At 65.2% G+C, this 230686-nt stretch carries 195 protein-coding genes, 28 pseudogenes and 2 riboswitches (2 of these 225 cut by a window edge); of the genes and pseudogenes, 117 read left to right on the forward strand and 106 right to left on the reverse strand.

The window, feature by feature from the left end:
• The 4 genes and pseudogenes from ACQCSX_RS01490 to ACQCSX_RS01505 form a co-directional block, all read right to left on the reverse strand.
• On the reverse strand, positions 1-4 hold the 5' portion of the coding sequence (locus ACQCSX_RS01490; RefSeq protein WP_427017352.1) for a hypothetical protein. The gene continues 473 nt to the left of window position 1, outside the view; 4 of the gene's 477 nt are visible here — the first part of the coding sequence; the start codon lies at positions 2-4; its stop codon lies beyond the left edge, outside the window.
• Between the two features lie 74 nt (positions 5-78).
• A pseudogene (locus tag ACQCSX_RS01495) lies at positions 79-975 on the reverse strand (HAD-IC family P-type ATPase); the annotation flags it as partial.
• A 902-nt stretch (positions 976-1877) separates the two neighbouring features.
• Positions 1878-2462 carry an FAD-dependent oxidoreductase gene (locus tag ACQCSX_RS01500; protein ID WP_427017353.1) on the reverse strand — a complete coding sequence of 195 codons (585 nt, stop codon included), beginning with the start codon at positions 2460-2462 and terminating at the stop codon, positions 1878-1880.
• A gap of 109 nt (positions 2463-2571) precedes the next feature.
• Complete coding sequence (locus ACQCSX_RS01505; protein ID WP_427017354.1) at positions 2572-3906, reverse strand: APC family permease; 1335 nt, start codon at positions 3904-3906, stop codon at positions 2572-2574.
• A 126-nt stretch (positions 3907-4032) separates the two neighbouring features.
• On the opposite strand from ACQCSX_RS01505, the gene ACQCSX_RS01510 reads away from it, so the two are divergent.
• Positions 4033-4554, forward strand: a complete 522-nt coding sequence (locus tag ACQCSX_RS01510; protein WP_427017355.1) for a universal stress protein — start codon at positions 4033-4035, stop codon at positions 4552-4554.
• Entirely contained in the window at positions 4538-4753 is a 216-nt protein-coding gene (locus tag ACQCSX_RS01515; protein WP_427017356.1) for a hypothetical protein, read from the forward strand. The genes ACQCSX_RS01510 and ACQCSX_RS01515 overlap by 17 nt, the downstream gene beginning before the upstream one ends.
• 212 nt (positions 4754-4965) lie before the next feature.
• Here ACQCSX_RS01515 and ACQCSX_RS01520 read toward each other — a convergent pair whose 3' ends face one another.
• The 7 genes from ACQCSX_RS01520 to ACQCSX_RS01550 all read right to left on the reverse strand — a co-directional run bounded on the left by ACQCSX_RS01520 (position 4966) and on the right by ACQCSX_RS01550 (position 16565).
• Positions 4966-7380, reverse strand: coding sequence for a glycoside hydrolase family 65 protein (locus ACQCSX_RS01520; RefSeq protein ID WP_427017357.1), 2415 nt, complete (start codon positions 7378-7380; stop codon positions 4966-4968).
• Positions 7377-8099, reverse strand: coding sequence for an HAD family hydrolase (locus ACQCSX_RS01525; protein ID WP_427017358.1), 723 nt, complete (start codon positions 8097-8099; stop codon positions 7377-7379). Before ACQCSX_RS01525 ends, ACQCSX_RS01520 begins: the two co-directional genes overlap by 4 nt.
• A 259-nt stretch (positions 8100-8358) precedes the next feature.
• Entirely contained in the window at positions 8359-9240 is an 882-nt protein-coding gene (locus ACQCSX_RS01530; RefSeq protein WP_427017359.1) for a histidine phosphatase family protein, read from the reverse strand.
• Positions 9191-12001, reverse strand: a complete 2811-nt coding sequence (locus ACQCSX_RS01535; RefSeq protein WP_427017360.1) for a plasma-membrane proton-efflux P-type ATPase — start codon at positions 11999-12001, stop codon at positions 9191-9193. The genes ACQCSX_RS01530 and ACQCSX_RS01535 overlap by 50 nt, the downstream gene beginning before the upstream one ends.
• A complete protein-coding gene (locus ACQCSX_RS01540; protein WP_427017361.1) occupies positions 11991-13139 on the reverse strand; it encodes a class I fructose-bisphosphate aldolase in 1149 nt (382 codons plus the stop codon). The genes ACQCSX_RS01535 and ACQCSX_RS01540 overlap by 11 nt, the downstream gene beginning before the upstream one ends.
• Positions 13130-15523: a phosphoketolase family protein gene (locus tag ACQCSX_RS01545; protein WP_427018942.1), complete on the reverse strand. Its 2394-nt coding sequence runs from the start codon at positions 15521-15523 to the stop codon at positions 13130-13132. Before ACQCSX_RS01545 ends, ACQCSX_RS01540 begins: the two co-directional genes overlap by 10 nt.
• A gap of 40 nt (positions 15524-15563) precedes the next feature.
• The gene (locus tag ACQCSX_RS01550; RefSeq protein ID WP_427017362.1) at positions 15564-16565 is read right to left on the reverse strand and encodes a carbamate kinase; all 1002 of its coding nucleotides are present in this window, start codon (positions 16563-16565) and stop codon (positions 15564-15566) included.
• Between the two features lie 1255 nt (positions 16566-17820).
• On the opposite strand from ACQCSX_RS01550, the gene ACQCSX_RS01555 reads away from it, so the two are divergent.
• The 9 genes and pseudogenes from ACQCSX_RS01555 (at position 17821) to ACQCSX_RS01595 (ending at position 25313) form a co-directional block, all read left to right on the forward strand.
• Positions 17821-18714, forward strand: coding sequence for a class II glutamine amidotransferase (locus ACQCSX_RS01555; protein ID WP_427017363.1), 894 nt, complete (start codon positions 17821-17823; stop codon positions 18712-18714).
• A 274-nt stretch (positions 18715-18988) separates the two neighbouring features.
• Entirely contained in the window at positions 18989-19336 is a 348-nt protein-coding gene (locus ACQCSX_RS01560; protein WP_427017364.1) for a recombinase family protein, read from the forward strand.
• Positions 19337-19476: 140 nt separating this feature from the next.
• Positions 19477-19553: riboswitch (Fluoride riboswitch) on the forward strand.
• Positions 19554-19827: 274 nt separating this feature from the next.
• Positions 19828-20454 carry a hypothetical protein gene (locus tag ACQCSX_RS01565; RefSeq protein ID WP_427017365.1) on the forward strand — a complete coding sequence of 209 codons (627 nt, stop codon included), beginning with the start codon at positions 19828-19830 and terminating at the stop codon, positions 20452-20454.
• Between the two features lie 86 nt (positions 20455-20540).
• Positions 20541-21743, forward strand: a pseudogene (locus ACQCSX_RS01570) (ISAzo13 family transposase); the annotation flags it as partial.
• An 87-nt stretch (positions 21744-21830) separates the two neighbouring features.
• Positions 21831-21907: riboswitch (Fluoride riboswitch) on the forward strand.
• Positions 21908-21927: 20 nt separating this feature from the next.
• Positions 21928-22680, forward strand: a complete 753-nt coding sequence (locus ACQCSX_RS01575) for a 2,3-bisphosphoglycerate-dependent phosphoglycerate mutase (RefSeq protein ID WP_427017366.1) — start codon at positions 21928-21930, stop codon at positions 22678-22680.
• 19 nt (positions 22681-22699) lie between these two features.
• Positions 22700-23995 carry a phosphopyruvate hydratase gene (gene eno, locus ACQCSX_RS01580; RefSeq protein WP_427017367.1) on the forward strand — a complete coding sequence of 432 codons (1296 nt, stop codon included), beginning with the start codon at positions 22700-22702 and terminating at the stop codon, positions 23993-23995.
• Positions 23988-24533, forward strand: a complete 546-nt coding sequence (locus ACQCSX_RS01585) for a universal stress protein (RefSeq protein WP_427017368.1) — start codon at positions 23988-23990, stop codon at positions 24531-24533. Before eno ends, ACQCSX_RS01585 begins: the two co-directional genes overlap by 8 nt.
• A gap of 234 nt (positions 24534-24767) precedes the next feature.
• The gene (locus ACQCSX_RS01590) at positions 24768-25019 is read left to right on the forward strand and encodes a CrcB family protein (protein ID WP_427018943.1); all 252 of its coding nucleotides are present in this window, start codon (positions 24768-24770) and stop codon (positions 25017-25019) included.
• Between the two features lie 33 nt (positions 25020-25052).
• Positions 25053-25313 carry a fluoride efflux transporter FluC gene (locus ACQCSX_RS01595; protein WP_427017369.1) on the forward strand — a complete coding sequence of 87 codons (261 nt, stop codon included), beginning with the start codon at positions 25053-25055 and terminating at the stop codon, positions 25311-25313.
• An 18-nt stretch (positions 25314-25331) separates the two neighbouring features.
• On the opposite strand, the pseudogene ACQCSX_RS01600 reads toward ACQCSX_RS01595, so the two are convergent.
• Positions 25332-26254 (reverse strand): annotated as a pseudogene (locus ACQCSX_RS01600) (IS982 family transposase).
• Positions 26255-26389: 135 nt separating this feature from the next.
• On the opposite strand from ACQCSX_RS01600, the pseudogene ACQCSX_RS01605 reads away from it, so the two are divergent.
• The 8 genes and pseudogenes from ACQCSX_RS01605 to ACQCSX_RS01640 all read left to right on the forward strand — a co-directional run.
• Positions 26390-26725 (forward strand): annotated as a pseudogene (locus ACQCSX_RS01605) (transposase); the annotation flags it as partial.
• Between the two features lie 171 nt (positions 26726-26896).
• A complete protein-coding gene (locus ACQCSX_RS01610) occupies positions 26897-27238 on the forward strand; it encodes a hypothetical protein (protein WP_427017370.1) in 342 nt (113 codons plus the stop codon).
• A 291-nt stretch (positions 27239-27529) separates the two neighbouring features.
• Entirely contained in the window at positions 27530-28855 is a 1326-nt protein-coding gene (locus tag ACQCSX_RS01615) for an ABC transporter substrate-binding protein (protein ID WP_427017371.1), read from the forward strand.
• Positions 28856-28953: 98 nt separating this feature from the next.
• Positions 28954-29841, forward strand: coding sequence for a carbohydrate ABC transporter permease (locus ACQCSX_RS01620; protein ID WP_427017372.1), 888 nt, complete (start codon positions 28954-28956; stop codon positions 29839-29841).
• A complete protein-coding gene (locus tag ACQCSX_RS01625) occupies positions 29838-30731 on the forward strand; it encodes a carbohydrate ABC transporter permease (protein WP_427017373.1) in 894 nt (297 codons plus the stop codon). Before ACQCSX_RS01620 ends, ACQCSX_RS01625 begins: the two co-directional genes overlap by 4 nt.
• Positions 30728-31465 (forward strand): GntR family transcriptional regulator, encoded by a 738-nt coding sequence (locus ACQCSX_RS01630; protein WP_427017374.1) that lies wholly within the window; start codon positions 30728-30730, stop codon positions 31463-31465. The genes ACQCSX_RS01625 and ACQCSX_RS01630 overlap by 4 nt, the downstream gene beginning before the upstream one ends.
• Positions 31466-31632: 167 nt before the next feature.
• A complete protein-coding gene (locus tag ACQCSX_RS01635; protein WP_427017375.1) occupies positions 31633-32397 on the forward strand; it encodes an ROK family protein in 765 nt (254 codons plus the stop codon).
• 53 nt (positions 32398-32450) lie between these two features.
• Positions 32451-33130 (forward strand): annotated as a pseudogene (locus ACQCSX_RS01640) (N-acetylmannosamine-6-phosphate 2-epimerase).
• Here ACQCSX_RS01640 and ACQCSX_RS01645 read toward each other — a convergent pair.
• Positions 33127-33970 (reverse strand): IS5 family transposase gene (locus ACQCSX_RS01645; RefSeq protein ID WP_427018933.1). Its coding sequence is split into 2 segments (ribosomal slippage): positions 33127-33663 and positions 33665-33970, totalling 843 coding nucleotides; the frame shifts between segments, so codons are not numbered across the junction. The pseudogene ACQCSX_RS01640 and the gene ACQCSX_RS01645 sit on opposite strands and share 4 nt — an antisense overlap.
• Before the next feature lie 316 nt (positions 33971-34286).
• A complete protein-coding gene (locus ACQCSX_RS01650) occupies positions 34287-34991 on the reverse strand; it encodes an IS4 family transposase (protein ID WP_427017376.1) in 705 nt (234 codons plus the stop codon).
• A gap of 159 nt (positions 34992-35150) precedes the next feature.
• Here ACQCSX_RS01650 and ACQCSX_RS01655 point away from each other — a divergent pair, with 159 nt between their 5' ends.
• The gene (locus ACQCSX_RS01655; protein ID WP_427017377.1) at positions 35151-35828 is read left to right on the forward strand and encodes a tyrosine-type recombinase/integrase; all 678 of its coding nucleotides are present in this window, start codon (positions 35151-35153) and stop codon (positions 35826-35828) included.
• A 130-nt stretch (positions 35829-35958) separates the two neighbouring features.
• Positions 35959-36201: pseudogene (locus tag ACQCSX_RS01660) on the forward strand (ATP-binding protein); the annotation flags it as partial.
• A gap of 130 nt (positions 36202-36331) precedes the next feature.
• On the opposite strand, the gene ACQCSX_RS01665 reads toward ACQCSX_RS01660, so the two are convergent.
• Both ACQCSX_RS01665 and ACQCSX_RS01670 read right to left on the reverse strand, forming a co-directional pair.
• Positions 36332-36829 (reverse strand): DNA-3-methyladenine glycosylase, encoded by a 498-nt coding sequence (locus ACQCSX_RS01665; protein WP_427018944.1) that lies wholly within the window; start codon positions 36827-36829, stop codon positions 36332-36334.
• Entirely contained in the window at positions 36741-37010 is a 270-nt protein-coding gene (locus tag ACQCSX_RS01670; protein ID WP_427017378.1) for a DNA-3-methyladenine glycosylase, read from the reverse strand. Before ACQCSX_RS01670 ends, ACQCSX_RS01665 begins: the two co-directional genes overlap by 89 nt.
• A gap of 159 nt (positions 37011-37169) precedes the next feature.
• On the opposite strand from ACQCSX_RS01670, the pseudogene ACQCSX_RS01675 reads away from it, so the two are divergent.
• A pseudogene (locus tag ACQCSX_RS01675) lies at positions 37170-38011 on the forward strand (IS5 family transposase).
• A gap of 209 nt (positions 38012-38220) precedes the next feature.
• On the forward strand, positions 38221-38583 hold the full coding sequence (locus tag ACQCSX_RS01680) for a DUF488 domain-containing protein (RefSeq protein WP_427017379.1): 363 nt from the start codon (positions 38221-38223) through the stop codon (positions 38581-38583).
• A 294-nt stretch (positions 38584-38877) separates the two neighbouring features.
• On the opposite strand, the pseudogene ACQCSX_RS01685 reads toward ACQCSX_RS01680, so the two are convergent.
• The 3 genes and pseudogenes from ACQCSX_RS01685 to ACQCSX_RS01695 all read right to left on the reverse strand — a co-directional run bounded on the left by ACQCSX_RS01685 (position 38878) and on the right by ACQCSX_RS01695 (position 42236).
• Positions 38878-39777: pseudogene (locus tag ACQCSX_RS01685) on the reverse strand (IS5 family transposase).
• 267 nt (positions 39778-40044) lie between these two features.
• Positions 40045-41613 carry a sulfatase family protein gene (locus tag ACQCSX_RS01690; RefSeq protein WP_427017380.1) on the reverse strand — a complete coding sequence of 523 codons (1569 nt, stop codon included), beginning with the start codon at positions 41611-41613 and terminating at the stop codon, positions 40045-40047.
• Complete coding sequence (locus ACQCSX_RS01695; RefSeq protein WP_427017381.1) at positions 41613-42236, reverse strand: PadR family transcriptional regulator; 624 nt, start codon at positions 42234-42236, stop codon at positions 41613-41615. Before ACQCSX_RS01695 ends, ACQCSX_RS01690 begins: the two co-directional genes overlap by 1 nt.
• Before the next feature lie 166 nt (positions 42237-42402).
• Here ACQCSX_RS01695 and ACQCSX_RS01700 point away from each other — a divergent pair, with 166 nt between their 5' ends.
• The 10 genes from ACQCSX_RS01700 (at position 42403) to ACQCSX_RS01745 (ending at position 57586) form a co-directional block, all read left to right on the forward strand.
• Positions 42403-43947, forward strand: a complete 1545-nt coding sequence (locus ACQCSX_RS01700) for an ABC transporter substrate-binding protein (protein WP_427017382.1) — start codon at positions 42403-42405, stop codon at positions 43945-43947.
• A gap of 49 nt (positions 43948-43996) precedes the next feature.
• On the forward strand, positions 43997-44938 hold the full coding sequence (locus tag ACQCSX_RS01705) for an ABC transporter permease (RefSeq protein ID WP_427017383.1): 942 nt from the start codon (positions 43997-43999) through the stop codon (positions 44936-44938).
• A 23-nt stretch (positions 44939-44961) separates the two neighbouring features.
• Positions 44962-46815 (forward strand): dipeptide/oligopeptide/nickel ABC transporter permease/ATP-binding protein, encoded by a 1854-nt coding sequence (locus tag ACQCSX_RS01710; RefSeq protein WP_427017384.1) that lies wholly within the window; start codon positions 44962-44964, stop codon positions 46813-46815.
• On the forward strand, positions 46812-47633 hold the full coding sequence (locus tag ACQCSX_RS01715) for an ATP-binding cassette domain-containing protein (RefSeq protein ID WP_427017385.1): 822 nt from the start codon (positions 46812-46814) through the stop codon (positions 47631-47633). The genes ACQCSX_RS01710 and ACQCSX_RS01715 overlap by 4 nt, the downstream gene beginning before the upstream one ends.
• Positions 47634-47689: 56 nt before the next feature.
• Positions 47690-49201 (forward strand): beta-N-acetylhexosaminidase, encoded by a 1512-nt coding sequence (locus ACQCSX_RS01720; RefSeq protein ID WP_427017386.1) that lies wholly within the window; start codon positions 47690-47692, stop codon positions 49199-49201.
• Between the two features lie 8 nt (positions 49202-49209).
• Positions 49210-49950: a copper homeostasis protein CutC gene (locus ACQCSX_RS01725; RefSeq protein WP_427017387.1), complete on the forward strand. Its 741-nt coding sequence runs from the start codon at positions 49210-49212 to the stop codon at positions 49948-49950.
• Between the two features lie 112 nt (positions 49951-50062).
• Positions 50063-51601 (forward strand): hypothetical protein, encoded by a 1539-nt coding sequence (locus tag ACQCSX_RS01730; protein WP_427017388.1) that lies wholly within the window; start codon positions 50063-50065, stop codon positions 51599-51601.
• A 155-nt stretch (positions 51602-51756) separates the two neighbouring features.
• On the forward strand, positions 51757-54696 hold the full coding sequence (locus tag ACQCSX_RS01735; protein WP_427017389.1) for a glycoside hydrolase family 2 TIM barrel-domain containing protein: 2940 nt from the start codon (positions 51757-51759) through the stop codon (positions 54694-54696).
• 234 nt (positions 54697-54930) lie between these two features.
• On the forward strand, positions 54931-56367 hold the full coding sequence (gene tnpC / locus ACQCSX_RS01740; protein ID WP_427017390.1) for an IS66 family transposase: 1437 nt from the start codon (positions 54931-54933) through the stop codon (positions 56365-56367).
• Positions 56368-57403: 1036 nt separating this feature from the next.
• Complete coding sequence (locus ACQCSX_RS01745) at positions 57404-57586, forward strand: universal stress protein (RefSeq protein ID WP_427018945.1); 183 nt, start codon at positions 57404-57406, stop codon at positions 57584-57586.
• A gap of 89 nt (positions 57587-57675) precedes the next feature.
• Here the strand turns inward: ACQCSX_RS01745 and ACQCSX_RS01750 are convergent, their stop codons facing one another.
• Positions 57676-57960 (reverse strand): LapA family protein, encoded by a 285-nt coding sequence (locus tag ACQCSX_RS01750; protein WP_427017391.1) that lies wholly within the window; start codon positions 57958-57960, stop codon positions 57676-57678.
• 256 nt (positions 57961-58216) lie between these two features.
• Positions 58217-59060, reverse strand: a protein-coding gene (locus ACQCSX_RS01755) for an IS5 family transposase (protein WP_427018933.1) whose coding sequence is annotated in 2 segments (ribosomal slippage) — positions 58217-58753 and positions 58755-59060 — 843 coding nt in all. Because the reading frame shifts where the segments join, the coding sequence is not laid out codon by codon here.
• Between the two features lie 155 nt (positions 59061-59215).
• Here ACQCSX_RS01755 and ACQCSX_RS01760 point away from each other — a divergent pair.
• Positions 59216-60481, forward strand: a complete 1266-nt coding sequence (locus ACQCSX_RS01760; protein ID WP_427017392.1) for a cation:proton antiporter — start codon at positions 59216-59218, stop codon at positions 60479-60481.
• Positions 60482-60985: 504 nt separating this feature from the next.
• Positions 60986-62299 carry a DUF2254 domain-containing protein gene (locus ACQCSX_RS01765; RefSeq protein ID WP_427017393.1) on the forward strand — a complete coding sequence of 438 codons (1314 nt, stop codon included), beginning with the start codon at positions 60986-60988 and terminating at the stop codon, positions 62297-62299.
• A gap of 685 nt (positions 62300-62984) precedes the next feature.
• Here the strand turns inward: ACQCSX_RS01765 and ACQCSX_RS01770 are convergent.
• From ACQCSX_RS01770 to ACQCSX_RS01805, 8 genes and pseudogenes are all read right to left on the reverse strand, one after another.
• Positions 62985-63128: a hypothetical protein gene (locus tag ACQCSX_RS01770; protein WP_427017394.1), complete on the reverse strand. Its 144-nt coding sequence runs from the start codon at positions 63126-63128 to the stop codon at positions 62985-62987.
• 917 nt (positions 63129-64045) lie between these two features.
• A pseudogene (locus ACQCSX_RS01775) lies at positions 64046-64528 on the reverse strand (MFS transporter); the annotation flags it as partial.
• A gap of 104 nt (positions 64529-64632) precedes the next feature.
• A complete protein-coding gene (locus ACQCSX_RS01780) occupies positions 64633-66045 on the reverse strand; it encodes an MBL fold metallo-hydrolase (protein ID WP_427017395.1) in 1413 nt (470 codons plus the stop codon).
• 109 nt (positions 66046-66154) lie between these two features.
• Positions 66155-66518 (reverse strand): annotated as a pseudogene (locus ACQCSX_RS01785) (thioredoxin family protein).
• Between the two features lie 57 nt (positions 66519-66575).
• Positions 66576-66872 (reverse strand): rhodanese-like domain-containing protein, encoded by a 297-nt coding sequence (locus ACQCSX_RS01790; protein WP_427017396.1) that lies wholly within the window; start codon positions 66870-66872, stop codon positions 66576-66578.
• A 59-nt stretch (positions 66873-66931) separates the two neighbouring features.
• Positions 66932-67246: pseudogene (locus ACQCSX_RS01795) on the reverse strand (rhodanese-like domain-containing protein).
• Between the two features lie 22 nt (positions 67247-67268).
• Positions 67269-68027: a sulfite exporter TauE/SafE family protein gene (locus ACQCSX_RS01800; protein WP_427017397.1), complete on the reverse strand. Its 759-nt coding sequence runs from the start codon at positions 68025-68027 to the stop codon at positions 67269-67271.
• Positions 68024-68641: a rhodanese-like domain-containing protein gene (locus ACQCSX_RS01805; protein WP_427017398.1), complete on the reverse strand. Its 618-nt coding sequence runs from the start codon at positions 68639-68641 to the stop codon at positions 68024-68026. The genes ACQCSX_RS01800 and ACQCSX_RS01805 overlap by 4 nt, the downstream gene beginning before the upstream one ends.
• Positions 68642-68765: 124 nt before the next feature.
• On the opposite strand from ACQCSX_RS01805, the gene ACQCSX_RS01810 reads away from it, so the two are divergent.
• The 3 genes and pseudogenes from ACQCSX_RS01810 (at position 68766) to ACQCSX_RS01820 (ending at position 69859) form a co-directional block, all read left to right on the forward strand.
• Entirely contained in the window at positions 68766-69023 is a 258-nt protein-coding gene (locus ACQCSX_RS01810) for a metal-sensitive transcriptional regulator (protein ID WP_056348507.1), read from the forward strand.
• A 33-nt stretch (positions 69024-69056) separates the two neighbouring features.
• A pseudogene (locus ACQCSX_RS01815) lies at positions 69057-69464 on the forward strand (DUF302 domain-containing protein).
• A gap of 11 nt (positions 69465-69475) precedes the next feature.
• The gene (locus ACQCSX_RS01820; RefSeq protein WP_427017399.1) at positions 69476-69859 is read left to right on the forward strand and encodes a DsrE family protein; all 384 of its coding nucleotides are present in this window, start codon (positions 69476-69478) and stop codon (positions 69857-69859) included.
• A gap of 332 nt (positions 69860-70191) precedes the next feature.
• Here the strand turns inward: ACQCSX_RS01820 and ACQCSX_RS01825 are convergent, their stop codons facing one another.
• Positions 70192-71418: an IS110 family transposase gene (locus ACQCSX_RS01825; protein ID WP_427017400.1), complete on the reverse strand. Its 1227-nt coding sequence runs from the start codon at positions 71416-71418 to the stop codon at positions 70192-70194.
• A gap of 687 nt (positions 71419-72105) precedes the next feature.
• Here ACQCSX_RS01825 and ACQCSX_RS01830 point away from each other — a divergent pair.
• Entirely contained in the window at positions 72106-72552 is a 447-nt protein-coding gene (locus tag ACQCSX_RS01830; protein WP_427017401.1) for a recombinase family protein, read from the forward strand.
• 80 nt (positions 72553-72632) lie between these two features.
• Here the strand turns inward: ACQCSX_RS01830 and ACQCSX_RS01835 are convergent, their stop codons facing one another.
• Positions 72633-73775, reverse strand: coding sequence for an FAD-dependent oxidoreductase (locus tag ACQCSX_RS01835; protein ID WP_427017402.1), 1143 nt, complete (start codon positions 73773-73775; stop codon positions 72633-72635).
• Between the two features lie 471 nt (positions 73776-74246).
• Between ACQCSX_RS01835 and ACQCSX_RS01840 the strand changes: the two genes are divergently transcribed.
• The 5 genes from ACQCSX_RS01840 (at position 74247) to ACQCSX_RS01860 (ending at position 76882) form a co-directional block, all read left to right on the forward strand.
• A complete protein-coding gene (locus ACQCSX_RS01840) occupies positions 74247-74567 on the forward strand; it encodes an ArsR/SmtB family transcription factor (protein WP_427017403.1) in 321 nt (106 codons plus the stop codon).
• A complete protein-coding gene (locus tag ACQCSX_RS01845; protein ID WP_427017404.1) occupies positions 74567-75541 on the forward strand; it encodes a TIGR03086 family metal-binding protein in 975 nt (324 codons plus the stop codon). Before ACQCSX_RS01840 ends, ACQCSX_RS01845 begins: the two co-directional genes overlap by 1 nt.
• A 23-nt stretch (positions 75542-75564) precedes the next feature.
• A complete protein-coding gene (locus ACQCSX_RS01850; protein ID WP_427017405.1) occupies positions 75565-75999 on the forward strand; it encodes an SRPBCC family protein in 435 nt (144 codons plus the stop codon).
• Between the two features lie 154 nt (positions 76000-76153).
• Entirely contained in the window at positions 76154-76483 is a 330-nt protein-coding gene (locus ACQCSX_RS01855) for a YciI family protein (protein ID WP_427017406.1), read from the forward strand.
• 153 nt (positions 76484-76636) lie between these two features.
• A complete protein-coding gene (locus ACQCSX_RS01860; RefSeq protein ID WP_427017407.1) occupies positions 76637-76882 on the forward strand; it encodes a hypothetical protein in 246 nt (81 codons plus the stop codon).
• A 605-nt stretch (positions 76883-77487) separates the two neighbouring features.
• Here the strand turns inward: ACQCSX_RS01860 and ACQCSX_RS01865 are convergent.
• From ACQCSX_RS01865 to ACQCSX_RS01875, 3 genes are read right to left on the reverse strand one after another with little or no spacing between them, the layout of a single operon-like run.
• Positions 77488-77640 carry a hypothetical protein gene (locus tag ACQCSX_RS01865; protein ID WP_427017408.1) on the reverse strand — a complete coding sequence of 51 codons (153 nt, stop codon included), beginning with the start codon at positions 77638-77640 and terminating at the stop codon, positions 77488-77490.
• A complete protein-coding gene (locus ACQCSX_RS01870) occupies positions 77627-77848 on the reverse strand; it encodes a hypothetical protein (RefSeq protein WP_427017409.1) in 222 nt (73 codons plus the stop codon). Before ACQCSX_RS01870 ends, ACQCSX_RS01865 begins: the two co-directional genes overlap by 14 nt.
• Positions 77849-77859: 11 nt before the next feature.
• A complete protein-coding gene (locus tag ACQCSX_RS01875) occupies positions 77860-78090 on the reverse strand; it encodes a hypothetical protein (RefSeq protein ID WP_427017410.1) in 231 nt (76 codons plus the stop codon).
• A 290-nt stretch (positions 78091-78380) separates the two neighbouring features.
• On the opposite strand from ACQCSX_RS01875, the gene ACQCSX_RS01880 reads away from it, so the two are divergent.
• On the forward strand, positions 78381-79631 hold the full coding sequence (locus ACQCSX_RS01880; protein ID WP_427017411.1) for a glycosyltransferase: 1251 nt from the start codon (positions 78381-78383) through the stop codon (positions 79629-79631).
• 99 nt (positions 79632-79730) lie between these two features.
• Positions 79731-80189, forward strand: a complete 459-nt coding sequence (locus tag ACQCSX_RS01885) for a DUF998 domain-containing protein (protein WP_427017412.1) — start codon at positions 79731-79733, stop codon at positions 80187-80189.
• 358 nt (positions 80190-80547) lie between these two features.
• On the opposite strand, the gene ACQCSX_RS01890 is transcribed toward ACQCSX_RS01885, so the two are convergent.
• From ACQCSX_RS01890 to ACQCSX_RS01905, 4 genes are all read right to left on the reverse strand, one after another.
• Positions 80548-81834 carry an ArsB/NhaD family transporter gene (locus tag ACQCSX_RS01890; protein WP_427017413.1) on the reverse strand — a complete coding sequence of 429 codons (1287 nt, stop codon included), beginning with the start codon at positions 81832-81834 and terminating at the stop codon, positions 80548-80550.
• Positions 81831-82319, reverse strand: coding sequence for a hypothetical protein (locus ACQCSX_RS01895; RefSeq protein WP_427017414.1), 489 nt, complete (start codon positions 82317-82319; stop codon positions 81831-81833). Before ACQCSX_RS01895 ends, ACQCSX_RS01890 begins: the two co-directional genes overlap by 4 nt.
• Positions 82320-82694: 375 nt before the next feature.
• The gene (locus ACQCSX_RS01900; RefSeq protein ID WP_427018946.1) at positions 82695-84059 is read right to left on the reverse strand and encodes a TrkH family potassium uptake protein; all 1365 of its coding nucleotides are present in this window, start codon (positions 84057-84059) and stop codon (positions 82695-82697) included.
• A 68-nt stretch (positions 84060-84127) separates the two neighbouring features.
• On the reverse strand, positions 84128-85525 hold the full coding sequence (locus ACQCSX_RS01905; protein WP_427017415.1) for an APC family permease: 1398 nt from the start codon (positions 85523-85525) through the stop codon (positions 84128-84130).
• Positions 85526-85880: 355 nt separating this feature from the next.
• On the opposite strand from ACQCSX_RS01905, the gene ACQCSX_RS01910 reads away from it, so the two are divergent.
• A complete protein-coding gene (locus tag ACQCSX_RS01910; RefSeq protein WP_427017416.1) occupies positions 85881-86792 on the forward strand; it encodes an ABC transporter ATP-binding protein in 912 nt (303 codons plus the stop codon).
• Complete coding sequence (locus ACQCSX_RS01915; protein WP_427017417.1) at positions 86792-88411, forward strand: ABC transporter permease; 1620 nt, start codon at positions 86792-86794, stop codon at positions 88409-88411. The genes ACQCSX_RS01910 and ACQCSX_RS01915 overlap by 1 nt, the downstream gene beginning before the upstream one ends.
• Here ACQCSX_RS01915 and ACQCSX_RS01920 read toward each other — a convergent pair.
• From ACQCSX_RS01920 to ACQCSX_RS01935, 4 genes and pseudogenes are all read right to left on the reverse strand, one after another.
• A complete protein-coding gene (locus tag ACQCSX_RS01920) occupies positions 88378-88635 on the reverse strand; it encodes a hypothetical protein (protein ID WP_427017418.1) in 258 nt (85 codons plus the stop codon). The two genes, ACQCSX_RS01915 and ACQCSX_RS01920, sit on opposite strands and share 34 nt — an antisense overlap.
• The gene (locus ACQCSX_RS01925) at positions 88632-89240 is read right to left on the reverse strand and encodes a helix-turn-helix domain-containing protein (protein WP_427017419.1); all 609 of its coding nucleotides are present in this window, start codon (positions 89238-89240) and stop codon (positions 88632-88634) included. Before ACQCSX_RS01925 ends, ACQCSX_RS01920 begins: the two co-directional genes overlap by 4 nt.
• A 135-nt stretch (positions 89241-89375) precedes the next feature.
• Entirely contained in the window at positions 89376-91109 is a 1734-nt protein-coding gene (locus tag ACQCSX_RS01930; protein ID WP_427017420.1) for a thiamine pyrophosphate-dependent enzyme, read from the reverse strand.
• Positions 91110-91292: 183 nt separating this feature from the next.
• Positions 91293-91922 (reverse strand): annotated as a pseudogene (locus ACQCSX_RS01935) (amino acid permease); the annotation flags it as partial.
• A gap of 52 nt (positions 91923-91974) precedes the next feature.
• Here ACQCSX_RS01935 and ACQCSX_RS01940 point away from each other — a divergent pair.
• A pseudogene (locus tag ACQCSX_RS01940) lies at positions 91975-93245 on the forward strand (IS3 family transposase).
• Between the two features lie 31 nt (positions 93246-93276).
• Here ACQCSX_RS01940 and ACQCSX_RS01945 read toward each other — a convergent pair.
• From ACQCSX_RS01945 to ACQCSX_RS01975, 7 genes and pseudogenes are all read right to left on the reverse strand, one after another.
• Positions 93277-94164 (reverse strand): annotated as a pseudogene (locus ACQCSX_RS01945) (amino acid permease); the annotation flags it as partial.
• Positions 94165-94238: 74 nt separating this feature from the next.
• On the reverse strand, positions 94239-95183 hold the full coding sequence (locus ACQCSX_RS01950) for a glutaminase (RefSeq protein WP_427017421.1): 945 nt from the start codon (positions 95181-95183) through the stop codon (positions 94239-94241).
• Positions 95180-96778: a PucR family transcriptional regulator gene (locus ACQCSX_RS01955; protein WP_427017422.1), complete on the reverse strand. Its 1599-nt coding sequence runs from the start codon at positions 96776-96778 to the stop codon at positions 95180-95182. Before ACQCSX_RS01955 ends, ACQCSX_RS01950 begins: the two co-directional genes overlap by 4 nt.
• 651 nt (positions 96779-97429) lie before the next feature.
• Positions 97430-97954, reverse strand: a complete 525-nt coding sequence (locus ACQCSX_RS01960) for a hypothetical protein (RefSeq protein WP_427017423.1) — start codon at positions 97952-97954, stop codon at positions 97430-97432.
• A gap of 444 nt (positions 97955-98398) precedes the next feature.
• Positions 98399-98878: an alpha/beta hydrolase family protein gene (locus tag ACQCSX_RS01965; protein ID WP_427017424.1), complete on the reverse strand. Its 480-nt coding sequence runs from the start codon at positions 98876-98878 to the stop codon at positions 98399-98401.
• Positions 98879-99001: 123 nt separating this feature from the next.
• Positions 99002-100186: an FAD-dependent monooxygenase gene (locus ACQCSX_RS01970; protein ID WP_427017425.1), complete on the reverse strand. Its 1185-nt coding sequence runs from the start codon at positions 100184-100186 to the stop codon at positions 99002-99004.
• A gap of 109 nt (positions 100187-100295) precedes the next feature.
• A complete protein-coding gene (locus ACQCSX_RS01975) occupies positions 100296-101630 on the reverse strand; it encodes an APC family permease (RefSeq protein WP_427017354.1) in 1335 nt (444 codons plus the stop codon).
• A gap of 126 nt (positions 101631-101756) precedes the next feature.
• Between ACQCSX_RS01975 and ACQCSX_RS01980 the strand changes: the two genes are divergently transcribed.
• Positions 101757-102233: a universal stress protein gene (locus ACQCSX_RS01980; protein WP_427017426.1), complete on the forward strand. Its 477-nt coding sequence runs from the start codon at positions 101757-101759 to the stop codon at positions 102231-102233.
• Between the two features lie 300 nt (positions 102234-102533).
• Here the strand turns inward: ACQCSX_RS01980 and ACQCSX_RS01985 are convergent, their stop codons facing one another.
• The 4 genes from ACQCSX_RS01985 to ACQCSX_RS02000 all read right to left on the reverse strand — a co-directional run bounded on the left by ACQCSX_RS01985 (position 102534) and on the right by ACQCSX_RS02000 (position 105769).
• Entirely contained in the window at positions 102534-103487 is a 954-nt protein-coding gene (locus ACQCSX_RS01985; protein WP_427017427.1) for a hypothetical protein, read from the reverse strand.
• A complete protein-coding gene (locus ACQCSX_RS01990; RefSeq protein ID WP_427017428.1) occupies positions 103480-104190 on the reverse strand; it encodes a cytochrome b N-terminal domain-containing protein in 711 nt (236 codons plus the stop codon). The genes ACQCSX_RS01985 and ACQCSX_RS01990 overlap by 8 nt, the downstream gene beginning before the upstream one ends.
• A complete protein-coding gene (locus ACQCSX_RS01995) occupies positions 104187-104366 on the reverse strand; it encodes a hypothetical protein (RefSeq protein WP_427017429.1) in 180 nt (59 codons plus the stop codon). Before ACQCSX_RS01995 ends, ACQCSX_RS01990 begins: the two co-directional genes overlap by 4 nt.
• Before the next feature lie 155 nt (positions 104367-104521).
• Positions 104522-105769, reverse strand: coding sequence for an IS256 family transposase (locus ACQCSX_RS02000; protein ID WP_427017430.1), 1248 nt, complete (start codon positions 105767-105769; stop codon positions 104522-104524).
• 263 nt (positions 105770-106032) lie between these two features.
• Here ACQCSX_RS02000 and ACQCSX_RS02005 point away from each other — a divergent pair, with 263 nt between their 5' ends.
• From ACQCSX_RS02005 to ACQCSX_RS02015, 3 genes are all read left to right on the forward strand, one after another.
• Positions 106033-106668, forward strand: a complete 636-nt coding sequence (locus ACQCSX_RS02005; RefSeq protein WP_427017431.1) for a V-type ATP synthase subunit D — start codon at positions 106033-106035, stop codon at positions 106666-106668.
• Positions 106668-107108, forward strand: coding sequence for a universal stress protein (locus tag ACQCSX_RS02010; RefSeq protein WP_427017432.1), 441 nt, complete (start codon positions 106668-106670; stop codon positions 107106-107108). The genes ACQCSX_RS02005 and ACQCSX_RS02010 overlap by 1 nt, the downstream gene beginning before the upstream one ends.
• 1438 nt (positions 107109-108546) lie before the next feature.
• Positions 108547-108987 (forward strand): IS5 family transposase, encoded by a 441-nt coding sequence (locus ACQCSX_RS02015; RefSeq protein WP_427017433.1) that lies wholly within the window; start codon positions 108547-108549, stop codon positions 108985-108987.
• Between the two features lie 135 nt (positions 108988-109122).
• On the opposite strand, the gene ACQCSX_RS02020 is transcribed toward ACQCSX_RS02015, so the two are convergent.
• The 12 genes and pseudogenes from ACQCSX_RS02020 to ACQCSX_RS02075 all read right to left on the reverse strand — a co-directional run bounded on the left by ACQCSX_RS02020 (position 109123) and on the right by ACQCSX_RS02075 (position 124087).
• On the reverse strand, positions 109123-110064 hold the full coding sequence (locus ACQCSX_RS02020) for a carbohydrate kinase family protein (RefSeq protein WP_427017434.1): 942 nt from the start codon (positions 110062-110064) through the stop codon (positions 109123-109125).
• 26 nt (positions 110065-110090) lie between these two features.
• On the reverse strand, positions 110091-111599 hold the full coding sequence (locus ACQCSX_RS02025; protein ID WP_427017435.1) for a glycoside hydrolase family 32 protein: 1509 nt from the start codon (positions 111597-111599) through the stop codon (positions 110091-110093).
• Positions 111600-111707: 108 nt separating this feature from the next.
• A complete protein-coding gene (locus ACQCSX_RS02030; protein ID WP_427017436.1) occupies positions 111708-113318 on the reverse strand; it encodes an ABC transporter substrate-binding protein in 1611 nt (536 codons plus the stop codon).
• Between the two features lie 87 nt (positions 113319-113405).
• The gene (locus ACQCSX_RS02035; protein WP_427017437.1) at positions 113406-114365 is read right to left on the reverse strand and encodes a carbohydrate ABC transporter permease; all 960 of its coding nucleotides are present in this window, start codon (positions 114363-114365) and stop codon (positions 113406-113408) included.
• A 7-nt stretch (positions 114366-114372) separates the two neighbouring features.
• Entirely contained in the window at positions 114373-115347 is a 975-nt protein-coding gene (locus ACQCSX_RS02040) for an ABC transporter permease (protein ID WP_427017438.1), read from the reverse strand.
• The gene (locus tag ACQCSX_RS02045; protein ID WP_427017439.1) at positions 115344-116387 is read right to left on the reverse strand and encodes a LacI family DNA-binding transcriptional regulator; all 1044 of its coding nucleotides are present in this window, start codon (positions 116385-116387) and stop codon (positions 115344-115346) included. The genes ACQCSX_RS02040 and ACQCSX_RS02045 overlap by 4 nt, the downstream gene beginning before the upstream one ends.
• Positions 116388-117701: 1314 nt before the next feature.
• A complete protein-coding gene (locus tag ACQCSX_RS02050) occupies positions 117702-119972 on the reverse strand; it encodes a 2OG-Fe(II) oxygenase (RefSeq protein WP_427017440.1) in 2271 nt (756 codons plus the stop codon).
• Between the two features lie 192 nt (positions 119973-120164).
• Positions 120165-120422, reverse strand: a pseudogene (locus tag ACQCSX_RS02055) (ISAzo13-like element transposase-related protein); the annotation flags it as partial.
• A gap of 324 nt (positions 120423-120746) precedes the next feature.
• Complete coding sequence (locus tag ACQCSX_RS02060; protein WP_427018947.1) at positions 120747-121337, reverse strand: Fic/DOC family protein; 591 nt, start codon at positions 121335-121337, stop codon at positions 120747-120749.
• Positions 121324-121497, reverse strand: coding sequence for an antitoxin VbhA family protein (locus ACQCSX_RS02065; RefSeq protein WP_427017441.1), 174 nt, complete (start codon positions 121495-121497; stop codon positions 121324-121326). Before ACQCSX_RS02065 ends, ACQCSX_RS02060 begins: the two co-directional genes overlap by 14 nt.
• 614 nt (positions 121498-122111) lie before the next feature.
• The gene (gene idi / locus ACQCSX_RS02070; protein ID WP_427017442.1) at positions 122112-122540 is read right to left on the reverse strand and encodes an isopentenyl-diphosphate Delta-isomerase; all 429 of its coding nucleotides are present in this window, start codon (positions 122538-122540) and stop codon (positions 122112-122114) included.
• A gap of 59 nt (positions 122541-122599) precedes the next feature.
• Positions 122600-124087 (reverse strand): SDR family oxidoreductase, encoded by a 1488-nt coding sequence (locus tag ACQCSX_RS02075; protein ID WP_427017443.1) that lies wholly within the window; start codon positions 124085-124087, stop codon positions 122600-122602.
• A 109-nt stretch (positions 124088-124196) separates the two neighbouring features.
• Here ACQCSX_RS02075 and ACQCSX_RS02080 point away from each other — a divergent pair, with 109 nt between their 5' ends.
• The 3 genes from ACQCSX_RS02080 (at position 124197) to ACQCSX_RS02090 (ending at position 125673) form a co-directional block, all read left to right on the forward strand.
• On the forward strand, positions 124197-124712 hold the full coding sequence (locus ACQCSX_RS02080) for a MarR family winged helix-turn-helix transcriptional regulator (RefSeq protein ID WP_427017444.1): 516 nt from the start codon (positions 124197-124199) through the stop codon (positions 124710-124712).
• Between the two features lie 238 nt (positions 124713-124950).
• On the forward strand, positions 124951-125271 hold the full coding sequence (locus ACQCSX_RS02085) for a YciI family protein (RefSeq protein ID WP_427017445.1): 321 nt from the start codon (positions 124951-124953) through the stop codon (positions 125269-125271).
• Positions 125272-125304: 33 nt separating this feature from the next.
• Entirely contained in the window at positions 125305-125673 is a 369-nt protein-coding gene (locus ACQCSX_RS02090) for a VOC family protein (protein ID WP_427017446.1), read from the forward strand.
• Positions 125674-126058: 385 nt separating this feature from the next.
• Here the strand turns inward: ACQCSX_RS02090 and ACQCSX_RS02095 are convergent, their stop codons facing one another.
• Together ACQCSX_RS02095 and ACQCSX_RS02100 are read right to left on the reverse strand one after the other, a co-directional pair.
• A complete protein-coding gene (locus tag ACQCSX_RS02095; protein ID WP_427017447.1) occupies positions 126059-126319 on the reverse strand; it encodes a MerR family transcriptional regulator in 261 nt (86 codons plus the stop codon).
• A 57-nt stretch (positions 126320-126376) separates the two neighbouring features.
• Positions 126377-126664 carry a YegP family protein gene (locus ACQCSX_RS02100; RefSeq protein WP_427017448.1) on the reverse strand — a complete coding sequence of 96 codons (288 nt, stop codon included), beginning with the start codon at positions 126662-126664 and terminating at the stop codon, positions 126377-126379.
• Positions 126665-127573: 909 nt separating this feature from the next.
• Between ACQCSX_RS02100 and ACQCSX_RS02105 the strand changes: the two genes are divergently transcribed.
• Positions 127574-127738, forward strand: a complete 165-nt coding sequence (locus tag ACQCSX_RS02105) for a hypothetical protein (protein ID WP_427017449.1) — start codon at positions 127574-127576, stop codon at positions 127736-127738.
• Between the two features lie 504 nt (positions 127739-128242).
• Positions 128243-129430: pseudogene (locus ACQCSX_RS02110) on the forward strand (IS3 family transposase).
• Between the two features lie 208 nt (positions 129431-129638).
• Here the strand turns inward: ACQCSX_RS02110 and ACQCSX_RS02115 are convergent.
• From ACQCSX_RS02115 to ACQCSX_RS02130, 4 genes and pseudogenes are all read right to left on the reverse strand, one after another.
• A pseudogene (locus ACQCSX_RS02115) lies at positions 129639-130996 on the reverse strand (IS1380 family transposase).
• Positions 130997-131029: 33 nt separating this feature from the next.
• Positions 131030-131959, reverse strand: coding sequence for an IS630 family transposase (locus ACQCSX_RS02120; protein WP_427017450.1), 930 nt, complete (start codon positions 131957-131959; stop codon positions 131030-131032).
• Positions 131960-132244: 285 nt separating this feature from the next.
• Positions 132245-133972 carry a thiamine pyrophosphate-dependent enzyme gene (locus ACQCSX_RS02125; RefSeq protein ID WP_427017451.1) on the reverse strand — a complete coding sequence of 576 codons (1728 nt, stop codon included), beginning with the start codon at positions 133970-133972 and terminating at the stop codon, positions 132245-132247.
• Positions 133969-135582 carry an FMN-binding glutamate synthase family protein gene (locus ACQCSX_RS02130; protein ID WP_427017452.1) on the reverse strand — a complete coding sequence of 538 codons (1614 nt, stop codon included), beginning with the start codon at positions 135580-135582 and terminating at the stop codon, positions 133969-133971. The genes ACQCSX_RS02125 and ACQCSX_RS02130 overlap by 4 nt, the downstream gene beginning before the upstream one ends.
• 666 nt (positions 135583-136248) lie before the next feature.
• On the opposite strand from ACQCSX_RS02130, the gene ACQCSX_RS02135 reads away from it, so the two are divergent.
• Positions 136249-136434 carry a hypothetical protein gene (locus ACQCSX_RS02135; RefSeq protein ID WP_427017453.1) on the forward strand — a complete coding sequence of 62 codons (186 nt, stop codon included), beginning with the start codon at positions 136249-136251 and terminating at the stop codon, positions 136432-136434.
• A 161-nt stretch (positions 136435-136595) separates the two neighbouring features.
• On the opposite strand, the gene ACQCSX_RS02140 is transcribed toward ACQCSX_RS02135, so the two are convergent.
• Both ACQCSX_RS02140 and ACQCSX_RS02145 read right to left on the reverse strand, forming a co-directional pair.
• Positions 136596-137261, reverse strand: a complete 666-nt coding sequence (locus ACQCSX_RS02140; protein WP_427017454.1) for a DUF1345 domain-containing protein — start codon at positions 137259-137261, stop codon at positions 136596-136598.
• A 521-nt stretch (positions 137262-137782) separates the two neighbouring features.
• Complete coding sequence (locus ACQCSX_RS02145) at positions 137783-139282, reverse strand: glycoside hydrolase family 1 protein (RefSeq protein ID WP_427017455.1); 1500 nt, start codon at positions 139280-139282, stop codon at positions 137783-137785.
• Positions 139283-140692: 1410 nt separating this feature from the next.
• Between ACQCSX_RS02145 and ACQCSX_RS02150 the strand changes: the two genes are divergently transcribed.
• Positions 140693-141709: a diacylglycerol/lipid kinase family protein gene (locus ACQCSX_RS02150; protein WP_427017456.1), complete on the forward strand. Its 1017-nt coding sequence runs from the start codon at positions 140693-140695 to the stop codon at positions 141707-141709.
• Positions 141710-141737: 28 nt separating this feature from the next.
• Here the strand turns inward: ACQCSX_RS02150 and ACQCSX_RS02155 are convergent, their stop codons facing one another.
• Positions 141738-142826, reverse strand: coding sequence for an IS630 family transposase (locus ACQCSX_RS02155; protein WP_427015746.1), 1089 nt, complete (start codon positions 142824-142826; stop codon positions 141738-141740).
• Positions 142827-142886: 60 nt separating this feature from the next.
• Between ACQCSX_RS02155 and ACQCSX_RS02160 the strand changes: the two genes are divergently transcribed.
• Positions 142887-143573 carry a phosphatase PAP2 family protein gene (locus ACQCSX_RS02160; RefSeq protein ID WP_427017457.1) on the forward strand — a complete coding sequence of 229 codons (687 nt, stop codon included), beginning with the start codon at positions 142887-142889 and terminating at the stop codon, positions 143571-143573.
• A 70-nt stretch (positions 143574-143643) separates the two neighbouring features.
• Here ACQCSX_RS02160 and ACQCSX_RS02165 read toward each other — a convergent pair whose 3' ends face one another.
• Entirely contained in the window at positions 143644-144498 is an 855-nt protein-coding gene (locus ACQCSX_RS02165; RefSeq protein WP_427017458.1) for a DUF1206 domain-containing protein, read from the reverse strand.
• A gap of 195 nt (positions 144499-144693) precedes the next feature.
• Here ACQCSX_RS02165 and ACQCSX_RS02170 point away from each other — a divergent pair, with 195 nt between their 5' ends.
• Positions 144694-145446 (forward strand): phosphatase PAP2 family protein, encoded by a 753-nt coding sequence (locus ACQCSX_RS02170; RefSeq protein ID WP_427017459.1) that lies wholly within the window; start codon positions 144694-144696, stop codon positions 145444-145446.
• 661 nt (positions 145447-146107) lie between these two features.
• Here the strand turns inward: ACQCSX_RS02170 and ACQCSX_RS02175 are convergent.
• Positions 146108-147457: a DDE-type integrase/transposase/recombinase gene (locus tag ACQCSX_RS02175; RefSeq protein WP_427016402.1), complete on the reverse strand. Its 1350-nt coding sequence runs from the start codon at positions 147455-147457 to the stop codon at positions 146108-146110.
• A gap of 250 nt (positions 147458-147707) precedes the next feature.
• Positions 147708-149056: pseudogene (locus ACQCSX_RS02180) on the reverse strand (DDE-type integrase/transposase/recombinase).
• Between the two features lie 193 nt (positions 149057-149249).
• Between ACQCSX_RS02180 and ACQCSX_RS02185 the strand changes: the two are divergent.
• Positions 149250-150130 (forward strand): annotated as a pseudogene (locus ACQCSX_RS02185) (IS982 family transposase).
• Between the two features lie 149 nt (positions 150131-150279).
• Here the strand turns inward: ACQCSX_RS02185 and ACQCSX_RS02190 are convergent.
• The gene (locus ACQCSX_RS02190; RefSeq protein ID WP_427017460.1) at positions 150280-150627 is read right to left on the reverse strand and encodes a hypothetical protein; all 348 of its coding nucleotides are present in this window, start codon (positions 150625-150627) and stop codon (positions 150280-150282) included.
• A 662-nt stretch (positions 150628-151289) separates the two neighbouring features.
• Between ACQCSX_RS02190 and ACQCSX_RS02195 the strand changes: the two genes are divergently transcribed.
• Positions 151290-151715 (forward strand): hypothetical protein, encoded by a 426-nt coding sequence (locus ACQCSX_RS02195; protein ID WP_427017461.1) that lies wholly within the window; start codon positions 151290-151292, stop codon positions 151713-151715.
• Positions 151716-151867: 152 nt separating this feature from the next.
• Here the strand turns inward: ACQCSX_RS02195 and ACQCSX_RS02200 are convergent, their stop codons facing one another.
• Positions 151868-152761 carry an undecaprenyl-diphosphate phosphatase gene (locus ACQCSX_RS02200; protein ID WP_427017462.1) on the reverse strand — a complete coding sequence of 298 codons (894 nt, stop codon included), beginning with the start codon at positions 152759-152761 and terminating at the stop codon, positions 151868-151870.
• A gap of 188 nt (positions 152762-152949) precedes the next feature.
• Between ACQCSX_RS02200 and ACQCSX_RS02205 the strand changes: the two genes are divergently transcribed.
• The 8 genes from ACQCSX_RS02205 to ACQCSX_RS02240 all read left to right on the forward strand — a co-directional run bounded on the left by ACQCSX_RS02205 (position 152950) and on the right by ACQCSX_RS02240 (position 159544).
• Entirely contained in the window at positions 152950-153189 is a 240-nt protein-coding gene (locus ACQCSX_RS02205) for a DUF2188 domain-containing protein (RefSeq protein WP_427017463.1), read from the forward strand.
• 160 nt (positions 153190-153349) lie between these two features.
• A complete protein-coding gene (locus ACQCSX_RS02210; protein ID WP_427017464.1) occupies positions 153350-153685 on the forward strand; it encodes a VOC family protein in 336 nt (111 codons plus the stop codon).
• An 854-nt stretch (positions 153686-154539) separates the two neighbouring features.
• Complete coding sequence (locus tag ACQCSX_RS02215) at positions 154540-155031, forward strand: hypothetical protein (RefSeq protein ID WP_427017465.1); 492 nt, start codon at positions 154540-154542, stop codon at positions 155029-155031.
• A gap of 608 nt (positions 155032-155639) precedes the next feature.
• Positions 155640-156272, forward strand: coding sequence for a DedA family protein (locus tag ACQCSX_RS02220; protein WP_427017466.1), 633 nt, complete (start codon positions 155640-155642; stop codon positions 156270-156272).
• 308 nt (positions 156273-156580) lie between these two features.
• Entirely contained in the window at positions 156581-157198 is a 618-nt protein-coding gene (locus ACQCSX_RS02225; protein ID WP_427017467.1) for a phosphatase PAP2 family protein, read from the forward strand.
• A 10-nt stretch (positions 157199-157208) separates the two neighbouring features.
• Positions 157209-157910: a DedA family protein gene (locus tag ACQCSX_RS02230; RefSeq protein WP_427017468.1), complete on the forward strand. Its 702-nt coding sequence runs from the start codon at positions 157209-157211 to the stop codon at positions 157908-157910.
• A complete protein-coding gene (locus ACQCSX_RS02235) occupies positions 157900-158574 on the forward strand; it encodes a response regulator transcription factor (RefSeq protein WP_427017469.1) in 675 nt (224 codons plus the stop codon). The genes ACQCSX_RS02230 and ACQCSX_RS02235 overlap by 11 nt, the downstream gene beginning before the upstream one ends.
• Entirely contained in the window at positions 158567-159544 is a 978-nt protein-coding gene (locus tag ACQCSX_RS02240) for a sensor histidine kinase (RefSeq protein ID WP_427017470.1), read from the forward strand. Before ACQCSX_RS02235 ends, ACQCSX_RS02240 begins: the two co-directional genes overlap by 8 nt.
• A gap of 164 nt (positions 159545-159708) precedes the next feature.
• Here ACQCSX_RS02240 and ACQCSX_RS02245 read toward each other — a convergent pair whose 3' ends face one another.
• Both ACQCSX_RS02245 and ACQCSX_RS02250 read right to left on the reverse strand, forming a co-directional pair.
• A complete protein-coding gene (locus tag ACQCSX_RS02245) occupies positions 159709-161646 on the reverse strand; it encodes a putative transposase (RefSeq protein WP_427017471.1) in 1938 nt (645 codons plus the stop codon).
• Between the two features lie 3 nt (positions 161647-161649).
• A complete protein-coding gene (locus ACQCSX_RS02250; protein WP_427017472.1) occupies positions 161650-161850 on the reverse strand; it encodes a helix-turn-helix domain-containing protein in 201 nt (66 codons plus the stop codon).
• A 266-nt stretch (positions 161851-162116) separates the two neighbouring features.
• Here ACQCSX_RS02250 and ACQCSX_RS02255 point away from each other — a divergent pair, with 266 nt between their 5' ends.
• The gene (locus tag ACQCSX_RS02255; RefSeq protein ID WP_427018948.1) at positions 162117-162866 is read left to right on the forward strand and encodes an ISAs1 family transposase; all 750 of its coding nucleotides are present in this window, start codon (positions 162117-162119) and stop codon (positions 162864-162866) included.
• A gap of 326 nt (positions 162867-163192) precedes the next feature.
• Positions 163193-163657, forward strand: a complete 465-nt coding sequence (locus ACQCSX_RS02260) for a GatB/YqeY domain-containing protein (protein ID WP_427017473.1) — start codon at positions 163193-163195, stop codon at positions 163655-163657.
• Between the two features lie 162 nt (positions 163658-163819).
• Here the strand turns inward: ACQCSX_RS02260 and ACQCSX_RS02265 are convergent, their stop codons facing one another.
• Positions 163820-164554, reverse strand: a complete 735-nt coding sequence (locus tag ACQCSX_RS02265) for a transposase domain-containing protein (protein WP_427017474.1) — start codon at positions 164552-164554, stop codon at positions 163820-163822.
• A gap of 448 nt (positions 164555-165002) precedes the next feature.
• On the opposite strand from ACQCSX_RS02265, the gene ACQCSX_RS02270 reads away from it, so the two are divergent.
• Both ACQCSX_RS02270 and ACQCSX_RS02275 read left to right on the forward strand, forming a co-directional pair.
• A complete protein-coding gene (locus tag ACQCSX_RS02270) occupies positions 165003-165188 on the forward strand; it encodes a CsbD family protein (protein ID WP_427017475.1) in 186 nt (61 codons plus the stop codon).
• 472 nt (positions 165189-165660) lie between these two features.
• A complete protein-coding gene (locus ACQCSX_RS02275) occupies positions 165661-165801 on the forward strand; it encodes a hypothetical protein (protein WP_427017476.1) in 141 nt (46 codons plus the stop codon).
• Here the strand turns inward: ACQCSX_RS02275 and ACQCSX_RS02280 are convergent.
• Positions 165798-166641 (reverse strand): IS5 family transposase gene (locus ACQCSX_RS02280; protein ID WP_427018933.1). Its coding sequence is split into 2 segments (ribosomal slippage): positions 165798-166334 and positions 166336-166641, totalling 843 coding nucleotides; the frame shifts between segments, so codons are not numbered across the junction. The genes ACQCSX_RS02275 and ACQCSX_RS02280 overlap by 4 nt on opposite strands.
• Positions 166642-166845: 204 nt before the next feature.
• Here ACQCSX_RS02280 and ACQCSX_RS02285 point away from each other — a divergent pair.
• Positions 166846-167596 (forward strand): annotated as a pseudogene (locus ACQCSX_RS02285) (PLP-dependent transferase).
• Between the two features lie 31 nt (positions 167597-167627).
• Here the strand turns inward: ACQCSX_RS02285 and ACQCSX_RS02290 are convergent.
• Both ACQCSX_RS02290 and ACQCSX_RS02295 read right to left on the reverse strand, forming a co-directional pair.
• Positions 167628-168845: an IS110 family transposase gene (locus ACQCSX_RS02290; protein WP_427017056.1), complete on the reverse strand. Its 1218-nt coding sequence runs from the start codon at positions 168843-168845 to the stop codon at positions 167628-167630.
• Positions 168846-169363: 518 nt separating this feature from the next.
• Positions 169364-170458, reverse strand: coding sequence for an IS110 family transposase (locus tag ACQCSX_RS02295; RefSeq protein ID WP_427017477.1), 1095 nt, complete (start codon positions 170456-170458; stop codon positions 169364-169366).
• Between the two features lie 78 nt (positions 170459-170536).
• Between ACQCSX_RS02295 and ACQCSX_RS02300 the strand changes: the two genes are divergently transcribed.
• Positions 170537-170950 carry a CoA-binding protein gene (locus tag ACQCSX_RS02300; RefSeq protein ID WP_427018949.1) on the forward strand — a complete coding sequence of 138 codons (414 nt, stop codon included), beginning with the start codon at positions 170537-170539 and terminating at the stop codon, positions 170948-170950.
• Between the two features lie 169 nt (positions 170951-171119).
• Here the strand turns inward: ACQCSX_RS02300 and ACQCSX_RS02305 are convergent, their stop codons facing one another.
• Positions 171120-172160: an NAD(P)-dependent alcohol dehydrogenase gene (locus tag ACQCSX_RS02305; protein WP_427017478.1), complete on the reverse strand. Its 1041-nt coding sequence runs from the start codon at positions 172158-172160 to the stop codon at positions 171120-171122.
• A 36-nt stretch (positions 172161-172196) separates the two neighbouring features.
• Positions 172197-173318 (reverse strand): MFS transporter, encoded by a 1122-nt coding sequence (locus ACQCSX_RS02310; RefSeq protein ID WP_427017479.1) that lies wholly within the window; start codon positions 173316-173318, stop codon positions 172197-172199.
• A gap of 310 nt (positions 173319-173628) precedes the next feature.
• Between ACQCSX_RS02310 and ACQCSX_RS02315 the strand changes: the two genes are divergently transcribed.
• Both ACQCSX_RS02315 and ACQCSX_RS02320 read left to right on the forward strand, forming a co-directional pair.
• Positions 173629-174537: a helix-turn-helix transcriptional regulator gene (locus ACQCSX_RS02315; protein WP_427017480.1), complete on the forward strand. Its 909-nt coding sequence runs from the start codon at positions 173629-173631 to the stop codon at positions 174535-174537.
• A 237-nt stretch (positions 174538-174774) separates the two neighbouring features.
• The gene (locus ACQCSX_RS02320) at positions 174775-175134 is read left to right on the forward strand and encodes a VOC family protein (protein WP_427017481.1); all 360 of its coding nucleotides are present in this window, start codon (positions 174775-174777) and stop codon (positions 175132-175134) included.
• 275 nt (positions 175135-175409) lie between these two features.
• Here the strand turns inward: ACQCSX_RS02320 and ACQCSX_RS02325 are convergent, their stop codons facing one another.
• Positions 175410-176435, reverse strand: coding sequence for an NADPH:quinone reductase (locus tag ACQCSX_RS02325; RefSeq protein WP_427017482.1), 1026 nt, complete (start codon positions 176433-176435; stop codon positions 175410-175412).
• A 674-nt stretch (positions 176436-177109) separates the two neighbouring features.
• On the opposite strand from ACQCSX_RS02325, the gene ACQCSX_RS02330 reads away from it, so the two are divergent.
• The 12 genes and pseudogenes from ACQCSX_RS02330 (at position 177110) to treZ (ending at position 189362) form a co-directional block, all read left to right on the forward strand.
• Positions 177110-177652: an alpha/beta hydrolase gene (locus ACQCSX_RS02330; RefSeq protein ID WP_427017483.1), complete on the forward strand. Its 543-nt coding sequence runs from the start codon at positions 177110-177112 to the stop codon at positions 177650-177652.
• 106 nt (positions 177653-177758) lie between these two features.
• Complete coding sequence (locus ACQCSX_RS02335) at positions 177759-178433, forward strand: LLM class flavin-dependent oxidoreductase (protein WP_427017484.1); 675 nt, start codon at positions 177759-177761, stop codon at positions 178431-178433.
• Between the two features lie 27 nt (positions 178434-178460).
• Entirely contained in the window at positions 178461-178793 is a 333-nt protein-coding gene (locus tag ACQCSX_RS02340; protein ID WP_427017485.1) for a hypothetical protein, read from the forward strand.
• A 221-nt stretch (positions 178794-179014) separates the two neighbouring features.
• On the forward strand, positions 179015-179770 hold the full coding sequence (locus tag ACQCSX_RS02345; RefSeq protein ID WP_427017486.1) for an amidohydrolase: 756 nt from the start codon (positions 179015-179017) through the stop codon (positions 179768-179770).
• 16 nt (positions 179771-179786) lie between these two features.
• Positions 179787-180248, forward strand: coding sequence for a hypothetical protein (locus ACQCSX_RS02350; RefSeq protein ID WP_427017487.1), 462 nt, complete (start codon positions 179787-179789; stop codon positions 180246-180248).
• Between the two features lie 76 nt (positions 180249-180324).
• Positions 180325-180662: pseudogene (locus ACQCSX_RS02355) on the forward strand (PLP-dependent transferase); the annotation flags it as partial.
• Between the two features lie 23 nt (positions 180663-180685).
• Positions 180686-181186 (forward strand): annotated as a pseudogene (locus tag ACQCSX_RS02360) (CoA-binding protein); the annotation flags it as partial.
• 276 nt (positions 181187-181462) lie between these two features.
• On the forward strand, positions 181463-182194 hold the full coding sequence (locus tag ACQCSX_RS02365; protein WP_427017488.1) for a DUF6444 domain-containing protein: 732 nt from the start codon (positions 181463-181465) through the stop codon (positions 182192-182194).
• Complete coding sequence (locus tag ACQCSX_RS02370) at positions 182167-182862, forward strand: IS66 family transposase (protein ID WP_427017489.1); 696 nt, start codon at positions 182167-182169, stop codon at positions 182860-182862. Before ACQCSX_RS02365 ends, ACQCSX_RS02370 begins: the two co-directional genes overlap by 28 nt.
• A gap of 87 nt (positions 182863-182949) precedes the next feature.
• The gene (glgX, locus tag ACQCSX_RS02375) at positions 182950-185181 is read left to right on the forward strand and encodes a glycogen debranching protein GlgX (RefSeq protein WP_427017490.1); all 2232 of its coding nucleotides are present in this window, start codon (positions 182950-182952) and stop codon (positions 185179-185181) included.
• On the forward strand, positions 185178-187511 hold the full coding sequence (treY, locus tag ACQCSX_RS02380) for a malto-oligosyltrehalose synthase (RefSeq protein ID WP_427017491.1): 2334 nt from the start codon (positions 185178-185180) through the stop codon (positions 187509-187511). Before glgX ends, treY begins: the two co-directional genes overlap by 4 nt.
• A 67-nt stretch (positions 187512-187578) precedes the next feature.
• Positions 187579-189362: pseudogene (treZ, locus tag ACQCSX_RS02385) on the forward strand (malto-oligosyltrehalose trehalohydrolase).
• A gap of 114 nt (positions 189363-189476) precedes the next feature.
• Here the strand turns inward: treZ and ACQCSX_RS02390 are convergent.
• The 5 genes from ACQCSX_RS02390 to ACQCSX_RS02410 all read right to left on the reverse strand — a co-directional run bounded on the left by ACQCSX_RS02390 (position 189477) and on the right by ACQCSX_RS02410 (position 193750).
• Positions 189477-189887: a CocE/NonD family hydrolase C-terminal non-catalytic domain-containing protein gene (locus tag ACQCSX_RS02390; RefSeq protein WP_427017492.1), complete on the reverse strand. Its 411-nt coding sequence runs from the start codon at positions 189885-189887 to the stop codon at positions 189477-189479.
• Positions 189888-190078: 191 nt separating this feature from the next.
• Positions 190079-190849, reverse strand: a complete 771-nt coding sequence (locus ACQCSX_RS02395; protein ID WP_427017493.1) for a maleylpyruvate isomerase family mycothiol-dependent enzyme — start codon at positions 190847-190849, stop codon at positions 190079-190081.
• Positions 190849-191670, reverse strand: coding sequence for a fumarylacetoacetate hydrolase family protein (locus ACQCSX_RS02400; RefSeq protein WP_427017494.1), 822 nt, complete (start codon positions 191668-191670; stop codon positions 190849-190851). The genes ACQCSX_RS02395 and ACQCSX_RS02400 overlap by 1 nt, the downstream gene beginning before the upstream one ends.
• Positions 191667-192800 carry a cupin domain-containing protein gene (locus ACQCSX_RS02405; RefSeq protein ID WP_427017495.1) on the reverse strand — a complete coding sequence of 378 codons (1134 nt, stop codon included), beginning with the start codon at positions 192798-192800 and terminating at the stop codon, positions 191667-191669. The genes ACQCSX_RS02400 and ACQCSX_RS02405 overlap by 4 nt, the downstream gene beginning before the upstream one ends.
• A gap of 128 nt (positions 192801-192928) precedes the next feature.
• Positions 192929-193750, reverse strand: a complete 822-nt coding sequence (locus ACQCSX_RS02410; protein ID WP_427017496.1) for an IclR family transcriptional regulator — start codon at positions 193748-193750, stop codon at positions 192929-192931.
• A gap of 48 nt (positions 193751-193798) precedes the next feature.
• Between ACQCSX_RS02410 and ACQCSX_RS02415 the strand changes: the two genes are divergently transcribed.
• From ACQCSX_RS02415 to ACQCSX_RS02425, 3 genes and pseudogenes are all read left to right on the forward strand, one after another.
• Positions 193799-195127: an MFS transporter gene (locus ACQCSX_RS02415; protein WP_427017497.1), complete on the forward strand. Its 1329-nt coding sequence runs from the start codon at positions 193799-193801 to the stop codon at positions 195125-195127.
• Positions 195120-196376, forward strand: coding sequence for an FAD-dependent oxidoreductase (locus tag ACQCSX_RS02420; RefSeq protein WP_427017498.1), 1257 nt, complete (start codon positions 195120-195122; stop codon positions 196374-196376). Before ACQCSX_RS02415 ends, ACQCSX_RS02420 begins: the two co-directional genes overlap by 8 nt.
• A 163-nt stretch (positions 196377-196539) precedes the next feature.
• A pseudogene (locus ACQCSX_RS02425) lies at positions 196540-196992 on the forward strand (CoA-transferase).
• A gap of 138 nt (positions 196993-197130) precedes the next feature.
• Here the strand turns inward: ACQCSX_RS02425 and ACQCSX_RS02430 are convergent.
• Positions 197131-197802 carry a DNA alkylation repair protein gene (locus tag ACQCSX_RS02430; RefSeq protein ID WP_427017499.1) on the reverse strand — a complete coding sequence of 224 codons (672 nt, stop codon included), beginning with the start codon at positions 197800-197802 and terminating at the stop codon, positions 197131-197133.
• Positions 197803-198112: 310 nt separating this feature from the next.
• On the opposite strand from ACQCSX_RS02430, the gene ACQCSX_RS02435 reads away from it, so the two are divergent.
• The gene (locus tag ACQCSX_RS02435) at positions 198113-198298 is read left to right on the forward strand and encodes a hypothetical protein (protein WP_427017500.1); all 186 of its coding nucleotides are present in this window, start codon (positions 198113-198115) and stop codon (positions 198296-198298) included.
• A 367-nt stretch (positions 198299-198665) separates the two neighbouring features.
• Here ACQCSX_RS02435 and ACQCSX_RS02440 read toward each other — a convergent pair whose 3' ends face one another.
• Complete coding sequence (locus ACQCSX_RS02440; protein WP_427017501.1) at positions 198666-199103, reverse strand: hypothetical protein; 438 nt, start codon at positions 199101-199103, stop codon at positions 198666-198668.
• A 507-nt stretch (positions 199104-199610) separates the two neighbouring features.
• Positions 199611-199748, reverse strand: a pseudogene (locus tag ACQCSX_RS02445) (aminoacyl-tRNA hydrolase); the annotation flags it as partial.
• Positions 199749-199867: 119 nt separating this feature from the next.
• Between ACQCSX_RS02445 and ACQCSX_RS02450 the strand changes: the two are divergent.
• Positions 199868-200086 carry a hypothetical protein gene (locus ACQCSX_RS02450; protein WP_427017502.1) on the forward strand — a complete coding sequence of 73 codons (219 nt, stop codon included), beginning with the start codon at positions 199868-199870 and terminating at the stop codon, positions 200084-200086.
• Here the strand turns inward: ACQCSX_RS02450 and ACQCSX_RS02455 are convergent.
• Both ACQCSX_RS02455 and arfB read right to left on the reverse strand, forming a co-directional pair.
• On the reverse strand, positions 200083-201180 hold the full coding sequence (locus ACQCSX_RS02455; protein WP_427017503.1) for a pyridoxal-phosphate-dependent aminotransferase family protein: 1098 nt from the start codon (positions 201178-201180) through the stop codon (positions 200083-200085). The genes ACQCSX_RS02450 and ACQCSX_RS02455 overlap by 4 nt on opposite strands.
• A 317-nt stretch (positions 201181-201497) precedes the next feature.
• Positions 201498-201920, reverse strand: a complete 423-nt coding sequence (gene arfB, locus ACQCSX_RS02460; RefSeq protein ID WP_427017504.1) for an alternative ribosome rescue aminoacyl-tRNA hydrolase ArfB — start codon at positions 201918-201920, stop codon at positions 201498-201500.
• Between the two features lie 353 nt (positions 201921-202273).
• Between arfB and ACQCSX_RS02465 the strand changes: the two are divergent.
• Together ACQCSX_RS02465 and ACQCSX_RS02470 are read left to right on the forward strand one after the other, a co-directional pair.
• Positions 202274-203301, forward strand: a pseudogene (locus tag ACQCSX_RS02465) (alcohol dehydrogenase catalytic domain-containing protein); the annotation flags it as partial.
• Positions 203302-203323: 22 nt separating this feature from the next.
• Positions 203324-203769, forward strand: a pseudogene (locus ACQCSX_RS02470) (aldo/keto reductase); the annotation flags it as partial.
• A gap of 207 nt (positions 203770-203976) precedes the next feature.
• Here the strand turns inward: ACQCSX_RS02470 and ACQCSX_RS02475 are convergent.
• Positions 203977-205551: an IS1182 family transposase gene (locus ACQCSX_RS02475; RefSeq protein ID WP_427015623.1), complete on the reverse strand. Its 1575-nt coding sequence runs from the start codon at positions 205549-205551 to the stop codon at positions 203977-203979.
• A 74-nt stretch (positions 205552-205625) separates the two neighbouring features.
• A protein-coding gene (locus tag ACQCSX_RS02480) for an IS5 family transposase (protein ID WP_427018933.1) occupies positions 205626-206469 on the reverse strand; the annotation gives its coding sequence in 2 pieces (ribosomal slippage) (positions 205626-206162 and positions 206164-206469; 843 coding nt in all).
• A gap of 107 nt (positions 206470-206576) precedes the next feature.
• On the opposite strand from ACQCSX_RS02480, the gene ACQCSX_RS02485 reads away from it, so the two are divergent.
• Positions 206577-206996, forward strand: coding sequence for an aldo/keto reductase (locus ACQCSX_RS02485; RefSeq protein WP_427018950.1), 420 nt, complete (start codon positions 206577-206579; stop codon positions 206994-206996).
• Positions 206997-207262: 266 nt separating this feature from the next.
• On the forward strand, positions 207263-207643 hold the full coding sequence (locus tag ACQCSX_RS02490; protein ID WP_427017505.1) for a hypothetical protein: 381 nt from the start codon (positions 207263-207265) through the stop codon (positions 207641-207643).
• A gap of 107 nt (positions 207644-207750) precedes the next feature.
• Here the strand turns inward: ACQCSX_RS02490 and ACQCSX_RS02495 are convergent, their stop codons facing one another.
• Positions 207751-207948 carry a hypothetical protein gene (locus tag ACQCSX_RS02495; RefSeq protein ID WP_427017506.1) on the reverse strand — a complete coding sequence of 66 codons (198 nt, stop codon included), beginning with the start codon at positions 207946-207948 and terminating at the stop codon, positions 207751-207753.
• 106 nt (positions 207949-208054) lie between these two features.
• On the opposite strand from ACQCSX_RS02495, the gene ACQCSX_RS02500 reads away from it, so the two are divergent.
• Complete coding sequence (locus tag ACQCSX_RS02500) at positions 208055-208678, forward strand: PQQ-binding-like beta-propeller repeat protein (protein WP_427017507.1); 624 nt, start codon at positions 208055-208057, stop codon at positions 208676-208678.
• A gap of 86 nt (positions 208679-208764) precedes the next feature.
• On the opposite strand, the gene ACQCSX_RS02505 is transcribed toward ACQCSX_RS02500, so the two are convergent.
• Positions 208765-209136 carry a VOC family protein gene (locus tag ACQCSX_RS02505; RefSeq protein ID WP_427017508.1) on the reverse strand — a complete coding sequence of 124 codons (372 nt, stop codon included), beginning with the start codon at positions 209134-209136 and terminating at the stop codon, positions 208765-208767.
• Between the two features lie 173 nt (positions 209137-209309).
• Between ACQCSX_RS02505 and ACQCSX_RS02510 the strand changes: the two genes are divergently transcribed.
• Entirely contained in the window at positions 209310-211730 is a 2421-nt protein-coding gene (locus ACQCSX_RS02510) for a TOTE conflict system archaeo-eukaryotic primase domain-containing protein (RefSeq protein ID WP_427017509.1), read from the forward strand.
• Between the two features lie 91 nt (positions 211731-211821).
• Here the strand turns inward: ACQCSX_RS02510 and ACQCSX_RS02515 are convergent, their stop codons facing one another.
• Positions 211822-212070 carry a hypothetical protein gene (locus ACQCSX_RS02515; protein ID WP_427017510.1) on the reverse strand — a complete coding sequence of 83 codons (249 nt, stop codon included), beginning with the start codon at positions 212068-212070 and terminating at the stop codon, positions 211822-211824.
• Positions 212071-212334: 264 nt separating this feature from the next.
• Here ACQCSX_RS02515 and ACQCSX_RS02520 point away from each other — a divergent pair, with 264 nt between their 5' ends.
• The 3 genes from ACQCSX_RS02520 (at position 212335) to ACQCSX_RS02530 (ending at position 215007) form a co-directional block, all read left to right on the forward strand.
• Entirely contained in the window at positions 212335-213330 is a 996-nt protein-coding gene (locus ACQCSX_RS02520) for an alpha/beta hydrolase (RefSeq protein WP_427017511.1), read from the forward strand.
• Positions 213331-213831: 501 nt separating this feature from the next.
• Positions 213832-214323 carry a hypothetical protein gene (locus ACQCSX_RS02525; RefSeq protein WP_427017512.1) on the forward strand — a complete coding sequence of 164 codons (492 nt, stop codon included), beginning with the start codon at positions 213832-213834 and terminating at the stop codon, positions 214321-214323.
• An 84-nt stretch (positions 214324-214407) separates the two neighbouring features.
• Complete coding sequence (locus ACQCSX_RS02530) at positions 214408-215007, forward strand: helix-turn-helix domain-containing protein (RefSeq protein ID WP_427017513.1); 600 nt, start codon at positions 214408-214410, stop codon at positions 215005-215007.
• Positions 215008-215049: 42 nt separating this feature from the next.
• Here ACQCSX_RS02530 and ACQCSX_RS02535 read toward each other — a convergent pair whose 3' ends face one another.
• From ACQCSX_RS02535 to ACQCSX_RS02545, 3 genes are all read right to left on the reverse strand, one after another.
• Positions 215050-215652 (reverse strand): TetR/AcrR family transcriptional regulator, encoded by a 603-nt coding sequence (locus ACQCSX_RS02535; protein ID WP_427017514.1) that lies wholly within the window; start codon positions 215650-215652, stop codon positions 215050-215052.
• Positions 215649-216698: a saccharopine dehydrogenase family protein gene (locus tag ACQCSX_RS02540; RefSeq protein ID WP_427017515.1), complete on the reverse strand. Its 1050-nt coding sequence runs from the start codon at positions 216696-216698 to the stop codon at positions 215649-215651. The genes ACQCSX_RS02535 and ACQCSX_RS02540 overlap by 4 nt, the downstream gene beginning before the upstream one ends.
• Positions 216699-217127: 429 nt before the next feature.
• Positions 217128-218174 (reverse strand): acetylxylan esterase, encoded by a 1047-nt coding sequence (locus ACQCSX_RS02545; RefSeq protein WP_427017516.1) that lies wholly within the window; start codon positions 218172-218174, stop codon positions 217128-217130.
• Positions 218175-218687: 513 nt separating this feature from the next.
• Here ACQCSX_RS02545 and ACQCSX_RS02550 point away from each other — a divergent pair.
• The 11 genes from ACQCSX_RS02550 to ACQCSX_RS02600 all read left to right on the forward strand — a co-directional run.
• Positions 218688-219566: an ABC transporter permease gene (locus tag ACQCSX_RS02550; RefSeq protein WP_427018951.1), complete on the forward strand. Its 879-nt coding sequence runs from the start codon at positions 218688-218690 to the stop codon at positions 219564-219566.
• Between the two features lie 37 nt (positions 219567-219603).
• A complete protein-coding gene (locus ACQCSX_RS02555) occupies positions 219604-220542 on the forward strand; it encodes a carbohydrate ABC transporter permease (RefSeq protein WP_427017517.1) in 939 nt (312 codons plus the stop codon).
• Positions 220543-220567: 25 nt separating this feature from the next.
• Positions 220568-222238, forward strand: a complete 1671-nt coding sequence (locus ACQCSX_RS02560; protein ID WP_427017518.1) for a sugar ABC transporter substrate-binding protein — start codon at positions 220568-220570, stop codon at positions 222236-222238.
• 96 nt (positions 222239-222334) lie between these two features.
• A complete protein-coding gene (locus ACQCSX_RS02565) occupies positions 222335-223345 on the forward strand; it encodes a LacI family DNA-binding transcriptional regulator (RefSeq protein ID WP_427017519.1) in 1011 nt (336 codons plus the stop codon).
• A 23-nt stretch (positions 223346-223368) separates the two neighbouring features.
• A complete protein-coding gene (locus ACQCSX_RS02570; RefSeq protein WP_427018952.1) occupies positions 223369-224646 on the forward strand; it encodes a Gfo/Idh/MocA family protein in 1278 nt (425 codons plus the stop codon).
• 893 nt (positions 224647-225539) lie between these two features.
• Entirely contained in the window at positions 225540-226862 is a 1323-nt protein-coding gene (locus ACQCSX_RS02575; RefSeq protein WP_427017520.1) for a glycosyl hydrolase family 95 catalytic domain-containing protein, read from the forward strand.
• 282 nt (positions 226863-227144) lie between these two features.
• Complete coding sequence (locus ACQCSX_RS02580) at positions 227145-227741, forward strand: TetR/AcrR family transcriptional regulator (protein WP_427017521.1); 597 nt, start codon at positions 227145-227147, stop codon at positions 227739-227741.
• 332 nt (positions 227742-228073) lie between these two features.
• Complete coding sequence (locus tag ACQCSX_RS02585; protein ID WP_427017522.1) at positions 228074-228802, forward strand: MFS transporter; 729 nt, start codon at positions 228074-228076, stop codon at positions 228800-228802.
• A gap of 79 nt (positions 228803-228881) precedes the next feature.
• Positions 228882-229610, forward strand: a complete 729-nt coding sequence (locus ACQCSX_RS02590) for an amidohydrolase family protein (protein ID WP_427017523.1) — start codon at positions 228882-228884, stop codon at positions 229608-229610.
• Entirely contained in the window at positions 229610-230095 is a 486-nt protein-coding gene (locus ACQCSX_RS02595; RefSeq protein ID WP_427017524.1) for an amidohydrolase family protein, read from the forward strand. The genes ACQCSX_RS02590 and ACQCSX_RS02595 overlap by 1 nt, the downstream gene beginning before the upstream one ends.
• A gap of 23 nt (positions 230096-230118) precedes the next feature.
• Positions 230119-230686, forward strand: the 5' portion of a protein-coding gene (locus tag ACQCSX_RS02600; RefSeq protein WP_427017525.1) for a M20 metallopeptidase family protein. Its footprint extends 626 nt past the window's final position; the window shows 568 of its 1194 coding nt (coding positions 1-568); its start codon is at positions 230119-230121; the stop codon falls past the right edge of the window.

Genomic DNA, 230686 nt, shown 5'->3' on the forward strand with positions numbered 1-230686 from the left:
GCATCGACGGGTCCTTTCCGTGGGTGGGGTTGGTGTGCATTCTACCGGTGCATGCTCCGGGCACGCACAGGGCCGGTGTCAGTGCACGTCGGCCGGGTTGAGTGTGAGGCGCCGCAGGAGCTGGGCGTTCAGGGCCACCACGATGGTGGAGGCGGACATGAGGACGGCCCCGGCCGCGGGGGAGAGCACGACGCCGGCGAAGGCCAGCACGCCGGCGGCCAGCGGGACGGAAATGATGTTGTAGCCGGTGGCCCACACCAGGTTCTGCCACATCTTGCGGTAGCTGGCCCGGGACAGGTCCACCGTCGACAGGACGGCCCGGGGGTCGTTGCCGGCCAGCACCACCCCCGCCGATTCCATCGCCACGTCCGTTCCTGCCCCAATCGCAATGCCGACCTCGGCCCGGGCCAGGGCGGGTGCGTCGTTGACGCCGTCGCCGACCATGGCGACCTTCAGGCCGCGGGCCTGCAGCTCGGCGACCTTCTGGTCCTTGTCCTGGGGCAGGACCTCGGCGAAGACCTCATCGATGTGCAGTTCGGCGGCCACGGCGGCGGCGACCTGGCGGGCGTCGCCGGTGATCATCGCCACCGCGATGCCCCGGCGCTGGAGTGCCTGGACGGCCTGCCTGGATTCGTCGCGGACCTCGTCCTCCAGCGCAACGGCGCCGATCACGGCCCCATCCCGGATCACGTGCAGCACGGCCGCGCCCCGGTCCATCCACGCCGTCGTCGACGCGCTGATGGGCTCCGGCTCGGCCAGCTGGAGCTCAGTGAGCAGGGCCGGCCCGCCCACGGCGACGTTGGATCCGCCGACGGTGGCCCGGACGCCGCGGCCGGTCAGTGACCGGAAGTCCGTGGCTTCCAAGGCCGGGCTGCCGGTGTGGCGGGCGGCGGCCAGGATGGCGCGGGCCACGGGGTGTTCGCTGTCGGACTCGACGGCGCCGGCCAGGGCCAGCAGCTCATCGGTTGTCACGCCCTCGACGGCCACCACCCTATAGGTCGGGGGCCGCGGCGGGCGGGGCTTGGCCTGTTTGAGCACCAGGGTCTGCCGCCGCGCATGGTCGCGGTGCCACTGCATTTGGGCGCACAGCTCGTCCAGGATGGTCTTCTTTGGCGGCCCGGTCCGGCCGGGCATAGCGGAGGGAGGTGGTCTTCGTGACGGCTCTGCGTTCGCGTTTCGATTGCTCCATGGCTCACAGTGCCGGGCCAGCGGTTACCACCCCAGCAGACGTGCCGCTGTGCGGGCATTCTCAAATGATTCCTCGATAGCAGCTATGCGGGCATCTTTGATATCAACGCGGGCCGTAGACAGTGCCCGCCCACAGAGGTAATTTGACTGAATGCATAGCAATAGTGGTTCATCCTGGCGCCGCATCGTCGACTTGGTGGCTGTGGCGATGATCGGTGACGGGGCATTGGCACTGCTGGTCCCGACCGAACACTTGAAGACGTGGATCTACGGGCCACAGCCGTGGCGCGACCTTGTCAATTTTTTCGCTGATCGGCCTAGGCTGACGCGCTTGGTCGGGGCCGTTGAGATTTGTGCCGCGTGCTGGTGGGTGCGCCGATCCTTGAGCGGGAACTCAAACGATCGCAACCGTATAACGGGGCCAACTGCGGATCAGGCACAATGATTCCATTGAGAACGCTCTCCCGGAACCTATGAGGGTCGCGTTGGCGCCTTCAGACCGGTTGTGCTGTTACTCCGTGTCTGCTCCGCTCTTATGTCCGCTCACTTGTTGGGGGCCAACGGTTCCGTCCGGCCAGTAGCCTCCTTCGGCGTATTGACCGATTTCCGTCTCTGCAGTTCAGCCTTGAACCGTTCCGGCGGTGCCGTTGCCGGCCTCCACGAAATGTCCGGCTTGTTCGGTGTCTTGGTCAGTTGGAGCGTGCAGTGCTCCCTCGCTCCCGGCCGTACCATAATCGCCTTCGGTGTATTGGCCCTCGCCGCCGCCAGCGCGGCGGCCGGCCCCAGTGCCGGCCTCGCCGTAATTGCCTTCGACATAACGGCCTCGGACCTCTGCCCCCTCTGCAATTTCCCGGCCACGTGGCTTGCCCGTCCGCCCAGGCCCTGCGCACCCGTGCACCATACCGGACCCGCACCCGGCCCGCGGGTACGTCCTCGAGCGCTTCCAGCGCTGCAAGTTCCAGGTCCGGGCGCATGAGGCTGAGCACCTTTCCGCCTGCAATCCGGGCGAACCGTTCGTAGTCCAGGCGCGAGGTCACCCGTCCGCCCGTGTCGACGTACTCGGCCGCGTCCACCCGGTAGGCTACGGCGGCCAGGGGCGGGTACAGGCCGATCCGCTCCGACGCTTCGACGCCGGGGCCAAAGAAATCCATCATGTAGCCCGCCGCGCGCAGGCCAGGCGACCCCTCCACCAAGACCACATCCCACCCGGCGAGCCCGAGCTGTCGGGCCGTGACCAGACCCGCGATACCCGCCCCAACAACGATGGCCCTCATGAGCGTGCCCGGCTTCCTACCTAGTGGTGCACCCAGTATCCAACAGCCCCCTCGGCTGCGGAAGCCCGGCCGGTGCGCGGCCAGGGCCGGGCCGTAGGGTGGGTGGATGCTACGCCCTCTGCCGCCCGCGGTGCTGGTGCCAGATAAAGGCGAGCCGCAGGGCTGAGACGGACGCCAGCGACACTCCGATGAGCAGCAGCGTGGCCTGGTCGTGGAGGATGAGCTGGGCCACCAGCACGGCCAGTGCGCCCAGACAGGCCAGGAACCCGGCACTGCTGACCAGCCGGGGCCAGAACCCGGCCAGGACCCGGGCGGCGAGCAGGTTCGTGGCTCCGAAAACGGCCAGGAAGACCGCCGATCCGAACGTCAGCAGGGCAGTGATGTCCGGCAGCATGGCGAACGCGGCACCGAACACGGCCAAGAATACCAGCGCGGTGACGGGCAGGCCGGCCCGGGTGGTGGCGAACACGGCCGGCAGCTCGTGCGCCAGCGCGATCTCGTGCATCTGGCGCGCCGTGGAGAACAAGGTGGCGTTGATCGCCGAGCTCGCTGCCAGCAGTGCCCCCAGACTCGCGATCCAGTACCCTGCGGTCCCCAGCGCCGCCTGGCCGGCCGCAGCGAAGGCCACTTCCTTCTGCGCGACGATCACGCCGTCGCTGACCAGCATTTGGGAGCCGATCGTGACGGTGACGTAGACCAGCGTAACGATCGCGACCGAGAGGTAGAGTGCCCGCGGCAGCGTCCAGGCCGGCCGCACGAGGTCATCGTAGTCGTAGGAAAGCAGCTCGAACCCCTCGTAGGCGACGAAGATCGATGCCGATGCGACGATGACGCTGCCCAGACCCTTGTCAGCCAACGGGGCAAGCCGCTCCGGGGAGAAATGCACCAAGCCGATGGCCGCGATCAGGGCCAGCACCGCGACCTTGATCAGGACGACCAGGTCTTCCGAGAGCGCCGATGCGCCCACCCCGCGCAGGTTGATGCCCAGAAACGCCAGCAGGATCAGGATCGCGAATCCGTTCGCGAATGCTCCCGGTAGACCGAACACGTGTGCTGCGTAGTGGCCGAAAGTGAAACCATAGACCGCCAACGCGATCAGATAGCCGAACATGAGCAGCCAGGCGATGTAGGAGCCGGTGCGCGGGTACCCGGCATTGTGCAGGTAGACGAAGAGGCCGCCGGAGCGTCCGGCGCGGGCGGAGAGGGCTGCGAAGGAATGTGCGGTCACCATGGCGATGGCCCCACCGATGATGAAGCTTCCCACGGCGGCGTGTCCGGCCAGTGCGACGGTCACGCCCAGGACGCTGAAGATGCCGCCGCCGATCATGCCTCCGACCGCCATCGCCACCGCATCGCGCAGGCGCAGCTTTCCCAGTCCCTTGTCCCGGTGCGCGGCCGTCCTGGGATGGAAGGGCGCCTTCGGTGTGGGAGGTCCGCTGGTCATCTCGTGCACCCATTTCTCTGCCAGCGATGGCAGGTTTTCGTGCCTGCGCCGACCCTAGCACCACCGCTGAACCGTTAAGGCCGGTGGGTCTAGGATGCCTATAGACGCCGTTGAAAGGGAAGACTAATGACCGGTAGCAGCCCATTGGTGATTGTGGTTGGTTTTGATGGATCCGAGCATTCCCAGACGGCACTGAGCTGGGCGGTGGAGGAGGCCCGCCAGCGCAACGGGCAGCTCCGCCTGATCACGGCCTGGAGCAGCCATCCGATGTCGTGGTATCCGGCCGTGCTGGAAACGGCGGCCGGTGAGATCGCGGCCGAAGATTCCCCTCGACGCATCGCGGAAACTGTCCAGGCCGGGGCATTGGAGAGTGCAGCCGCCGGGGGAGTGGTTGCCACCGGGCACGTCGTTCATGATCATTCCCCGGCATCGGCGATACTTGCTGCCGCCCAGGACGCGGATCTCATCGTCGTTGGTTCCCGGGGGCATGGCGGATTCCCCGGTCTGCACCTGGGCTCGGTCACGAGCCAGGTCATCCACCATGCACCGTGTGCTGTCCTGGTTGCCCGGCCCAAGACCAACGGAGGCGTGAAGCCAGGGGCCGGGAAGCCGTTGCCTGACCCTTGGGTACTTGCCCTTGGAAAGTGACGCGCCCGTGACCGCCGACGGTCCGCTGTCCGAGACCGGCGATCTCGTGGCGGGCTGGTACACGATCGAAGTCGAATCGCATGAGTGCGCCGTCGAGCTCGCGGTCTACGTTTCCTCCGAGCCCGGTACTGGCGGGCAGCCGCTGTACAAGTGGATCGAGGTCCGGGAGGTCATGTCCGAGGCGCCCTCGGGCGACTGACCCGGGGGGGGATTGACGCGCCGACGACTGTTGGACGAAGTGAAGGTCGTCATCCGTGGTTGGCCTGTCGACGTGCGCTGTCTGGTTTCCGGGCCGGATGGATGGCTGTTGTGGTTGGTTGGGGGTGACCCGTCGGCCTCGTGGACAGGGCAGCCCGTCCGGGGCGGTGGACGGGTCAAGGCCGTGGCCGCCGCTGCCGGTGGTCGCGGCCATTATAGGTCGGGTCGCCGGCGTGCCGGAGCCCGGCCGCGTGGCTGGGTCGGGGCTCCGCGGGTCGGTTCGTGGTGGTCCGGCGTCGCAGGGGTGGGCCGGGTGACCGGGGTCGCGCAGGTCACGGTGAGTGGGGTGCCGTCGTGCAGGAGCCGCAGCGGGTCGCCGTCGTGCAGACGGTAGGTCGTGGTGTGCGGGGTGATCTCCACGCTCAGTCGCCGGTCGCGCACGCAAAGGGCGACAGTCAAACGTGTAATGCCGGCGGGGAGGTGGGGGGTGAAGGCGAGGGTGCCATCGCGTTCACGCAGCCCGGCCAGCCCGGGGACGAGCGCGATCCAGGTCCCGGCGAGCGACGCTGCGTGCAGGCCGTCGCGGGTGTTGTACTCGAGGTCGTGCAGGTCCATCAGGGCGGCCTCGGTCAGGTAGTCGTAGGCCAGTTCCAGATGGCCGGTCTCGGCGGCCAGCACCGCCTGGGTGCAGGCCGATAGGGAGGAGTCACGCACTGTGATGGCTTCGTAGTAGGCGAAGTTGCGGGCCTTTTGCGCGGGGGTGAATGCCTCACCGCGCAGGTGCATCGCCAGCACCAGGTCGGCCTGTTTGACGACCTGTTTGCGGTAGAGGTCGAAGTAGGGCACGTGCAGCAGCAGCGGGTACTGCTCGTCGGTCGTGGCAGCGAAGTCCCAGCTAGCGTGGCTGGTGAATCCCTCGGCCTGGGGATGCACGCCAAGGTCGTGGTCGTAGCAGATGACCATGGAGCGCGCCGCGGCACGCCACGCAGTGACCTCCCCGGCGTCGATGCCAAGGAGACGCGCCCGGTCGGGGTGTCGCTTGGCGGCGTCGGCCGCGCAGACAAGATTGTGCCGTGCCATGAGGTTGGTGTAGACGTTGTTATCGGCCACAGCCGAATACTCGTCGGGGCCGGTCACCCCGTCGATACGAAACCCGCCCCGTGCGTCATAGTGCCCCAGAGAGCACCACAACCGCGCCGTCTGGGCCAGCAGCTCCAGCCCAATATCACGCTCGAAGGCCACATCGCCGGTGGCGTGAAGGTAGCGCACCACCGCGTCGGCGATGTCGGCGCCCAGGTGGAAGGCCGCCGTCCCGGCCGGCCAGTAGCCGGAACATTCATGTCCGGCAATCGTGCGCCACGGAAACACCGCCCCGGCCAGACCGAGCTGGGCCGCCCGCTCGCGCGCCTGGGGCAGGATCGAGTGCCGCCACGCCAGCGCGTCGCGCGCGGCCTGCGGCGCGGTGTAGGTGAGCACTTGCAGCACGTAGGTCTCCGTGTCCCAGAACGCGTGCCCGTCATAGCCGGGGCCGGTCAAGCCCTTGGCCGGGATCGCCCGCCCCTCGGCCCGCGCGCCGGCTTGCAGCAGGTGAAACAGCGCAAACCGCACCGCCTGCTGCACCTCGGCATCACCGTCGAGTGCAACGTCGGCACGGGACCAGAACTCATCCAGATAGGCGCGCTGCTCGGCCACCAACCCGTCCCACCCGCTCTGCCCCGCGGCAGTGAGGGCGGCGGCGACCTGATCGGCGACCGCCGGTTGTGAACGAACCGACGACCAGCCGTAGGCGACGAACTTGACCAGCCGCAGCCGCTGCCCTGGCTGCAGGGTCGCAGTGAGTGTCACCCGCGCCAGATCCGGCGTGCTCTCCGCGACAATCCGCACCGAAGCCGGACCCCCCGAGACCGGATTCATCGGGTCCAGGCCCACCGGGGCTGGGGCGTGGATGTCGTGTGTCATTCCCGCTCCCACCCGGAGTCCGCTGACGGCGGTGTGGTGCAGCAGCAGTCCGTTCGTGCCCGCGCAGGCGTGCTGCTCGGACACCAGCGGCGCCCACAACCAGGCTGCCTCCCGCGGGTCGCTGCCGCTGGGAGGCAACGCCTCGTTGGCGACCAGCTCGGACTGCAGAACGACCCGCACCTGGTGGTCGAGGGCTTCGACTTCGTAGCAAATCGCGGCCACCGCCCGCTGCACCAGCGACACCAGCCGCCGTGAATGCACCCGCACCGCCCGCCCTCCTGGAGACACCCACCGCACCTCACGAGTGAGCAGTCCGGTCCGGAAGTCCAGTACCCGTTCGTGGGAGAGCAGTTGCCCGTAACGGATGTCGAAGGGATGATCATCGACCAGCAGCCGGATCAGCTTGCCGTTGGTGACGTCGATGACAGTCTGCCCCGCTTCGGGGTAGCCGTATCCGGCCTCGGCGTAGGGCATCGGCCGCGACTCGTACACACCGTTCAGGTACGAACCGGGCAGCCCGTGCGGCTCCCCTTCGTCCAGGTTTCCGCGCCAACCGAGATGCCCGTTGGACAACGCAAACAGCGACTCGCTCTGCGCCAACACATCGAGGTCAAGACCGGTCTCGCGCAGCGACCACGGCTCGACCGCGTAAGCCGGGTGGCTGATCACGTCCGGTCCAGCAGCTCGGCCAGGTCGGCCACGACGATGTCGGCGCCCGCGGCGCGCAGCGCGCGGGACTGCCCGACCCGGTCCACGCCCACCACGAACCCGAACCCGCCTGCTCGCCCTGCCTGCACACCGGAGAGGGCATCCTCAAACACCGCCGCCCGCCCGGGCGCCACGCCCAGCGCCCGGGCCGCCGCCAGGTAGCTGTCCGGCGCGGGTTTACCCGCCAGCCCCTCGGCCTGCAGGCTGAGACCGTCGATGCGGGCCTCGAACAACTCAGTTATACCGGCGGCTCGGAGCACCTGGTCGCAGTTGGCGCTGGAAGAAACCACCGCGGTACGCAGCCCAGCGGTACGAGCCGCCCGCACGTAGCGTACCGACCCTGCGTAAGCCTGCACACCGTCGTGGCGGATCCGACGGACCAAAATGTCATTCTTAATCCTGCCCAGCGCAGTGACCGTCTCCGCTCCGGCCTGATCGTCCGGGCCGCCTGCCGACAGCTCGATGCCGCGGGAGGCCAGAAACGAGGCCGTGCCATCAGCCCGGGACTTGCCGTCAACGTAAGTGTCATAGTCCGCGGCCGGGTCGAACGGAACGAACGGTGTCCCGAGCTGCCGCGCCCGCGATTCCAGGTAGGCGTCGAACATCTCCTGCCACGCTGCCGCGTGAACTGTCGCTGTGGCGGTCAGCACACCATCCAGATCGAACAGGCATGCAAGCATCGTCGTCGGCAACCCCACTGAAACCGCGGCCACCGGTGTCTCCGGGGCGGGTGTCATGCTGGCCCCGCGTCAGACAAACACGTCGTCGCGCTGGCCTCCATGGCCGCGCCGGCGAGTAGAAGGCACTGCCGCTGGCTCATCTGGCCTTTGCGCATCGCGAACAACGTATGTCGTGTCGTCATGAGAGTCCTTCCGTCTGGGGTGACGCTGCGTTTACGGCGATAACCGCCCCGGGTGTTGACCGGCTGCACTGCCGGCGTCACCCGCGACGGGGCGGCGCAGCCGCGGTCGGGGATGGCCTCCGGGACGGCGGAAAGTCCGTCCTCGCCATCGGAACGTGTCGCAGCCGGTACCGGGAGCCTGGCCGTGCCGTAGGGGGCGAGCAGGGCCTGATCCAGATTCCACTGTGCGATGCACCGTTCATCGTGGTGATCATCGACCACCGGAACCGACACCGAGGCAGGGGGGCGCCGAACAGTCGGCCCTGCTCGGCTGCCAGTCCCAGGGCCCGGGCGGCGAGGATACGGGCGAAGTGCCCGTGGGTGACGTGGACGACCGGCCGGGGGCAGTTCTTGCCGTGCGCGTGCAGAACAGCGTCGGCCCGGTTGCCGATGTCGGCGGTGGACTTCCCATGCCGGGAGCTAACGTGCCAGATGATCCACCCGGGTGCGGGCAGACGGATCTGCTCGATGGCCAGGCCTTCGTAGCCGCCGAAGTCGTATTCGGGCGCCAAGGTGTCGATCATGGCAGGTCGCTCGGGCAGAGCCAGTGCAGCGGTCTCGATCGCGCGGCGACGGGGGGCCACCACCGCGGGGCTTCGGCCGTGCAGCACGCGTTCCAGAAGGGACCCTAACTCGGCAGCTTGGCGGGGCCCGTTCACTATCAAGCCCACGTCAGTGGTGTGGGTGTAGCGGCCGGGCAGCGTCCAGTCGCTCTCACCATACCCGATGACGATCAGCCTCATTGGTGCTCGGCTCGGCGCGTGAAACGGTGATCGCTGCCGCCGGCTCCACGCGCCAGCGGACGGACATGACAGTGCGCGTGGCATGCTGAATCTGCCCAATCGGTGCACGGAGCGGTGTGGGTGATTATCATGGTGAGTCTGAGTCTGAGTCTTTCCGTGAGACGGGCGCCTGGACATCGTCAGCTGGCAAGGGGGTTTGGTTAGTGGACGCTGGCTGGGCGGATCCGTCGTGTTCGGCACACCAGGTGCAGCGGCGGCGATCGTCGGTGCCGGGGTGGTCGTGGTGATGGTTCTTGATCTGCTGCCCGTAGGGGCAGTCGTCGTTGTCGTGGTAGGCGGGGTCGCCCGGGTCCGTGTCGGTGTAAAAGGCAGATGTCGGGGTCGGGCCGTGGGTGGGGTCGTTTTCGGGTGATGGCGCGCCCTCGATCAGACCCCTGTCGTCCGGGCTCGTGGTCGTCGTCGCGGGGTCAAGGATGCGGTAGGCAAGTATTTTGATGCGGTCACTCGCCAGGGCCCAGATGATGGCGTAGCCCCAGACGAAGCCGGCCCAGCCCCAGCCCAGCGGGGTCATGAACAGCCCGTAGACGGCGATCAGGGTCGCGATGATCTGGGTGCCGAGGACGGCGATCCACAGGATGCGGGCGGGTCGGATGGACCAGAACGGGCCGCGGGTGCGGGTGAGGAAGATCGTGAGATGCCCGGCGACGGAGAGCATCAGATACATCATGGTCTGCAGCTTGGGCTGGCCGAGGTCGAAGACCCGATTACCGAGGTAGAACAGGCCGAACGCGGCGATCGGGCCGACGACGCCCAAGACCGTGGCGATGCCAAGGACGAGGCGCATGTTCCAGGCCTCGGGCTGGTTCTTGTAGTGGACGTTGTCGTAGGCGATGGACAGGATCGCCCCGTCGTTGAGCAGTGCCAGCATTACGATCATGATCGCGGTGACGGGGAAGAAGTTGAAGACGAGGATTGACCCGGTCACGAACAGCAGCACCCGCAGGGTTTCGGCGATGCGGTACATGGCGTAGGAGTTCATCCGCTGGAAGATCTTGCGGCTTTCCTTGATGGCGTCGATGATCACCGCCAGCCCGGGGGTGAGCAGGACGATGTCGGCGGCGGCGCGGGCGGCGTCGGTGGCACCGGAGACGGCGATGCCGCAGTCGGCTTTCTTCAGGGCGGGGGCGTCGTTGACGCCGTCGCCGGTCATGCCGACGATGTGGCCGCGCTGCTGGAGGACGTCGATGATGTGGTACTTGTGCTCGGGGAAGACCTGGGCGAACCCGTCGGCGGTCTCGATGGACCGCACTCTCACCGGGGTTTCCTGCTTCTTCACGTCACCGAGGCCGGCGGCGTCGAGGATGTTGGTGCCGAGCCCGACTTTGGCCGCGGTCTCTTTGGCGATCGCGATCGCGTCCCCGGTGACCATTTTCACGCTCACGCCCATCGTCCGGGCAGTGGCGATGGTGGTCTTTGCGTCTTGGCGGGGCGGGTCGAACAGTGGAAGCACGCCCAGGAACTTCCAATCGTCCTGGCCGTCGGCGCGGGCCACCCCCAGCGACCGGTAGCCGCGTGCGGCGAAGTCGTTGACGGCAGCCTCGACGGCCGGTGTGTTCTTGGCGCTGTCACCTGCGAGAGCGAGGATGACCTGCGGGGCGCCCTTGCTGACCTTGAACGTCGTCCCGTCAGCGCCGGTGACGGTGGCCTCGGTGCGTTTGTCGACCGGGTTGAACGGCTCGAAGTGGGTGATCGTGTAGGGCTCCAACGCGCCCTTGTCGGGGAGGCCACCGAGCACGGCGAGGTCGATGGGGTCATCGTTATCGGCGCGCGAGGCCAGCGCACCCGCCAGGACGACCTCGGCGGCCGTGACGGTGTCGATGCTGAACGGATCGCCCAGGGTAAGCGAGTTCTGGGTCAGGGTGCCGGTTTTGTCCGCGCACAGCACGTCCACCCCGGCCAGTTCCTCGATCGCGACCAGCCGGCTCACGACGGCCTTCTTCTTGGCCAGCAGCCGGGCACCGACCGCCATGGTCACCGACAGCACCGTGGGCATCGCGACCGGGATCGCCGCGACGGTCAGCACGAGAGCGAACTGCAGGGTGGTCAGGACCGCGTCGCCGCGCAACAGGGAGACGAGCACGATCACCGCGACGAAGACTGCCGCGAGGACGATGAGGTAGTTGCCGATCTTCAGGACGGCTTTTTGGAAGTGGCTGACGGTGTGGGCGTCGGCGACCAGTTCGGCGGTCTTTCCGAAATAGGTGCGGGTGCCGGTGGCGTAGACCAGCGCGCCGATCTCGCCGCGTCGGATGATCGAGCCCGAATACACCGGATCGCCGGGCGTGCAGGTCGCGGGCAGGGACTCTCCGGTGAGGGCGGATTGGTCGACCTCGATCTCGTCGCCGTCCAGCAGACGGGCGTCGGCGGGGACGATGTCGCCGAGCCGGAGACGGATCACGTCCCCGGGCACCAGTTCTCGTGCTGCCGGGGTCACCCATTCGCCGTCACGTCGCACCCGGGCGGTGATGGCGAGTTTGGCTTTCAGCGCGTCGATGGCGTTGCCGGCTTGGCGCTCCTCGGTGTAACCGACCACGGCGTTGGCCAGCAGCAGCACGAGGATGATGAAGAAGTCCGGCCAGTGCCCGACCGCGCCGGAGAGGATCACCGCGGCCTCGATCATCCACGGGATCGGCCCCCAGAAGTAGGACAGGAACTTCAGCAGCGGGTTGGTCTTGTGCTCGGCGATCTCGTTGGGCCCGTACTGGATCAGCCGTTTCGCCGCTTCGGCCTGGCTCAACCCGTCAGGGGAGGTGCCGAGCTGCTTCTGGACCTCCGCCATAGGCAGCGACTTCAAGTCGTGCTTCGGGTCAGGTTGAGACGTCGCCGAGCCACCCGCCGTGGAATCGGCCGGCGGGGACTTGGTGCCGTCAGTGCTCATGGCGGACATCCGTCTGGTCAAAATGGGTGTCGGTACCGCGGCGGGCATCCCGATTGGATGTCACACGTCGTTGGAGGGCCTGCTGGGCGGTGGCCGCATTCGCGTCGTTGCCGTCCCAGATCGTCAAGGCGGGCTGCTGGATCGCGCGGCCGAAGGAGAACGCCACAGGCCACGGCAGGGGTGGGCCGTTACGGCTGTTGATGGCGGCAAGCCGGGCCGTGGCAAGGTCTCCGGTCTGGCCGCCGGAGAGGAACGCGATCCCGGCGACCGCGGCCGGAACAGCCCGCCTCAGGCACGCCCGGGTTGCCTCGGCGACGGACTGCACCGGGTCCTGGATAGGACAATCAAGGCCGGGAAGGATCATGTTGGGTTTCAGGAGCATGCCCTCCAACACGATTCCCTGTTCTGTGAGTTGATTGAACACGACACGAAGCACGTCTTCGGTGACCTGACCGCACCGCGCCAGAGTGTGCTCACCGGTCATCAGCACTTCCGGTTCGACGACCGGCACCAGGCCGGCTTCCTGACACAGCGCAGCGTAGCGTGCCAGCGCGTGCGCGTTGGCACGTGTGCAGGCCCGGCTGGGGGTGGCAGCACCGATGGTGAACACGGCCCGCCATTTCGCGAAGCCGGCGCCCATCTGGCGGTACTCGGCCAGACGGGCGCGCAAGCCATCCAGGCCTTCAGTAACCTTTTCCCCCGGATGACCGGCCATCGGTGTCGTACCGAGGTCAACCTTGATGCCCGTGGCGATCCCGGCTTCGCGCAGTACGCCCAGGAACGGCACGCCATCGGCGGTATGTTGCCGGATTGTCTCGTCACAGACGATGACACCGCTGATGCTGTCCCCAAGCCCCGGGGTGGTGATGATCAGTTCCCGGTAAGCGCGGCGGGCCTGGACGGTCTGGGGTATCCCGAACCGGGCGAAGCGCCGGTTGCAGGTGGGGATCGATTCGTCGATCGCCAGCAGGCCCTTGTCGTCGGCCACCAACGCCCGCGCGGTGTCCAGCAAGGCGGTATTGATCAGGGGGCCATCGATTGCCCCGGTGCCAGCCGGTGGGGAAGGGGTCCCCGGCGTGAGCGTTGTCAGGCCGGGGACCGGAGAGGGGATGGCCGGTGGTGTGTCGGTCATTGCCATGGGGTCCATACCCAGTCGCGGATCTCGGGCAGGTCCTGGCCGTGTTGGTTGATGTAGAGGTTGTGTTCGATGAGTTTGTCCGCCATGGTCTGTTTCAGGTAGTCCCCGGTGGCGCCGAGTTGGGGGATCCGGTCGATGACGTCCTGGACGAGGTGGAAGCGGTCGAGCCGGTTTTGCACGCGCATGTCGAAGGCTGTGGTGATGGTGCCTTCTTCGATGTAGCCGCGCACGTGCAGGTTGTGGTTGGTCCGCCGGTAGGTCAGGCGGTGGATCAGGGTCGGGTAGCCGTGGAAGGCGAACACGATGTGCTTGTCCTTGGTGAACAACGAGTCGTAGTCCTGGTCGGAGAGGCCGTGCGGGTGCTCGCTCGCGGATTGCAGCTTCATCAGGTCCACGACGTTAACCACCCGGACCTTCAGCTCGGGCAGATTTTCCCGCAGTATCGAGACCGCGGCCAGCACCTCCAGGGCGGGAGTGTCCCCGCAGCAGGCCAGGACGACGTCCGGTTCGGCGCCGCGGTCATTGCCGGCCCACTCCCAGATCCCGATTCCCTTGGTGCAGTGGACCTCCGCCTCGGCCATCGAAAGCCATTGCGGCATGGCGTGCTTGCCGGCGACGATGACGTTGACGTAGTGACGGCTTCGCAGGCAGTGGTCGGCGACGGTGAGCAGGCAGTTGGCGTCCGGCGGGAGGTAGACCCGGACGATGTCGGCCTTCTTATTCACCACATGGTCAAGGAAGCCTGGATCCTGGTGGGTGAAACCGTTGTGGTCCTGCTGCCACACGTGGGAGGCCAGCAGATAGTTCAGCGAGGAGATGTCACGTCGCCACGGCAGGGCCTTGGTGATCTTGAGCCATTTGGCATGCTGGTTGAACATCGAGTCCACGATATGGATGAACGCCTCGTAGCAGTTGAACAGGCCATGCCGGCCGGTGAGCAGGTACCCTTCAAACCATCCCTGGCACTGGTGCTCGGAGAGCATCGAGTCCAGCACTAGCCCTGCCGGCGCCAGCGACTCGTCACCTTGGACAGTGTGGGCGTCCCATTGGCGGTCGGTGACCTCGAAGACAGCTCCAAGCATGTTCGACAGCGTTTCGTCAGGGCCGAAAATCCGGAACGTGCGTCGTTCCTCGTTCAGCTGGACGACATCGCGCAGGAACTCCCCAAGGACGCGCGTGTCCTGCGCTTCCGCGGCGCCGGGGGCTGTCACGGCGACCGCGTGGGTCCGGAAGTCGGGCATCTGCAGGTCCCGTAGCAGCAGTCCGCCGTTGGTGTGGGGATTAGAGCCCATCCGCCGTTGCCCGGTCGGGGCCAGTGCCGCCAGCTCGGGCAGCAGCCGCCCGTCCTGGTCGAACAGCTCCTCGGGTTTGTAGGAGCGCATCCAGGTATCCAGCTGCTCGACGTGCCCGGGATGGTCCTCGTCGATCAGCAACGGCACCTGGTGGGACCGGAAGGTGCCCTCGATGGCCAGCCCGTCGACTACTTTTGGCCCGGTCCAACCCTTGGGTGAGCGCAGTACGATCATCGGCCAACGCGGCCGCGTGCCATCCTTGCCGCTGCGCGCATCAGCTTGAATGCGGCGGATCGTTTCGACTGCATGGTCGAGGGTGGCGGCCATGCGTTGGTGCATCGCCTCGGGCTCGTTACCTTCGACGAAGTGCGGGTCCCAGCCGCAGCCGCGCAGGAACGCTTCCAGCTCGTCGTGTTCGATGCGGGCCAGCACGGTCGGGTTGCTGATCTTGTAGCCGTTCAGGTGCAGGATCGGCAGCACTGCGCCGTCCTCGATCGGGTTCAGGAATTTTGTGGAGTGCCAGGCTGTGGCCAGCGGCCCGGTCTCGGCTTCCCCGTCGCCGATGACGCAGGCGACGACCAGCCCGGGGTTGTCGAAGACGGCCCCAAAAGCGTGGCTCAAGGAATAGCCCAGCTCCCCGCCCTCATGGATCGAGCCCGGCGTGGTAGGAGCCACATGGCTGGAAATGCCACCCGGGAAGGAGAACTGCATGAACAACTTCTTCATACCCGCCTCGTCCTGGCTAACGTCCGGATAGATCTCCGAATAGCTGCCCTCAAGATAGGTGTTCGCGACCAATGCCGGTCCGCCATGCCCAGGCCCGGCAACATAGAACATGTCCAGCCCGTACTTCACGATCACCCTGTTCAGATGCACGTAAATGAAATTCTGGCCCGGAGTCGTCCCCCAATGCCCCACCACCAACGGCTTCACGTCCCCGAACTCCAGCGGACGCCTGAGCAACGGGTTGTCGTAGAGATAGATTTGTCCCACCGACAGATAGTTCGCCGCACGCCAGTAGGCATCCATCCGGGACAGCAGTTCAGGACCCAAGACTGAGCCCGGCGCTGTACCCTCCGCATCTCCTGGCATGCCAGGTGCCGGACTCTCTGTGTTGACGGACTTGCTCGGCTCAGTCATGCTGTTGCTCCCTTGACATGGGTGACCCGGGTGGGGCCTTGGCCGTCGACGCACCAGGCGTGCTGTCGGGCGCTTCCGGCGGCGAGTTGCGGCCGGTGATCGTGGTACCTGCGCTTCCGTCCAGGACGTCGGCTGCCTCAGTGAGGGCGCCGATCGCGGACGGAAGGCCGGTTGCGGCGGTGAACCACGCACCCGCGGCAACCTTCGGACCCATCGAGCCGGCCGGAAGCTGCAGTTCGGCCAATTCGTCAACGCTGATGCGATCAATGGGACGCGCGTGCGGGGTGCCGAAGTCGTGCATGACTGCTGCGACGTCGGTGAGTAGGAGCAGCCTGTCCGCACCGACATCAAGGGCGATGCGGGTGGAGGTATAGTCCTTGTCGACCACAGCCTCGACGCCGTGCAGCTGACCCGACAGATCCCGGATGACGGGCGATCCGCCGCCGCCGCCGCAGACCACCAGCGCGCCGATGTGAAGCAGGTGCTGGATGCAGTCCAGTTCGACGATTCCCAGCGGCTGAGGGGAGGCCACGACCCGCCGCCAGGCCGGGCCGTCGGCGCGGACCTGCCAGCCATGTTGCGCAGCCAGGGACTCGGCCTCACTGCGGGGGTAGGTCCGTCCGATGAATTTCGAGGGCGAAGCGAACCCCGGGTCTGCTGCATCGACGACGGTCTGCGTGATCACCGCGACGACCGGACGCAAGACGCCGGCGTTGCGCAACTCTTGGGTGAGCCAGTACCCGATCATCCCCTGGGTCTGGGCTCCGAGAGCATCCAACGGGTAAGCCGCGGTCAGTGACGGATCCGCGTCGCTCTCCATGGCCAACAGCCCGATCTGGGGGCCGTTGCCGTGGCACACGATCAGTTGGTGTTCTTTAGCGAGAGGTGCCAGGGCTGCTGCGGCCTCGCGGATATGGCGCCGTTCAACATCGGCGTCGGGCCGGTCCGTGCGTTCAAGCAGGGCGTTACCGCCGAGCGCGACCACGATGCGCATATCAGCTACCCCAAGCGGCGACAAAGACGGGCAGTTGGTCCAGCCGCAACCGTTCCCATGGCACCGGCGGCGCCGTGGGCACTCGCTCGTTGACTGGATCAAGCACGATCATGATTGCGGCGACAGACATGATTCACACCAATCCGCACCCCAGCGAACAGCCGGTACCTGATCGCCAGTGGCGAGGCCGACGCGGAAGCCGGCGTCCGACATGCCCGAGATGTAGCTCACACTATACTCCCAAGCCGAAGTCCCGCTATTGCGAGCACGCCCCCACGGCCACGCCGTAAGGGACCGTGATTGCGCAGAACCCGCCCGCCGCCATCGAACCTTCTCCCTTTCGATGGTCACGACGTATCACACGCGGATCGCTATCCGGTGAGGAACCGGCTCCTCCCGACTTCCGCCGTCGACAGGTGCCCCTCGCCGCAGGCCGTTCCCACACGGCGATGCAAGGCATAGACCTAAATCCGCCTGCGATAACGATCTGGCGCCGCCGACAATGCTCCGTCAATGTGACGAGATGCGTCGTCCTCCGCGCGCACGGCGACCCTTCCGAAGGGACCTCGTCGTGGGTTAACTCGTCCACGTCATAGGGTTGCTACTTGACTTGGCAGGTTTCGCGCTTGCGCAGCTCGGAGTGCTGGCTCAGAAGTCATTTAGCTATCTGATGCTGAATCCCATCGGTTCAGCCGCGCGGGCCGCCGAAGCGGTCTTGGAGCAGCAATGGGGTTTTCTGCCGCTTCAGAGAGGCCAAAACCCTGCCGGCGTAGAGGGAATCGTGGCGACTATCCTGCGGAATCCTTGCCCGTTGTGACCCAACGGGGCAGACTCACGCATGAAGGCGGATTCATCCGTGTTTGACGTCAGCTGGGCAAAATAGGGAGGGCGCGATGGCAGGATTGATTGCGGTTTCAGTTGATGAGGTGCGCCCCATATCGGTTCCGGATGCCTGCCCCTACGGCACTGGCGCTCCAAGCGGATGTGGAGAGGATGTTCCGCCCCAGCCGCTGGCGATTGACCTAGGGGAGGTTGACCGTGCCGCGGAATGTCGTGCGTAGAGGTTTCAGCCGGGACCTCGTGGGAAGCTTCAACAAAGTCCTCCAGAGCGCGGGCGCCTACCTGGACGTAGCAATCGACCCACAGCTTGGCGAGGGCTGCTCTGTCGCCTTCCACCACCAGAGGCAGGGATCGCGGTGTGGCGGAGATGCCTCCACGGACCCCGGGAACTCTTATGCAATGACAGGAAGTGTTTATGTGTCGACTCTTTGGCCTGCATGCTGGAACGGATCCGGTCAGGGCAACGTTTTGGCTGCTCAAGGCCCCGGACAGCCTATCCGAGCAAAGCCGGCGTGAACCGGATGGCGCAGGCATAGGGGTGTTCGGCGACAGCGGGGTCCCGGTAGTCACCAAACAGGCCCTCGCGGCGTTTGAAGACCCGGAATTCGCGACCGCCGCCCGCGAACTGAAAAGCACGACCTTTGTCGCCCACGTCCGGTATGCCACCACCGGCGCCCATACGGCAGTGAATACGCACCCCTTTGAACAGGACGGCCGGCTCTTCGCCCACAACGGCGCCTTCGGGGAACTGGACAAGCTCGATGCCCGGCTGGCCGAACTCCACGGCACGGATCTGGTCCTGGGGCAGACGGACAGCGAACGGATGTTCGCCCTGATCACTGTGGAAACCAGACGCCACGTGGGAGATTTGCAGACCGGCTTGTCCGCCGCCCTGACCTGGATTGCCGCAAACCTGCCCGTCTATAGTCTCAATTTGGTCATCACGACGGCGACCGGGCTGTGGGCCTTGCGATACCCGGACACGCACGAACTCTACGTCCTTGAACGGGCCCCGGGAGGACACCGCCGCAACGACCCCTTGGATGTCGATAGCCGCCGGATTCATGGACACAGCCGTGCCCTGGCCAGTAGACGCTCGGTCATCATCGCCAGCGAACCCATGGACCCTGATCCCGGATGGCGGCTTTTGGAACCCGGTGAACTGCTCCACGTCGATGGCAGCCTCGACCCCCACATCAGCTGGCCGCTGCCCCGAAATCCTGCCCGTTCCCTGCCCCCGCCAATGCCGGGGCCTCCCGCCCCCACTTCGAAACCAGATGCGGCCCACACTCATTCCGCTGACGGGTAGTGACCGGCCCGGCGGCGAGGCGGCCCCCGGCAAAGACATAGACCCGCAGAAATCGGCTTGCGCCGGGGAGGTCCCACAGGGGCGGAATGGTGAGCCTTCCCCACTGACAGCATGCCGAAGCGCTCGGCGCCAACGGCAACGCCTGACGGGTGCCAATAGCCAGCATGCCGTGGCCTTTCCCGCTCTGATGATTCCACCATCCCCGGACATGCCCAGAGGATGATCACGGCCCGGACTGGTACGTACAGGGACAGCAGCCTCAAAGGTGCCCCCGATGTATCGGGAAACGATGAAGGACACGGGGGAGGCCCTGACCGGGACCTACCATCCGACCGGGGAAGGGAAATTCTTCTTCACCATGATGGCCGCGTTCGCCGAACTCGAGCGCGACGTGATCCAGGAACGAACCGTGGCCGGCCTCGCAGCCGCCCGGGCACAAGGCCGCACCGGCGGCGGCCCAACAGTCATGGATACCGATACCCTCGCTGCCGCTAGGGCCAGACACGCCAACGGGGAAAGTCCCACCCAGATTGCCAAAGCAATCGGTGTATCCCGGGCATCCATCTACCGCCACCTGCCAATCAGCAACCCCCGGACCGTGCCACCGGAACAGAATCCTTAGCGCCAACCACTGTTCCCCTGCAGGTCAGACCCCAAGACGTGCTTGCAAGAGAGAGCTCCCAGCCCGAGAGCACAACGGACCGGAATCTATCCCGGTGGTGGAGGGGGGTGCCCTTTCCGGGCCGGTGGGAGCGTCGTATAGTCGGAAGTGGCGATGGATCTCGCCGGGACGTGTTCGACGTCCGAAGTGCCGGCCGGCTGATGGTTCCTACGGTTGAAGGTAGGTCTTTCATGGCCATTCGAGACAACTCCGCCCGGCACCCAGCCGCGGAAATCCATCCAAGCCACCAGGTTTCATCGCGGACGTGGCGACATGGCTGAGGTGCGGACAGGTGCTGCCGACCACCCCGCCGAAACAAATCCCGTGTCCGGGCTGCTGCCCGCCGGGCCCTTGGTCCTGTCGGTGGAAGAGGTGCGCCAGCTGTGGTCCTTCGTCCACGGGGACATAATGGACGGTGCGATGCGCCGGACCCTGCGCGCCTCGCTGGGCCTGTGCCCGCGCCATTCCTGGGGCACGCCGTCGTGGAGATCGAGCTGTGGCAAGCCGGAGCCGGGCGGCGGGCCGGGCACCAGCCCTTCGACGTCGCCATCTTGCACGAGGACCTGCTGGAGTACGCGGCGGGGGAGCTGAGGCGGCCGCAGTCCGTCTTCCACAGGGACCGTGCACGCCAACCAACACCGACACGGTCCTGCCGGATTTGCGACGAAATGGCCGGCCGCCTCCCCGAGGGACTGCGGATGGGGTACGCCAATTCGAACTCCGAAGCCCTGACCATCGAGACAAACAGGCTGGCGTTCACCACGCCCTGGTGCCGGGAAACCAGCGCGGCCTGGCTGCCCCGGGCCTGTCCGCCGTGCCTCGGCCAGGCACCGGCGGCCCCGGCCCTGTTGTGCCGGCGACATCTGGCGGCCCAGGGGGAACTCTCCCGGGACACCGGGGCCGCCGTTGCCCACCGCCTGCTGGAGATCCGCGCCCGTTTGCTGGGGTTGATTGAGTCGATGACCGATCATGGTGAACCGGCGACCGCCGAGGATGATGCGTCATGGATCGAGGCGGTGGGGTGGTTTGCTGGCTGGGGCGTGCCCTTCTGTCTGTCCCGCCCCGGGAAAGGGCCGTAGCGGGGACGCCGACAGGCACATGGTGGCGGTTAGGGCTCGTAAGTAAATAACCGAGTGTGTCGCGTGTGGGGTCTTATCGTTGTGTTATGGCTATTGATCCTGAGGTGGAGACGGTGTTGCGGGCGAAGTTCGATTCGCTGTTGCCGCATTTGGATGAGCGTCAGCGCCGCCTAGCCTTGGCTGCGGAGGCGCGGTCGTTGGGTCATGGTGGGATTAAGCTGGTGGCCCGGGCGGCGGGGGCGAGCCCGGCGACGGCGTCCAGGGGTGTGGCCGAGTTGGAGGCCGGCAATGTTCCGTTGCAGCGGGTCCGCCAGCCGGGGGGAGGGCGTAAAGCCCAAACGGTCACCGATCCCGGGCTGGTCGATGCACTGCTGGCCCTGGTGGAGCCCGAGGAGCGGGGTGACCCGATGTCGGCGTTGCGGTGGACGACGAAATCCCTCCGCGCCCTGGCCGCGGAGCTCAGCGGCTCCGGCCCCCCGGTGTCGGCATGGACGGTGGCGAACCTGCTCCACGAGCAGGGCTTCTCGCTGCAGGGCAACGCGAAACAGGTCGAGGGTGCCGCCCATCAGGACCGTGATGCCCAGTTCACCTATCTCAACGATCAAAGCGCTGCCCACATGGCTGCCGGCGAGCCGGTGATCAGCGTGGAGACCAAGAAAAAGGAACTTGTCGGCCTCTACAAGAACGCAGGGCAGCAGTGGCGGCCCGCCGGGGACCCGGTACGGGTAAACGTGCACGATTTCCCCGACCCGGACCTGGGCAAGGCCAATCCGTACGGGGTGTATGACATCGCCGCCGATGACGGCTGGGTGTCGGTCGGCACGGACCATGACACGGCAGCGTTCGCGGTCGAGACGATCCGCCGCTGGATCCACCAAGTCGGCACGGACGCGTACCCCGGTGCGAAGAAACTGCTGATCTGCGCGGACGGTGGCGGGTCCAACGGTTACCGGCTCCGCGCGTGGAAAACCGAACTCGCCGCCCTGGCCGCCGAAACCGGTCTGGACATCACCGTCTGCCACCTCCCACCGGGCACCAGCAAGTGGAACAAAATCGAGCACCGGCTCTTCAGTCACATCTCGATGAACTGGCGCGGGCGGCCCCTGACCAGCCACCAGGTCATCATCGATCTCATCGGTGCAACCACCACGAAAACCGGCCTGAACGTCCACGCTGAACTCGACGACAACACTTACCCGACCGGGATCAGGATCAGCGACACCGAGATGGCGGCACTGCCCATCACCCGCCACAAATTCCACGGCGACTGGAACTACACCCTCAACCCCGCCAAACATCAATAATGGCGTGTTATTTACTGGCAGACCCTAAAGCCGGGGTCACAGGCTGGCACCCAGATACATGAACCCTGTAGTGTCGGCCTCGGTGATGGATCCCGCCGGGACTGGCCTCCAGTCCGAACTGCCGAATGGCTAATGGTTCCTACCTTTGAGTGATAAAGGTAGGTTCAGCATGCCCGGTTCCGGAACACTCGTCCTCCTGCGGCACGGCGAAAGCGCCCTGAACGCCGAGGGCCGTTTCACCGGGCTCCTGGACCCGCCCCTGACCTGCCGGGGACGCGATGATGCCGACGGCGCGGCCGCCCTGATCGCCGAAGCCGGCCTGGCACCCACCCGCATTTTCACCTCCACCCTCCGGCGCGCCATCGACACGGCCGACATCGCCGCCCGCATCCTCGGGATCACCCGGGCGCCGGCCCGGGCATGGCAGCTCAACGAGCGCAACTACGGGTCCCTGACCGGCCGGTGCAAGGCCGAGCTCTTGAGCGAATTCGGGCCCGAGGTGATGCATTTTTGGCGCCGCACCCTCTATGGGACGCCCCCACCCATGGACTGGGAGGCGTTGGGGCGGCTGCGCCGGAGCCCGGCCCTGGCCGCGGTGCCGGCCGGGACCGTCCAAGCCACCGAGTCCCTGTGCCGGGTGGCCGGGCGGGTCAGGGACTTCTGGCACGAGTCCCTGCGCCCGCTGCTGCTGCAGGGGCACACCGTGTTGTGCGTGGGCCACGGCAACTCGCTTCGCGCCCTCTGCCTGCTGTTGGACGGCCTCGGCGAGGCGGAGCTGGAAGGTCTGAACATTCCGACAGGGCAGCCTCTGGTGTACCGGACCGACGGCAACGCCCGGCCCCTGATCCGGGGTGGCCGCTATCTGGATCCGCAGGCTGCGCGGAGAGCAGCCGAGAAGGTCGCCGCCGCCGGCGGCACCTAAGAGAAGAACGGAGCACACCATGACCGACCTGCACATCACCGCCGTCAGGGCCCTGCAGATCCTGGACTCCCGCGGCTATCCGACGCTGGCCGTCCAGCTCGAAAACGAGGCCGGGGCGGTGTTTGAGGCCTCCGCCCCTTCCGGGGCCTCAACCGGTGCCCATGAGGCCGTGGAACTGCGCGACGGCGGCACCGCCTGGTCCGGGCGCGGGGTCACCGGCGCCATCGCCGCCGCCACCGGTGAGATCGGCACGCTGCTGCGTTCCCGGCCCTGGGAGACGCAGCGGGCCTTGGATGAGGCGCTGTGTGCCCTGGACGGGACGAAGAACAAGTCCCGCCTCGGCGCCAACGCCCTGGTGGCGGTGTCCATGGCCGCGGCCCGGGGATTTGCCGCCGGTGGAGGGCACTCCCTGCACACGTGGATCTCCCACACGATGGGCCGCGCCGAACGGCTTCCGGTCCCGCATTTCAACGTCCTCAACGGCGGCCAGCACGCCGCCAACGCCCTGGCCTTCCAGGAATTCATGATCGCCCCGGTCGGGGCGGCCACCTACCCGCAGGCCCTGGAATGGGGGGCGGGCATCTACCACGCCCTGGCCGGGATCCTGCGCCGGAAGGGCCTGGCCACCGGGCTCGGGGACGAGGGTGGCTACGCCCCGGAGATCTCCTCGCCCGAGGAGGCCCTGGACCTGATCATGGCCGCCATCGAGGCCGCCGGGTACCGGGCCGGCACCGGGGAGGTGGCCATCGCCCTGGACCCGGCCGCCAACTCCTTCTACAGCGAGGGCGGCTACCACTTCAACGGCCGCACCTACACGCCGGACCACATGGTCGACTACTACGGGACACTCCTGGACGACTACCCGATCCGCAGTCTGGAGGACCCGCTGGCCGAAGACGACGCCGCGTCCTGGCCCCACCTGGTCTCCGTCCTGGGCCGACGGACGCAAATCGTTGGCGATGACCTGTTCGTCACCCAGTCCGCACGGGTTGCAGAGGGGATCCGGTCCGGGTCCGCGACCGCGGTGCTGATCAAGCCCAACCAGGTCGGCACCGTCACCGAAACCCTGGACACCCTCACCACCGCGGCGAAGGGCGGGTTCACCGCCATGGTCTCGCACCGGTCCGGGGAAACCACGGACAGTTTCGTCGCCGATCTGACGGTCGGCTCCGGCTGCGGCCAGCTCAAGTCCGGCGCCCCCGCCCGTGGGGAGCGGGTGGCCAAGTACAACCGGCTGCTGGAGATCGCCGATGCCAACCCCACCCTGCCCTACGGGCTCGAACCCACCCTCGGCCAAGGAACCACCCATGCCTGACCACCACAGGATCATCCAGACACAACCGGCCCCGCAGCCCCGCCAGCGGATGGCCGGCCCCGTCGTCGCCGGCGTCGTGCCGGGCCAGCCGGCCATCGTGATCCGCCAGGCAGCGGCCCTGGCCTACAACCTCGGCGTGGGTCTGGTCCTCGCCTATGTCGACGTCACCCGGTATCTGGTCGAGGACCACGATGGCGGGGACGACACCTCGGCGCCCATCGACCCGGACGGGGTTGATGAGAGGGACGACGTCGAAGGTGCCGCCGCGTCGATCCGGGAACAGATGGGCGCCGAACTGGGGGCCGATGACACCGGCTGGTCCTTCGTGACCCTCGCCGGGGAACCGGCCTACGCCCTGGCCCGGTTGGCCGAGTCCGTGCACGCCTGTGTGATCGTCGTGGGGACACGTGAACGCGGGGTGGGGGCGCGTTTGGAGGAGTTTCTCATCGGCTCCGTCGCCGTCCACCTGACCCATCGCCAACACCGGCCCGTCCTGGGCATCCCCCTGGACCCGCACCCCATCAAGGGAGGCAGCTGATGGCCGAGCACAGACCACCTACCGAAGCCGTGTCCGAGCCCGGACTCGACAACCTTCCCGTGGACAGCGACGTTGACATCCCGGACCCGGTGCGCCGGCCCATCCATCTGCACCCCGGTTTTGTTGTGTTGGTGGTGGTGGGCGGGATCGTGGGCGCTCTGGCCCGCTACGGGCTCGGCACCGTCCCGCCGGCCCCGGGCGGGTGGCCGCTGCCCGGACACCGGCCGGTTGCGGGTGCTGCGCCTGCTGGCCGGAACGGGCTTCATGGGCGCCTTCACCACTTACAGCACCTTGGCCGTGGACGCCGTACACCTTTTTGACGCCGGAGTGGCGACGGCCGCTCTGGCGTATTTGGCGGCGAGCCTTTTCGGCGGGGCCGGTGGGACGCTTACCGGGATCTGGGTGGCAGCCCGGCACCACGGCCACGCCACCGCCCGCGCCCACAACGCCAACATCAACGCTGGCACGGGGAGGGGGATCCGATGACGGTTGTCCTCCTTGCCCTTGCCGGTGGGAACGATGCTGATCAACACCACCGGGTCCCTGCTGCTGGGATTGCTGACCGGCCGGGTCGCCGGCCACTATGCCACCCCGGCGCTGGGGCTGGTTATGGGGACGGGGTTTCTGGGCGGCTACACGACGTTCAGCACCGCTAGCTTCGAAACGATCCGCCTCATCCAATCCAGGCGCACCGGGATGGCACTGGTCAACGCCCTCGGCACCATGGCGGCCTGTGTGCTCGCCGCGGCCGCCGGCACCGGAATCGCCACCCTCCTCTAGATGAGTAATTCCAAGGGGTCAGTGGTCGTAGGCGGTCAGTGAGCGGCGGACGGCCTGCCCGGTGCGGTCGTTGTGCCAGATCGCCGCGGTCATGGCCATCAGGCGCTGGATGACGCGTGCGGCGACCCCGGCCGGGGTGCGCCCGCCGTGTTGTTCGAGATCGAGCTGGCCCTTGAGGGTGTCGTTGATGGATTCGATGACCTGGCGCAGGGGTTTGAAGAACCGGGCCCCGGGCCGGGGCTTTTCGCCCTTGCGGGCCGGGCGGAGCAGCTCGATCCCGGCCTCCTCCAGGACGGCCTCGAAGTCCCGGCCGTAGTAGTTCCTGTCCGCGATCACCGTCTGCCGGTGCCCGTCGGCCAGCACCCGGGCCATGGCGGGGGTGCCGGCGAGGATGTCCAGGAATGTTTGGCGTTCATCGGCCGTGGCCCCGGTCAGGGCATAGCCGGCCGGGAGGCCGTGGAGGGTGGCGACCAGGTGCAGGCGCAGCCCCAAAACCAGCGGGTGTGGGAGGGGCAGTACCCGTATTCGGCCCACCCCGCCAGCTCGGAGCGGCGGACCGTGTCCTTGGAGCGGGCGCATTCGACCGGGGTCGAATCAACCACCCACACGTCGTCGCAGCAGACGTCGCTGCGCTCCGCGATGACGCCGATGAGCCAGTTCATGGCCGGGACCAGGCGGCGCAGGCGCTTGTTGTACCCGGATTGGCCCGGCAGGTACGGGAACATCGGGCGCAGGGACGCGTGTGCGTACCGCAGCCACCTCGCCTCGGAGGTGTAGCCGAGCAGGGCCTGCATCAGCGCCAGCGTCATGAGTTCGGCATCGGTGATCTTCGGGCTGATGCCGATCCGGGGACGGTAGGGAATCCGTTCCGGATGGGCCTTCAACAGGTCGTCGGTGGCGGCAGAGAATGCCGTTGCAAGGGTGTCCAGATCGGCGTCCACGTGAGCCTCCAAGTTCGACGTTGGATGGATAACGCCGATTCTGGGCACCCTCGCATCATGCGTCAAGACGTGGCGACCTCCCGACACCCCTTGGAATTACTCATCTAGGCGGAAGACCGGATTCCTCCACCCGCCGGCATCGGCCCGGTCACCGCGGCGATCATCCTCTGCGCCTATTCACGCCACGGCAGGGTGCGCTCCGAGGCCGCCTTCGCCGCCCTCGGCGGCGTCTCGCCGCTGCAGGCCTCCTCGGGAAATACGGTCAGGCACAGGCTTAACCGGTACGGGGACCGCCAGCTGAACATGGCCTTGGACGTCATCGTGAAAGTGCGGATGCGGTGCGACGAGAGGACCATGGGCTATGTTTAGCGCCGGACCGAGGAAGGCCGAACCTACCGGGAGATCAAACGCGCACTGAAACGCTACGCAGCCCGGGCAATCTTTCGGCAGCTGCAGGCACTCATTCCTTGACAAACATCATAGGAGGGTCTCTAACCGCAGGACTGGAAGCCGCACCGCTTGGGGTCTCAAACCCGGCCCTCACGCTCCCTTCCGGAGTCCAGCTTGTTCCGACGCGGCATGAGCGGACCGGGGCACTGGCCTATCCGAGGTGATGGCGGTCTCCCGATCAGCCAGCTGGTGGTGTTCGCGTTCTTCGCCGCGATGGCCGAGACTGAACGCGAGAACATCCCCGAAGCCACCCTCGAAGGCCTCAACGCGGCCGCCCGCAAGGGAAACCAGGGCGGCCGCCCACCGGTCATCACCGACGACATGCTGCACACCGTGCTGCGCCGTCGCAGGAATGGAGAGTCACTCAAGGACATCCGCCCCGACCTGGTCATCCCCACCGGCAAACGCAGAGGCCGCCACCCCAGCCTGGCCAGCATCTACCGAGCGCTCACCCAACACGAGAAAAGCCAGGCCGCTCCCGATGCCGTTGACCAGGCTCACGCCGACTTCGCCACGCTCCAGCCGAGCGACTGAACGGCCGGGTTAGCGCTGGTCAGCCATATCAGCCCGGTTTTCGGCGAGTACTACGGCGACCCCAAGGCGGATGGATGTTCACCGGTGGGGCCAGTCTGGGCAGCCTGGGCCCGGATCCCACGGGAGGAAAACCGGATCACTGGATCGTACCAGTTGGTAAAGTAGCCCAAGAATCTTAAGTGACCCAGATCACAGTTCAACAATAGTGGTTGACGCTGAAAGGCGGTGGTGACACACTTCACATCACAACTGGTATGGATCACTTCCACTGCGAGACATTTTGGAGAACCAATGATCAAGAAAAGCATGGCGGCCGTCGGGGCCGCAGCGCTGGCGGTTGCAGTTCTTGCCGGCTGCACCAGCCCATCCGGGGGAACGTCGCAGACCGGCCAGGCCAGCACCGTGAAGATGGTGGCGTGGCCGGGCCCGGAGGGCGACGCCATGGGGAAGGTGGTGGATTCCTACAACGCCGGCCAGGGCGCCAAGGACGGTGTCAAGGTCGAGCTGTCGCTGCTTTCTCGGCAGGACACCTTTTCCAAAGAGACGGCGCTAATGGCGTCCAAATCCAGTGACATGGACATCTACTGGACCGCGTCGTACAACGTGGGCCAGTTCGCGGCATCCCTGGACCCCCTGGAAGGCACCGACACAACAAACTACTTCCCGGTCGCCGTGGATGGCCTCAAATACAAGGACAAGCTGTACGGTCTACCGCTGGATGTGAGCAACCACTTTCTCCTCTACCGCAAGGACCTCATCGACGCACTGCTGAAGGACCCCGCAGCCCAGGCCGAGTACGCCAAGATCAGCGCCACGGTGCTCGGAAAGGCTCGGGCACCAAAAGATCCACAAAGCTGGGATCTGGACGACTTCAAGGCCATGGCGGCGTATTTCTCCAAGTCCGACAACCCCAGTTCACCCACCGAGTATGGGACGATCCTGCAGGCCAAGAATCTGCTGTACAACACAATGATCTGGAACGACGTCCTGTGGGGATTTGGCGGAAACTGGGCGGACAACGGTAAGGCCGCCCTGGACAGTGACGCCGGCAGGAAGGCGGTCCAGCTGTACGCCGATATCTACAAGAACAAGTGGACCTCTCCGGACAGCTCCCAGGCCGAGTTCCCCGAGACCCAGGCCGCGCTGCAATCCGGAAGTGCCGCATTCGCGATCCAGTGGAGCGCCGCCTTCGCGGACCTCAATGACGCAGCCAAGTCGCCGCAGGTCGCCGGCAAGATTGCCATAGCCCCGGTTCCGGGCGGGAAGACCCACGTCCATGCCCTGGCAGTTTCGCTCAACAAGTACAGCAAGAACAAGGACGCCGCCAAAAAGTTGCTGACCTATCTGGCGACTCCCGCAGCGATGACCCAGTATGCCGAAGCAGGCGGCATCCCCGCCATGCCCCAGGTGCTGGACGCCAAAAAGTCAATCAACCCGGTGTTCGCCCAGGTATCCGAGAGCATCGCGAAGAACGGCTATGCCGAGCCCGTCTTCCCCAAGACGTTCCAGGCCTACAGCAAGATCGCCGAGGACCTCAGCGGGGCCTGGGTTGGACAGACACCGGTGGACGAGGCCCTCAAGACAGCCAACAGTGACCTTCAAGGGCTTCTTGAATAACTAACCGGCAAGAGCCTCCAGCCGGATGGGGTTGGGCCCGTCGCCGGTGCGGCGGGCCCAACCCCATCCAATCCCTGTTCAGTAAGGAGAACCAAAGCATGGCCACCATCGCCAAACGGCGTAGCAGATCTGCCGCCGCCGTACTGCTCAGCAGCCCGCTCATTGTGTTCGCTCTAATTTTTGTTCTATACCCGCTTTCTTCGGGAATTCTTACCGCCTTTCAGGCAAACACGCTGCTCGAGCCGTCCGTTGACTTCAACGGGATTCAAAATTTCATCTCGTTGTTCAAAAATGACGCATTCGCCAAATCCGCGGGATTCACTCTCGGATTCTCTGCAGTGGTTGTCAGCATTGAAATGGTCCTGGGCTTCGGGCTGGCCTTGCTGCTCAACCGCAAGTTCCCCGGGAAAAAGGTCTTCTTCACCATGATCCTGCTGCCGATCATGGTGGCACCCGCCCTGCTCGGGATCATGTTCCGGCTGCTGCTCAACGGTGACATCGGTGCTGTTCCCGCGATTCTGCAGGGTCTTGGACTGAGTGTCTCGCTGTTCTCCCCCAGCTCCGTTGTGCCGCTCCTTGTCGTCTTGGACATCCTCCAATGGACACCGTTCACCTTCCTGATCATCTATGCCGGACTCCAGTCGTTCCCCAGCGAATTGCTGGAGGCTTCTGCCATGGACGGTGCCGGATACTTCCGCTCCCTGAAGAGCGTTGTCATGCCGGTGCTAACGCCCGTGCTCTTCGCGGCGTTCTTTCTGCGCAGCATCGATGCGCTGAGGACCTTCGACGTCATTTACGTTCTGACGGCAGGGGGGCCGGGGACAAGTACGACCACCCTGAGCATCTTCATATACAAGACTGCCTTTGAATCGGGCGATTTCGGAAAGGCTGCTGCGGCAGCGCTCGTTGTTTTGATCTGCCTGATCCCCTTTGTACCTTTCATCGTCAAGCGCATTGCCTCTACTGGAATGGATAACGGAAAATGAGCGCACTCTCGACAACCCGCTCAGAGTCGCCAAGGCGGCTTCCACCCGGACCGGCCGTCCGCCGCCGGTTCGGCGGCGGACGGGGATGGATCTTCACCGTCGTCGTCGGTGTCATAGCCCTAGTGGTGAACATTCCGTTGCTCAATGCGGTCCTCGTCAGCTTCAAACCGGACGGTGAAATCGCCCGTAGCCCGCTGTCCCTGCCCTCGTCGCCGACGTTGGACCACTACACGAACGTCCTGCATGGCTCCGGCTATGACTTCCCGAAGTTCTTCCTCAACTCCGCTCTGATCTCGCTGGGAACGGTGCTGCTGGTTCTCGTCGTCGCCGTACCGGCAACGTACGCGATCGTTCGGCTTGGATTTGGCGGACATTGGATCATCAGCGGTGCGTCGGGTTTGCGCCTGCTGCCGGCGATCTTCTTTGTCGTGCCGTTCTTTCTGCTGTTCTCCACCCTCGGCCTGCAGGACACGGTTCCAGGCCTCATTGTTGCGAACTCCTTCCTCAACCTTCCGCTGGCGATCATCTTGCTGTCCGCCAGCCTTCGCGATATCCCGGCTGAAATCGAAGAAGCGGCGGCCATGGACGGGGCGAGTGTCTACCGGACGCTGGGTGGCATCGTGTTGCCGATGCTTGCACCGGCCATGGTCGCAGTTTCCGTCCTGGTTTTCATCTTCTCCTGGAACGACTATCTCTTTGCCCTCGTGCTGTCCACGTCGAATGCGACACCCGTAACGCTGGGCGCTGCAAACTTCATTACCAGCACGGGCATTCGTTGGGGTGACATTTCTGCTGCCTCGTTCCTTTCGACACTTCCTCCGCTGGTGTTCGCCGTTTTCGCCCAGCGGTACCTGGTAAGCGGTCTGACGGCTGGGGCGATCAAGGGATGACGGAACAGCAACAGCAAACGGTGGCAAGAACCTATAAATATGTGGCCGTAGCAGCGGCCATACGCCACACTATTGAAACCTCCCTGTCCCCGTTCGATGCAGTGCCCTCGGAACGGGACCTGATGGCCCTTTACGGTGTCAGCCGAATGACCGTGCGCCAAGCCATCGCCACACTTGTTGACGAGGGACTCGTCTATAACGTGCACGGTTCTGGAACGTATGTAGGCGCTCCTGACCTTGTCTCTAAGCCCCCTAAACTGACTTCGTTTACGGAAGACATGGCTGGCCGTGGACTCAAGGCTTCTTCCCAGATATTGGCTCTTTCCCTCGAACGCGCCGACAGCGCCGTTGCACTGTCGCTGGGCCTATCACCCGGGTCGGAATGCACACATATACGCCGGCTCCGCCTGGCCGACGACAAGCCAATGGCCATAGAAGATGTGTACGTTCCACGCACCATCTTGGACATTGAACAGTTTCGTCTGGGCGAATCGCTCTACCAGCAGCTCGGCGCCGCCGGCTACGACGTCCTCCGTGCCGAACAGACGATCCAGGCCATCACGCTTGATCCGGAAGCAGGCAGTCTCCTCGGCGTTGCCCCGAATGCCTCAGCCCTTTCCGTGACGAGGGTCAGCTCATCACGGCATGGTCAACGCATCGAGTTCGCCCGCACGATCTACCGCGCAGATAGGTATACCTTCCAGCTGACCGTGACCCGGGACGCCGAAAAGTGAAAACCCTATTAAGGGGAAAGCGGCATTGGGGCGCTCAGAAGACAACGGATCTGCTGACTCAGGCGCGGCTCCCGCCCGACAAAGTCGCATTCGGTCTTGGGGCTGCTCTTCCGGTGCCGAAATTCACAACAAGAAGTACCGCTTCTTTGTCTTTCTAGGGGTTCTTTATGGCTTCCGTACTCGGGGTTGACTTGGGCGGAACGAAGACGGCGGCGGGGGTGGTTGCCGCTGACGGCACGGTGCTCTACTCGGGCCAGACGCCGACGCTGAACCGCGCTGGCGGGGAGGCCATCTTGGATGCCACGGCCGCGCTGGCCACCTCGCTGCGTGCCCAGGCGGCGGCGGACGGCATTGAAGTCTCCGCCATTGGCATGGGCTCGGCGGGTGTGATCGACGCCGAGGCGGGCACGGTCATTTCCGCCACCGATGCCATCCTGGGCTGGACGGGTACGGACATCTTCACCGGGCTGACGCAGCGCACCGGACTGGACGTTTCGGTGGTGAATGATGTGCACGCGCACGCCCTCGGCGAGGCCTGGCTGGGCGCCGCGGCCGGCACGTCCTCCTCGCTTCTGGTGGCCTCCGGCCCCGCCATCCACGCCAGCTTCCTGCGCTTTGGCGGCTCCGCCGCCGTCCCGGACACCCGTGCCGTCTTTGACCTGGCGCGCGGCGGCGATGCCACGGCCCGCAAGGCCATTGGGGTCGGGGCCGGCGCGGCGGGCCAGGCCGTGGGCGGCATGGTCAACATCCTTGACCCGGCGGTGGTGGTGGTCTCCGGCGGGTTGGCCGACGCCGGCGAGCTCTGGTGGGGCGCCATGGAGCGCGCCCTGCGCCAGGAGCTGCTGGCCCCGCTGGCCGATGTCCCGGTGCTGCGCGCGACGCTGGGCAACACCGCCGCCATTGTCGGCGCAGCCAGCCTGGTCTTCAACTAGTTCCCCCCAGACCCTTCCCCGCCAGACCACCCCACCAAGGAGTTCCCGTGACGCTGAAACTGACCACCCTCGATTCCCTTGCCGGCCAGCTGGTTGTCTCGGCCCAGGCGTACCCCGGCGAGCCCATGCGCGACCCCCGCACCACCGCCCAGGTGGCGGCCTCGGCCGTGATCGGCGGCGCCGCGGGCATCCGCGTCCAGGGCATTGCGGACATCCAGTTCACCCGGGCCGCCGTGGAGGTCCGGTGATCGGCCTGTGGAAGGACGGCCACGACGGCGTCTTCATCACCCCCACGCTGCGCCACGCCCTGGCCTGCGCCAACGCCGGCGCCCACATGGTGGCCATTGACGGCACCCGCCGCCCGCGACCGGACGGCTTGACCCTGCAGGAGACCATCGCCGGCATCCATGCCGGATCCAACGCCCTGGTCATGGCCGATTGCGGCTCCTTAGACGATGCCGTGGCCGCCGTGGAGGCCGGCGCGGACATCATCGGCACCACCCTGGCCGGCTACACCGGCGAACGCGAGAAGACCCACGGCCCGGACCTGGAGCTGCTGGCGGCCATCGCCGCCGTCAACCTGGGCAAGCCGCTCATCGCCGAGGGCCGCATCCACACCCCGGCCCAGGCCCGCGCCGCGCTGGACGCCGGCGCGTTCGCCGTCGTCGTCGGCACCGCCATCACGCACCCGGCCACCATCACCGGCTGGTTCAAGGACGCCATCACGGCCTAGGGCGTGTCTCCCAATGCGGCGCTCCAGATGACGACGGCGTGCAGGACGGCCGCTGAGCGGTAGGTGAGGGCCAGTTTGTCGTAGCGGGTGGCCAGGGACCGCCATTGCTTGAGGGTGTTGAAGCTGCGCTCGACCACATTGCGCCGTTTGTAGGCGTCCCTGTCGTATCTGACGGGGCGTCCCCCGGCGGAGCCCTTGCGTTTCCGGTTGGCCTTCTGGTCGTCCTTTTCCGGGATAACGCACTCGATGCCCCGCCCGCGCAGGTACGCCCGGATTGCTTTGGAGGAATAGGCCTTGTCGGCCATGGCCCGGTCCGGGCGGGTGCGGGCCCGGCCGGGACCGGGCCTTTCTACCTTCAGGGCCTCCATGAGGTTCTCAAACATCGGCGAGTCCCCGCCCTGGCCCGGCCCCAGCAGCAGGACCAGGGGACGCATGTTGCCATCCACCAGGGCGTGGATCTTGGTGGTCAGCCCGCCGCGGGACCGGCCGATGGCATGGTCCTCAGGCTCGTCGAGCAGATTCCTGTAATTCGACAGGTCCCCCTGTGTGGCGGGGCAGGTTCGTGCCGTGCTGGTGGGCACGGTTGACCGTGGAGTCGATCGAGACCTCCCAGTTGATCAGCCCGGCCGTGTCCGCGCGGGTCAGCAACGCCGCCAGGACCTTGTCCCAGGTCCCGTTGGCGGCGTTGCGGCGGTGGTGCTTCCACACGGTCTTCCACGACCCGAAATAGGCAGGGAGATCACGCCATGGGATCCCTGCCCGGTAGCGGTAGATGATGCCCTCGGTCATCAGCCGGTGGTCGTTGAAGGGTCGGCCCGGTTTCCCCGACGAATCGGGCATCAACGGGGCAATGGACTCCCACTGGGCATCGGACAACACGGAATAGCGAGAAGGCACCCATCAATCATGCCAAACCGCAAAACCACTGATTAGGAGACACACCCTAGGGCCAATACCGTTCAATTAGATGTCTACGGCCTGTTCGGGTGGCCGGTCCGGTTGGGGCCAACCGTGGTGGCGTGCCCGTTTGACGTGCCATTTGGTGTACTTGCGTTTGACCACGCGCGGGTTGGCGCGGGGTCGTCGTCGGGGCAGGAGCCGGCGGGCGAGTTCGCTGATCGCGTGGCGCCAGAGGTGTTCGGAGGCGCCGGTCGCGTCAGGGGGAAAAAGCGCCCTGTTGGGCGATGGCCCGGCGGGAGATGCGCAGGGCTGCGACGAAGGAGATCCGGTCGGGATCGTGGCCGGCGTGGAGGGCGGCGTCGAGCATGAGGGTGCGGATGGCGTAGTGGCGGCAGAGGTGTCCCCAGATTTCCTGAAGCACCAGTTCCGGGGATTTGGAACGCAGCACGGCGCGCGGCCCGCGCTGGTGGGTCTTCAACTCATCGAACGCGGACTCGATCTCCCACCGTTGGGCGTAGGCGCCGGCCAGTTCGGCCGCCGGGGCGTCACGGGGGTCCAGGATCGTGGTGATCAGCCGGAACGGACCGGCGGGCTCGCGCCCGTCGTGGATCGTGTATTCGACCACCCTGACCGTCACCGGGTGCCGGCGTTTGCGGTCGGTGGTCGAGTGGAACACCTCGGCCAGATACGACCCGTCGGGGAGGTCGTCGACCGGCTCCAGTTTCAGGTTGTCCTTGACCCGCCAGCACAGGTCCGCGCCCCTCTTCCGGGCCCGTTCCCAGGCTTCGAAGCTGTAGAATCCGCGGTCGGCCAGACAGAGCATCCCTGCCCCGAGCCGGTCCAGGAGGCCGGTGGTGAGCGCGTTCTCCGAGGTCGTGTACGGCCCGACCGCCGCGTCGACCATGGCGTGGGTCCCGCACTTGGCCAACGCCACCAGCCGGGCCTGGGGGAACCCGCCCAACTCGACTGGGACGACCTGGATGCAGCCATGATCTCCCGATTCCTCAACCACCTCGAGGACCGGCGGCACAACAGTGTCAGGACCCGCAATGTTCGGCTCACCGCGATCCGTTGACTCTATTCATACGCAGCACTGCGCCATCCCGAACATGCGCTCCTGATGCAACGGGTGCTGGCCATCCCGCCCAAAAGCTTCGAAAAGCGTGTCGTGACGTTCCTGACCGCACCGGAGGTTGATGCCATCCTGGCGGCCCCGGACCAGTCCAGCTGGGAAGGCCGGCCCGACAAGGTGCTGATGCTCCTGGCCATCCAGACCGGACTGCGCGTTTCCGAAATCACCGGGCTGAACTGCAACGACCTCACTCTGGGAACCGGCGCGAACGTCCGTTGTGAAGGCAAGGGACGCAAACAACGCGCGGTCCCACTCAACCGACCCGTCGAAGCTCTGCTGCGCGCCTGGCTGAAGGAACGGGCGGGACAACCCCACGATCCGCTCTTCCCCACGCGCACCGGACGCCGGCTCAGCCGCGATGCCGTCGCGCTGCGAGTCAGCACCCACGCCAAGGCTGCCGCGCAGAAATGCCCGTCGCTGGCAGGGAAGACAGTCCATCCCCACGTCTTCCGCCACACCTGTGCCATGTCCCTGCTCCAGGCCGGTGTTGACACCTCGGTGATCGCGCTCTGGCTTGGCCACGCCGGAGTCCGCTCCACAGACGCCTACCTTCATGCCGACCTCACCATCAAGGAAAAGGCACTCGCTCTGGTGGCACCAACCACGGCGACCCCGGGACGGTACCGCCCACCGGACAAGACCTTGGCGTTCCTCGAAAGCCTGTAACTATGCCGATATGGGCGAGCCGGTTCCCCACGGAATCACGGCAACAGCGCCCGTTCCGGGGCCGGCACGTCAAGCGCCTCGGCATAGTTGCCGGCTCGGCATAAATCGATCTATGCGGATATCCGCATAGATTGACGAGGTGGGCTACATCCCGTTTGACCAGGACTCCGCGAACCTGTTCTTCCAGCTGTTCTCTTCCCGCTACGAGAAGGCCGCGCTGGTCCTCACCAGCAACCTCGCGTTCAGCCGCTGGGCCGACGTGTTCGGCGACGCCACGATCGCCTCGGCCATGATCGACAGGATCGTCCACCACGGACGACTCCTGCAGTTCCGTGGTGAGTCCTACCGGGTCAAAAACGCCCTCATGAAATAGCCGACCGCTGAAATGGACCAAAAACGAGCCGACGTGGCCTGATTCTTAGCGCCGAAATGGCCAACTCAAAGTTGACGAAACACAGGGACATGCCAGACCTATCCATCGGACCTGACCGGATCGGGCAACATCACCGGGCACCGGTGGGCCGCCCGTAGGCCAGCGGCGGAGCCTCACGAGGCGGCGGCCGCCGGCTGTGTTGCACGGAACGGACGGGTGGTCGAGGATGGGGGCATCCGAGTCTGGAGGTGGAAACCGAGGGTGCGTTTTGTATCCAGTATCTCCACGGAAATGCTGCCCCGTCCCCGGCCGGCCCGCTCAGACCGACCCGCAGATCGGTGAGGTGGGGCAAGGTGGTGTGGCCATCGGGCAGGAGGATCCGCCGCCGGCCCTCGAAAAGGTCGCCGCCGTCGTTGGCCAGATCCGCGGCAAAGCATTGGGCCACACAGCCCGGACCGGACGCCAGCCGGCACTCGGGAAGGAAGGTTTCGCGTGGTTTCGCTTCACGCCGGCTTCGGGCGAGACCGGCCCCCATAACGTCACCGGCCCGAATGAGGCAACCGTAGGGCCGGTCCGGCTCTGTCGTGACGAGGTTGAGGCGTGGTGCATCCAGTAGGTGATGTAGCAGTGAATGTGGCCCGGGGCCCGAACATGCTTTTGTTACGGTTGGTTTTGCCGCGGAAGGCATGCGCCCCGGGGTCGCGTTCGCCCGCATATGCCTCGACCTCGGTGATGCGGAGGGAGACGGTTCCGTCGGCATCGGTGCGTTGCAGAACACAGCCAAGCAGTTCAGGTGCCACCTCAAGCACCTCGCGGGCAAAGAATGTCCGATGCGCGGGACGGAATCCGGGGAGGCCGCTCCTAGGGTGTGTCTCCTAATCAGTGGTTTTGCGGTTTGGCATGATTGATGGGTGCCTTCTCGCTATTCCGTGTTGTCCGATGCCCAGTGGGAGTCCATTGCCCCGTTGATGCCCGATTCGTCGGGGAAACCGGGCCGACCCTTCAACGACCACCGGCTGATGACCGAGGGCATCATCTACCGCTACCGGGCAGGGATCCCATGGCGTGATCTCCCTGCCTATTTCGGGTCATGGAAGACCGTGTGGAAGCACCACCGCCGCAACGCCGCCAACGGGACCTGGGACAAGGTCCTGGCGGCGTTGCTGACCCGCGCGGACACGGCCGGGCTGATCAACTGGGAGGTCTCGATCGACTCCACGGTCAACCGTGCCCACCAGCACGGCACGAACCTGCCCCGCCACACAGGGGGACCTGTCGAATTACAGGAATCTGCTCGACGAGCCTGAGGACCATGCCATCGGCCGGTCCCGCGGCGGGCTGACCACCAAGATCCACGCCCTGGTGGATGGCAACATGCGTCCCCTGGTCCTGCTGCTGGGGCCGGGCCAGGGCGGGGACTCGCCGATGTTTGAACCTCATGGAGGCCCTGAAGGTAGAAAGGCCCGGTCCCGGCCGGGCCCGCACCCGCCCGGACCGGGCCATGGCCGACAAGGCCTATTCCTCCAAAGCAATCCGGGCGTACCTGCGCGGGCGGGGCATCGAGTGCGTTATCCCGGAAAAGGACGACCAGAAGGCCAACCGGAAACGCAAGGGCTCCGCCGGGGGACGCCCCGTCAGATACGACAGGGACGCCTACAAACGGCGCAATGTGGTCGAGCGCAGCTTCAACACCCTCAAGCAATGGCGGTCCCTGGCCACCCGCTACGACAAACTGGCCCTCACCTACCGCTCAGCGGCCGTCCTGCACGCCGTCGTCATCTGGAGCGCCGCATTGGGAGACACGCCCTAGGATGACCGTACCCCACCCTGCTGGAAGCGGGGCGCCACGCACCCGCGGGACCCGGGGCCCTGCCATGTGTCCGAAACCATTCCGGGCAGGTGGACGGGAGCATAATGAACCCAAGGGCCGACGGCCAGCATCAGGTTCGACCGCTTCGTGCCCCACGGCGGCACGGCGGGCATCAACTCCGGGGCGCCCATCAGCGAGGAGGCTGAGCAATGTCAACGAAAACGGATGTCCAAGTACGCCGAGTCTACGACGCGGCCAAGGACGACGACGGCGCACGAGTCCTAGTCGATCATATCTGGCCCCGCGGGATGACCAAGGCCAAGGCGGCCCTGGACGAGTGGTGCAAGGACGTCTCCCCGTCAACGGAACTCCGCAAGTGGTATAGCCATGACCCTGCCAAGTTCGCCGAATTCACCAAACGCTACAAGAGTGAACTTAAGGACCCTGCCCGAGCGCAGGCCCTGGAACACCTGCATGAACTCGCCAAAACTCAGAGACTGACACTGCTGACCGCCACCAAAGCCGCCGACATCAGCGAGGCCACCGTCCTGGCCGGTCTCCTCCGCCGGTAACGACCCAAACATGCCCGCACCAGGAGAAGGAATTTTTGGAAGTAGCCGAACAATGACTGAGAATGGAAAGTCACCGGAGGCGTCCGAATCTGACAGGGTCCCTGCTGCGAACAGTCCGCACGAGGAATGGATTGTGGTCGGGGTGGACGGCTCGCTAGTGTAGTGACCTGAAACGTTGGGGGTGTTTGGTCATGCCGCTTTCGGGATGTCGTGCCGGCCCCAGCGGTGGCCCTTTTCACTTGCACCCGTCCGGAGTTTGTTCACCATCGGACGGATGCCGGAATCCAAGCACTACTAGGGCGTGTCTCCCAATGCGGCGCTCCAGATGACGACGGCGTGCAGGACGGCCGCTGAGCGGTAGGTGAGGGCCAGTTTGTCGTAGCGGGTGGCCAGGGACCGCCATTGCTTGAGGGTGTTGAAGCTGCGCTCGACCACATTGCGCCGTTTGTAGGCGTCCCTGTCGTATCTGACGGGGCGTCCCCCGGCGGAGCCCTTGCGTTTCCGGTTGGCCTTCTGGTCGTCCTTTTCCGGGATAACGCACTCGATGCCCCGCCGCGCAGGTACGCCCGGATTGCTTTGGAGGAATAGGCCTTGTCGGCCATGGCCCGGTCCGGGCGGGTGCGGGCCCGGCCGGGACCGGGCCTTTCTACCTTCAGGGCCTCCATGAGGTTCTCAAACATCGGCGAGTCCCCGCCCTGGCCCGGCCCCAGCAGCAGGACCAGGGGACGCATGTTGCCATCCACCAGGGCGTGGATCTTGGTGGTCAGCCCGCCGCGGGACCGGCCGATGGCATGGTCCTCAGGCTCGTCGAGCAGATTCCTGTAATTCGACAGGTCCCCCTGTGTGGCGGGGCAGGTTCGTGCCGTGCTGGTGGGCACGGTTGACCGTGGAGTCGATCGAGACCTCCCAGTTGATCAGCCCGGCCGTGTCCGCGCGGGTCAGCAACGCCGCCAGGACCTTGTCCCAGGTCCCGTTGGCGGCGTTGCGGCGGTGGTGCTTCCACACGGTCTTCCACGACCCGAAATAGGCAGGGAGATCACGCCATGGGATCCCTGCCCGGTAGCGGTAGATGATGCCCTCGGTCATCAGCCGGTGGTCGTTGAAGGGTCGGCCCGGTTTCCCCGACGAATCGGGCATCAACGGGGCAATGGACTCCCACTGGGCATCGGACAACACGGAATAGCGAGAAGGCACCCATCAATCATGCCAAACCGCAAAACCACTGATTAGGAGACACACCCTAGTTCAGTTGCCAAGGCCCCCGGGGGCGCCCATGCCTGCCGGACCCCGGAGGGTGCAGCGGCCCTGGCATATGGGTAGCACTTGTTGTAGATCCACCGGGCCCGCTACGGCTTTTGTTGACTCGGTATCTTCTCCTACGGCAAGTGGAACCTTGTCAGGTGGGGCGGCCCCGGCTGGGCACCCGCTCCTGCAGGGGAGCGGGACACCAAACCGATTTCTTTAGAACAATTCCGACCCGGTGGGGGCGAACACCCTTTCGATCATGGGGCCGATGCCACCGGAGTCGTTGGGCTGTACGGGTGCCTGCCACGAGACCGCCACGGCACCGGTCCGCGGGTGCAGGCGTGCATCGAGGTCTTGGGCCAGGTGGGCCCGGCCGGTGCGCCGCAGGTGCTCCATGTACAGTTCCGGATCGTTGTACAGGGCTGGCCCCTTTTGCAGCGTGGTCTGCATGGGGTCCGGTAGGCATCCTGGGCTTCCCGCATAGGTGTTCCACCACTGTGCCAGGCGGGACCTCATCTGGTCCACCAATCCCGGTTCTTCCTCAAGCAAATTTCGGGTGAGGTACGGATCCTCGGTGACGTGGAACAGGGACTCCCACTCGGCGCGGAAGGCTCCGGGGTGGTAGGTGCGGATGTACAGGTGGTCCCGTGTGCGCACGGCGCGCTGGTAGGTGTGGGCGCCGTGCCCGAACACCAGATACTCGCGTGAGCAGATATCGCGTCCGCGGAGTACGTCAGCGAAGGATTCTCCCTGCCATTTTTCGGGGATGGGAAGGCCCAGAAGGTCGCAGATGGTGGGCGCGTAGTCGATGTTGTAAAGAAGCGCGTCCGAGGTGGGCGGCTTTTCGGTCTGGTCCGTCAGCCCTGGCCACCGCATCAGGAGGGGCAAGTGGTGGGTGGGTTCGCTGGCAAGCCCGTGTTCGGCATAGGACCCCTGTTCTCCGAAGGCCTCGCCATGGTCGGCACTGACGACGATGGCGACGTCGTCGGCCAGTCCCAGCTGCTCCAGACCGTTGATCAACCGGCCGAACTCGCTGTCCCAGTAGTGGATGGCACCGTCGTACCCGTTGATGAGTGCCTCGTAGTCTGCGCGGGTGCGGATCTGTTGGGGGAAGTTGTGTGGGACCCGTCGTTCGAAGAGCCCGTCGGAGTACATCAGATCCAGTGCCGACCGTGGGCCATAGACTTCCGCGTGCCCGTCGATTGCGCCCTGGTCCGGCCATTCGGGCGCAGGCCCCGAGTCGGCGGCTTTCTGTGTCCATTCCTCAGCCTGGAGATAGTCCATATGGGGGTCCCAGTACGTGAGGTGGAGGTACCAATCCTCGGTGTCCTTGTGCTGGGCAAGCCATTCCAGGGCCCTGTCGGTGACAATGTCCGCCGGCTCGTCGCCCACCTCCGGCGTGGCCCGGATGCTCTCGCGAAAATTGCCGAGGAAATACCAAGCGCGGTGCCGCTCCGCAAACGACGACACGGCGGCCGTTAGGTAGCCATGGGCACCCAGGTGCTGTCCCAGCAATGGCCGTCCTGGAACCAGCCCGTGGCCAGCATCGGCGCGGAAGCGGGCGGCCTCCCCATGGTGGCCAACCACGCCATTGGTGATGCCAAACTGTCCGGAAGTCAGAGCGGTTCGAGAGGGCATGCAGGGGGAGTCCGACGCATAGTAGCTATCGAAGCGGGCAGCCCCGGTGGCGAAGGCATCGAGGTGGGGTGTGATGGGGCGCTGGTAGCCGTAGGGGCCGGTGTGGTCCGGCCGCAGAGTGTCAACGTCGACGTAAATGATTTTCACTATGCGGACTCCTTGTCGTCTTGGCGCAGGCCCAGGTTCTGGGCCGGACTGGAGAATTCTTCGAGCTGTTCACTGAGCCGGGCGTGGGCCATTTCCAGCCACGTCAGGTAGGTGGTGCCCAAAAGATACGACCGTTCGCGACCCAGACGGATGAGTTCCTGGTTCCAGGGGACGTCGATTTCGATGGCGGCCTCGTCTGGGTTGATGTCGTCGGAGTAGGCCTTTTCCCGCTGTTGGCGGCGGCGGAAGTCCAGTTCCGTCGTCAACAGCTTCAAGGCAACGTCCGGGCCCAGAATGCCTGTGAGGAGGAACCTCATCTGAAAGTCAGCGTCCAGAGGGCGGACCGTGGGTTCATGGGGAGATTCTGCCCATTCCCGGAACGCAGCAAGGCCCGTGCCGGTCAACCGGTAGACCTTGGCATCCGGCCCGGTGGTGCGCTGGTCAATGGTGATGTCGACCCAGCCCTTGTCCAGACATTTGGTGAGCTGGCGGTAGATCTGTGATGGCTGGGGGGTGTAGCCAAAGAACGGCCCCTCCTGGTTCAGCCACTTATGCAGGTCGTAGCCGGCCATGGGCTTGCGCACCAGATGGCCCAAGATGATGCACTCCAGCTTGTTAAGCATGCTTGCCTCCCATTGATCTATGTGAGTAGAATCATAGCAAGATCGAGCAATGTATTGCAATTACGGCAAAATACAACCAATAGGTTGTTGCAAATGCACAAACTACATTGATCGCGCGGCGGCATCCCCACCAACACCGCAGATTCACGACAACGAAGGATCTTTCATGAAGAGGCTTAACCTCGCTACCCGTACCCTGGCCCTGGCGGCCACCGGCGCGCTCCTGTTGAGCGGGTGCGGCACCGCCGCCGGCAACCAGGCGGCCACGGGCGCCGCAAAGACACACATGACTTTGACCTTGGGCTCGGGCGTTGAACCTCAGTCGCTGGACCCGGCCCAATCCCGCGAAGCGCAATTCGTCCAGTACTTCCAGCCAGTCTTCGACACGCTGATTCGACGCGACGCCAACGGCAAGATCCAGCCCATGCTCGCCACCAAGTGGGCCACCAGCGAGGACCAGAAGAGCATCACCTTCACCCTTCGGGACGATGTAACGTTCACCGACGGCACCAAGCTGTCCGCCGACGCCGTCAAGGGCAACCTGGACCGGTTCAAGGCCGCCGGCGGCCCGCTGGCCGCTGCCCTCGCCGCGGTCTCAAGTGTCGCCGTCGTCGACGCAACGACGGTCAAGCTGGTGCTCTCCAAGCCGGACCCGGCACTCATCTATGCCCTGGGCGGCCCAAGCGGCTACATCCAATCACCGGCCAATTTTGACAGCCCCACAGTCAAAACCCAGCCCATTGGTTCCGGCCCCTATGTACTGGACCGTTCGGCAACCACACCAGGGTCCCAGTACACCTTCACCAAGAACCCCAACTACTGGGACAAATCGCTGCAGAAGTTCGACAAGATCGTCATCAAACCAATGAAGGACGAGAACGCACGGCTCAACGCCCTGCGGTCCGGGCAGATCGACGGCATGATCGCCACCCCCAAGACGGTCCAGGCCGCCAAGGGTGCCGGTGTTGACGTGCAGACCATCCCGGGCGACTGGCAGGGCCTGTCCCTGTTCGACCGGGCCGGCCAGCTTACCCCGGAGTTGGGCAAGGTTGAGGTACGGCAGGCGATCAACTATGCCATCGACAAGAATGCGCTGCTGAAGAGTGTTGGCCAGGGGATGGGGACGGTCACCAGCCAGATCTTCTCCCCGGCATCGGAGGCCTACGTCACGGACCTGGACGGTGCCTATGGCTACGACACGGAAAAGGCCAAGGCGCTGTTGAAGACGGCCGGGCTGGAAAACGGTTTTACGTTGACGATGCCCACCTCCGCCGACATGGATCCGGCGCTGGCCCCGGCCATCCACGACCAACTCGCCAAGGTGGGGATCACGGTCAAGTGGGTGGACATCCCGGCCGCCCAGTACCAGGCCGAACAGCAGTCCGGCAAATACTCGGCCGCGTTCACAGCCTTTGGCCAGCCAGTGGTGGCCTGGAGCAGCATCTCCGTTTCGGTGACCGAGGCAGCGCCCTGGAACATTTTCAAGTCCAGCACCGATGCATCCAAGGCGCTGCTGGCTTCCATCCTGGCCAGCAGCGGCGATGACGCGGCGAAGAAGAGCCAGGACATGAACAAGTACCTGGTCGACAACGCCTGGTTTGACCCGTGGTACAGGATCGACCAGCCGTACTACAGCTCCAAGGAGGTCAAGGTTCAGGTTCAGAGCGGGCAGCCGGTGCCGTCCATCTACAACTACGAGCCCGCCAAGTAGCTGTCCCCAGCGCCGCCCACTTGTTCCGCCGTCGATCCAAGGAGTCCCTGTGGTTCTCTATATTTCCCGCCGTTTGGGATCGGGGATAGTCCTCGTCATCTGTGCCTCATTCCTGGTGTTTTCCCTCATGCTCGCCAACAGCGGCCACATCGCCCGCAACGTGCTCGGAGACCAGGCGACCGAGGCAATGGTCTCCGCCAAACAGGCCGATCTCGGGCTGAACGATCCCGTGATCGTGCAGTACTTCCACTGGTTGGGGGGTGCCTTCCAAGGCAACCTCGGGAACTCCTGGTTCAACGCGGAATCCGTCAGCTACCTTCTGCTCAGCAGGGTTCCGGTCACCTTGTCCATCGCCATCGGCACCGTCATCATCTCCACGCTGGTGTCGGTGGTAGTGGGCATTGCGGCCGCCCTCTACCGGGGATGGACTGACCGGGCCCTGCAGCTGGTTTCGATCGTTGGCCTCGTATTTCCCGGCTTTTGGCTGGCACTGGTCATGGTTTCCAAAGTCTCCATCGAGTGGCAACTGGTGCCGGCAACAGGCTACATCCCGCTGGGACAGTCCTTCACTGGGTGGTTCCAAAGTTTGACCCTGCCGGTCCTCTCCCTGGCGATCGGTGCCGTCGCCGGACTGTCCCAGCAGGTCCGCAGCGCCACGATCGCCACCTTGGAGAAGGACTTTGTGCGTACCTTGCGCAGCCGGGGCCTGTCGGAGGGGAGTGTGTTGTTCAAGCACGTCCTGCGCAATGCCGCACCGCCAACGCTCACCGTGGTGTCGCTGAACTTCATCGCTCTCATGTCCGGCGCGGTCATGATCGAGCGCGTGTTCGCCCTGCCCGGCCTGGGAAGCATCGCCGTGGACGCAACGGGGGTTGGAGACATCCCCATCGTCCTAGGCGCCGTGGTGATCTCCGTTCTCATCGTAGTCACCGTCAATCTCCTCATTGACCTATTCAATGGCTGGCTCAATCCGAAAGTCCGTCTCTCATGAGCAAAATTACAGATACACCGGCCATGACAGCCTCGAACAGAGTGGCCATGGGCCAGAGCCTATTCGCGCGCATCTGCAGAACCCCGATGGCCATTGTGTCGCTGGTGACGCTGCTGGTACTCGTCCTGGTTGTGGTGGCGGCACCCTTGTTGACCCCCTTCGACCCAAATACGGGGGACATCGGCCAGGCACTCCTGGGCCCTGGCCCCGAACACTGGCTGGGGACGGACAGCTCGGGCCGGGATGTCTTTGCCCGGATCCTCTTCGGCGGACGGAACACCTTGGGCGGCGCCGCCCTGGCCCTTGCCGTCGCGAGCGCCCTTGGCGTCACCACCGGGCTCATTGCCGGGTACCACGGTGGAAAGGTCGACACGGGCCTGGACTGGTACACCAACCTGGTGATCGCAGTGCCCCACATCATGGTGCTGTTGGCCGTGCGTGCGGTCTGGGGGAGCAACATCTGGTTGAGCATGAGCGTCTTCGGCGTCCTGATGGCCCCCGGATTCCACCGTCTGGTGCGGGGCATTGTCAGCGGAGTCCGCAATGAGCTCTATGTGGACGCTGCACGCGTGTCAGGGCTTTCGCTGCCACGGATTTTGGGCAGGCATGTCCTCATTGCCATCCGCGCCCCGATCATCATCTTCGCTGCCCTGTCCGGCGTCGTCGTTATCGGGGTGCAGTCCGGGCTGGACTTCCTGGGGCTGGGCGACGCCACTGTTCCCACGTGGGGAAACATGCTCAACGAAGCATTGGTCAACCTCTACATCGCGCCCGGGCTGATGTTGTGGCCGGGCCTGGCCTTGGGGGTTGTCAACGCGGCGCTGATCCTCTTCGGGAACGGGCTGCGCGATGCCCTCGAAGACCGCCGGACGTCGCGGCGCCGCCCGCCCCGCCGAAGCAAAACCGCCCCCGTTGGGGAGGCCGGCACCCGGGTCGCAGGGGCCGAGGCACACATCGGCGCGTCCGACGGCGACACCCGTGCCGGCGCAGGAACTGCGGTTTCCGGGGTCCCCGGCTGTGACCACGTTCCCGACGAGGCCGTGTTGGCGGTTCGGAATCTGAACGTCGGCTACCCGGACGGCGGCGGCCACAAGCTGGTCGTCAAGGGGGTGACGTTCGGTGTCCGGCGGGGAGAAATCCTTGGCCTGGTGGGCGAGTCCGGCTCCGGAAAGACACAGACGGCCTGGGCCTGTCTGGGCCTGCTGCCCAGGGGTGGCCGGGTCGTGGGGGGAAGCATCACTGTATCCGGCCAGGACGTGGGTTTGCTGTCGGCTCGGGATCGCCGGGCGATGCTCGGGAAGGGAATCGCCTACATTCCCCAGGAACCGATGTCCAATCTGGACCCGTCGTTCAAGATCGGCTACCAGCTGGTGGAACCCCTCCGGCGCCAGCTTGGACTGGGCAGGAACGAGGCTCGGGCCAAGGCATTGTCCATGTTGGCGCGGGTGGGCATCGCCGATCCCGAACGCACCTTCAACTCCTATCCCCACCAAATTTCCGGTGGAATGGCACAACGCGTCCTCATTGCCGGTGCGGTCTCCTGCGACCCCGCCGTGCTGATTGCCGACGAGCCCACCACGGCCTTGGATGTCACAGTCCAGGCTGAAGTGCTTGACCTTCTGCGCGAGCTCCAGCAGGAAACCGGTATGGCGGTCATTCTGGTGACCCACAACTTCGGCGTCGTGGCGGACCTCTGCGACCGCGTCGCGGTGATGCAGCTGGGCAAGATTGTCGAACAGGACGCCGTCGAACCTCTCTTCAGGGATGCGCAGCACCCGTATACCCGGATGCTTCTGGGCTCCGGACTCGAAGACAAGACACCCCGGACGCGTCTACTGCCCACCGACCTGCCTGCCCTTGAGGAGATGAAACGATGAGCGGACCACTGCTTGAGATCACCAACCTGGTGACAGAGTTCCCGACGAAGGGCTGGCGCAAACCGCCCTTCCGTGCCCTGAGGGGCGTGAGCCTGGATGTGAAGCCCGGAGAGACTGTTGGGCTGGTGGGCGAATCCGGATCGGGAAAGACCACCATTGGCCGTGCCGTCCTGGGGCTTGCGCCGGTGACATCGGGGAGCATCACCTTCGATGGGCAGGACATCTCCGCCCTTGGCACCCGGGCGCGGCGGCCCTTGAGCAAGGACATCCAGGTCGTTTTTCAAGATCCCTACACCTCGCTTAATCCGGCCATGACCATTGAGGACATCCTTGCAGAGCCGCTCATTGTCCAAGGCCTGGATAAGAGCGCCGCCCGGGGCAGGATTGCACGGCTGCTGGACCGGGTCCAGCTGCCTTCCGATGCCGCCGGCCGCCTGCCGCGGGAGTTCTCCGGAGGGCAGCGCCAGCGCGTGGCGATTGCACGTGCCCTGGCCTTGGAACCACGGTTGATCGTCTGTGACGAACCGGTGTCGGCGTTGGACTTGTCCACCCAGGCCAGAGTGTTGGACCTGTTCTTGGAAATCCAGGAAGCCACAGAGGTCGCCTACCTGTTCATTTCCCATGATCTGGCCGTGGTCCGCCACATCAGCCACCGGATCGCGGTCCTATACCACGGGGAGGTGCTGGAATTCGGTGACGCCGCCGCGGTGACCGAGAACCCGCAGAGCCCCTACACGCGACGGTTGTTGATGGCCTCTCCCGTGGCGGATCCGATCCGCCAACGCCAACGCCGCCAGGAACGCCTCGCGGCCCTCTGAGCGGCCCACGCAATTCCCGCGGCTACCGCCGATTCCACACCCAGGGCAAGGAACCCATGACGCTGACACACCCATCGACCCGCCCCGAGGACCAAACCGCCCCCGGCAGCCTCGGCATCATCCCGGCACCGCAACGGTGGGCACCCGCTGTGGGGACGTTTGCTCTGGGGGGAGGATTCCACCTCCACTACTCGAGCCCGGAACTCGCCCAAACCGCCAGCGACCTTCTGGCGGAGATCGCCGAAGTGTCCGGTGTGGCCGGAGCCGCTTCCTCCAGCACGGACACGGGAGCTTTGTCGGTAGCTGCCGGCGACATCACCCTGGTCCTGGACGAGGCCATGGCCTTTGGGACTGACAATGGCACAGCCGATGCCGAAGGCTACATGCTCTGCATCGGTGAAACCATCGAGATCCGCGCCAGAACCACGACCGGCATATACTGGGGGACCCGGTCGCTGCTGCAACTGCTGCTGCGGTCTCACGCGCTGCCGAGCGGCACCGTCGTCGACTGGCCCGACTACCCCGTACGCGGCTTCATGCTCGACGTCGGGCGCCGCTTCGCGGAACCATCGTTCATCCGCGACTACATCCGCTTCATGAGCTGGTTCAAACTGAACACGTTCATCATCCATCTCAACGACAACGAAATTGTCAAGGATTCAAAACGCAGCTGGAACGTGGCCCAGCAGGCCTTCAGGCTCTCCACGGACAACCCGAAATTCGCCGGCCTGGCCGCGACCGACGGCGCCTACACGCGCGCGGATTGGGACTCTTTCGAAGACCTCGCCGCCCGCCACCACGTCAGCCTGGTGCCGGAGATCGATGCCCCCGCCCATGCCCGCTCCTTCATCCGCTGGAAGCCCGACCTGGGCTTGGACGGAGGGGGCTCGGACATGCTAGATCTGTCCAAACCGGCAGCGACCGCCCTCATCAAGGCCGTCTTTGACGAATTCACCCCTTGGTTCCAAGGAACGAGCGTCCACTTCGGGGCCGACGAGTATGAAAAGAACCATGCAGAAAGCTATCGGCTCTTCTTCAACGAGATCAGCTCCCATCTGCGCAGCCTGGGCAAGGACCCCATGGCGTGGGGGAGCCTGACGACGATGTCAGCCGGGGCGGGCCCGGCCACAGAGGCCGGATACAGCCGCGATGTGGTCATATGTTCCTGGAACAACGACTGGTATGGCCCCCAGGCTGCGGTCGGCGACGGCTACCGGGTGATCAACACCAACGACAACCTCCTCTACATTGTGCCGTTCGCCGACTACTACCATGGAGAACATCTGGATGGCCGCGCATTATTCGAGGGCTGGGAACCCCACGTGTTCGGACCAGACGATGCACTTCAACCCCAACATCCGCAGCTTCTTGGTGCGGTTTCCGCCCTGTGGAACGACCTGGTGCTGAGGGACTACGACGAACACACCATCCACCGCATGGTGGAGCCAACCTTTGGCCTGCTGGCCCAGAAGATGTGGACCGGCTCCCGGTATGGCCTGGACTACGAGACCTTCATGGAGCGTGCCGGAGCGCTGGCTGGCTGGCCCGGACGCACCTTCCTGCGGTGACGCGGCGGATGAAGCTTGAAATCGCGGTCGTTGGAGCCGAGGGTGCCGGCATCGCGGCCGCTGAAGGCGCCGACAGGGTTGAACTCTGCACCAGTCTGGAAATCGGCGGCATCACCCCGACGCAGGGACTCATGGACGCAGCCTGCGACGCTGTCGGCGACCGCCTGGAAATCCACGCGCTCATCCGCTGCCGCCCCGGGAATTTCACCTACACGCCGTCCGAGCTGGACACCATGGTGCGGGAAGCGCGCCACCTGGTGGCACAAGGCGCCAGCGGCATCGTCCTTGGGGCACTAACGAACAGCGGACACGTGGACGCCGAGACAACCCGGCGCATGGCAGAAGCGGCGAAGGAAGCCAACCCGCTGACGGAGTTGACGTTCCACCGCGCCATTGACCAGACCCCGGATGCATTGGCGGCCATCGACACGTTGTTGGAGTTGGGCTTTGACCGCGTGCTCAGCTCAGGCCATGCGGCAACTGCCGGACAGGGGATGGGGACGCTCCAGCGCATGTCCGGCCGGGCCGCGGGTGGGCTAGAGATCATGGCGGGAGGAGGCCTCACCTTGGAAGACATCCCCTTCATGCGCCACTGCGGCGTCGACGCGGTGCACCTGTCGGCCAAGAGGATCGTCTCGACCCTGCGGCAGGGAACGATTTCGTTGGGCTCCGCGGACGGCGGTGATCCGACGGCCTATATGGCAACGGACCGGGCCATCGTCACTGCGGCCAGGGCTGCCTGCCGCTGACTTCCCGAACAACCTTTCAACCGTTGGTGGAGGGCCTCATCCATCCCACGACAACGTGGGTGGGGTTGGAACATCTTTTTAAGTCCTCCGCAAATGAAACCAGGAGATCCTGATGCACAAAACATTGCGTGGATCCGGTCTGCTTCTCGCCGCAGCGTTGACAGCCGCTCAGTTCACCGGGTTGGGTGCAGCTGCGGCTGCCCCGGGCAGTCCGCAAGCGTACTATGTCGACTGTTCCTCCCCGACCGTCGGCGATGGCACGCAGACCACACCATGGAACTCCTTGGAGCAAGTCAACGGTTTCACCTTTGGCCCCGGTGACAGCCTGTTGTTCAAGAAGGGCACCACCTGCGTTGGAACCCTCAGTCCGTCCGGGTCCGGAAGCACCACTGCAAGGTTCACCATCGGTGCCTACGGCACAGCCACAGGCAGGGCGGTCCTGGATGGGAACGGGGCATCGGCGGTTGTGCATCTCTTCAACGAACAGTATGTGACACTTCAGGACCTTGAGATCGTCAATGCCGCCAATCCCGGAACAAACCGCCGCGGCATCGACGTCGAACTTCAAAATTTCGGCACCGGCAACGGCTACACGATTCAGAACATCTACATGCACGACGTGTGGGGCGACGACACCAAGGGGCCCACCGGGTCGCAGGGCATTGCGTTCCGGGTCACCGGGCAAACCACCCCGACCACATACAACGACATCACGATCGCCAACAATCAGCCCGCGAACATCGACCGGCAGGCCGTGGTGATGCAGCTCAGCACATGGACCTGCCGCGTTGAAATAGCCTGCACGGGCACGGTGAACTGGCTGTCGGCAACAGCGGTCAGCGTCACCGGCAACACCCTGACGAATATTGGTGGAGACGGTATCGTCCTGAACACTACCCAAAACGCCAGAGCTGAAAGAAACGTGATTATGGGCTTCAACGTTCGCTCCGCGGCCTACAACGCGGGCTTGTGGAGTTTCAATAGCTATGGTTTCCTGGCCCAGTTCACCGACGTATTGGGCGGCGTCGGCCATCTGGACGGCATAGCCTATGACAGCGACGGCGGCAACGTCAACGTAACTTTCCAGTATAACTTCAGCCACGACAACCAAGGCGGATTCTTCCTCTTCTGCCCCTACGGCAGCAACCTCAACAGTGGCACAATCGTCCGGTACAACATCAGCAAGAATGACCAGTACCGCGGTTTCGAAAATTGCAACGGGCAGGTAACAGGCGCCCAAGTGCACAACAACACCATCTACATCGGGGACGGAGTCAGCCAGGTTGTTGTCAACGAAAACGTCAACGTGAGCCGGGAAGTCAAAATGTGGAACAACATCATCTACAAGGGCGGCGCAGGGTCTGCCTCGTTCAAGCTCGCGGCGGACACCGGGTACACGTTCCAAAACAACACGATGTCATCCTGGATCACCAACAGCCCCGCCAACCCCGGCGGCACGACCTCCAACCCGCTGATGTGCAACCCGGGCAAAGCGACCAGTCTGGACACGGCCAGCGGCTACCACCTCCAGCCATCCTCCCCGGCGAAATCGGCGGGAGCAACGATTTCAGGGAACGGCGGCCGCGACTACTTCGGAACACCCCTTTCAACCCCACCCACCATCGGTGCAAGCGAAACCACCAGTTGCTGAAAACGCCTGGCTGACGGAGCAGTATGGTTCCGTCAGCCAGACCGGCAGCCGTGGAGAGGGAAAACTGGCTGCCCCTGGAAGGGTGGCCACCATGATTGGCCCGGCCAGCCATCGTCCAGCCAGACGCACCCCGGACACCATGAGGACTAGAACATATGAATGCATTGCATCCACCTGCCAATCTCGCCGCCGGCGACGACGAAAGGGTGGTTGAGCTGACCAACGCCGGTCCGAGCACCGGCACGCTGGCTCCTCGCGCTCGTTTTGACTCAGGACTGCCCGAACAGTCCCTGAACGGCCTGTGGCGGTTCCACCTGGCCGATTCCCTGGCACAGGCACCGGACGGTGTCGAAACGGAGGTGTTCGACGACACCGAGTGGGACTTGCTGCCCGTCCCCTCAAGCTGGAACTTCCATGGACACGGCCTGCCGGCATACACCAACGTGACGTTCCCCTTCCCGTTGGAACCGCCCTTCGTGCCCACCGAGAACCCCATTGGTGACCACCGTCTGGTCTTTGATGCTTCGACGGACTTCCTCGCTGGCGCCGTGCTGTGCTTTGATGGCATCGATTCCGCCGGCACCGTGTGGCTCAATGGAACCCTGATGGGCATCACCCGTGGAGCCAAGCTTCCCCAGGAATTTGACGTCACCGGGGTGCTTCGCGCCCGGGGCAACGTCCTGGTGGTCAGAGTGGCGCAGTTCTCCGCCGCCAGCTACCTGGAAGACCAGGATGCATGGTGGCTGCCTGGAATCTTCCGCGATGTCACCTTGCTGGCGAGCCCGGCCGGCGCCATTCGGGATGTCTTTATTCAAACCGGCTTCACGGCTGCCGAGACTGGCACTCTGCGTGTAGAACTCGACCCGCCGGTTCCCGGTGCCCGGGCCGAGATCAGCGCCCTGGGCTTCGCTGAAGACCTGGTCGACGGATCCCTGGCGGCCATGGACCTGGGCCCCGTGGGGCCCTGGAATGCCGAGGTGCCCGTGCTCTACGAGCTGACCATCGCAACAGCAGTGCAAACCTTGAGGTTCAATGTTGGTTTCAGGTCCATCACAGTGGAGGACGCCCAGATCAAGGTCAACGGGGTTCCCGTTCTGTTCCGAGGGGTGAACCGTCATGAACACAGCCCGGATCTGGGCCGTGCCGTGCCACATGATCAGTTGGTGCGTGAATTGCATCTGATGAAGGCCCACAACATCAACGCCATCCGCACGGCCCACTATGCCCCGCACCCTGCCCTGTTGGACTTGGCCGATGAGCTGGGCTTCTATGTCATTGACGAGTGCGACTACGAGACGCACGGTTTTGAAGGCACCAATTGGGAAGGCAACCCCAGCGCCGAGCCGCAGTACAGGGAAGCCCTGCTTGACCGCATGTCGCGCCTCGTGGAGCGGGACAAGAACCACCCCAGCATTCTCATGTGGTCCCTGGGCAACGAGTCGGGAACGGGCTCCAACCTGGAAGCCATGGCGCGGTGGACCAAGCAGCGCGACCCGGATCGGCTTGTCCACTATGAGGGCGATTGGGCGTGCCCGTATGTGGACGTCTATTCACGCATGTATGCCGCACCTTCAGAGGTGGAGCTGATTGGCCGGCAGGAGGAAGAGCCCCTGCCAGACGAGGTCCAGGATGAGCACCGGCGGAATCTGCCCTTCATCCTGTGCGAATACGTTCATGCCATGGGCAACGGGCCCGGGGGCCTGCAGGAATACCAGGACCTCTTTGAGAAGTACCCGCGACTGCAGGGCGGCTTCGTGTGGGAATGGATTGAGCATGGCATCCGGCAGTACACACCGGACGGAGAGGCGTACTTTGCCTACGGCGGCGACTTCGGCGAAAAGGTCCACGACGGCAACTTCGTCATCGATGGCCTTGTCTCGGCGGACTTGGAGCCGCGTCCCGGCCTGCTCGACTTCAAGAAGGTCATTGAACCGGTCGCCATGGCTGTTTCCGAGGACTGGCAAACCCTTGAAATCCACAACAAGTACGACTTCCTCAGCACCGCCCACCTTGCCTTCGACTGGCGCATTGAGGCACGGGGCGGGCGGCTTCTGGAGGGCATGCTGGACATCCCGGCCACAGCCGCAGGTGGATTGTCCGCCGTCGTGCTCCCGCAGGAAATTGCCGGGGCGCGGGGGGACCAGCGGGTGCTGACCATCAGTGCCGTTCTCGCCGCGGACGCGCCGTGGGCGCCGGCAGGACACGAAATTGCCTGGGTCCAGCAGGGCTCGGTGGAAGCGCCGGTCCCCAAAGTGGCGGCAGTTTCAATGGCGGCTGTGCAGGACGGCGTGCTGAGTTTGGGACCCGCCAAGTTCAGCCTGGCAACCGGTGAATTGTGTGAATTCAAGGGGCTGTCCGTCGAGGGCCCACGTTTGAACTTGTGGCGTGCAGCAACCGACAACGACAACGGCAAGGAGCGCACCCTGCCCGGCAATCCTCGCGATGCCGACACATGGAAGGCCTTCGGCCTGCCCTTGTTGGAAGGGCGGTTGCGGTCCATGACGGACGACGGCGGCACCATGGTGGTGCGCGTGCGCTACGGGGTCCCGGGGGGCAGGCAGTCTGTGGATCTGACGTGCAGGTGGACGAGCGACGGCGATCAGTTGGCGCTGGACGCACACGTGGAGCCCGGTCCGGGATGGGGCCGGAACTGGCCGCGGATCGGTTTTGACTTTGAGCTTCCAGGAGCATTGTCACAGGTGTCATGGTCAGGATTCGGTCCAGGCCAAAGGTACCCCGACACGGGCATGGCCCAGCGGCTGGGCTGGTTTGCTGCCTCGATTGACGAACTGCAGGTGCCCTATGTGCGCCCGCAGGAAAACGGTTCGCGGGCCGGGGTTTTCGAGCTGTGCCTGGCGTCTACAGGGGAGTCCTTGACGTTCCGTGGCGCGGACATGGCCTTTGCAGCCCGTCCCTGGTCGCAGCAGGCCTTGGCGGCGGCAAAACACACGCCGGACCTCCTGCCGGACGGAAAGATCCACCTTACTTTGGATGCGGCCGTGCTGGGTGTTGGCACTGCGTCATGCGGCCCCGGCATACTGTCGGCCTACCAGCTGGCGCCCGCCGCTTGCGATTTCGCGGTGGTTCTTTCATAAGCCACGGTGGTGCGGCTGGCGGCCGATGCAGTGGCTGCAACCGCACACCAACGGCAATTGCCCAAACTCCACTTTGCCGCGACGGCCAGATCCCGTGGAGTGCACAGGGAAATAACCAAGCCGGCGTAACTATTCAGGGGGCGTGTGGCGTGTTGACGCGGTTTAGGCGTCCGCCGGGTGGATTCTGAAGAGGTTCGCAGGCAGGTAGGCACCTTCCCGGGTTGGCTGGTTCACATGTCCGATTCATCCGCTGTTCCCACGGTCGGGTCGTTGCTGGCCCGGCTGGAAGAATCCGACGCGCTGATCACGGCCCTGAAAACCGGGGTCGGCTCCCTGCGCTCGACGGTCGCCACCCTCGACGGCCGCCTGAAAAAGAACTCGCAGAACTCCTCCAAACCACCGAGCACCGACGCGTTCACCAAACCGCCGCCACGGTCCCTGCGCCGGCCCTCGGGCCGTTCCCCGGGCAAGCAGTCCGGGGATCCGGGGATGCGCCCGGAACCGGTCGATACCCCCGATGTGGTGCCGATCCACGAACCGGACCGCTGCGGGCGCTGCGGGCTGGATGTTTCCCAGGGACCGGTGACCGGAGAGCGGTTCCGGCAGGTCTTCGACCTGCCCGCGATCCGGCTGCACATCACCGAGCACCGGGCACGCACCCGCCAATGCTCCTGCGGGCACCAGTGCGAAGCGCCCTTCCCGGCCGAGGCCACCGCCACCACCTGCTACGGGCCAAGGATCCAGGGGCTGGGCGCCTATCTGATGGGCCGGCACCACCTGCCGGTGGCCCGCACCGCCGAGCTGATGGCCGACGCCTTCGGTGCCCCGGTCTCCACCGGGTGGCTGGCCTCCCTGCAACCGCGGGCGAAGAAGCTGCTCGAACCGTTCCTGGAAGCGGCCAGGGCCCGGGTGCGCCACGCAGGGGTGGCGCACTTTGATGAGACCGGGGCCCGGGTTCAGGGGAAGCTGGCCTGGGTGCATGTGGCCTCCACCGGGGCGGTGACGCTCTTGCATCTGGCCCCGGCACGCAGCGGCGGGTCCATTGAAGCCGGCGGGATCCTGGGGCACGGCTTCAACGGGGTGGCGGTGCACGCCGGGCTTCCGGCCTACCGCCGCTACCCGGTCCGGCATGGGTTGTGCAACGCGCACCACCTCCGGGAACTGGCCGGGATCGCCGAGGCCGGCGGGCAGGACTGGCCGCTGCGGATGGCCGATTTGTTGGTGGAGATGCTCGTGGCCGTGGACGGGGCCAAAGCGGCAGGCAAGACCAGCCTGAACAAGTGGGTGCTGCGCGGATACCGGCGCCGGTACCGGCGCCTGATTGCCCGCGGGGTGGGACTGAATCCGCTCCCGCCACCGACCGGGAAGCGCGGCCGGCCCGCGATGGGCCCGGTGCGTTCCCTGCTCAAACGCCTGGACACCTACGAGGACGATGTCCTGCGCTTCGCCCACGACTTCACCGTCAGCTTCGATAACAACCACGCGGAGCGTGACGTCCGGATGGTCAAGCTGCAGCAGAAGGTCTCCGGATCCTGGCGGTCATGGGAGGGCGCCGAAGCGTTTCTGGCCGTGCGCTCCTACGTCGGAACCGCACGGAAACAGGGCAAAAACGCCGGTGGTGCCCTCAGGGACCTCTTCGGCGGGAACCCCTGGATCCCCGCCACCCCCTGAACAGTTACCTCCATCATCGAATCCGGGAACAACCGGTTCCGGTGTTTAGCCAAAAACGCGGAGGCACTGCCCGGGCCAACAGCTCCCCGGCCAGTGCCTCCACATCCAAAAATCCGCGCTGGGCGTCCTCAATTCCTTGCATCCCACCAGTCTTAACGACCAGCCCCGCAAGTCCAGCAGGCGCGCCTTAAACCACCCCCAATTTGTTCAGCAGTTTCCTAGGACCCCGGCGTCACGCTGCCGGTGCCACTCGGTCATCTGTGAGGATTAGAGTCCCTCCCGACGCAGGAAGACCACCCCCATGGCCCTGGCACGCGGTATCGTACGAGGTCAAAATCTCAAGCTTCTGGACCGGGGTGAACGACCGGCGGGGCCTGGGCCCACCGGCCCGCGGTCCGGGACGGCTCATGGAACCATCTTCGCGTACGGCGCTCAAAGCTGGACTGGACATGGTAAGTGGATTCCTGGTTCTCGCCCCACGCGATCAAGCGGACTTGCTATGAGCCGTTGGTACCGTTCCAGCCTGACGCAGGGCTGGTCGCAGTGGCCATCTATCCGCATTTTGAAGGCGATGGCTCCATGTATTTCATCGGATGCCATACGGCCGTCTGCTGGCTTGCCATCGGCGCCGGCAGGGTGGCCAGGCTGGTCGGTGCCAGGTGTGGAGGCAAAATCCGGGAGGCCTTCTCGTCGGTGGTAGGAGCGGCGGACACGTACCAGTGGCTCCTTCATGGCCGGCCGACCATGAAGGAGTGCCGATGAAGCGGCCCAGCCCACCATCATGGACAAGTTCACCATCGGCCGGTGACCTTCCGGCTGAACTTGCCCACCTTGCTCGGGGACGGCTTGGGCGGTCTGTATCGCCGATCCGTGCGTCGATAGCGAACGCTGAACGGACACGTTCGCGACCGAGTCTGGGTTCTACTGCGGGGATTTGGACACCGTGCGTCGGTACTGCGGGCTAGATGGCTTTTCCGACAGCCGTGCAGCCTTATCGTTTACGCCATGGGAGGCACGGTCGGTGCGATTCACGCCTGTGGCTGTCATCGTCGTTGGCTCCCGCGGGCACGGCGGATTCCCCGGTCTGCGCCGGGACTCGGTTTCCACCCAGATCATCCACCACGCACGTAGTCCTGTCCTGGTCGTTCGGTCCGAGACCGCCTGGGGCGTAGCCCACCGGGGCCCAGCTGCGGAGCTGGGCAACCATCGCTCTGACTAGGATGCTGGGAAGACCAAGACAACGTCTATGCGCCTATCTAGGTGATTGCGCCGGGCACCGGCAACTGGCCTGCACGACCAGCGGCGGGCTCACGGCCCGGGCGTTGGTTCGTGCCGGTCGGTCGTCGTGGGTCCTGGAGGGGCCGATGGGGAGGGCAGATGGCGGCGTTGGTTTCTCAGCTGGAGGATCCGTGCAGCCCCGGCGATCGCGACCAGGATCCCGCCGGCGACAGCTGCAATGAGCAGCGCCATGCCCAAGGAAAGCTCGCCGGCAGCGCCAAGATAGTGCACGATCACGCGATCCTGGTTCTGCAGGATGAAGATGATCAGCAACACCAGAAGAATCAGCCCCGCGCTGACGGCCACCCAGATCATCCCAGTGCGGGTCACCTCCGCGGCGCCATGCAGGTCCCTTGACGGTTTCCGGGGAGGGCTTTTCGGTCGGGACGGTGAAGGTTCACCCGCCGGGCGGGAACCGGGGTGCGGGCCCGTCGATGGACTCGGTGCTGGATCAGCGACCATGTTTGTTCATCCCCTAACTGGAACACGCCGTCCGTGCAGGACGGATATTCCACAGGCTACTCCTCCCGGAAGCGTGTGTCTGTCCCGTGCCCGTAAGTCCCGGTACGGGCTAGGGCGTGTCTCCCAATGCGGCGCTCCAGATGACGACGGCGTGCAGGACGGCCGCTGAGCGGTAGGTGAGGGCCAGTTTGTCGTAGCGGGTGGCCAGGGACCGCCATTGCTTGAGGGTGTTGAAGCTGCGCTCGACCACATTGCGCCGTTTGTAGGCGTCCCTGTCGTATCTGACGGGGCGTCCCCCGGCGGAGCCCTTGCGTTTCCGGTTGGCCTTCTGGTCGTCCTTTTCCGGGATAACGCACTCGATGCCCCGCCCGCGCAGGTACGCCCGGATTGCTTTGGAGGAATAGGCCTTGTCGGCCATGGCCCGGTCCGGGCGGGTGCGGGCCCGGCCGGGACCGGGCCTTTCTACCTTCAGGGCCTCCATGAGGTTCTCAAACATCGGCGAGTCCCCGCCCTGGCCCGGCCCCAGCAGCAGGACCAGGGGACGCATGTTGCCATCCACCAGGGCGTGGATCTTGGTGGTCAGCCCGCCGCGGGACCGGCCGATGGCATGGTCCTCAGGCTCGTCGAGCAGATTCCTGTAATTCGACAGGTCCCCCTGTGTGGCGGGGCAGGTTCGTGCCGTGCTGGTGGGCACGGTTGACCGTGGAGTCGATCGAGACCTCCCAGTTGATCAGCCCGGCCGTGTCCGCGCGGGTCAGCAACGCCGCCAGGACCTTGTCCCAGGTCCCGTTGGCGGCGTTGCGGCGGTGGTGCTTCCACACGGTCTTCCACGACCCGAAATAGGCAGGGAGATCACGCCATGGGATCCCTGCCCGGTAGCGGTAGATGATGCCCTCGGTCATCAGCCGGTGGTCGTTGAAGGGTCGGCCCGGTTTCCCCGACGAATCGGGCATCAACGGGGCAATGGACTCCCACTGGGCATCGGACAACACGGAATAGCGAGAAGGCACCCATCAATCATGCCAAACCGCAAAACCACTGATTAGGAGACACACCCTAGGTCCCCCACGTCGAGGAGATTGCTGCGCCAGCTGGGCCGGGCAGGAGATTGGGGCTCCCGTGGAATGGAACTGGTGAATGCGCGGGCGCGGCGAATATCCTAGTCATTGACGTGGGTCAATGTGGGGGAGTGACGATGGTTCCGATCCTGACGTTCGCCTTTGCGGTGTTGTTGCTGCTGGGGGTTCTCATTTCCGAGCGCGCCAGCCGGACGGTGCTTTCCACGGCCGTGTTGTTTCTTCTGGGCGGTTTCGTCCTGGGCCGCGGCGTGCTCGATGTCATCCCCATCGAATCCGTGGATCCTGTCGTCGGGGTCCTGGCCCAGCTGGCCTTGTTCTCCGTGCTGTTCACCGACGGCATGAAAGTGGGGCTGTCGGATCTTCGCAGCGCCTGGCGCTTGCCTGGCCGGGCGCTGCTGTTCGGGCTCCCGCTGACGCTCCTCATTACGGCCCTGCTGGCCCGTTACATCGTGGGACTGCCATGGCTTCAGTGTTTCCTGCTGGGGGCAGTGCTGGCGCCCACCGATCCGGTCTTCGCGGCCGCCATTGTCGGGCGTCAGGAAGTCCCGGGACGATTGCGCCACCTTCTCAATGTCGAGTCAGGGCTCAATGACGGACTGGCCCTGCCCATCGTTTTGGTGTTGCTGGCCATCGGCGGCGGGACGGACACCGGCATAGGTGTGCTCGCCGAGGAGATCGGCCTTGGGTTGCTTGTCGGCGTCCTCATTCCGCTGATCGTCATTGGGCTGGAGCGGCTGCCGTTCCTGAAAGCCACCAAGGGCCTGCAACCGCTGGTCGCAGTGTCCATCGGGCTGCTCGTGCTGGCCATCTGTCTGGTCACGGGGGCAAACCTCTTCCTGGCGGCGTTCTCGGCAGGAATCACGGTTGCCACCGCAGGTCCTGGCTTCCGGGAGGAATTCGAACAGTTTGGTGAGTTGGTGTCCGAGTTGCTGAAGCTCGCTGCCATTCTGGTGTTTGGTGCGCTGATCACCCCGACATTCCTGTTCGGTGAGATTGCCTGGACAGGATGGGTTTTTGCCGTGCTGGCCATCGTCGCGGCCCGACCCCTGGCGCTGCTTGTTTCCTTCCTGGGCACCCGGCTGCCCCTGAGGGAACAACTCGCGGCCATGTGGTTTGGTCCCAAGGGCTTCGCCTCCGTGGTTTACGGGCTCCTCGTTCTCGAATCCGGCGTGTCACGCTCCGACGAGGTCTATCACCTCGTAGCCCTGGTCATTGTGCTGTCCATCCTGGCCCATTCCTCCACCGACGTTGTCATCGCCAGGCAATTTCAGGCCCGTCCGCCCCCGACGCACTAGCCACCGCCCTCGTGCCAACTGCAGCCCCTCTCATCAGCTCCGGAAAACGAAGGATTTCAAGGACAGGTGTATCGAGAGCCGGGCATACAGCGGGCTTCCACAAGGAGACGTCGTTCTGCGGGAAACCGCCCGCAGCAAATCCCCACACTGTCGCAACGGTCCCACCGCAGCAACAAGCCGTCACCATTCACGAAATTCATGCCAGAACCCGTTTGGTTCTGGCGCCCATTTCGTGAATCGGGGACCGGTCGTGGTTTCGGTCATGAGAGCAGGACTCTGAACTAACAACCCCCGTCGCCGTCTGAAAAATGGCACCGGTCCTTTCCAGGTGCTTCTGGACACGGCGGTTCCGGCCAGCAGCGGCTGGAGGGAGCACCCCTCGCGTGTATGGCCGGGAGGCCGGGAGTGTGTTAGAAAGAAGGCTGCGGCAGGCATTTCTGGGTTCACAGCACCTGCCGTAGCGCCAACGCATCGTGGGAACCGGTGGAGATGACAAACGGCAAAATGGCTCAGGTCTTGGACATGCTGCGGACGCAGCTGTGGCCCGTGCCTGCCCTGGCCTTGGCCGTGGCTGTAGTTCTGGGTGGAGCATTTCCTGCCCTGGATGCCTCCGTGGATGGCCGGCTGCCCCAAAGCGTTACAGTCCTTCTCTTTGGCGGGGGTCCGGAGGCAGCCAGGTCTGTGCTGCAGGCTATTGCGGGGTCCCTGATCACGGTGACCTCGCTGACCTTTTCGCTCACTGTTGTGACCCTCCAGTTGGCCAGCAGCCAGTTCTCTCCCCGCCTGTTGCGCACCTTCGCCAGCGACAGGTTTGTCCATGGGACCCTGGCGTTGTTTCTGGCCACCTTCGCGTTCGCGTTGGCGGTCCTCAGGAGCGTCCGGACGGAAACCAGCCAGGGCCCGTCCTTCGTACCCGAACTATCCATCACGATCGCCTATGCCCTCGCCATCGCCAGCATCCTGGTTCTGGTGCTGTTCCTGGCCCATCTGACCCGTGAGATCCGGGTTGAAACCATGATGGAACGCGTCGCCAGCGAAACCCGGGACAGCATGGACCGTATCTTTCCCCCTACCCGGCCTGCACCTTCGGCCGAACCAACGGCAACTGCCGTAGGTGTCCGCATCCGCTGCTCGCACTCCGGATTCCTCACTGCCGTGAACAAAAAAGCCCTGTTTCGGGCCGCGGTCGAGTCGGGCGCGGTGATCCGGGTCGACCGCGAGCCCGGCAGCTCCCTGATCGAGGGGACTCCGTTTGCCACTGCCTGGCCGTTGGCGCCCGGGCCCGCCTTTGCTCCGGAGACCTCGGACCAGCTCCGTGAAAAGGTCAACGCCGCAGTCGAGACCGGCTTTGAACGCACTAACGTCCAGGACATCGGTTATGGCTTTCGCCAGCTCGCCGACGTCGCAGCCCGGGCCCTCTCGCCGGGCATCAACGATCCGACCACTGCGGTGCACGTGCTCGGCCATCTCTCCGCCCTGCTGTGCCGGCTGGCCGACCGGAACCCGGGCCCTGAACTGCTCGCCGATGACGCCGGAATGGCCAGGGTCATCCTCGCCCAACCCCGGTTGGGGGACCTGTTGGACCTTGCCTTGGGACAGGCGAGGCTTTACGGAGTCCGCGACCCTGCCGTCGCCGAACGGCTTCTGGTCCTGTTGCAGGAGTTGTCCTGGTGCGACGGCCAGGGCCGGTACCGGCACCAGATTCGTGAACAGCTGGACGCGCTGCGCGAGGCCATCGACGCAGCCACCTATCTTCAAGCCGAACGGAGCCGGCTCCAGGCCCTCGCCGATGCTGTCGAGTCAGGCGCGCCCCGCTGAGGCGCCCGGGCCATGGCGGCAAATAGTGAGGATTGCCCGATACACGCTCTGCAACCCGGTGGAAGCACATCACCGAGAAGTGCGTCGCCGAACTCGACTGCGCCGGCCGGCAGGCGGCCAGCGAGAGGGGTTCATCGATTCTGCCGCCCGCACAGTTCAAGGCCGGTGCATTTCCCGTGGCCGGTTGCGGCAATTCTCGGCCAGAGCTGGAGCATACTAATATCGGATCCTGCACCTCCGGCCGCAGGGTGGGCCATGGGACCAGTAGAGCCGATGCGCCGTGCCGGGTCTCTGGTTCGAAGACTGGCGCCGGGAGCCCAAATGACCAGCATCCAGCTCGGACACTGTGCGGTCGGGCCCCGCCTGCGGGTGGGCATGAACGGCTTTCCCGTGAGGGCAGTCATTTGTGGTGCAGCGGCCGGCAGGCTGGCGGCGGTAGCTTTCCAGGCCCGTAGCGGCTGGTACGCGGTCAGGGCTCAGGCCACGGGCCCGCGCCCGGACGGGTACGTGATTGATTTCTCCGGCCCTTCCAGCAGGCTGCCGAGCTGTGGGCATCATCCTCCGCATCCGTGAGTTGGGCAGGTCCATCGCGTGGCATACGTCGACACTCACGGAACTTGCCGTGCCACGCTCCCCTTCGCAAGTTTTGCCGAAGCCGTCAATGACGATCTGACCAGTCGCCTACTCAGACCCCGACCAGGCCATCCGTGAACCGCTTGCTCCAGCGGTGCACATCCGGCATGGCCGCACCACATCCACCGTCGACCAGAGCCTCGACGACGGAAACATGATCGAGGCGGATGAGTTCGTCGCCACCGGCGGTATCCACTCGGCACTCCGGGGGCGGCCCCGCTGCCTTGGAAAAGGGCTTTTCGGTCCCTCGGCTTCCACATCGGCGCCGGCACCGTCCGCGACACGGACCTCGCCGCCGTGAGCGGGGCTGGGTTCGCCGCCACAGACTCCCGGAACGAGCCCATGGGCCTGTACAGGCTGCCCGACAGCAGGACCACCGCCGTCGGTGCGCATCGGACTAACAATCCTGCCCGTCTGAAGGATGCTCCTGCCCTTATGTGGTCCAGAAACCTCAAACCTGGCCGGAATCTTCCCCTCCCACTCGGACACGGGCCCGAGGACCGCTGCGTCGACCAGGTCGCCCAGAACCAGATGCCCCGCTGACATACCGGACTGGCAGCACTGATCGGCGACACGGCCGCGGCGCTCTCACTGCTGGACGGGCACGGAGCTTCCCTGGGCGGGCTGCCGCCTGCGTTCTTGGCGGCGAACTCACATATCGCCCCCAGACAGCAGGGACACTTTCCGCGGGCACACGCGGGAGCCTCACACGTGGAAGCCCGCCAGCGGGCCCGGGAGGTTGCCGCGCAATGGTTTGTTCCGGCCACCCGGAATGCCGCGCCTTCATGCATCATCCGACGATCCGGCCCATGAAGATGCCCGGCATGACCCAGCCGACCGGCTCATCCTTGATCGGCAGGTCCGGGTGTGGCGTGTTGCCTGCCGGCCGTTGGCGCACAGGCATCACTTATGTTGGCGACACCCTGGGTGGGGGATCTTGGGTGTTCCCGGGAGGGTGGGGCCGACTGCCCACCAGGCGTCGGTCGGTTCGAACAACACCGTTGGCCGGGTACGTTGATGAGGCCGGGCCAAGACGGATCATCGGCCGGAGACGGATGCATGAACTGCCGCGCCGGGCACGTCTGCTCCGGGTTCTTCTGCGGGACCGCAGGGGTAGCCTGCCGCGTCGTTCAGGCCCATGTCCAGGCCGGGTTGCTTCGGTCCGACGCGGTCCATTTTCATGATCACTGCCGTGGACCAGGTCAGGGCTTGGCTGATGCCCAGGAACACATTCGCCGCGACGATCCATCCCCAGGACGGCCCGAAGATGAGCATGATCGGTACAGGGAACGCGACAAGCCATCCTGCGACGAGGATGGGTTTGGGGCCATACCGGTCCGAGAGCGTTCCGGCGAAGTAGTTCGTCGCGGCCTTGGACAGGCCGAAGGCGAGAATGTACGTCAGCGCGCTTGTCTACAGGTCCAGCTGGACTGTCTGGGAAGCGAGCAGGGGCAGGACAGTGCGCTCCTGCCCGAGTGTCCCGCCCACCAGGGCGCTAACCCCCACCAGCAGCATGAACTGCGCCAGATTCTGCCGAAGACCCAGCACGGCTCCCGTGGATCCTGGGTTATGGGGAGGGAGTGTGATTCCCGGCATTCGCAGTGCTCCGTTCATGGTGGGGTCATAAAGGTGCCCGGGCGCGTGGGGACGCGCCCGGGCTGGATGCCCGGCCTGGAGGGGCCTGCCCGGACGGTTTAGGGTTACGTTGCTGCGACGGCGTTCTGCCGGGTCTGCTGCCACCTGGTCCAGGCTTCGTAGCTGCCGTCGAGTTCGACGACGTCGTACCCGGCGCGGCGCAGGGCGCTGGCGGCAACGGAGTTCCGGACCCCGGACTGGCAGTAGGTCACGATGGTGCCGTCGGTGGGCAGTTCGTCAAGGTGCCACATGACGCGGCCGCCGCTGAGCTGGTGCGAGCCGGGGATGTGCCCGGTGATGTGCTCGGTCTTGTTGCGGACATCCAGCACCATGGCGGCGCCGAAGCCGTCGAGTTCCTCGGGCTGGATCAGCTTCGGCGTGGTCGTGGGCAGCCCGTCGATGCTGGTGATGTAGCCAGCTACGTTGTCGATGCCGACGCGTACCAGGTGGTCCCACATGTCCTGGGCCTGCTCCTGGTCCTGCGCAAGCAGCACCAGCGGGTTCTTGTCCGTCTCAGGGTTCACAACCCAGGCGCCGTAGCTGGCAACTGACTTGCCGGCGGGGACGTTCAGGGAGCGGGCAACCGTTCCCTCATGGACTTCGTTGTTGGGACGGGTGTCGATGAACGTGACCTTGTCCGCTGCCAGATCCTTGGCGACGTCGGCGGTGTCCAGCTCCATGAGGGGCGTACGCTCGCCCATGACGGCAGGACCTTCACGGTTTTCGCGCTTCATCCGGCCGAAGTAGGCGTGGGCGTCGGGCTGGCCGTCGAGGAGTTCGTCGATGAAGCCCTGCTCGTCGTTCGCGGCCAGGTACGGGCCCCACCAGGCGTAGAGCCGCTCGTACCCGACTGTGGAGGACGGGATGGCGCCGAGGGCCTTGCCGCAGGCGCTGCCGGCGCCGTGGGCGGGGTGGACCTGGACGTAGTCCGGCAGGGTCAGGAACTTGTCCCGCAGGCTGGCGAAGAGCTGCTTGGCGCCGAGGAAGCGGGTGTCGATGCCGCCGGCTGCCTCATCAAGCAGGTCCGGGCGGCCTAGGTCACCGGAGAAGACAAAGTCACCCGAGAGAAGGTAGCCGGGCCGGTCGCTGAACGCGCCGTCGGTGACCAGGAAGGACAGGTGCTCTGGGGTGTGGCCCGGTGTGTGCACCGCCTGGATGCTGATATTTCCCAGGGCGATGGTGTCGCCGTCGTAGAGGCGTTCGCCGTCGAATTCGTACTGCCAGTCCGGTCCGCCCTCGCCGGAGACGTAGATTTTCGCGCCGTTGGCGGCGGCAAGTTCACGGGTGCCAGAAAGGTAGTCGGCGTGGATGTGGGTTTCGGTGACGGCTACGATCTTCATGCCGTTCTTTGCGGCAAGATCCTGGTACACCTCGATGTCGCGGCGGCCATCGACAATGATGGCCTCACCCTTGGCCTGGCAGCCAATCATGTAGCTGGCCTGGGCGAGGTCTTCATCGTATATGCGCTCGATAAGCATCTGGTGCTCTCCTTCGTGGAGTAGGTGTATTGGGAGTTCTTGGTTTAAGTCTAATACCCCTGGGGGTATACAACCAAGAGGGATATGCGGCGGGTAATCCGTGCGTGCGTCAGGCAGGCTGCCCGCCTGCGTCAGCCCGGAGTTTGTCCATGTCCAGGTTCTTTACGGCCTGGATGACCTCTTCCAGGCCGGTGGCGTTGAGGCCTCCGGGCTGGGAGAAGACCAGCGTCTTGTCCTTAAAGGCCATCGGCGTGGGGATCGAGGTGATGCTCGCCGCTGCGGCAAGAGCCCTGTTCCACCTCGGTGTCCACCTTGGCGAAGGTGATGTCAGAGTGCCGTTCTGCCGCGGCTCCATAGTTGGGTGCGAACATGCGGCAGGGACCGCACCATGCCGCCCAAAAGTCAACGAAGACGATCGCGTTGCTCTCCAGGGTAACGGCGAAGCTCTGTTCGGTGACGTCGATGGTTGCCATCGTCTTTCGTGTCTTTTCGGGCGTTGTCTTGAGTGGTTGGTGGCGGGACTGCAGGGGTCAGGTGGTGGGGAGGCAGGCGCGGGTCCAGGCGATCATGCCGCCGGCCATGGTGTCCGCGGAAAAGCCTGCATCGTTGAGGGCCTCGGCGACGCGGGCTGAACGGTTGCCGCTGCGGCAGACCGCTATGACGGGGACTGCCGGGTCCAGTTCGGACAGGCGTGCCTGCAGCTGGCCCATGGGGATGTGCAGGGCGCCGGGGATCATGTCTTCGGCGACTTCGAAGTCCTCGCGGACATCGAGGATGCGGGCGGTGGAGCGCCGCTGCTCGGCTTCGGTGATGGTGATTTCAGCCATTGGATTCTCCTTGGAAATATTGTGGGCTGTTGTTAGCGGACGGGTTCGCTGGCCTGGCGTCATGCCGCTATGCCGCCGCGCAGCGAGTAGGCGTCGTAGCCTTTCGCGGCGAGCAGCCGGGCCGCGGAGGCGGACCGTGCCGCGGAGGCGCACACGGCGATGACGCCCCGGGTTTTCTGGATCCCGGCGGTGCTGGTCTGCAGCCGGTCCAGGGGAACGTGCTTGGCCTGCGGGGCGCGGCCGGTGCGCCATTCCTGGGCCGATCGGACATCAATCAGGGTGGCGCCGGAGCCCAGGAGTTCCTTGGCTTAGGCGACGCTGACGGTCTTATAGGGCTTGCTGAAGGCCTTTTTGAGGGAATCTATCAATCCCATGGTGTTCTCCTGTTTGGTGTGGTCAGGCGGTGACGGTGCCGGCAGTGACCCACGCCGCGACGGCGAAGATGAGTACCGCGAATGAGATGCGGATGTGCGTGTCCTTCACGCGGCGGGCCAGTCGGGCGGCGACGAGGGAACCCAGGATGGCCGGGACCGCGAACGCCAGGGTGGTGGCCCAGTCGATGGTGTACCCGGCAGCATGGGCACTGAACCCGGCGGCGGAGTTGATGACAATGATTGCCAGGGATGTTCCGACGGCCTGCTTCATGCGCAGACCCAGGAAGATGGTCAGTGCGGGGGTGATGAGGAAGCCTCCGCCTACCCCGAGCAGTCCGGTGAGGAAGCCCACGAGCAGCCCTACCCCTACGGCCTTCGGGGCGCAGGACCGGAAGGCCCTGTCCGGCCCCGTGCTGCAGGACCCGTCGGATTCGCGCGGCTTCTTGAGCATCCGGATTCCTGCGGCCACCATGATCACGGCGAAGGCCAGCATCAGGATGTTTGGGTCCAGCAGCCGGCCTACGGCCGCACCGCCCCAGGCTGCCGGGATGCCGGCAGCCCCCACCAGTGCGATTACTGGCCAGTTCAGGCCGTCCCGGACCCGGGGCAGCAGGGCGGCCCACGAGGATACCCCCACCACCAGCAGAGAGGTGGGGATGGCCTGGGCCGGGCTCATGCCCACCCCGTACACAAGGGCCGGAACGGCGATGATCGACCCGCCGCCGCCCACTACGCCCAGGACGATCCCGACGACGAGCCCCAGACCCAGGGCCGGAATCATGCCGCCGCAACCCCGTCAGTCGCGGGTACGGGGAGCTGCAGGATGGCGCTTTCGCGGGTGGGTTCCTTGGTGGCCTTGTTCCAGGGCATGGCCGAGAGGGCCTTGCCCATGGCACAGGTGTTGGTGGCGGCTGAGAACGTCAGACCCGTGCCGATGGCGCCAGCCAGCATGCGCACCTTGGGAGAGACGAACCTGCCCCCGACCAGGCCCAGCACCACCAAGGAGCCTGCAGCCAGGCGGACCTGGCGCTCCAGGTCCCAGCGGTTCTTGCCCTTCACAACCTCGCCGCCGGCGGCAGCGAACCCGGGAACTCCGCCGGTCAGGACGTAGGCACCGTCCATCCCCGACTTGCCGAGGCGCTGGCGTGCCTGCTCGGCGCGCGCTCCGGACTGACACACCAGGACCACGCCAGAGCCCAGCTTGGCGGCGAGTTCGTCGGTGTGCTCGGAAAGCAAAGGCAACGGCACGTTGTATGAGCCCTTGATGTGCGTGGACTCGAACTCGGCGGCGGAACGCACATCGATCACCACGAGGTCCGGGTGCCCGGCGATCCAGGTGCGCAGGGCCTCTGGGGCAAGGGCGGTTACGGCTGGAGCCGTGGAGGGGGAAGTCATGGATGGCCTCTCGTACAGGTCGTTGGATGAATACCCCACCGAGTATTACAGATACCCCAGGGGGTACGCAAAACACCCTAGGGGGTATAGGATGAACGAAAGCCCCCGACCCTTGGAGAGACCCATGGAACTCAACCCCTCAGAACTCACACCCGTGATTAACAGGCTCAAGCGCGCCCAGGGCCAGCTAGCCGCTGTCACCCGCATGCTGGAAGAAGGCCGGGACTGCAAGGACGTCGTCACCCAGCTCGCGGCCGTGTCCAAAGCGCTCGACCGGGCTGGGTTCGCCATTATCGCCACAGGTCTGGAGCAGTGCATCGTCCAGAAGGACGCAACGATGGACCGTAAAGAACTGGAAAAGCTCTTCCTCTCCCTCGCCTGACCAGCCCCACTCTCAAGCCACCCCAGGAGAACCATGACGTACACACTCCGCACGACCAGCGCTCTTCCGTGGGCCGAAGCGCTGGCCCGCACCCGGGACGCCCTGTCGGCCTAGGGATTCGGAATACTTACCGAAATCGACGTGCGTTCCACCTTCGAAGCCAAGCTTGGAACCGAAGCCGCTGACGCCGTAGGCGACTATGTCATCCTTGGTGCCTGCAACCCCGCCCTGGCCAGCCGCGCCCTTGCCGCAGAACCCGAAATCGGCGCACTCCTGCCCTGCAACGTCGTCGTACGCCGCAGCAAAGACGCGGGAACCACCACCATCGAGGCCATTGACCCGCAGACCATGGTCCAGCTCAGCGCTGTGCCGGCCGTCAAAGAGGTCGCCGACGACGCCGGCACTCGCCTGCGCAAAGCCCTCGCCGCCTTGAGTAGCTGACGGAAAACGTAATGTCCGCCAACGAGGGCGCCCCGGTGCCACAAGAAGAGGACGGTCCGGGTCTGCTCATCCATGCAGCCGGTCCGCTTGAGCCCGACACTTTAGCCGGTATCCCGCGCAGTACAGCCAATGCTCGCGCCGCACTCAAACCCGGAGCGGCCATCGAAGTAGTGGTCCAAGGCCCCGGCGTCCGGCTGCTCGCTTCAGACTCTCCGGCCAGCGAGGCCATCACCCACGTCCGGCAACTGGATGTGGAAATTCTTGCCTGTGCGAACAGCCTGCGCTCTGCGGGACTGGAAGCAGAGGACCTTACCACCGGCATCGACACTGTTCCAGCAGCAGTGGCGCACCTGGCCGAGCGCCAGTGGCAGGGCTGGGCCTACGTCAGGCCCTAACTGCCCACGTTTCACCCACCCGCGTCGCACCATTGGGCCTCGAACTTCGCAACCGTCCGGATCGCAGACGTTGTAGCCGCACGACAGGTGCACGGATCGTTCTCATCGGCCGCTTCCCGCTGGGACTTGCCGTTGTGGCCATCGTCAGGGTGGCGTTGCGGCTCGAAGGAGTTGTCACGGACAGCTCAGGTCGGTCGGGATTGCCCTCGGAGGGCAAGAAATGGGGTGTGGACAATGTCCACACCCTTTACAGTCGGACTAGACCGTACCGGTGCCGGACCGGCCCGGATTCGGCAGGTTTCCGGAACTTCCCAGTGATGCTCCTATAGTTGTCAATTCAGTTGCGGGGCTGCTTGTTCATGGAGCCATTGCCGGTAGTTCGTGGCGAGTGTGTCGTTACGGATGAGGCCTCGTTCGAGTCGGGAGATCACGGAGGGCCATTGACTCAGGTGGCCGGCGGCGGCGTTGATGGTGAACCTGAGTTGCTTACGTTTCTGGCGTAGGTCCGTGATGCTGGGTGCCGGCACCGGATTGAAGATCTGGCGGTATATTTCGCGGGCTACGTAGCGTTTGAGGCAGCGCATGATCTCCCGTTTGGTTTTTCCTTCGGCGGTGCGCTTGCCGACATAGTCTTTGGTGCGCGGACATGATGACATGCGGACCAGCACCACCTGGTGCAGGGCACGGTTTGGGTTGCGGTCGCCTCCCCCGCTGAGCCGGTGGCGGGTCGTTTTTCCTGACGATGCCGGGATGGGGGCAACCCCGACGAGTGCCGCGAACTGGGCTTCGTTGCCGATCCGTTCGCGGTTGTCTCCCACGGTGACCAGAAGCTGGCTGGCAACCTCGGGCCCCACTCCGGGGAGGTCGCAGAGCAGGGGCGCATAGGAGTCGAGGATTTCTTGCAAGGCATTGTCGGCGGCGGTGATTTCCTCGGTCAACGCCCGATAGCGGGTGGCCAGGGTTTTCAGGGCCAGCAGTGTCGTGTATTCCGGGTCGGCGATATGGCCGGAGGGCCTGGTCCGTTGCAGGGCGGCGATCAGGGCAGGGGTGGCCATTGCCCGGTATTTCGTCCGGAGTGCGTCGGGTGCCGAAATGAGGAGGCCTTTGATCTGGTTGACCGCGATCGTCCGGGCCTTCATCGCCGATGAACGTGCGGTACGGATGATCCGTAGGCATTCGACGGGTCCGTCTTTGTCTTTCGGGATCGAGATGCCGCGCTGGGCGAGCACCGACTGGGCCGCCTGATAGGCGTCCAAGGGATCGGATTTTCCCTTCAGGCGGCGTTGGGCCCGGTTCGGCCGGTTGACCTCCAGCACGGTCAGTCCCTCCTCGGGCAGCACCCGGGCCAGCTCCGCACCGTAGGAGCCGGTTCCTTCCACTCCCACCGCCAGGGCCGTTCCATGGCCGGCAATGAAGTCCAGGATCTTGCGGTACCCGGAACCCACGGCCAGAAACTCCTGGTCGGCCAACGGTCTGCCGTAATCGGTAATGATGGCCACATGGTGAGTATCGGCATGCGTGTCGACGCCGACGATGACATTCAATGGTTCTTTTGCCAAGATGGAATCTGCCCCTCAGGTACCAATGTTAGTTGATGGGCACGTGGGCCAGGTGGGCAGACAAAACGGTAATGGGACTGGTCGAATCAGGCTCCTATGAAGTCATGTCCGCCTGGCTCCACGCGCTTGCGGCGGACCTTGAACCGGTGGACAGATCCCAGGAAAGACAGTGTCCGCGGAGTCGCTGCGGGAACGGCAGTTTGAAGGCGGGTCCCACCGGTTCAAGACCGGTTCCAGTATTACCGTTTGCAGGGGCTGGAATCCGGTTCGAGTCCCACCTCGGGCACAGTGTTTCCGCAGGTCAGGGGCCCTTTGGGCCTTGGCCTGTGCACAAAACCCGCCAAAGTGTGTGCACGAAGTCCGTTTGGCGAGTTTTTTGGCCCGGATTTACGGGCTCATGGCGTGTGGGTTGCGCTGGTTGCTGATCATTGTGCGTCCTCGATTCCTGGGGTCGGTGGTCCGGTTTTCTGCCGTATATCTATTCATCGTGGAAATCACGGCTTGAAACATGACGTGGAGGGAACTTTCGTGAGTTTCATTCCCTGCGACGCCCAAAGCCTGTGGCCGCACGTGGCCGCCAGGATTGACGGAGACGCCCTCTACGAGGACCAAACGTCCGGCAAGTAGGACAGCCGTCCCCAGCTGGCCGCCTGCCTCGAAGCCCTGCGCCTCGGCGACACCTTGGTCGTGTGGAGGCTGGACCGGCACGCCCTGGGCCCGCGCCGCTTGACCGGCATCGTCCACGACCTCACCGAACTCGGCATCGGCGTCAAGGTCCTCACCGGCCAGGGCGCGGCCATCGGCACCACGGCCACGTCGAGGAAGCGGGTCTTCGGGGGCTTCGCTGCCCTGGCCGAGTTCGAGCGCGAGCTGATCTCCGAACGCACCCTGGCCGGCCTGGCCTCGGCCCGCGCCCGCGGACGGAAGGGTGGACGCCGGTACATGATGACCATGGCGAAGGTCCGGCTCGTCATGGCCTCCATGAGCAAGCCCGAAACCAAGGTTGGTGACCTGTGTCCGGAACCGGGCACCACATGGCAAACCCTCTACCCCCACGTCTGCCCAGCAGGGGAACTGCGATCCGATGGGGATAAGCTTTTGAACCGGAACTGGGGTCGCTTCAGAAGAAAGTAGATCCATCACCCCAAACGAGGAGTGCGCGGATCGGTGTGCCGTCAAGGGGCCGGCGACCTGCCCGGTCGGGGCGTGGTCCATCAGTGGGCGTCGCTCGAGGGCGCCCTTCGCCGATCGTTCCGAAAGGGGAGTACGTTCAACACTGCATTGCGCATCGTGATGCCCGATCGGGTCCGGGGCACCAGGAGGCGCGAGGCGATGCCGGCGCCGCGTTGCAGCGGTCGGATGTGTTTGCGGTGGCTGTTTTCATAGCCGGCGAGGGCGGCGGTGTGGTCGAGGGGGTCGGCGGCAATCGCGTCGGCGAGGGTCTTGGCTCCGACGATCGCACTGCTGGAGCCTTCACCGAACAGCGAGATGCAACTGGCCGCGTCACCGAGCAGCACCACGCGGCCTGCCGACCACTCCGGTACGTTGATGCGGGTGACGGCGTCGAAGTACCGATCGTCGGACGCGCCCCATTCCTTCAGTGCAAGCGCGGTCAGCCATCCGCCTCCGGCATAGGTGGACTCGATGAGCCGGCTTCCTTTGTCTACATCGCGGGGGTCGAAATCCTGCTCCGCTCGGAAGATGAATGCGTACCCGGGCTTCCCTCCGGCCGGGTGGATGGTTAACGAGGTTCCCGGTTCGTTGTACATCAGCACGCTGCGCGGATCGTCGATCGGCACGGGGGCGCGCACGGTGCCCACGAACATGCCGAACGGGCGTGAGAAGAGTTTTTCGGGACCGAAGGCCAAGCGGCGGACGCCGGAGTGGATGCCGTCTGCTCCGATGACCACATCAAAGCGGCGGGATTGGCTCCGCTGAAATTCGACGTCGATTCCGCCTCCGTCCTGGTGCAAGGCGGTGATCGAGTCGTCCCGGATGATGAGGCTGTTCTCCCGGGCCTTCTCGAGCAACAGGGCGACGAGGTCATTGCGTGCGACCTCGGCCTCCTCATGGCGGTCGGCGTGGTGGCGCGTGCGGACCTGGGCTTGGGGCCGCCCGCCGGCGTCGACGCAGACCAGGCGTTCGACACCGGTGTCAGCCTCCTCCAGACGCGGCCAGAGGCCCATCTGCCGTGCAATGGAGACCGCTTCTCCGCGTACGTCAACGGGGTTGCCGCTGGAGGGTGTGTCCGCCGCCCGTTCCACGATCGTGACCGACCAGCCGGCCTTCGCCAGCCAATACGCCGCGGTCAATCCGGCAATGCCGGCGCCGGAGACCAGTACGCTGCGATCTGCCATGCGCCCATTCAAACACCCATCACCACAGGCACCCAACACGAGGGCAAGTGCGCTTCGCCGGGGAGTCCACGGCGGGAAGCCAGCATGGATGGGGATGCGTTCCCGGACGCGCCTGCGTGACGACCTGAGGTCCCGCCCGCACGAGGACCGGCTTGCGGGCACCCGGCGGTCGCGGGGTCCCACAACTTGCGGCGGGAGCGCCGATGTCATGCCGCCGAGATGGAGTAGCCGAGCACCGGCAATCAGCGGCGCCCCGACGTCCTTGGATGCGATGCGTGAACCGACGCTGCCGGTCCCGCGGCAGGATAAATCGTCGACGCACCCTGGAATTGTGGAGAGATGGACATGAGTCGCCAGGGGCAGGCGCCCCTGGAAGCGCGGCAAGCATAAAGTCGCAGGCGTGGACGGCACTCGCAGCATAAAAAGCCGTCAGTGCTTGCGCAATGCGTTAGCTAACGCTAACGTATTTATGTGCCTGACGTTCTGGAAACCGCTGCGGAACCGACCCGGCGCGCCCTGCTCCAGCTCCTGGCCCGCGGGGAACGGAGCGTCACCGAGTTGGCGGGCAACTTCACGGTCACCCGGTCCGCGATCTCCCAACACCTGCTCCTGCTGGCCGGCGCGGGCCTGGTCCTGGCCCGCAAGGACGGCCGGAAGCGGTACTACCGCCTTGACTCCGGCGGCATGGCCAGGCTGCGGGAGGCACTGGAGTCCTTCTGGACAACGGAGCTCGATTTGCTGGCCGCCGATGCCATGGGCCTGCATACACAACCACACCAAGGAGATACCTGATGACCATTGACAAGTCCGTCTTCATCCCGGCCACCCCCGACGAGGCCTTCGCCCTGATCACCCAGCCCGAGAGGCTCCGCCGCTGGCAGACCGTCGCCGCACGGGTGGACCTTCGCGTTGGCGGGGACTACCGCTGGACCATCACCCCCGGCCATTCAGCCGCAGGAACCTTCACGGAAATCGACCCCGGCAAGCGCGTCGTCTTCACCTGGGGCTGGGAAGGCGCCGCAGCTCCGGCAGACCTGTCCACGGTGACCATCACCATGGACGCCGTCGACGGCGGCACCACGGTCCGGCTTGTCCATGAGGGCCTGGGCGCCGGGGAAGAAGCCGGCCACACCGAGGGCTGGAACCACTTCCTGGACCGCTTGGTTGCCCTCGCCACCACCGGCGATGCCGGCCCCGACACATGGTCCGCCACACCCGATCCCATCAACGAACTCATCAGCGCCGAAGCAACCCTGGCCATCGCCCAGCGGGTCCTTCGCACCCTCACCACTGCGGACATGGACCAGCCGACCCCGTGCGAGGACTTCACGGTCTCAGGGCTCGTGGAGCACCTCATTGGTTCGGTCACCCGCATCGCCAAGGCCCTGGGCCTGGCCATCGCCGTCGATCCGGCCGCCGCCCCCGAGACGCGCCTGGCGGATGCCGCCCAGCCCACCCTCGAGGCATTCCAGGCCCGCGGGCTGGAAGGAACCATCGACATGGGGTTCGCCGAACTGCCCGCAACCATCGTGGCGAACATCCTGAACCTGGAATTCCTGGTCCACGCCTGGGACTTTGCGACCGCCACCGGCCGCGAACTCGACGTCGCACCCGCACTGTCCGGTTACGTCCTGGACCTGGCCCGGAACACCATCAGCCCCCAGATGCGCGGATCAAGCTTCGCCGAAGAGACCCTGGTGGATGAATCGGCGGCCAACATGGACCGGCTCGTGGCCTTCACCGGCCGCCAAACCACGTCCGCCTAGCGGCAGCCGGCAGGGGAAGCACCATGGTGCATGTCCACACAGAAACCCTCATCCATGTCCCGCGGGCGGTCGTGGCCGAGTACGCGTCCAACCCCGACAAGGCCCAGCACTGGTACGCGAACATCACCTCGGCCACCTGGCAGACACCCCGGCCCCTGGGGGTCGGTTCCCGGGTGGCGTTCACCGCCCGCTTTTTGGGGCGCGAACTGGAGTATGTGTACGCGTTCACCGAGCTGGTCCCTGGCGAAAGGCTGGTCATGCGCACCAGCCAGGGACCGTTCCCGATGGAGACCACCTACACCTGGTCCGACGACGGCGGATCGACGCGGATGATCCTCTCCAACAGGGGCGAACCCGCCGGCTTCTCCACCCTGGCGGGGGTGTTCATGGCTCCGATGATGCGCAGGGCCATGCGCAAGGACCTCAAGGTCCTGAAGACCATCCTCGAATCCAGGTAGCACTCAGCGACCACGGCACGCCCTCGGTGGGGTGGGCACATCCCCCTGTCGCCGAACCGGCCCCTTCCGCTAGGGTCGGGACCGGCACCACAACAGCACCGCAACAGCACCGCAACAGCATCCTCACTATTGATCGAACGAAGGGATACATGCCATGAGCAAGTTCATCTACATCTACAAGGGCCCGGCCACCCCCATGGACCAGTTCACCGAGGAGCAGGCCGCGGAGCAGACGGCCGCCTGGGGCGCCTGGATGGGCAAGGTTGGACCGGCCCTGGTCGACGGCGGCGCCCCGTTCGGCGCCCGCACCGCCGTCGTCGACGACGGATCCGGGACCGAAGCGTCCGAGCTGCAGGGGTACACCATCGTTGAGGCCGAGAACCTCGACGCCGCCAAGGCCCTGACCCAGGGGCACCCGTTCCTCACCGAAGGCAAGGGCAGGTTCAGCCTGGACATCTTCGAACTCATCGACATGAACATGTAAGACCACCCCCTCGACGACGGGTCTTCCGTTCGCCGCCCGGCAACGGAAGACCCATCCGGTCCCATGCCCACCCCTCCTGGAATTTTCGGCCTGCCGCCAACGATGGCCGGCACATCAACCCCAACCGCATGCGTCCTGAAAGGACAGCCACCAATGGCACAGTTCCTGATTACTTACCACGGCATGGGCCACCCCACTCCGGAGGCCATGGCCGCCGGCCGGGCAGCCTTCCAGGCCTGGGTCGAATCCATCGGCGATGCCGTCATCGACCCCGGCGCCCCGGTAAACGTCGTGGGCCAGATCGCCTCCGGCGACGCGGCCCCTGAGGCGCTTCTGTCCAGCCACCCCTTCATTGCCCGGGGCGGTACGCTGCAGATCAGCGAGTGCCTGGGCATCTAGCCACAGCACGCCGGCCCGGCATGGGTGCGGACACCGGAACCAGCAAGGAGCAACAACTATGGCCCACGCCGAGCATGAAACCACCATCAGCCGCACCCTCGAGGAGGTCTATGCGTTCCTCGCGGACGGACTCAACAATCCCAAATGACGCACAGGGGTCCAAAGCATCGCCCTCACGAGCGGCACGGTGGGAACCGTGGGAGCCGTCTATGCTCAGACCCTCACAGGCCCCGGCCGGCGGCCCATCGCCGGCGACTACGAAATCACCTCGGCAACTCCGGGCCAGCTTCTTCGCTGCCAGGTCGTTGCCGGCCCGGCCCGGCCCCCGGGGAGCACCGTCTCCGCAAAGTTTCCGGCGGCACCGCCGTCCGGTTCGTCTTGGACCTTCACCCCAAGGGACTCATGAAGCTCATGGGGCCGATGATCACCAAGACGATGCAAAGCGAGGTCGCACGGTTAGACGCGCTCAAGGCAGTGCTCGAATCCGCATAGCAGTGGGCGCGTCAGGGGGCCGCCAAGTGGGCCGGCGGCCGCCCTGGCGGCAACGGTGTCGGACCTGAACCCGCCACGCATGGGCCACATCTTCCCCTGGGCTTGGGCGGGGGTCATTCCGGATCGGTGATGAGCAGGTCCTCATAGACCATGTAGGCCTCTTCGGTGGGGGTGAATCCATAGCCTTCCCAATGCTTGGCCGGCGCCATCTTCCCCGCGTCGTGTTCGGGGGGGGTGCTCTCCTGTGGCCCGTCATCGCCCAGCATCGGAGTGGCTTGCAGGACTACCAACCCGACGGAGCGTCCGATAATTTTCCAGGATGGTGCTGAGGATGGAGTGGCCGAGTTGCTGGCCCCGGTATTCCGGGCGGATTGCAAGGGAGGGAATGTACATCAGATCACCGACGCCGAGAACGCACAGATCGGCAATGAGGTCTGGACGCTGGCTGTTGAGCATGTCGGCCATGTCGGCCATGTTGGCCAGCTTCAGGTCGATGGCATCCAGGGTGGTGAACAGGTCGATCGTCCCGGCATCGGCACCATGTAGTGGACACCGTGGCCGACGTGGAGGTCCCCGCCGTCATCGTTGAAGGCGGTTGAGTCGATGGTGACCTGCCAACGCATCGGATAGTCCTCCGGGTCACGGTGGACGTTGGGGATGCCCCGATACTTCAACGTGTAGTCGAAGGTCAGGTCCTCCGGATCGATCTCCGGCATGGCTCGTCCTTGAGGTGGGTGGCTGTGGTTCGTGTGTGGGGGCGGGGGAGATGGGTGGGGCCACCAGAAAAACCTGAACGTGGTCTACTGCGCGCTAAGCTCGGCTAAAGCCCAACAAGGTGGGGCCAGTCACCCCGGGAAGGAACCATGGGCACAGGGGCATAAGGCTCCATAGGCCTGGCCGGCGGGGGATCCTGGCCACTTTGACCGCTGCCCTGCTCCCCGCGGAGTGCGGGCGTTCATCACCGCGGCCTCACCTGACAGGAGACTTACCGATGAAGGTATTGATCATGACACTGGGGACGCGCGGTGATGTCCAGCCGTTCATAGCGCTGGCACGGGGATTACTCGCTGCTGGGCACGAGGTGGTGCTCGCCGCGCCGCAACGGTTCGCCGGGTTCGCCGCTGGGCATGGGGTGCCGTTCGCGGGCGTGGACGACGGCCCGATGCGGTTGATGGACAACCCGGCAGTTGCGGGTGCGGTAATCGAGGGCGGGATGCGCGCCCGGCTGTGGCAGGTACGGACCATGCCGGCCATGTTTATCCAACTGCTGGCCGACTGCTGGGCCGTCGCTTCGCAAGGCGTGGGCGCCGGTGCGGATATCGTGGTGCACAACGGCCAGATCATCGCCGGGCAGCACGTTGCCGAGGCCCTGGGTGTCCCGGCGGTGCTGGCTCTGCCGATCCCGATGTATGTGCCGACCCGGGAGTTTCCCTGGCCGGGCGTGGCCATGCCGACGTGGCTGCCTGCCGTGGCCAATCGGGCCACGTTCCTGGGCGTGAAGGCCCCGGAGGCGATATTCGGCCGGGTCGTCGACCGGTGGCGCGAGGACATCCTCGGTCTCCCGCGCCGCCACGGACGGCACGACCTGCTGCGCCGACCGGACAACGGCCAGGCTCCGGTGCTGCACGCGTTCAGTCCCTCGGTGTTGCCCCCGCCACTGGACTGGCCGGACTCGGTGCACACCACCGGCTACTGGGTCCTCCCGCCCTCGGACGAGGCGCTGCCGCCGCGCGTCGAAGACTTCCTCGGTGCCGGCGACCCGCCGGTGTTCGTCGGGTTCGGGTCAATGTCCGGCAGAGACCCCGCGCGCAGCACCGCCCTGGTCCTGGAAGCCGCACGCCGAGCAAGGACACGCCTGGTGATCGGCGCGGGATGGGGCGGACTGGACAGCAGCATGTCAGGTGACGGCGTTCTTGCTGTGGAGGATGTGAACTACCTGCGGTTGTTCCCCCGCGTGGCTGCCGTGGTGCACCACGGGGGTGCAGGCACAGCCGGCGCCGCATTCGCCTCCGGACGCCCGCAAGTGGTGTGCCCGTTCATCGCCGACCAGCCGTTCTGGGCTCGACTGGCACACCAGCGCGGTGTCGCTCCCGCTCCCGAGCCGCAACGCCGCCTCACGGCCGCCGGCCTCGCCACCGCCATCGCCACCACGGATCCCGATATGGCGCGTGCCGCCCAAGAGTTGGGCCACCGTGTACGTGCCGAGGACGGAGTATCCGCAGCGGTGACCGCACTGGAGCGCATCGCTGTGTCATAAACAGGGCGCGTTGGGTTCCCGGTTATGCGAGGCCCGAAGACGCGCGCAGGTTAGCCTTTTCGTGAACAGGGATGGGTCCTCGTCGAAAAGGAGACCACCATGCCCGCCCATATTGCTCTCACCCGGTCGCTGCTGGCGAGCGGCATCATCGCGGGCGCGACGTTGCCCATCATTCTCGGAGTTGCTGGAGCCACCCGCCAGGGGTACAGCGTGTGGCGCAATGGCGTGAGTCAACTTGGGACCGGAGACGGAGCGTGGGTGTTCGCAGTCGCGTTCGTACTCGGCGGAGCTCTCATCGGACTCTTCGCCCTCGGACTTCGCCGCGTGCTGCGATCTGGTCGTGAAGCGACGTGGGGTCCCATCGTGATCGCCGTGGCCGCTGTCGGCTTCATCATCTGCGGCCTGGTGCCCACGGACCCCGCACTGGGCTACCCGCCGGGGGAGCCGCCCATCGCAACGCTTGCCGGGCGAATCCACCAAGGCGCCGGCACCCTCGTCTTCGGCGGCCTGGCCGCAGCGGCGTTCATCCTGGCAAGGCGGCTCCGTTCTGATGCCTGAGGGCTGGCGACCTTCTCGACCGTCACCGGCATGCTTGTCATCGTTTTCGCGTTTGCGGCCGGGATCGCTTACCGCTTGGACTCGTTCGGGATCCGGCGGCCTGCACCGGCCGGGATCCTTGAGCAACTGTCGTTCCTCGCCGCCTACAGTCGGCTTATCGCAATCGGAATCCACTACTCCCGCGCCCAACCTGTCGGTGCGAGCACGTAGGTGCCCTACTGTGTCTGGACTTCTCGAGAGGACCCTTAAGACGCGTCTGTCGCGTTCTTGGGTTACTCAGGCGAAAGCTACAACTAGGGCTGTTTCCTTCCCCGACAGGGCGAGGGCTGCTGTGGCTGGGGTGCTGGCTGCGATGTGGTCAGAGGTAGTAGCGCAGCCAGAGGTAGGGCACGCTGAGTCCTATCGTGATTGTTGTGACAATGAGTCCGTATTTAGTGAAGGTCCAGAATGAAATCGGGTGGCCGTTGCGTTTGGCTATTCCGATGACGACGACGTTCGCGCTGGCGCCGACTGCGGTTGCGTTGCCGCCCAGGTCCGCGCCGAGGGCGAGTGCCCACCAGAGGGGCTGGGCCGCGGCTCCGCCTGCTTGGACGAGGTCGTTCGTGATCGGGGCGATGGCTGCAACGTAGGGGATGTTGTCGATGATGCCCGAGGCCATGGCTGAGCCGATCATGAGCCACGTGGCTGCGATGCCGTAGTCCTCGCCGACGACGGCGGCCGCTGTCTGTCCGACAGTGTCCATGATGCCGAGATTGACCAAGGATCCGACCATGATGAACAGCCCGGCGAAGAACAGCAGGGTTTCCCACTCGACGTCGTCGAAAACCTTGCGCGGTTCGAGGCGGGCAAGCAGCACCAGCAGACCTGCCCCGAGAAGCGCGACGATGGCCGGTTCGAGTCCGATGATTGGGTGGGCCATGAATCCGAACAGCACCAGGGCCAGGACGACGAGGCTTTTGATCAGCAGTGCCTTGTCGCCGATGGCTTCCTTTTCTTTGAGTGCCATGATTCGTGCCGCTCGATCCGGGTGGTACCGGAAGGCCGAACGGAACAGGATTCGGCATAGCCCGATGAACACAAGCAGGAGAATCGCTATCAGCGGCGCGAGGTTGATGATGAAGTCGTTGAAGGTCAGCCCGCCCCGGCTGGCGATGATGATGTTCGGAGGGTCGCCGATGAGGGTTGAGGTTCCGCCGATGTTGCTTGCCATGCTTTCGGCGATTAGGAAGGGAACTGCGGGGGCTGCGAGCCGTTCGCAGACGAGGAGGGTCACGGGTGCGATTAGCAGCACGGTGGTGACGTTATCGAGGAACGCGGAAAGTACTGCCGTGATGACCACGAGCATGACCATGATCTTGAACGGGCGTCCGCGTGCTTTCTTTGCCGCCCAAATGGCGAGAAATTCGAAGAGGCCCGTTTGGCGGAGGACGCCGACGATGATCATCATGCCCAGCAGCAGGAATATGACGTTCCAGTCAATTCCGCTGTCCTCGGAGAAAAAAATGCCGTGGTCATCCGTCGCGCCAAGGAGAACCATGGCCGCAGCCCCGCAGAGGGAGGCCGTGAGCCGGGGCACCTTCTCCGTTGCGATCAGGACGTAGGCACCCAGAAAGATCGCCAGGGCGAGGACGATCTGCACACTCATCCCGTCCTGCCCTCCGGCCCCTTCCCGGCCCAGTAGCCAAGGATGGCGTTGACGACGGAGGGGAGAGTCACGAAGGTGGGAGCGTCCTTGGGTGAACCTTGGACGCGTGCAATCTGTGTGCGGGCATCCACCATGCGGGCCGCGACCTCGATTAGCGTGTCGTCGGGCTCTATTGTCAGCATCCTGCGAACTGTGACGCCGGCGTCATCCAGCAGTTCCCCGATGGTGCGTTCATCCAGACGATCCCACAGCTCACTGGCGCCTTTCTCATCGAAGACGCCCGCGAGGGAGGGGTCATCGATGATGTAGTCCGGCACCATCAGCTGAAGGACATCCACGGCTGAAAGGATCGCGGTCGGGGTGCCGGCCTCGTCTGCGATGACTAGCCCCACCAAGCCGCCCTCGGCGATCAGCCGTCCGGCCTCCACTGCTGTGGTCTCCCGACGGGCAACGGGTAAGACGACTTGCAGGTCGGCGGCACGCATGGCGACCCTCTCTGCTCGGAAAATTCACAAACATGCTTCTGCCATAACCGTCGTCGCGAGGACAAAAGCTTGCTTGGCATGGTGTTTCCTTGGCTGCTGGATTGCCTTCAGTCTGCTATCGCCGTCGTTCCCTGGCAAGGAGAGGGCAGGCCATCGCCTACTTTCTGCTCGCCCGGGATTTTGACCCGGGCGACACCGGCAGCGCCAACGTGCCATGCCGGGAGTCGGGCGGCACACATGGAAGGCCCGCCGCTGCGATCCTTTTGCCTGCAGCCGCCCTGATCATTGGAAGAAACGTCAAGATTGTCCCCGGATTCCCTCGCGGCTGTCGGAAGGCCCGCCACGGGAGCCCGTCCAGGCTCCGCGGGCGCGGGGCTAGCCGATGATGGGTCGTTCTTCCGGGAGCCGGTGGAGGCGGGGGCGGGAGGACAGGGCGACGGCGGAGGCGACGGTGATGGTGCCGATGCGGCCGGTGAACATGAGAGCCATGAGAACCCATTGCGCGTTGGCCGGCAGGTCAGGGGTGATGCCGGTGCTTACGCCCACGGTAGCGAACGCGGAAATTGCTTCGAAGAGGACTTTCTCGAGGCTGTAGTCCGTGAACATCAGAAGCAGCAGGGTGCCGCTGACCACGGCGGCTACTCCAAGGAGTGCGACGGAGAGGGCCTGGCGTTGGACGGAGGAGCTGATGGAGCGGTGGGCGATGGTGACCTGGTCGCGGCCCCGGATCTCGTTCCAGATCGCGAACCCCAGGACCAGGAACGTGGTGATCTTGATGCCGCCGGCGGTGCCTGCGCTGCCGCCGCCGATGAACATCAGGATATTGGTGATCATAAGGGTCTCAGGGGACGCGGAGGCGTAGTCGATGCTGTTGAAGCCCGCGGTGCGCGGGAAGACACTCCCGGCCAGGGTTGCCAGGAGTTTCCCGCCCACGGACATGGGACCGAGGGTTTCGTCCCGGTTCCATTCAAAGGCCCCGAAGAGCGCGCACCCGACGGCCAGGAGCGCCAGGGTGCCGAAGACGGTCAGACGAAGGTGGACGGTCCAGTCTTTCATCCTGACACCGCCCCTGAGCAGGGCGATGAGCACGGGGAATCCGAGCCCTCCGGCGATCACCGCCAGACAGACGGGGATGATGATCCAGGGGTCGCCGGCGAAGCTGATCAGGTTGTCGCTGTAGAGGGCGAAGCCGGCGTTGTTGAACGCTGAAACGGCGTGAAACGTCCCGTGCCAGAGTGCTGCGCCCGGATTGTCGTCGTAGGCAAACCAGAAGCGGACCGTGAGAACGACGGCCGTGACGGCTTCGAAAACAATCATGATCCGGGCGACCCGGAAAAGGACCGAGCGGACGTCGCCGAAATTCAGGGTGTGCGTTTCGGATTGTGCGACGAGCTGGCCTCGGAGCCCGATGCTTTTGCGCACGAGCAGCGCCAACAATGTCGCCAGCGTCATGATGCCGAATCCTCCGACTTGAATCAGCCCGAGAATCACGGCCTGCCCGAAAGGCGTCCAGAACGTTGGGGTGTCGACGGTGATCAGACCTGTGACGCACACCGCCGAGACGGCGGTGAACAGGGCCGGCAGTGTGGGGTCTGCCTCTGTTGCCGTACGCGCGACGGGCAACATCAGGAGTCCGGCGCCCAGGAGGATCACGGCGAGGAACGCCAGCGGCACCGAACGGACGGGATGCAGCAGCCCGCGCCCGAGACGGTCGCCTTGGGCTCGGATCCAGGACTGCATTGGCCGGCCGCCATTAACGGGGGCGGCATTGCGGATCTTCAAGTCCTTTTTCCTTTCGCTGCCCACCATCACCCGGGCATCTCCTCGGCTTCTGCTGCGACGTGGCGGATCCCGCGCGGGCGCCCGGCCCTGACCCATGCCCGGTACAGGACGGCCGCGATGCCCAGGGCCGCGGCCAGACTGATGATCGGCAGGCCCCGGGAAAGGTTGGCGATGAGGGTGAACGCCACCACCGCGGCGCCCGCGATGTTCATGATGAGGTAGCCGCGGCGCCGGCCACGGTGGGAGAAAAGGGCCATGGACAGCAGGCCGGCCAGGAAGCTCAGGAAAACTGACACGGCGTAAAAGAGCACAAGTTCCTGATCGACGCCGCCGGCCGCGGCGGTGACAACGCCGGCCAACACGATGAACAGCACCACCCCCCAATAGGGGGTGTGGTGGGTGTTCGTGCGTCCCAGCGCGGGAGGAAGGATGCCGACGGTTTCGCCCTGCCTGTTGATGTGGCGGGCGAGGGCCTTGAGCAGGCCCGGTCCTGCCTGGAACGAGGAGCTGGCGGCCGAGAGAAGCAGCAGGGCGGTCATGAGCTGGAAGACGGCAAAGACCGGGCCGGGAGCCGCCAGCCGGGCAAGTTCAGCGATCTGGGTGCTGTCCTCGGGCGGGATGCCGACCTGCAGGTGCGCGGCTTCCAGGGTCAGGCCCAGGGTGATCGTTCCGACGATGGCGAGGGTCAGCCACAGCGTAACCCTGCCGAAGCGGCTCCGGCCGGGATCATCGAGCTGGCCCAGCTGGGCGATCGCCGAAGACGGCGCCTCCACGCCCGTGGCCAGGGCCATGGCCACGGGGAAGGCCAGGACCACCGCAATGACCGGCGGCTGCCCGGGCGTGTCGGTGATGATTCCCACCGGCTGCGGGGTGGCGCCCAGGCCATAGAGCAGGACGAGGGCGGAGACGATGATGAATCCCACGGTCATCGCGGCGAAGACCAGCCGCCCCAGATGCCCGAACCAGGTTGCGGCACCGACGAGGACGACCAGTGCCAGCGCGAGCAGCAACCGCCAGGGCGCCAGGGCGGGAAAGTAGGCGATGGCCGCCGACGCCCCGGCCGAGACGCTGATGGCGATTGTGAGGACGAAATCGACCACCAGCGCGCCGATCGGTATGAAAGACCAGCGGTCCCCGAAGGCTTCCCCAACCGCTGCCGACGCTCCGCCGCCCTGCGGGTAGCGGATGACCAGTTGCCGGTAATTGACGATCACCAGGGCGATGATCGCCACGACGAGAATCATCGTGGGCACGAGCAAGGCCAGATCGCCGTTCAGCGCCCGGAGAGCCGCTTCAATCGCGTAAGCGACCGAAGACACGGGGTCGGCCATCACGGCAAACGAGAATGCCAGCAGCAAGGCTGTCCGGGAACGGAGTGCTCCGGCGAAGCCGCGCCCGGGGGCCACCCTGTCAGGTGCCGGCATCGGATGGTCCTTTCCCTTGTCGGCCCGTCCGCCTGTCCCGGTCCGCGACCCGGCAGGACTGCCGAGAACATCACGGAGCCTACCACCGGGAAGCCGGCGCACCGTCGGCTACCGGGCAGTCTTTACGAATCCTTAACGCCCCCGTTCCCGGACGCTGCACCCCTTGACTGGCTTGGCCCACGCATTGCGCACACCTCCGGGCCGCAGGGGTGTGTGACGGTCTTCCTTGACTGTTCGGGTGCTTGTATGCTGTGGATCGGAGAGCCGGGAAGCCTGGTCGGCCCGTGGGCGGTGCCCGCGGAATGCCCCGGCGACCGCCTCGGGCGTTCGTGGTGACGTGAGGAGCGGACGGCTCATGGATGCAACACAACCTGTTATTGAGACCCTTGGTCTTGTGAAGGTTTTCGGCAGGACCCGGGCCTTGGACGGCCTGAACCTGAGCGTCGCCGCCGGTGAGGTCCACGGTTTCCTGGGCCCCAACGGTGCGGGTAAGTCGACCACGCTGCGGGTGCTGTTGGGGCTGATTCGCGCCACCGCCGGTACGGCCCGGGTGTTCGGCCTGGATCCCTGGGCCGACCCTGTCAGGACGCATCGGGACATCGCTTACGTCCCGGGTGATGTGAGCCTGTGGCCGAACCTTTCCGGCGGGGAAGTCATCGATCTGCTCACCGGTCTGCGCGGCGGCGCCGACGGGAATCTGCGCCGTGACCTCATCGAGGAGTTTGAGTTCGACCCGCGGAAGAAGGCCCGCACCTACTCGAAAGGCAACCGGCAGAAAGTCGCCCTGATCGCCGCGTTCGCCCGCCCTGCCCGGCTGTATCTGCTGGATGAGCCCAGCGCCGGCCTGGACCCGGTGATGGATGCCGTGTTTCGCCGCCAAATCGAACGGGTCAGCAGGGACGCGGCGACCGTCCTGCTCTCCAGCCATATTCTCAGCGAGGTCGAACAGCTCTGTGACCGGATCACCATCATCCGTTCCGGAACCGCGGTCGAGACCGGCACCCTGAGCGAACTCCGGCACCTGAAACGCACGCATTTCCGGGTCACCGGGCTGGCCGACCCGGCGCGGTTGGCGGCGCTGCCCGGCACGCACGGGATCAGCATCGACGGCGCCGCCGCCGAGTTCGACGCGGACACCGCCGACCTCGGTGCCGTCCTGGCCGGCATCGCCGAGCCAGGGGTCAGCGGACTAACAGTCGCTCCGCCTTCCCTGGAGTCCTTGTTCCTGCGCCACTACAGTGACCGCAACGGAAGCGAGGTGCAGTGATGCCCGGTGTGCTGCAGCTGGCCCTGTTCCAGGCACGCAGGGACCGGGTGACGCTGCCCGTCTGGATCATGGGCATCACTCTGCTCGGCTTTGCGACCTCCAGCGCGGTCGCCACGCAATTCGGTGACGAGCCCGCGCAGACCGCGATCTTGACCCTGGCAGCATCGAACCCGGCGTTCCTCTTCCTCCGCGGCCTGCCCGATGGCACCGGCGTCGGGGCGGTCGTGTTCTTCCAGGGCTACGCGTTCACGGCGGTGCTGGCAGCGCTGATGAGCACCTTCCTGATCGTGCGGCACACCCGCACCGATGAAGAGATCGGACGGGCCGAACTCCTCGGCTCGGTTCCGCTCCCGCGGGCAGCGTCCCTGACGGCGACCCTTCTGCTGGGCGCGGTCGCGAACCTGCTCCTGGCCGTGTTCGTTGCCGCCGGTTTTGTCGCAGCGGGGCTGCCGGTTCCCGGCGCAGCGGGGGCCGGTGCCGCTGTCGGTGCTGTCGGTGTGTTTTTTGTGGGCCTGGCCGCGGCCGTCGCCCAGCTCCTGCCCTCGGGCAGGAGCGCGAACGGTGCCGCAGCAGGCCTGGTCGGAGCTGGGTATTTGCTCCGGGGTGCCGGGGACGCCCTGGGGACCCCGGCGGCGGACCTGCTGCACGTGAGCAGCGCGTGGCCGTCGCTGCTGTCGCCCATCGGCTGGGGCCAGCGGTCACGGCCGTTCACCAGTCCGGACCCGTTCCCGCTACTGGCACTTCTCGTGGCCGCCCTTGGCCTGGGAGCAGCGGCCGTGCTGATCCGGCGACGGCGGGATGTGGGTGCCGGCCTTCTGCCCCAGCGCGGCGGCAGGGAGCGCGCCGGAGTCGGGGGCACGTCGTTCGTGGGCCTGGCCTGGCGCCTGCAGCGCGCCACCCTGGCCGGATGGTGCGTCGGGGCCGCGGCCCTTGGTGCCGTGGCCGGCGCTCTCGGCCCCCTGGTTACCGAGTCCGTGTCCGGTGTGGCACCGTTGCAGGAGCTGATCTCCCGGCTCGTGCCGGGCGGCCAGGCCGGGCTGATCGATGTGTTCATCACGGCCCTGCTTGGCGTGGCCGGGGTGTTCGCGGCGGCTGCGGGCATTCAGGCGGTGCTGCGGATGCGTGCCGAAGAGGCTGAGGGCAGGGCCGAGCTCCTTCTCGCAGCGCCGAGGTCCCGGGCCCGGTGGCTCGGCGCGAACGTGTTCATCGCCGCCGTCTCCGCGGTCGTTGTCTCCGGAACGGCCGGTGCCGCTGCCGCCATCGGACTGGGGCTCTCGGGCACCGCCAAGGGACCTGCCGGGTCCTTGGTGCCGGCAGCGCTGGCGCACGTTCCCGCCGCCCTGGTGTTCCTGGCCGCGGCCTCCGTGGTTTTCGCCTCAGCACCGCGGCTCAGTATTCCGCTGGGGTGGGGGATGCTGGCCGCGGGGCTGGTCCTGGGCGAATTCGGGGAGCTGTTCGGCCTGCCGGTGTGGCTGCAGGATCTGAGCCCGTTCCGGCACTCCTCGGCCATGCCAGTGGAACCCTTCGACCCGGCCGGGGCGCTGGGCCTGGCCGCAATCGCGGCCGGCTTGGCCGGCCTGGCCGCCTACTGCATCCAACGACGGGACCTCACCGCCTGAAGGGGCATCGTGTGCGAAAGGAGATGCTCCACGGCAGCCAGGAACCGCTGGTAGCTGGCGCTGTTGCGGGCGGAGGCGGCCATCGTGACCTCCCGGCCGTCCACCGGCCGCAGCGCGCCGTACACCCAGGTCTTTTCCGGGCCCCGCCCGTGGTCAAGGTCGCTTTTGATCCGGTGCCCGTCCGCGGACCAGCCCGGGGCGGGCGGGAAGGTGCGCGGGATCACCGGGCCGAGCTCGTCGGCGCAGAGGACCGTCGAGCCTTCGGGCGGGGCCGTATAGAGCCCGACGATCCGTGTCCTTTTGGGGCGAAGTCCGGGTCCTTGCTGCGAATCCAGGACCGGGTGCGGCGCCAGCGCACCCCTTCTTGCAGCAGGATCCGGCGCACCTGGCTGCGGTGGACGTCGATGCCCTGGCCGCGGGCCGCCGCGGTGAGGGTGTCCAGGGTCCACACGGGCGGACCGGACTGGTCTGCCGCCGCCAGGTCCCCGCTGCCGTCGCGGACGGGGCGGCCGGGCGGGGCCTGTTTGACCAGGGCGATGATGCGGGAGCGTTCGGCCTCGGTGATCCGCCGCCGGCGGCCCTGCCCACCCAAGTCGACCAGCCCGTCCAGACCCGAGGCGTTGAACCTCACCAGCCACCGGCGCACCGTCTGTTCGTGGCAGCCCAGCTCCTTGGCGATCGCCGGCACCCGCAGCCCGGACCAGCTCAGGGTGATGATCCGGCCCCGCCGGATCCAGTCGGCCGGGGCGTGGCGGGCTCCGGCCAGCCTGAGGATTCTCTTTTCCTCGGCCGCATCCGCGGACGGCCTCGCGCGCAGGATCGTGGGCATGCGGCTCGCCTCCCTGACTTCGAACCGGCCTTCTTCCAAGCTATGCCTCCAAAGAGGAACGCAGCACTAGTGCCGCAAGTTGACCGATTACGCCTTCGCCCGCTGTTCCACGATGAGGCAGACCGCTTATGTGACTCAGTAGGCCTTCGCCCGCTGTTCCACGATGAGGTGGATGAGGGCAAACACCCCGTCTTCATCGATGGCCTGCAGCGCGGCGTCGAGCGCGGCCGGCACGTCCTGGTCCTGCGTGACCGTGATGCCGTAACCGCCGAAGGCCTGGGCCATGAGGCCGAAGTCGGGGTTTTTCAGCTGCGTGCCCGAAACCCTGGACGGATAGTGGCGTTCCTGATGGGTGCGGATGGTGCCGTATTCCTGGTTGTCCATCACGATGATGAGCGGCGTGGCCCCGTACTGGGCAGCCGTGGCCAGTTCCTGGCCGTTCATGAGGAATTCCCCGTCGCCGGCGATGGTAACCACCCGGCGCTGCGGACTGGCCAGCGAGGCGGCGACGGCCGAGGGAATGGAGTAGCCCATGGAGCCGTTTCTGGCGCTGATCATTGAGGCGTAGCGCCGGGTGGGGAAGTAGCGGTGCGCCCAGTTGGTGTGCTCACCAGCGCCGAAAGTAACCATGGCGTCCTCGGGCAGCCGCGGGACCAGGTTCGCCATGAGAGTGTCCATCTTTGCCGGCCCGTCGCCGGGCGTGGCCGGAGGCAGACTGGCGAAGGACGTCTGCTCGGCGCGCATCCTGGCCGTCCACGCTTTCCACTCCTCTTTCACGGGCAGATCGATTTCAACGAGATCCCGGACGAAGGCGCCCGGTTTTGCCACAATCTGCCTCGAGACCGGGCCTGAGCGGCCGCGCAGGGAGGGATCTATGGTGACCAGGAAGTTCGTCTTGTTCCAGTCCTGCCTGCAGACAAATCCGTCCGTGATCACATCGCCCGGGACCGTCCCCACGAAAACGAGCAGGTCGGTTTCCTCAAACAGGTCGTACGTGGGGCGGGGGCGGCCGTAGCCGATCGGACCCACGTAGCTCGGCGAGTCAAAAGACACCGTTCCCTGTGTGCGCCATTCCGCCGCGGCCGGGATGTCGTGCTTTTCGAGCCACTCGGTGAGCTGATCGGCGGCTTCCTGGGTCCAGTCGTTGCCGCCGGTGACAAAAAGGGGTTTCGAGGAATGTGCAAGGGCTTCGGCGAGTGCTTCGGCATCGGTGGTGCTCATTCCGCCCGTGGCCACCGGGATGGTGGGGTGCAGGGCCGGATCCACCTGCTGGCGGATGATGTCTTCCGGCAGGCCCACCACAACGGGGCCCGGCCGTCCGCTCATGGCCGCGAACATCGCTTCCGCAACGATTTCGGAGGCCCGCTCGGCATGGTCGAGCACCATGACGCGTTTGGCTCCCGTGTCGAACCACGCCTTGATATCAAATTCCTGGAACGCTTCGCGGTCCCGGTGGGCGAACGGGATGAGCCCGACGAAGAGCAGCATCGGGGTGGAGTCCTGCCAGGCCGTGTGCAGGCCAACGTGGGCGTTGGCCGCGCCCGGACCGCGGGTGACCATGGCAACGCCCGGACGCTGGTTCATCTTGCCGTCAGCTTCGGCCATGTAGGCGGCGCCGCCCTCATGCCGGCAGACCACCGTGTCGATGTCGGAACCGTGCAGCCCGTCCAACACGTCCAGGAAGCTCTCGCCGGGAACAACAAAGGTGCGTTCGACGCCGTGGGCCACGAGGGAGTCAACAATCACGTGTCCGGCGGACTTCAGGGTACTGCCGCCCTTCAGGTTCGCCGGGATAGTCGATGAGACGGGCTGTACGGGGCCTTGGTTTATGGTGTCGCCTTCGAACGGCTGCGTGTCGGTTACGGTCATGGTTACTGCGGACTCCGTTGTCATCACTTCTTGTCTTCTTGGGTTGGATTGGGTGAGGTGTAGGGCATATCCGCCGGATCCAGCGGAACGATTGGTGGTGCCTAGTCTGTTTCCGCTCCGGGGCAGAAGCAGCCGTCCTCGCAACCGTCTGTCGCCTGGCTTTTCCGTAGGCAGGGTAATCGCTTAGCGGATTGGACTCCGATTGGCCACCACGGGCGCGGCGCCCGTATAGCCCTTCCGGGTTTCGGCGATCTCGTGGATCCGCTTCCGGCAGGCATACCAGCCGAACACCATCAGGGCAGAGGCCACGAGGGTCACCAGCAGGGTGAGCGGCGAATCGATAAAGACCATGATCAGCACGCCGAGCAGGAACAGCAGCGACAGATACCCGGTGTAGGGCGCACCGAACATCCGGAAGGAGGGACGTTCCACCCAGCCCCTGTCCGCCCAGCGCTTGAGCTGGATCTGGCACACCACGATAGTGGCCCACGTGAGGATGATTCCCACCGAAGCCACGTTAAGCACGATCTCGAAGGCCTGCGCGGGCACCAGGTAGTTCAGCGGCACGCCCAGCAGCGAGACCACCGCCGTGAGGGCGATGCCGCCGTAAGGAACGCCTGCCCTATTCATGCGCTGGGCAAACTTCGGCGCCGAGCCGGCCATGGACATGGAGCGCAGGATGCGGCCCGTGGAGTAGAGGCCCGCGTTGAGCGAAGACAGCGCGGCGGTGAGGACCACCAGGTTCATGATGACGTCCACGCCCGGGATCCCCAGGGAGCCGAAAAACGTCACGAAGGGACTCACACCCTTCTCTGAACCGCACTGGGTTTGGTGGAGACTCCAACCTCACAGGGAGAATAGAGTCATGGCCAGTGGCAAGAAGTTTGACGAGGAAACCAAGGCCCGTGTGGTGCGCCTGTACCTGGAGCGACGGGGCGAAATGCCTGCCGAGTCAGGGGCTGCTTCGAGGCGGCATGTCAGTGGGTTGGTGGGGATCAGCGAGCAGTCCATGAGGCCCTGGATTGCCCAGCATGAGATCGAAAACGGCACCCGGGCCGGGTCAACAATCGCCGAAAGCGAAGAGGTCAAGAAGCTGCGCCGGGAGAACGCCGAACTGCGCCGGGCCAATTCCATTTTGAAGGCGGCCTCGGCTTTCTTCGCGGCCGAGATCGACCGGCCACACACCAGATAGTTGCCTTCATTGCGGCCCACAAGGGGCGTAAAGACACCAAAGGCCTGCGATGGGGCGTCGAACCAATCTGCACCGTGCTCACCGAGCACGGCTGCAAAATTGCCCCCTCGACCTACTACGCGGCGACCCGCCGCGGCCCGTCCAAACGGGCGGTCTCGGACCAGTTGATGACCGACGTCATCCAGACCATTCATGCCGCCAATTTCTCAGTGTATGGAGTGCATAAAATGTGGAAGAAACTCCTCCGTGACGGCCACCGTGTCGGCCGCGACCAGGTCGCCCGGCTCATGCGCCGTGCCGGGTTGTACGGGGTGTTGCGCGGCGGGCGCAAGACGTTCACCACGCGCCGGGACGACACGGCGGCCCGGTTCCCGGACCGGGTCAACCGCCGCTGGGACACAGGCGTCCCGGACCGGATCTGGGTCGCCGATTTCACGTACGTATGGACCTACGCAGGGTTCTGTTATGTGTCGTTCGTCACGGATGCCGCATCGCGGCGGATCCTGGGCTGGAAGGTCTCCACGTCCAAGGAGACGGTCTTGGTCACCGACGCCCTGGCGCAGGCGCTCTCGGTGCGCAGGAGGACGCTGACGGGGTTCACCCCGGAGGGGCTCATCCACCACTCGGATGCCGGCAGCCAGTACACCTCCGTGATGCTCACGGACCAGCTCGCCGCCGCCGGGATGGCAGGCTCCATCGGCACCGTGGGTGACGCGTACGACAACGCCCTGATGGAGTCAACAATCGGTCTGTACAAGACCGAGCTGATCGACCGGAACAGGCGCACGACATGGAAATCATGCCAGCAGGTCGAGACCGAAACGGCGCGCTGGGTCACCTGGTACAACTCCGAACGGTTGCATACCGGGATCGGCGACATCCCGCCAATGGAATATGAAACCAACCATCAAAAAGCGTGTATTCTGTCATCGCAGACTGCATAAACCGAGTCTCTACAAAACCCAGTGCGGTTCACTCATAGGAGGTGTACGGTAGCAGCAGCGCCAGCAAGATGACGGAGCCCACGTAGAACACGGCGATGCGGAACACCACCGAGTTGATGGCCTTGGGCATGATCTTTTCCGGGTTCTCGGTCTCACCCGCGGCCGTGCCCACGAGCTCAATCGAGGCATAGGCGAACAGCACACCCTGCATCAGGATGATCATCGGAAGCAGGCCGTTGGGGAAGATGCCGCCGTTGTCCGAGAGCAGGCTCAGCCCGACATCCTGGCCGTCCACCGGCGTGCCGAAGATGACAAAGTACGTGCCGATGATGAGGAACGCCCCCAACGCCGCCACCTTGATCAGGGCGAACCAGAACTCGAGTTCGCCGAAAACCTTGACCGAGACCAGATTGAGGCAAAGAACCACCACCAGGGCGATCAGGGCCCAGGCCCACTGCGGCACCGCGCCCATCCAGGGGACGTACTTGCCGAAGAAGTTCATGTACAGCGCGGCGGCGGTGATGTCCACGATGGTGGTGGTGGCCCAGTTGATCCAGTAGAACCAGCCCGAGATAAAGGCCGCCTTCTCACCGAAGAACTCACGGGCGTAAGAGACGAACGAGCCCGACGACGGGCGGTGCAGCACCAGTTCCCCCAGTGCGCGCAGGATCAGGAAAGCGAAGAAACCGCAGACCGCGTAGGCGATGACCAGGGACGGGCCTGCCGCGTTGAGCCGCCCGCCCGCGCCGAGGAACAGGCCGGTGCCGATCGCGCCGCCGATGGCGATCATCTGGATCTGCCGAGCCTTGAGGCCCTTGTGGTAGCCGGCGTCTTCGGCATGGATCAGGGTATCCGGGGCGTGGGCGTGGCCGCCGTCGACCTCGTACAAACCAACCGCGTCATTGGGGTTGTTGGGCATGGGTGTTCCTTTCGACCTGTCAAAGATCTAAATGGGGGTTCTAGCGCGAAATTGTGGGGACAGCTGGGGTCAGGTCAGAAGACTGACCACCCGGTGCGGTCGGACAGATCGGCGAGGGCCGCTGTCCCGGCCAGGGAATTGCCTTTGGAATCCAGCCTGGGGCTCCAGACACAGATGGCGCACTCGCCGGGAACGATGACCAGGATGCCGCCGCCCACGCCGCTCTTCCCGGGAAGTCCCACGCGGTAGGCGAACTCGCCGGCCGCGTCATACATGCCGCAGGTCAGCATGATGGCACCGATGCGTTTGGCCTCGCTCCGGGAGACGACGGTTCCCCGCGCTCCCCGACCGTCCTGCGCGAGGAAGAGTCCGGCCTTGGCCACCTCCACGCAGCTCATCATGATGGAGCACTGCCTGACGTAGTTTTCAACCACTGCGTGGGCGGGCCGCCGCAGGTTGCCGAAGTCCTTCAGGAAGTGGGCGAGGGCCAGGTTGCGGCTGCTGTTGGCGAGCTCACTCTTTGCGGCCGCCTCGTCGATGAACGGACTCTGTCTTCCATTCTGGTGACCCACCTGACCGGTGAGAAAGCGCAGGACCTGGCCGGCGGCGTCGGGAAATCTTTCCATCAAGTGGTCCGTGACCACCAGGGCGCCCGAGTTGATGAACGGGTTCCGCGGGATGCCGTGCTCCACTTCAAGCTGCACCAGGGAGTTGAACGACGTTCCTGACGGTTCGCGGAGCACCCGGGACCAGAGCGCATCGGGGTCATCGGCGCTGAGCGCCATGGCCAGGGTGAAGACCTTCGAGATGCTCTGGATGGAGGAGGGAAGATCGGCGTCACCGGAGCTGAACACGTCCCCGGACGTGGTAGCCACCGCAATTCCGAAACGGTCGAACGGCGGCGATGACAGGTGGGGGATGCTGGCGGGAACCGACCCTGCTTCACTCCGGGGCCGGTGGCTGCGGACAATGTCATCCAGGACCAGACCAAGAGGCGGCGAATCGAGTGCTGTCATCATTTCTTGCCCAGATGCTCCTTATGCGTGCCGGCCCACTCCTGAATGTGAAGGAGAGCGACCAATAAATGGCGGGGATCGCTGAAGTTCAGGCCGGTAGCCCGGCTGACCTTGCTGATCCTGTAGTAGACGGTGTTCTTGTGCAGCTTCATCCGCTGGGCGCATTCGGCCACATCCAGTGCAGCCTCGAAATAAGCCCGAAGAGTTTCGGCCAGCTCGCCATCGTCGCGGAGGAGAGCCCAGAGGCTGCGATGGCGAAAGGCCGAGGCCGTGAAGTTCTCAACTGCTTCGTGGAAAAGGATGTCCGTTTCGAAATCGTCCACAGTGGCCACAAAAGTGTTCCCTGACCGCCGCATACAGCCGAGCAATGCCTCCGTTTTTGCGGTCACCGAATGAATCGACAACAGATCCGGTGCAATTGGTCCCACCGCTGCGAACGGAGTGATGCCAAGGTGCTTCGCGGAGTCCCTGACGACGGCCTCGGCAAGGCTCCGCAGCCCGGCTTCCGAACTGGCGGACTGGAGCCCGGGGATGATCACAGCGGTGTCGCCGTTGAACTGCCCCACGATAGCTGACGGTTTGAAGGCTGCCGCATGGATGGACGCGAGGTTGGCGAGCTCCCCATGTTTGAGCGCTGCATCGTCTTCCTGCGCTTGGGCACCTGACATTCCTATCAGGATCAGGGCTGTTGGGCGGTCCGCGGGGATTTTCTCGCTGTGGGCGCTCGCCGCGGCTTCTGCCGGGCCGGAGAGGATCCGGGCAATCCGGTCCTCGCGCATGTGCACCGACTGCTGGTTGCGGTAGCGGATCAGCTCGGCCGACGCCCGCGCGGCTGATCCGGTCAGCACATAGTCAACGTCGGCGCCGAAGCCGTCACCGGTTTCCTGCAGCCAGATGTACCCCATGATCCGGTCACCTGCGAACAGGGTGATGGCGACGCGCTCCCGCAGGCCGTCCTGGGGCCTGGCCGGAACCCGGACAGGCAGGCGGGTCCGGTGCAGTTCGCGGTAGGCGCCCAGGTCCTTGAGGAGGAGTTCGTATTTGCGCGGACCGCGCCGGGCCAAAATCGACGCCTTCCGCAGTTCGTCGATGTCATTGGTCACCGTGGAGTACGCCAGTACCTTGTTGGCGGCGTCCTCTATGACCACGTGGCTCGATGTCAGGCGGGCGGTCGTCTGGGCTATGGCGAACAGGTCCTCTTCCAGCAGCGTGAGCACTTCGCTCTGGTAGCTGGGTGGCTGGATGCGGTCCTTGGCAATTGAGAGGAGCCGGTCCCAGTCCGCGGCCGGATCCACCAGAAGGAGGCCGGTTCCGGCAGCCCGGAGCAGCTCTTCAGCTTCCCCGAGTTCCCCGGGACGGCCTTTGACGGCCAGCACCAGGGGCGTATTCTTCAGGAGGCGGCGCACCGCCGGCAAGGCGGAGCGTCCGCGAACCCCGATCAGCAGGACGAACGCCGCCCCGCCGTCGGAAGTCTCGTCGTCGGCGTCAACGATCAGAAAGCGTTCGATCGGAGAATCAGCGCGGGACGGCCGAAGGATGAGGCTGGCGAAACCCAGAGGCAGATCCGACAGGATGTCATCCACTGTAGCTGCGGCCATGAGCTTCCTTCTGACATCGACACCAGACCGGACGGCTCTGTCCGGTCCCCCAATGCTATCCAGAGCAAATTCCGGAAGATATGGAAGCTGATCTAAATCCAGTGGCGGCTTTAGGTCCCGGGACCAATGCACCCGGCCAGACGAACATACCTCAATTCTGCAGAAAGGCCTCCGTTCATTCGAACGGAGGCCTTTCTGGGCTGTGCAAGCTGTGTTGGAGCCCTGGAGAGGTTGCTAAGTAGCCGTGTCCTGTGACTTGGCCGAGCTCCTGGACGGGTTGGCAAGAGCTGGCTCGCTGGCTAACCTCCAGTGCTCCAAATATCCGGCGGTAAGCATCCGCGATATTAGGGCCAGTAAACGCCCGTCGTGAATCTTTTCCGACAGGATGCCGGTCAAAACCTGATGATCGAGCTGTCGCCTGTCAGGAGCATGGGACCGTTGTGGCCCGTTTTTTGCCGGCCGCAGGGGCCACCTGTGTAGCCAGTCATGGGACCACCCGGCCCGCCCTGCCGGTAGGGCCCTCTACAGCCTGTTGGATCATCGCATCAGTGTCGTCGGTGCGGAGGTCTGCAGGGATGGTTTTCAGGGAGGTCAGCGTGGTTGAGATGAGGGAAGTGCTCCGGGCTTGGCTGGAGGGTACAGGTTTCCACACTATTGGCGAGCGGGCCGGGGTGGATCGGAAAACGGCGCGCCGCTACGTGCAGGCGGCCCAGGTGGCCGGCCGGGTCCGGGACGCAGGGACCGGTTCCGGCGCAGGAACCCCACAGCGTTCTCCATGCTGCCATTCTCATGTCCCGAGTACGGGTTGCAGTACCGGGACTCGGAGCGGTAATGCAGCTTGAACGCACCGAACAGCTTCGTCTGCACCACCTTCATGCCGACCCGGCGTCCAATGCCGGAGGCATTGTCAAAGACCAGGTGCCGCGGTGCTGCCCCGATGTGCTCGAACACCCTGCGCAGCCCGTGACAGATACACTCGGCAGTCTCAACCCGGTACGCTTGCACGAAGCGCATGTTCGAGAACGGGAAGGTCACCACCAGGATGTGCTGGATCTGCCGGATCCCCGCGATGATGGCCTCGGCCTGCCCGAAGTCGACCTGGACCGTGCCGGCCGGCCACACCAGTTCGGTGAAGTCCTCCCCGGACTGCCGGTTCCTGGCCGTCCATTTCTTCACGTGGCGTTGCACCGGTGAATACGTGCCGGTGAACCCGTGCTCTTGAACGAGCCGGTCAAAGATCCGTTTGGCCGTATGCCGTTGCTTGCGCGGCCGCCGTTGGTCCTCGCCCAGCCCCCGCCTCGAGGATGGGCTCGAACCCGGTCAGCACCGAGGCGCCGGGCCTGGCCACGGGTGTTGGCGGTGCCGGGGAGAAGCCTTCCTGCTCGGCGTACTTGGCCGCCGAGGCGCGTCTGATGCCCGTGTGCGGGCGATCTCACGCCCCGGGACTCCTTGGGAATCGAGTCGTCTGATATTTTCTTGAACGGACATGGGTACCGTCATCTGCTTTCCAACCCTTCCGGCGCACACGCTTCGCAATGGCAGCGCCGCAAGGAACCTATCTGGGGGTGGCGGGCCGATGTCCCTGACACTCTGGGAACGGCCCTGGCCACCGGGTGATCTCTATCTGCGCACTCCCGGAATCCATGATTTGGAGGGGAATTGCCTGGCCTGATTCTTACCGCTCTTTTGGCCTGAAACGGACCGAAACCTTGGCTGGATTCCGTGGCTGAAACGGCCTACAGATAGTCGATCACACACTAAAGGCACGGCCGGACAGGAATTCAGTATGAGGTGAGCAGGCGCTTCTTGCCGTGCGGCCAGCCTCAATGCCACCCAACCGCCCTCGCTGTGCCTGGGCACGCCCACCGCGCCTTTGTCGACCCGTGCACGGCCGCGGAGGGAGGCCACGGCCGCGCCTGCATCTGCAGCGAGTTCATCAACCGTTGCGCTTTCCCAGTGGCCGGTGGAACTTCCCACACCACGCTTGTCATAGGCGAGGACAGCTACGCCCGAGCTGGCGAAGCGGTCACGCAATGCATCGAATAGTCCGCCGTTATGGCGGTCAGCGGGCCCCGAGCCGCGAATGAGTGTCAACAGCAACTTGAATCTGACCGGTCACGGCAGGGTGGTTTGCCCGGGTAAACACAGGGGCCGCCGGGTGGCTGGCCCGGCACGCATGGCCATGGGGATTTTCCGGAACGTGCCATTTCGGCGGCTGCCGGTTTACGTCGCGATCCGTTTGAGGATCTGCCGGGCCACTATCTGGTCGATGCCGGGGACTCCGGCCGCGCGGATGATCCACCGGCGGATAAGCCGCTGCGTGGAGTTTGCGGGGAGGAACGAGGCCGCTGCCCGCCGCCCGGACGCCTGCGCCTTTTCCACGAATGGCCACCACCGGCCCTCAACATCTGTCAGGGCGCCCCCGATCAGCTCCGGCGAAGAGACCGGGCCAAGGACCTCTCCGAGGAGGGCGGCGCCGGCGATCGCCAGGGAACCGCCCTGGCCGGCGAGCAGCGACACGGCCCCGCACGCGTCCCCTACGAGGATCACCCGGTGGCGATGCCAGGAGGGCATTACGATTTGGGCGACGACGTCGTCATAGGGGTTCTCCGGGCACAGGGCCAGGAGCTGGTCGATGCCGGCACCCAGACCGGCGAACCGCTCCCGGAGGCGCCCACGCGTCCCGGCCTGGTCCTCGCCGCTCATCGTCCCGGCGTCGGGGTAGACGAGGAACGCCGCGACCTGACTGGTGCGCAGGCCGTAAAGCCCGGCCATCCGGTTGAGGCTGTCCGTCAGCACGAACCTGTTCCTCACCTGGGCGTGCAGGTCTGGGGCGTCAACAATGTACGCGGCCGCGCGCATGCCCAGCGGGCGCAAAAAATCCGGCTCGGGGCCGAAGAGCTGGGCCCGGACTTCCGAGTGGATGCCGTCCGCGCCGATCAGCACGTCCCCGGTGAGCGTTTCCGTTTCCAGCCCATCCACCTCGACGCCCACACCGTCATGATCCGCCCAGGCCCTGCGCACCCGTGCACCATACCGGACCCGCACCCGGCCCGCGGGTACGTCCTCGAGCGCTTCCAGCGCTGCAAGTTCCAGGTCCGGGCGCATGAGGCTGAGCACCTTTCCGCCTGCAATCCGGGCGAACCGTTCGTAGTCCAGGCGCGAGGTCACCCGTCCGCCCGTGTCGACGTACTCGGCCGCGTCCACCCGGTAGGCTACGGCGGCCAGGGGCGGGTACAGGCCGATCCGCTCCGACGCTTCGACGCCGGGGCCAAAGAAATCCATCATGTAGCCCGCCGCGCGCAGGCCAGGCGACCCCTCCACCAAGACCACATCCCACCCGGCGAGCCCGAGCTGTCGGGCCGTGACCAGACCCGCGATACCCGCCCCAACAACGATGGCCCTCATGAGCGTGCCCGGCTTCCTACCTAGTGGTGCACCCAGTATCCAACAGCCCCCTCGGCTGCGGAAGCCCGGCCGGTGCGCGGCCAGGGCCGGGCCGTAGGGTGGGTGGATGCTACGCCCTCTGCCGCCCGCGGTGCTGGTGCCAGATAAAGGCGAGCCGCAGGGCTGAGACGGACGCCAGCGACACTCCGATGAGCAGCAGCGTGGCCTGGTCGTGGAGGATGAGCTGGGCCACCAGCACGGCCAGTGCGCCCAGACAGGCCAGGAACCCGGCACTGCTGACCAGCCGGGGCCAGAACCCGGCCAGGACCCGGGCGGCGAGCAGGTTCGTGGCTCCGAAAACGGCCAGGAAGACCGCCGATCCGAACGTCAGCAGGGCAGTGATGTCCGGCAGCATGGCGAACGCGGCACCGAACACGGCCAAGAATACCAGCGCGGTGACGGGCAGGCCGGCCCGGGTGGTGGCGAACACGGCCGGCAGCTCGTGCGCCAGCGCGATCTCGTGCATCTGGCGCGCCGTGGAGAACAAGGTGGCGTTGATCGCCGAGCTCGCTGCCAGCAGTGCCCCCAGACTCGCGATCCAGTACCCTGCGGTCCCCAGCGCCGCCTGGCCGGCCGCAGCGAAGGCCACTTCCTTCTGCGCGACGATCACGCCGTCGCTGACCAGCATTTGGGAGCCGATCGTGACGGTGACGTAGACCAGCGTAACGATCGCGACCGAGAGGTAGAGTGCCCGCGGCAGCGTCCAGGCCGGCCGCACGAGGTCATCGTAGTCGTAGGAAAGCAGCTCGAACCCCTCGTAGGCGACGAAGATCGATGCCGATGCGACGATGACGCTGCCCAGACCCTTGTCAGCCAACGGGGCAAGCCGCTCCGGGGAGAAATGCACCAAGCCGATGGCCGCGATCAGGGCCAGCACCGCGACCTTGATCAGGACGACCAGGTCTTCCGAGAGCGCCGATGCGCCCACCCCGCGCAGGTTGATGCCCAGAAACGCCAGCAGGATCAGGATCGCGAATCCGTTCGCGAATGCTCCCGGTAGACCGAACACGTGTGCTGCGTAGTGGCCGAAAGTGAAACCATAGACCGCCAACGCGATCAGATAGCCGAACATGAGCAGCCAGGCGATGTAGGAGCCGGTGCGCGGGTACCCGGCATTGTGCAGGTAGACGAAGAGGCCGCCGGAGCGTCCGGCGCGGGCGGAGAGGGCTGCGAAGGAATGTGCGGTCACCATGGCGATGGCCCCACCGATGATGAAGCTTCCCACGGCGGCGTGTCCGGCCAGTGCGACGGTCACGCCCAGGACGCTGAAGATGCCGCCGCCGATCATGCCTCCGACCGCCATCGCCACCGCATCGCGCAGGCGCAGCTTTCCCAGTCCCTTGTCCCGGTGCGCGGCCGTCCTGGGATGGAAGGGCGCCTTCGGTGTGGGAGGTCCGCTGGTCATCTCGTGCACCCATTTCTCTGCCAGCGATGGCAGGTTTTCGTGCCTGCGCCGACCCTAGCACCACCGCTGAACCGTTAAGGCCGGTGGGTCTAGGATGCCTATAGACGCCGTTGAAAGGGAAGACTAATGACCGGTAGCAGCCCATTGGTGATTGTGGTTGGTTTTGATGGATCCGAGCATTCCCAGACGGCACTGAGCTGGGCGGTGGAGGAGGCCCGCCAGCGCAACGGGCAGCTCCGCCTGATCACGGCCTGGAGCAGCCATCCGATGTCGTGGTATCCGGCCGTGCTGGAAACGGCGGCCGGTGAGATCGCGGCCGAAGATTCCCCTCGACGCATCGCGGAAACTGTCCAGGCCGGGGCATTGGAGAGTGCAGCCGCCGGGGGAGTGGTTGCCACCGGGCACGTCGTTCATGATCATTCCCCGGCATCGGCGATACTTGCTGCCGCCCAGGACGCGGATCTCATCGTCGTTGGTTCCCGGGGGCATGGCGGATTCCCCGGTCTGCACCTGGGCTCGGTCACGAGCCAGGTCATCCACCATGCACCGTGTGCTGTCCTGGTTGCCCGGCCCAAGACCAACGGAGGCGTGAACCACGGGTAAACCTCCATGGTGCGGGGCGCTTGGTCCGCGAATGGTTTGGCCACGATGACGTCGGTCGGGGAATGGGCCATGATGGCCAGCACAATGACCAGCGCCACGGCCTGAAAGCCTCATCGAATCGATCCTCGCCTGATTCGAGGATGAGAAGCCCGTTGAAGACAGGGGCGGGCCCGTCGGTCCGAACCGCATCGCAGCAAGTTGGTCTTTGGCTGGCAGCCGTGACTCCACACCACAAGTCATACCCCGGTTTGCGGCCAACCGAGCTGGCCATGAACCTTGCTTTACTGGGTTGCCGCCGGTTCACCGGTTCCTGTAGTAGTCCTTCCAGATCAGCCGATGGACGGGTATCTTCCGTGGAAGCGACCGCAGCCCGGGGATGAACGGGAGCAGGGTCAACAGGAGAGAGAGCCCCACCATGGTGAACACCACCAGAATGTCGGCATTGGCCGAGGACTTGAACGGCTCTATCTGGTAGAGCAGCGAGAAGAGCCACAGCCATGACTGGCCCGGGGTGTCGCCTGTTTCATTCATGACCCCCCACTGGTCACCGGTCAAATGAGCTGCAGTTGCCAGGTCTGAAAAATACGTTCCGTCGCCCAAGAACAAGATGGTGGGCGTGTAGTCCAGGTTGTACGGTTCCCCGCCGTTTTGGAGGACGCCGTCCAAACTGCCTTGGGTCGCCATGGCCAGCAGCCCCCCGGTCAATGAGGGCACTGGCCCATAGTCGCCGGGCGCCACTTGTGCCGGATCGCCGTCGGGAGCGGCAGACAATGCATCCGCGTAGCTTGTAGTCCATGCGGTGCGTTGTTGGTCCGTGGCCGTGGTCCACGCCGCCAGGGCCGGCTGCGGTCCGGGCAGCGTTTTGAGCGGATTGATGACGAAGTCATTGGCCGTATCGATCGGGATGCGCACTCCGGAAAGACTCTGCAAGTCGATGAAGCCGATCTTCTGGGTCGCGTCGGGCGTCGAGTTGTACGGCGGTCCATAGCCTGCCGTGTCGCTGTCCCCGTCGAGCTCGTCGGTGGCCGTCGCGACAAAGTCCGCCGGCGCAGCCGCCGCCCACGATTTCAGGGTGATCCCGGGTTCGTCCGGCGAGCTGAACACGGCCGACAAGCCGCATACCAGCAGGCCCACGACAACAACGCCGATGGTGAGTTCCTTGAGGAGATCGTAGTCGCGGACGCGACCGTGCCAAGGCCGGCCGGCGACATTGTCGCCCTTCCGCCAAGACATCTGGGTCGGCTGCCTAGTCATGGCTTTTCGCCTTTACGTCCGGCGTTTGGGCAGCCGGGCCGCGCAGCTGGGCATCCGTCTCGGCCGCATCCAAGGGGGGAACCACACCGTGGGCCCGAACCAGCAACACATGCAGTGCGACGACGGCACCGACGGCCAGAGGGAGCAGTGTGATGTGCCACATGAAGATCTGGCCCACGTTGGCGACGTTGAACCAGGCCCCGACCCCGACGGCGTTCAGTGCGTCCTTGGCCTCGAACGAAATCCATTGGGAATCAAAGTTTGTCTGCAGCAGGTAGCCCGTAAACGCGGCTACCACGGAGACGAGGAATGACACCATGCCGGTGATCCAGGTCAGAACCCGTCCACCGCGCCAGGCCGCCACCCAAAATTTGATCCACAGGTGGACCACCATGAACATGAAGAACAGTTCAACACTCCACAGATGCACACTGTTGACAAAATGACCGAGGGCGGAGACGTGGTACCACTGGGGTCCGTTGAGGCCGAGCACCACTCCGGAGGCGATGATAAAGACCAGCCCGGCAACGGCACCCATGCCGAATACATAGGCCCAGGATGCCACGTACCTTGGCTGGTCTTCGGGCAATAGCTTCTCCGGTGGAAGGTGTTTCAACAGCCAACGGCGTGATTTGCCGGTCCACGTATGGACTCCGGTTTCTTCGGCCTCGGGTTCCAGCGCCGGCTGGCTTCCAGTAATCACTTTCTCCCCTTGCCACCGGGAAACGGCATCACCAGCGCCAGGACGAACAAGACGATCATCACAACGATGACGACCAAATTGCCCGACTGGATGATGAACCCACCCCAGCCAAAGTAGGTGCCAGAGCTCATGACCTCTGTCATCCGATCCTCCTTGCTGGTGGTTGCCTTCACCACGATCAAACCCTTGCAGCGGCCAGCGCGTTATTGCCTTTAGGCCTTGTTTCGGACAGGCCCCGCAACGTGCCATTGGCGTCGGACGCCAAGATTGCCACGGTTACGTCCCGCTGAGTGGTGGAGTTTTCTCGACACCGTGCAGGTCAGTTATTTGATTATGCGGCCGTGAGTTCGGGGAGCAAAATCGGCTCCTCTATCGGCGTGGCGGGTGTGGTGTTCATTGTCTGGAGTTCGGCCATGGAGGCCTCGGAGAGGTACCGGCGGTTCCCGGCTTCCCATTCGTCGTGTTGTTCGACGAGGGCCGCGCCGGCGAGCCGGAGCAGGGCCGTCGCGTTGGGGAAGACTCCGACCACGTCGGTGCGGCGTTTGATTTCCTTGTTGACGCGTTCCATGGGATTCGTGGACCAGATCTGGCGCCAGTGTCTGGCCGGGAACCCGGCGAAGGCGAGCACGTCCTCCCGGGCGTCGTCGAGCATCGCGGCGACCTTTGGATGGGATTTTTGCAGCATACAGGTGACTTCGTCGAGCTGGGTGTTCACGTGCCCGGCGTCGGGTTGGGCGAAGGCGGTGCGGATGATCGAGGCAACCATGTCCTGGGATCCCTTCGGCATGCTCGAGAGCACGTTGCGCATGAAATGCACCCGGCAGCACTGCCACCCCGCGCCCTGGCATACCGTGCCGATGGCCTTCTTCAAGCCTGTGTGGGCGTCGGAGATGACCAGCTTCACCCCGTCCAGCCCGCGGGCCTTCAGTGACCGCAGGAACGCGGTCCAGAATCCCTCGTTCTCGCTGTCGCCGACGTCGAAGCCCAGGACTTCGCGGCGCCCGTCCGCGGCCACGCCGAAGGCGACCACGACCGCCTGGGACACGACGCGGTGCCCGACGCGGGCCTTGCAGTAGGTGGCGTCCAGGAACACGTACGGGTAGTCCATGGCCGAGAGGTCCCGGACCCGGAACGCGCCGACCTCGTGGTCCAGGTCCTCGCAGATCCGGGAAACTTCGGACTTGGAGATCCCGGTATCGGCCCCGAGCGCCTTGACTTTGGTCTCGACCTTGCGGGTGGAGACCCCGTGCAGGTAGGCCTCCATCACGACCGCGTAGAGGGCCTGGTCCACGCGGCGGCGGCGCTCCAGGAGGGCCGGGAAAAACGACCCGTTCCGCAGCTTCGGGATCTTCAGGTTCAGATCCCCGGCGGTCGTCGTCAACGTCCTGGGCCGGGACCCGTTGCGCTGCGTTGTCCGTGCCTCGGAGCGTTCGAACGGGGCGGCGCTGATGAACGCGGTCGCCTCGGCCTCGATGAGCTGCTGGTAGAGGGTTTCGGTCGCAGTGCGGATCCGGTCGGAGACATCGGTGAGTTTGAGTTGTCCGAGGAGGTCAAGCAGGGCAGACTGGGCTAGAGCCATCGTGTGTTTGTGTCCTTTGTGAGTTCTTTGATCGGTACTCACTGACCATCGCACGATGGCTCACTACGTCACCGGAGCAACGCGCAACTGCGGAGATCTACACCACTCCACGGGACGTAACCCGAGGGAACCGACGAAACCAGAACCTTGGACGATACCCTGGGTCGGGTCTGGGCGGCTTTGGCTGCACTGCCGGAACAGGAGCTGAGCATGCTGTCGACGGCGTTTCTGGACCGGTACCTCCCCAACGGGGGTGATCGGCCATGAGCGGCATGGGGCGGGCAGCCAAAGTCCGGGCCGAGCGTCGCTTGGAGACGGCCCGCCGCGGCGCACGCCTGCTGGATCGCAAGCAGCGCATCCTGGAGGATGAGCTGGAACGGCTCCAGATCCGCACGGAATTAGCTCGCGCCGAGTGGGGGGATCTGGCCAAGGAAGCCACCCTCTGGTTGCGCCGCGCTGCCGCCCTGGATGGAACCGGACGGATTGCGGCTGCGGCACCCTTGGAGGCTGCCGGCGTCGTACTGCGGTGGGGCAGGGCGATGGGCGTGCTCTATCCCGAAGATCCACAATGCCGGCTTCCGGCGGCGCTTCCGACGGGCGGAAGCTCTGCGCTGCATTACACGGCTGTCGTTCACCGTAGCGCGCTCGAAGCCGGGGTGCGTGTTGCCGCAGCCCAGCGCGCGGAGATGTTGTTGGCTGCCGAACTCGCGGCGACCCGGATCCGGCAGCGGGCGGTTGAAAACCGCTGGATTCCCAGACTGGAGAATGAACTGCTCCAAATCCGCCGGCAGCTTGACGCGCAGGAGCTTGAGGAGAGCCTGCGTCTGCGCTGGGCCGCTGACCAGAACTCCGGGAACACGGCCGGATCGATGCTGGCCGTCGGCGGGAAAGGGGACTGATGGGCGATGTGATCATCGTGGCGGTGAATGATTCCCGGGCAGTTTTCCGGGCTGCCGAAGTGGCCATCGACTATGCACGTCGGCTCGGCGCACGCCTGCGGGTCGTGACGGTCCGGGACACCGGGCTGCTTGACTGGCGTCCCGGTGACGTTGACCAAGCCGCCGTGGGAAGGAATGCTGATCTGGGAGCCGAAGCAGCGCTGAGCCATGTGGCCGCGCTGGGAGCCGCGGCAGGTGTGGATGTTTCATTCAGCCGGCGATCAGGCCGTGTCGCCGCTGAAATCCTGGCCGAGGCCCGAGCCGTCAAGGCGGCCCTGATCGTGGTCGCACTGGTGGACCGACCGGGCCACACCACCCCCTATATCGGAAGCCACACCCTACGGGTTTTGGAGTTCTCGGGTGTCCCCGTGCTGGTGGTACCTCTGCGGCCCGCACTCTGAATGCCGCACAGGATGCGCCGCCTGGAAGAGATCCGGAGCCTGCCATCGAGAACAGGGTGGCGTTGGTGGCGGAACTCCCCGCCAAAACAGCGGCCACGTCGCGGAATTGCCTGGGCCGGTTGGAGCAGCGCTTTACACCATTGCGGCGTTTGCATTCCTCCAGGTCGAACCCCTGCGGCCAACTCTTCTTCCGGACGGACCGCTCCGGGGTGGTGAACCGTGTCCGTCTGGCAGGGACAGCAGCTGAGGATTTTCTCCGTCATGGTCGGGGATGAGGATGATAGACATCGGCATTCCGCGTCCGTCCACGCGCAGGTGGATCTTGTCTTCAGTCCGCCTGGGACCGCCCCATCCCTTCTCCCTCCACTGTGATGGCCTCGTTTCCGGACCGGGACCCCCCTTTTTTAGGGCCCCGGCGGCACGGTGGTGGGCCCCGGCGACGGTCGAGTCGAATCTGAGGATCCATCCATTCCGCCTCGCCCACGGGTCGTCATTGAGGTCCGCCTCGTCCAGTGTGGTGCCGACTTCGTGCAGTTCTTGTTCGAAAATCGCCATGGGTGGAGGAGGCCCACGGAGGAAAGAATTTACAAGTAGCCTTGGACGCCGTCAGGGGAGCAGGGGTCTTGTTGACTCCTGAGGCAGCCGCCGCGTTTTCTGGGGAAGCCGGCGGCTGCGCTGACCGCATCTCTCATGCGGGCTGTCAATAGCGTTCCCTGCGCACACTGGTGGCGGAAAAATGAGGGTGTGCACAATGTGCACGCCCTTGCCGCCGGACTGGTCCGGATTCGGCATGTTTCCGCGCCTTCCCAGTGTTGGCAGGGGCAAAAATCCGGTTCGAGTCCCACCTCGGGCACAGTGTTTCCGCAGGTCAGGGGCCCTTTGGGCCCTGGCTTGTGGACAAAACCCGCCAAAGTGTTGACACGGAGTCCGCTTGGCGCGGCCAGTCGGCCCGAAATTACGGGCCCATGACGTGTGGGCTGCGTTGGTTGCTGACCATTTGCCTGTCCTCGTTTCCTGGGTTCCTGCTGTCCGGATTACTGTCGCATACCTATTCATCGGTCGAACGGGCACTTGCGACATGATGAGGCAAGAACATTTTTGAGAGACGTTTGGCGCTCCCCTCCCACAACGACTGCGGTCCAGCCGAATCTAACCTGATCCCACCTGCTGATTGATCACCCATGCCTTTTCACGGGAGCAAGACACTGCCGCAGTGTGACCGCTGCATTGCCGCAAGAGCTCAGACCGCCTCAAAGGCCACTTTCATAGGCCCTTGCCTGGCCGTCCGCCGATGTTGATCATCGTCTGATCGGAGAACTCACTCATGAACCAAGTGAGATTGCTCGAGTACCGTCTGCAATAACCCGGTGCAGAGGCTGCCCATCGCCAAGGGTCTGTCCTGTGAATCGGTGGCCGGTTGTGTTAGTCCTGAAATGTGGTGGGACGAGGAGAACTGACGGATATGGCGTGGGCACGGACCGGGCCGCTGCTGCCGGCCTCCGGGCGCGGCGGGCAGTGGCGTGACCACCGGCAGGTGATCAACGCGATCCTGTTCAAGCTGCGCACCGGCGCGCCCTGGCGGGACCTGCCCGAACGCTACGGGCCGTGGAAGACCGCGCACGAGCGGCTGCGCAAGTGGACGCTGGACGGGACCTGGCAGAAAATCCTCGACGAGGCGATCGTCAAGGACGACGCCGTCGGGGAGGTCGAGTGGATCCTCAGCATCGACTCCACCGTGGTGAGGGCCCACCAGCATGCCGCCGGGGCCCGAAAAAGGGGGCTGCCGGCCCGGAAAAGAGGCCATCTCAGGGCCTGGCGGACGCAGGCCGTGGCCGCGTCCGTGCCGATCTGTTCACCGTGGGTGGCCCAGTTGCCATAGGCCAGGGCGCTGATGTACATGCCCGATGAGCCAAGTTTCCGGTATTCCATGTGAGGGCTTCCTCTTGAGGTCTGATGCGGTCGGCGGTCCCGGGGCAGGTGCTGGGAAGTCGTCGACCCGGGTCCCGCCACCTGGCTAGACGCCTGCCCGCTGTTCCAGGTGGGCCCGCAGTTCCTCCGTGGTCGGTGGATTGGCGCCCGGGCGCCGCACGGTGATGGCGGCGGCCATGGAGGCCGTGCGGCCCAGCTGCTCCACAACGGCGGGTGCGAGGCCGTCGGCGGCGCGGGTGAGGAGTCCCATGATCAGGGCTGCCATGTAGGAGTCGCCGGCACCAATCGTGTCGGCGACGGTGGATTCCACTGCTGGGATGTGCAGGCGTGCCGCGGGTGTGGCGAGCAGCGACCCTTGCGAGCCTTGGGTGATGACTGCCAGTCCGGCGCCCAACCCCAGAAGGTGCGTGGCAATCTCATCCAGGTCCTTGCGGGGGTAAAGCCATTTGGCGTCCTCGTCGCTGAGTTTGACGACGTCCGTGAGGTCGATGAGGTCCTGAAAGGTCGACTGCGCCTCGGCATGGCTGCCGAGCAGGGCGGGCCTGATGTTGGGGTCGTAGGTGATTGTGCATTCGTGGCGGCAGTGCTGCAGGAGGGTTTTGACGGCGCCGGCGCCGGGTGCGAGAAAGGTGGCAATCGAACCGGTGTGGAGCACCTTGGGAATGTAGGCCGGAGCGACCGGTTCAAGGTCCCAGACGACGTCGAAGTCGTAGCTGGCGGACCCGTCCGGGGCGAGGGTTGCCGTGGCCGATGAGGTTCTGTCCAGGGAGTGGGAGCCCGGAAGCAGCGTCACACCGACGCTGTTCAAGTGCGCCTCGATGGCGGCGCCACGGCCGTCGTCGCCGAGTGCGGTCAGCAGCCCGGTGGTGACGCCGAGGAGCCCCAGCCCGTAGGCGACGTTGGCCGGCGACCCGCCGGGATGTTCGCTCGTGCCCTCGGGCGAGGCGACGACGTCGATGAGGGCTTCGCCGATGACGACGACGTCCAGGAAGTCCCGGGGCCGGGAGGCGCGGTCGGAGCAGTTCATGTCATTGTCTCTTTCAAATGCTGCGGTCAGGACCAGCGCGTGAGGTTGAGGCTTCCCACAGTTGCTGTGCCGCCGGAGGCGTAGAGGGCGACGCCGGTGCTGGTGGTGGAGGGGAAGATCAGCTCCGTCACGGTGACCAGGCCGCCCTGGGCGAAGACTTCAACGGAGCAGTGGTCCACATAGACGCTCAGTTGGTAGGAGCCGTCGATGGCCAGGAGCGGGGCCGAATCGATCGAGGCGAACGATTCGTGGAAGTCCGTCAGCCCGGAGTCCCGGCGGTCGACGAAGATACGTCCCTGTGCGGGCTGGATGCCGATGCGGGTGCCCTGCGTTCCGTCGCCGCGGACGACCAGCCCGAATTCCGCCGCCGTTCCGGGCGTGAACGTGAGGTCGATGCGTTGGACGCTGCCGGCTGCACCGTCCAGGACTACCATTTCGTTGGAAATGGCAGCCGCTTCGAGGGTGAACGATGGGGCCAGGCCGGAGACCGAGGCGGGGTCTTCCGCGACGTGCTGTGCCAGTCGCAGGGTGCCGTCGACGGTGCGCAGGGACACTTCACGAACCAGTGACATCGGGCTCCGCCAGGGAGAGGTGGGGATCTCGTTGGCGTATTGCCAGTTGTTCATCCAGCCGATCATGAGCCGGCGGTTGTCGGGGGCGTCGCTGAAGGAAACGGCGGCGTAGTAGTCCCGGCCCCAATCCAGCCACTGGTACTCGCCCAGCCGGGCCGGGTCCTGGAGGCCTTCGGTGACAGTGGTGGAAGAGGTGAACGTGGTGCCGTCGAAATCTCCGATGAAGTACTGCCCGGCGGAGCCGTGGTTGGGTCCTCCGGGGTTGAGGTTCACAACGAGGACCCATTTGAGGTTCTCCGGGTCGCCGTCCACGGGCAGCGGGAAAAGGTCCGGGCATTCCCACACGCCGCCGGTCGCGTTGGCCGGGCCGAAGCTGCTGAGCAGTTCCCAGTCCTTGAGGTCCTCGGACTTGTAGAGGACGACCATGAAGTCCTTCGCTTCCACGGCTACCATGACCCAGTAGCTGCCGGCGTCGCCGTCGTAGCGGAACACTTTCGGGTCGCGGAATTCGGCCGATCCACGGTCCAGGACCGGGTTGCCGGCGTGTTTGGTCCAGGTGTAGCCGCCGTCCAGGCTGTAGGCCAGCGATTGGGCCTGGACACCGTGGTGGGTGGAGCCGGCTTTGAAGGCGCTGGTGTACACGGCGACCAGTGGTGCCTGGGACTCGGTGCCGAATGCGCTGGTGTTGTGTCGGTCAAAGACGATGCTGCCGGAGAAGATGTCTTCTTCCTCGTCGCAGGCGATGGCGACGGGGTGCTCGGTCCAGGCCAGCAGGTCCGCTGAGGTGGCGTGGCCCCAGGACATGTTGCCCCAGACGTTGTCCACCGGGTTGTTCTGGTAGTAGAGGTGGTAGAGGCCTCCGTGGTGGATCAGGCCGTTGGGGTCGTTGAGCCACGTGTTCCGTGCTGCGTAGTGCAGGGCAGGGCGGAAGGTGTCGGCCGTCGTGGCGGTCGAGGCAGTCATGTGGGCAGGATCTCGTTTCTCTGCTGGCGCGGGGTATCGGCGATGCGGGTTCCCTGGCGGCAGGGTGGGCCGGTGGCTGTCGCGCCGGCCCACCCTGCCGCTGGCGGGTTAGGAGTTCTTCTTGTAGCGGTCGTAGGCCTGCTGGTAGACCTCGATCATTTTGTCGACGCCGATGGTCTTGAGCTGGGAGACGTAGCCGTCCCAGTCCTGGTCGATGCCTCCGGAGACGATCCATTTGGCGGTGTTCTGCTTCACGAGCGAGGCGGAGTCGGTCTCGATGCTGCTGATCTGCTGGAGTTCGTCGTTGGAGAGCGCCACCGGTGGGTAGCCGTCATTGCCGGCGAAGGGCTTGTAGTTCTCGTTGACCGTCTTCTGGCGGTCCGCGGCGCGCGGTTCGGGAGCGACGACGGTTGTGAAGTTCTCCGCGGTGTTGGCCTTCGGCCCGCCCGGGGCGACCATCTGGCGGCGTTCGCCTTCGCTGGTGCCGGCCGGGGCGGGGATCTGGGTCAGCAGCCCGGTGGTGGCGTCCTTTTGGAGGGTTTCACCGATCGGTCCCCAGTTGGCCTGGGCGGACTGGATGGGGTCGTAGAGGTTGTCGGCCCAGCGCATGGTGGCGGCAGGGTACTTGTCGGCCCGGGTGATGGCGAAGGCGCCGCGGGCGATTTCCTGGTTGTTGGACTGGCTGGCAATTCGTTTGCCGTCCACGCCTTGAAGGACGGGCACGAGGGTATAGTCGCTGGCCCGGTCAGCGCCGACCATCTCGGGGATTTCCCACCAGACGAACGAGCCGAGGTTTTCTGTGCTGGCCTTGCCCTTGGCCAGGTAGGCCTTGTCGTCCTGGGAGAAGGATTCCGGATCGATCAGGCCCTCCTGGTACCACTGGTGCAGGGTCGCGATGGCCTTCTTGTAGCCGTCCTGGGTGGGGGTGTAGATGACCTTGCCGTTCTGGACGATGCGGTGGTCCATGTTGTCCGGCACACCGCCCAGGGCGGCGATCAGGTCAACGATGTCCCCGCACCAGGAACCGGGCATGAAGCTCAACGGGATTGTCTTGCCGGTCCCTGAGGCGTCCTTGGTCTTGAAGGCCAGCAGGGCGTCGTGGAATTCGCCGATGGTCTTGGGCATGGGGATGTTGAGCTTTGCCAGCCAGGCGGTGTTGATGGCCAGTTCGTTGGGGAACTGGACCAGGCCGAGTTCCTCCACGGAGGGTAGGGAATAGATGTGCCCGTCGGAGGAGGTGATGGCTGCCTTGATGTCGGGCCGGGTCGAGAGCAGCTTGGAGAGGTTGGGTGCGTTCTTCTCGATCAATCCCTCCAACGGGATCAGGGTACCGCTGGCGGAGTACGTGGCAATCTCCGAATCCGTCAGACCGGTGTTGAAGAAGGCGTCCGGCAGGTCTCCGCTGGCCAGGATGAGGTTCTTCTTTTCCTGGAAGACCGTGTCGGGCAGGTTTTCCCAGTTGATGTGGATGTTGGTGTCCTTTTCCCAGTCCTTCACCACGGCCATGGTGTTGTAGTCCGGGGCCAGGGCGGCCTTGGTTCCGGAGAACTTCAGGGTCAACTGCTGGTTGACGATCGGGAATCCGGTCTGCTGGAACCCGAAGTCGGCGGAGGCGTCTTTGATCTCCGGTGCGCCGGACTTGGCACCGGAGCAGGCGGTGAACGTCAACGTTCCTGCCAGGACGGCGCCCAGGACGGCGTATTTGCGGCTGATGGCCATGGTCTTTCCTCTTCTGGGGTGTGGTTGTGCCGGCCCGCGGCGGGTGCCGTGGGCCGTGGTGTGGTGTGGTGCTTGGGGGAGGGGGTGCTATTTGACGGCGCCGATGAGGGCGCCCTTGGTGAAGTGCTTCTGCATGAAGGGCAGGGCAATCATCAGTGGCAGGCTCGAGACGACGATCATGGCGTACTTGGTGAGCTCCGCGATCCTTTGCGCTGCCGCATAGGAGGCGATGTCGCCACCGGTGGTGCCGGTGGATGAGACGTCTGACTGGATGAGGATGTTGCGCAGGACGAGCTGCAGCGGGTATTTGGAGTCGTCGTTGAGGAAGATCAGGGCGTCGAAGAACGAGTTCCATTGCGCCACGACGTGGATCATGATCATCAGCATGATCAGCGGCTTGGACAGTGGAAGCACCATTTTGACGAAGAACCTGAAGTCGTTGGCGCCGTCCATCTGGGCGGCCTCACGCAGTTCGTCCGGGATGGTGTGTTCGAAGAAGGACCGGGCGATGATCAGGTTCCAGACACCGACGGCGCCCGGGAGCACGACGGCCCAGATGGTGTTGAGCATGCCCAGGTCCCGGACGACCAGGTACTTGGTGATGAGTCCGCCGTCGAAGAACATGGTGATGACGAACAGGAGCATCAGGAACTTCCGGCCCGGCATGTCCTTGCGGGAGAGGGCGTAGGCGCCGCCGAGGATCGTGGTGACGCTGATGGTGGTTCCCACGATGGTGTAGATGGCGGTGTTGCCCAGCCCGGTCCAGATCCGGCTGTCGGCAAGGATCCGCTGGTAGCCCTCGATGGTCACACCGGAGGGGAACAGCCAGACCTTGCCTTCGTAGACGGCGTTGGGGTCGCTGATGGAGGCGATCACGATGAAGTACAGCGGGTAGACCACGGCCAGAATGGACAGCAGCAGGACCACTGTGGCGGTGATGCTGAAGACGCGGTCACCGTACCTGTCCCTCAGCGTCTGCTTCGCGCGCACCGGGCGGGCGGTGCCGGAGGGGGTGTTGGTCTTGACGGGGATGGTTTTCAAAGACATTTTGGCATCACCACAGGGTCGCTTGGTTGGCCCGGCGCGCCACCGTGTTGAAGAACAGCAGCAGTGCCAGGTTGAGGACGGAGTTGAACAGGCCGATGGCGGCCGAGTAGCTGAACTGGGCCTGCTGCAGGCCCGCATGGTAGACGTAGGTCTGGATGATCTCGGAGGTGGAGAGGTTCAGCGGAGTCTGCATCAGCAGCGCCTTCTCGAAACCGACGTTGAGCAGGTTCCCGATGGCCAGAATGAACAGCACCGTAATGACCGGCATGATGCCCGGCAGATCGATGTGCCTGATGCGCTGGAGCTTGGAGGCGCCGTCGACCTTGGCCGCGTCGTGCAGTGCCGGGTCGATGCCGGCCAGGGCCGCCAGGTAGACGATCATGGAGAACCCCGCGTTCTGCCAGACATCGGAGATGACGTAGATGGGGCGGAACCATTCCGCGGATCCCATGAAGAAGACCGGTTCGCCGCCGGCGAGCTGGATGGCATTGTTCACCAGTCCCGACCGCGGGGACAGGAGCACAAACATGATGCCCACGACCACGACGGTGGAAATGAAGGCCGGCGAATAGAGCACCGTCTGGGTGAACTTCTTGAACCTTTCGCTCTGGAGCTGGTTGACCAGCAGGGCCAGGATGATCGGGATCGGAAAGGCCACCAGCAGGCCCAGAATGGCAATCCACAACGTGTTTCCGACGACCTGGCCGAACTGGTAGGAATTGACGAACCGGATGAAGTGCTGCAAGCCCACCCAGGGGCTGTCGGTGAAACCGTCCACGGGGTTGTAGTTCTTGAAGGCGATCTGCACCCCGTACATGGGCCAGTACTTGAAGATCGCGATGTAGGCGAGGGACGGCAGTAGTAATACGTATAACTGCCAGGCTCTCAAGATTCTTTTCAGGCGAAGCGAAAAGGAAATCCTTCGTTGCGGCAAGGCGGCCGCCGATGGACGCCTGCTTCGGGCCGTGATGGTGCGGCTCATGGGATCTCCTTGGGATGTGTTACGGACTTGCGTTCAATGAGAGGGCACTCCATGAGCTCGACCCGGCCATCGGGTTCCGCCCCTTGGAGGAGAAGGTCAACCGCGCGCCGGCCCATGGCGACGAACGGCAATTCCAGGGTGGTCAGCCCGGGACGAAGATGTGGCGCAACGGTGGTCTGGTTGTCGAAACCGACAATGGACAGGTCCTCCGGGATGGACAGGCGCAGGTCCGAGGCGGCCTGGTAGGCGCCCCACGCCGTCCGGTCGTTCGCGCAGAAAATTGCGGTCGGCGGCGTCGCTGCCGTCAGCAGCTCCATGGCGTACCGGTAGCCGTCCTCCTCGCCGCCCTGGCCGAAGCGGACCAGGGACGGATCCACCTTCAGTCCGGCCTCTTCGAGGGCCCGCTGGTAGCCTTCGTGGCGGCCGACGGCGGCGGGGAGTCCGCTCTCCAGGGACTCGATGTTGATCAGCCCGACCCGGGAATGCCCCGCCTCGAGCAGCCGGCGGGTGGCCGTATAGCCGCCCTTCACTTCGTCCGGGGCGACGCTGGGGAGGTGCCCGGCACGGTCCTGGGAGTTCAGTACCACCGAGGGGACCCCGGCCAGTGCCGAGGGGACGTCCAGCAGTCGGTGGTACATGGCGGCGTACACGACCCCGGCTACCTTGTAGGAGAGCATGGTGTCCAGGGATGCGGCTTCAAGCTTTTTGTCGCCGCCGGTGTTGACCGTCAGCAGGAGCAGCCCGTCTTCCCATGCCCGTTCCTGCGCGCCTTCGATAATGGCGCCGGCGAAGGGTGAGGTAGCGACGGAGTCGCCGATGAATCCGACCATGCCGGCGACGCCTTCGCGCAGAACCTTGGCGTGGGCGTTGGTGCGGTACCCGAGCTGGTCAACGGCGTCCCGCACCCGCCGGCGGGTTTCTTCGGAAAAGCGGGATCCGGGTGCCGAATTCAGCACCAGGGAGACGGTGGCCTGTGAGACGCCGGCGGCAGCGGCGACATCGTGCATCGTCGGTCCGGACTTTGGCCGTACTCCTGCCATGGGCACCTCCTTGGGCCAGTCAATTTGATCAGGTCATTCGTATAACTTCTGAGAAAATGTATCACGGCTCACATTGGGCGTCAACAAGTGGATGGATGTCCGCATGGATGGTGTCCGATCCGGTGGATCGTTGCCATGTCTTGGTCGGCTCTGGTCCTCAGCATCAGCTAAAACAGCCAATCGAGGCAGTGAAATTGCGGGAAACGAAATTGGCAGTTACGGCATGGGTGTTTGGAAACCGCAGGACTCCGTGGCGTCGACTCCGTAGATTGTGGGCCGTGGGAATGCCTCATGACCTTGGAGCTGAGACAGTACGCTTCGTCTAAGGTTGCGGCCCTACAACGGGTTGTTGCGGTACTTGGATGGAAGGTCAGCCTCGATACAAGTTGCCGGGCACGGGGAAATGATGGTGGCCCGCAATTGAGCGGATGACGCGGCGATGGTCTGGGGATCCCGAGGAAACGGTAGCAAAATGAGGAGCTGTCCCAGGGGTGGTTCCTGACCAATGGAATGGGTGTTGACAATGTCAACACTCATTCCATTCGGACCCGGCCGTACCGGTGCCGGATTCGGCATGTTTGCTCAACTTCCCCGTGGTTGCAGGGTCCGGAATCCGGTTCGAGTCCCACCTCGGACACAGTGTTACAGCAGGTCAGGGGCATATTGACCGTTGAAGCGTTCCCATGGCGTCCCCAAGGGGGCCTCTGTATGACGCTGTCTTGTCCAAGGGGTCGTAGAGGACCGGCACGCGGACGGCGCGTGGAAGTTGCGTCCGCTGCCACTCGCGTCCGCGCGGGCATGTGCGGCACCGCCGGCTGGAACGGATCACAATCCGTAACATCGCGGCAGCGGGTAAACGTGCACGGACCCCGCGCGAAGCGGTGCGCGCGCTCCGGCCCCGGAGCAAGTTGCTCAGAGCCGACTTCCAACACGCGGACGACCATGAGCGTGAACTCCTGGCGGCCGGGATGGCCAAGTGCAGCCGCGATCGCAGGAGCTGTGATTCCGGACGGACCCCGTGGATCGGCACGGTGCCCGTATCGCCTGTTCATCCTCGATAAACCCTGGTGACACGGATGGTGGTCAGCTCAGGGCCGAGAGGGTGCCGCTGTTCAGACAAAGTCGGGAACTGGCACCGTGGTCCGGCGCCAGAAATGATCACTTGCGGTCTCCGGCACACATCGCGTTCGCTGCACCGTACCAGTCACCTGTGCCTCAAGTTCGGGCAGGGGCAACGCGACTTCCTGGTGCAGTTGGCGATCGGCGGGCCAAAGCACCCTTGTTAGACGCTACGGGTTGTGGCACCCGGCCTGCCTACTCGAACGCGGTCGCCAGCCAAGCGAGTTCGGACAGTGTCTGCCGGCGTACTTCATCCTCACGGCGGAACAGGTCTTTGGTTTTCGCCAGAAGCAGGGTGTAGGGCCGGCCCTGTCTCCGGGTGGTGTGTCGAACCGGTAGGCCGGAGGCGTCGATTTGCTGGTGGATGTGTTGCCGGCCCGGCGTGGCCAGCGGCCACTCGTGGGTGCGTTCGGAGCGGGCCGCCAGAAACTCTGCGAGCCGATCGCACAGGCCGCAGCCGCATCCGGTCCAGGTTATCGACCAGTCGCCCCCGGCCCGCGCCGGACGGCCGACGAGTCGGGTTAGCCGGTCCCGGCAGTCGTGGGCGATGGCGAGCAACGCCGGGTTGGGCGGCAGTCGGTGCGCCCGCAAGACCGGCACCAGCAGTTCGACCACGTTGTCGTCCAGGGGCCGCAGCGCCTCAGCGATGGCCGTGCCCAGCTCGTCCGACGCGGCCTCCAGCACCCGGGCCAGGGGTTCTCCGAGCTCGGCCAGATATGTATGCCGTCGCTCGGGGTGTTTCTGGGCCATTCCCATGTCGATCCGGTTCCACAGCAGGCGCCAGACCAGGTCAGCGCATCCGTCCGCGATCGGGCTCACTTCGTGTTGGCGCAACTTCTGGCACAACGGCAGCAGGGTCTCGGTGGCCCATGTGAGCTGGTCCAGCCCGGCGACCCGGTTCGGGGACTGCCAGCGGCCGATGAGGTCCAGAACCCAGGGATCGCCGTACGCCTGCGCGAGTGCCGCAAGCAGCGGGGCATGGTCGGCTGTCAGCATCTGAATGCGGAACGGCGCCACCACCACTCGCGCGATCACGGCGTCATCCAACCCAGCCGCGACCCGAAGCGCGGGCGTGAGCACCTCCGGGCCGACATTGGTCCAAAATGGCTCCAGCGACGCGGCGTCCGCCCGGGCGCCATCCAGCTCACCGGCATCGATCCGGTCGAGCAGGCTCCGAAGCCCCCAGGCCGATCCCGCCTCGGCACGTACCGCGAACGCCTTCTCCTGGGGCCACACGACTACCGCGGCCCGGCGATACCACCGGTCCAGGGTGTTCCCGTAGTTGCCCATGTAGCCTTCGTACTCGGTTTCGTAGGGCGTGATGGACTCCGTCGGTGTGACCATGCAGACTTCGTGCTCGTCCATGGCGAGCCGGATCGTCTCGGCTTCGGAACCGTCCGTACTGGTCCACCAGTCCAGGGTGATCTCGTCGTCGATCAACTCATTGAGCTGATGGGCGTCATTGTCGGTGCCGGGCTCGTCATCGTCCGCTTCGTTGTTGTCGGCCTCGTCGTCGTACCAACCACCCTGCCAGGTGTCTTCGTCGGGCAGGACATCCCAGGTCTCCCTGATCTCGGCCAGGGCGAGCATATTCTGGCACCCGGCTTGCTGTGCCGCTGCAAGTAGCGTCGCAACTCGTCCGGCGTCCGCGCCCTTGAACCGGCCGGCTGCCAAACCGCCCTGAGTGTACTCGTGGTCCAGCAGGAACGCCAACCGCGTCGGCTCGCCAAGGTCGCGGCCGCCATACTTGCTGAAGACGCGCGTTGTGAAGTGCTCGGTGAGGCAGGACGACGCCTTCTCGACCGGACCGGCTTCGGAGGTCTCGCTGGGGCTGGTCAGGAGCAGGTTGAAGGTCAGCGTGACCCGGTAGCCTGAACGGACCGGCCGGACTTCGTGGCGGCGATCGGCATAGAATGCGACCAGCACAAGGTCGTCACGGGAACCGCCGTAGACCTGCTCGCTGCCGGCATCGTCGACGACGAGCTCACCGCCGGTGTGCACCGACGGCAGCATGACCACCAGACTCGCGACCATCTCTTCGTGCTTCTCGGAATCCTGATGGGGGAGGAAGAATTGCCCTTTGCCGTAGACCAGCAAGGAATGCAGCTCGGCGGTCAACCGCGCGCCGGCAGGCAGGCCGAGCTCCTCGCGGAAGTGTTCCAATGCTGCGTCGAGGTGGGTCTGCCAGGACGGGCCGCCAAGCCTCACCCGGTCGGGAGCCACTTCCCAGGTGTCGCGCACCGAGGTGTCGCTCAGCGTTTGCTCGCCGCGCCCATACCCGGCCGGGCGGGCGACCGCGATGAGCTGCTTCGCCTGGGCCGCTCGGATCGGGGTGTGGACCAGGCCGAGGTCGGCGACCTCCAGTGTGAGCACGTTGCCCGGCAGCCGGAGCATGGCGCTGTCTGCCCTGGCAGGCTCAGTGCCCGCAAGAAGTTGTGCGAGTCGGTCGCGGGCGGGCTTCGGCATGGGATCAGCTCCAACTCAATAGTGATCGGTTCAACTTAATACGGTACCTGCCAGCTCTGGTACCTCGTGCGGATCTGGCTAAATCAGCGTAGAGGCCTGCAACGGGCCGTCGGAATCCGTGGCGCCAAGATCGACGGCATATTTACGCCCAATACGATGCACTCGATCAGGTTGGTAAGGTGTTTGGCGCGTTGCCAGGGCGGCCAGTTCGGTCTTCCAGAGCCGGGTGCGGTAGCCGTTGGACCCGCCGCCGTCGGCGCGGACCAGCATCCGGACGGCGCCCAGGTGCAGGGCCTTGCCGACGTGTTCTCACCAGGAGGCGATGGTCGCGACGGCGAACGCGGCCGTGTCGTGGTCGGTGCCCACCGATACCCACCCGGTGTTGGCGGCGAGGTCATAGCCGCCCCATGCGATCGTTGCAGCAAGGGCCAGTCCAGGCGGGTGGTAGACGGCACGTTTGGCGTAAGGGTGGGACAGGCCTCGAATATGAGTGTGCCGCTTGAAGTTGCGCCCGAATTACGTTGCGTTTCCGGTATTGCAACGGCCGGTGGTGGGTGGTGGCCCGCACCGTTGCTGCCTGTGGTGGTCCGGCGGCCCAGCGGGTCGGGCTTTCCGGGCCGGTGAGCAGGATCCCGCGCCGGCTCGGACCGCCCCGCCGAGGAGTTGTGGACAGGCCTTGTCTACGCGTTCGTTACCCCTCATTCGAGGGTTTGATGGAAAGGCGTTCGAGTTCTGGGGCTGTCCAAGCTTCTCCCATGTGCCCTATGGGGACTGCTACGACCTTGTGGAACATCTCGATAAGTAGAGCCAGATCCCCGTCGTCCGAGCCGGCCCGTGCCGCACGGTGATTGTCTTCTCCGTGGACTGGCCGCCAATCAAGCTGCCATCCAGCTTCAAGGGCAAGCCGATTCCAAAAGAGCCGCTGTGTTCGCCCGTTCCCTCCCGAAAGGGATGTATGTAGTTGATCTTTTCGTAGTGATAGGCCAACCGCTCAACGAATTCGGCGCGGGCCAATCCCTTGAGATGGTTTTCCGAGGCAAGTTCCTCGAAACAGTTGATTGACGCAGTTTCGGTGAAGCCCCATGGCAGGAAGAACTCGGCACCCGGGACGTCCTTCCTGACGTCCACCCTTCGGGTTTGGCCTGCCCATTCGAAGAGGTCCTGGAAGAGGTGAAAATGGATTGCCTTGAGTTCGGCAAGATCGTTGGTCGCTGGCACCGGATCATCGAGCAATTGGGTTGCGCGGGCAAAGGATAGGTCAGCCTCGGCCGCAGCGAGCTCCTCGGGTGTCTTCGCTCCGACAAGATTTCGGAGGACAGCCGTTCCGGGTATGAGGTAAGGATCGATGAAGTTAGGCGAGTCCATACCGGGCACGAACGCGGTCGACAAGTTCGTTTGAATCAATGCGGCCGGCGACGCATGAATCGGCGTCTGCGCGGGTGGCGTCTGACACGGTCAGACCCTCGATCTCTCCGCTGTGGATGGCAGCCTCAACAAATTCCGCACGCGCTTCAGTCACAGTCATTTCCTGTTCCTTTTCCTTTGTCCATTGTACGGGATCGGGGCCACGCACCTTGGTGGCAGCCTGGTGTGTTCGTAGCAACGCCACGGACGGCTGGAGATCTGTGGACCTGGCCATGCCAGCGAAGCCCCACCTGCGACGAAGGGAGCGATTCGCGATTACCAAGGCCCTCGACGGGCGGTGATGCGTTGGTTGGGCTCGTGGCGGGCATCGCTCTCATCAGGGGTCAAGGGTGGATGTTCCCAGTCCCTTCCTTTGCGACAGGGGCTGGAATGCCGTGTGCACAATGTGCACACCCCCTGCCATCGGACTCATCCGTACCGGTGCCGGACTGGCCCGGATTCGGCATGTTTCCTCAACTTCCCAGTGTTGGCAGGGCCATAAATCCGGTTCTAGTCCCACCTCGGGCACAGTGTTACCGCAGGTCAGAGGCCCTTTGGGCCTCGGCCTGTGCACAAAACCCGCCAAAGTGTTGACACGAAGTCCACTAGAAGGCTAAGTCGGCTTCGCCGACTTAGCCTTCTAGTGCGGATGCCGTCCAGAGGGGCCGGGAGGATGCCGGCTTCCTGTTGGAGGCCCAGCCACGGGCTGAATACGGACGGTGTAGCGGCCACAGCTCACGCCACGTCCCTAGGATCCGCTATGTGCCACTGAAGAACTTCGTCCGGGTTAGAGTCGGGCTCCGTCGCGGCGACGGCACGAAAGACGGGGCAGGCCTCGTTCTCCAGGATGCCCGTGGCATCCGCGGCCCGGTACCGGAAGTTCGGCAGGATCAGGCGGATGTCAACAATTTCCATCCCCAATTCGGTCTTTGCCCGCCGGTGGATCGACACGATAGGGTCTTCACCCGGTAGTGGGTGGCCGCCAAAGGAATTGGTCCACACCCCCGGCCACGTGGCTTTGGTCAATGTACGTCGCGTGAGCAGCACCTGGCCGCGGGGATCGAAGGCATGGCACGAGAAGGCAAGGTGGAGAGCAGGTGCATCGGTGTGGACGGTTGCCTTTGGCGCCTGCCCGAACGGGGTGCCGTCGTCGTTGAGGAGCACCACGTTCTACTCAGCCATGTCCACCGGGCCGGACGCCGGTGCGGGGCTCACGGTGTGGGTCATGTGGTCCTTTCGTGGGTGGCCGCGGTGATCCGTGTGGCCATGCCGCGGAAGATGATGCCGTGGAACGGCAACACGGAGAGCCAATACAACCGGCCGGCGAGTCCTCGCGGGAAGAAGAGGGCACGCTGGCAGTAGATGCTGCCCCCGACCGGCCCGTTGCTGTCCGCCGGCGTTACCGTGAATTCCAGCCACGCCCGGCCGGGAACCTTCATCTCCGCACGCAACAGCAGGCGGCGCCCTCGCTCGAGGTCTTCGACGCGCCACCAGTCCACCACGTCGTTGAGTTGGAGCCGATCGTGGTTGCGACGGCCGCGGCGCAGGCCCACCCCTCCGGCGAGCTTGTCCATCCAGCCGCGCAAGGACCAGGCCAGGGGTAGCGAGTACCATCCGTTGCGGCCCCCGATTCCCTCCACCATGGCCCAGACGTTGTCAGGATGTGCCGCGGTGGTTTTCCGCCGCACATCCTGGAAGACCGTTTGACCGGCCCAGTCCGGGTCGCTGGGCAGGGGCTCGGCCGGGGCGGTGGCCGCGTGGGCCGTGGACCAGGAGGTTTCCACCGTGCCGGCCTCGATCTTCCGTAGGGCCAAGGCCACGGCGCGCCGATAAGGGGTGAGCCCGCCGTCGGGTTCCGGCACATAGCTGTGGATGTCCTGTTCGGTGGCGATGCAGTCGTGCTGGAGGGACTCCACGAGCGGCACGGCCAGGCTGCGCGGGACGGGTGTGACGAGGTTGACCCATTGGGCGGCGAGCCACGGCGTGAGGACGGGCAGGGCAACCACCAGCGGGCGCCGGAACCCTGCCACCTCCGCGTAGCTGCGCATCATCTCGGCGTAGGTGAGAATGTCGGGGCCGCCGATGTCGAACGTCCGGTTGACGCCGGGTGGCAGGGCGGCAGCGCCGAGAAGGTAGTGCAGTGCGTCCCGCACCGCGATCGGCTGGATCTTGTTTTTAACCCAGCGTGGCGCGGGCATGACCGGGAGGACGTCGGTCAGGTGCCGGATCATCTCAAAGCTGGCCGAGCCGGAGCCGATCACCAGTCCCGCCTGCAGCACGGCGGTCGGCGATCCTGAGGCCAGCAGGATCTCGCCCACTTCCTTTCGCGAGTTCAAGTGGCGGCTGAGTATGCCCTCGGGGTGCAGGCCGGAGAGATACACGATGCGGCCGACGCCGGCGTCCCGGGCGGCGCGTCCCAAGGTGCGGGCGCAGTCGCGTTCGATGCGCTCAAAATCGTCCGTCCCGGCCATGGAGTGGACCAGGTAGTAGAGGACGTCGACATCACGGCAAAGTGCATCGGCGGGGGAGGCGTCCGTGAGGCTTCCCTCCACCACCTCAACGTCCGCCAGCCACGGAACATCCCGGATCTTGTCCTTGTTGCGCGTGAGGATTCTGATGCTGTGTCCGGCAGCTAGCAGTTGCGGGACCAGGCGGCCGCCAATGTAGCCGGTGGCTCCGGCCACGGCGATCCTAGCGTTCGTTTCCGGCATGAGTAGCTCCGATCTTCGATGCCTGGGGCAGAAAATTGGTACTCGACAAACTAAATTAGTTCCATCGGTATGTTACTAGATTTTCTAATTATCACGGAAGTGCAAACCCGTGGAAACGCAGCCAGCAACCTACGCGCCCCATCCCATGCACGAGGCGACGGTGCTGACACGCCAGGTGCTGGTGCTGAACGAGGCGATAGAATACCTCATGCGACGGGAAATGGACATCAATGAAACCGATTTCCAAGCCATGCAACATCTACTGAAGAACCGGGGCATGTCTCCGGGCGAACTGGCCAAGGCGCTGCATCTGACCAGCGCTGCCACCACCACCGTTGTTGACCGGCTGGTTCTCAAGGGGCACGCGGTCCGTGAACCGCATCCGACCGACAGGCGCCGGTTGCAGGTCATACCCAGCCCAACATCGGTCCGGGACGCGATGGGCCACCTGATGCCCATGATCATGCAGATCGATCAGATGGTGTCCGCTTCCCCGGCACAGAACCAGCGGGCCGTCGTCGAGTTCCTTCACGGCGTCGTGGCCGCCATGAACGAACGAATCGCACATTTTGATAGCCACACTGGCACGCAGCCACCCGAACCGGAGGGGGATGCGTTGTCATGACAACGGCGGCAGATGGAGAGGATCTGGCGCGACGGGAAGGGAGCCTCTTTAAGTAGTTGCCCAACGGGTGGGCTAGAAGCACCTAGTGTGGGCATTCGGCCTGGCCGCAGCCATCCCACAATCCACCCGGTGGGACAAAGGAGCCCTCACAGCCAGTTCCGGAAACGATGCCTCACCCGTCTTCGCTGCGGAACCGGGCGATGTCGTACGATGCTCTGCCTTTCGTAAGTTGCAAGTCGTGGATGGTCCCTATGTCGAAACCAAGGAATGGATGGCCGGTTGCGAACGTCCCGGCTGTGCCGATCTTGACGTAGCCATCGAAATCGCTTCGAAACACCCGCTGCCCAGGTTCGGACAGATCGAGATATGGCCGGTCTGGCCGTTCACCTGGAGGCGGCTCCGAACCCTGTTGAGGGAATCCGGCAACACCCAAGGGCCGACGGCGATTGCCGGCAGGGTGGTTCGGACCGTCGGCGCATGGAACGAGGCCGCTGACTGCCTCCAGAAACATCCGCCCATGGGTAGCATGGCAGTTGTGCAGCCCGCCGGCCTGCCATGATTCCGCGAACCGTGCGGGAAGAAGGAGTGCGTTATGGAGATGCGACTGGAACTGGTTCCGCTGCCCTCGACCGACGTGGACCGAAGCAAAGCGTTCTACGTTGATCAAGTCGGGTTCAATCTCGACCACGACGTCGAACCGGGCAACGGCATGCGCGTGGTGCAATTGACCCCGCCCGGATCAGCGTGCTCCATCGTCATTGGCATCGGGATCAGCGATCCCAACGCCGCCCCCGTCCTTGGTCTCCATCTGGTGGTGGCCGACGTCGATGCCGCCCGACGAACGCTCGTCGGCAACGGGATTGACGTGTCGGACGTCAGCGACATGGGTGGCGGTGTCCGGTACGCATACTTCAGCGATCCCGACGGAAATTCCTGGGCCCTGCAGCAGATCTCCCGCTGACCGTCCACCGGGACGTGTACGGGGCCGCATTCATCCCAGGCAGCAAACGAACAAGGCCGAGAACTTGTTTCCGTTGAGGGTTCCCTGGGCTCATGCGGGAGCCTGGACCCCGTAGCTGATGCGCATGCCGACGCGTGCGTCGGCACGGGAAAGCGTTTAGCTGGCGCACCGGTGTTCCACCATCAGCTGGTGTGGCAGGCCTCTGAGTGGAACGGTGTGCGCATAGAAGCTCTCGCACTGGCCGCAGCTGTAGCTGACGTCCACCCACGCCGTTTTGCGGCGGGCGAGGGGGCGGCGGATCCGAGGATGAGGTACTTCTACGGCCGACAGACAGTGTACCACATCGCCTTACTGTTGGGTTCGGGGAGGGGGCTGGGTTCGTGTGTCATTGTCCTTCCTCCTTTGGGGCCGTCAGTTGGGCGTTCACGGCGCGGAGACCGGAATTTTCCGCCTCCAGGGCCAGAACCGCGCCCACACCGGCCAGATTCATGCCGGATTCCAAGAGGTTGTTGATGTGGAACACCCTGGCCAGGTCGTCCTGGCTGTAGAGCCGGGTACCGCCGCCGGTCCGTGCCGGGGAGATCAGCCCGCGGCGGTCAAAGAGCCGCAGCGTCTGCACGGGCGTGTCCGTCAGCTCCGCGGCCACGGCGATGCCGTAGACGGCACGCGCCGGGGAACCTGAGCCGGGTCCACGGAACCCACCTCATCCACCTCCCCGGCCATGGCGGGGCGGCGCCGGACGGGATTCCGGTACAGCACCGGTTGGCCGCACCGGGCGTCCGTGTGCGCGGGTACCGATGGTGCCGCGGGGATGGGTGTAGTCGCGGATCAGTGCCGTTTCGGCGATTTCCCGGGCATTGGCGATGCCCGCCACTGCCTCGGCCTTTGATTTGAACTCCACGGAGACTGCCATCAGAGTTCCGTCGCCGTCAACCATCTCTACCTGGTAGGCGCCGTCGGGTGCGTTGATCAGTTCAAATCTGCCTGCCATGTCCCTCACTCCTTGACGAAGACCTGCGATGTGGCACAAACCATTTTAGTTGTGTTCTGCGCCATGGAAAAGTTGCATCCTGCCCACTAGGCGTGTCATGGGAAGCGCACCCTTCCCACGGCATCCGTGGTGCGGGAGAGTTGCAGTGCCATGGCTGCGGAGGCCCGCCCGCCGGTGATCAGGCAACTCTTCCTGTGATGCTTCAGCGTCGTCAGTACCCCTTATGGGGCCGGAGTTTTCCGGTGGATGGTGGTCAGGTTCAAGGAGGCTTCGTCATCGCCCTCACTCGTTGCCGGACCGGGGGAGTGGACCAGGCACCCCAAGGCTAGAGGGAGTGATCTTCCGCTTCCACGCCAGATGGTCGTGGCAGGTCGTCGGGTTAGCAGGGTATGTGGTACAGAGAGGAAAAGGACACCGGCTCCGCCCTGGATCGATCTGCCCAGGCACCCGGCGGAAACCCGTGTCGGTGTTCCGCCCGACATCGACGTGCCCAGTAACCTAGACCGGACCGAAACTGCGAGGGATGGGAACATCATCCTCTGGACGTGGGGGAGGAGCCTGGGTATGGCACACTTGCCCCTGCGGAATCAACGGGCCCGGCGGACATTTCCAAAAGTTGAACGCGGTTCTCTTGACTTTCATTGGCTGTGGTTGCCGAGGGATGTTCGTCCTACTTGATGGTGAATTTCAGGGCCGCAAGACATGTGGACTGGTCCGAGATGCTGGCGAAGGCATTCTCCCGGGCCGTCGACCTGTCCATGTTGAGGCCCCCATATGGCCCCTGCATGTGGTTCCCGTTCGTCGGTATGCGATCTTACGGCCGGAGGATTGCCGTGAAGTGGGTGTGAGCGTACAGTTTTCGCATCCCTCCTACGGGGACTCGTCTACTGAATGAGGAAGGCCGCCGTCATGAGTTCGCTGCTGTGGATTGTCATCGTCATTGCCGTCGTGTGTTTCATCTTGGGAGGGACCGTCAAAGCGGTTGCCTTTCTGCTCTGGGTGGCTCCCATCCTGCTGGTGGTTGCCGTGGTCATGTTCCTCATGAACCGGGCCAGCGGCCGCCGCGGCGTCTAACCCTGGGGAGGGGGCTGACCGTTCCATGGGTATGCACTGCCCAAGGCCCGACCGGACTGCTGGAGGCGCTGCGATTGGCGATATTGAGGCGGAGGGCCCATGGCCTTCGGTGCCGTTGAAACCTGAAGCTTCCGGGCGCCATAAGAAGCGGTGCCTTCTGGGCCCCGTCCTGATGTCCACGCGTCACCGGAAGTTCTCGGTCCGTGACAGAGCTGGCGGCGACGCTTCGCACTCATCCCGGCACCGGTCCCGTGCAGGACGGCAAGGCAATGCCGATGTCGGCCGCCGAGCGTTGTTGCGGCGGTCGCCGCGGTTCACGCGGCCACCGCCATGACAAACCACAGGGTTCAGCCTGGTGGGCCAGCCGAGGTTACTTGCCAGATGTGGCCATCCAGGTCGGCAAACGCGCCCGCATACCCCCAGGGTTGCTGTGGGCTGCTCTGGGGATTTCGGACAGTGGTACCCCTGAAATGATGGGGACTACCGGAATGGGGATTCACCAGAATGTCATCAACCCGTCGCAGGTTTAGTCAGGAATTCAAGGATGAACTGTGCCGCGAAGTCATCGACTCGTCCAAGCCCATCAAATCCGTCGCCACCGAATACGGCGTGGGCGCCGAGACGTTGCGCAATTGGCTGAAGAAGTACAGGCAAGCCCACGGTGGCATTGAGACGGAGGCGGAGTTGAACGTCTCCGAACGTGCCCGGCTCAAGGAACTGGAACGTGAGAACCAGGAACTGAAGGCGGAGGCCGCGTTCCTAAAAAAAGCGGCCGCATACTTCGTGCGGGAGCCACGGTAGTGGCGAAGCATGAATTCATCGATTCCTACGCGGCCACCGAGAAGGTGCCGGCGGTGTTGAAGATGTGCCGGTGGTTGGAGGTCTCCCGCTCGGGGGTTCTACCACTGGCGCTCCCGCCCGGTCTCGGCCACCGCAGCCCGCAGGACGGCACTGACCGCCCGTGTACGGCATTTCTTTGAGGAATCCGAGGGGACCTACGGGTACCGCCGGATCCACGCCGACCTGTCGGCCCAGGAGACCGAGTGTTCCCCGGAACTGGTGCGCCAAATCATGAGGCAAGAAGGCCTGGTTCCGTGCCAGCCGCGGCCCTTCAGGCCCGCCACGGTCGCCGATGCAGAAGCGGCAGCCGCAATGCCGGACCTGGTCCGCCGGGACTTCACCGCCGACCGGCCTGGCATCAAATTCGTCGGAGACATCACGTACATCCATACGTGGCAGGGCTTCATCTACCTGGCCACGGTCATCGACTGCTATTCCAAGAAAGTCGTTGGTTGGGCCATCGATGACCACATGCGCTCCGAACTAGTGGAACGGGCCCTGCGCAACGCCGCAGCCACGACACGAATCGAGCCGAACGCGATCTGGCATTCAGACCGCGGGAGCGTTTACACCTCAGCCTCGTTCAGGGCCCTGGTCGCCAGCTTGGGGATGCGTTCATCCATGGGGAAAACCGGCATTTGCTGGGACAACAGCCAGGCAGAAACTTTCTTCTCGGCCCTGAAAAACGAGCGCGTGTACCGCACGACGTACGCCACGAAGGACCGGGCCCGTAGTGACATCATCCGCTACATCGAGGGGTTCTACAACAGCCGCAGACGCCATTCGGCACTCGATTACCGGCGACCGAATGAAGTCCACTACAGTTACCAGCAGCCGGCCGCGGCAGCGTAGAAAAACCACTAATCCGCTGTCCGAAAACTCCCAAGCAGCCCAGTCTCACTTAGCCTGTATCCACCGAGCCGGTTTGGTGGTTGGCTGATTCACGTTTTTTGTTGGTTTTGTGATTCCGGGCAGGACTCGGTGGCCGGACTCGCTGCCGGTGTTGTTCCACGTTTTGTGTTTCTAGGGTTGCGCCGGGGACCGGCTGGGTGGGCGGGGGTTACGCCGCTTGTGGTGGTGCGTGGGTTGCTGTGAAGAGGTTTTCCCAGGCTTCCTGCCAGGGCCATGCCTGTGGCAGGTGGATGGTAATTCTTCGGGCGCTGGTGGCGATCCGGGCCGGAACGTTGATGATTTTGGCCCGGATCGTGCCGGTCCTGGCTTTGCTGAGCTTATCCGCAGCGAGGATCCCCGTGGCCCGGGTGAGGTTGTAGGCCATGACCGCGGCCACCAGCCAGGCCGAATTCGCAGCGAAGTTCCCGTTCTTTATCTTGAGTCCTTCAGGTCGGCGTTGACCTGCTCGATGCGGGCATGTTTGCGGTGGGCCTGGTCGGCAGCCACCGTGTCCAGGGATGTGGCCGGCACGGTGGTGAAGAAGGCGTGGAAGCGGTGTGTGTCAAAGAGTGTCGGCTGGTCTGCCGCGGCTTTTGGGTTCAGTTCCGGGATCCGGCGCACGACCAGGCGCCCGGTGATCCGCTCGGACTTCTTCCGGGAGGTGAACGCGGTGAACGGGATTTCGGCGACCTCTGCCGCCGGTACCCATGCCTGGCTGGCTTCGTCGTAGACGGCGTTCGTGTACTTGATCGGCGTCCACGCAACCGCGTCGATGGCGGTGATGGCGCGTTTCACGGCCGGGTTCATGCTCACCGTCACCGAGACCTGCGCGCCGCCGGCCAGGGCTGCACTGACGGCGGGGTGGCCGTAGTAGGCCGAATCAAAACGACACACCACCGGCCCCTCCACCCCGGTGCGTTTGAGCGTGCCCAGGGATTCGGTGATGAATTTCTTCGCGCCGCGGGCTGAGTTCGCCGCCCCTTTGCGCAACCGCTGGCCGATGATCACCGGTGCCGTGTCCTCCCTGGAAGCGGTCGCGAGCAGGGCGTTCAGGCCGCGGACCCCGGAGTAGCCGTAGCCGGAGCCCTGCTTCTGGTAGCCGTGCACTTCCACAATGGTGTCGTCGACGTCCACGAAGATGAAGTCTTCCCCGGACGGGGCACCGAACAAGGGCGCCGTCCGTGCCAGGTTCACCAGGAGCCGGGAGGCGACCGCGTCGAGCTGGCGCACATGCCCGAAGGTGAAGGACCGCAGGAACGAGCCCAACGTCGACGGGGCGTAAGCGCCCTTGAAGACTTTCTTCATCCCGCCGTGGCGCAGCAGGGCCATGTCATCAATGCTGTCGGCGCCGGCGACCATGCCCGCCACCAGCGCGGCGACCTTCAACCCGGCATTCGCGCCCTTGTCCGTCGAGATGCTCAGCCATTCATCGGCCAGCGAATGCAGGCCTGCAGCCTCGGCCAGGCGCATCACCGGCACCAGGCCCGCGGGCGACACAAGATTCTCCTCATCAAAGGAAACTGACACGGCCGCCGGGGTATGGGAAACTAGTGTGCTGTCTCAGTTTTGTTTGGTGGCTTGAAGTGCGACGCGGCCGCGGTTGACTTTTTCAAGGATGGATTCGGCGGTCGCGGTCCAGATCAGCGGCTTGGGGTTTTCGTTGTTGGCGCGGATGTAGTCCTCGATTTTTTCGATGAGGTCCGGCACGGAGTGGAAGACTCCGCGGCGCAGGGCCTTCTCCGTCAGGTCCCGGAACCAGCCTTCGACCAGGTTCAGCCAGGACGAGGACGTCGGTGTGAAGTGCAGGTGGAACCGCGGATGCTTCTGGAGCCAGGCCTTGACGTTGGCATGCTTGTGGGTCGCGTAGTTGTCGATGATCAGATGGATCTCCAAGCCCTTCGGGACTTCCTTCTCAATGGTCTTCAGGAAATCAAGGAATTCATTGTGGCGGTGCTTGGGCACGCACGTTCCCAGCACCTTGCCCGTGGCGACCTCCAGGGCGGCGAAGAGCGTGGTGGTCCCGTTGCGCTTGTAGTCGTGTGTCATGGTTTCCCCGCGGCCCTTGACCATGGGCAGGGACGGCTGGGTGCGGTCCAGGGCCTGGATGGAAGTCTTCTCGTCCATGCACAGCACGATCGCGTTCTCCGGCGGGTTCAGGTACAGCCCGCACACGTCAATGAGCTTCTCGTCGAAGTTCGGATCGTTGGAGGGCTTGAACGTCTTGACCAGGTGGGGCTTGAGCCCCCGGGCGGCCCAGATCCGCTGCACCTGGGCCGGGGAGACACCGAGGCGGGCGGCCATGGAACGCACCGTGCCCGGGTTCACGCCCACCACCCGGGCAATCCACTCATTGGCCAGACCCTCGGACGCCATCAGCAGCACCTGCGCCCGCTGCACCTCCCGGTGCGAGGCAACCTGCGACCTGGACAGGGCCGCCAGGACCTCGCGCTGGGCGTCACCAAGGGCCAATGCGGGGGCGTGATTCGACATGACCCAAGCTTAACACCCAAGCCATGAACTATTTTGGAGACACTACACTAGCATCTACGAGATGTCCTTCATTTTCAGGAAAATTGAGCTGTGGTAAGTCCAATTATCCTTGAAAAGACGGGCATTTCGTGCTTAAACCGGCGCGCAACCCCCAACCAAATCGGTGAATCAAGGCTTAGGGACCGCATCATTCAACCGGTAGTCCAATGCGCCGCGGCGTCAAGTCCGAAACCGTCACCACCATGGCCGCGCGCCAGTTGGACCTCACCGTCAGGTGTGGGCCTGTCAGCTGTCGCCGTTGGACGTCAGGCTCTCCCGGATTTTCGCGATGGCAAAACCCCAGGCCTGGCCCGCGCTCGTCTTCGGGGGAATGGACACCTCCTCCGGGTTGGTGACCACATCCAACAGCACGGGTCCAGGGTGGGCCATTGCCTCCTGGACCGCCGCGTCCAGTGCGTCCCCGTCCTCCACCCGGATCCCGTGCAGGCCGCAGGCCCGTCCCACCTGGGCCAGGTCGGGATTGTCCAAGATGGTGCCGAATTCCGGCAGCCCGCCTTGCTCCTGTTCCAGTTTCACCATGCCCAGCCTGCCGTTGTTGAACACCACCAGCTTCACCGGGAGGCGGTAGGCCACGGTCGTGAGCAGGTCGCCCATGAGCATGGTGAGGCCCCCGTCACCGCAAAAGGCCACCACAGGGCGGGTCCGGTCCACGGCGGACGCGCCGAGCGCCTGCGGCATGGCGTTGGCCATCGAGCCCAGATTGAAGGAGCCCAGCAGCCGGCGCTGCCCGCGCATGGTGACATGGCGCGCCAGCCACACCGTGGGCATGCCGGTGTCAGAGGTGAAGACCGCATCGTCGGGGGCGTGCCGGTCCACGGCGGCGGCCACGGCCTCGGGGCGGATCATCGCGCCCGGATTGTCCACCATCGTGCGCACCCGCCCCACCCAGGTGGCATCGTAGCCCGGGTCCGCCAGCTTCAAATGCCGTTGCCTCCACGCCTGGTACTTCTCATGGGTCGAGTCCAGATGGGTGGTGTCCTTTTTGGCCTCCAGCAGGGGCGCCAAGGCCTCCAGAGAAAGCTTGCTGTCACCCACCACGCCCAGCGACACGTTGGTTCGGCGGCCGATGACCGCGCCATTGCTGTCTATTTGGATGGTCGTTTTTCCGGCGGGGTATGAGTCCCGGTACGGGAAATCGGTGCCGACCATCAAGAGCACGTCACAGGTGTCAAAGGCGTGTTGCGCGGCCGGATTGCCGATCAGCCCGGCCTGGCCGACCTGGAATCTGTTGCCATCTTCGAGGCCTTCCTTGGCCTTGAGCGTGAGCACCATGGGCGCGGCCAATCGTTCGGCCACAGCCAGCACCTCATTCTTTGCCCCGCGCGCGCCCATCCCCACCAGCATGGTCACCTTGGCGGCATCGTTGAGCATCTGGGCCGCAGTGTGGATCGCCTCGGGATGGGGTGTGGCGGGTTGTTCGACGTCGACGAAATTCGGCACTGCATCGTTGGGCAGGTCTGTGCCGCCGATGTCCCCGGGGATGCTCAACACCGCCACCCCGCGGCGGGCCCTGGCGGTGTTGACGGCCTGTTCCAAAAGGTAGGGCATCTGCGCGGCGCTGGTCACCGTATGGGTGAAGACGGCCACATCGCTGAAGAGCAGGTCATTGTTGACCTCTTGGAAATAGTCGCTGCCGATTTCCCCGCCGGGAACCTGGCCGCAGATCGCCAGCATGGGGGTCCGGGATTTCTTTGCGTCATAGAGCCCGTTGAGCAGGTGGATGGAGCCGGGGCCCACGGTGCCCATGCAAACGCCGATGGTGCCCGTCAGCTGGGATTGGGCGCCGGCGGCAAAGGCCGCAGCCTCCTCATGCCGCACCCCAATCCATTCCAGCCGGTCCTCGGTGCGGATGGCGTCGGTCAGCGGGTTGAGGGCGTCGCCGACCACGCCCCAGATGGTCCTTACGCCCATATCCGCCAATGCCTTGATGACCATGGATGCCACGGTGCTCATACCAATGTCCTTCCGTTGTATCCCTGAGGGGGTGCAAAGGAATCCGCGCTGGCATTCGACCAGTCTTGGGCCCATGCTTGGGGTGCGTCAGCGAGCAATTCACCGGGCGCCAGCCAGTCGTAGAGCTCCGCATAGGATTTCGTGTTCAGATGGCCGATGCGGCGCCGCATCATGAGCGGGGTCAACTGGTCCGGCCCGGCGGCACCCATGGACGCCATCATGCGCAGTGCCTCGCTAACGGTTGCCTCCTGAAATCGCTGCACCCGCAGGCTCTTGTTCTCCACGTCCAGCGCCCGGGCGCGGCGCGGATCTTGGGTCGCCACGCCCACGGGACACTGGTTCGTATGGCAGCGCTGGGCCTGGATGCAGCCGGTGGCCATCATCATGGCTCGGGCGGCATTGGTGTAGTCCGCGCCTTGGATGATGCGCTTGACGATGTCCGTCCCGGTGGCCACCTTTCCGGAGGCGCCCACCCTGATCCGGTCCCGCAGCCCGGTGCCCACCAGGGCGTTGTGGACAAGCATCAACCCTTCGGTCAGCGGGGTGCCCATATGGTCCTCGTATTCCATGGGTGCCGCCCCGGTGCCGCCCTCCGAGCCGTCCACGATGATGAAGTCCGGGGTGGTTTCTTCGGCCAGCATGGCCTTGCAGATGGCCAGAACGTCCGTCCGCGACCCCACGCACAGCTTGAAACCCACAGGCTTGCCCTGGGTGAGCTCCCGCATGGTGGCCATGAACCGGATGAGCTCTCGCGGGGTGGAGAAGACCTTGTGCGCTGCCGGGCTGACGCATTTCACGCCTTCGGGCACGTTGCGTGCGTTGGCGATCTCGGCGGTGACTTTCGCAGCCGGCAACACCCCGCCGATGCCAGGTTTGGCGCCCTGGCTGAGCTTGAGCGAAACGCATTTCACTGATGGGTGGGCGGCCTTGTCGGCAAACATTTGCGGGTCAAACCGGCCGTCCTTCGTCCGGGCACCGAAATAGCCGCTGCCGATTTCCCAGACCAAGTCGCCGCCGTTGCGGAGGTGGTATTCGGTCAGCCCACCCTCTCCGGTGTCGTGGGCAAAGCCGCCCATGGCAGCGCCCTTGTTCAACGCCAGCAGGGCGTTGGCCGAGAGCGCGCCGAAACTCATCGCGGAAACGTTCAGCAGCGCCATGTCATAGGGTTGCGTGCAGTCCGGGCCGCCGATCCGCACCCTGGGCGGCGCATCCGGTGGCTCGATGGGCGCCGTCGTATGTACCAGGTATTCATAGCCCACCTCGTTGACGTCACGCTCGGTTCCGAAGGCCTGCTCCTGGTTGGTACCCTTGGCCCTCTCATAAATAAGGGAGCGGGTGTCCCGGTCGAAGGGCCGGCCATCGTAGTTCCGCTCGATGAAGTACTGCTGCAGTTCCGGGCGGATGTATTCAAGGGCGAAGCGCATGTGTCCGATCACCGGGTAGTTGCGGAGGATGGAATGCCGTTTCTGCGTTACGTCGGCAATGGCCACCACCAGCAACAACCCAAAAAGCGCGACGCTGGCCCACCATCCGGGGCCGGTGAGCACCAGCAAGAGCACCGAGATCGCAGTGAGGATGGACAGCGCGGTAACCATGAATACCCTGAGCATGCCCCCAGACTAGACCTGCCTTCATACGAGGCGATAGTATCCGCCGTCGGCCCTTCCATGGGCCCAACAACGGACCGGGCACCGGGCCGCAGACGTGCTTGACGACAAGGTCTGGCGGTACTTCCGGATCGACCCCGGCCCCAGGCCGGCGGTGACCTGGCGCCTCGGCTTACCGGGCCGTGGGTGAGGGACGCCCATGCGGACAGTGACTGCCTTGGCGGGAAACTTGCTCGACGGGTGACGGTGGACGAAATTGAACTGGGCGGCGGATGTGATGAGGGCCGGGAGCCGGGTGGTGCGTTGGCCGTGTCCAGCCAGAATATGGCCACTCCCCCTGGGGGCAGCCCTGACGTGGCAATATCCTCTGCGGCCACAGATTAGGGACTTCCGTCGCAGGAGGACCCAGATCTTTTGCGGAGCCGACAGGCAGCCCGGGCCGCCGGCTTCATTGGCGGATTCAGGCGTGGCAGACCTTGGGGTGTCGATGCCACGGGTTTGGAACCACCAGCACCCGCCACCTGCCGCGGAGTACTGTGGATGCAAGGCGCCCCGCCTTGCTCCAGGCCGTCCAGAGTAGGTGGACTCGGGTGCACTTTGGTGGTGCCTGGGAATCCCTCCACAGCTAGACTCGCCATATCAAGTCAGCGCCGTGGGAAGGAGAAAGCCATGGCTACCGACATAGAGTTCACCTGTCCCGTGGAGGGATGCGAGTATTCCTGCGGATTCCGGCTGGGCATGGAACAGGAAGAGGACGTCGCCGAGTATGCCGAACGGTTGGAAATCCTGAGGGCGGAACATCCCAACCACGCAGCACTTCGGGTCAACACCACCATGGACTTCGAAAAACGCTGACTGGCAGACAGCCTTGACAGCACCCGTCCCCGGCCCATCATCGCCCGGGGTGGTGGTCGCCGGTACCCATGCGTACCTTGTGGCATGGAACGTTCCCGCCAATATTCTCAAGGGCTTGGCGCCGATTGTGCTGGCCGCCCGTGGCGATCTTCTGGGTCGATCTACATGCACTGATCGCCTGCGCGGTGATTGATTGGTGTGAGGGCCGAACCGGCGCACCCGCTAGACGGGGGAGCAGCAGAACCGTGGCTAGTGGACGAGGCCCGACACCAGATTGATCGTGGTGGCAAGAACGATGGCCCCAGGACATAGGAGAGCAAGGCTTGGCGAAGGGCGGTGTACCGGATGGCATCGGCTGTCAGATCCGTGTCGGAGACCTGGAATGTCATCCCGATGGTGAAGGACAGGTAGGCGAAGTCTCCGTAACGGGGTGGCTTCTTTTCGTTGAAGTCCACCCCCTTCTTCTCCTGTTGGTAGATGGTTGCGTACCGGAGAGTGAACTGGGTGTGCACCAGCAGCCAGGAGAGCGCCACGCTGCCCAGGGCCAGTGCGATGATGGCGGCCTTCATCAGGCCTTGGGCCGGTCCGGCTTCCAGGAGGATCAGTGCGACGCCGCCGAAGCTGCCCAGTGTGGCCGCCAGCACCAGCAGATCTGCCACGGCGCGGCCGGGATCCTCCCGACTGGCATGGGCGGCCGTGCCGGTGGCGTCGAGACGCCCAATGACGGACCATACCCAAATCAGGTAGGTGGCCGACGCTGCGGCCCAGCCCAGCGCCGGGGCGTACGCCCACGAACCGAGGATCCCGACCGGCAAGGCAACGGCCAATCAGATGACGGCCATCGCAACCACGCGAAGGCTGGACCGGTGGAAGGGGGTATTGAATGTGCGGACGGTCATAGCCAGATCATGGCACTTCCAGCGGTTGAAATGTATGGGCAAGCATGGATTCGGATTTGCCTGGCCTGCCCATGCCGCAGCTCGTGGCCAGATCCCATCGGGGCCTTCCGGGGCTGGCCGGAACTTTGGGCCATTTCCCGCCCTTCCATCATGTTGTCTACTGGTCGGGACCGGGCCGCGGCACGTTCTTTCTGTGGTCGTGCTGTCCAGCTGGTGCTCCGTCGCGGTGGCCGATGGACTTCACGCCCCGGGGGTGGATGGCGGCCAGATCATTCATCACGGTCACTGCGTTGGTGGCCAGATCGGGGGCGACCAGGGAGGCAGCGCCCGTATCGGGGCAAACTTGTTGACGCCGACTTGAAACACTGCCAACATCGCCGATATGGAACCATGCCATGTGGCCTTGGTTCAGGTACTACCGGCCCGGAACGGCCCGATCAGGGACACCGTTATCCAATGGTTCGCCGGGGAGCTGGCAACTTTGAGTCGTCGGGTGCTGTCGGGCCCCGACGGGCGGAGAGGAGTTTCTGCAGCCAATAATATGATGCCTTTGGGGTGCGCTTGAGGCTGGAGAAATCAACATGAACCAGTCCAAAGGGCTGCTGATATCCTGCCTGCCACTCAAAATTGTCCAGCAGGGACCACACATAGTAGCCGCGCAGTGCGATTGATTCCGCCGCTCCACCGGCCGATGTGGCAGCAATCGCTGTGTGGATGTGATCGGCAAGGTACCGGATCCGCGCCTCGTCCGCGATGACGACGTCGCCCTCTGCAGGGTCCCCGGTTCTTGTGATGCGGTCGTCGAAGCTAGCCCCTCCTTCCGTGATGAAGACTGGGGGCAGGTCCGGGTATCGCTCTGACAGTTCTGCCAGTGCAACCGATAGATATTCCGGCACGATCGGCCAGCCGTAGGCGGTTGTTTCAGCGCCAGGCCATGGTGTGATGTGCAAAAGGGCACCCGGGACAGTCTCGCCCAGATCACCCAAGGCTCCGGCCATCGCCTCGGGAACGGGATCGCCGCTGGCACCTGCGGCCACACGCGTCGGCATGTAGTAGTTGAGCCCGTAGAAATCCAAAGGTTGGGAGATCAAGGCCAGATCGTCGTCATCGATGCTGAAGGAAGTAAGCATGTTCGCCGCCGAGACGAGTGCCGGGTACTTTCCCAGGAGGACCGGGTCGGCAAACAGTCGGTTCTGGACAGCGTCCATCAGCCCGGCGCTGATCTTGTCCAACGCACCGTCGGACGCGGGCACCATGGGCGAATAGACGTTGGTGATACCGATTTCCCCGGGCACGCCGGCGGAGCGAAGAGCCTGGACGGCCAGTCCATGGCCGAGGAGTTGATGGTGCACCGTGGGCAGCGCCTTCAAGAATAGGGACTCGCCCGGTGCATGGATACCGAGCGCGTATCCGTTCACCGTCACGGTGGCTGGCTCATTGACGGTAACCCAGCGTCTGACGCGGTCACCCAGGGCCTGAGCCGCGATATCCGCAAAGTCTCCCAATCTGTAAGCGGTGTCCCTGTTCATCCAGCCGCCGGCCTCGTCCAAAGCCAGCGGTGTCTCCCAGTGGTACAGCGTCACCATCGGGGAGATGTCGTTGGCCAACAATTCATCGACTAGCCGGTCGTAGAAATCCAGGCCCGCCTTGTTAACCGGTCCGCTTCCCTGGGGCTGGATGCGCGGCCAGGACAGCGAGAAGCGATACGAATCTGCCCCAAGTGCCTTGATGAGCGCGACGTCTTCGTGCATGCGGTGGTAGTGATCACAGGACACCATCGGACTGTGTCCGTCCACAATGTGGCCCGGTTGCCGGGCAAATACGTCCCAGCCCGAGGGTCCCCGTCCGTCCGCATCTGCGGCGCCCTCAATCTGGAACGCTGAGGTGGCCACGCCTAGTGTGAAGTCCGGCGGTATGGCGTCGGCCAATCCCAAATCGGAGATCGCCACGGTGGCCCCTTTGGATCGGCGGCTGTGATGAGCCCGATCATAGTGCGCGAGGGCTGTCCATACCAGTACTTGTATTTACCCATAGATAATTCCCTCGTAGCGAGGAGCCTGCCCAACGGCTTGTTCGCCGGGGTGGACCGGGGCCACGGGGTTGACGACGAATGGGCGCAAAGCCGTGACGAAGGCTCTGGCCACCAAGTATCGCCGTGCGACCAAGGCGCGAAAGGGAGAGATCTTGGGTCAGGCCTGTACCGTTGCCGGGTGGCACGCCAACCCTGCGCGCAAGGCCATCGGCGCCGTGATGACGATCACGATGGACCGCCGGACCGCCCCGGCAACGATAGACCCGTGGCACTGGGCGGACCGGTCGAAACCGGACCGGAAGCGGATCCCGTAACAAGCCGGGAAAACTGCTGAGGGATTCGATTCCGGCGCGGACGCAGATGAATGGGACGATGCTCGGCCTAAGCTGATCGAGATCGACCTTGTCGGTCGCGAAGACGGCAATTCGAAGGGTAGATCCGGTTCCACCCGTGATGTCACTGACCTCGCGACCGGCTGGGCCAAGCGCGAGAGGTGCGTGACAAGGCCTAGAGCCGGGTATCCGCGGCCGTCAAGGAGGCGGCCATGGCGGCCCCAGCCCCTGTGCCGCCCCGTCCAGGCACGCAATGGGACAAAGACCATCTTCTTCGCCACCCTGTCGGAGCAAACCTAAAACACGGTGGCCTGCGGTTCGGTCCCAGGTTCGCCTTTTGACTGCTGCCCGGCCCCATGGCACTGGGCAGTTGTTCACCGGTCGACACACCGCTGTGCGGGCAGTCCCACAGGATTCTTCGAAAGCGGCCACCAGGGCATCATTGGGCCACCGCTGGCTCTGGCGCAGAGGGGTCGCACCGGTGCACAATGAACACGACCGAAAGGTGCACCTCGTGGGAAAACACACCAAGAACTTTTGGGCAGAGGGACAGGTCAACCTGCTCCTGGGGTCCCCAGGGCCATGCCAGCGAACGCCGGTCCGGGATCCACCCGGGCATTACCGGCCAAGACAACACCTCGACTGTTGAGGGAATATGTCCGACACTTTGGTCACATCGGCAACCCGGAAGGTTTCAACCACTTCGCGTACACGGCGCCCACCCAAGCGACAACCAGGCACGGCAGCCGCCGGCGCGTCGGCACGAGGTCGGCCGAAGACGATCGGGAAACGCCATGGCCGGCTCAGGCAATCCCAACGCGTCCCCGCCGGGACGGCACAGCCGTGATCGCGGCCCGGCTGCCGGTCAGCAATGTTGGGCAACGGCCCAAGCAGTCAGTGCAGTACCTCATCGACACCTCCAAGAGTTCCGCCTCTTCCTGGCCAACGGCAAGCGTTGATAATCCGTCCGACCAGCCCTGTCCGGCTGCCGCTTGATGTCATCCCTCGGAGCCCCAATCCACGATGTCCCGGCGGCCCGCGTGGCTGCCGTCGTCTACAACCCCGTCAAGGTGGATCTGGCGGTGGTCAAAGCCGTGATCGCGGCGGAGGAAAAAGCCGGCGGGTGGGGACCAACCCTCTGGTTCGAAACCAGCGGGGATGACCCCGGCCAGGGCCCTGCGAAAGAGGCCCTCGCTGCCGGCGCGGACCTTGTCATCGCAGCGGGGGGCGACGGGACCGTGCGGGCGGTGGCCGAAGTGCTCTACGGGAGCGGGGCGTCCCTCGCACTGCTGCCATCCGGAACGGCCAACCTTTTGGCACGAAACCTTGGCCTCACGCTCGATGGCCCCAAACACGCCATCCACACCGCCTTCACAGGCCACGACCGCGACATCGATCTCGCCCTCATCGATATTGAGCGTGACGACCAATCAACAACCCGGCACGCCTATCTGGTCATGGCCGGGCTCGGCCTCGACGCGAAAATGCTCGTGGGCACCGACGACAAGCTCAAGGCGAAGGTTGGCTGGCTTGCCTACGTGGGCGGGCTTCTGACAGCGATGCGCGACAAAGAACAGCTTCGGATGCGCTACAGCCTCGACGGCAAAGAAGCCCGGTCGGCCCGCGTCCACACCATCATCATCGGCAATTGCGGTTCGCTCCCCGCCGACATCGTCCTGCTTCCCGATGCAGCCATCGATGACGGCATGTTCGAACTCGTCCTGCTACGCCCCAAGGGCTTGTTCGGCTGGCTGCAGATCACCATCAAAGTCCTCTGGGAGAACGGCGTGCTCCGCCGCACCGAGGCCGGACGCAAACTCGGGGGACCCGGCAAAGCTGTCCGAGCCCTCCACTACGTCAAGGGCCGCAAACTCGCCATCCGCCTCACCCAGTCCCACGACATCGAACTTGACGGCGACAGCTTCGGCACAGTCCGGGCCCTCACAACCTGGATCGAACCGGGTGCACTCACAGTGCGGGTGGCGGTCGATGACCAAACCAGTGAAGAATAACCGGCCACCGGCGATCTAGTGTAGTGTCTCAGTTTTGCTTGACGGCTTGGAGCGCAACCCGGCCACGAGCCACTTTTTCCAGGATCGACTCCGCATCCGCGGTCCACACCAAAGGCTTCGGGTCGGCATTGTTCACCTCGATGTATTCCTCGATCTTCGCAATCAAATCAGGCACTGAATGAAAGACCCCACGGCGTAGCGCCTTCTCCGTCAACTCCCTGAACCACCGCTCCACCAGGTTCAACCACGAGGATGAGGTCGGGGTGAAATGCAGGTGGAACCGTGGGTGTTTGGCCAGCCACGCCTTCACGTTCGCATGCTTGTGCGTCGCGTAGTTGTCGATGACCAGGTGGATCTGAAGGCCGGCCGGGACTTCCTTTTCAATGGTTTTCAGGAACACCAGGAATTCATCGTGGCGGTGCTTGGGAACGCAGGAGCCGATGACCTTTCCGGTTGCGACCTCCAGGGCCGCGAAGAGCGTGGTGGTTCCGTTGCGCTTGTAGTCGTGGGTCATCGTCCCGGCCCGCCCCCTGGTCATCGGCAACGACGGCTGGGAGCGGTCCAGGGCCTGGATGGAGGTCTTCTCGTCCATGCAGAACACGATCGCGTTCTCCGGTGGGTTCAAATACAGTCCGCACACGTCGATGAGCTTTTCCTCGAACTTCGGGTCCGTGGAGAGTTTGAAGGTCTTCACCAGATGCGGTTTCAACCCGCGGGCAGACCAGATGCGTTGCACCTGCGCCGGGGAGACCCCGGTCTTCGCGGCCATGGTGCGCACCGACCAATGCGTGTGTCCCTCAGGCTTTGAGTTCTGTGTCAGCTCAACGATTTCGTCGATCGTCGACTGCGGGATCACCGGTTTGCGTCCCCGCCCGCCACGCACCTTCCCGAGCTTGGTCAGGCCTTCCTCGGCGAAGCGGGTACGCCAGGAGCGCACCGTGCCCGGGGTGATGCCCACCACCCGGGCGATCCACTCGTTGGCCAGGCCCTCGGCGGCCATCAGCAGAACCTGCGCCCGCTGCACCTCCCGGTGGGAGGCCACCTGGGATGCGGCCAGCGCTTCCAGGACGGTGCGCTGGGCGTCGGTAAGGGCCAGGGCGGGTGCTGGATTCGACATGATCCCAGCCTAAACCCAAAGTCATTAACTATTTTGGAGACACACCACTAGCATTACCCCATGGATACCCATCGGGCCCCCGAGGCCGCCGCCAAACCAAGTGCGAAACGCGTCACCCGCAGGTGGCCGCTGGTCAGCGGCATCGCCGCACTAGCGCTTGCCTGTGGCTTGGGGGCACTCATCGTGCTGCGCAACAACGGGTTGCCCTTCTCCATCGACACCGGGTGGATGGAGGAGCTGATCGAGCACCGCGCACCCGTCTGGGAGGTCCTCTCGCTCACCATGAATGTTCTCGGCGGGGGTTTGGTCGCCATAGTCATTGTTCCGGTGCTCGTCATTGCCGCCCTGCTGCTGGTGAAACGCCCCTGGGCCGCCGGGTACTACCTTGTGGCCACTCTGGTGACGGGGGGCGCTGTGCAACTGCTCAAACATTTGTTTGGCCGTGCGCGGCCAGAGGACATTCTGGTGACCGTCGATTTCGGGTCGTTCCCCTCCGGCCACGTGGCCAACGCGGCGGTCATGGCCGCGATTCTTGCCATCCTTTTCCCACGCCTCTGGGTGTGGGTGGCCGGCATCGGGTACACGGTCGTGATGATGTTCAGCCGCACGTACCTGGGTGCGCACTGGCTGACCGACACCATCGGCGCGTTGCTCCTTGGAATTGGTGTCGCGATCGTGATCTGGGCGCCGTTGGCCGCGAAAATCGACGGCGAACACCAACTCGCACCGCCGCATCCCACGAACTAACAGCGCCGAAAACACCCCAGGCGTTGCGAATCGGGCACAAGGGGCCGCGTGCCCCGCGGCCAATGGGCGTTCAGGACAACCGGGCCTGGCGCGCCCGCGCGCAGCAATACAGGCCATAGGCGATGAGCCCTGCCCCCACCACAACGAGAATCGCCGCGCCAAACGGCAGCGCCACGAGGGCTTTCAGTGCCCCATCGAGGCCAGTTGCTTTGCTGGGGTCCAGGGTGGCTGCCGCGATGACGAAGAGTATTCCCACGGCACAGAGGGCGACCCCTTTCGCGACGTAGCCCACCACCCCGAGCATGATGACGACCCCACCGGCTGTTCCGGAGGGAACGACGATGTCGTCGGTGAATTTCTTCATCGCACCCTTGTAGAAGAAGTATCCGCCAATGCCGAGCACGCCAATGCCGAGCACGATCAGCAGTATGACGCCGCCGGGAGCAGCAAGCAGCCCGGCGCTGAAATCGTACGTTGCGTTGACCGCGTTCGTCGGCCGGCCCCTCGCAAAGGTGAAGGTGGTGGCGGCAATGGCAAAGTAGGCAACAGCCTTGCCGAATTCGCCAAGGCGGTGCGCCCACTTCCGTTTCTGGTCAGCACCCACCACGACGATGGTTTGAACGATCTGCCACAGCCCGAGTGCGGCCAAACCGACAACAATGACCCACAGCAGGGCGGCGCCGCCGGGAACCTCGGCGAGCTTGGCGAGGGCGCCGGATTGGTCGGCTTCACCGCCGCCGGCCCCGATCGCGACGCCGATGGCGATAATGCCAATCACGCCATGCAGCAGACCATTGACCGCGTAGCCGGCCCGTGCCAGCAAACGCAGCGGCCCGCTGCGCGTCGCGCTTCGTGCGGCCTTGGCCGCAGCTCCACCCGCCATGGGCACAGAGTAACACCACGTGCGCGGCGCATCCATGGCCATTTTGGCCACAGCGGGCCACGCCCGCCCCGGGGCCGCCCCACCCGCGGGCCGGAGAAGCTTCATTGCCGGCCAGCCGTAGGCAGCACAGCGCCGGCGCGGTAGGTTTCTCTCAACGGAGAATCACCGGATGAAGGGTCCCACAGATGAGCATTGGCCAGTCCCCGGCATCAATTCCGGTGTCTTAGGGGTCCCGGCATGGCACTCCCCGACGATAGCGCCCCGGCGCCGGACGACCGAATGGCCGTGGCCGGCATTCGGCAAGGACGGGCAACCATTGGCCTCTTCATCGCCGCAGGCGTGCTCGTTGCCGTGGGCACGGCAGGGTTTCTCCTCCTGCTTGCAGCGGTGTCCGGAGGCAGCGGTCCGACCGGTGCCGACCGGGCAATTCTGGCCTGGCTGGTGGACCAGCGGACGCCGGCCCTCACCACAGCCATGTCCGTGACCGCGACGGTTTCGGGCCCGGTGGGGATGCCCATAATTGTTCTCGTCACGACTGTCGTATGGTCCTTGACATCCCGACGCCTGTGGCGTCCGGTGCTCCTGGCAAGCGCGATGGTCATCGGTGTCCTCCTCACTTTTGTTTTCACGCACCTCGCAGGCCGTCCCCGGCCCCCGGAAGAGTTCATGTTGATGGGCTTCGACCCCACGTCGTCCTTCCCCTCCGGCCATGCGGTCGGGGCGGGCGACTTCCTGCTGGCTGGCGGGTACCTGCTGTGCTCGCGGATCAGGTCGGTGGCCCGCATCGTCCTGTGCACGATCACCGCAGTCGCGGGCATCGTCTGGGTTGACCTCTGCCGCCTGTATCTGGGATACCACTGGTTTACCGACGTCGCAGCATCCCTTGGGCTCTCCATTGCCGTCCTTGGCCTGGTCATCGCCGCCGACGCGTGGAGGCAGGGCGGCGGAGAACGAAACGCGCACATCCGCGCGAAAGGCTTTCACCTGTAGGGCACGATCCCGCTCGGATTCACTCAACGCACCGTGGATTCCCCGTGCAGGTTTTAGGTCGCGGCCCGGGGTTGATCGGCCTCCTGACTGAGCCGTTTTGCCGCCCCACTGGCGACCTGGGTGTTCCGCCCCTGCCGTGCACTGAGCCTCTCCAAGGGCATGTCCCTTCTCTTCGCGGCGCTCATCGTGGCCGCCGCAACGGGACACATCGTCAGTGCCCATCTCCGCCGTAGGCGCTGACCGGCCGCCAGAATATGCGAAAAGCCAACGCCGCAGGCAGGGCGCCAGCGCCTCCCGACCGCCCGAAACGGGAAACAACACGACCAGCGTTCGAACATACGCCGGTTTGGCTGAAGTGCGGAGAGGTCCATGCCGGCCGTGCAGCCGGCATTCACGCATCGGCCCGGCAGATTGCCTGCCGCAGTAGGGGATGGAATCGAGCGATGGAGATCCGTCGCGAGCTGTTCGGCCCAGGGTGAATCGGGGTCAAATTTGTTCACGGCAGCCATCATGGCTGCCGGCATCGACACTAGATGAGTAAGTCCTATTGTTCTGGAGGGCTCGGGGGCTTTTAAAGAAAGGCTGTGATGTCTCAAGACACCGGTGACAGTTCTGCACCAGTACATCGGTAGCACTCGGTGTCTCAAGACATCGGTGACACTTACCCCATTTCCGGCGGGTTCTGGAACATTGCAATGGCATGCTTCAAGCTCAGATACGTGACGCCGTCTGGGAACGGATAGTCATATTTCGTGATCAATTCACCCTCCATCGAGATCACCATCAACTCCGCCTGATCCCAGACGACTTTCACCATGGCGCTGCGTAGTAGCTTGCCCAAATAGAGCTCCACACCCGCAACCCGCAGGCACCTGTTCTTATTGACCCGCATCAGCTGACTGCCGGTCGCCTCCATGTGCTCGGTGCGCAGCGTGGCACTAAGTTTGGCCGGCTCCGGGGTTGAACCGTCCTGCGGCGGTGGCGATTGCTCTTCACTGGGCCATACGGCCAGGACGGCTTCGCCGACGCCCGGAGGAGGCGTGGTGCTGTGCTTCATCCATTCCCCGGGTGCGAGGGGCTCAGCGACCGGTGTGGCATCCCACGCCTCCTGCGGTGTCATCCGATCCTCCAAGGCCTGATGGCCGCGCTGCGTATTGTAGGCCTGGTCAAAGACCTCAACCTGCGCCTGCAGTTCGGCCAGGTCCTTGGCGAAAGGTTGCTTCTTCAACCACTTGAACAGCGTCGAATGAAAGCGCTCATTCTTCCCCTGAGTCGTGGGCTTATACGGCTTGCCGGTAATCGTGGCAACGCCGAGACTGTTGGCGTACGCGACCAGTTCGCTGATCACGCCCCGACGGATGGGGTTCAGGGCCTCGCCATTGTCACTGAGCAGGCGCTGTGGTATTCCGTGGGCGGCGACACCCATGCGGAAGACCTTCACCGCGTCCGGACCGTTCTCCGTCCTTGCCACTAACGAGGCCACGGCCAGGCGGGAATGGTCATCGAGCAGCTGGAAGATCACGCATTTGCGACCGCCTTCCACCACGTACTCGGTAGCATCGAGCTGCCAGCAGGCGTTGGGCATCGGATAGCGGAAGGAACGGTAGGAGGAGCGGGGACGCTTCTGCGGGGCCGGGGTGACAAGGCCGCGTTCGCTGAAGATCCTGGCCAGGGACGCAATCGAGGGGGTTTGCATGCCAAGCTTGCGCATTTGGTCGTGCACGCTGATCGGACCGTGGTCCCAGCCTGCGTCTTCCATGGACTTGCGCATGGCGACGGCTTGGTCTTTGAGGGTTTCGGTGGTGGCGTTGGGCGAGGTCTTCGGGCGGCGGGAACGGGGTTCGAGTGCGGCTGCTTGTCCTTCGGTGCGGGCTCGTTTGAGGATTTGGTAGAACGTTTTGCGGCTGATGTGGTTCTCGGTGCAAAACGCTGTGACAGCTCCTCTGGGTGCGTCTTCTGGCCATCGGGCGATGGCCAGGCGTATCGTCGGTTCAACTGGATCATTTTTCACACAATCCAGTTCAGCAGCCCGCCGTTGGCCTTCGTGCCAGAGGCGGGCTGTGTGCTTGCCGAGGTTAAAAGGTGGGGTGAAGTGTCACCACCAAGGAGCACTGTTGTGTCACCGATGTCGTGAGGCAGAACTGTTACCGATGTCCTGCGAGATAACACTTTTAAAGAAAGGCTGTGATGTCTCAAGACACCGGTGACAGTTCTGCACCAGTACATCGGTAGCACTCGGTGTCTCAAGACATCGGTGACACTTACCCCATTTCCGGCGGGTTCTGGAACATTGCAATGGCATGCTTCAAGCTCAGATACGTGACGCCGTCTGGGAACGGATAGTCATATTTCGTGATCAATTCACCCTCCATCGAGATCACCATCAACTCCGCCTGATCCCAGACGACTTTCACCATGGCGCTGCGTAGTAGCTTGCCCAAATAGAGCTCCACACCCGCAACCCGCAGGCACCTGTTCTTATTGACCCGCATCAGCTGACTGCCGGTCGCCTCCATGTGCTCGGTGCGCAGCGTGGCACTAAGTTTGGCCGGCTCCGGGGTTGAACCGTCCTGCGGCGGTGGCGATTGCTCTTCACTGGGCCATACGGCCAGGACGGCTTCGCCGACGCCCGGAGGAGGCGTGGTGCTGTGCTTCATCCATTCCCCGGGTGCGAGGGGCTCAGCGACCGGTGTGGCATCCACGCCTCCTGCGGTGTCATCCGATCCTCCAAGGCCTGATGGCCGCGCTGCGTATTGTAGGCCTGGTCAAAGACCTCAACCTGCGCCTGCAGTTCGGCCAGGTCCTTGGCGAAAGGTTGCTTCTTCAACCACTTGAACAGCGTCGAATGAAAGCGCTCATTCTTCCCCTGAGTCGTGGGCTTATACGGCTTGCCGGTAATCGTGGCAACGCCGAGACTGTTGGCGTACGCGACCAGTTCGCTGATCACGCCCCGACGGATGGGGTTCAGGGCCTCGCCATTGTCACTGAGCAGGCGCTGTGGTATTCCGTGGGCGGCGACACCCATGCGGAAGACCTTCACCGCGTCCGGACCGTTCTCCGTCCTTGCCACTAACGAGGCCACGGCCAGGCGGGAATGGTCATCGAGCAGCTGGAAGATCACGCATTTGCGACCGCCTTCCACCACGTACTCGGTAGCATCGAGCTGCCAGCAGGCGTTGGGCATCGGATAGCGGAAGGAACGGTAGGAGGAGCGGGGACGCTTCTGCGGGGCCGGGGTGACAAGGCCGCGTTCGCTGAAGATCCTGGCCAGGGACGCAATCGAGGGGGTTTGCATGCCAAGCTTGCGCATTTGGTCGTGCACGCTGATCGGACCGTGGTCCCAGCCTGCGTCTTCCATGGACTTGCGCATGGCGACGGCTTGGTCTTTGAGGGTTTCGGTGGTGGCGTTGGGCGAGGTCTTCGGGCGGCGGGAACGGGGTTCGAGTGCGGCTGCTTGTCCTTCGGTGCGGGCTCGTTTGAGGATTTGGTAGAACGTTTTGCGGCTGATGTGGTTCTCGGTGCAAAACGCTGTGACAGCTCCTCTGGGTGCGTCTTCTGGCCATCGGGCGATGGCCAGGCGTATCGTCGGTTCAACTGGATCATTTTTCACACAATCCAGTTCAGCAGCCCGCCGTTGGCCTTCGTGCCAGAGGCGGGCTGTGTGCTTGCCGAGGTTAAAAGGTGGGGTGAAGTGTCACCACCAAGGAGCACTGTTGTGTCACCGATGTCGTGAGGCAGAACTGTTACCGATGTCCTGCGAGATAACACTTTTAAAGAAAGGCGGAGAGTGTTAAGTCGGGCTTGTGAACACTCAACTCAACACTCTCCTGACCACACTTTACGTCTTCCTCACCGACCAGGTCCTGCCCGGTCTTGGCGTGTCCCGGTCCCGGCGGCCGGGACGCAAACCACTGCTCAGCGACGCGGAACTGCTGTGCCTGGCCGTCGCCCAACACCTGCTCGGCTTCTCCTCCGAGACCCGGTGGATCCGGTACGCCCGGGCCCACCTATCCGCCATGTTCCCCGGCATTCCGCACCAGTCCGGGTACAACAAACGCCTTCCGGGCCGCGGGTCCGCTGAACGCTGCGACGATCACGGCGCTGGCCCGGGACACCCCGTCCTGGCATGAACTCCTGCGCCTGGTCGATTCCACCCCGCTCCCGTGCGGGACGTCCCGGGAAACGGTCAAACGCTCCGACCTCTCCGGCCATGCCGGCTACGGCTACTGCGCCTCCCACTCGCGCTACTTCTGGGGCTTCCGGCTCTACCTGATCAGCACCCCCGAGGGCATGCCCATCATCTGGGGCTTGGCCAACCCCAAAATCGGTGAACGCGAAGCCACCCAGGCCCTCCTCGAACACGACCACCACCTCGTTCAGGCCGGGCAGGTCATCCTCGGCCGACTTGGGCTTCGCCGGCAAGGACCTCGGCGCCACACTGATCCGGCCCGACCGCAAGGACGAGAAACCCCGCTTCGGCAGACTCGGGGGCATCCGGCAATGGATCGAATCGGTCTTTGACACCCTCAAAGGCCAACTCGGCCTCGAATACCACGGCGGACGGACCCTCGAAGGCGTCTACGCCGGGGTCGGCGCACGCCTATTGGCCCTCGCCGCCGGAATCTGGCACAACTGGCGCATCAACGCACCCCGCAAACGCTCACTCATCGCCTATGACCACTAAAACCAATAGGACTTAATCATCTAGCCGGAGGTTCGGTGCTCCTTACATCCCGGGCCTGCCCAATACGATTGTCAAGGGCCATTGGTTTCTGCCCCCCAGCGGTCACGCTATCCGATGGCGCCGGCCGGAACCGGCGCCATCGTCAGGGTTTAGACGTACATGTCCCGTTGGGTGGACGAGAGTTGTACCCACTTCGTCAGGTTGGTGCTGGGGACCGATGGGGCCGGCGAGTTCCACCAGGACCTTCCGCAGGTGATGCCTCCGGCGATCGTGTAAAGCTGCGCTGTGCCGGGGATGGTGAATGTTTCCGAATCTCCTGCGACGGGGTAGGGGGCACTCTTGGAGGACGGCACGACGGCGAGCTGTACGGACTTGACGCCGCCGCCATAGCCCGCCGGCCAGTTGCTGCGGCTGACGTGCACGGTGAGCAGATGGCTGCCGGCAACCCCTGCGGAGGCTGCTGCGGTGCGGATGACGGGGTGTTTGAGTTTGAACACGGGACTCCTAATGCCGAACGGGACCGAATAATGGGGTTCAGCCACAACCGGCCCGGACCCCGGCAGCATTCCTGAAGATGCGGCTGCCGGGGCCCGGGCCCGGATGTGAGACCAGTTTGCAGGAAAGCAGGGGCAACGCCACGAGTGGTGGGTACTTGTTTATCGCCGCGGGTGCAGCTAAATGGCCGTGCGGGAACCGACGGGTCGTGATTTCCTGGAAAGGTTGGGCAATCCACCACCCTGCGAGGGCGGTTCGACGGGGTCCCGGTGGCCTCGCTACTTGAGGTCGCGGTATCCCACCTTCTGTGGTTTGCCTGGTCGACGGTATCCCCCAGAGGACTGCCGGTGCCATTGCTGACCGCTGTGTTTGGTGTGGGCGATGGCGCCGAGGGTGCGGCCGGGTGCCCCGTCCATTCTGCGGAGTCGGGCAGGTTCCGTGCATGCCCGACTAATCCAGGCCGCTACAACACGCGGCAAACCTGAGCGTCGAATGGTTCACTTTTCACAAGTCACCCATTTGTTCCAGGCCAGATCAGAGTGGCATTGCGTGGATGTCCTCGTTGCACAGCCCGTGCATAGACGTGGCATAGGCCACCACAAGTTGCGCCGCTCAGGATGGAAGGTGTTCCGGTTCCATGGAACACCCATCAAAGGAGAGTCCGATGAACAAGGTAAGAAAGTCAGCAATTGGGGGACTGTTTCTCGCGGCGGTGATCGGCGGGGGTGCTCTGACCGCGGCCGCGTTGCCCGCCAACGCGGCCGACACGACGACTGCGACCGCTTCCGTCTCATCCACCGCCGTGGCGCCGGATCCGTCCAAGGGAGGACACCAGGCCAACGGCATCACCGAGGTGCTGTTGACGGGGGACGCGGCGGCGAAGGCCACGGCCTCGGTGTTGGCGGCCGATCCCGGGGCAACGATCCAGCGGGTTGAAACCGACGCCGAGGGCGCCGCCTACGAGGCACACATCCTCACGGCGGATGGTTCCGCCGCCACGGTGAAGCTTGATGCCTCATTCACCGTGACGTCCACGGAGACCGGAGGGCCCGGCGGCGCCCCGAAGGCCGCACAAGGGTCCAACGGCTAGCTGGTCTTCAACCGAGCACCCGGAAAACGCATCCGTTCCGGACAATCCAGGTCGGGCCAGAATTGGCCCGACCTGGACCCGGAAGAGTGGAAGAGGGACCACGCTACTGTGAGGTTCCTTTTCCATGCCCGGTGCTCCTGCAGCGGCAGGCTTTAGCGGATGATGAGCATGAGCGTGAAGTAGACGATGCCTCCCACCAGGCAATAGACGGCGAACGGCATCAACGTTCTGGTTTCGAAAAACCGCAGCAGGAACTTCGTGGAAAACCAGGCGGCAACGGCCGAACACAAGGCCCCGACCAGGAAGGCGCCGCGTTCATCGGCCATGTCGGGGCCGAAGACCGCCGGCAGTTTCAGCAGCGCGGCCGCGCCGATGATCGGGGTGGCCAGCAGGAAGCTGAAGCGGGCGGCATTTTCATTGCTCAATCCGGACAGCAGCCCGCCCACCATCGAGGATCCCGATCTGGAAATGCCGGGCACCAAGGCTGCGGCCTGGGCCGCCCCGATGCCCAGGGCCTGTTTCCAGGACAGCGTGGCGATTTGCGCATCCGAGGCCGCACCGTCCGTGGCTGCAACGTCGGGAGAATGCGCGGCGGTGCGCTGCTGGTCCCGCGTGCGCAAACGCTCGGCGGCGAAAAGCACCAGGCCATTGACCACCAGGAACGCGGCCGCGATCAGCGGGGACGCGAACAGGATGCGGATCGGTTTCTCCAGCACCAGACCCAGGATTCCTGCGGGCACGGTTCCCAGCACGAGCAGCCAGCCAAGCTTCGCATAGGTATCGCTCGGGGTGACCTTCCGGTCGCGGAGGGAACGGCCCAGGCCTTTGAAGATTTCGATCCAGTCCTTGAGGAAGAAGACAAACAAGACGATGGCTGTGGCCAGATGGGTGGCGATGAGGAACGTCAGGAACGCGGGGGCATCTTGATCGAGATTCCAGCCGAACAGTCGCGGCAGGATGACGCTGTGGCCAAGGCTGGAGATGGGGAAGAGTTCCGTGATGCCTTGGAGCAGGCCCAGGATCGCGGCCTGAATCGTATTTATCATGCCGTGAACTTATCAACGTGCGGTTACCAGCGGGTTAACCCGGAGGGTTTCATGATGGTGCAGCCCAATTTCCCCTTGTCTTTCCGCAGTGGCAGGAGTGGACTGGACACATGGCTTGTGCTGCGGCCTGGTGGGTGCTAGTGGCGAAGCCTGGACCAACGAGGTGGAATAACACTGAGGAGAATGCCATGGCCACTGCGACCCTTGAGAAGACTGCTGTGAGGCGCCACGTCTATCACGTGCTGCCGTGTGAGGGCACGGACGGCAAGAAGTGGGATCTGCACAAGTTCCGGACCAGCAAGCACGAGTACTTCCACACCCAGAAAGAGGCTGTGGCAGCAGCGCACGAAGAGGCCGGGACCCATCCGGCCCACCTCGTCATGCACGCCCTTGACGGGCACCCCTACCGGGAATACGACCTGAACTGACCGGCCGGCCAGGGGCACGACAGCAGCACGGCAGCACTGAACAAGGCGCTTGATTCACGATCCCAGTGAAGCAGGCGCCTTTGTCCGGCCACCCGTGCACAGGACGGGGTACGGCGTTATAGTTCCCCTATGATCAAGGGCGGGAACGCGACCATATTACGTGAGCGATATGGACCGTGCGGTCAAGTTCTACACGGAAACTCTGGGTCTTCGCCTGGATGTCCGCGCGGGCAACCATTGGGCCAGCATTGACGCCGGCGACGGGTTGCTGCTCGGCCTGCATCCGGCCGGCCCGCACAGTCCCGTGCCGGGCACCGCCGGCTCGATCAGTGTTGGACTCGGGGTGGACGAGCCGATTGACGGGGTGGTCCGGACGCTGGAGAGCCGGGGTGTGGTCTTTCGTGGATCCATGTCCGACGGCGGTGGCGTCAGGTTGGCCTTCTTCACCGATCCGGACGGCAACGAACTGTATTTGGCCCAGTCCGGCAACGCATAGTTGTACTACAGTCGCGTTTGATTCTGGTCAAGGTTTTGATTGGACGTTTAGCGGCGTCCGTGTTAGATCCTGTCCGGTGGGTGATGATATTTGTGTGGCGGATGCTCAGGAATGGGCCCACGGTCCGGCCCTGCGCGCGGGAGCGGGTGTCCCGGAGGGGCGCCGGTTCAGGACCAAGCCCGCGCTGGCCATCGGCATGCTGCGCCGCGCCCTGGAGAAACGCGGTATCTACTATGATCTCGCGGTCCCGGTCTCCCAATGCGTCCTCGTCAAGAACGGTTTGTACCTGGGTGCCGGCAAGCGTGCCGATGCGGCGGTCCCAGGCTTGGCCGGGTCCGCGTGGCGGACCCGCTCTGCTGGATCCCGACAGGTGGGCCCGCAGCGTTCTCCGGCCCGAAAACCGACACCTCATCACCTGCCTGGCCTGGTCATACAGTCCGGACCTCGGCTATGTCCTGGACCTCGCACGTTGGCGCCGGAAACACCTACATAATGTCCGCCGACACCACTGCAGGAAACGGCAACGCAAAACACGAACGCGACTGTAGCCTTCTAGTCGTACATTGCCGCAGGCCAGGGCCAAGCCTGTGCCGCGGGCCGGACGCAAGCCGGCGGTCAAGGGATTCGGATCAACTGGGTGCTATGGGCCGTGGCTGACTCCCAGATGTTTTCCAGCACGTCGGCGTTGTAATGGAGGTATGAACCGGAAGAAACGAAGGATCGTCCTGATCGTCCTTGCAGTCGTGGTTCTGGCCGTGATCGCAGTGGTGGCAGGCGCTGCCATCCGCAGGCAGTCCAGGGTGGGCACTTCAGCCGGGCCTGCGGGGTCCGCACCGGCCACGTTCAGTTTGAGGATGGTTCATTCGCCGGGTGCGGTGGCCCTTGACGAACGGCTTGCCCCCGGCCAGTGCGCCGTGGGCAGGGTCAATGCCACCGTCGGGGATGACCTGCCGGATCCGAGCTGCACCCCCGGGGCCATTGACCCGGCCGTCACGCAGGAGAACATTGCGGCCACGATCTGCACGCCCGGGTACACGGCAACGGTCCGGCCACCGGCCTCCGCGACCGACAGGTTCAAGGCCACGGCCCTGGCCGCCTATGGCGAGGCCGGAAATCCGACGATCGAGCTGGACCATCTGGTCTCCTTGGAACTGGGCGGGGCCAACTCGGCGTCGAACCTGTGGCCCGAACCCAACCGCCTTGGGGCCACAGGCACCGCCAACCCCAAGGACGCGGTCGAGGACGCCCTGCACCAGGCGGTCTGCGACCGTAGCGTGAGGCTGGGCGCCGCGCCGCAGGCGATTGCCCGCGACTGGGTAACGGCACTGGCAGATCTGGGCCTTTAACGGGCGGGGCCCGACGCGGAGGAATATGATGGTGAACCATTCACCGGCGCAGGTCCGCCTGAGGGACACCCACCAAGACCGACGCCCGGTGCCTGGGACGACCGTGGATCACCGGGTGAGGGCGATTCACCACGCTGTTGGACGTGACTCGTTGTCGGTTTCATAGCCCTGTCTGCCGGCATCGCTTTCACGGAATAGTCGAGAGCGCCGGCCACACGGGTTGCGCATGATCCGCGAATGTCCCGGCCCACCCTGGACAGGGTATGGGGGAACTGAGCGCACGGTGAGTGATGTGCCAGGATCATCACGACACGGCGTTCAGCTTGCGGCGTGGCCCTCGGCCGTGGGCGATTCTGGGGTTTCAGCCCGGACAATGATGGATGTAGTGTCGGCTACATCGCGCCACAGGCGGTCGACGTGGCCGCCGCCCGGCAGTGCAGGTGGCGAACTAGCGCGGGCCTAAGGAGATTATCTGTGAAAAGTGGACCAGTGATTCCCACCCCGTGCTGCGGATCGTTCTCGCGGGCTGCCTGCGCCGGCATAGTGTCTGCGCTGAACCTCCCGCACCGGCAGCGCCGCGGTTCCTCCGGCCCAACAGGAGTGCCTCGGTGAGCGGGGTCGTTGACAGTATCCTGAACGTCCCGCCAGCCCTGGCCTACGTGATCGTGGCGTGCCTGGTCTTCGCCGAAGACGCGTTGTTCGTGGGGTTTGTCCTGCCCGGGGAGACAGCTGCCGTGCTGGGCGGGGTGGTCGCCAGCCGCGGGAATGTGCAGTTGTGGTTGATGATGGCCCTGGTTGTTCTCGCCGCCATCATCGGGGATTCAGTGGGTTACGAGATCGGCAAGCACGTGGGCCCCCGCATCCTTGATCTGCGCGCCTTCCGAAGAAAACGAAAAAGACTCGGCGAGGCGCAGGATTTTCTCCGCCGCAGGGGCGGAGCAGCTGTTTTCCTGGGGCGCTTTGTTGCCTTCTTCCGGGCGGTCATGCCGGCCCTGGCGGGGACGTCGCACATGCCCTATCCGCGGTTTCTGGTCTTCAACGCCGCGGGCGGCCTGGTCTGGGGTGCAGGCTTTGTCCTGCTGGGCTTTCTGGCCGGCAATTCCTACGAGGTCGTGGCGAAGGCTGTTGGGCGGGACCTTGCCGTCATCATCGGGGCGGTGGCCGTGATCGGCATCCTCATCTGGCGGGTGCGGAGGTCACAGCGGGAGCGGCGCCGCACCGAGTCGTCGGAGCGCCAATGACGCTCCGATGCGGATCGGTCGCTTCCAGGTCAACCCCGGCACCTTGGTGGGTGAAGGAGCGACCGGGCCGGCGGTTTTTCTTAAGGAATTCTTAAAAGCCGTGGGGGACAGTGGGATGCAGGCGGCCGGGACTGGCCGCCGCCGCCCGAATCGGAGAACCCATGCCCGGACCAGACCACGATGACCATCTTGCCGAACAGCCCCTGACGGAAGCCCAGAGGCCCGGTCCCAGCACGCGCCTATCCGTGCTGCCCCGGCCCAGGCGCTGGGTGCTCTGGGTTCTCCTGTTGTCCGTGGCAGTGATAGCCGTGGGCCTGGGTGCACAGCTCGTGCCCGGATTCAGCACCGCCGAACTGGGTGTGGACCAGGGGCTGAGCAGCCATCATGTGCCTGCCCTGACGGTGATCGCCATGGTGCTGAACACTTTGTATGCGCCGCTGGCAGGTGGTTTCATCGTTCTGCTGATCAGTGCGTATCTGTGGCTCGTCCGGCGCGCCCCGGTGAATGCGGTAGCCTTCGCTCTGGTGGCGTCCTCAGGATGGGTGGCCAGTGAATTCTTCAAGACCATCATCGCCCGCCACCGGCCAGACCCGGCGATGCTGTTGGACCCGCTGTCTCCGGAAACGGGATCCAACAGTTTCCCCAGCGGCCACGTCGCTTTCGCGGTAGCACTCGCTTTTGCCCTGTATTTCCTAGCCCGCGGAAGCCGCTGGGCCACGGGCACGGCCGTTACCGGCGCGGTGATGGCAGTTGTTGTGGCGTGGTCCCGCGTGTACATCGGCGTCCACTACCCCAGTGATGTGGCGGCCTCGTTCCCGGCGGCAATCGCAGCCGAGATCTTGTTGGCCGGGCTGTGGAACCGCTACGCAGCCCGGTGGATGAACCGGCACCCCTTCACGGCCGCCCCCAGTATGTCCCGATCCTAAGGAATCCACCGTGCAAACCCTGCATGTCCTGACAGTTGTTCCGGCCCTGTCCGCATCCGCTGGTATCCCGCCGGTTTTTGATCCGGCGGCCCTGCTGCAGGGGCTGGGGCCGGCCACGCTGGGCGTGATCGCCGCGATGGTCTTCATCGAATCCGGTGTCCTGTTTCCCTTCCTCCCAGGAGATTCACTGCTCTTCACGGCCGGACTCCTGCACCAGCAACTGGGGCTGACCCTGCCGCTGCTGATCGGCGTCGTTGCCGCCGCGGCCGTGGCGGGCGATCAGGTCGGTTACATGCTCGGGCGCCGGTTCGGGCACAGGTGGTTCAAAGACGACGCCCGGGTTCTCAAGACCGCGCATTTGAACAGAACCGAGGAGTTCTTCGACCGTCACGGCGGGGCCGCCATCGTCCTGGCACGGTTTGTTCCGATCGTGCGGACCTACGCACCGCTGAGCGCCGGCATCGCCCGCTACGGACACCGTTCCTTCACCCTCTGGAATGTCACCGGGGCCTTGGCCTGGGCGGCGTCGGTGACCCTGCTGGGAACCTGGCTGGGACAGTACGAGATAGTCGCCAAAAACATCGATGTCATAGCCGTCGCCATGGTCCTCCTCTCGGTCGTGCCCGGGGGCGTTGGATACCTTAAACGCCGCAAACACAGTGCCGCGGCTCAGGCACCGCAGGCCGCGGAAGAATGGGCCCATGACAACTGATCCCCGGCCCTCTCTCCTGCTGGTCGAAGACGATCCGGTACTGGGACCGCTCACCGCCGAACTCCTGGAGACTGACTACCGGGTCCGGCTTGCTGCCAATGGCGTTGACGGGCTCCACCTGGCCTTGACCGGGGTCTGGGAGGTGATGGTCATCGACCGCGGACTGCCCGTCATCGATGGGATTGCACTGATCACGGCCCTGCGGTCAAAAGGCGTCACGACCCCGGTCCTGATCCTGACCGCGCTCGGTGCGACGGAGGAGAAGGTCGCAGGCCTGGATGCCGGCGCGAACGACTACATCACCAAACCATTCGACGCTGCAGAGCTTAGCGCGCGGCTGCGCGCCCTGACACGCACGTACGCGCCGGCCCAGGCGCCACTGGCCCTTGGTGACTGGGAACTGAATCCGGCATCGCGCTCCGTCCGGTCCATCTACGGGCAGCTCGTGTCCCTGACGGGGAAGGAAACCGAACTCCTCGCGGCCCTGGCAGTGGAACCGGGCCGGGTCTTCACCCGCGAGGAACTGCTCACCGCACTGTTCCACCCGGCGGACCAGCCGGGCGTGATCGACACCTACGTCCATCACCTGCGCCGGAAAATCTCCAAAACGGCCATCCGCACCGTTCACGGCGTCGGCTATCAGATTGGTGATGCCCATGAGTGAAAGCCCGGACCGGTCCACTCTTCGCAAGGCCTCCCTCAGGGTCGCTGTGCGGGTTAGCGCTGCCTGCGCTGTCATGGTTCTCTGCTTCCTCGCCGCCGGAGTCCTGTACCTGCTCTACCGGGCCGGGCACCCGCATGTGCCCGGGACCGGTGAACCCGGCTCCGTCTACGTCTACCTGGATTCCACTGACATGATCGCCGGCATGATCGTTGCGGGGGCGGCGGGAATCGTGCTCGCAGGAGGCGCCGGCTGGCTCAGTGCACGCAGCGCGATCCGGCCCCTGGGTGAGGCCCTGGCTCTGCAGCGGCGCTTCGTTCAGGACGCCAGCCATGAACTGCGCACCCCGCTGGCCATACTGGACGCCCGCATCCAACTCGCCCAGCGCGAAGCAGCCGCCGACTCCGGAGCAGGCCAGGCCCTTGCCCGGATCCGGCAGGACACCTCGGCGCTCACGGCCATCGTCAACGAACTGCTCCTGGCCGCCATGGGCAGCCGACCGGACCCGGCGGCAGAACCGACCGATATGGCCCGCGTCGCAGGCGAGGTGGCGGAGAGCCTGCAACAGATCGCCCGGGAGAAGGACATCAGTGTCGTCTTCTCCGCGGACGGCAGCCCGCAGGCACGGATCGGGACGAACAGTGTGCGCCGCGCCATTCTCGCCCTCGCCGACAATGCCCTCGCACACACCCCGGCCGGGGGGCAGATCACCATAGCAACTGCCGTGCAGAAAGGCCACGCGGTGATCACCGTCGCCGACACCGGCACAGGGATCACAGGAGTTGACGGGGACAGAATCTTTGAACGGTTCGTCCACACCGACGGCAAAGAGACGCAACGGCGGAGAAGCTTCGGCATCGGACTGGCCCTCGTCCGTGAAATCACCACAGCCGCCGGCGGAACCGTGGAAATAGCCTCGACCGGCCACCATGGGACCGTCATGAAAATTACGCTGCCCCTGGCCGGCGGCTGACCTCGTTTACCGGATCATTCTGCGGCACACCTGGCCGCCCAGGTGGCGGCAACAAGACCCCGGAAGCACTGGTTCATCCGCGCCGGTTCTGTGCCGGAACCCAGGGACGGCGTCGGGGCTGAGGGCACCAGGACTCTGGACTGTGAGATTTCGGCTATGGGGTTTTAGTGCTTCGTCTTCATTTTGTAATTCAGGGTGAGGCCGGTGCCGGGGTAGCGGGTTTGTGTGCTGGTGAGGTGTTCGCAAAGCTCGGCGATGGCCTGGGTGGACCGCGGTGTTGGCAACGGATCCAGGCTGATCGTGAGGTGGCCGGGAACTGTGGGGTCGATGTCGCCGCTTTGGTTGAATGCCTGGCGGAGCAGGGTGTGGGCTTCGGCGGCGGCTCGTTTGTAGCCGGTGTTCGTGCGGATCTCCCGGGCGAGGGTCATCGCGGTGTTGTAGGCGGCCATGCGGATGCCGTGGTGGATGAGCTTGGTCTCGGTGTCCAGGACCTGCTGGCCGGGGGCGAGGTCACCGAGGCGGATCCTGGCCGGGAGGGCTTCGTGGGCTGCTTCGGCGCCGTTCAGGACGGTCTCGGCCTTCCATAAGGGGGCTTTGATCGTGTTGACCATGGCACTGCTGGTCGTCACTGTGACTTCTTGTGTGCCTGGTGGCGGGGTTTTCAGGGCCAGCAGGGCACCGTCCGCCTCGGCCGATACCTCGGCGTGTGCTTTTCTCGCAGCAACCACTCTCTGGTAGGCCTTCTTCTTGGCCGGGTGGGGGACCATCCGCTCCGGGTCCTCGTCCGTGGAGGCGTAGGCGTCGTGGGAGTCCAGCTCGAAGTGCATGCGGGCGTAGCGGAACTGGATTTCCTGCCGCCACCTGGCCCCGAGCCGGTGGATCGCCTCCCCGGCCGGCAATCCATGGTCGGTGGTGTGGAGATGGATCTGCCGGGTGCCGCCGCCGGTGGCCGGCACGATCCGGCTGATCTGGCGGATCCTAAAGACTTCCCCGGTCGTCCTCGTGGTGGGCAGGGGCAGGTCCACGAGCGTGTCCGCCGCCATCCAGGTCCTTGTTTCACCGTGGTCGTCGGTGTGCGCCACCTCGGCGAACAGGGCCTCGTCAATGTCTGCCGTGGCGCCTTTGCGCCAGGTCAGCACGTCAAAACCGGCAGCCTCCATGTGTTTGAACAGGGCCGGGGACCAGCCGCCCCGATCAAAGCCGACCAGCACCCGCCGCCCGTCACCGACGGCTGTGCGCAATTCGGGCAGGAGGGCTCGCAGTTCCCTGGCCAGGGACGCGCCTGGAGCGGCCATGACCACGAACACCGGTGAGCCGTGGGCGTCGGCGACCCAGGTTTCCTCGGTCGCCGGGACCGGGAACTTCAACCGGGTCGAGTACACCTTCCCGATCCTTTTCGTGCCCTGGTAGGCGCGCACATGCCCGTCCACATAGAGGATTGCGGCGAGGTTCTCCCCGTCCGGGCCGGTGTTCTGCAGGTGGTGGGCGGCCAGGGCCGCAAGAAGTTCCGCCGCTTTCCCGGTCTCGGCGAGCTGGCCGATCCGGCGGCGGATCGTCTTCACTTCCGGGGCCCGGTCCAGGCCCAGGACCCGGCCGAGGTCTTCCGGGTTGAAGCCGGTCGCGCCCTCGGCGCGGGGTTCCCCGGCCAGGGCGCGGACCACGGCATCAATGAGGACGGTTTCCAGACCGTAGAAGCCGTTCGGCAACGCCGAATACACATCCTTCGCGCACTTGAGCAGGCCGGCCCGTTCCAGGGCGGGGAAGGCCAGGAACAACCCCGCGTGCGGGATGCGGGCGGCCGGGGCGAACACCGGGGCCGCGGCCTCCACCAGCCCGGCGGCGGCCCGCTCACCGGCCCGGGCCACCGGATCCGGCAGCACCGGCAGGACCGGCCAGCCCGCAGGGGCACCAGCGCGGATCTGCCGCGTGAGGGGCAGAGTCTCCATCACGAACTTTTCGCCGGTGCCCGTCTCCGGTGCGGGGGTTGCTGCGGTGGCGCGCCTGACGGTGTCGGTGGAGACTCCGGTTGCTGTGGCAGTGGCCCGCAGGCTTGCCCCGGTGGCACGGAAGCCGCGGATCTCCTCCGCTTTCGCCGCCGTCAACACTTAGGGGCGCTTGGGGCCTTTCCTCCCCGGCGCCAGGGCCGCCAATCCCTCAGTGGTGAGCATCTTGCGCCAGCGGCGCAAGGACTCTGGGGTCACCCCGAACCCGGCGGCCACTTCGTTGACCTGGGCCGCGCCGATCTGCACCAATTGCGCGGCGGCCAAGCGGCGCAGGTCTTCCCGGCCGGCCGGCCGGCCGGCCATTCAAAGGACTTGAACCCGTTGATGAAAACAGTCCCGCCATCGGCCTTGCCATCGAAGAACGCCACCGCGTCGCCAATGAGCGCCGCACCAACTTCTTCCAGCATGGGGAGGGCATGTTGACTCGTCATTGAAGCCATTGTTCCACCCACCCGCACCCGAGAATCATCACAAATCTGTTTTCTCACAAACGCGGGCGAATTAACAGCCCGTCAGCAGTCAAAAACACCGGAAATCCGGCAAAGCCCACAAACTACCTACCGACCATCATCACCGTCCAGAGTCCTGGGGTCCACCTCCTTGCCGGCATTGACCAGACCAGCGGGGCTGTCCTCGTGCAGCAAAACGTGTCGGAAAAGCATAAAGAGATCACCTACTTCAAGCTCCTCCTGGACGGCATCAAGGACCTGAACGGAGTGATTGTGTCGGCCGACGCGCTCCATACCCAGCGTGAGCACGCCGAGTATCTGCATTCCAGGGGAGGCCACTATGTGCTGACCGTGAAGGCGAACCAGCGCAAGCTCCACGATCAGTTTCGCGCCCTGCCATGGAAGCAGGTCCGGGCTGGAAACAGAACCCGTGAGAGTGCCAATGGCCGCGAGATCGAGCGGACGGTACGGTGCGTGAGCCTGGCTGACGGGATCAGCTTTCCGCACGCCGCCCAGGCCGCCCAGATCATCCGCCAGTCCCGGCCGCTCGGGACCAGGAAGTGGTCCACGGAGACCGTCTACATCATCACGTCATTGGCTCCGGCGCAGGGGAAACCGGAGCTCATCGGCTCCTTGATCCGTGGTCATTGGGGAATTGAAAACGGCCTGCATTGGCGAAGGGATCTCACGTGGCGAGAGGACAAATCGACCGTGCGGCGTGGCAACGCTCCCCGAGTCGTGGCTTCCCTGAGGAACATCGCGATCACGATCCTGCGTCTGGACGGTGAAACAAGCCTTGCCAAAGCCACCCGCGGCGCACGCAACTACCCGCACCGCGCCCTCAAACTCGCCGGCCTAACTACCAGCTAAACGACTTTGCAGAAGCCCTGCGGTTGGAGGCTGGGTCGCACTGCCTCATCTCCAAATTGTGCGTCTTTCTGGACCAGTGGTTGCATCCATGCCTATCCTGACCAAGAGTCTGGTTCCGGAGCAGTTGCCCTTTGTTGCGAGTCCATCGGGGTAAATGGCTTTCAAGGTCAGAACAGATTCCGAATTCAGCCACGCAGTCGAAGCCCGTGCCTTCTCTGCCAATGGCCGCATTTCGGTGTCAATCCACTCATCGCGGTTTGCGACCGGTCGGCGATTCGAACGTAGAACTCTCGTGGCAAAAACCAACAAGAAGGCAGGCCAACTTCATGAACACCCTGAAAGAACAGCTCAAAGGCGACGTCGTCGTGCATCTCAAGGCCCACAACGAACTGGAACTTACTACGGTCCGCAATGTTCTGGGCGAGATAGAAACCCGCGAAAAGGGCGGGAAGACGCCCGTGGACTTGAACGACGCCGAGGTGACTGCGCTTCTCCAGAAGGAGGCAGCCAAACGCCGTGACACGGCTGCGATCTATGCCGAGGCGGGGCATGCCGAACGTGCCGCCCGGGAGATAGCCGAGGCCGAGGTGATCGAGGCCTACCTGCCCGAACCCCTAAGTGAAGCCGGGGTTGCCGCGATCATTGACTCAGCGTTTGCAGCTCTTGAATCTGATGGCATAAAGCCTTCCATGCGTCAGATGGGAGCCATCATGAAGCAGGTCACTGCCGAGGTCGCTGGACGGTTCACCGGCAAAGCCGTCAGCGAGATGGTTCGCAAGCGCCTGGGTTAGGGGGATTCTCCGGCCTAAACCCAATGCCGTTTACTTAGGGTTCTTGGTATTCGCTTCAGCGGCCAGTTGGACATCTTGCGTTTGACCACGCGGGGGTTGGTGCGGTGCCGGCGCGGGGGCAGGAGTTCGTGCAGGATTTCCCGGCAGAAGACGGCGAAGGCCTCAGCCAGGCGTTGAGGGGGAAAAAGCCGGGCGCCCGGCAAGGGAACGCTTGGCTGCCCGGAGGGTCCGTGTGAAGGAGAACCGCAGCGGGTCCTCCTCGAAGTGCCGGGCGACGCTCCCGATGAGGGAGCGGATGGCGTAGTGCACGCACAGGTGGCCGTAGATTTCCTGCAGGACCCCGCCGGGGGTTTTGGACCGCAGCACCATCCCCGGCCCGCGCTGGCGGGTCTTGAGTTCGTCGAAGCTGGACTCAATTTCCCACCGTCTGGCATACGCCCCGGCGAGGTCTTGTGCCGGTGCCGCCTCCGGGTCCAGGAGGGTGGTGATGAGGCGGAAGCCGCTGACCTCCTCCCCGGTGGTGACCGTGTATTCGATGACCCGCACCCGGACCGGGTCCGTGTCCTTCCTCCTGTCCTTGGGGCTGGCATAAAGGTCCGAGAGGTAGGACCCGTCGGCCAGCTCCTCAACGACGGGCAGCAGGTTGGAGGCCTTGACCCGCCACAGCAGCGACCGCATCACCTCCTCGTACGACCCGGCCGAAAACAGCGCCAGGGACATCACGTAGTAGACCATCAGCCGGGAGGGCAACAGCCGGTTCCGTTGCTGCATGGCCCCGGTCCGCTCGATCACCGCATCGACCACATCCGGCGGAAACACCCGCGTCAACACACCGATCGAGACGTGATCACTCAACCGTTCGGGACCTTCGGGTGTCACCCCTCCACTGCGCGCCATGCCGAAAGATTAACATAAGGAGCCTAAGTGAACGGTATTGGGCCTAAACCTCCGCTGGATAGCCACAAGCGGGCGGGGGATGTCTTGCCCCTTTGCCGCGATCAATCTGAAACGACCGGCGCGACGGCGAGCTTCGGCGTCATTGTTGGAGTCCATCACCAAACGGACGGCACGCTGGCGTAGCTCCACTGGATACATTTTGGGTGCTGGCTTGGTCCTCAACCTTTCATGGGATCAAGAACCTCCAATAGACCCGGGGCGATTCAAAGCGACGGACCGGCTTGAAGCGGACATCGGTTCTTCCTAATCCCTTCGGGCTCACGGGACCGCGTGTCCCACCTGCCGGCGTCGCCCACTCTGGACTGGACGAGAACGTACAGGGTATTCGCAGGAAGCGCTCCTAGTGTCGGTGGAGTAACTGTTGGACTGATTAGCGAAGGAGGACCTTATGGGTCTCGGAGACAAGATCGGCAACAAGGCACAAGAAGTCGCAGGCAAGGCCAAGGAAGCTTTGGGCGATGCCACGAACAATGAAAAGCTCCAAGGCGAAGGCGTAGCAGACCAGGCCGCCGCGAAGGCGAAGCAGGCAGGGGAGCACGTCAAGGACGCCGCGAAGGACATCTTCGACAAGTAGCGTCGAGAAGGAAGTTGGACGGACTTCCCAGGTGGCGCCACACCTCACGGTGTGGCGCCACCTTCTTGTTTCCTTGAAGCCGCAATCCAAGAAGTCCACCTCAGGTCGGGACAACGCTTGGTGTGCCTGTTGGGTCTACCGCCAACCTTCTCCGACTGGCGCTGCCTCGGCGCGGGCTTGCTGGGACTAGTTTCGGGGGTTCTGCCAACCCAAGGCCGCCATGGGCTAGCGGTAGATGCAAAACACCAGCACTTCCGCCACGCTTCGACTCGCAGGCTTTGTCATGGAGTCGACGTCTGGACGGAAATGCCAGATGCTTGGCGCAGGTGTATAGCGCGGACAGCGATGAAACGTGGTGCCTCGGGGAGTGCGGGTAAACGGCGCGCACCCCGATTGCGCCGATCCGGACCAGACCTGCCCCGAGCTCGTGCGCTGAGGTGTAGGGAACCTAACCGTCCGTCGAAGGGAATTGATGGAAGATCTGAAAACGTGGACAAAGTCGACGGTGACGGGACAGCGGTTGCTGCTTGCAGCGAAGGCCGCCCTGGCCGTGGCCTTAGCTTGGTTTCTTGCGCCCTATATGCCGGGCGTGGCCGATGACTACCCCTACTAGGGCGTGTCTCCCAATGCGGCGCTCCAGATGACGACGGCGTGCAGGACGGCCGCTGAGCGGTAGGTGAGGGCCAGTTTGTCGTAGCGGGTGGCCAGGGACCGCCATTGCTTGAGGGTGTTGAAGCTGCGCTCGACCACATTGCGCCGTTTGTAGGCGTCCCTGTCGTATCTGACGGGGCGTCCCCCGGCGGAGCCCTTGCGTTTCCGGTTGGCCTTCTGGTCGTCCTTTTCCGGGATAACGCACTCGATGCCCCGCCCGCGCAGGTACGCCCGGATTGCTTTGGAGGAATAGGCCTTGTCGGCCATGGCCCGGTCCGGGCGGGTGCGGGCCCGGCCGGGACCGGGCCTTTCTACCTTCAGGGCCTCCATGAGGTTCTCAAACATCGGCGAGTCCCCGCCCTGGCCCGGCCCCAGCAGCAGGACCAGGGGACGCATGTTGCCATCCACCAGGGCGTGGATCTTGGTGGTCAGCCCGCCGCGGGACCGGCCGATGGCATGGTCCTCAGGCTCGTCGAGCAGATTCCTGTAATTCGACAGGTCCCCCTGTGTGGCGGGGCAGGTTCGTGCCGTGCTGGTGGGCACGGTTGACCGTGGAGTCGATCGAGACCTCCCAGTTGATCAGCCCGGCCGTGTCCGCGCGGGTCAGCAACGCCGCCAGGACCTTGTCCCAGGTCCCGTTGGCGGCGTTGCGGCGGTGGTGCTTCCACACGGTCTTCCACGACCCGAAATAGGCAGGGAGATCACGCCATGGGATCCCTGCCCGGTAGCGGTAGATGATGCCCTCGGTCATCAGCCGGTGGTCGTTGAAGGGTCGGCCCGGTTTCCCCGACGAATCGGGCATCAACGGGGCAATGGACTCCCACTGGGCATCGGACAACACGGAATAGCGAGAAGGCACCCATCAATCATGCCAAACCGCAAAACCACTGATTAGGAGACACACCCTAGCAGCCGGCACTTCGACGGCTACGATCGGCAGGACGGCGGTGGAGTTGGGCTGGTCAACGGCCATCACGTCTCAGACCTGTGGTGTGGTGCTGGCGTAGTGGCCGAGCGTACCTTCGGCCTCCGCACCCGCGCCTTGCACGCCAGCGGAATCATGGACGCCGAGCACGGCGTCCGTGCCGTGACGATTTACCAGAGTTCTTTGTTTGTCTTTAAGGGCACCGACGACGTCTACTCCCGGGTCGGGACCCCAGGGTGGCCGTCTTCGTGGACGGCACGGATCCCGCAGACTATGCTGCGGCCATCCAGCCCAACACCAAGGCCGTGATCGTCGAATCAGGGCGGTTCGATTGGGGCAACGGGAGGTTCACGACCATGGCCGAACCCGTGGCATTTTACGGCAATGTCTCCTGGTGGGAGACATTTGGCGAGTATGGCTTCCTCACCAAGCTACGTTCGGAGTGCGCGGCGGTCGCGCGGCAGGCCAGGAGTTCATCGAGTCCCTGAAGTGGGCCAGGCTCCTGGCCAACTTCGGCGATACGCGCACTTCGGTCCTCCGCCCTGGATCCACCACGCACCGCCAACTGATGGCCGAGCAGTTGGACTCCGCGGGTGTTGGTGAGGATCTGGTCCGTATTTCCGTGGGGCTGGAGGACTTGGAGGACACCCTGTGGGATCTGGACCAGCCACCGAAAGCATCTCAGGCGAACGTCACCGAAGTAGTCGGCCGCCTGGAGGTTGATTCATGCGTACTGGGGAACCGGCCGTCGTGCCTTCGCCCGGCGCCACAGCATGGGAGGCGCCGTCGGCAGCGCAGCGTTTGGCCGTCCCTGCCAAACGCTGATATGTAGGTTGGTTTGATGCTCCTATCTTTGTCAATTGCTATTTTTGGGGTTGTTCGTTCAGCCAGACGCGGTAGCGGTTGATGAGTTCTTCGTCGCGGGATTTGCCTCGTTCGATGCGTGAAATGGCCGTGGTCCAGACCCCCAGGTCACCGGCGGCCCGGGCCTGGGTGAGGCGCAATGCGAGGCGGCGCGGGCGCAGGTCATTGGTGACTGGTGCTGGGCGTGGGTTGCGCAGGACGCGGTAGATTTCCCGGGCGACGTAGCGTTTGAGGCAGCGCATGATCTCGAGCTTGGCTTTGCCATCCGCGGTGCGTTTGGCCACATAATCCCGAGTGCGCTGGTCCTTGGACATGCGCACCAGCACGATGCGGTGGATCGCGGAGTTCGCTGCCCTGTCGCCGCCGCGGGAGAGCCGGTGGCGGGTCGTCTTGCCCGAGGACGCGGGGATCGGGGCGGTGCCGGTCAGCGCGGCGAACTGGGCCTCGCTGGTCAGGCGTTCGGGGTTGTCGCCGATGGTGACCAGCAGCTGGGAGGCCACGGCAGTGCCGACGCCCTTGATCTCAAGCAGTGCCGGCGCGTGGCCGGCGATGATGCGGGCCAGCTCGGCGTCGGTCTCGTCGATTTCGGCGTTGAGGTAGTGGTAGCGGGCGCCCATGCGTTTGAGTGTCACGGCGGTCGCGACAGCGGGGTTCGCGATATCCCCGGCGGGGCGGGAAATCGCCATGGCCTTGGCCCGCGCTTCGCTGGTCTGGCCGCGGTATTTGGCGCGCACGGCCTCGGGAGCGGCGGTCAGCACACCGCTGATCTGCGTCAGCACGGCGGTGCGTGCCTTCAGGGCGCTGGTCCGCGCGGTGCGCAGCACCCGCAGGGCCTCCACGTACCCGTCGCGGGTTTTCGGAGTCGAGACACCACGATCGGCCAGCACCGATTCGGCGGCCTGGTAGGCATCGAGCGGGTCGGACTTGCCGTGCAGGCGCCGGTGGGCACGGTTGGGCCGGTTGACCTCCTTGACGATGAATCCATCCTTGGCCAGCACGCGGGCCAATTCGGCCCCATAGGATCCGGTGCCCTCGACCCCGACCGCGGTGACCGGGCCGTATTGGGTGATGTATTCGGCGATTTCCCGGTAGCCGGATCCGGCGGCCAAAAACTTCCTGTCGGCGAGGTGTTTACCGTACTCCGTGATCAGGGCGACGTGGTGGGTGTCGGCGTGGGTATCGACACCGGCAATGACTTTCATGTCCTCGTTTGTCATGATGGAACTGGCTCCTCTGACTCTCGCGAAGCGTCGGTGCGGGCTCACGTTCGCCAGGTGGGCAGACAAGACGGTGATGGGACTTCTGGTCGAGCTCCTATTAAGTCATGTCCGCCTGGCCAACGCGTTTGGTGCAGACCATCGGCCGGCGGACGGATCATACGAAGGACAACCACGAAGGGTGTCAGTCAAGAGGCGAGTCACGCCGGCCAACGGCCTAATACCATCATCACCGAGGCAGAGATGAGCGGCTCCCAGCGTTGGTGTTGGGGGCCGCTTCCTTGGGTGCCGTCCGGGTGTGGCGGTCGTGCTGGCGAGTCGTGTGTTCGACTGCAGTGTCAGGCTGATATGCGCGGATTGGGTACCGCATGACGATTGTTCGGCTGGGGCGTATCGCTGTCTAAGATCGAGCATCAACGGTGTGGCCCGTTTGCTCATAGCGCTGTCCCGAGTTGGCCCCAAAGTGCTGCCACGTCACGACCGCCACTTGCCCGGAGGGCACGTTCTTCACGCCGCGTTCATGCGTTCCCCGGTTGCAGGGGTGCGGCCAGGGACCAGCACCAGCCGGCGAGCTCCCTGGCGATCGCGGTGTTGGCTGTGACGGAGCGTTTCTTGCGGGCATCAAACTGCTCCCATTTGCGGTGGAGGCGGTGGTTGCCTTCCAGGGCACGGATCCAGGTGGCCGGGGCAACGAGGTCCAGCTGGCCCAGCAGCCGGGCTCCGGGCCGGGCGTAGGGGCGCCGGTGCTGCCAGGCTGCCTCGATGAGGAGTTTGCGCCCGTATTTGCTGCCGGCCTTGGTGATCGGTCCCTGGTGCCGGGATTGGCCCGAGGACTGCTCGCTGGGCACGAGCCCCAGGTAGGAGCCGATGGTGGCCCCGGTGAACCGGGTCCAGTCGCCGATCTCCACGGCGAGCCCGAACCCGGTCGTGACCTGGATGCCGCGCAGGCACATCAACGCCTCAACCACCGCGGTGTACTGGCAGTCCTTGGCGGTCTGGGCGACGCGTTGGTCAATGCGCTTCAGATGCGCTGCGAGCAGTTCGGCCTGTTCAACGTCGGCCTCGTAGGTGAACTGCAGCACCGGTGAGTCAAAGCGCTGCCGGTGCAGCCACAGCAGGTGCTCCTTCGTCCACTTCGTCTCCTTCGGGTACCGGATGCCGTGGCGGAGCAGGATCGCGTTCACGTGCTGGCGGGCATGGGCCAGGTCCTTCGCCGCGGTGGCCCGCAGCCGGGAGAGGTCCCGCAGGTCCTCCTGTTCCCGCGTCGGCACCCGCACCTCGGTGACGGACCCCACGGCGAGCATCTCGGCCAACAGACGGGCATCGCGCTTGTCGGTCTTGACCTTGTCGCCCGGGGCCCGCAGCAGCTTCGAGGACGCCGCGACCACGCAGTCGATGCCGGCCTCGCGCAGGAACCGGGCCAGCACATACCCGGTCGGCCCGGACTCGTACACGGCCTTCACCGGCGGGGCGAAGCGGCGGATCCACTCCAACACCACCGCCGGGTCGGAGTGGATCTGCGCCTGGACCAGCTCGCCGGTATCGGGGGCCAGCGCACATCCCGCGACGGAAACCGCGTGAACATCCAACCCAATAAACGTATGCTCGTACATAGCCGGGACCTCCCAAAAGTCACATGTGGCACTACCCATGCAACCCTTGCGAAGGCCGGTAGGCCAAGGGGTTGTTCACTGGCAACCCACGAACGCTGTGAAACAGAAGGCCCCGGCCCTCACCTCATATCGTCTAAGCAGATTGCCATTGTGGTGGCCTCGGACAAGCCGCCCCGGGCGTCCTACTTAGTGGCCAGCTACCTCGCCACGTCCACGCGCTGCAAGGTCTACTTTGTTAATCCCGTGGTCACGGAGATTCTGGGCCAGCACACGTGTGCGTCCTTGGCGGACATCCCGGAGCCGTTGGACATTGTGGATGCGTTCCGCAAACATGACGGGCTCCCCGGAGTGTTGGCGGAGGCCGTGGCCGCAGGGCTGACTGTGCTGATGGACCGTTGCGTCAAGATCGAGCATGCCCGGTTCCACGGCGCCCCCCATCTCGCCGGTTTCGACACTGGCGTGATCTCCGCCAAGCGGCAGGTGCTGGCCTAAACGGCCCGCACCACTGGGGCCGGCGCCGCCGGACGCCACGGAATCAGACCCGTGTGGTGTCAGGCGATGCGGCCAGCATCCCGCTCATGAAGAGCCATCGCCGCGCGATGCATCTGCTTCCCGTTGCGTGGATGCATCGTGCATGGATTGGAGCGGGGTGCACCCGTGTTCAGAGGGTGGCTGTGTCGATGACGAAGCGGTAGCGGACGTCAGAGGCCAGCACGCGTTCGTAGGCGTCGTTGATCTTGCTGGCCGGGATGACCTCGATCTCGGAGCCGATTCCGTGCTCGGCGCAGAAATCAAGCATTTCCTGGGTTTCACGGATGCCGCCGATCATGGACCCTGCGAAGGAACGACGCCCCATGATCAGTGAGAACACCTGCACGGGGAGCGGCTCCGCCGGGGCACCGACGTTGACGAGGGCGCCGTCGAGCGTGAGGAGCTGCAGGTAGGCGTTGATGTCAATGGCGGCGCTGACGGTGTTGATGATCAGGTCGAAGCTGCCGGCGAGGTGTTCAAACGTGGCCGGATTGTTCGTGGCGAAGTAGTGGTCGGCGCCCAAGTTCAGGCCGTCCTCCATCTTCTTCAGCGACTGGGACAGCACGGTGACCTCGGCGCCCATGGCGTGGGCGATCTTGACGGCCATGTGGCCGAGTCCGCCAAGACCGACAATGGCAACCTTCTTGCCGGGGCCGGCGCCCCAATGGTGCAGGGGGGAGTAGGTGGTGATGCCGGCGCACAACAGCGGGGCCGCGACATCCAGGTCCAGGGCGTCGGGGATCCGGACCACGAAGTCCTCGGTCACGACGATGTGGGTGGAATAGCCGCCTTGGGTGATGGTGCCGTCGCGGTCGACGGCGCCGTAGGTGCCAGTGTTGCCGGCCAGGCAGTACTGTTCCTCACCGGCCTGGCAGTTGGTGCACTGGCCGCAGGAGTTGACCATGCAGCCGACGCCGACCCGGTCGCCGACGGTATGCGTGGTGACGGCGGATCCAACCTTGGTGACGATGCCGGCAATCTCATGGCCCGGGGCCAGCGGATAGCTTTGCGGACCCCAGTCGCCACGGACTGTGTGGATGTCCGAGTGGCAGATGCCGGCGTACTTGATCTCGATCAGCACGTCATGGGGTCCAACATCGCGGCGTTGGATGGGGGTGGGGACGAGGTCGCCGGTGGGGGAGGTGGCGGCGTAGGTGTTGACGGTAAACATGTTCTCTCCTGGTGGTTGTTAAAGGATATGGAAGGGCTAGTGCCGGGCAGGGAATGCGCTGCGGCGGGCGGTGGTGGCGATGGCCAGGGCCAGGGCGGCGAGGCCGATCATGAGGATGGGCAGGGCCGTTCCGTCATCGCGGCTGATGAGCATGGCGCCGACGACGCCGGCGGAAAAGATGGCGACATTGAAGGCGACACCGAGCAGGGAGTTGGCGGCGTCGGCGTTCTCGCCGCCTGCCTCACTGATCGCCGTCTGCAGTAGCGGCGCGGCACCGCCGAAGGCAATCCCCCACAGGACAAGGGCCGTGAGCACCGCAACAAGTGACTCGTGTCCGATGATAAACACGACGCCGGCCGTGGTGCACAGTGAGAGGCTCGCCAGCACTAGGACCCTGGGGGCGCGGTCGATGAGTGCCCCGGTGAACCCGAGGCCGGCCAGGGCGCAGACTCCGAACACGACGAGCGCCACGTCAACGGTCAGCGGGATGTTTGTCGACCGCAGGTAGATCCCGATGTAGGTGTACATGGTGTTGTGGCCGAGCATCCAGGCGAAAATGACCACGAGGATCACCGAGACGCCGGGGATGGCAAAGACTCGCGCGAGGGGGATCTGGGATTCCGCCCGCTGTCCGCGGGCGTCACGGACGAGCGCCAACACCAGGACCGCCGTGAGAATGGCCAGCAATGAGAGGACTCCGAACGACCAGCGCCAGCCAAGGGTTGAGCCCAGCCATGATCCCAGCGGCGTTCCAACGGCCAACCCGAGCGGCGCGCCGAGCGACGCGATGGCAAGGGCTCGGCCAGCCAGTTCCGGGGCGGTGATGCGGCGGGCGTACCCGGCGAGCATGCCCCACAACAGGCCCGAAAATGCGCCGGCGGCGAAGCGGGCGCCCAGTGTCGGCACAATGTCCGCGGAGAAGGCCGCAATGGTGTTGGCGAGGAGAAACCCCAGTATCCCCACAAGGAAGACGGGTTTGCGCCGCATGCCGCGGGTGAGTGCGACGGCGGGGATGGTGAGAACCACTGTGCCCAGGGCATAGGCACTGACGAGCTGTCCCGCCGTGCCCTCGGCAATGTTCAGACCTCCCGCGATCTCCGGCAGGAGCCCGGCCGGCATTGTTTCTGTGGCGATGAGGATGAATCCCATGAGCGCCATGACCAACAGTGCAGGCAATGGCAGACGGCTGCCCGGGGCTGGCGGAGTTCCTGGCGTCACCGGCGGCGTTTCCACAGGGTCGACGGCGTCCCCAGCAGCTGTCCGTGTGCGCACGCCGCCGTCCGTCATCGTTTCTGAAGTCAAGGTGGGGGTTTTCTTCCTGTTGGCTGGGACGTCCGGGGTCCTCAGGCGGGGTGGTTCGCTTTCCTTCATCCACTCAACACCGCATGCCAACGATGAGGGAGTCCCTGTTGATGGGGGTACTGGCAGGGACTCCCTCCATGGACCGGCTCTGGCTAGTGTGGAGGGCATGAACAATGGAGCAGAAGTGCGTGAGTTCCTCACTTCGCGCCGTGCCCGGGTGACCCCGGAACAGGTCGGCCTCCCCACTGGCACCAATCGGCGGGTCAAGGGGCTGCGCCGCATCGAGGTGGCCACCATGGCCGGGGTGAGCATCGAATACTACACCCGCATGGAGCGTGGTGCGATCAGCGGAGCCTCCCCGGAGGTTCTTGACAGCCTTGCCAAGGTCCTGCGCCTGGACGAAGCCGAACGTGCCCACCTTTTCGATCTGGCGCATGCGGCGAGCCCTGTGGCCAGACCGCCGCGGCGCCGAAATCCACAGACGTGGGCCACACACCAGAGTCTGCATTGGGTCCTCGACGCCGTCACCGCCGGCCCCGCGTTCGTCCGCAACGGACGCATGGACCTCATCGCCGTCAATCCTCTGGCCCGCGCGTTCTACCGGGACGTCTACGACATGCCCGGGCAGCCGCCCAACATTGCCCGGTTCACCTTCCTTGATTCCCGGGCGCGCGGGTTCTACCCGGACTGGGATCTCTTTGCCGAGATGACCGTCGGCATCCTACGCACCGAGGCCGCCCGCGACCCGCACAACAAGGAACTCCACGACCTCATCGGTCAACTCAGCACACGCTGTGAAGAGTTCCGGCGCCGTTGGAGCGCGCACAACGTCCGCCATCATGGCGCGGGATCAAAGACCTTCCACCACCCAGTCGTCGGTGACCTCACCCTGGCCTACGAAGGCCTGGAAATGGCCGCCGAGCCCGGCCTGACCCTCACCATCTACGCCGCTGAACCCGGGTCCGCCAACGAGCAGGCACTGCGCCTGCTCGCGTCGTGGGCAGCCACGGAATATGGTGCGCCGACCCCCTCGGCGTCAGCCAAGGAATCCACAGTCGAACTCCACCACCAGTGAACTGATGCTGCAGTGCTCGCGTCGACGCCGATGGCGTCTGGAGCCACGCCGACGGATTGATTCAATGCAGCGGTGCGTGATCGGCCAACGGTCCAAGCTTGTGCGGTGGCTGCCTCCACGGCGTTGGGCCGCCCGTAGGCAAAAGTTCACGTTGGATAAGAAGATCATGAGATCTTAGAACAGCTCCCGCCATGCCCCAAGGGCTATGGTGGTGCCATGACGAGTCGACCTGCTGTCGTGGCCATCGATGCGATCCGGCCGCGCGTGGTGGCCGACTTCTGGTGCGCCGTCCTCGGCTGGCGCATTGTCGATGAAGATGACGGGTTCAGCAGCATTGCACCGCATGATGGATCCGGGCCTTCCATCGATGTATGCCCCGTGCCCGAGCACAAGACCGTGAAGAACCGGCTGCATTTCGACCTGCGGGCGGATGGAGTGTCCACTGCCGATGAGCTCGAGCGCCTTCTTGCCCTTGGCGCGCGGCGCACGGACGTGGGCCAAGGCGAGGGCGTCAGTTGGGTGGTCCTGAGCGATCCCGAGGGCAACGAGTTCTGCCTGCTGTCCCGATCCGTCCAGGACGTGGAAGACCAGGAATGAGCCCGCCTGTGGCGATAGCCGTATTAAGGCGGTGTTGGGCGCATTCCCGTCGTCGGAGGTGCTGATCCGACAACTGCGCCCGACGGAGAAGGTGTCTGTTGGAGGTTCTTTCGCACGGAGCCGAACGGCAGGCGCAGGGCACGTGGACACGGGCAGTGCCACATGATGACGTGTAGTCATGCAACCTTCGTCGCGGGACAAAGTAATCCGACGGCTGGGGCACAGCGTCCCCGGCGGAAACCAGGGGACTCCGGCCGCCGCCGGCAGAGAGTTGCCTAGGACTCGGACACGTCGATCAGGATCTTTCCGACGGAGCCGTGCTCCACGGCGTCGTGGGCTGCCGCGGTGTCCTCGAGCCGGAAGCGGGTCAGGGGCAGCCCGTGGTCGTCGCCGACACGCAGTACCCCTGCTGTCAGCGCATCGGTGACGGCGGCAACGGCCGCCGTCTTCTGCTGGTCCGTCACGGTGTATGTGAGGATGAACTGGTATTGCACGTTCTTGGCCATGCTCTCGCGAATGGGAATGGCCAGGGATTCGCCGGGGTTGGCAGCATAAATGGAAATGGTTCCCCCCGGCTTCAGCACCTCGAGGTCACTGGCGATGTTCGCCGGAGCGTTGACATCGACGATCGTATCCACGCCTCCGGGGGCTGCCTGATATACGGTCTGCGGGATGTCGGCAGTGCGATAGTTGATCACACAGTGCGCGCCGGCCTGGCGGGCAAGTTCACCTTTTCGTTCCCCGCTCACGGTCGTGATGACGGTTGCCCCCGCCCAGCGGGCGAGCTGAATGGCCGCGTGCCCGACCGCACCCGCGCCTCCGGTGACCAGCACTACCCGCCCTTCCAAGGATCCCGGCGAGAGCCTGGCCGGCCCGTTCTGGTTGGAGGTCAGCGCACGATGTGCGGTCAGCGCAGGGATCCCCAGGGATGCACCGGTGTCGAAGGATTCCGTGTCCGGAAGTGCAACGGACTGCGCGGCCGGCACCACCACATACTCCTGGGCTGTGCCCTCAGTGCCGCCCCAGGCAACGTCCCACAGCCAAACGCGATCTCCGACGGACAGTCCCGTCACGCCGGACCCGAGCTCGTCGACAACGCCGGCGCCATCTTGGTTGGGCACCTTGGGTGCCTCCAGCATGCTTGAGGTCCCGCTGCCGGCCCGGGACTTCCAATCGGTGGGATTGACGCCGGAGACCACCACCCGGACTCTGACCTGGCCCGGTCCGGGTGCTGTCAGCGGTCTGTCCTGCAGGACCAGCACCGACGACGGACCTGCCTTTTCGTACATGATGGCCTTCATTGTTACTCCTGTTCTTCGGGCTTTATCCGGGGAAGGGATGAGAGCGCCGCGGGAGCCATAGGCTCGACTTCCGCCATTATGGCCGAGGGGGGTCCCTATGTTTGACTGCCAACCACCACAGATGAATCTACCCGTGGACCGAGTCTGCCCCGTCCGGACACGATGGGCAAGAATCCGGCCGGACGTTCGCCGCGGCCCCCGGCTTCGGCGGCGAGCCGCTGTCGCCCGATGCCGGCGGCCCCGAGCCGGATCCCGCGCTGCTGCCCGAAGACGCGACAGTCCTGGTCGAGGGCTCGACCACCCACGAATGGATGCTTGGCCGAGATGCGCCCAGCCGGCGGCGCCCGACGAAATGGCACTGTCGTGGCGCCTGTTGCACTCGACGGCGGAGCACTGTTGCTGCCTAGGCGTATTGGATCCGCCCGGATGCACGTGGCCTCCGCCGCGGCCGGGCGCCTAGACAGCCAGTAGAAGCTTGTGCGGATCAATGGGGGCACGGAAACCATATAGTTGAAGCTGCAAGTAATTGGTGTATCGTTGAACCCAGCTAACTGCCTGCTACCGAGCTTGTCGCCGGTGATGGCCGTTCGTTCCATCCCTCCCACCGCTCCGCGGGGTGTACGACCCGCACCCCGGCTCCCGGATTCCCTTAACCCAAGGAGCTGTTCCTTCGAATGAACACCACACTGCGGGACGTGCGCTCGCACGGCTGGACCACGAATGCCGTTCCCGATGCGGTCGCCCTTTTCCTGCATGGCTTCGGCTCCAACGAACACGACTTGGGCTCGCTGGCGCCGGCGCTTGGGCTGAACCTGCCCTGGGCATCCCTGCGGGCGCCGATTGAGCTCGGCAATGACGGGGCGGCATGGTTCTCGATCACCATGCCCGGAAACCCCGAGGCCGGGCCGGTGGAGGCAGCAACGGACGCCATCTGGGCCTGGATCGAGGCAAACCTGGACCCCGGCACCCGCATCGTGCCCATCGGGTTCTCGCAGGGAGGGCTCATGGCCAGCCAGCTGCTCCGCGTGCAGCCCGAACGGGTGCTGGCCCCCGTCGTGCTCGGTGGATTCGTGCTGGGCGCACCGCAGCCGGGCGACGAGACGCTGCGCGGCAGCCGCCCTGCCCTATTCTGGGGCCGAGGCTCCGACGACAGGGTCATCGCCCCCCCCTGGCGATCACCCGCAGCAGCGAGTACCTTCCGCAGCACACCTCGTTGATTGAGCGGGTGTATCCGGGACTGGCGCACGGCATCAACGCACCCGAGCTCGACGACGTACGCGACTTCCTCGCCGCCGAGGTCGGTGCCCAGGCGGTGGCCCGCGCATGAGCGGTACCACCCCGTTCGAGATCGGCATTTTCACCTTCGGCGACCTCACCCGCAGCGCCAAGGGGAAGCCGATGGATGCCGCGGCGCGAACCCGCGACATCCTTGAATGGGCGCGGGTCGCCGACGAGGCCGGGCTGGATGTCTTCGGCGTCGGCGAGAACCATCGGGAGGACTTCGCGGTGTCCTCACCCCCGGCCCTGCTGGCCGCAGCGGCCGCGCAGACCAAACGAATCCGCCTGACCAGCACCGTCACCGTACTCTCGAGCGCCGATCCGGTCCGTGTCTTTGAGGACTTCGCAACGCTCGATCTCATCAGCGCCGGACGCGCCGAAATCACCGTCGGACGCGGCGCCTACCTGGAGTCCTTCCCGCTCTTCGGCCAGCAGTTGGAGCGCTACGACGAGTACTTCGAAGACCGGCTCGAGCTGCTGCTGCGGATCCGCGACGAAAACCCCGTCACTTGGAACGGAACCACCCGTCCACCGCTGCGGGATGGGGGAATCTGGCCGCGCCCGGTCCAGGCCGTCCTGCCGATCTGGGCGGCGGTCGGCGGGACCCCTGCCTCGGCGGTGCGTGCCGGAAAGCTTGGGCTGCCGTTGTACCTGGCGATCCTCGGGGGTCCGGAGCGGTTCGCACCCTTGGCCGAACTGTATCGCCACTCCGCCGCATAGGCCGGCCAGATGCCGGGGCGGATCGGCGTGACCTCGCACTTCTACGTCGAGAATACCTCGCAGGGAGCACGGGATACGTTCTTCCCACACTATGGTGCATACATCGGACAGAACATGCCGCGCACCGGACGGCTCGATCGCGTAGGCTTCGAGGCCTGGGCGGGCCCGCGCGGCGCGATCTTTGCTGGCAGCCCGGCCGAAATCGTCGACAAGATCCTTTGGGAGCACGAGATTCTGGGCCATACCCGCTTCCTCGCCCAGGTCGGCCTGGGTGGTTTGTCGCAGGCGGAGACCCTGCGGTCCATCGAACTGCTCGCGACCGAGGTGCTGCCTGCCGTCCGGGCGGCGCTGAAGCACTAGCGGTTCCTCCGTGGCGACGACGGCGGCCACGTGCCCAGCCGCGTCCGTGGAGTCCAGCCATCGAAGCGCCACCCACGATGGACCAGGGGTGGCGCCGTTCGTCAACGGCTCGATGCCGGTTCCGCAATGCGCGTTTGGCATATGCTGGCCCTGGCAGGTGGCGCCGGGTCCACCCGGACGCCCGGCCTCCGCGAGGCCCAGACTCCGAGAGAGGGGTGCGCATGAGTGGTTCCGACGCAGTCCTGGCAGGACTTGAGTCCGAGCTCGGCTGGCTCAAGGAGACCTACACCCACCTGCACCGGCATCCCGAACTGAGCTTTCAGGAGCATGGGACATCGAAGCTCGTCGAGGAGAAGCTCACCGCCTTCGGCTACGCAGTGACCCGCATCGGCGGCACCGGCGTTGTCGGCGTCCTGGCGAACGGGGACGGACCCACGGTGCTTTCCCGGGCCGACATGGACGCTTTGCCCGTCACCGAGGCCACCGGGCTGCCCTACTCCTCCGGGGTGGACGGCGTGATGCATGCCTGCGGGCACGACATGCACGTCACCGCCCTGCTTGGTGCCGCCAAGCTTCTGGCGGACGGCCGCGGGGCCTGGTCGGGCACGTACATCGCGCTGTTCCAGCCGGCCGAGGTGGTCGGGGGAGGCTCCCAGGCCATGGTCGACGACGGCCTCGCCGCCAAGGTGCCACGGCCCGACGTCGTCTTCGGCCAGCATGTGATGCCGATCCCGGCAGGGACCCCCGCCACCACGGCCGGGCCGGTCCTCTCGGCCGGGGACTCGCTCAAGATCACCGTGCACGGGAAGGGTGCCCACGGCTCGATGCCGCACATGTCCGTGGATCCGGTGGTGCTGGCCGCCTCGATCGTGCTCAAGCTGCAGACGATCGTCTCACGGGAGACCAAGCCCGGGGAGTTTGCCGTGGTCACCGTGGGGGGCGCTCAACGCGGGGACGAAGTCAAACATCATCCCTGACCGGGCGACCCTGCTGGTGAACATCCGCAGCTACGACAACCAGGTCCGGGCTAGGGTGCTGGCTTCGATCGAGCGGATCGCCAGGGGGGAAAGCATTGCCGCCGAGTCGCCGCGGGAGCCGGATTTCGAGTACTACGACCAGTTTCCGCTCACCAGCAACGATGCCGGTGTGACGGAGCGGGTCAGGGCCGCGTTCACCGCCCGCTTCGGTGCCGACGCGGTGCACAGTGCCGAGCGGCAGACCGCCTCCGAGGACTTCAGTCGCATTCCCGACGCCTTCGGGGTCCCGTACACGTATTGGCTGCTCGGCGGGTGCGACGCGGAGGCGTACCGGGCCGCGGCCTTGAGGGGAACCGTGGCCCAGGACATCCCGGCGAACCACTCGCCGCTCTTCGCCCCCGTGGTTGATCCGACCCTGTCCACGGGCGTCCAGGCCCAAGTCGTTGCCGCCCGGGCGTACCTGGACAAGGACGCCTGACACGCAAAGCCTTGCCGCAACCACCGGCCAGGGTGGGCAAATTGGGTCAGCCAACGCGGCCGTGACTCCTGGGCATCCCGGTCGGACCGAACCTGTCGCGTCCTATGGCAATGTCTTCTGGTGGGAGAACTTTGGCGAGTACGGCTTCCTGACCAAGCTTCGTCCAGAGCAATTGCGAGACATCGGCCCCGCGTTGAGCCCGATGGCCGCCTTCCTGCTGCTCCGGGGGGTGGGGACCTTGCCGCAACGCATGGACAACCACCTCCGCAACGCCGGGATCCGTGTTCTCGTTCGGGGTGCGCGGGCGTTGGCGAGGACCTGGTGCGGATTTCCGTGGGGCTGGAGGATCTGGCGGACATCCTGTGGGACCTGGACCAGGCACTGGAAGCATCCCAAGGGTACGCCATCGAACTCATTGACAGCCAGGAGGTTGATCCATGCGAACTGCAACACCAACCGTTGTTCCTTCGCCGGAAGCCACAGCATGGGAGGCGCCGTCGGCAGCGGAGCGTTTGGCCCTCCTGCGAAACGCCAAGTCCATTGCCATCGTCGGAGCCTCGGGCACGCCGTCACGGGCATCCTACTTTGTGGCCACCTACCTCACCACGTCCGCCTGGTACAAGGTCTACTTCGTGAATCCCGTGGTCAAGGAAGTCCTGTGCCAGCCCACGTATGCATCCTTGGCGGACATCCCGGAACCGGTGGACATTGTGGATGTCTTCCGCAAGCACGATGATCTCCCCGGGGCGTTGACGGAGGCCGTGGCCGCAGGGGCCAAGGCGCTGTGGCTCCAGCTGGGGTCCTGGCACCAGGACGTGGCCCGGAACGGCGAAGCCGCTGGACTGGCGGTGGTGATGGACCGTTGCGTGAAGATCGAGCACGCCCGGTTCCACGGCGGCCTCCACCTGGCCGGGTTCGACACCGGCGTCATCTCGTCTGGGCTGGCCACCCACCTCCACGCGCTTGCGCCGCCACATCGCAGCGGAGACCCACCCTGGTGGGCATTGCAGGCCGCCGTGCCGGCCATTCATAGGGGGACCGGTAAAAGGGCGGGCATGTGGTCAGTATGCTTGGCACCACGCAGTGTGATGGGAATGATGGTCACTTGCGGTGTAACCACTCAGGTGGTTTTGGCGATTGACGGCGCGCCTCGTTGACATGATCGAGGTTGGGTTCAGGCTGTTGTTGTGTCCGGGGATCCGTCGTATACAGAATTGCTCGATCAGCTTGCGTCGTTGCGGTTGGTGGTCGCGGAGCAGTCGCGCCTGATCGAGGCACTGCGGGTGGAGAACGCCGAGCTGCGGGCCCGGTTGGGCCAGTCGCCACGGAATTCCTCCAAGCCCCCGAGCAGTGAAGGTTATGAGAAGCCTGGCCCGCGTTCGCGCCGGCAACAAACCGATCGGTCTCCGGGCGGCCAGCCTGGCCACAAGGGCCACACCCTCAAACAGGTCACGGCCCCGGATGAGGTTTTGATCCATGTCCCGGCGGTGTGTGGCGTGTGCGGGGAGTCATTGGCGGGGGCACCGGTGGCCTCCAGTGAATCCCGGCAGGTCTTTGACCTGCCCCCGATCACGGTGTGGATCACCGAGCACCGGATCCGGCACCTGCGGTGTTCGTGTGGGCACGTGACGATGGCGGATGTTCCGGCTGGGGTCGGTGCGCCGGCGCAGTACGGGCCCCGGGTCCGGGCCCTGGGCGTCTACCTGCTCACCGTCCAGCACCTGCCGCTGAAGCGCACCGCCGAATTGATAAGTGATCTGGTCGGGGCACCGGTCAGCCAGGGATCCCTGGTCAGCTGGCAGGCGGAGGCGGCCGCTGGCCTGGACGGGTTCGATGAGGCCCTGGTCCGGGGATTGTCTGCGGCGGACGTGCTTGGTGCCGATGAGACGGGGATCCGGGTGGACGGGAAACTGGTCGGGTGCATGCGGCCCGCACCGAGACACTGACCCGGTACACGGTTTCCCCCAAGCGCGGATACGCGGCGATGGAGGAAGCCGGCGTGCTGACGGCTCTGGCACCGGGTACGGTGCTGGTCACGGATTTCTTCGCACCCTACTGGCGCCTGGATGTCACCCATGCGGTGTGCGGGGCCCATTTGGGACGTGAGCTGGTGGCAGCGTCCGAAGTGCCCGGGCAGGAAGGCTGGGCCGTGCCCATTGAGCGGTTGCTGGAGGAGATCAATCGTGTCGCCCACCGTGCCCGGGAGGCTGGCGGGACCGGCTTCGCCGCGGCCCTGGTGGCAAAGTACCAGCGAAGATACGAAGCCCTCATCAAGGCCGGGTGGGCGGCAAACCCCGAGTTCTTCCCGGGCAAGCACGCCACGAAACGGCCCAAACACGTGAACCTGCTCGACCGCCTCGACGGCCATCGCGAGGAGGTGCTGCGCTTCGCCACCGACCTGCGGGTCCCCTTCACCAACAACGGCTCCGAGCGTGACATCCGGCCCCTGAAGATCAAGATGAAGGTCTCCGGCGGGCTGCGCACCATGGCCGGCGCCGAAGCGTTCTGCCGGCTGCGCTCCTACTTCTCCACCGCCGCCAAACAAGGCCAATCAGCGTTCGCCGCGATGACCACGCTCCACAACGGCAACCCCTGGCAACCCGCCATTAGCTAAACCGGCCCCTCGCTCACGAAACCAGCTGAGCAGTTACCTTGCGGTGGCCATTCCGTGCCACCAGGAGAATCATTTGCAGGAGGATACATGGAAGTTTGGCCCGGAACCGCCTACCCGTTGGGAGCCTCCTTTGACGGCACTGGCACCAACTTTTCCCTGTTCAGCGAGCGAGCCGAAAGGGTGGAGCTTTGCCTTCTGGCAGAGGATCTGACGGAAACCCGCATCGAGCTGACCGAGGTGGACGGGTACGTGTGGCACTGCTACATGCCACAGGTCCAGCCGGGGCAGAAATACGGCTACCGCGTGCATGGACCGTACGAGCCGGAGCATGGCCAGCGGTTCAACGCCAACAAGCTGCTCCTTGACCCGTACGCCAAGTCCATCCAGGGCCAGATCGACTGGAACCCCGCTCTCTTCTCCTACAATTTCGGTGATCCGGACTCCCGCAATGACGCCGACTCGGTTTCGCACACGATGCACGGGGTGGTCATAAACCCGTTCTTCGACTGGGACGGCGACCGCCAGCTGCGCATCCCGTACCACGAGTCCGTGATCTACGAGGCCCACGTCAAGGGCTTGACCGAGCTGCACCCGGAGATCCCGGAGGAACAGCGCGGCACGTACTCCGGCGTCTCCCACCCCGCCGTGATCGAGCATTTCAAAAAGCTTGGCATCACAGCTGTGGAGCTCATGCCGGTCCACCAGTTCGTCAACGACGGCACCCTTGAGGAAAAGGGCCTCAGCAACTATTGGGGCTACAACACCATTGGCTACTTCGCCCCGCAAAACACGTACAGTTCCACCGGAGACGTCGGATACCAGGTCCAGGAGTTCAAGGCCATGGTCCGTGACCTGCACCGGGCTGGCATCGAGGTGATCCTCGACGTGGTCTACAACCACACGGCCGAAGGCAACCACCTGGGCCCCACGCTGTCCTTCAAGGGCATCGACAACACCGCCTACTACCGCCTGGTCGACGACGATTTGAAGCACTACATGGACTACACGGGAACCGGGAACTCGCTCAACGTCCGGCACCCGCACTCCCTGCAGCTGCTCATGGACTCGCTGCGCTACTGGGTCACGGAAATGCATGTCGACGGGTTTCGGTTCGACCTCGCCTCCACCCTGGCCCGCGAGTTCTACGACGTCGACAAACTGTCCACCTTCTTCGAGCTTATCCAGCAGGACCCGATCGTCTCCCGGGTCAAGCTCATTGCCGAGCCGTGGGACGTCGGCCCCGGCGGCTACCAGGTGGGCAACTTCCCGCCGCAGTGGACCGAATGGAACGGCAAATACCGTGACACCGTCCGTGACTTCTGGCGCGGGGAACCGTCCACCCTCGGCGAATTCGCCTCGCGGCTGACCGGCTCGGCGGACCTCTACGAGAGCTCCGCCCGCCGCCCGGTGGCCTCCATCAACTTCGTCACCGCCCACGACGGCTTCACCCTGCGCGACCTCGTGTCCTACGACGAGAAACACAATGAAGCCAACGGCGAAGGGAACAACGACGGCGAATCGCACAACCGCTCCTGGAACTGCGGTGCGGAAGGCGACACCGACGACGACGCCGTGCTGGCCTTGCGCGCCCGCCAGCAGCGCAACTTCATCGCCACGCTCCTGCTCTCGCAAGGTGTCCCCATGCTCGTGCACGGCGACGAACTTGGGCGCACCCAGCAGGGCAACAACAACACCTATTGCCAGGACTCCGAACTCAGCTGGGTGCACTGGGCCGCCATGGACCAGCCGCTCGTCGAGTTCACGGCCGTGGTCAACAAGATCCGCCATGACCACCCGACGTTCCGGCGCAGCCGCTTCTTCGACGGCCGCCCGGTGCGCCGCGGAGAGGGCGAGAAGTTGCCCGACATCGTCTGGCTCAGGACGGACGGCACCGAGATGCTGCCCGAGGATTGGGACAGTGCATTCGGCCGGACCATCGGCGTGTTCTACAACGGGCACGGCATCCGCGGACAGGATGCCCGGGGCCGCCGGATCACCGACGACAGCTTCCTGATGGGATTCAACGCCGCCGACGACGACGTGGACTTCCAGCTGCCGGCCGAGGAATACTCACCCTTCTGGGAAATCCTGGTGGATACGGCCGGCAGCGGCGACAACGAACCGCTCAAGGCCGGATCCGTGTTGAAGCTGGCGGCCAAGTCCCTCGTCGTACTGCGCGCCTACTCGGGCCCGGAGGTGGTGGTGGACTACTCCGCCGCGGGTTCCCTGGCTGCCATGGCCGCCGAGGAGGAGGCCTACGGGGAGATGGTGGAGGCCCAGGCCGCAGCAGTCAGTGCCGCGAAGGAATCCTCCTCATGAGGAGCCCCGCCTCCACCTACCGGCTGCAGATCCGGGCGGACTTCACGCTTCAGGACGCCGCGGAGACTGTGCCCTACCTGAAGTCGCTCGGTGTGGACTGGATCTACCTTTCGCCGATCCTGACCGCCGAACGGGGCTCCGACCACGGCTACGACGTCACCGACCCCGCCGCCGTCGATCCTGAACGCGGAGGCCCCGAGGGGCTGCTGGCCGTTTCCAGGGCCGCCCGCGCCGCAGGACTTGGCGTGCTTGTCGACATCGTGCCCAACCACGTGGGGGTGGCCACACCGGCGCAGAACCCCTGGTGGTGGTCGCTCCTGAAGGAGGGCCGGGGGTCGCGCTATGCCCAGGCGTTCGACGTCGACTGGGCCGCCGGCAACGGCCGCGTACGGATCCCTGTCTTGGGGGAGGACGCGGATGCGGACACCCTGGCGGTCAAGGACGGGGAGCTGCGCTACTACGACCACCGCTTCCCGCTCGCCGAGGGCAGCTACGCCGATGGCGATGATCCGCGCGAGGTGCACAGGCGGCAGCACTACGAGCTGATCGGCTGGCGCCGTGCCGACACCGATCTGAACTACCGGCGGTTCTTCGCCGTCAACTCGCTCGCCGGCATCCGGGTGGAAATCCCGGAGGTCTTTGACGAGGCCCATGCGGAGATCGTCCGCTGGTTCCGGGAGGATCTGGTGGACGGCCTGCGGATCGACCACCCCGACGGCTTGGCCGATCCGGCGGGCTACCTGCACCGGCTGCGTGCGGCCACGGGCGGCAGCTACCTGCTGGTCGAGAAGATCCTCGAGCCGGGGGAGCCGCTGCCGGCGGCCTTCGACTGCGAGGGTACCACCGGGTACGACGCCCTCGCGGACGTCGACCGGGTGTTCGTCGACGCCGGCGGCCAGGCGGGGCTGGATGCCCTGGATGCCAGGCTGCGCGGCGGCGGCGTGCCCGACTACCAAGAGATAATCCACGGCACCAAGCGCCGGATCATGGACGGGATCCTGCACTCTGAGATGCTCCGGCTGGCCCGCTTGGTGCCCGCCGGCGCCGGGCTCAGCCTGGCGCAGTCCGCCGATGTGCTGTCCGAAATCATTGCCGCGTTCCCGGTCTACCGCAGCTACCTGCCCGAGGGTGAGGGCGTCCTGCGCGACGCCTGCGCGCTGGTGGCCCGCCGCCGCCCCAAGCTGGCGGCCGCCGTGGACCTGCTGCTCCCGCTCCTGCTGGCGGCCGGGCTGGAAGACGGGGCCGAACTCGGCCGCCGCTTCCAGCAGACGTCCGGCATAGTGATGGCCAAGGGCGTGGAGGACACCGCGTTCTTCCGCTACACCCGGCTGGGAAGCCTCACCGAAGTGGGGGCGGATCCCACCGAATTCGCCGTCGCACCGGAGGAATTCCATGCACGGATGTGCCGCCGCCAGGCCGAACTTCCGCTGTCCATGACCACCCTGGGCACCCATGACACCAAGCGCAGCGAGGACACCCGGGCCCGGATCTCCGTCCTGGCCGAGCTGGCGCCGGAGTGGGGGCGCACCCTGGACCGGCTGCAGGAACTCGCTCCGCTGCCGGACGGGCCGCTGGCCAACCTCCTGTGGCAGGCCGTCGCCGGGGTATGGCCGGCGGACCGGGACCGGCTGCAGTCCTACGCCCGGAAGGCTGCCCGGGAAGCCGGCAACTCGACAAACTGGATCGACCCGGATCCGGCCTTCGAGGAGAAACTGGCTGCCGCCGTCGACGCCGCCTTCGACAACGCCGAGGTGCGCGCGGAACTGGACGCACTGGTTTCACTGCTGGAACCCTATGGTGCCTCCAACGCCCTGGCGGCGAAGCTCGTGCAGCTGACCATGCCCGGGGTGCCGGATGTGTACCAGGGCACCGAATTCTGGGACCGGTCGCTGACGGACCCGGACAACCGCAGGGACGTCGACTTCGCGGCCCGCCGGCACGCGCTGGCGATCCTCGATGCCGGCGGGCGTCCGGCATCGTACCGGGCCGATGCCGCGAAACTGCTGGTGACCTCGCGCGCGCTGCGGCTGCGCCGTGACCGGCCGGAGCTGTTCACCGGCTATGCGCCGGTGGCGGCTGGTGGCACGGCCGCGGCGCACCTGCTCGCGTTCAGCCGTGGCAGCGGCCCGGGGGAGGGCGCTTTGACGCTGGCCACCCGGCTGCCCCGGGGCCTGGAGCAAAAGGGCGGGTGGCAGGACACTGCGATCACCCTCGAGGTCGAAATGACCGACGGGCTGACCGGCCGGAGCTTTGGCCCCGGCGAGGCCGCGGTGGGGGAAATCCTGCACGGCTACCCCGTGGCCCTCCTGGTGCCTGCCGGAAGGCACTGAGGCGAGGCAGCGCCGACGGCGGGGATGTGCCGTGTTGCGAACCACCGATAGCCGAACGAAAGCTGGAATGACTGTGCGTGCACAAGGAAACGAACGCTTTGATCTCTGGGCGCCCGAAGCGGGCACGGTCGCGCTGCTGGCCGATGGCCGGGAATACGCCATGAGCCGCCGCACTGGGGATGGCGCCGGCAACGAGGGCTGGTGGACGGCGGCCGGGGCCCCGGCCGAGGGTGAGGTCGCCTACGGCTACCTTATGGATGGGGACAGCACGCCCCTGCCGGACCCCCGGTCCCGGCGCCAGCCCGAGGGCGTCCACTCCCTGTCACGGACCTTCGACCCGTCCGCCCATGCGTGGGCGGACGGGCGGTGGCCGGGGCGCGGACTGGCCGGAGCGGTCATCTACGAACTGCATCTGGGCACTTTCACGCCCGAAGGCACCCTGGATGCCGCGGCCGCCAAGTTGGACTACCTGGCGGAGCTTGGCATCGACTTCGTGGAGCTGCTGCCGGTCAACGGCTTCAACGGCACTCACAACTGGGGATACGACGGCGTCCTCTGGTACGCGGTGCACGAGGGCTACGGCGGGCCGGCGGCCTACCAGCGGTTCGTCGACGCCGCCCACACCGCGGGGATCGGCGTCATCCAGGACGTGGTCTACAACCACTTGGGCCCCAGCGGAAACTATCTGCCCCGCTTTGGGCCGTACCTCAAACCGGGGGAGGGCAACACCTGGGGCGACTCCGTCAACCTGGACGGCGCCGGCTCGGACACCGTCCGCGGCTACATCCTGGACAACGCCGCCATGTGGCTGCGCGACTACCACGTGGACGGGCTCCGGCTCGACGCCGTGCATGCCCTCAAAGACGAGCGGGCGGTGCACCTGCTTGAGGATTTTGGCGCCCTTGCCGACACCGTTGCCGCCGAAACCGGCCGCCCGGTCACCATGATCGCGGAGTCGGATCTGAACAACCCGCGGCTGCTCTACCCGCGGGACGCCAACGGCTACGGCCTCGCCGGACAGTGGAGCGACGACTTCCACCATGCCGTACACGTCAACATCACCGGCGAGACCACCGGCTACTACGCGGACTTCAACTCCGTGGGATCCCTCGCCAAAGTCATGGAACGCGGCTTCTTCCACGACGGCAGCTACTCCAGCTTCCGTGGCCGGCACCACGGCCGGCCCATCAACCCGGCCCTGGTGCACCCTGCCGCGCTCGTGGTGTGCAGCCAAAACCACGACCAGATCGGCAACCGCGCCACCGGAGACAGGCCGTCCCAGACGCTCGGCTACGGGCAGCTGGCCCTTGCCGCCGTCGCCACCCTGGCGTCCCCCTTCACCCCGATGCTGTTCATGGGGGAGGAATACGGGGCAAGCACGCCATGGCAGTTCTTTACGTCCCACCCGGAACCGGACCTGGGAGAGGCCACCGCCGCGGGGCGGATCAAGGAATTCGAGCGGATGGGCTGGGATCCCGCCATCGTCCCCGACCCCCAGGATCCGGCGACCTTCACCCGGTCCAAGCTCGACTGGTCCGAAGCTGCCGAGGGCGACCACGCGCGGCTGCTGGCGCTGTACCGGCGCTTGATCTCCCTGCGCCGGGCAACGCCGGAGCTTAGCGGCTCCGGTTTTGCCGACTCCACAGTCGAGTTCAGTGAAGAGGGCAAATGGCTGGTGCTCCAACGGGGCGCAGTGGAGGTTGCGCTCAACTTCTCTGCCGATGCGCGCCAAGTCCCCGCCGGGGGTCCACCCTGCTGATTGCCACCGACGACGGGATCCGTCCCACCCTGGGCGGCCCTTCCGCCGGGCTCGAAATGCCGGGGTACAGCGCGGCGATCACGGCGGGCTAGGGAGGAATCGAGGGGCTTTCGCGAGGCGCTATTCCGTGCCGCCGACGGTGGCTGCCGGCTCGAGAAGAGCCCCATTTGCGACGTGCCGGACGGAGGCCTGCGTCCCGAGGGGGGTCAGTTCGCCTGCCCTTCCGCCGCCAGGCGGTGGCCCGGCTTGAACGTGTTCGCGAACGGGTAGAGGCGCACCACGTACTCCTCGATCTTCCCCGGCTCCACCGGCACCGAAAGGGTTTGCGGGTGGAAGGGGTTGCCCTCGGTGGTGCGGTCGTCGAGCTCGCGGTGCGAGGTCTTGAGGTAGCCGGTCGTGGCCAGCTGGCGCTTGCCGTTAGGGAAGGTGTCCCAGAGGCGCAGGATGAAGTTGGTGTCGACCGCATCGATTTCCGCAAAGAGGTGCGCGGCACCGGTGCCGATCATCGCCGTGTCCTCTTCGAACATGTCGGTGCTCCAGGACAGGACTTCCACCTTGTCGGTCACCCTCAACGGTGCCTGGTAGAAACCGTCAGGGGCGGTGTACCCAACGCCCATCGGTTCGGGCTCCGGGGACAGCTTGCCGCGCGGGCGCCCGGCTGACCTCGAAGCGGCTGGGCAGCTGCGCCTCGGTCATCGGCTTCTGGGGATCCGCGATTCCCTCGCCACCTGCGAAGCGATGACCACACTGATACCGACCGGCCGTGGAATAGGGTCCCCGGCCGGGCAGTGTCGGTGCCTTCTCGGGCTTACAGCCAGGAAGGGGCTGCGGGCACCCCGACGGCCTGGCCGGTGCCAGTGGTGGCGGTGGCGCCGTCGGCGGAGCGGCCGGCAGCCCACGCGGCCACGGCGGCCAGGTCCCCGGCGACGGTGACGGCGCCGGGATTGCCGGTGTCCCCGAACGTGAGAACGTCGCCGTTGGCACCGGATGGGCCGGAGGCCCGGATGATGAGCCCGGTGTCGGTGCCGCGGGTGTGCCAGGCCCCCGTGATGTCTGCAAGCAGCCGGGCCAGCACGGGGGCCGGGATGTCGGCGAACGTGGCACCGTTGTCCAGGTCGACGGCGTGGATCCAGACTTCGCGGGTGCGCATCCACACGGTCTCCGCGGCCGGGACAACGCGGCCCTGGGCAGTTTTGACCTGGTGCCGCCAGGCGTCCGCGGGCAGGTCGCGCCATTCGACGTTCAGGTGCACGGCGGCATGGTCGAAGAGGTTTCGCAGCGCGATCGGGCTCAGGGTGGCGCCAAAGTCGATCTCGTGGCCTCTGGCCTTCGGGGAGGGGTACATCGGGGTTTCCACCCCGGTGGCGGCCCACTCGATGAGCCGGGCGATGGCGCGGGCGTTGTAGCCAACATGCGCCACCACGTGCCGCCGCGACCAGCCCGCCAGCAGGGAAGGCCCGTCCAGGTCTGCGTCGGAGAGTTCGTTGAGCTTCCGGGCAAAAAACGCCGTGCCCCGCCGCGCCTGCAGCAGGGCCGTGAGCAGGTCCGGGTCCGTGGTCTGGTCGTGGCGGGCAACCATCAGGCTTCCTTGACCACGCGGTTGCTCAGCTGCCCCAGGCCCTCGATGGTGGTGACCAGCAGCTGGCCCTCCTGCAGGTAGCGCTTGGGGTCCTGGGCGTGGCCCACGCCTCCCGGGGTGCCGGTGGCGATGACATCGCCCGGGTTCAGCGTGACGATGGTGGAGATGTAGGAGACCAGGAACTCCGGGGTGAAGACGACGTCGTTGGTGGGTGTCTGCTGCTGGATTTCCCCGTCGACCGCGGAGGTCATGAGGCCGCCGTTGAACTCGTCCTTGGTGACCAGGGCGGGGCCGAAGGGGGTGGACTTCTCCCAGGTCTTGCCCTGCAGCCACTGGATGGTGCGGAACTGGTAGTCGCGCATGGAGACATCGTTGAGCACGGCGTAGCCCGCGATGTGGGCGGGGGCGTCGGCTTCGCTGATCCGGCGGCCGGTCTTGCCGATCACGACGGCGAGTTCGGCCTCCCAGTCCACGGTGTCGGATTCCTGCGGGAGGGCGAGGTCGTCGTTGGGGCCGATCAGGGATTCGGCGTACTTGGCGAACAGGGTGGGGAACTCGGGGACTTCCCGGCCCATTTCCTTGATGTGGTTGCGGTAGTTGTGCCCGACGCAGATGATCTTCCCCGGGAACGGGACGACGGCGTCCAGGTCCGCACCCTCGAGCGGGTGCGTGGCGCCGGAGGCAGCCTTGGCGATGGACTCCCAGGAGGAGTCCTTCAGCAGGGCCCCGACATCGGCGAAGCCGTCGATCTCGACCAGGGTGCCGCCGTCCTGGCGGACGGCCGTGGTTCCAGTTGCGGTGCGGAGGGTGAGGAGTCTCATTTGGTGGTACGTCCTTCGGTGTAGGTGCGGGTGAAGTTCAGCCGTTCGAAAATGGGGGCGTCGCTGAAGCGGAAGAGGTCAAACTCCGTCTCGGCCTGCAGGGACCATTGGGCCCAGGACGGGACGACGAAGAGGTCGCCCTTGGCCAGATCCTTGGTTTCGCCGTTCAAAACCACGGAGCCGGAGCCGTCGAAGACCTGCCAGACGCTGGAGCCGACCTCGTGCAGGGGCTCGGTGCCGGCGCCGGGCCGCAGCCGGTGGAACTCGGCCCGGATGGTCGGCATTACGTCCCCGCCGGTGGTGGGGTTGCTGAAGCGGACCGCGGCGTGGCCCTGGGAGACGGTGGCGGGGTGGCCCTCGTCCTCGAGCAGCAGCTGCTCGGCCAGGGCCCGGTCGGTGTGTTCCCAGCGGTACGCGGCGATGGGGGAGCTGGTGGTGTTCTCTAGGCCGGAGAGCGGGCGCAGGCCCGGGTGCGCCCAGAGCCGTTCGGAGCGGGAGATGTCCGGGGTGGATTCGTCGGTGACGCGCTCGGTGCCGAACTCGAAGAAGCCGGCGTCGGCGTAGTGCACGAACGGGATGTCCAGCCCGTCGATCCAGGCCATTGGCTCGTCGGTGTCGTTGTGGTGTCCGTGGAAGTTCCAGCCCGGGGTCAGGAGGAAGTCGCCGCGGGACATCCGCACCGGGTCACCGTTGACGACTGTCCAGACGCCCTCGCCCTCAACGACGAAACGGAACGCGTTCTGCGAGTGGCGGTGCTCCGGGGCGGTCTCGCGGGCGCCGAGGTACTGGATCGCGGCCCACAGGGTGGGGGTGGCGTAGGGGGTGCCGGGCAGGCCGGGGTTGGCCAGGGCGATGGCGCGGCGCTCCCCGCCCCGGCCGACCGGGACAAGGTCCCCGGCCCTCGCGGCCAACGGGTACAGCTCGGACCAGCGCCAGACGTGCGGGACGGCCTTCGGGGTGGGGACCATCGGCATCAGGTCCGCGATCTCGGTCCACAGCGGGATGAGGTTTTCGCTCTTGAAGTCGCGGTACAGCTCCTCCAGCGCGGCGGCCTCCTGGGGCGTGTGCTCGGGAACCGTGTGCGCGGCGGCAACTGATTCGTGGGTCGTGTGCTCGGCGTTGATGGACACGGGGCCTCCTCGGTAGGTGTGGACACTTCTGCGGCGTGCCTCGACTCTACGGAGACCCGGATGTGACTTCCAACATATTCTGCTGGCCAGAATCTATTCCCAATACCGGCCCAAAGGCCGGGACGTTGTCAATCGGCGTGGGCGGGATTCGCCGCAATGTCGATCTCAAGCTGGCGGCGGGTTTCCCGGATTGCCGGGACGAGCCCGGCATCGAAGACCTTGCGGAAGCGAGGTGCCGGAGTGGCGACGCTGAGCGCGCCGACGACGTGCCCGCGCCCATTGTGCAAGGCAACACCGAGGGCGCTCACGCCGTCTTCCGTGCCTTCGAAATTGGCGGCGAAGCCGTTCCTGCGAACGGATTCAAGCTCGCGCAGGAATGCCGGGTACTCCGCGTCCGCAATGGTGTCTCCGCCAATCTCGGCATTGTTGCTGCGGAAGAGCGTCTCGATCATGGTCGGTTCCAGTTCGGCGAGCATGGCCTTGCCGCCTGAGGTCTTGTCGGCCGGCATCACCGTCCCTTGCCTGTCACCAACCCGCACAACACTCTCCCCTTCCACCGTGGAAAGGAAGCGCACTTTCGTACCCACCCGCACCATGAGGTTGACTGTCTCGTTCAGTTGCGCGGAGAGCAGCTCCATGTGCGGCTGGGCGATCGAGCGCAGCAGCCTGGTCCAGCTGAGCCCGGCCGGTCCGACGCCCATCGCCGGGCCCGGCACATAGCGGCGGGTTTCATCCTGCACGGCGAATCCTCGGTAGACCAGCATTGCCATGAGGCGGTGGGCGGTGGACGGGGCCACGCCCAACTCCGCGGCGGCGTCCTTGAGCCGCAGCGCACCACCGTCGCGAAGCAACTGGACGAGCTGGAGCGCATTGTCGACTGCCTCGATGGGATAGGTCGGCCGTTTTTGTGCGGGCCTCCGGACTGACGTGAAATCTAGGTTGTTCTGCACATCAGAATTATATTGTGGTTAACCTGTGACGGCTACGACAGTAGTGGCATGAGTCACATACCTTCCGCTGAAGCGCCACAATGGTCCCCGCAGGGGACATCCGGCCCGATAGCCACCGATGGGCCCGCACCACGGTTCTCCAAAGCCTCTGCCGCGGCCGTCATCGTCTGCTGGCTATTGGTGGTCTTCGATGGCTACGATCTGATCGTCTACGGCACCGTCCAGTCTTCGTTGATCGCCGAAGCAGGGTGGGGCCTGACGAAGGCCACCGCCGGAACCATCGGCTCCATGGCATTCCTTGGCATGATGATCGGCGCCATCGTCGCCGGCCGCATGGCCGACTCCTGGGGCCGCCGCCGCACCATCCTCTGGTGCGCCATCATCTTCTCCATCTTCACCATCCTCTGCGCCTTCGCACCCAACGCCGCCGTCTTCGGCGCAGCGCGGCTTATCGCCGGCATCGGTCTCGGCGGCCTGGTGCCCTCGGCCAACGCACTCGTTGCAGAACTGGTCCCCGCCAAGCGGCGGTCCATCGTTGCCACCTTGATGATGTCCGGCGTCCCGATCGGCGGATCCATTGCTGCCCTCGTCGGCATCGGGCTGATCCCGGCCTTTGGTTGGGAGTCCATGTTCCTGGTGGCCGCGCTGGCCCTGGTGGTAGTGGTTCCGCTCGGCCTGAAATACCTCCCGGAGACGCTGGCTCCGGCCAGCGCCGCCGACACGGCCGCTCGCAAGGCAGCCGGCACGGGCAGCGGGCAGTCCGGTTTCAAATCCCTGCTCCGCGCCCCGTACCTGGGGGTCAGCCTGCTGTTCGCCCTGGCAACGATCGCGACGTTGTTCGCCTGGTACGGGTTGGGCACCTGGCTGCCCAACCTCATGCAGCTGGCCGGCTACAACCTGGGTTCCGCTCTGACCTTCGCCCTGGCCCTCAACCTGGGTGCCGTGGCCGGCTCGGTCATCACGGCCTGGGCCGGAACCCGCTTCGGTCCGGTCCCGACCGCCATCGCCGCGGCCGTCGTCGCCGCCGGGGCGCTTCTGGTCCTCGTCACAGGCCCGCCTGTCGCCGTCGTCTACCTCATGCTGGTCCTCGCCGGCGTCGGCACGCATGGCACCCAATGCCTCATCATCGCCGCCGTGGCAAGCCACTATCCCGGGCACCTGCGGGGGACCGCGCTGGGCTGGGCTCTGGGTAGCGGCCGCATTGGCGCCGTCGCCGCCCCCCAGGTTGGTGGCCTCCTGCTGGCTGCCGGGCTGGGCGTCAATTCCAATTTCCTCGCCTTCGCCGGTGCAGCCGCGGTTGCCGCGGTCCTGCTGGCCGCCGTCGGCCTCAAACTGAAGTCCAAACTTTCTATCTCCCAAGGAGCAAGCCATGTCTGAGCACGCCAAGTCCACCGATGTCCTCGTCATCGGAGGGGGGATGGCCGGACTGGCCGGAGCCCTGGCACTGCGTGAAAACGGCGCCAAAGTCACCCTCGTGGAGCGGGCCCCCGAATTCGGCGAGGTCGGCGCGGGGCTGCAGATGGCCCCCAACGCATCCCGGGTCCTGAAGCGCTGGGGCCTGCTGGACAAGGCGCGGGAAATCGGCGTCCAGCCCAAACACCTGGTCTTCCGCGATGCCATCACCGGTGAGGAACTCACACGCCAGACGCTGGGCGGCGAATTCGAGGAACGCTACGGTGCGCCGTACATTGTGATCCACCGCAGCGACCTGCACCGGATCCTGCTTGAAGGTTGCGACGCAGCGGGTGTCACGCTTGTCAACGACGTCATGGTTGAGAGCGTTGAAACCGTGAACGGCCGCGGTGTGGCCCACACCGCGGCCGGCGTGGACTACGAGGCCGACGTCGTGATCGGCGCCGACGGGCTCAAGTCCACCCTGCGTCCGCTCGTGGCCAACGACGAGCCGGTCCCCTCGGCCTACGTGGCTTACCGTGGCACCGTGCCGATCACGGAAAACACGCCCAAGGCCGACCTCGAGGACGTCATCGTCTACCTTGGGCCGAACTGCCACCTGGTGCAGTACCCGCTGCGCAAGGGCGAGCTGCTGAACACCGTGGCCGTCTTCAAGTCCGCCTCCTTCGAACGCGGTGAAGAGCAGTACGGGGGAGTGGATGAGCTTGAGGCCGCGTACAAGGACTGCGTCCCGGCCGTCCGGGAAGCGCTGACAAACCTGGGCACCGGCATGCGCTGGCCCATGTACGACCGCGACCCGATCGAGAACTGGGTTGCCGGCCGGATGGTGCTGATGGGCGACGCCGCCCACCCGATGCTCCAGTACCTCGCCCAGGGTGCCTGCCAGGCGCTCGAAGACGCGGCCGTGCTGCAGGACGTCAGCCGCGGCACCGTGTTCACCCCGGACGGCATTCGCCCGGAAGCCTGGGACGGCGCCATCAAGGAGTTCAACAACCTCCGAGCCGGCCGGACCGCCCGGGTCCAGCGCACCGCCCGCATCTGGGGCGAATCCTGGCACGTCTCCGGACTGGCCCGGACACTGCGGAACCTGCTCTTCAAGAGCCGGAAGGACAACGACTTCCAGTACAACGACTGGCTGTACGGCCAGAACGGCGACGGCGTCCCGAGCGTTGAAGCGGCCCACTCCCGTCAGGCCGAGAGGATTTCTGCCTGACTTGGGCGTGCCCCATTCCGTACCGCGCCTAAGAGGCCAGGTCCCCTCGTCCAGAGGGGGACCTGGCCTTTTCGGCTGTGGACGGTGCCGATGCCGTCAATTCAGGCGGGGCTTACTCGGTCCGCGCCCCGCCGATCGGTGGCCGGATGCCCTCAGTCGGCAGCTGCGGCGCGCGTTGGCTCAGTTCTGTCCTGCCGTCCGCAGCGCGCCGGGCTCCTTCGTGAACCTCGGCATCGGCCAGCCCACACTGGTCTCGAACTACCTGGTGCCGAAGCAGAACATCACGCTCCACACCGAGAACGGCATGCTCGGCATGGGCCCGGTGGCCGTGGGGGAGGAGATCGACTGCGACCTGATCAACGCCGGGAAGATCCCCGTCACCGAGCTCGCCGGCACCTCGTACTTCCACCACCGGGGATTTGGCGACCGGGGCGAAGGAGGTCTACATGATGATGTCCCTGTTCACCCAGAACGGGCAATCGAAGCTCGTCCCGAATGCACCTACCCGCTGACGGGGGTGGGCTGCGTGCGGCGCGTCTACACGGACAAGGCCATGTTCCTGACCGGGCCCGACGGCGTGCGCGTCCGTGAGACCTTCGGGGCCACCCTTGCCTGAACTGCAGGAACGGATGGATATGGTGCTGCTGCGCGCATGACGTCGGACACGGCCGGACAGGGAGCGCTCGGGGCGGCCAGGGATCTCGATGTGCCGCGTTCCGACGGGGCAACGGCACGAGCGTAAGCGCGAGCCTTCCTACGTGCCGTGCCGTCGGCGCACCATCTCGGTGATCCAGATGGGCGCGAACGGCGAGGTGCAGTTCGGCGGAGTCGGGTAGTCCTTGAGCACCTCCAGGCGCTCACCGAGGTCGATGGCACGGGCACGGTGCTCGGCATGCTCGATCCCGATCTGGGCCAGGCAGTGGTTCATTGCCCACTGCAGCCGATCCGGGGCCTCTCTCATCTCCGCCTCGATGACGTCGAGCAGTCCTGCAAGGTCGAGCCCCTCAGGCTTCTTTGCCACGCGTTCGGTGGTCAGCGCCCAGCCGGCACTGGCGACCACTGGATCCGGATCGGCGGACCAGGCCAGGCGCAGCTCTTCGGAGTGCGGATTCTTCTTCACCACGTAGTTCACGAGCCAGTCGTGCACCTTCGGGGTGCGCGCCTCGCGCAACATGGCGTCCAACTCGTCACGCTCGAACGCCTTCGGACGGCAGATCAGGATCGCCAGCAGTCTCGCCGCGGTGTCATCCCGCTCCCAGAGCTGGCGCGCGAGTTCCTGCTGCGTCTTCAGCCGTTTCGCGAGCTCTCGCAGTTTGCTGAGGTTCACACCGTGATCGTCACCGTGTTTCTCGTTCACCTCGCGTGCCTTCGGGTCCTCCAGTGCGGCCAGCTCGGCCATCACCTTGGCCACCGTCGTCTCTGCCACCTCAGCCTCCTGTCCATCACGTGTGGGATTCAGCCTACTGGGAAAGCACGATCGACCAGATGGTCAACAAACGCATGTCCACGATGCGGCGGGTGCGATGGCCACCGCGCGGCACCCTCCACTGATCGGTGAAGAGGCCGACATTCACTGCAGGGTTTGGTTGGCGCCACTGATGGCGGATTCCTCCCGGCCCTGTCCGCACTGTGCCGTCGGTCACAGTTCGACCCGCTGGGAACGCACCTTCACATAGGGTTAAGCCGCTGCCTCAACGACGAGGTGGCCGGAAAACAATCAAAGAAGGCAACGGCGCATGAGCTTTGAATCGCACTCCATGACCCTCAAGATCTGGGACCACGCAACGATCGACCACACACTGGAAACGGCCATCAGCCACGTTTCCGCCAGGGCGAACGCCCCGAAGGACCGGGTCAGGGTCACCCGGAGCGGTCCCAACCAGTTCACTGTCAGCGTGGCCGACGGCATGTCCGGCGACTAAGTGGCCCACATCGGGTAGAGCCTGCAGCCGGACCGGAAGTGCCGCCGCAACACCACGTTGCGGCGGCACTTCCGGTTTCGCAGGGTGAAGCATGTGAAGCGCCCCGCGAAACGGACCGCGCGGGTCCCGCAGTGTCGCACTCGCCCCGTCCGAAAAAGCGCTCGTTCGGGGTTCGTCTTGCAGCAAGGGCATCTCACTCCTCGGACCGTTGGCGGGGAGATTTCCTACAGGGGTTGTGGGCCGTGGCCCTTGCCGGCTGAGCGAAGGCGGACGACCTTGACGATTCCAGCGGCTCCCGAGTCCACGTCGCCGCAACAACCTTGCCCGCCAACCGCCCGGCATTGCGACGTCCGGTGGAGCGGACCCGCTAGCGCCCTGCGACGAGAATGTTTTCGGTGAGCTTGGCCCACCCGTCCAATTCCAGCGCCCGGGTGTCGAAGCCGTCCGTGACCAGCATCGTGGACGATGCACCGCCCAGCCCCGAGACCTCAACGATCCGGCCGGTGACGTTCAGGCCGCTGCAGCCCGCAATCCACTGGGGCACATCGCCTGGCGGGACGACGGCCACGCAGGCCACAGTCACATCGTCGTTTTCGGCTGCGAAATACTTGACGTCGTCCTTGGTGGCGAGCAGGCGCGCACTGTCCGCGTTCACTTCTTGTGGGAGGGTGACACCTGCCGGCAGCTTGTCTTCAGGTGTCGAGGCGCGGTCCAAAACCTTCAGCCCAGCCTGGCTGGAGCAGCCGCCCACCAGCAGCGAGGCGCCGATTACGGCGGCAATGAGTGGAACAGGATAACGTCTCATGTCGCGGCCCCCAAGCTGTCGATTCCCCCGAGGCTACACCAAACCGCGGCCGCAAGGCCTGCCCAGCGCTCAAAGTATTTACATGGGCTGTTAGGCGTTCCCTGCGGACCCGTTCCCTGCCACGACTGACGGGAAACCCTTCTGCTTCGCATCCCACGCATCTACGGACGACGTTTCACGCCGGAGGCACTTTTGGGAAAGTGTTGACCCCTGTTCCACGTTCCGGGATTGTTGCCCCATGGGCCGGCGCATCCGAATCCTGTTGTCGTTGGCCCTTGCGGCCATGGCCGCAACCACCATTGGTGTCCGGCTGTGGACTGTTCACCAGCAAACTTCCGACTGGGCCTTGTGGCCACGGGAAGTCCAGTCCAGAGTGCAGTTCTCCGGCCGCGACTACGACTGTGGCCCCGGCGCCCAGGCAGGCAACCACACCCTGGACGGCTTGACCCTCCAAGGGCGCACAGCCGGCGGGGGCGATATCTACGCCCAGCCGTCCACGTCCGATGCCAGTGTCGCCCGCTGTCCATCGGAGAGCGCAGCCGAGCCGGCAACGTTCCACGAGAGCTCGACGCGGCTGTCCGAGGTGTTCGCGTGCTGCCCGCCCGGCCCGGACGACCGCCAGCGGAGTTCCGATGCGGGAATCATGGGCTCGGGCGCGGATATGTGTCGGGGACTGCCCCCGCATTCTTGGCAGCAAGGCTAGAGCCAGCGCCCCGTGAACGGGTTGGCATGCAGGCCAATGGTGAGCAATTCAAGGCCTATCTATGGACCTGCCTACGGTGGGCCATCCGGACAACGCAGTCCACGAACAAGCCGTCTACGACGTCGTCGGCCTTGGCGGCGCGGTAGTCGGTCGCGTCCGGCATTATTTTGGGCTGCTCCAGCTCAAAGTCCTCAGAACCGATCAACACGGCGGCCCGCTTGCCGTTCATGGTGATCTGAACCCGCTCGAATCAGTGTTTTCCCGGAGAGTCTGTGGCTAGGCAGAGGCGATGGCTTCCTTGAGGGCCCCCAGCACCAGAGTCACCGACGCGGCATTTGCATTGGGGCCCATCATTCCGATCCGCCAGAGGCTGGAAGCATAGAAGCCGGCGCCAGCGCCGATCTCGATGCTGAAATACTCCAGAAGATAGCGCCGTACGGCCGCTGAGTCGACGCCGTCGGGGACCTTGACGGTGGTAAGGCTGGGCAGCCGGTGGCCCTCGGCCGCGAACAGCTCAAGACCCATCTCCTGGAGCCCCGCCTGCAACGCGGCCGCTGCCGCGCGGTGGCGGGCCTGGACAGCCGCCAGCCCCTCGGCCAGGATCCTGTGCAAACCCGCCTCGAGGCCGGCGATCATGGAGACCGGCGCCGTGTGGTGGTAGGTCCGGCCGCTGCCGCCGACGGCCCCGACGTAACCGCCGAGCAGGCCGATGTCCAGGTACCAGGAGCGGGGATCCTTAATCCTTCGTTCGAAGGCTCGGGCCGACACCGTGAAGGGCGATAACCCCGGCGGCACGCCGAGGCATTTCTGTGTGCAGGCATAGCCGACGTCGATTCCCCAGTCGTCCGCCGTGACTTCCAGCCCGCCGATGGACGTCACGGCGTCGACTATCAGCAGCGCATCCCCCTTGTTCTGTCCGAGCGATGCGATGTCGGACAGGACTCCCGTTGAGGTTTCGGCGTGGACGGCCGCAATCACCTTTGGTTGCGGGTGGGCCGCCAGCACGCGTTCGACGTCGATGGGTTGGCCCCAGTCGTGGTCGACCCGAACCACCGTCGCGCCGCAACGGCGGGCCACCTCACACATGCGCTCACCGAAGAGGCCATTGACGGCGATCACTGCCACATCGCCGTCGGCCACTGTGTTCACGAAGGCCGCTTCCATCCCGCCGGAACCGGTGGCGCTCAAGGGCAGCGTGCGGGCGTTGCTGGTGCCCCAGACGGTGCGGAGGCCCGCGCAGGTGTTCTCGAGCCGTTCGATGAAGACCGGGTCCAGGTGCCCAATCACCGGATATGCCAACGCGGCGGTCACCTCCGGGTAGCAGTTGCTCGGTCCCGGACCGAACAGGAACCGTGAGGTCAAAATGTCTGGCATTGGCACTCCTTCGTTGCGGCCGCCCCGCCGGCTCCCGGCTCAACCCACTACCCGAACAGAAGTCGATGAAACTTCCGTACAGGATCCTGATGATGTCACTCTCGTCCCGCCTCGCGCCATCAGTTCACGGGTGATGTTGGGAAAACCGTCGCAGCCGGTGCGAATACGCCCAGGCGCGCAGGCTGTACTCTGCTGGCGGAGGGGCGGAAGTGGGAGGTTTTGCCAGGATTTTGACCATGGGGATGCTGCGTGGCAGTGATTGCCGGGCATCAGTCCCCGCCGGGGCGTCCGGAACGGGAGACGGAAGAGGGGTGTTGCTACTCGGCGGAGGGACGTTGACGTTGCCGTTTCGTTGCCGACCGCTGGTCCTTGGCGGCGAGGCGCCGACGGTTCGAAGCCCGGGTGGGCTTGGTCGGACGGCGTTGGGCGGCATCGGGGGCAAGCCCGGCGGTGATGAGTTCGGCGAGTTTGGCCAGGGCGATCTCGCGGTTGCGCAGCTGGGAGCGCTGCTCGGAGGCGGTCACGGTGACCACTCCGGTGATGAGGCGTCGTCCGAGCCGTCTGGCCAGCATCGTCCGCTGTCCCTCGGAGAGCACAGCCGAGGCAGCAACGTTCCACGAGAGCTCGACGCGGCTGTCCGAGGTGTTCACGTGCTGCCCGCCCGGCCCGGACGACCGCGAGAACCGCCAGCGGAGTTCCGAGGCGGGAATCGCGAGCGCGGGCGACACCTCCAGATCCATGCACCAAGCATTGCACGATGCGACCACGGGTGCTGGGGCGCGTGGGCTTGCCGGGAAGCTGCAAGCGGCATGGACGCACGGATACCGGACAACCGGTCCAGAGCCATTGGCCCGGGCGCGGACTTGGGCCGAAAACCGAACCGTCGGGTGGGGGGGCTCCCGACGGGCCAGTGCCATGTGCTTCTCCCGGGTTATGAGTCGGGCGTATCCGCCAGCGAGGCAGGAAGAGCGGCTTCGGCCACCGGGATGGCAGCAGAAGGGAGGTGCCATTACCTTTAACAGCAGAGACTCCCACGAAACGCGTCGCGGATGTTGACTGGAACCTGGTCCACAACTTTGTAAGGAACCCCAGCATGCGAGCAACACTGATGTACGGCGCCGGCGACGTGCGCGTTGAAACCGTTCCCCATCCCAGCATCCAGGATCCCACCGACGCGATCGTGCGCATTGTTGCCGGCTGCATCTGTGGCAGCGACCTGTGGCCGTACGCCTCCAGGCCGGCGTCAGCCGAAGGAGCCCGGATGGGCCATGAGTTCGTCGGCATCGTCAAGGAGCTCGGCGCAGGGGTGGCCGGCTTGGCCGTGGGTGATTTCTTCATTGCCCCGTTCGTCGCCTCCGACGGCACCTGCGATTTCTGCCGGGAGGGCCTGCAGACCTCCTGCCGCCACGGCGCCCATTGGGGCGGCCACGACGACGGCGGCCAGGGCGAATACGCCCGCGTGCCGCAGGCAGCGGGCACCCTCGTCGTGGTCCCGCAGGCTTCGATGAGAGGCTGGTCCCGTCGCTGCTGAGCCTCTCCGATGTCATGTCGACCGGGTACCACACGGCCAAGAAGGCCGGCATCCTGCCAGGCCAAACGGTCACCGTGATCGGCGACGGCGCAGTGGGCCTCTGCGCCGTAGTCGCCGCCGAGCTCATGGGCGCTTCGCGCATCATCCTCATGGGCCGCCACCAGGCCCGCACGGACCTCGGCCGCGTGTTCGGTGCCACGGACGTCGCAACCGGGCGCGGCGACGAGGGCATCGCCAAGGGCAAGGAGCTCACCAACGGCGATGGAACCCACGTGGTGCTCGAGGCCGTCGGCCTCAATCCGGCAATCGAGATGGCGATCGGCGTCGTCCGCGACGGCGGCGTCATCAGCCGCGTCGGCGCACCGCAGTTCTCCGAGGTGCCGCTTGGCTTCGCCGAATTCATGCGCAACATCACGCTCACCGGCGGCGGCGCGCCGACCCGGGCATACATCGACGAGCTGCTGCCGCTCGTGCTGGACGGAACCATCGAACCGGGCAGCGCCTTCGACCACACCATTGGCCTGGACGACGCCCCCGCCGGCTACCAGGCCATGGCGGACCGCGAAGCCCTCAAAGTATTTGTCCGCCCGGAACCAAAGGATCAAAGCAACCATGAACATCACACTCAACAACGGCGCCGTTCTGCCCGCCATCGGGCTCGGCGTCTTCCAGACTCCGCCCGAGGCCACCGTGGACGCGGTTGCGACCGCCTTGGGGACCGGCACCGCCCCATTGATACGGCCGCAGCGTACGGCAATGAGCGCGAGGTGGGGGAGGGCATCCGCCGATCGGGCATCCACCGTTCCGAGATATTTCTCGAGACCAAGGTGTGGATCAGCGACTACGGCTACGAGCAGACGCTGCACGCGTTCGAGAAGAGTGCCGGCAAGCTCGGCGGCGACCAGCTGGACCTGGTCATCCTCCACCAGCCACTGCCCGGAGAATTCGACAGGACGATCGACGCCTACCGGGCCCTGGAGCAGCTGCTGGCGGACGGCCGCGTGCGCGCCATCGGCGTCAGCAACTTCATGCCGAACCACCTGGCGTCGCTGCGCGAGCTGACCTAGGAGGGCGCTGAACAAGGGGCAATTCGGGGCCGCGGGTTTGGCTGTCGCACCTTTCCGGGGCCTTTGGCGGCCCGCTGGGGGTCTCCTTTCTGATCGCCGGAGATCTGGTTCGTGATTTTTGCGGGCCTTGTACCTCCGTTCGTGGCTCCCCGCGGCTGGGATTTGGCCCAGGACCGGGGTGGGGGCCCTTTCCGGGTCTTATCCCAGGGCCCAGGCCCCGTTGTGGCGGGTGAGGCCCAGTTTCAGGAGTCGCCGGAGGTTCAGCGCGGCGGTGCGGACCTGCAGCCAGGCGTTGTTCTTTTCAACTCCCCGGTATCTCAGGGCCCGGTTGCCTCCGGCGACCAGCCAGCCGATGGACCGTTCCACCAGGGGCCGGTGGGCCCGGTAGTCGTGCCGGAACCCGGGCTCGAGGGCGGCGGCCCGGTGGGCGCGCTGGCGGGCGTGGTGGACGGTGATGACGACCTTGCGCCCGCCCTTGGCCGTGGTGCATTTCTCCCGCAGCGGGCAGGCCTTGCAGGCGGTGCCGAAGTTCACGTTGCCTCTGGCGCTGATGGTGCGCACCTCACCTTTGGGGCAGGTGAGCGTGTTCTTTGCTTCGTCGTGGGTGAAGTCGTCCAGGTCGTAGCCGCCGGGCACTGCCGGGCGCAGCGGCCTGGGCTTGACCAGCCCCTGGTGCCCGGCCCCGTCGAGGTGTTCGAGCATGGGCCCGGAGCCGTAGGCCGAATCGCCAAGCATTTGGTAGTCAACCTCCGTATCCTTCATGGTCGGATCGGCGGCGGCCAGCCCGATTCCGGCCTCCGCGTCGCTGGAACCGGGGCCGGCGGCCCGGGTCATCACGGCGCTGGTGTAGAGCCCGGTTTCCGGTTCGGCAATGATGTGTCCCTTGAACCCGTCCATCATCACCGAGCGGGACTTGTGCGCGTGCCTGGCCTCGGGATCCACGATGGAGACCATCCGGTCCCGGGCGACCTTCCGGGCGATCCGCCACCGCCCGTCGGTGCCGTCGGAACCCTCGGCCGGCTCCACGTCCTGGCCCGAAACCAACGCCAGCAGCACGTAGGCCTGCGCCTGCGGCGAGTCTTCTTCCAGGGTGTCGGGATCCACCGCGCCAAGCAGGGCCAGGGCGTCGGTGACCAGCCCCGAGACCAGGGCGTCCTTCGCTTCCTTGTCGTCCCAGGCGATGTCCGGCTTGCCCACGTGCGAGTAATCGTAGGAGGTGGCATGGACCGCCATGAGCGTGGCCCCGTGCTCCATGGCCCTGCCGAAACGGCGGATCACGGCAATCAGCTGGGTGATGGTGTCCTGCCGGGCCACCGCATCGGCGAACACGGTCGAATCCACCGCCCGGCGGTGCCGGCCGGTGAGGACACCGGTCGCGGTGATGACCTGGGCGACGGCTTCGGTGATGCGGTGCGGGTTGCTGCTGCCGCGCAGGCGGTTGCGCCAATGCACCAGCGCCGTGGGATGGAACGCGGTCTCGGTCAGCCCGTACCCGCAGGCGGCCTTCCACCGCAGGTCAAAGGTCAAGGCTTCGGCGGCGGCCCGGTCCGAGAGACCCTCCAGGGCCTGCAGGACCAGGACGGTGCCGATGACCGCGGCCGGGATCGAGGGCCTGCCCCGGGTGGAGGGAAACAGGTCCTCCATCATCGAGTCCGGGAAAAGCTCCGAGCGGTGCCCGGCCAGAAACGCGTAGGCACTCCCCGGGGCCAACAGCTCCCCGGCCAGCGCCTCCACATCCAAATACCCGCGCTGGGCCTCTTCAATTCCTTGCATGCATCCAGTCTTAAGGACCAGGACCCGAAGTCCAGCAGGCGCGCCTTAAACCACCCAAATTGTTCAGCACAGTCCTAGGGCGTGTCTCCCAATGCGGCGCTCCAGATGACGACGGCGTGCAGGACGGCCGCTGAGCGGTAGGTGAGGGCCAGTTTGTCGTAGCGGGTGGCCAGGGACCGCCATTGCTTGAGGGTGTTGAAGCTGCGCTCGACCACATTGCGCCGTTTGTAGGCGTCCCTGTCGTATCTGACGGGGCGTCCCCCGGCGGAGCCCTTGCGTTTCCGGTTGGCCTTCTGGTCGTCCTTTTCCGGGATAACGCACTCGATGCCCCGCCCGCGCAGGTACGCCCGGATTGCTTTGGAGGAATAGGCCTTGTCGGCCATGGCCCGGTCCGGGCGGGTGCGGGCCCGGCCGGGACCGGGCCTTTCTACCTTCAGGGCCTCCATGAGGTTCTCAAACATCGGCGAGTCCCCGCCCTGGCCCGGCCCCAGCAGCAGGACCAGGGGACGCATGTTGCCATCCACCAGGGCGTGGATCTTGGTGGTCAGCCCGCCGCGGGACCGGCCGATGGCATGGTCCTCAGGCTCGTCGAGCAGATTCCTGTAATTCGACAGGTCCCCCTGTGTGGCGGGGCAGGTTCGTGCCGTGCTGGTGGGCACGGTTGACCGTGGAGTCGATCGAGACCTCCCAGTTGATCAGCCCGGCCGTGTCCGCGCGGGTCAGCAACGCCGCCAGGACCTTGTCCCAGGTCCCGTTGGCGGCGTTGCGGCGGTGGTGCTTCCACACGGTCTTCCATGACCCGAAATAGGCAGGGAGATCACGCCATGGGATCCCTGCCCGGTAGCGGTAGATGATGCCCTCGGTCATCAGCCGGTGGTCGTTGAAGGGTCGGCCCGGTTTCCCCGACGAATCGGGCATCAACGGGGCAATGGACTCCCACTGGGCATCGGACAACACGGAATAGCGAGAAGGCACCCATCAATCATGCCAAACCGCAAAACCACTGATTAGGAGACACACCCTAGATCGTCCCGGCGGTCAACCAGATCGAGGTGCACCCCTACTTCTCCCAGCCCGACGTGCGGAAGGCCAACGCAGACTTGGGCATCCTCACGCAGGCCTGGTCACCGATCGGCGGCATCACCTCCTACCGCGGCGATGGTGCGAAGAGCACGTTCAACGACCCCGCCATCCTCGACATCGCGGAACGCCATGGCAAGAGCGCCGCCCAAGCGATGCTGCGCTGGCAGCTGCAGCTTGGACATTCCGTCATCCCGAAGCCGGTCTGTCCGGAGCGCATCGCCGAGAACTTCGACGTTTTCGATTTCGAGCTCACACCGGAGCAAAGGGGCGCCCTTGAGGTGCTCGACACGGGAATGCGTGGGGGTCCCGAACCCGATTCGATCACGATGGAGGCCTTCGGCAGGGAGATCCCGGAAGCATAACGCGGCTGAGTGGCAGAACCGCGCTGGTGCCCGGAGGCACTTCGGGCGCCAGTCCTGCTGCTGTCGAACGAAAACACAGCAACTGAGAGAGGCAGCACCATGGCACAGACCACCAACCGACCCGGCACCGTCCTGCTCGCCAGGGCTACCAGACGCGTGCCTTCGTACGCGATCCTTCGCGCGCCGGCCGGCTCGACGCAGTCGTCTTCACCCAAGGCTCCTCGTACGGCGACGCCGCGGCGGCGGAAGCGGTCGACTACGGGGCCGTGAAAAACGTGCTCAAGGCACTCGGCGGCGGCGCGTCGACCCCTCCAGCGTTGTGGGAGTACAACCCGGCGACGGGTGCCATCAGCAGTCTGGGCATTCTGGATCCTCAGGCCACCCTGGCCCGGGCGGTGGCCGCGACGGCGACAACCGTGTTTTTCGGTGCGGGCAGCATCCTCGGCGATGGCGGAGCGACCAGCAAAACATCGCTGTTCGCCTACGACCGTGCACAGGACACGTTCACCTCGATGCACCGGCCAAGACCGCGGGCGATCCCAGCCTACGGGAACTGGCCATCGTCGGTGACAATATCTACTACTCCACCGATCGTGGGCTCCAGGTCTATTCGACCACCGCCAAGACCATTGCCGACGTCGATCTGAAGGGGCTGGACCTCGGTGAGATCTGGGGTGTTGACGGCTACCAAGGCAAGCTTCAGGTGGCTTCCGCCTACGGGTTCATTGCCGAGATCAACCCAGCGGACGGGACATCAACCGTCACGGATCTGGGTACCGCCGGTGCCCCGGTGGACCCGCAACTGGTCATGGCCATCGCCGCCGGCGCCGGACGCGTATATGTCGGTGGAACGGGCACTGTCGTCCAGCGTTCGCTGCGGACCGGGCAGAAGGTCAATCTGCAGTTCCCGGGCGAAGCAAAGGATGCCCTGGCCCTCAACGGCGTGCTCCACACCGGCCAATACAATTCACAGGGAATCTGGGGCTACGACCCCCCGCGGCTCCAAGGGACCGCGGCCACTCGCCACCTTCCCGGCCGGCCAGAACCGCCCCTTCGACGTGGAATGGGACGAGCGGCATCGGTTGATCCTGGTGGGTGTGCAGGACGACGCCGATGGCGGCGGATCGCTGACGACGTACAGCCCCAAATCCGGCAAGGCGGTGTCTGCGATCAACCCCATCGACAATGTCCAGCTGGTGCGCGCCGTCGCCTGCGCTGACGGCGTCGCCTACCTGGGTGGCGACAACGCACAGGCCACGGGGCCGCGCGGAACGATTGCCGCCTGGGATCCGGCCGCCGGCAAGGAGCTGTGGCGGGTGGAATCCGGACAGGCCAAGGGTGTCGCGTCCCTGGCGGTGCTGGGGCGCCACCTGTTTGGGCTGAGCCTCAGCGGTGGCTTCTTCATTCTCGACCTCCGCAGCCGGACAGTCGTCCACACCGAGGACCTGCACAGCATCTGCCCCGGCTTCTCCGCCATGGTGGTCAACCGCGGTGCCGTCTACGCCGCCTCGGACACCACCGTGTTCCGTTTCCATCCCAAGACGTTCGAGGTGGCGACGGTGGTGGGTGGGATCAACGGTGGCTGGTACAGCGGGCCGCACATTGCCAACGACGACGACGGCATGCTGTACAGTATGCGGGAGCGCAGCCTGGTGCGGATCGACGACCACCCGCGCCGATGATCCGGCGCCGGTCGGGACGAACCTGTTCGCCCCGACCGGCAGGCCGCTCGGAGGCCAGAGCCCGGTTCAGGGCCACCGGTGTCGGGTCAGACGTGTTGATCCACGAAAATCGGGTTGCCATCCGGATCGAGCACAACAAAGCTGGCTGGGCCCGTTGTTGTCTCGTCTGCCTCCGAAAGGAAATGCGTGCCCTGGGCTTTCAGTTGCCGCTGGAGTTCTCGGACATCCGTGAATGAGTCGAGCGCCTGCGCGTCCTGATTCCAGCCTGGGTTGAAGGTCAATGCATTCTGCGCAAACATTCCTTGGAAGAGTCCGATGACGGTCTCGCCATTCTTCAGGATCAACCAGTTCTGGGTGATGTCGCCGCCGTGTTTGCTAAAACCAAGCTTCTCGTAGAAAGCAGCAGAAGCCTGGATGTCCTTGACAGCGAGGCTGAGTGAGAAAGCGCCGAGTTGCATGTGTAACTCCACTCTGGGTGATGATTTCTTTTGATGATAACTGGGGCCAGCCATGGGCGGTGCGCAACACGTAGAGGATCAGGGCTGCCCTGGCGAGGCGCATGCCACGGCCCGTCGCCGAAATTTGCACAAAGATTCGGAAATTTGAGGTTTTGCCGACCACAATGGAAGCTGTGAGCGGAGACACGCCTGAGGTTGTTGGACAAACCACGCTGCCCCTCTTTCCCGATGCGGCAGACGGCGCACTGGCGCGCGAGCTCGAGGAGCTGCGCCGTGACAATGCCAGGCTGCGGAAGCTGTTGGAACTCACCGAATCCGAATCAACAGCTCCGCATCAGGACCAGCCGGCCATTGCCGCCGTCGTGCACAGTGGCCCCGTGACCATGGCATCGCCGCCCGAGGCAAAAGTCCGCCTGTTCCAGGATTTGTTCCGGGCACGCAGTGATATTTACGCAGTCCGGTGGGAAAACGAACGTGATGGACGATCCGGCTGGGTGCCCGCGGTCGCTGGTGGCTGGCACAAAGGGGCGAAAGCGGACGGTGCCAACTTCCTCGCACTCACTCCGATGGTTATTGCCGATCACCTGCGCGGATTGCAGCACATTGGGCTCTACCCCTTGACCGAACAGGACACCTGCTGGTGGGTGGCGGCGGACTTTGACGGCGGCGCCGCAATGCTGGATGCCCTGGCGTACGTCAAAGCGGCACGGTTTCGCGGCATCCCGGCCGCGCTCGAAGTATCGCAATCCGGACGCGGGGCCCATGCCTGGATCTTCTTTGGCGCGGCCATCCCGGCGTCGATCGCACGGCAGCTGGGGACCGGCCTGATCCATGAGGCCATGGGATTGCGCGGCAGCATGAGCCTGGCCAGCTACGACAGGCTCTTCCCCTCCCAAGACATGCATTCCGGCAAGGGCATGGGCAACCTGATCGCTGCGCCGCTGAACGGCAAACGACGCCAGCATGGAACCACGCTGTTCCTCGACACCACGACCCTGGAACCCTACGAGGACCAATGGGCCTACCTGTCCAGCCTGGACCGGCTCACCGAACGGGAGGTCAGCACCTACGTTCGGAAGCTGCCTGCGGTCAAGCTGGGGCCCGAGGTGCGCCGGCTCGAACTGCCCCAATCGTCCAAGATCGTTCCTCGCCCCGCCCTGATTGTCCACGCGACGTTTGCCTCGCGCCTGACCATCAAGGAAGCGGAACTGGGGCCGGCGATGATTTCGGCAGTCAAACATGCCGCATCCATGCCGAACCCTGAATTCCACGAACGCCAGCGCCAGCGCCGGTCCACCTGGAACATTCCCCGATTTCTGCGCAACTACGACGAGACCCTCGACGGGGACCTGGTCTTCCCCCGGGGGTTGTTGCCACTGTTGCAGCAGCTGGTCGAATCGAGCGGCAGCACGCTGCGCATTGACGACCAGCGGGTGGCCGGTACCGCCCACGACTTCGAATTCACGGCACGTCTCCGCGGGGAACAGCAAAACGCCGCGGATGGCGCAACGGCCACGGAGCAAGGCATTGTGGTCGCTCCGCCCGGGACAGGCAAGACGGTCATTGCGTGTGCTGCGATCGCTAATCGTGGCGTATCCACGCTGATCCTGGTCGACCGCAAGGCCCTGGCCGACCAATGGCGGAGCCGCATCCGCGAGTACATGGATGAAAAGTGTGGCCAGATCGGCGGCGGCCGCGCAAAGACAACGGGACGCATCGACGTCGCGCTCCTGCCCACGCTGGCTCGGCGTGACAATGTCGCCGAACTGACCGCCGGATACGGTTTTGTCATCGTGGACGAGTGCCACCATGTCCCCGCCGCGGCGTTCAGCCATGTCATGAACCAGATCCCGGCGCGATACTGGCTGGGGCTGACAGCTACGCCGTACCGGCGCGACAAGCTGGACGCCCTGATCTACCACCAGCTCGGCACGGTCACGCACACGATTTCGCCCGCAGTGCCAGAGCAACTGCCACGCAACGGATACGGGATGGTGGAGCCGACGCTGGCCTTGGAGCTGCACCGGACGGCCTACGTTTACGACGGCGACGCGGACCCCAGCGAGCCGGGCGGGATCGCCGCCATCTACAAGGACCTGATCGCCAGCGAGGAACGGCTAACGCAAATCTACGACGACGTCATGGCAGCCTACGCACGCAACGGGCGGATTCTTTTGCTGACGACATGGAAAGCACATCTTGACTCGTTCCGGTTGAGGTTCGAGGCGGCGGGCCTGGAACCGGTGGTCTTCTCCGGCGCGATGAAAACAAAGGAACGGCAGGCCGCCGTCGACCGTCTTGCCACCATCGACGACGCACAACCATTGCTGGTGCTGGGCACCGGCTCCTACATTGGGGAAGGTTTTGATTGCCCCAAACTGGATACGCTGTTCCTTGCTGCGCCCATTTCCTTTAAGGGAAGGCTGGTCCAATATGCCGGCCGCATCATCCGGCCGTACCCGGGGAAAACGGCGGCGACCGTGCACGACTACTACGACGAATCGACTCCGGTGTTGGCCGCGTCATTGAACAAACGGGCGCCAGGGTATGTCTCGCTCGGATTCCCCGACCCACGAAAGCTGGCAACCGGGTGACTCCCTCCTCCCGCACCGCCGGGTTTCGGCTCCGCTTCGCTGCGCTCAACCACCTGGTGGATTCGTTGGTGGAACGAGACAGGAGAAGAACCTATTGTCCGGCTAGGGCGTCCTTGAGCGCTTGGCTGCGGTTTTCAACACAGGTGCGGACGGCGGCCGTCGTCGATGCAATGTCCGCTGTGGACAAGGTGCCGCTGGCTGGAATTGTCGCCGAGATCGTGTCCAGCAGCGTCAGGGCCGCTCCACTGGAAAACATTTGGGCATAGAGCTCCCAGTAGGCGGAGTCGTAGGTAGCGTCAATCGGAACAAACCCTTGATCCAGCCGGTCGGATTGGCCCACTACAAGGTTAAAGAACAAGCTTAGGGCTCACGGTGGACAGCTCAAGCGGTGGGGCTGCGCTGTGTCTTCTGCTGTTCGCGTTGGCGTTTCCGCCCTACCTCGTCGCCAGGCGGGCGAGTAACTGAACCTGCCTATCGCGGGCCGGCCATCTCCAACGCGAGGGTTTCACGGGAGAGCCTTCCACGGAGCAATATTCCGGAGTGCTTCCACCAGGCCTGCCTGCCAGCGGTTGTCCCGCTCAGCCTTCGCTGTGAGACTGTGGGCATGACGGAATCCTTTGATGTGTCTTGGCAGCTTGACGGCATCACCATGGAGGGCTCCGTGGCCCGGCCCGCCGGCGAGGGGCCTTTCCCTGCGGTGGTCCTTGTCGCCGGCAGCGGCCCGACCGACCGCAACTGGTGTTCGCCCTTGCTTCCCGGGGGCAACGGCAGCGGCCGTCTCTTCGCGAAAGCCTTGGCCGATGCCGGCATCGCGTCCCTGCGCTATGACAAGCGGGTCTCGGGCCCGCACGCGATGGAGAACGTCGCGAAGCTTATCGGGAAGCTGAGCATGCAGTCCCATCTGGATGAGCTGGTCGCGGCCGTCCAGGCGCTCACGCGGCTGGACTTCGTTGATTCCACCCGGATTGTCGGGCTCGGCAACAGCGAGGGAGCCCTCCACGTGCTCCACTACGCCACGAGCACCCAGGAGGTGCCCTTCGCCGGGATCGTGCTTGCGGCCCCTCCGGGCCGCCCGATCCAGGAGGTGCTGCTGTCCCAGCTGGCCCTTCAGGCCGCCCAGGTCCCCGGCGGGGCGCAGCTGCTGCCCAAGGTCCAGGAAGCGGCAGCCCGCTACACGGCCGGAGAACCGATGAATCCCGATCCTGCCTTGCCCGAGAGTGTGAAGATGGTCCTGGCCAGCTTCGAGGCCCCCGCTAATCTCCCCCTCGCCCGCGAGCTCTGGGTCGAGTCCACCCGGAACTCGCTGGGGCAGGTGCAGATCCCCACCCTGGTCTTGATCGGGGGCAGCGACGTGCAGATCGACGTACACGCCGACGGCGACCCTCTCCAAGAAGCCTCCGCCGGGATGGCGAACGTGACGTTCGCCTTCCCGCCGAACGCGAACCACGTCTTCAAGGAAGACGACCGCACCCCGGCCGAAGTCGCCGCCACGCCCGGGAACGGATACAACGACCCCGGCACACACCTGGACCCCGAAAGCCTGCAAACGATCCTCACCTGGCTTCAAGCGACAATGGGCCCCACTGCGGCTGGCAGCTGACGCCAGGCAATTGGTGCCTGCCAACGTGGTCGCCGAAAATCAGGTGAACTTTTTGGGGAAATTTGCAAAGAATTCCGAGGGCCTGCACCAGGAGAGCCAACTGTTGCTGTCGGAGCTTCTGGGCCAGCTGGGGTCATCCGCCCGGGTGCTCTGGGCCCCGGGGGGAGAGTCGCCGGTTGTCACGACGATTGAATTCGCCGAGGTTGCCGATGATCTGCCCGATGCCCCCGGCACCTTGATGTTCGTGATGTCCAGCAGCTCGCTGTCCCGGGATGAGGTTGAGCGGCTGGCGGAACAGGCCGTCCATCGCGGTTTCAGTGCGATAGTCATGAAATGCCGGGCCAGCCGGCACGCTGAGATTTCGGCGATTGCCAGCAACGCAGGAATCGCCGTGCTCGAGGTGGCCGACCACGTCTCGTGGCGATACTTTGATGCGTTCGTGAGCAGCATTTTGAGCGAAAAGAAAAGAATCCTGCCGCAGGGCTGTCGCATCAAGAAGCGTTGGAACCGTTTTTCTCCCTCAGCAACAGTCTTGCTGAAGTGTTCGGCGGCTCGGTTGCCATCGAAGATCTGGGGCGGCACATTCTGGCCTATTCCTCCGTTCCCGGCCAGCTCATCGACAATCTGCGCACCCGGGGCATCCTCAGCCGCCAGGTTCCCCTGACGGCATTCAACGATGAGCAGTACCGGGCGGTCCTGAAGTCCACGGGGCCACAGCGCTTCCCACAGTTTGGCGATGACCATGCCCGCACGGCCATTGCGGTCCGGGCGGGCACCGTACCGCTGGGAACGATTTGGGCCATCGACGCGCGGGTGGGTGCATCCGACGTCGAGGAGGCCGAGAAGCAGGGAGCGTTGGCGCACGCGGCGACGGTGGCTGCCTCGCACATGCTTGAGAATTGGCGGGTGCAAGAGGCCAACCAACCGCCCAGGGAGGATGTGCTGCGCCGGCTGCTGGCGGGCACGGATCTCACGCGGACGGATCTGGCGTAACTCGGCGTGGCCGACGGTGGATCGGTCATCCTGACCGGCTTTTCGCTGGTGGGGTCGTCCGCCTCACCGATCGCGCTCCGGCAAATGCGGACAACCATCGGCCAAAACTATTCGGCCTACCGCCGTGAGTCGTGCGTCGTCGTCGCCGACCGCCGGATCTACGTGCTGATCCACTCGGCGAATGTACCCGAGGCCAGGAGCATTGCAGCCCGGATCCTGCGCGTTGTGGACCGAGTCGTGGAGGGAAAAGCCGTTGGCGCGATTGCGCAGCCGTCGCACCACAGTGGCGCTCTGGTTTCCAGGCGGGAAGAGGTGGCCGACATCCTCCAATGCCACACGGTGGAAACCGCCGACGGGGTGCTGTTGCGCGACGACGTCCATGTCCAGTTGCTCGTCAACCGGGTTCAGCAGGTCTTCGCCAACGACCCGGCCCTGGCGATACACCGATTTTCGGACCTTGTGGAGAGCGAGAAGAACGGGAAAGGCAACCTGTGCCAAACGACGCTGGCCTGGTGCCAGCACCTTGGCAACTCGCTGCGCACGGCACAGCAGCTGGGCATCCACGACAACACGGTGCGCTACCGCCCGCAGAGTTTCAGCAAGGTCGTTGGCGTGGATCTCTCGGACACGGACACGGTTCTTGCCGTGTGGCTCCAGCTGCGGTCGATGGATGCCAACGCCTAGTTTTGGGCGGCCGAAGCCACGCCGGGGGCGGGTCGGCTTCGGCTACTGCCCGTGGAGCAGGCGCTGGACGGCGGCCAACAGTTCGTTGTCCGTGCCTTGCGACCGCAGGCCGGCAAAGCCGGAGCGCACGACGGCGGCTCCTTCGAGCAGGGCCACAATCGAGTTGGCTGCGGCCACCCGCGCGCCGGGTGCCAACTGTGGCTGTGCGCGCTTGACGATGAGTTCGACATACCCCGCATAGTGGGCGTAGAACCCGCGAAGCACGGCGGCTATCTCCTCGTCGGAGGCGGCCATTGCCCAGATTTCAACGTACAGCCGGACCGTGGCGGGGTCCGCGTGCTGGTCCAGCAAGGCGCCCACGATCCGGCCAGTTTCCACCGGGGAGATCGGTGCATCGCCGCCGCTGTCAAGGTCAACCCCGGAAACCTCCCGCAGCTGGGCCAGGGACCGTTGCAAGACGCGTTCCAGCACGGCCTGCATGAGATCCGAGCGGGTGGGAAAGTAGTGCTGCAGGTGGCCAACACGGACGTTGGCGGCCGCGGCGAAATTGCGCATCGTTGCGTTGGCGTTGCCCGAGGTGACGAGCACGAATTCGGCGGCTTCGAGAAGGGCAGCCTTCCGCAGCGCGCCCTTGCCCGGGGTCACGCGGCCTCGATCGACACGTTGTGGGACCGCAGAACAGCCAGGGCATCGGCAAGATCTGGCCGGGATTCGGGGAAGGCCACTCCCGGTGAGGCCACACCTCCGAGCACGTGTCGGAGGCCAAGGTATCCGCCGAGCGCCGTCAGATGGGCCTGGCCGGAGGGGTCGGTGATGACAGCCGTGCGGGTGCCCCCGTGGCCTTGCGCGTCGATGCGGATGATGGCACTGCCACCCCGTCCGGGGGAGTAGAGAAGCGAACGCCGGATACCGGTCCACCGGTTGCCGCGGCCCCAGCGAAAGAACCCCATCCCCTTGGCGGCGAGCAGGGCTGTGGTTGAGGCGTGCGAGCTGAACCCAATCCGGGTGGTGGCGGATGCCACCCCCAAGGTCAGGGGGAGCGTGAGCTGCTCCGGGGTGTCCAGCCGGGCCACCTTGGTGCGGTGCCCACCGATGTCAACCCACCGGGTGTCGGAGAGCGGGCTGACCGTCACCGGCGACCCGCCGCGGCGCACCTCGTAGTCGTGCCCCAGCCGGTCGATGAAGTCCACCGAGTCGGCCCCGGCGCTGTCGTTGACGTCATACCTGATCGCGACCTCTATGCTCTGCGCACCACCGAGCTCGCAGGCCAGGGAGGCCGCCACCAGGTTCACGATGCCTCCCATCCAGCCGGAGGACAGGAGGACGGGGGCCGTGGGCTGGAGCAGGGTGGCCACCGTGGCCGCCCGCAGCATCCGGCTCGTCCAGCGGGTGAGATCCACGTACGGGATGCCGGCGCGGACGGCTGCGCCCAGGACGCGATCGTTGGGATCGTTGACCGCGTTGATGACGGCCCGCACCTGGGCGGTGAAGGGTTCTGGATCGGCCAGGTCCCAGCGCCGGATGGAGGCTCCGAGCTCCGCTGCTATAGCTTCCCCGTTCGAGGGGTTGCGGCCGGTGAGCAGGAGTGGCCATGAGGGGGCGCTGAGCCGGGCGAGGGCGCTTCCCACCGTGCCATAGCCGCCGACAATGAGGACCGGGCCGGTGGGCAGATGTTCCAGGGTGTCAGTCATGCCCCAAATTTAGGTCAAATGACCTATTAAGTCGATTTGGCGCCTTTTCCGGACCGGGGCCGGACCGGCGCCGCGGGCACGGGCGCGGCTTAGCCAGTCTTGAGGCTGCCGGGCAGAAAGGGTAGCCAGGGGGCGGAGTAGACAAGTGGGCTGGTTGATCCCTGCTCGACAACGAACTCGACGGGGCCATACTTCCACAGCCGATTGAAGAGGAAAATCGTGACCGTCGCCGGCCCTCCGCCTGGCACCTTCCACAACCGGGAGCCCCACTGAGCGGGGTGGCCCACCCCATCGACGACGACGGTCGGCTTGGGAAACCACCCCAGCCATGGCTTGTGCAAGGTCAGTTCGAACTGGAGCGGAGCGGCGGGAGCGTGGTTCACCCCGCCAGACTACAGTTCCGCTGGCGATCCGGGACCGGGACACCGCTTACGCGTGTGCGGTCATCCGCGGTCTCTGGCGGGCCAGCACATCGGCGACGTACCGAAGCTGGCGGACCCAGTGGTGTTCCTGCCCGCCCTCGTGGTTGTTAAAGCGGTAGACCTCGATTTCCTTGGCCGGGACAGCCTGGGGAACGGCGGCACCCGCCCCGTAGGCGTTGTACGCGGCAAAGACCGTCGAGGGCGGGCACACGTCGTCCATTTGGGCCACCGAGAACAGTGCGGGCGTGGTGGCGCGCCGGCCCAAATGGACACCATCGAAGTAGTTCAGCACGGCCAAGATGGGCTCGTAGCGGTCCCGGTGGCGGTTGAGGAAGCCGGCAATTTCCGGGTAGGGGCCCCGTGGGGCGATGTCGATGGCGCGCGGAAAGTCCTGCAGGAACGGCACATCCGCCATGGTGGCCAGAACGCCGTCCAGCCGCCCCGCTGCCAACCCGGCGGCCGCGATGGCCAGACCGCCACCCTGGCTCAGGCCCACCAGCAGCACCTTGGCGGCGTCCACCTCCGGGTGGCTCTGCGCGGCCTCGATGGCACGGAAGGCATCAACATACACGCGCCGGTAGTAGTAGTTCTCCCGGGAGGAAATGCCGCGAGTCATCAGCCCGGCATAGGACACCTCCCCGGCCGATGGGTGCGGATCCGCGGTCTCCCCGAGGATGCCGCCGTAGCCCTGGCCCCGGGTGTCCATGATGAAATGCGCGTACCCGGCCTGCGCCCATTTGGTGTCTTGCTGGACCAGTCCGCGGCCGCCCGAATAGCCGATGTACTGTACGACGACGGGCAGGCGGCCTCCGGCGGCACGGGTTGCGGGCAGATGCAGCCACCCTTTGATCGGAGCCCCGTCGAAGCCGGAGAACGAGACGTCAAAGCTGTCAATGACGGCCAAGTGGTTCTCCACGGGCGCGTAGACGGCGTTGAGCGGGAACCCTTGGGCAGCGGCAATCGTCTGGTCCCAGAACGTGTCAAAATCTTCGGGTTCCACGGCGGACGAGGTGTAGGTGCGCAGTTGGTCCATTGGCATGTCAAAGAGGGGCAAAGCGGTCTCCCGGAATTGAGGCATAGATTCTGCATGTGATCCTACGTCTCATATGCAAGTTGTGGGCGCATATTTCCCGTTGGGGGTGGAAGTTTTCGCGCCAACAGCGGACGCGGGCCTGGGGGCCGAATTGGACGAGACCCGGGGGACGGCGCCATGGGCGCCTGACGCGAAATCCTAAGGGTTTTGGTCCGCCGCAGGCCGATCCGGCATGACAAAACATGATTGTTACTCGAATTTTCACGCAGCATATTGCACAATCTCGATTTGGTGTTTATGTTTGTGAAACGGTTAACGCAAAGTGGCCCGCATCACATCCCGCCCAAGCCCCACCCGGCCCACCGGAACGAGGAGTTATTAATGAGCCAGACAACAAGCCAGGCGCCGGCAGCGGCTGCGCCGCCTGTTGCCCCGGCCGCGGCCCCCAAGCGGGCCAGGCGCCCAGGAGGGACGGCCACCACCCCCAGGCCGGCCAACGCCTCATTCAAGGCCCGGTTCAAGCGGGACAGGCAGATGCTGCTGATGATGGTGCCGGGCGTGCTGTTCCTGCTGCTTTTCTTTTACATCCCGATCCTGGGCAACGTCATCGCGTTCCAGGACTACCAGCCGTTCCTGGGCGTCACCGGCAGCGACTGGGTGGGGATGGCGAACTTCGTTGATCTGTACTTCAACCCGGACTTCTGGGTCGCCCTGCGCAACACGCTGGTGCTGGCCGTCTGGCAGCTGGTGCTCTTCTTCCCGGTGCCGCTGGGTCTGGCCCTGATTGTGGACTCTTTGATCAGCACCAAGATCCGCCGCTGGCTCCAGTCCCTGGTCTACCTGCCGCACTTCCTGTCCTGGGTTCTGGTCATTGCCTTGTTCCAGCAGGTGCTCGGCGGCGCCGGCCTGGTGAACAACTCCCTGCGCGACCTGGGCCTGGACACGATTCCGTTCATGACCAACCCGGATACGTTCCCGCTGCTGGCCACCATCCAGCTCGTCTGGAAGGACGCCGGCTGGGCCATGATCATCTTTCTGGCCTCTCTGGCCGCGATCGATGGCTCCCTCTACGAGGCGGCCGCCGCCGATGGTGCCGGCCGCTGGCGCCGGATGTGGCACATCACCCTCCCGGGTCTGCGCTCCATCATCGTGCTGCTGCTGATCCTGCGCATCGGTGACATCCTCAGCGTCGGTTTTGAACAATTCCTCTTGCAGCACGACGCCGTTGGCGCCGGGGCGGCGGAGGTCCTGGACACCTTCACCTACTTTGCCGGTGTGGTGGGCGGTGGCTGGAGCATTGGTGCCGCAGCCGGTCTGGCCAAGGGCGTGGTGGGCGCACTGCTCATCTTCGCCGCGAACAAGGTGGCCCACCGACTGGGCGAACCCGGAATTTTTCAGAAGAAGGTCGGCTGATCCGCCCGTCGGAGACCAGCCATCCAAGGAGACAATCATGGCAACAACCACCCTCACCAAAGCGGCACGCAACCGCCAGCGCCACGGTCTGACCTTCAACCCGGTCCGCCCGGCCTGGAAGGAGCCGGCCTCCCCCCTCTACTCGTCGATCAAGGCTGTCATCCTGGGCCTGATCTCCCTGTCCATCATCATCCCCATCCTGTTGGTGGTCTCCACCTCGCTGGCGGATGACAAGCAGCTCGTGGCCGCCGGCGGCTACGTCCTGTGGCCCACCAACCCGACGTTTGATTCCTACAAGGCCATCTTCAGTGGCCAGTTCATGATCCGTGCCTTGGGCGTGAGCGCCTTCATCACCGCCGTCGGTACCTTCCTGGCCCTGTTCGTCACCGTCACCATGGCCTACGCCACCAGCCGTCCGGTGCTCCTTGGCCGGCCCGTACTGATGATGGTGCTGTTCACCCTGCTCTTCGCCCCGGGCCTGATCCCGATGTTCCTGATGGTCAAGCAGCTTGGCCTGCTGAACACGATCTGGTCGCTGATCCTGCCCGGCACCTTCGGCGCGTTCAACTTCGTGGTGATGCGCTCCTTCTTCATGAACATCCCCACCGAGCTGATCGAGGCCGCCAGGATCGACGGCGCCAGCGACTTCATGATCCTGCGCAAGATCGTCCTGCCGCTCTCCAAGGCCGTGATCGCCGTCGTCGGGCTGTTCTACGCCGTCGGGTTCTGGAACGCGTTCTTCAACGCGATGCTCTACATCAACGACCAAACGCTTTACCCGGTCCAGCTGATCCTGCGCAACTTCGTTGTCCAGGGCGGTTCCATGGCGGAACAGATCGGTGTGACGTCCACGCCGCCGCCGCAGTCGATGCAGATGGCCGTAGTGGTCATCGCCCTGCTGCCCATTCTGATCGTCTACCCGTTCATCCAGAAGCACTTCAACAAGGGCGTCATCACTGGCGCCATCAAGGGATAACCCACTACCAAGAAATGGACACGCGATGACTCGCACCTCCCAAGCCGCCGGCTTCTCCCGGCGCAACTTCCTCGGCCTTGCAGGACTGTCCGTTGGCGCCGTTGCCCTCGGCAGTACGTTGACCGGCTGTGGCAGTGGAGCAAAGACTTCCGGCGGCGCCGCAGCCTCCTCGGAGCTCAAGCTGCCCACGTTCAAGGAATTCACCGGCATCACTGCAGACTTCCCGGGGAGCTCCCAGGGCCTGGAAGCCGGCTACCTCAAGATGCCCAAGCCGGTAGCCTCGGTCACGGGCAAGCCGCTGACCGGTCCGGTCACGGTCCTGTCCGAGACCTTTGAGACCATGGCCCCGGCCATGGCCGACAACCCCTACTGGCAGGAACTGAACAACCTGTTGGGCGGCACGTACGATATGCAGATCGTGGAGGACATTGGCGACGGCTACCCGGCCAAGTTCGCCACCATCCTCGCCTCGGACACCCTGCCGGACCTGATGTGGATCCCGCCGAACCAGGGCATCCCCAACGTTGGTCCCATGCTTGAGGCCAAGTTCCAGGACCTGACCCCGTACCTCTCCGGCGACGCCGTCCTGGAGTACCCGAACCTGGCCGCACTGAAGCCTGACTCCTGGCGCACCGCCGTCGTCAATGGCAAGATCTGGGGCGCTCCGATCCCCAGCACCCCCATGGGCCAGGTCATGCTCGGCAACAAGAACACCTGGGCCTCTGTGGGCGGTCTGAACGCCAAGGACGCCGACGAGTTCTTCGAGAAGGCTAAGGAACTGACCCGGCCGAACGAGAAGAAGTACGCGCTGGAGCCGGCCTACATCAACGTGCTCCACATGATCACCGAATGGCTCGGTGCCCCGAACGGCTGGGCCGTCAATGCGGACCGCACGCTGACGCACCTCTACGAGACCGAGCAGTACGTGGCCGGCATCGAGTACGCCGCCAAGCTCTTCGCCGCCGGCGTCTTCTACCCCGATGTTGCAGTCACCGACGTCAAGTCCAAGGTGGTCAACGGCACCATCGCTGCAGCCGTGGCCTCCCGCCCGCGTGACATCGCGGGCTACCGCCGCCTGGATCCGACGCAGGAGACGGAGATCCTGGTTCCCTTCAGCTTCGATGGCAAGGTCAAGCCGACCTACGACATGGGCTACGGCACCGTCGGCTACACCGCCTTCAAGAAGACGGACGAGAAGCGCATCAAGGAGCAGTTGGCCCTGATCAACTGGCTCTCCGCACCGTTCGGCACCGCCGAATACCTGCAGAAGAACTTCGGCACCGAGGGCAAGGACTTCAGCTTCGACGATAAGGGCAACCCAATCCTGACCGAAGACGGCAAGAAGAACCTGCCCGGCGTCGTCTCTGCGCTGAACATCATGTCTTCCCCGGAAGCCGTCATCTTCAACCCCGGCTTCCCGCAGGATACGAAGTACATCCACGAGACCGAGCAGAAGCTGCTCGAATTCGCCTGGCGCAACCCGACCAACGGCAGCTACTCGGACACCAACGCCAAGGTGGGCCCGAAGATCCAGAAGCCGGTCCGCGACAAGACCATCGACATCATCACGGGACGCGCGAAGATCTCCGAGTTCCCCGATGTGCTCAAGCGCTGGCAGTCCGAGGGCGGCAACAAGATGCGCGAGGAATACCAGGCGGCCCTGTCCAAGGACGCCAAGGTCTTCTCGAACAGGTAGCAAGCGCCCCTGTCCGGTGCGGTGGCGGAGTTCCCGCCGCCGCACCGGACAGAGTGGATCCGGCTGGCCATTGGGCAGGAAAGAAGGAAGGACAACATGCGACCCACCATCAAGTTGGTGGCCTCGGAAGCTGGGGTCTCCACGGCCACAGTGTCCTACGTCCTGTCCGGCCGGCCGGGCAGCGCTTCGGGCCCGGGCGTGTCCGCTGGAACCATCGAGAGGGTCCAAGCGGCAGCACAAAAACTGGGATACCGGCCCAACCAGGCGGCGCGCACCATCAGAACAGGCAAGACCAACCTGATGGTGCTCTCGCTGACCTTGCTTTCGGACCCCTGGTCCCTCTCGGTCAGCCGGGCGGTCAGTGCCGCGGCCCAGAGGAAGGGGATCACGTCCATGATCCTGGCCGACGCCGATTGGCGCACCGCTCTGGCCAACCAGAATGCCGACGTCGTCTTCATCGACGACGCCGGCCTGGATGGCGATGCGGAGCTGCTGGCCGAGATGGCCCAGCGGCAGAAGCTGGTGGTGTTCAGCGAAACGCTGGAACCCAATGGCTTCGACGTCATCCGTTCGGTGACGGGGCTCACCTATTCGCTGGCCGTGGACCATTTGGCCCGCACCCACCGGCGCATCGGCTGCCTCACGTATCCCAGGGCCCGTGCGGGTGGCCGTTCAGTGCGGTACGGGGCCTATGTGGATGGGCTGGAGCGGGCCGGCATCGCATTCCGCGAAGACTACGTCGCCGAGTTCGTCCCCGATCCCATCAGCGCCTTTGAGGCGGCCATGACGCTCCTGCAGCGCCCGGACCGCCCCACGGCCATTTATGCCATCGCAGACTATGCTGCCATCGCCGTTGTGCACGCTGCCCAGCGTTTGCAGCTGCGGGTGCCCGAAGACGTGGCGGTGATGGGTGTTGGCAACACCATGGAGGGTGAATTGATGACACCCTCCCTGAGCACCGTTGGGCCCGTTGATTTCTTCGATCGACTGGCTGATTTTCTGCTCTCCCGTGCCGAAGGCACGGCGGAGGCACCACAGGTTTTGGAATTCCCGTGGCGGCTGTTCGTGCGCGATTCTGCGCCGGCGGCTGAGCGGGACCGATCATGAAAATGTTAGGACGTTTGGCGAACATGGATGCTGTAGAAACTCCCGGCGAAACGGCTTCGTCCACCGACATGCGGGTAGGAATTGTTGGATTTGGCCTGCGCGCCAGCCTGTGGAAGCACGCCCACCGCCCGGGCGAGGGCTCGGCCGTCACCATGGTGTGCGATCTGAGCGCGCGCGGCCGGGCCGACGCCGCGGCGAAGATCCCCACCGCGGTGGTGACGGACTCGCTCGAGGAGCTGCTGGCCGCCGGCCTGGACGCCGTGCTGGTGCTGACCCCGGACAACCGGCACGCCGAGGTCGCCGTGCAGACCCTGCGCGCCGGCATCCCCACCTTCTGCGAGAAGCCGCTGGATGTGACCCTGGCGGCGGCCGACGCCATCCTGGCCACCGCCTACGAGACGGGCACCCGGCTGTACGTGGGGCACAACATGCGCCACATGCCCGTGGTGGTCCAGATGCGCGAACTGATCCAGGCCGGCACCATCGGGGAGGTCAAGGCGGTCTGGTGCCGGCACTTCGTGGGCAACGGCGGGGACTACTACTTCAAGGACTGGCACGCCCAGCGCGCCAACACCACCAGTCTGCTGCTGCAAAAGGGCGCCCACGACATCGACGTGATCCACTGGCTCGCCGGCGGCTACACCCGCCGGGTCTCCGCGATCGGGGACCTGGCCGTGTACGGCGATGTCACCAGCCGCCGCGACAACACCGACCGCCGCATGGGCGACTGGTTCTCGCTTCAGAACTGGCCGCCGGCGGCGCAGACCGACCTGGCCGAGGTCATCGACGTCGAGGACATCTCGATGATGCAGATGGTCCTGGACAACGGGGTGCTGGCCTCCTACCAGCAGTGCCACTTCACCCCCGACTACTGGCGCAACTACACCGTCATCGGCACCAGGGGCCGGATCGAGAACTTCGGCGACGGCCCGGGCGACACCATCAAGGTCTGGACCACGCGCAGCTCCGCCGGGTTCGTTGCACCGGATGCGGAAATCGAGATCCTGGACGGCGAGGGCGGCCACGGCGGGGCGGACCCGCTGCTGATCGCCGAATTCCTGCGCTTCGCCCGCGAGGGCGGGGAAACCGCGACCTCCCCGGTGGCGGCGCGTGCCTCCGTCGCGGCCGGTGTGCTGGCCACGGCCTCGCTGCGCGGGGACGGCGGGGCCCTGGAGGTCCCGGCACTGCCGGGGGAATGGGTGGAGTACTTCAACGCCGGCCAGCCCGTCCCCGACCGCTCCCTGAACTCGCACGCTCGTTCGGGGCCCCTCGCGGCCGTGGGCCCACGCGTCGCGCAGTAGCGGCGTCGGGGGTCTCGACGGGCTTGACCAGCGAGACCAGGCGCGGCCCGACGGCCGCCGATCCGATGCCCGATGGTCCACGCCGCAAAATACGTCAGAGAGATTGTCATGGGACTTCACCTGCCCGAGTCGCAGGCTGCGCCGGCGAACACGCCGCCAGCACCCAGGGACAACCTGCACCTCACCGCCCCAATCACCTCGTGGGAGGATGCGATTCCGCTCGGCAAGGGCCTGATGGGAGGCCTCCTGTGGGGCGGGGGGAATTCCCTGCGCCTGTCGTTGGACCGCGGCGACCTGTGGGACGAGCGAACCACCGGTGAGGCTGAATGGTGGAAGAAGCATCCCTGGCAGAGCACCCAGAGCGAGGCGGATCCCTGGGGCAAATACTACGAGGGCCTGACCCCGACCAAGCTCCCCGCCGGCCGGCTGGAGCTTGGTCGGGGTCAGGCCATCGAGTCCTTCGAATTGAACTTGGCCGACGCCGAAGGAATTGCCGGACTGCGCGACGGCACCGCCGCCACGGCATTCTTTAGCGCCGTCGAACCCGTTGCCATGCTCCGTGTCCCCGGTGTTTCGGTGCCGGGCGTGAGCCTGGTGCCGGCCGGTGCAACCGACGACGGCGGGGATGCCGCCGCCAACACCAAAAGCGGTGGTGCGGTGGCCGCACTCGGCTATCCGCCTGCCGTGTCCGGGGAATCCGCGGACATGCAGTGGTATGTCCAGGACGCGGCCGATGGCTTCGCATACTGCGTCTGCGTCGCCTTCCAGCGGACGGGAAACGAAACGCTTCTTGCCGTGGCCGTCACCACCAGCACCGACTGCGGGCCCGGCAAGGACCCGCTGGCCCTGGCGCAGTCCCGTTGCAGCAACGCCCTGGCAACGGGCTATGGGGAGTGTTTGCCGGCCATTACTCGTGGTGGCGTGGGTTCTGGGCGCAGTCATCCGTCGACATTCCCGAGGCCCACATCCAGCGGAACTACCAATTCACCCGCTACCTCTACGGTGCAGGCTCACGCCAAGGGGCCCCGCCCATGCCCTTGCAGGGCGTGTGGACTGCCGACCACGGTGGCCTGCCGCCGTGGAAGGGCGACTACCACAACGACCTCAATACCCAACTGACCTATTGCGCGTACCAGGAAGCGGGTAATTTCGAGTCCGGCGAGAGCTACCTGGATTTCCTGTGGAACCTGGCACCGGCCTTCCGCCGGTTCGCCCGGGATTTCTATGGCACGGGCGGTCTCGCCTCCCCGGGCGTCATGTCCCTGGCCGGCCAACCCCTGGGTGGCTGGAGCCAATATTCCATGTCGCCGACCATGAGCGCCTGGAACGCGCACCTGTTCCACCTGCATTGGCGCTACACCGGGGACGGCACGTTCCTGGCCGACCGCGCCTACCCATGGTGCAGCGGCGTCGGCCGGTGCATGGAAGAACTGCTCACGGACAATGGCGACGGCGTACTGGTGCTGCCAAAGTCGTCCTCACCGGAAATCTTCGACAACAGCCATGAGGCTTGGCTCAAACCCAACAGCAACTACGACCTGATGTGCCTGAAAATGCTGTTCCTCTCCCTTGCAGAGATGGCAGCCGCCCAGGACCTGGCGGCCGACGCACAGAAGTGGGGGCAGTTGGCCGCCAGGCTGGGTGGTTTCCACACCTCCGACGACGGCGAGCTCCTGCTGGACAGCGAAACCCCGCTCCGTGAAAGCCACCGCCACCTGTCCAACCTGATCGGCATCTACCCCTTCAACCTGATCTCCGTGGACGGCGGGTCGGAGGGCATGAAGCGCATCGAGGCCTCCCTCGCCGCATGGGACCAACTCGGCACGGAACAATGGTGTGGCTCCTCATGGGCGTGGATGGGGTGTCTGCGGGCGCGTGCAGGCGACGGTGAAGAGGCAGTCCGCCATCTGGATGTCTTCACGCGCGCCTTCGTGTCACGCAATGGTTTCCATGTCAACGGTGACCAGTCCGGTCTGGGGTTTTCTGGTTTCACCTACCGCCCGTTCACATTGGAAGGCAATTTCGCCGCCATGCAGGCCGCCCAGGAGATGCTGTTGCAAAGTTGGAGCCCAACCCCTGGCAGCCATGGCACTGAGGTCATCCGGGTGTTCCCGGCCGTGCCGTGGCGCTGGCAGAACGCCGGCTTCAGCGACCTCCGGACCGAGGGCGGACACCGGGTGTCCGCCCTCGGGAGAACAATGCCACCACATCATTGACGGTGGTGGCGGGCAGGGACTCAGTGGTGCGGATCCGTGACAACTTCGGCGGCCGGGAACCCGCCTGGTCGGTACCTGGGGGGTCAAAATCGGGGGCAACTTCGAGGTCCAGCTCCTGGAAGGCGAGACGGTGACGGCCACCCTGGCAACGCCAGCGCATTGCCCGGCCGAACCGGCCAACGCGGCACAGGCCGTCGTCGTGTCCTGGCCTGCCCCGGAAAACCCAAAATAAATACGGAACGAACCGTATCGTTAATCCCAATTCTGTGGTTGAATGCTTCTATGAGCTCAGTCACACAGGCCACGGCGGGTCGCCCGCACGATGCAGACCTCACCGAGAAGATCCTCGATGAGACGCTGCGGCAGCTCAGATCCGACGGCTACGCTGCCCTTCGCATTGAGCGGATTGCCAGCGCCGTTGGCTGCGGCAAGGCAACGCTGTACCGCCGGTGGGAAAACAAAGCCGTCCTGACGGCGGAGGCCATCAAACGATCATCGGACCTCGGCGCGATTCCTGACACCGGCACTGCCGAAGACGACCTGCTGGAACATGCCTGGCACAATGCCGAAAACCAAAAGAATCCCACCGATACGACCGAGCGCCGGCACACCCTGTGGGCGGCCATCATCGAACCCGAAGTCGGGGAGCTCTTCTGGGATGGATTCCTGGCCGACCGCCGCCAGATGGGTCGGACCATCATCGCGCGCGCAATGAAGCGCGGCGAACTGCCCGAAGGCACCGACTCCGATGCCATCCTGGACCTTCTGGCCGGCCTGACGTTCTACCGGAACTCCATCCGCATAGTGCCCATGGACAAAGAGGACTACCGTCCCATCGTCCGGGCGCTGACGACGGCTCCGCCGCTCATCACCCACTAGTTTCTGCACATTCTCCGGCCGCAGCCACGCTGCCGCCGTGCCTTTGTGCACCCATTTTCTCTAATGGATATTGGCCGGCCCGGGGCTGGCTGGCAGACTGGTGCCACTCCGGCCGGGTGTGACTCGCTCATTTTCTGACCTGCCACGGCAGTGTCCTACTTCTGACATGTCCGCCCGGTCAGGGCTGCACCTTTCTGGCCCACTCCGATGGCTTGATAGAAGGTTGTCCGGCCCACCAATAGGTTTGGGCCGTGACTCGTTAGAGAACTGCCTCGGCGTGACTCTTTCCCGGATCGGCGCTAGGAAAAGCCCGCTCGAAGGGAGAACCCGAGATGACCATCGTGGCCAACAAATACACCCATGTCGTTGGCGTGGACACACATGCCAAAACCCACACTTACGCCATCCTTGTCTCGGCGACCGGACAGGTCGCCGACACTGCAACATTTCCGACCAGCCCGCCAGGCATCCTCCGTGCCACCGCCTGGATGAACCGGCGGGCCGGCGAGGGGCAGGTTTTAGTCTCCGTAGAGGGAGCGAGCTCCTACGGTGCCGGCAGTTCCCTGCTGGGGGCGATAGGAGCCGCCAGTTTCGCCTCTGTGGCCAAAGTCGTTGGCATGCGCAGCGTGTTGGTTCTCGCGACCATCCTGGGGACTGCCGGCAACCTGGTCCAGATCTTCATGCATGCCCAGCTGTGGCAGGTCGTACTCAGCACGATTATCAGCGGCCTTGCCGCCGGACTTCTCCTGGGCACCCTCCCGGCCCTGATCGCCGAAATAGCACCCCGCGACCAGACGGGCATCGCCTCGGGACTCTACAGTTCGCTCAAGACACTCGGCAGATCCGCCGCCGGTGCCGTGTTCGGCGTCGTTCTGGCCTCCTTCACCATCGCCGGCACGAAGTCAGCCTCGGAGGGCGGCTACATCGCCGTCTGGATCGTCTGCGCCGTCACGTTCCTTCTGTGCCCCATCGCGCTGTCCTTCCTGCGCGCCCCCCGCCGGGACAACGGCCCCGACACGGATTCCTTGACAGCCAACGAGAAAGTAGACGCAAAATCATGAGCCAGGCCCGACTTCCCTCCACGCCACCGGCCAGCGCCTGACCGGGGCAACCCTGATCGACGGAAACGGCGGCGATCCGGTGGCAGACGCCGAAATCGTTCTCGACGGCGACCGCATTGTCTACGCAGGCCCGCGCCGCGCCGTCCCGGATCCCCGCGACCTCGGTGCCACCACCGTGGACCTGACCGGGAAGACCATTCTGCCGGGCTTCATCGACACCCACGTGCACTTGGCCGCAAACCTTGAAGCAAAGCCCGCCAAGGTCACGGCCCAGTTCGGCTCCGAGCGGGTTCTTGACGCGGCCGTGACCATCCGCAACACCCTCATGGCGGGCATCACCGCCGCCCGCGACCTCGCCGGCCTGGACGCCGGGTACCGCAACGCCATCGCGGCGGGAACCATCCTGGGCCCGCGACTGCACCTGGCGATCACGGCACTCTCCCCGACCGGGGGCCACAGCGATCACCATCTGCCCAACGGCGCCGCCGTCGGCGGGCTCCTCAGCCCCATCAACCCCTTGGTCGACAGCGACGACGACGTACGCCGCGCGGTCCGCCAGCTCGTGCGGGCCGGCGCGGATGTGATCAAGGTCTGCACCACCGGCGGCGTCTCCAGCCCGTCGGACACCCCGCACGACCTGGGGGTCCCGGAGAGCCATGTGCGCCTCATTGTCGAGGAAATGGCGCGGCGGCAAGGCCAGCCCGTCGCGGCCCACGCCCAGGGCGCGGCCGGCATCCTGGAGGCGATCCGCGGCGGCGGCGCCAGCGTGGAGCCGGCTACGAAATCGACCAGGAGGGCATCGACCTGATGCTCGCCAAAGGCACTTTCCTCGTCCCCACGCTGAGCTCGGCCCTGCGCGTCCCGGACCCGAAGGACGTCCCGGCCTATCTCTACGAAAAGAAGGTCCGTTGGTCCGCGATCGCCCGCGAGCGCGTCGCCACCGCCCTGCAGGCCGGAGTCAGGGTGGCCATGGGCACCGATGCCGCCGTCTGCCCGCATGGTGTGAACCTCAAGGAGCTTGGCCACCTGGTGGAATTGGGCATGTCGCCGATGGGCGCCATCGTGGCCGGCACCCGCAACGCCGCGACGCTGATGCGCCTGGACGACCACATCAGCACCCTGGAGGCGGGCAAGCTTGCCGACCTGGTGGTCACAGAGGTCGATCCGCTCACGGACATCTGGTCCCTGGCCGACCCTGCCAACATTGGCGCCATCATCCAGGGCGGACGGCTGGTCAAGGACCTCAAGGGCTGGCTGGCCCCCGACACCGTACCCACCCCGCTGGGCGCATGACCGCGGAGAAAAGGATCCCAACCATGCCATTCATCCAAGAGGGCGCCGCCCTTTTGCCCGATCTCGTCGCACTGCGGCGCAGGCTCCACCAGACTCCCGAAATCGGCCTCGAGCTGCCCGGCACCCAGGCCGCCGTGCTGGAAGCCCTCGACGGGCTGGGGCTGGAGATCACCCTGGGCCGGCGGACGACCTCCGTCGTCGCTGTGCTCCGCGGCGCCAGGCCCGGTCCCACAGTGCTGCTGCGCGGCGACATGGACGCCCTGCCCGTGGTGGAACAATCCGGGCTCGACTATGCCTCAAAAAATGGTGCGATGCACGCCTGTGGACACGACTTGCACACCGCCGGTCTTGTCGGTGCCGCCAGATTGCTCGCCGCGCACCGGGACGAGCTCGCCGGCAACGTGCTGTTCATGTTCCAGCCCGGAGAGGAAGGCTGCAACGGCGCTAGCATCATGATCGAGGAAGGGCTGCTGGAAGCCACCGGCGACCGTCCGGTGGCTGCCTACGCCATCCATGTCGGGCCCGGCCCCCGCGGAGTCTTCTCCACGCGGCCCGGCCCGGTGCTGGCGGGCTCGAACGAGCTGCACGTGC

The organism is Pseudarthrobacter sp. P1 (assembly GCF_050156935.1).
GTDB lineage: Bacteria > Actinomycetota > Actinomycetes > Actinomycetales > Micrococcaceae > Specibacter.

Bases quoted from the DNA above. Each gene is read 5' to 3' on its own strand.
- ACQCSX_RS02100 (WP_427017448.1), bottom strand. From the start codon at position 126,664: ATGGCAGGCAGATTTGAACTGATCAACGCACCCGACGGCGCCTACCAG.
- ACQCSX_RS02540 (WP_427017515.1), bottom strand. From the start codon at position 216,698: ATGACTGACACCCTGGAACATCTGCCCACCGGCCCGGTCCTCATTGTC.
- ACQCSX_RS01555 (WP_427017363.1), top strand. From the start codon at position 17,821: ATGTGTCGACTCTTTGGCCTGCATGCTGGAACGGATCCGGTCAGGGCA.
- ACQCSX_RS01860 (WP_427017407.1), top strand. From the start codon at position 76,637: ATGGCACAGTTCCTGATTACTTACCACGGCATGGGCCACCCCACTCCG.
- ACQCSX_RS02235 (WP_427017469.1), top strand. From the start codon at position 157,900: ATGACAACTGATCCCCGGCCCTCTCTCCTGCTGGTCGAAGACGATCCG.
- ACQCSX_RS02130 (WP_427017452.1), bottom strand. From the start codon at position 135,582: ATGCTCAGGGTATTCATGGTTACCGCGCTGTCCATCCTCACTGCGATC.
- ACQCSX_RS02065 (WP_427017441.1), bottom strand. From the start codon at position 121,497: ATGACTGTGACTGAAGCGCGTGCGGAATTTGTTGAGGCTGCCATCCAC.
- ACQCSX_RS01635 (WP_427017375.1), top strand. From the start codon at position 31,633: ATGGCTTCCGTACTCGGGGTTGACTTGGGCGGAACGAAGACGGCGGCG.
- tnpC (WP_427017390.1), top strand. From the start codon at position 54,931: ATGTCCGATTCATCCGCTGTTCCCACGGTCGGGTCGTTGCTGGCCCGG.
- ACQCSX_RS02440 (WP_427017501.1), bottom strand. From the start codon at position 199,103: ATGAGACGTTATCCTGTTCCACTCATTGCCGCCGTAATCGGCGCCTCG.
- ACQCSX_RS01735 (WP_427017389.1), top strand. From the start codon at position 51,757: ATGAATGCATTGCATCCACCTGCCAATCTCGCCGCCGGCGACGACGAA.
- ACQCSX_RS02030 (WP_427017436.1), bottom strand. From the start codon at position 113,318: ATGGCCATCAGCCGCAAATACGCCGTCCTGGGCGCCGTCCTGGCAGGA.
- ACQCSX_RS01780 (WP_427017395.1), bottom strand. From the start codon at position 66,045: ATGCTTATCGAGCGCATATACGATGAAGACCTCGCCCAGGCCAGCTAC.
- ACQCSX_RS01510 (WP_427017355.1), top strand. From the start codon at position 4,033: ATGACCGGTAGCAGCCCATTGGTGATTGTGGTTGGTTTTGATGGATCC.
- ACQCSX_RS01720 (WP_427017386.1), top strand. From the start codon at position 47,690: ATGACGCTGACACACCCATCGACCCGCCCCGAGGACCAAACCGCCCCC.
- ACQCSX_RS01970 (WP_427017425.1), bottom strand. From the start codon at position 100,186: ATGAGGGCCATCGTTGTTGGGGCGGGTATCGCGGGTCTGGTCACGGCC.
- ACQCSX_RS02315 (WP_427017480.1), top strand. From the start codon at position 173,629: ATGAACAATGGAGCAGAAGTGCGTGAGTTCCTCACTTCGCGCCGTGCC.
- ACQCSX_RS02475 (WP_427015623.1), bottom strand. From the start codon at position 205,551: ATGCAAGGAATTGAAGAGGCCCAGCGCGGGTATTTGGATGTGGAGGCG.
- ACQCSX_RS02595 (WP_427017524.1), top strand. From the start codon at position 229,610: ATGCTCGCCAAAGGCACTTTCCTCGTCCCCACGCTGAGCTCGGCCCTG.
- ACQCSX_RS01890 (WP_427017413.1), bottom strand. From the start codon at position 81,834: ATGAGTGTGCAGATCGTCCTCGCCCTGGCGATCTTTCTGGGTGCCTAC.
- ACQCSX_RS02530 (WP_427017513.1), top strand. From the start codon at position 214,408: ATGCGGACAACCATCGGCCAAAACTATTCGGCCTACCGCCGTGAGTCG.
- ACQCSX_RS01680 (WP_427017379.1), top strand. From the start codon at position 38,221: ATGTCAACGAAAACGGATGTCCAAGTACGCCGAGTCTACGACGCGGCC.
- ACQCSX_RS02570 (WP_427018952.1), top strand. From the start codon at position 223,369: ATGGATGCTGTAGAAACTCCCGGCGAAACGGCTTCGTCCACCGACATG.
- ACQCSX_RS02560 (WP_427017518.1), top strand. From the start codon at position 220,568: ATGACTCGCACCTCCCAAGCCGCCGGCTTCTCCCGGCGCAACTTCCTC.
- ACQCSX_RS02170 (WP_427017459.1), top strand. From the start codon at position 144,694: ATGGCACTCCCCGACGATAGCGCCCCGGCGCCGGACGACCGAATGGCC.
- glgX (WP_427017490.1), top strand. From the start codon at position 182,950: ATGGAAGTTTGGCCCGGAACCGCCTACCCGTTGGGAGCCTCCTTTGAC.
- ACQCSX_RS01595 (WP_427017369.1), top strand. From the start codon at position 25,053: ATGCTGATCAACACCACCGGGTCCCTGCTGCTGGGATTGCTGACCGGC.
- ACQCSX_RS02310 (WP_427017479.1), bottom strand. From the start codon at position 173,318: ATGGCGCTCATGGGATTCATCCTCATCGCCACAGAAACAATGCCGGCC.
- ACQCSX_RS02150 (WP_427017456.1), top strand. From the start codon at position 140,693: ATGTCATCCCTCGGAGCCCCAATCCACGATGTCCCGGCGGCCCGCGTG.
- ACQCSX_RS02205 (WP_427017463.1), top strand. From the start codon at position 152,950: ATGGCCACTGCGACCCTTGAGAAGACTGCTGTGAGGCGCCACGTCTAT.
- ACQCSX_RS02040 (WP_427017438.1), bottom strand. From the start codon at position 115,347: ATGAGCCGCACCATCACGGCCCGAAGCAGGCGTCCATCGGCGGCCGCC.
- ACQCSX_RS01710 (WP_427017384.1), top strand. From the start codon at position 44,962: ATGACAGCCTCGAACAGAGTGGCCATGGGCCAGAGCCTATTCGCGCGC.
- ACQCSX_RS02000 (WP_427017430.1), bottom strand. From the start codon at position 105,769: ATGGCTCTAGCCCAGTCTGCCCTGCTTGACCTCCTCGGACAACTCAAA.
- ACQCSX_RS02450 (WP_427017502.1), top strand. From the start codon at position 199,868: ATGGACCTGCCTACGGTGGGCCATCCGGACAACGCAGTCCACGAACAA.
- ACQCSX_RS02160 (WP_427017457.1), top strand. From the start codon at position 142,887: ATGGATACCCATCGGGCCCCCGAGGCCGCCGCCAAACCAAGTGCGAAA.
- ACQCSX_RS02050 (WP_427017440.1), bottom strand. From the start codon at position 119,972: ATGCCGAAGCCCGCCCGCGACCGACTCGCACAACTTCTTGCGGGCACT.
- ACQCSX_RS01790 (WP_427017396.1), bottom strand. From the start codon at position 66,872: ATGGCTGAAATCACCATCACCGAAGCCGAGCAGCGGCGCTCCACCGCC.
- ACQCSX_RS02400 (WP_427017494.1), bottom strand. From the start codon at position 191,670: ATGAGACTCCTCACCCTCCGCACCGCAACTGGAACCACGGCCGTCCGC.
- ACQCSX_RS01820 (WP_427017399.1), top strand. From the start codon at position 69,476: ATGTCCGCCAACGAGGGCGCCCCGGTGCCACAAGAAGAGGACGGTCCG.
- ACQCSX_RS02390 (WP_427017492.1), bottom strand. From the start codon at position 189,887: ATGGGCGTTGGGTACACCGCCCCTGACGGTTTCTACCAGGCACCGTTG.
- ACQCSX_RS02135 (WP_427017453.1), top strand. From the start codon at position 136,249: ATGGCTACCGACATAGAGTTCACCTGTCCCGTGGAGGGATGCGAGTAT.
- ACQCSX_RS02105 (WP_427017449.1), top strand. From the start codon at position 127,574: ATGAGTTCGCTGCTGTGGATTGTCATCGTCATTGCCGTCGTGTGTTTC.
- ACQCSX_RS01620 (WP_427017372.1), top strand. From the start codon at position 28,954: ATGGCCACCATCGCCAAACGGCGTAGCAGATCTGCCGCCGCCGTACTG.
- ACQCSX_RS01975 (WP_427017354.1), bottom strand. From the start codon at position 101,630: ATGACCAGCGGACCTCCCACACCGAAGGCGCCCTTCCATCCCAGGACG.
- ACQCSX_RS01695 (WP_427017381.1), bottom strand. From the start codon at position 42,236: ATGCTTAACAAGCTGGAGTGCATCATCTTGGGCCATCTGGTGCGCAAG.
- ACQCSX_RS01505 (WP_427017354.1), bottom strand. From the start codon at position 3,906: ATGACCAGCGGACCTCCCACACCGAAGGCGCCCTTCCATCCCAGGACG.
- ACQCSX_RS02415 (WP_427017497.1), top strand. From the start codon at position 193,799: ATGAGTCACATACCTTCCGCTGAAGCGCCACAATGGTCCCCGCAGGGG.
- ACQCSX_RS01625 (WP_427017373.1), top strand. From the start codon at position 29,838: ATGAGCGCACTCTCGACAACCCGCTCAGAGTCGCCAAGGCGGCTTCCA.
- ACQCSX_RS02270 (WP_427017475.1), top strand. From the start codon at position 165,003: ATGGGTCTCGGAGACAAGATCGGCAACAAGGCACAAGAAGTCGCAGGC.
- ACQCSX_RS01905 (WP_427017415.1), bottom strand. From the start codon at position 85,525: ATGCCGGCACCTGACAGGGTGGCCCCCGGGCGCGGCTTCGCCGGAGCA.
- ACQCSX_RS02060 (WP_427018947.1), bottom strand. From the start codon at position 121,337: ATGGACTCGCCTAACTTCATCGATCCTTACCTCATACCCGGAACGGCT.
- ACQCSX_RS01615 (WP_427017371.1), top strand. From the start codon at position 27,530: ATGATCAAGAAAAGCATGGCGGCCGTCGGGGCCGCAGCGCTGGCGGTT.
- ACQCSX_RS01525 (WP_427017358.1), bottom strand. From the start codon at position 8,099: ATGCTTGCATGCCTGTTCGATCTGGATGGTGTGCTGACCGCCACAGCG.
- ACQCSX_RS01540 (WP_427017361.1), bottom strand. From the start codon at position 13,139: ATGGCAATGACCGACACACCACCGGCCATCCCCTCTCCGGTCCCCGGC.
- eno (WP_427017367.1), top strand. From the start codon at position 22,700: ATGACCGACCTGCACATCACCGCCGTCAGGGCCCTGCAGATCCTGGAC.
- ACQCSX_RS02035 (WP_427017437.1), bottom strand. From the start codon at position 114,365: ATGTCTTTGAAAACCATCCCCGTCAAGACCAACACCCCCTCCGGCACC.
- ACQCSX_RS02555 (WP_427017517.1), top strand. From the start codon at position 219,604: ATGGCAACAACCACCCTCACCAAAGCGGCACGCAACCGCCAGCGCCAC.
- ACQCSX_RS02295 (WP_427017477.1), bottom strand. From the start codon at position 170,458: ATGTACGAGCATACGTTTATTGGGTTGGATGTTCACGCGGTTTCCGTC.
- ACQCSX_RS01655 (WP_427017377.1), top strand. From the start codon at position 35,151: ATGCAACGGGTGCTGGCCATCCCGCCCAAAAGCTTCGAAAAGCGTGTC.
- ACQCSX_RS02155 (WP_427015746.1), bottom strand. From the start codon at position 142,826: ATGTCGAATCCAGCACCCGCCCTGGCCCTTACCGACGCCCAGCGCACC.
- ACQCSX_RS02265 (WP_427017474.1), bottom strand. From the start codon at position 164,554: ATGGCGCGCAGTGGAGGGGTGACACCCGAAGGTCCCGAACGGTTGAGT.
- ACQCSX_RS01630 (WP_427017374.1), top strand. From the start codon at position 30,728: ATGACGGAACAGCAACAGCAAACGGTGGCAAGAACCTATAAATATGTG.
- ACQCSX_RS02585 (WP_427017522.1), top strand. From the start codon at position 228,074: ATGACCATCGTGGCCAACAAATACACCCATGTCGTTGGCGTGGACACA.
- ACQCSX_RS01750 (WP_427017391.1), bottom strand. From the start codon at position 57,960: ATGATCTGGGTGGCCGTCAGCGCGGGGCTGATTCTTCTGGTGTTGCTG.
- ACQCSX_RS01800 (WP_427017397.1), bottom strand. From the start codon at position 68,027: ATGATTCCGGCCCTGGGTCTGGGGCTCGTCGTCGGGATCGTCCTGGGC.
- ACQCSX_RS02550 (WP_427018951.1), top strand. From the start codon at position 218,688: ATGCTGCTGATGATGGTGCCGGGCGTGCTGTTCCTGCTGCTTTTCTTT.
- ACQCSX_RS01880 (WP_427017411.1), top strand. From the start codon at position 78,381: ATGACACTGGGGACGCGCGGTGATGTCCAGCCGTTCATAGCGCTGGCA.
- ACQCSX_RS01545 (WP_427018942.1), bottom strand. From the start codon at position 15,523: ATGCCAGGAGATGCGGAGGGTACAGCGCCGGGCTCAGTCTTGGGTCCT.
- ACQCSX_RS02420 (WP_427017498.1), top strand. From the start codon at position 195,120: ATGTCTGAGCACGCCAAGTCCACCGATGTCCTCGTCATCGGAGGGGGG.
- ACQCSX_RS01900 (WP_427018946.1), bottom strand. From the start codon at position 84,059: ATGCAGTCCTGGATCCGAGCCCAAGGCGACCGTCTCGGGCGCGGGCTG.
- ACQCSX_RS01930 (WP_427017420.1), bottom strand. From the start codon at position 91,109: ATGACCGTAACCGACACGCAGCCGTTCGAAGGCGACACCATAAACCAA.
- ACQCSX_RS01805 (WP_427017398.1), bottom strand. From the start codon at position 68,641: ATGACTTCCCCCTCCACGGCTCCAGCCGTAACCGCCCTTGCCCCAGAG.
- ACQCSX_RS01950 (WP_427017421.1), bottom strand. From the start codon at position 95,183: ATGATGACAGCACTCGATTCGCCGCCTCTTGGTCTGGTCCTGGATGAC.
- ACQCSX_RS01765 (WP_427017393.1), top strand. From the start codon at position 60,986: ATGGCTCAGGTCTTGGACATGCTGCGGACGCAGCTGTGGCCCGTGCCT.
- ACQCSX_RS01875 (WP_427017410.1), bottom strand. From the start codon at position 78,090: ATGCCGGAGATCGATCCGGAGGACCTGACCTTCGACTACACGTTGAAG.
- ACQCSX_RS02045 (WP_427017439.1), bottom strand. From the start codon at position 116,387: ATGGCAGGAGTACGGCCAAAGTCCGGACCGACGATGCACGATGTCGCC.
- ACQCSX_RS02395 (WP_427017493.1), bottom strand. From the start codon at position 190,849: ATGGTTGCCCGCCACGACCAGACCACGGACCCGGACCTGCTCACGGCC.
- ACQCSX_RS02240 (WP_427017470.1), top strand. From the start codon at position 158,567: ATGAGTGAAAGCCCGGACCGGTCCACTCTTCGCAAGGCCTCCCTCAGG.
- ACQCSX_RS02345 (WP_427017486.1), top strand. From the start codon at position 179,015: ATGAGTGGTTCCGACGCAGTCCTGGCAGGACTTGAGTCCGAGCTCGGC.
- ACQCSX_RS02565 (WP_427017519.1), top strand. From the start codon at position 222,335: ATGCGACCCACCATCAAGTTGGTGGCCTCGGAAGCTGGGGTCTCCACG.
- ACQCSX_RS01885 (WP_427017412.1), top strand. From the start codon at position 79,731: ATGCCCGCCCATATTGCTCTCACCCGGTCGCTGCTGGCGAGCGGCATC.
- ACQCSX_RS02260 (WP_427017473.1), top strand. From the start codon at position 163,193: ATGAACACCCTGAAAGAACAGCTCAAAGGCGACGTCGTCGTGCATCTC.
- ACQCSX_RS02075 (WP_427017443.1), bottom strand. From the start codon at position 124,087: ATGCCGGAAACGAACGCTAGGATCGCCGTGGCCGGAGCCACCGGCTAC.
- ACQCSX_RS02505 (WP_427017508.1), bottom strand. From the start codon at position 209,136: ATGCAACTCGGCGCTTTCTCACTCAGCCTCGCTGTCAAGGACATCCAG.
- ACQCSX_RS01560 (WP_427017364.1), top strand. From the start codon at position 18,989: ATGTATCGGGAAACGATGAAGGACACGGGGGAGGCCCTGACCGGGACC.
- treY (WP_427017491.1), top strand. From the start codon at position 185,178: ATGAGGAGCCCCGCCTCCACCTACCGGCTGCAGATCCGGGCGGACTTC.
- ACQCSX_RS01980 (WP_427017426.1), top strand. From the start codon at position 101,757: ATGACCGGTAGCAGCCCATTGGTGATTGTGGTTGGTTTTGATGGATCC.
- ACQCSX_RS01910 (WP_427017416.1), top strand. From the start codon at position 85,881: ATGGATGCAACACAACCTGTTATTGAGACCCTTGGTCTTGTGAAGGTT.
- ACQCSX_RS01865 (WP_427017408.1), bottom strand. From the start codon at position 77,640: ATGCTGGGCGATGACGGGCCACAGGAGAGCACCCCCCCCGAACACGAC.
- ACQCSX_RS01575 (WP_427017366.1), top strand. From the start codon at position 21,928: ATGCCCGGTTCCGGAACACTCGTCCTCCTGCGGCACGGCGAAAGCGCC.
- ACQCSX_RS02290 (WP_427017056.1), bottom strand. From the start codon at position 168,845: ATGACAAACGAGGACATGAAAGTCATTGCCGGTGTCGATACCCACGCC.
- ACQCSX_RS01845 (WP_427017404.1), top strand. From the start codon at position 74,567: ATGACCATTGACAAGTCCGTCTTCATCCCGGCCACCCCCGACGAGGCC.
- ACQCSX_RS01850 (WP_427017405.1), top strand. From the start codon at position 75,565: ATGGTGCATGTCCACACAGAAACCCTCATCCATGTCCCGCGGGCGGTC.
- ACQCSX_RS02090 (WP_427017446.1), top strand. From the start codon at position 125,305: ATGGAGATGCGACTGGAACTGGTTCCGCTGCCCTCGACCGACGTGGAC.
- ACQCSX_RS02305 (WP_427017478.1), bottom strand. From the start codon at position 172,160: ATGTTTACCGTCAACACCTACGCCGCCACCTCCCCCACCGGCGACCTC.
- ACQCSX_RS01810 (WP_056348507.1), top strand. From the start codon at position 68,766: ATGGAACTCAACCCCTCAGAACTCACACCCGTGATTAACAGGCTCAAG.
- ACQCSX_RS02025 (WP_427017435.1), bottom strand. From the start codon at position 111,599: ATGACTGCCTCGACCGCCACGACGGCCGACACCTTCCGCCCTGCCCTG.
- ACQCSX_RS02020 (WP_427017434.1), bottom strand. From the start codon at position 110,064: ATGAACTGCTCCGACCGCGCCTCCCGGCCCCGGGACTTCCTGGACGTC.
- ACQCSX_RS01550 (WP_427017362.1), bottom strand. From the start codon at position 16,565: ATGCGCATCGTGGTCGCGCTCGGCGGTAACGCCCTGCTTGAACGCACG.
- ACQCSX_RS01855 (WP_427017406.1), top strand. From the start codon at position 76,154: ATGAGCAAGTTCATCTACATCTACAAGGGCCCGGCCACCCCCATGGAC.
- ACQCSX_RS02165 (WP_427017458.1), bottom strand. From the start codon at position 144,498: ATGGCCATGGATGCGCCGCGCACGTGGTGTTACTCTGTGCCCATGGCG.
- ACQCSX_RS02250 (WP_427017472.1), bottom strand. From the start codon at position 161,850: ATGGCCGGCCGGCCGGCCGGCCGGGAAGACCTGCGCCGCTTGGCCGCC.
- ACQCSX_RS02215 (WP_427017465.1), top strand. From the start codon at position 154,540: ATGGTTCATTCGCCGGGTGCGGTGGCCCTTGACGAACGGCTTGCCCCC.
- ACQCSX_RS02335 (WP_427017484.1), top strand. From the start codon at position 177,759: ATGAGCGGTACCACCCCGTTCGAGATCGGCATTTTCACCTTCGGCGAC.
- arfB (WP_427017504.1), bottom strand. From the start codon at position 201,920: ATGGATCTGGAGGTGTCGCCCGCGCTCGCGATTCCCGCCTCGGAACTC.
- ACQCSX_RS01535 (WP_427017360.1), bottom strand. From the start codon at position 12,001: ATGAGCACTGACGGCACCAAGTCCCCGCCGGCCGATTCCACGGCGGGT.
- ACQCSX_RS01895 (WP_427017414.1), bottom strand. From the start codon at position 82,319: ATGCGTGCCGCCGACCTGCAAGTCGTCTTACCCGTTGCCCGTCGGGAG.
- ACQCSX_RS02195 (WP_427017461.1), top strand. From the start codon at position 151,290: ATGAACAAGGTAAGAAAGTCAGCAATTGGGGGACTGTTTCTCGCGGCG.
- ACQCSX_RS02125 (WP_427017451.1), bottom strand. From the start codon at position 133,972: ATGAGCACCGTGGCATCCATGGTCATCAAGGCATTGGCGGATATGGGC.
- ACQCSX_RS01500 (WP_427017353.1), bottom strand. From the start codon at position 2,462: ATGAGGGCCATCGTTGTTGGGGCGGGTATCGCGGGTCTGGTCACGGCC.
- ACQCSX_RS02005 (WP_427017431.1), top strand. From the start codon at position 106,033: ATGAGCGGCATGGGGCGGGCAGCCAAAGTCCGGGCCGAGCGTCGCTTG.
- ACQCSX_RS01835 (WP_427017402.1), bottom strand. From the start codon at position 73,775: ATGGCAGATCGCAGCGTACTGGTCTCCGGCGCCGGCATTGCCGGATTG.
- ACQCSX_RS02200 (WP_427017462.1), bottom strand. From the start codon at position 152,761: ATGATAAATACGATTCAGGCCGCGATCCTGGGCCTGCTCCAAGGCATC.
- ACQCSX_RS02520 (WP_427017511.1), top strand. From the start codon at position 212,335: ATGACGGAATCCTTTGATGTGTCTTGGCAGCTTGACGGCATCACCATG.
- ACQCSX_RS01715 (WP_427017385.1), top strand. From the start codon at position 46,812: ATGAGCGGACCACTGCTTGAGATCACCAACCTGGTGACAGAGTTCCCG.
- ACQCSX_RS01955 (WP_427017422.1), bottom strand. From the start codon at position 96,778: ATGGCCGCAGCTACAGTGGATGACATCCTGTCGGATCTGCCTCTGGGT.
- ACQCSX_RS02330 (WP_427017483.1), top strand. From the start codon at position 177,110: ATGAACACCACACTGCGGGACGTGCGCTCGCACGGCTGGACCACGAAT.
- ACQCSX_RS01925 (WP_427017419.1), bottom strand. From the start codon at position 89,240: ATGCCCACGATCCTGCGCGCGAGGCCGTCCGCGGATGCGGCCGAGGAA.
- ACQCSX_RS01870 (WP_427017409.1), bottom strand. From the start codon at position 77,848: ATGGCCGACATGGCCGACATGCTCAACAGCCAGCGTCCAGACCTCATT.
- ACQCSX_RS02455 (WP_427017503.1), bottom strand. From the start codon at position 201,180: ATGCCAGACATTTTGACCTCACGGTTCCTGTTCGGTCCGGGACCGAGC.
- ACQCSX_RS01700 (WP_427017382.1), top strand. From the start codon at position 42,403: ATGAAGAGGCTTAACCTCGCTACCCGTACCCTGGCCCTGGCGGCCACC.
- ACQCSX_RS02010 (WP_427017432.1), top strand. From the start codon at position 106,668: ATGGGCGATGTGATCATCGTGGCGGTGAATGATTCCCGGGCAGTTTTC.
- ACQCSX_RS01530 (WP_427017359.1), bottom strand. From the start codon at position 9,240: ATGTCCAGGCGCCCGTCTCACGGAAAGACTCAGACTCAGACTCACCAT.
- ACQCSX_RS01585 (WP_427017368.1), top strand. From the start codon at position 23,988: ATGCCTGACCACCACAGGATCATCCAGACACAACCGGCCCCGCAGCCC.
- ACQCSX_RS02580 (WP_427017521.1), top strand. From the start codon at position 227,145: ATGAGCTCAGTCACACAGGCCACGGCGGGTCGCCCGCACGATGCAGAC.
- ACQCSX_RS01730 (WP_427017388.1), top strand. From the start codon at position 50,063: ATGCACAAAACATTGCGTGGATCCGGTCTGCTTCTCGCCGCAGCGTTG.
- ACQCSX_RS02435 (WP_427017500.1), top strand. From the start codon at position 198,113: ATGAGCTTTGAATCGCACTCCATGACCCTCAAGATCTGGGACCACGCA.
- ACQCSX_RS02325 (WP_427017482.1), bottom strand. From the start codon at position 176,435: ATGAAGGCCATCATGTACGAAAAGGCAGGTCCGTCGTCGGTGCTGGTC.
- ACQCSX_RS02120 (WP_427017450.1), bottom strand. From the start codon at position 131,959: ATGTCGAATCACGCCCCCGCATTGGCCCTTGGTGACGCCCAGCGCGAG.
- ACQCSX_RS01915 (WP_427017417.1), top strand. From the start codon at position 86,792: ATGCCCGGTGTGCTGCAGCTGGCCCTGTTCCAGGCACGCAGGGACCGG.
- ACQCSX_RS02275 (WP_427017476.1), top strand. From the start codon at position 165,661: ATGGAAGATCTGAAAACGTGGACAAAGTCGACGGTGACGGGACAGCGG.
- ACQCSX_RS01985 (WP_427017427.1), bottom strand. From the start codon at position 103,487: ATGACTAGGCAGCCGACCCAGATGTCTTGGCGGAAGGGCGACAATGTC.
- ACQCSX_RS01725 (WP_427017387.1), top strand. From the start codon at position 49,210: ATGAAGCTTGAAATCGCGGTCGTTGGAGCCGAGGGTGCCGGCATCGCG.